This is a genomic window from Rhizobium sp. CSW-27 (assembly GCF_018760785.1).
Lineage (GTDB): Bacteria > Pseudomonadota > Alphaproteobacteria > Rhizobiales > Rhizobiaceae > Neorhizobium.
On record NZ_JAHHZO010000006.1, the window covers coordinates 57,672 to 284,652 of the forward strand.

Genomic DNA, 226,981 nt, shown 5'->3' on the forward strand with positions numbered 1-226,981 from the left:
CCGACCGCCTCGACCACGCCGCCGAACTCATGGCCGAGAACCTGCGGGCCATGCGCGCCGGTAAAGGGATGCGGCTCGGTCGGAATGAAGATCGGGCCATAGCTGTATTCGTGAAGATCGGTTCCGCAGATGCCGACGAAGCGGTTGCGCACAACGACCTGCCCCGGTCCAGGGTGTCCCGGTTCGGGGATGTCGTCGAGCCGCAAGTCCTTGGCTGCATGAAATCTGAGCGCGCGCATGTATCCTCCCTTGGCTGCTTTTGATGCCAGGAAGGGGTGCAATGGCCATGCCAGCGACGAGCGGCACCGCGAACCGCTGAAATGACTGGATTTTCCCGCATGGCACAGGGCCCGGATGCCACAGGTGTGGCGCAACAGCTGTGGCAGTTGCCGCAGTCGATCAGCTCAATGCGGGCGGTCGATGCCGAACCGTCGCAGGCGGCGATGCATGGTGGTGCGGTCGATGCCGAGCCGGCGCGCCGCCTCCGAGACATTGCCCTTGCAGGCGGCAAGCATGGCCCGAAGGTCCGCCGCGTCGCCAACGTCGCCGTGGGGGGATGTGGGGCCGACCATCTGGTCCGGCAGGTCCGCCACCTCGATCAGCCCCGCCTCGCAAAGGGCGGCGGCAAAGGCGATGACATTGTCCAGCTCGCGGATGTTGCCCGGCCAGCGGTAAGCAAGGATCAGCCTTCTCGCGGCATCGGAAAGCCTCAGCGGCCGACCGGACGGCGCGTGCTTTTCGAGAAGCCGGTCGACAAGCCAGGGAAGGTCGTCACGCTGCGAAAGCGGCGGCAGCGACAGCACCGCCGCATTCAGGCGATAATAGAGATCCTCGCGGAAGGTGCCGGCCGCGACCATCTCGACCAGCGGCCGATGGGACGCGGAAACGACGCGGAAATCCACTTTGCGCGGCGCCGAGCCACCGACCGGCAGCACCTCCCCCTCGGCCAGCACCCGCAGCAGCCGGCTCTGCGCGGCAAAGGGCATGTCGCCGATCTCATCGAGAAACAGCGTTCCGCCCTGCGCCTCCTCCACCAGCCCCTTACGCCCGCGGGCCAGCGCCCCGGTAAAGGCACCGGGCGTGTAGCCGAACAGTTCGCTTTCGATCAGCTGTTCCGGGATCGCCGCACAATTGACCGCCACGAACCGGCCGGACAGACCGCTCGTCTCGTGAATGATGCGCGCCAGATATTCCTTGCCGGTTCCCGTCTGCCCCTGGAGCAGGATCGGCAAACGGACCGGGGCGAGCCTGGCGATCTTCCGCCTCAGTCCGTCGATTGCCGCATCCTTGCCGCCAAGCCGGTCGATGGCCGGATCGGCACGCCGCAAACGCGCCGGCGGCAGGCCGGCGACGCGCTGCTGCGGCTCGATCGCATGGGCGTAGAGGAAGGTGCCGTCGCGCACGGCGATCCTGCGGTCCTGCGGCAGGCTGGCGCGTGTCAGCGATGCGAGTTCGCTGAGGCCGGCCTCAAAGAAATCCGCAACCGGCTGGCCGATCAGCAGATCCGGTCTTCGCCAGTCAAGGCCGCGCGAAGTCGCCAGAAGCCGCGCCCCGCCATGCGTCATGCCGGTGATGCGGCCGGCGCCATCCACGGCAATCGCCGCTTCCGGATCGACGTCGAGGAATTCCGGCGCGCCGGCGAAGCGCAGCACCAGGTCATGCCGGCTGTTGGCCATCAGGTTGGCAAGCTCGATTCGCCTGACCGTGGAGGAGACGAGATGGCGCGCCATGTTCTGGCTGGCCTTCAGGATCGGCGAACTCAGCAGCGAAATGTCCAGCACGGCGGTCAGGGCGCCATGCGTGTCGTAGATCGGCGCCGCGGTACAGGAAAGCGGGGTGTGCGTGATGTCGAAGTGATCGGTCTGGTGGATGGTCAGAGCCTCGCCGGTGGCGATGCAGGCGCCCACCGCACAGGTGCCGGCACGCGGCTCCGACCATTCGGAGCCCAGATAGAGACCGGCCTTGCGCAGGTTGTTGTCGAACGATGGATCGCCCAGGAATTCGACGGTGACGCCTTCCCGGTCCGACAGCAGCAGAACATAGTTCTGCTCGGCCACCTGCCGGTAAAGCCGCTCGAGGCCGGAACGGGCGATATGCACCAGGTCTTCCGCCTGCTGGCGATGCTCGCGCAGTCGTGTTTCCGAGACGATGACCGCCTCGCGTGCCTTTGCCGGATCGAGCTGATAGGTCTCCAGGCAGCGCCGCCAGGACTGGACGACAACCGCATCCCGCCCCGTATTGCTGCCTTGTCCGACGCGTTCGATTTCCCTGACGTGATCGGAAAAACCCATAAAGACACCGGCTTTCGAGGGCCGCCTCCCGTGATCCTCACCCGGATCATAGACCTTAAAGGGGCGCCTGCCTATGCGTCCTTGCCGTCGGGCCTCCTGCCGAAACCGTCGATCTCCGCGGCTGCCTTGCGCAGACGTAGCTTGTCGGTCTCGACATGCAGAACGGCCTCGGCTCTCGCCAGGGCCTCCGCCGCATGGCGAAGGGCGTTTTCGCGAAATCCGGCCCCGTTGAGGCGCGCGAGGGCGCCAAAGGCCTTTTGCAGCCGCAGTCCCACTTCGACAAGCCCCGCCCCGTCGCGGGCAATCGGCGTGAACAGGTCGTCGAAGAGATCCGCCAGCAATATGCCCCGCACATGAAGACGCGGATGCGACACCTCCTCCTGCGCCGCCTCCCCCGCCTTCCCGTTCCAGGCAGCCAGGATGCGCATGGCGCGCGAGATGACATCGATCGCCGTCCCCGGATCGTTGACGGCCGGTGACAGCGCGCGCGAGGCAATCTCGGTCAGAACCGCAGCCCCGAAACGCGGATCCTGATCGAAAGAGCGCGTATCGCCCAGCGTGAAGGCATCGGCAATGCGCTGGCGGATATCGTCCTCGATGGCAGCGCTTGCCACCGCGATCGCCTCATCCGGCGAGACGAGCTTGCCGGCAATGGCGAGAACGGCGATGTCGATTCCCGCCTCCTCGGCGATGGCGGACAGGGCAGCCGCATCCACATGCTGCACGTAGCCGATTTCCCGACGGAAGATCGGCACATTCGGAAAGCCGCGCCAGCGCTCCTGGCTGATCAGCGGCCTGCCGCCGAGATGGGGCGCCTTCCTGACCGCAGCGACAGCGGAAATCGCCACCCGCTCGACACGTTCGGTGGTTTCCGTCACGCGCCCGAGCCGCGACAGATGGTCGATCCAGCGCAACAGCGTCAGCACGATGAGGACGACGACGCCGATCGTGACGATGAACAGCACGAGGCGTCCCCGCTCGCCATAGGCCCCGGTGCTGAGCGTGATGATGCCGACGAGGCTGAACAGGAAGGAGCCGACGAAGGTCGCCAGCACGTTCTGCGTGGTGGTGTCCTCCATCACCAGCCGCGTGGCGCGCGGCGTGACACTGCTGGAGGCCGCTGCATAGGCGGACACCATGGTGCTGAGCGAAAAGGTGGTGACGGTCAGCATGCTGGAGGCGATGATGCCGAGGATGTTGTCGACGGCATCCGCGCCGATCTTGGTGGGCAGATGCGCCGGGATCCAGGGAGAGACAAAGGCGGCGAGAAGCGCCGTGGCAACGGCAAGGATCGAAAACAGCGTTGCCCGGAACCAGATCCGCCGGCCGATCTGCGACAGCCACCATGCCCATTTCGATGTCATCCGCGTCCCCCCGCCTGGTGCAGACAGACATAGCCCGCGCCACCGGCAGAACAAGGGGCGGGCGAAAGACGCGCCATGCGGCAGGCCCCGGCGGAAAGGCTTACCATCAGGGGTGCCCGCCGCGGATGGAGGGCCGGCAAGGATGACCGCCTGCGAGTGCCAGGCGTCGGTGCGGCACAATCCCCGTCCCGAGTGCCTTCCGTTTCAGCCGCAGGGCGGCGGCGGCACGGCATAATGGCGCTGGCCGCGGCGGCACATGTAGACCTCCCGTTCCGGATTGGCCTCGATGAGGAAGCCGGAGCTTCGCAGCATCGCCACGACGGCAGCCGTGTTGGGAATGAACCAGTTGGTCGGGTCCGAGGCATAGCGCTCCTCGACGAAGAAGAGGCGCGGATAATCCGGCCGGTCGAAGACGGACCATTCGGAGAAGTCGTAATCCTCCGCAAGCCGGGGCACACGCTCGTCGCCGCGCTGCAGGCACTGGAACAGCAGCCGGTCCTTCACCGCATGCTCATAGAGCAGGTCCAGCGCCAGAAGCGGATGACGGAGGTGATAGAGCACCCCCATGAAGATCACGAGATCGAAGCGCTCCCCCAGTTTGCCGACCTCATAGACGGACAGCTGGCGAAATTCGATGTCCAGCCCGGACTGCTCCGCGGCAAAACGCGCCTGCCGCAGATAATGGGGATCGGAATCGATCCCCACCACCCGGCGGGCATTTCGTCGCTTCATTTCCAGCGCGTAGAAACCGGCATTGCAGCCGACATCCAGCACGCTGCGGCCGGTCAGGTCCTCCGGCACCACCTGGCGAAAGCCCTGCCACTTGAAGTTCGGATAGTCGCCGAGGAAATGGTCGGGCGCCGTCTCGATGCCGCCGATGCGCAGGTTGTGAAACCAGGGCCCGAGTTCGGCGATCTTCCGGCGCAGGCTTTCCGCCGGCAAACCTCTTGCATTGTCCATGCCTACACCCCCAGGCGGATCCGGGGCCGTTGCGATACCGGACGACCGGCCGGCGGCGACAGCGGCGCGGCGGCATCGCCCAGGGTGGCGACGAACCAGTCGGAGGTGAGCCGGAGCCCCTCCGCCAGGGCAATCTTCGGCTGCCAGCCAAGCAGTTCCCGCGCGCGGGAAATATCGGGACGGCGGCGATGCGGATCATCCTTCGGCAACGGCCGATAGACGAGGCCGGAGGCGGTCGGGATCATCGCCAGGACCATCGCGGCGAGTTCGTTGATGGTGAATTCGCCGGGGTTTCCGAGATTGACCGGCGCATCCGGATTGACGTCCACATCCATCAGCGCCATCAGGCCCGCCACCAGATCGCTGACGAAGCAGAAGGAGCGCGTCTGTTCGCCGGTGCCGTAGATGGTGAGCGGCTGGCCGGCAATGGCCTGCACCAGCAGGTTCGAGATGATGCGCCCGTCATCGGGCTGCATGCGCGGCCCGTAGGTGTTGAAGATACGGGCCACCCGCACATCGGCGCGGCCGGCGCGCAGCATGTCGAAGCACAGCGCCTCGGCCGCGCGCTTGCCCTCGTCATAGCAGGCACGCGGGCCGGTGCAGCTGACATTGCCGCGATAATCCTCCCGCTGCGGATGCTCGGCCGGATCGCCGTAAACCTCGCTCGTGGAGGCCTGCACGAAGGTGGCGCCATGCCGTTCGGCCAGTGCCAGCAGATTGCCGGTGCCCTGCACGCAGGTCATCATCGTATGGACGGGATCGGCCTGGTAATGCGGCGGCGATGCGGCACAGGCGAGGTTGTAGATCTGGTCGACCGGCTCGTCGATCTGGTCGAGCGCGCAGACATCCCTCTCGATCAACCGGAAATTCGGGTGGTTCTTCAGCGGCCAGACATTCGCCTCGGAGCCTGTGATGAAACTGTCGACGCAGATGACCCGGTCGCCGCGGGCGAGCAGCGCATCCAGAAGATGCGAACCGACAAACCCGGCCCCTCCGGCAACGAGAACGGTTCTCCCCTGTCCGTTTCGGTTCTTGTGCAGCATGACACCTCTCCTTAGGCTGAAACTTGCTGAAGTCTGGTCTGCGGACCGGCGGCCCCGTCAGGCAGGGCGGCAATCGCGCTGGCGAGTTCGTGCGCCCGCACAAGGCCGGTATGGCCCTCGAGAACGATGCGCCGCGCCGTCTCTCCCAGCCGGCGGCGTTCCTCCTCATCGGTTCTTGCAAGCGCGCGCACCACATCGTCCGGCCCCTGCGCAATCACGATCGCCCGGCCGGCAGGAAACAGATCCTCAAGGCCTCGCCAGCGATCGCTGATGATCGGGGTGGCGCAGGCCGCTGCCTCGAACAGCCGCACGCTCGGCGACCAGCCGGCGGCGATCATGTCGGCGCGGGTCACGTTGAGGGTGAAGCGCTGCCGGCTGTAGAAGCCCGGATGCGCCTCGGGCGGCAGATGGTCGATCCGCTCGACATTGTCGGGCCAGTCGATCCCGGCCGGATATTGCGGCCCTGCCACAACGAACCGCAGATGCGGCAGCCGCCTCGCCGGCTCGATCAGCAGCGCTTCCAGCGTCGGCTGCCGGTCGGGACTGTAGGTGCCGAGATAGCCGAGATCCCAGCGGCAGGCTTCGCCGGTAGCCCCGTAGCGATCGGCATCCACGGAACAATAGAGCGCAAGTGCCCGGCGCGCACCGTATTGCCGCTCCAGGCGGGTCAGCACCTCGCCGCCCGAAAACGAGAAACAGGCATCGAACAGCGGGATCTGCCGGCGGGCCAGATAATCCTCCTCGCCCCGGTCAAGGCCGGCGAGCGTCACCGGCGTGTCAATGTCGTAGAAGCACAGCCGTCGTGGCCTGAGCGCCGACAGCCTGTCGATCAGCGCGACGCCATCCGGCACGTAGGAGCCGACGATCACGGCATCGGCCTGCCGCAGCGCCTCGCCATGCTGCGCAAGCATCGCGTCGATCTCGGAATAATAGGCAAGATCGCAGAAATCCGGATCGGCAAGATCGCGGTGCGCGGCATACCAGGGAACATCCCGCTCCAGGAACAGCACCCTCTTGCCATTGGCGCGGAGGCCGCGGATCAGGGCGCGGTAGGTTGTGGCGTGTCCATTGCCCCAGGAGGAAGACAGGCTCAGCCCGAGGATGACGATGTCAGGGCGTGCATGGCTCATTCGGCAGCCTCCCGGGCGGCACCGGCGCGGGCGCGGAGGATGGCGTCCACCGCCTCGGCCCGTCGCTCATAGGTGTGTTCGCGCAGCACGCGGGCCATGGCCTTTCTGCCGATCGCCTCGGCCCGCTCCCGGCTGAGGTTGCCGAGGATCTCGGCGACATCCTGACCGTCGCGCGCGACGAGGATCTCTTCGCCCGGCTGGAGAAACAGAGCGATCCCCTCCCAGAAATCCGTGATCAGGCAAGCCCCGGCACCGGCAGCCTCGAACACGCGCGTGGCCGGCGAAAAGCCGTTCTCCGCCATGCTTGCGCGGGAAATGTTCAGCACCGCCTTCGGCGTGACGTTGAAGGCGTTGTGATCGCGGGTGGACACGTGGCCGACATAGGCAATGTTGTCCGGCTTCGGCTTGTCATCCCAGCCCGAACCGCCCAGCAGGAATTTCTGCCCCGGCAGGCGGGCGGCGGGCTCGAGGAAGAACTGCTCGACGCGCGCCTCGCGGTCGGGAAGCCGGTTGCCGAGAAAGCCAAGATCGGCGGCATAGCGCGCATCCGGCGGCACCGGGTGATGCGTGTCGGGATCGAGCGCATTATAGACCGGGATGCATTCGGCCGCGCCGAGGCTGCGATAGGCGCCGACCACCGGATCGCCGCCGCCATAGGTGAGAACGAGATCGAGGGACGGCAGGGCCGCACGCAAGGGGTGCTGCGGATGGGCCCGCAGTTCCCCAAGCGTGGCGGGGGCATCGACATCCCAGAAGATCGTCAGGGCGTCCGGGCGGGCATGCGCCAGCACCTGATCCAGCAGCAGATCATCCTCGAAGCCGACGCCGCTCGCCTTCACCACGATATCGGCCTTCGCCGCTTCCGCCGTTACCTGCATCAGGGCCTCGACGGTACCGGGATAGACAACCACGCGGCACCAGTCGGGCGGGTCGATGTCGCGGTTCTTCTGACGGTCATAGACATCCGGTTCGTAGAAGGTGATCTCGTAGCCTCTTTGCGCCAGCGACCGCAGCAGGCCGCGGTAATAGGTGGCGGCACCGTTCCAGTAGGCGGAAACGAGGCTTGATCCATAAAAGGCGATCTTCATTCGGCGGCCTCCGGCGTGTTGATCTGGCGCGTCACCCGGTCGGTGCCGCAGGCCAGAAGGATCGAGAAAAGCTCATCGACCCGGTGGCGGCAGGTGTGCCGGGCCTCGATGGTCGCAAGGCCGGAGACGGCCAGCGAGCGGGCAAGTTCAGGATCGGACAGCACGTCGCGCAGCAGTCGCGTCATTTCCTCGCCGCTGCCTGCCACGAGATAATCGCAGCCCGGCCGGAAAAGCCGCTCGGCATCCTCCCAGGGGGCGGATACCAGCGGTATGCCGCAGGCAAGCGCCTCGAAGATACGGATGGTCGGTATGCCCGGCAGGTTCTCGACATAGGGACGCCGCGGGACATGCACCGTGACCCGGTGACGGGCAAAGGCCAGCGGCGCCTCGGCATTGGCAATCCAGCCGCCATAAGCGATGCCGGCCTTACTCAGCGCCTCAAGGGCATGGTCGGGATAGCGCACGCCGCGCACGCAGGTCGTGAGCCCCAGTGCGCGCGACGGGCGCACCAGAAATTCCATGAGTTCGGCCGAGCGCTCGTCATCGCCCCAGTTGCCGATCCAGATCAGATCGCCGGTCCTTTCGATCTCCGGGTGGGGATGAAACAGCGCGGTGTCGGCGGCCTCGTGCCAGGTGAAGACGCGACTGCCCCAGCCGGCCTTCCGGTAGCGCTGCCGCAGGGTTTCTCCGAAGGCCAGCACCGCGTCATAGTCCGCAAGCATCAGGCCGGCGATGTCCTCCTCCGCCGAGACGGCGCGATGATGGGTATCGTGGAACAGCAGCGTGAAGCGCCCGCCATCGCGGCGCGCGCGGCCCAGCCGCTCGACAAGCGCCGGCTGCGTCCATTCGTGAACGACGACGACATCGGCATCGGCCACCGCCTGCTCGTGGTCGAAGCCGTCCGCATAGATTTCGGAGCGGAAACCGGGAAAGGTCTCCCGGAACCGGTCGAGCGCGGCGGGTCCCTGATCCCTGACCAGATTGTCGCGCGACCAGGAAACGGCAGGCTCCAGCGCCACCGCCTCGTGGCCGCGACGCATCAGGTCGCGCATCACGCCGCGCAGGAAATGAGCGTTGCCGTGGTTCCAGTCGGAAACCAGCGAATGGGTGTAGAAGACGAACTTCATGTTTACTCCGCAGCACCGAGGACGGGTGTTGATGACAGGAGGCGCCGGTAGAGATCGACCAGCGCGCCGGATTGCGCCTCGACGGTGAAGCGTTTCGAGGCTTCGAGCGCCCGAACGGCCAGATGACGACGCAGGCCGGCATCGCCTGCCAGACGGTTGATGGCGCCGGCGAAAGCGGAAGGCTCGCGCGGATCGGCGAACAGGGCCGCGCCCTCCCAGAGTTCGCGATAGGTCGCAATGTCGGCCAGCACCAGGGCGCAGCCGCAGCGCGCCGCCTCCAGCGCGGCAAGCCCGAAGGGCTCGTAAAGCGATGGCGAGACGAAGATCGCGGCGCGGCGCATGTGATCCAGCACATCGCCATGGCTCATTTCCGCGCGGCCCTGCGCATGACGCAGCGCCAGATGCTGGCCGTTCGGCCCCAGCGTGGCGCCGGCCATCACGACGGGCCAGACGGTCTCGGCAGCCGCCGCATCGAGGACGGCGCCGTTCTTGCCCTCGTCCCACCAGCGACCGGCAGCAAACACCATATCCTGCCTGTCGCCGGAGGACGGCGGCACCGGGCTCGCATTGCAGACGACTTCCAGGCGGGCGATCGGGCCATAGACCCGGCGCAGCAGTTCGGCATGGCTGCGGCTCGGGCTGAGCACGAGATCGGCCGCGGCAAATCCCCTGGCGTTCCGCTCCATCTGCCAGCGCCATGCGGAAGGCACATCCTGGCCGCGCACCGCGCGGAACCAGCTGCCGACGCAGGAATGCGACACGACAACCACCGGAACCGGCAGGTCGAGATCGACCGCCTGGGACGGCAGATTGAGGTGGAGGAGATCCACCCTCTCCTGCCGCACGAGGTCACGCAGGATCGCCGGCACCGGCTGCAGTTCCTCCTCCTGCTCGACCATCCAGTCGAGCGGCGCCTCGCACCAGACGAGCCTGCCGATTTCCTCCGCTTCCCGCGACTGCCTGTCGGAGGGACGGGGACCGAAGCCGGCAAACACCGTCTCGATGCCGCTCAGTCGCAGCGCCGCGGCAAGGTCCATGGCATAGCGCCAGACGCCGCCGACGGCATCCACGGTCATCAGCAGTCGCAGGCCCGGCGCGGATTGCAGGGACAGTTTCATGCGGACACCCTCCGCCGTTCCGGATGAAGCCCCTCGCCACCGAAGCGATGCTCCGCCAGCCACTGCGCCAGATGCCGCAAGCCGCTGTTCCAGCGCACCCGCGCCCGCCAGCCGAGCGCCTGTTCCAGCTTGCGCGTATCGGCCACGAAATAGAACTGATCGCCGGCCCGCCAATCGCCGAACCGTGTGTCCACCGGTCGCCCGGTGAAAGCCGCGATTTCGGCGAGCACCCGGCGAATGCTGACAGCATTCTGCGGACCGCCGCCGAGATTGAAGACGCTGCCGCTCACGCCCTCGATGTTGGAGAGCACGAGACGATAGGCCGCAACGGCATCATCGACATGCAGGACATCGCGCACCTGTTTTCCGTCGCCATAGATGGAGATCGGCTCGCCGGACAGGGCACGGATCAGGAAATGCGCCACCCATCCCTGGTCCTCCGTACCGAACTGGCGCGGTCCATAGATGCAGCTCATGCGCAGAACCGCCGTCTGCAGGCCGAAGGACTTGGCGTAGTCGAGCACATACTGGTCGGCCACGCCCTTCGAGCAGCCATAGGGCGTGCAGAAGTCGAGCGGACGGCCCTCGCCGATGCCGTTCAGCCGGATGGCCGCATCCGCCGGCACGTACTGGTCCTCGGTCTCCAGCATCGCCAGATCCTCGAGCGCGCCATAGACCTTGTTGGTGCTGGCAAAGATCACCGGAGCATTGCGGCCCGCCTTGCGCACCGCCTCAAGCACATTGATGGTGCCGCGGGCATTGGCCTCGAAATCGTCGAGCGGATGAACGAGGCTGGTGGTAACGGCCGTCTGGGCCGCGAGGTGGTAGACCGCCTTGGCATCCGCAAAGGCGGCTTCGATACCGCGCAGGTCCCTCACATCGGCGAGTGCCGGATGCACGCGGCTGCCATGCCGCTCCATCAGCCAGGCAAGGTTCTGGTCGACGCCGGGACGGCCGAGATTGTCGATGATGACCACATCCTCCCCGTCGCGCAGCAGGCTGTCGGCAAGGTTCGAACCGATGAAACCGCTGCCGCCGGTGATGACAACCGGGACGGCACCCGAGGCGAGATGCGGCGCGGCCAGCCGGGTCACCTCCTCCAGCCGCGACACACCACCTTCCATCAGCAGCCGGGCAAGCAGCTTCGGCTGGCCATCATGGGTGACCGCCCCCAGATGGTAATGGCGCGGATCGAACCACAGGCCTTCCTGCACCGGAATGTCCGGCGCCACGTCGGACCAGGCATACCAGTAGAGGCGGTCGGCGGCGACATTGAGCGCCTTGACGAAGCGGCGGGCCTGTTCGACCTCGTCCTTGCGCCAGGTCGAATAGCCGGTTTCGGTGATCCACACCTCCGCATCCGGATTGTGACGGTCGAGGATCCTGCGCATCTCGCCAAGATGCATGTCCCAGCCGCCCCAGGTGCCCTCCTCGCTGTCCCATGTGCCGGGAAAGCCGTGGAAACCGACAGCATCGACCACGCTGAGCACGCCGCGTTCGCCCATCAGGTTCAGCCAGAAGGGATCGAAGGGGCAAGGCCCGCCGAGCACCGGCTTCCAGCCGCGATGCTTCGCCCAGTAGGCCGCGCCGCCGACCATCTCGCAAAACAGCTGGAAATCGCCGTCCTCGCGCCAGTCCCAGTCGAGCAGGTTGTTGGGCTCGTTCCACAGTTCGATGTGCCGGAAATGGTGGCCGTAGCGGCTGAGAACGTGATCGACGAAATCCGCGTAGGATTTCAGATCCCTCGGCGGCCCCGAGGCACGGCCCGTGCGCGACATCGACGGCGGGGTGTAGTGGATGCAGGGCAGGAGGTCGATCTCCCTGCCGAGCCGCGGGATCAGCCAGTCGAACCAGGCCTCGCCACCGGGCGCCAGGTATTCGGCCCAGGAGAGATGGGTGCGCAGATAGCTGGCGCCACCGGCCAGAAGCTCCGGCAGGACGCGCTCCGCCCGCTCGTATTCGCCCGGACGAAACCACTCGACGAAGCCATAGGACCGTGCGGAGGAAGTTTCGGGGCTTGCGCCTCTGCTCATGATACCAGCCCCCTTTCCTCCAGCTGCCGCTTCATTTCCGCGGCCCGGTCGATGGCACCGGTGGTGCGGACCCAGTCGACGAAGGGGCCGAGCGAGGTTTCCAGCGGATGTGCCGGTTCAAAGCCCAGGAGTTCGCGGGCCTTGGAGATATCGGCAAAGCAGTTGCGGATATCGCCCGAGCGCGCCTTGTTCATGATGTCGGGCATGATCTCCGGCAGGCCCATGGCATCCGCCAGCAGGCTGGCGACATCCTTGATCGCATAGGCGCGGCCGCTGCCGATATTGATGACGTGGCCGGAGGCTGCCGGCTTTTCCAGCGCCAGGCGGAAGGCGCGCGCCACGTCCCGCACATGAACGAAGTCGCGCCGCTGGTTGCCGTCCTCGAAGATCATCGGCGGCTGATGGTTGGCCAGCCGCGCCGCGAAATTGGCCAAAACGCCGGTATAGGGGTTGGAGAGGGCCTGGCCGGCACCGAACACGTTGAACAGCCTGAGCGCCACGGCATCGACGCCATAGGCTTCGGCGAAGATCAGCACCTGCCGCTCCTGCGCATACTTGGTAAGGGCGTAGATGGAGGCAAGGTCGACGGGCTTTTCCTCGTCGGTCGGAACGCAGGAAAGAGCGCGTCCGTCCGGCGAGCGTGGATCCCACTGGCCGAGCTTCACCTGTTCCGGCCGGCGGCGGACGAAGGCCAGCGGCTCGCCATCCGGCGTCGTGTAGCGTCCCTCACCATAGACGCTCATCGACGAGGCAACGACGATGCGGCTGATCGGACGCCCGATCATCGCCTCGAGAAGAACGGCGGTGCCGAGATCGTTGCCGCCGACATAGCGGGCGATCTCGTACATGGACTGGCCGACACCGACTTCGGCGGCAAGATGGATGACGCCATCCACCCCGTCCAGCGCCTTTTCCACTGCATGCCGGTCGCGCACATCGCCTCGCAAAAGCTCCGCCGCCTCCGGCAGTCTGGCCTCCGCATCGCCATGAACCTGATCGATCATGGCATCGAGAACACGCACATCGTATCCGTTATCGAGAAGCTCTTCCGTCACATGGCGGCCAATAAAGCCGCAGCCACCTGTCACTAATATCCTCGCCATGGTAACCCTCTCTTTACGCAGATGCTCAGTCGTATCGGGGGGGCGAACCGGGGCAGGCGGCAAATGTTCCTTCTTCTATGGCATCTTTTTCATCCATGTCTTCATCAATGACATCCACGCGGCGGCCGCAGGCAGCTTGAGCCGCGCCCTTCGCCGCGCTCCCGACCCGACGCGCCGCCGGCGGAAGGCAAGGCCGCCTTGCGCGGCCCTCGCCCCCCCCGCACCTCGGCACGGACCTGTGGCGCGATGCTTCTTCATCATCTTCTTTCACATCCCATGGAACACTTCTTGTTCTTCCCGGTTCGCGCCTCTGATCCCGACAGATGTTCCGGAGGACAGACATGGATTTCACCACCCAGACCGGCACGAGGCAGCTCGTCTCGGTCATCATTCCCGCTGCCGGCCAGATTGCCATGCACCGCACGCCGCTGCGGACGCCCGAGCCTGGCGAGGTGCGCATCCGGCTGGAAGGCTCGGGCGTCTGCGCATCCAACCTGACGCCCTGGGCTGGCCCGGACTGGATGACCTTTCCGACCGAACCGGGCGGGCTGGGCCACGAAGGCTGGGGCCGGGTGGACGCCATCGGCGACGGAGTGGACACGGTGACGGTAGGCCAGCGGGTGGCGGCGCTCAGCTATCACGCCTATGCCAGCCATGACTTTGCACCGCAGGAGATGGTCGTGCCGCTGCCGGCTGCACTCGACGGCGAGCCCTTTCCGGGCGAACCGCTGGGCTGCGCGATGAACATCTTCCGGCGGGCCGAGATCCGCGCCGGCCAGACGGTGGCGATCATCGGCATCGGCTTTCTGGGCGCGCTGCTGACCCAGCTGGCCGCGAAGGCCGGCGCGCGGGTCATCGCGATTTCCCGGCGCGCCGCCTCTCTCGAGGTGGCCACCCGGATGGGGGCGGCCGAAACCATCGCGATGGATGACCACTGGCGCATCATCGACGTGGTGCGGGGACTGACGGACGGACAGTTCTGCGACCGGGTGATCGAGGCGGTCGGCCAGCAATGGCCGCTCGACCTGGCCGGGGAACTGACCCGGGAACGCGGCCGTCTGGTGGTGGCAGGCTACCATCAGGACGGACCGAGGCAGGTCAACATGCAGCTGTGGAACTGGCGCGGGCTCGACGTGATCAATGCGCATGAGCGCGATCCTGCGGTCTATATCGAGGGCATTCGCGAGGCCGTGCAGGCCGTGGCCGACGGGCGCCTCGACCCGTCTTCCCTCTATACCCATCGCTATCGGCTCGATCAGCTCGACCGGGCCCTCGACGACACCCGCGACAGACCCGGCAATTTCCTCAAGGCCCTGGTGATCGCCCCATGAACATTCTTGCCCATCCCACCGCGGTCAAGACCGCGCGTCTCGGCTTTCTCGGTGTCGGCTGGATCGGCCGACACCGGATGCAGGCCATGCTGGAAACCGGCCATGTCGAGGCCGTCGCCCTTGCCGATCCGTCACCGGAGATGGCGGCGGCCGCCGAAAGCCTCGCCCCGGACGCCCGGGTGGTGGCCGATCTCGACGCCCTCCTGGCGGAAGGACTGGACGGCGTGGTGATCGCCACGCCAAGCGCGCTGCATGCCGGACAGGCGATCCGTGCGCTTGAGGCCGGGGTTGCGGTCTTCTGCCAGAAACCGCTGGGGCGCAGCGCCGCGGAAGTGGCGACCGTCGTCGAGGCGGCGCGGGCAAGCGACCGGCTGCTCGGCGTCGACCTCTCGTACCGGGAAACAGAGGCGATGCAGCGCATCAAGGGCCTGCTCAACGGCGGCGAACTGGGAACGGTGTTCGCCGCCGAGCTGACCTTCCACAACGCCTATGGGCCGGACAAGCCGTGGTTCTACGACAGGACGCTGTCCGGCGGCGGCTGCGTGGCGGATCTCGGCGTCCACCTTGTCGACCTTGCGCTGTGGGCACTGGATTTCCCGCAGGTCGAACAGGTGTCGAGCTGCCTGCTGGCAGGCGGGCAGCCGGTCGACGCCGGCTCCTCCATGGTCGAGGACTATGCGGTGGCGACGCTGACGCTTGCCGGCGGCACCGTCATCCGCCTGGCCTGTTCCTGGCGGCTGCAGGCGGGATGCGATGCCATCATCAATGCCAGCTTCTACGGCACGCAGGGCGGTGCATCGCTGCAGAACGTCGATGGCTCCTTCTACACGCTGACCGCCGACCGTTTCCAGGGCACGACGCGCGAGCTGTTGGCCGGCCCGCAGGACGACTGGGGCGGCAAGGCGGCGCAAGCCTGGGTCCGGCAGCTGGTGCAAAGCCCGGCCTATGACCGCGACTGCGCGCACCTGATCGACGCTGCCGGGGTGCTCGACCGCATCTACGGCCGCACGGACTGAGCCGGCGCGCGACGGCCGGACCGGAATGTTTCGGAGGATGCGGGAACTTCGCTCCCGCCTTCCGGTTTGGCGCCGGCCCCCATGAAGAAGCGGAACCCGACGATGGCAAAAGACAGCGACCTGATCAGCAGAAGCCGGCTTCCGGGCTGGGTCATCCGGTCGCTGCAGGCCGGCGGACTGCAGCGTCTGGGCGATGTGGCCGCAATGCCCGACACGCAATTGCTCAAGCTGGCCGGTATTGGACCGCGTGCGCTTGGCCTCATCCGCGCCGAGATCGATCGGTGGGGCTCCTCGACACCCCCTCCCGATGCAGGCAAGGGCAAAGACCATTCGCACGCCTGACTGGCTGACGATGGAGGACCTATCGAGCAGGCGCCGCCATGCGGCCCGTCTGCCGCCAGCGCTTCGCCGCACATCTGCGTGAATCCGCCATCCCGCCTTGCCTGCCGTCCGCCTTCCAGCCCACACGGGATTGCTCCCGCACGAAAAACGAGACAGAATCGGAACACTGTTCTAGGGAAGACGACGAATATTCATCAGCGCATGAAGGACGCCGCCATGGCCGCACTGCCCGTCACCGTCATTCCCGCCCCTCTGCCCGTGACACTGCCGGTGGCCGGATCCGACGCGGCATTTCCGGTGCGCCGGGTCTATTGCGTGGGCCGCAACTATGCCGATCATGCAATCGAGATGGGGCATGATCCCTTGCGCGAGCCGCCCTTCTTCTTCCAGAAGAACCCCGACAATCTGGTAACCGACGGGCACTTCCCCTATCCGCCGCTGTCCAGCAACGTGCATTTCGAGGTGGAGCTGGTGATGGCGCTGCAGGCCGGCGGCAAGGACATTGCGGCCGAGCAGGCGCTCGACTGCGTCTGGGGCTATGGCGTCGGCATCGATTTCACCCGGCGCGACCTGCAGGACGGGCTGAAGAAGGCCGGTCGCTCCTGGGAGGCCGCAAAGGCGTTCGAAGCATCGGCCCCCGTGTCCGCTCTGGTTCCGGCCGCCATGATCGGCCATCCGCAGCAAGGGGCGATCTGGCTTGATGTCAACGGCGCGCGCAAGCAGTCGGGCGACCTCAAGCAGATGATCTGGAAACTGCCGGAGATCGTGGTAGAACTTTCGAAGCTCTTTACGCTCGCCCCCGGCGATATCATCATGACCGGAACGCCGGCCGGCGTCGGGCCGATCCAGCGCGGCGACATCCTGTCCTGCGGGGTGGAAGGTGTCGCGACGCTTGATGTGCGCGTCGTGTGACGCAAGCGGTGCTACGGGGCGAAGCTGGATCGCAAGGGGGGAGAGACGCATGCCGCTTTATGCCTTGGGGGAGTTTTCACCGAAAACGCCGGCTCCCGACCGTTTCTGGCTGGCCCCCGGCGCGCATGTCGTAGGCAAGGTGGAGATCGGGGAGGATGTCGGCATCTGGTTCGGCGTGACGATCCGCGGCGATAATGAGTGGATTACCATCGGCGCCGCCACCAATATCCAGGAAAACACGGTGATCCACACCGACTGGGGTTTCCCCACCACGATCGGCGCCGGATGCACCATCGGCCACGGCGCCATCATCCATGGCTGCACGATCGGCGACAACTCGCTGATCGGCATGGGGGCGACCGTGCTGAACGGCGCGAAGATCGGCCGCAACTCGTTGGTCGGGGCCAATGCCCTGATCACGGAAGGCAAGACCTTTCCCGACAACGCCCTCATCGTCGGCGCGCCGGCCAAGGTGGTGCGGATGCTGGATGACGAGGCGGTCGAGCGCCTGCGGCTTTCGGCCGAAAACTACAGCGCCAACTGGAAGCGCTTTGCGGCGGATCTGACCCCCCTATGACGCAACACGCCCTGACTCGCCTGACTGCGCAAGAGGATACCGCCTGCCCGGACGGCGCAGTGCTCGCGCCGCTCGTCGAACAGCATCTTGCCGGCCCCTGGTGGCGGCTTCGCTTTCGCGAACCGCTGGAGAGCACCTACCAGAACCATATCGCCCGGCAGAAATGGCTGCAGACAAATATCGGCGGCGGGCTCTGTCTGTTGATCTTCAACACGGGCCTCTATCTCGACTATCTGGCAAATCCGGAAAAGATCTGGCTCTTCGTCGTCCTGCGCGTCATTGTGGTCACCATTCCCTGCGCGCTGCTGTTCTGGTTCACCCGCCGCATCGACAACCACCGGCTCCGCGATGGCATGGTGGCTGCCGCCATGCTGCTGATCGGCATCGTCTTCAACATCGTAATGGTGATGCGCGGCGCGCCGCCGCCGCAGGTCGCCTTCAGCCTGGCGCTGCTGGTGGTCGTCACCAACATCGTTCTTCAACTGCCGCTGGCGATGGCGACTGCCACAAGCATGGGTGTGCTTGCGGTCACCGGCCTCTTCCTGGTCGGCTTTGCGACGGTGCCCCTCACCGCCGCGCCTCATCTCGCGCTGATCTTCGTCGCCGTCACCGGCATCATCACGCTGGTCGCCAATTCCCGGCTCGACAAGGCCCTCAGGCGCCTTTACCTCGTGCTGCTGCGGGAACAGCTGCGCGGCGAGGAGGTACGGCGCGAAAACCGCGACCTCAGCACCATCTCCTATACCGACACGCTGACCGGCATCGCCAATCGCCGCCGTCTGGACGAGACGATGCAGCGCGCCTGGGCGGATGCGCAGACATCCGAAGCGCCGCTGGCGCTGCTGATCATCGATATCGACCATTTCAAGCGCTACAACGATACCTATGGCCATCCGGCAGGGGATGCCTGCCTGAAATGCGTGGCGGAGGCCGTGTCCGGTTCGATCCGGTCCGGGCGCGATCTTGCGGCCCGCATGGGCGGCGAGGAATTTGCCGTACTGCTGGAAGATTGCGACGACGACACCGCGCGGCGGGTGGCGGAGCGCATCCATGCGGCGCTGCAGGACGGCACATCCTCCGCGGCGACCGGCCATTTCGCCGATCCCGTCACCGTCAGCATCGGCCTTGCGGTGGCCTATCCGTTCAGCGGCGGCACCATCGGGGAATTCATCACCGCAGCCGACAGCGCGCTCTACCTCGCCAAGCAGAGAGGACGCAACCAGACATGCGCGGGAGCAGCCGCCGCATGATGGCGGCCGCCACATGCGACATCAGCCGGCGCAGGCGCTGCAGAGGCCACGCAGTTCGATTGTCGTCTTTTCCGCCTTGAACCCCTTCAGCCGGGCAAAGCTTGCCAGCCGCTCGTCGATGGCATGATCATGGAACTCGCTCACCTGACCGCAGCTTTCGCAGATGGCAAAGGCGACGGTGCCGTGATGGCGGCAGCAGGCTTCCGCGGTGTGCGAGCAGGCCACGAAGGAGTTCAGGCTTTCCAGCCGGTGGACGAGCCCGAGTTCGAGAAGCTTTTCCAGCGCCCGATAGACCTGAAGCGGAGCGCGGAAACCGTGGTCGCGCAGCTTGTCCAGAATGGTGTAGGCGCTCATCGGGCCTTCGGCGCGCGTCAGCGCGTCAAATACCAGCGCCTGGTTCTTGGTGAGGTTCAGCGGTGCGCTCATCGGCGTTCTCCGTCAAGCTTCGCGGTCTGGGCAAGCCCCCTGCCGAAGGACGGCAGCAGGCTGACGATGAAGAGGACAAGGGCCGCCACCACGATCGACGGGCCGGAGGGCGTGTCGGCCTGCAGCGAGGCGAACAGGCCGCCCACCACGGCAAGCGCGCCAAGCAGCGAGGCGAACACCGCCATGCGTTCGGGGCTCGGCGAAAAACGGCGCGCCGTGGCGGCGGGAATGATCAGCAGCGCCGTGATCAGCAGGATTCCGACGATCTTCATGGCAATGGCAATCACCAGCGCCATCAGCAGCATGAAGAACAGCCTTGCCCGGTCGGGGTTCAGCCCCTCCGCCTCGGCGAGGTCCTGGCTGACGGTGGAGGCAACCAGCGGCCGCCACAGCAACACGAGGCAACCGACGACGAAGGCACCGCCCAGCCAGATCAGCAGGATGTCAGCCGTGGTGACGGCGAGGATATCGCCGAACAGGAAGGCGATGAGATCGATGCGGACCCAGGACATGAAGGCCACCAGCACGAGACCGATGGCCAGCGTGGAATGGGAGAGGATGCCGAGCAGCGAATCCGCCGACAGCCCCTGCCGTCGCTGCAGGAAGAGCAGCAGAAGCGACACCGCCACCGCCACGCCGAACACGCTGACGAGCAGGTTGATCTCGAAGAACAGCGAGAGCGCCACCCCGAGCAGGGCCGAATGGGCCATGGTGTCGCCGAAATAGGCCATGCGTCGCCAGACGACGAGGCAGCCGAGCGGGCCCGTGGTGAGCGCGAGACCGATGCCGGCCAGCAGCGCGCGGATGAAGAAATCGTCAAGCATGGCGATGCGCCTCCCCGGCCCCGGCGTCCCGGTCACCGTGATGCGCATGATCATGGTGATGCACATGCTCATGGCAATCGCCATCGGCATGCACATGGCTATTGCCATCAGCATGCACATGTGAATGGGCGTGATCATGGCCCGCGCCATGATGATGACCGTCATCCGGGTGGCAATGATCGGTGATGCTGCCGTCTTCGTGCAGCACGCGGCCATCGGGCAGGTGCGTGTGATCATGCCGGTGGCTGTAAAGCGCAAGCCCACCGCCCGCGGCACCGAACAGGCGACGATAATCGTCGCTCTGGCTGACGGCTGCCGGCGTTCCGCGGCAGCAGACGTGGCCGTTCAGGCAGACAACCGTATCGGTGCCGGCCATGACCATGTGCAGATCATGCGAGATCATCAGGATGCCGCAGCCGGTGCGGTCGCGGATCTCGCCGATCAACCCGTAGAGCGCCGTCTCGCCGGCAAAGTCGACGCCCTGCACCGGTTCATCCAGCACCAGAAGGTCCGGCTTGCGGGCCATGGCGCGGGCAAGCAGCGCCCGCTGGAACTCGCCGCCCGAGAGATGCTGCACCTCGGCCCTGCGCAGATGGGCGATCCCGACGGCATCCAGAGCCGCAGTCAGATCCCGCTCCGCAAGCCGGGCGGTGAGATGCATCAGACGCTCGACGGTCAGCGGCATGGTCCAGTCGATGGAAAGCTTTTGCGGCACATAGCCCACGGCAAGGGCATCCGCGCGCTGCACCGAACCTTCGTCCGGCCGCAGCACGCCGATCGCGAGCTTGGCGGTGGTGGATTTTCCCGCGCCGTTCGGTCCGATCAGCGTGACGATCTCGCCGCGCGCAATGGTGAGATCGACGCCACGCACCAGCCAGCGCCCCTGCCGGCGGATGCCCGCATTGGCAAGCGATACCAGCGTTTCCGGGCGGGCGGGCGAAAGCATCAACATCAAATTTCCTGCTCTGGTGTTGCCCTCTGCTATTACACACGTTATAGCGTAACACAATCGATGTAATAACATAACACCAACATTCAAGGAGCGACCGGATGAGAACGCCCGCCGCCATCCTCCTCGCCTCGGCAAGCCTGCTCGCGGCAACCGTGGCCCATGCCGCACCCGACGTCGTCGTGTCGATCAAGCCCATCCACTCGCTGGTGGCTTCCGTCATGCAGGGCGTGGCCGAACCCAAGCTCATCGTGGATGGCGCAGCCTCCCCCCATACCTATTCCATGAAGCCGTCCAATGCGAAGGCCGTGGCGGACGCCGACGTGGTGTTCTGGGTCGGGCCGAGCATGGAAGCCTTCCTCGACAAGCCGCTCGACGCGCTTGGCGGCAAGGCCATGGTGGTGGCGCTGGGCGATGCACCGGGGCTCGAAAAGCTCACCTTCCGCGAAGGTGGCCCCTTCGAGGCACATGATGACGGCGACGAGCATGATCATGCCGAGGCGCATGGCCATGAGGACCACGATCACGCCGCCGAGGAAGCGCATGACGAGCATGCCCACGACGAGCACGGGCACTCCGATCATGAGCACGAAGCGCATGGACACAGCCATGAAGGCTTCGACACGCATCTGTGGCTCGATCCGGAAAATGCCAAGGCCATGGTGAAGGAGATCGAGACGCGCCTGGTGGCCGCCGATCCGGCCAATGTGGCGGTCTACACCCGCAACACCCTTGCCCTGCTGAAGCGCATCGACGCCATGGATGCCGAGATTGCCGCAACGGTGGCACCGGTCAAGAACAAGCCCTTCATCGTCTTCCACGATGCCTATCAGTATTTCGAGCACCATTATGGGGTGAAGGTGGCGGGCTCCATCACCGTCAGCCCGGAAACCGCGCCCGGCGCGGAACGACTGAAGGAAATCCAGGCGAAGATCGCCGGGCTTGGCGCAACCTGCGTGTTTGCCGAGCCGCAGTTCACGCCGAAGCTGATCAATGTCGTGACCGAGGGCACCAGCGCCAAGTCCGGCGTGCTCGACCCCGAAGGCGCAACGCTGAAGGCCGGCCCGGAGCTTTATTTCGAGCTGATGAGCAATATCGCCACCTCGCTCAACGACTGCCTCGGCAAGGACAGCTGATCCACGCTTCCCGGCAATCCCGGACAAGGCGGCTTCGACCGCCTTTTTCCGGACCTGATGATGTAATGTTATAACAATAAGGATTTCGACATGGACAACCGGCTTCCCGTCACGGTTCTCTCCGGCTTCCTCGGTGCCGGCAAGACGACGCTTCTCAACCACATCCTGACCAATCGCGACGGCCTGCGCGTTGCGGTGATCGTCAACGACATGAGCGAGGTCAACATTGATGCCGCGCTGGTGCGCGATGGCGGCGCCGAGCTTTCCCGCACCGAGGAACAGCTGGTCGAGATGACCAATGGCTGCATCTGTTGCACGCTGCGCGACGACCTGCTGAAGGAGGTGCGCGCCCTCGCCGACCAGAAGCGCTTCGACTACCTGCTGATCGAATCCACCGGCATTGCCGAACCGCTGCCGGTTGCCGCCACCTTCGAATTCCGCGACGAGAACGGCGACAGCCTATCCGACGTCGCAAGGCTCGATACGATGGTAACGGTGGTGGATGCCGCCAACCTCCTGAAGGATTACGGCTCCGCCGACTTTCTGGCCGACCGTGGCGAGACGGCCGGCGACGGCGACAACCGCACCCTGGTCGATCTTCTCGTCGAACAGATCGAATTCGCCGACGTGGTGGTGCTCAACAAGGTCTCGACCGCCACGGCGGAGGAACGCGCCGCGGCGCGCGCCATCGTTGCCGGGCTCAACCCCGACGCCCGCATCATCGAGGCGGATTTCGGCCGTGTCGCCTCGGGCGATATCCTGGGAACCGGCCGTTTCGACTTCGCAAAGGCCGAGACGCATCCCTTGTGGTTCAAGGAACTGCACGGTTTCAAGGAGCATGTCCCGGAAACCGAGGAATATGGCATCCGCTCCTTCGTCTACCGGGCCCGCCGGCCCTTCGATCCGGCCAGGCTGCACGCCTTCATCAACCAGTCATGGCCGGGCGTGATCCGCGCCAAGGGCTTCTTCTGGCTGGCGACGCGCCCCTACCATGTCGGCGAGATCTCGCAGGCCGGCGCCCTGATCCGCACCCAGAAGCTCGGCCTGTGGTGGGATGCCGTGCCGCGCGAGCAATGGCCGCAGGATCAGGGCTTCCGCAACGGGCTGGCCCGCTATCTCGACCCGGTCTGGGGCGACCGCCGGCAGGAAATCGTCTTCATCGGCGCCGATCCGATGGACGAACAGTGGATCCGCAACCATCTCGACATCTGCCTGCTGCCCGCCGACCGCTTCACGCCGGACCGCTGGCGCGACCTGCCGGACCCCTTTGCCAGCTGGAACAGGCAGGCTGCCTGAGCGCATGAAAATGGCCGCCGGCATGACCGGCGGCCCGATGGGATGACAGTCCGGCGTCAGCGTCCCGACACGATGCTGGCGATGATGCCGCTTGCGGCGCCGATCAGCAGGAACTGGTTGTCGACGCGCACCCACTGGTAACCACGCGGCGGCGCGGAGAGGCGATAACGACGATAGTCACGCACTTCGGCGAGGCGCGCCCGCTCGGCCCGGCTCAGTCTGTGGCCCTTCTTCCAGTGCGGCTCACGGACAATCACCGTCTTCTTCTTCTCGATCACGACCGGGCGCTCGACAGGCCGCTGCCGATCGCGATCGGGGCCGCGAAAATCCTGCGCTCCGGCCACCGGTGCAGCGAGAATGGTAGCGGCGGCCAGAAGGGAAAGAATGGTCTTCATCGGATGTCTCCTCGTTCTTTACAGCCTGACGCTAGGCCGCAACGACTGAACGCCAGATGAACCGTCGCATTACAATTCAGCAATGAAATGAGAGGCATGGATGCAATTCCTGATTCCATTCCTCATCGACCTGAATCCGTTTCTCAACAAAATGGCCCGGCACACGGCCGGGCCTGAAGGATCTGGCGGAAACCGGAACCCTTAGCGGGACGGGCCTTCCCGCTCTGCCGAGGCAGCCCAGAGATTGATGTCGGCATCCTTGGCGAAGACCTCGATCTCGGCCAGTTCTTCCGCCGTGAAGTCCGGCTTTTCCAGTGCCGCCACGCAGTCGATCACCTGCTCCGGACGGCTGGCACCGATCAGAGCGGAAGTCACGCGCCCGCCACGCAGCACCCAGGCAATCGCCATCTGCGCCAGCGTCTGGCCGCGCCTTTCGGCAATCGCGTTGAGGCCGCGCAGGTTGTTCACATTGCGCTCGTTGAGGAAGGCGGGACGCAGCGACTTGCCCTGCGCCGCGCGGCTATCCTCCGGAATGCCGCCGAGATATTTCGACGTCAGCATGCCCTGGGCGAGCGGCGAAAAGACGATCGAACCGATGCCAAGATCGTCCAGCGTATCGAGGAGACCGTCCTCTTCCACCCAGCGGTTGATGATCGAATAGCTCGGCTGGTGGATGAGGCAGGGCGTGCCGAGGTCCTTCAGGATCGCAGCCGCTTCCCGCGTGCGCTTCGAATTGTAGGAGGAAATGCCGACATAAAGCGCGCGGCCGGAGCGGACGATGTGATCGAGCGCACCGCAGGTTTCCTCCAGCGGCGTATCCGGGTCGAAGCGGTGCGAATAGAAGATGTCGACATAATCGAGACCCATGCGCTTCAGGCTCTGGTCGCAGGAGGCGATCAGGTACTTGCGGCTGCCCCATTCGCCGTAGGGACCCGGCCACATGTTGTAGCCCGCCTTGGACGAAATGATCAGCTCGTCGCGGTAACCGGCGAAATCGGTCTTCAGGATCTCGCCGAAAGCGGTTTCCGCGCTGCCCGGCAGCGGGCCGTAATTGTTGGCAAGGTCGAAATGCGTGATGCCGAGGTCAAAGGCGGTGCGGCAGATGTCACGCTTGCGCTGGTGCGGCGTGTCATCGCCGAAATTGTGCCACAGGCCAAGCGAAAGCGCCGGCAGCTTCAAGCCGGAGCGGCCGCAGCGGTTGTACTTCATGCGGGAATAACGGTCTTCGGAAGGCGTCCAGGCCATGATTGTGTCTCCTCCATCCAATGTCTGGGCAGGTCTCGTCCCGAAGGCGGGACGGAAGGCCGCGCGCGTGGGAACGTGCACACGGCAGATGCGGGGATGCAGGGCGTGCCAGCGCCCTGACCCGATTTGCTGTATCAGGCGTTGAGGCCGCTGCCCCAGGGGCCGTGATGCTTGTCGATGCCATCGACGCGGTCAAACCCATGCGCGCCGAAGAAATCGCGCTGCGCCTGGATGAGGTTGGCCGTGCCGCGCGACCGGCGATAGCTGTCGAAATAGGCAAGAGCCGAGGCAAGCGCCGGAACCGGAAGCCCGGCCATGACGGCGGTCGAGACGACGCGACGCAGCGACGAGTCCGTGTCCTTGACCAGTTGCGCGAAGGCCGGTGTCACGATGAGGTTTGCAACGTCCGGCTCCTTGGTGAAGGCGGAGGTGATCTCGTCGAGGAACTGCGAGCGAATGATGCAGCCGGCACGCCAGATCTTCGCGATCGTCGGCATCGGCAGGTTCCAGCCATATTCCTTGGAGGCTGCCGCCATCACGGCGAAGCCCTGCGCATAGGCACCGATCTTGGCGGCGAGCAGCGCGTTTTCGAGATCATGCAGGAAAGAGACGCCATCGGTGGCCGGGAAGGCAACGGTGTCCGGCAGGCCGAGGATCTTTTCGGCTTCGATGCGTTCCGCCTTCTGCGAGGAGAGGATACGGCCGGCAACTGCGGCCTCGATGCCGGTTGCGGCAACGCCCAGATTCTGCGCCTCGATGACCGACCACTTGCCGGTGCCCTTCTGGCCGGCGGCGTCAAGAATGACGTCGACCATCGGCTTGCCGGTGACCGGATCGGTGGCAGCGAGCACCTTTTCGGTGATTTCGATCAGGTAGGAGTTGAGGCGGCCTTCGTTCCACCGGCCGAAGACCTGGGAAATCTCGGCGGCCGACAGCTTCAGCCCGTCGCGCAGGATGCCGTAGATTTCGGCGATCATCTGCATGTCGGCATATTCGATGCCGTTGTGAATGGTCTTGACGAAATGACCGGCGCCATCATTGCCGAGCCAGGCAACGCAGGGGTCGCCGTTGAACTTGGCGGAGATGGAGGTCAAAACCTTCTCGACGCGCTTCCAGCTCTCTTCCGTGCCGCCGACCATGATCGACGGACCATGGCGGGCACCCTCTTCGCCGCCGGACACACCCATGCCGATGAAGGTGAGCGGGCTGTCCTTCAGCGCCTCGAAGCGGCGCATCGTGTCGCGGAAATTGGCATTGCCGGCATCGATCATGATGTCGCCGGCGGAAAGATACGGCTTCAGCAGTTCCATCTGCTGGTCCACCGGATCACCGGCCTTGATCATGATGATGATCGGACGCGGCGGGCGGATGGCGGCGGTGAATTCCTCCAGCGTCTCGCAGGGAATGATCTGGCCCTGCAGGCTGCCGGCCTCGGCGAAGAATTTTCGTGTTGCCTCGGGGCTGCGGTTGAAGACGGCGATCTTGTTGCCTTTTTCCGCGATGTTGAGAGCCAGGTTGGAACCCATAACGCCAAGGCCGATAAGGCCGATTTCTGCCTGTTCCACGGGAATGCCTCCAATACGGTTGGGTGGCTGTTTTGGCACTCTAACTGACGAACGGCAAGGTCAGGCCGCATCGAAACGGTTTAAAATTTGCCGGAAAGGGACAAGTTTACGCAAGCAGGCCATCCGGCATCAGGCACCGGGCTTGCCTTTGGCGCCCCTTGCGCCATAAAGAACATTGCAGGAACAGGATGGAGGTTCCCCATGCCCCCGATGACGGCGACCATCGTGCATCTGTCGATCGATCGCGACTGGCGTGCGGTCTATGATTTCGCCCGCAGGCCGGAAAACATGGCGCACTGGGCATCCGGCCTCGGCGCCGGCCTCGCCCGCCACGGCGAGGACTGGCTGGCCGATGGCGGGCCGCTCGGCCAGGTGCGGGTGACATTCACGCCAGCCAATGATCTTGGCGTGATCGACCACGTCGTCCACATGCCATCCGGCCTCAAGGTGCACAACGCCTTCCGAATCGTGCCGAACGGCGACGGCGCGGAGGCGATCTTCATGGTAACGCGCCTGCCCGACCAGACGAGCGAACAGTTCGAGCAGGACGCGGCGCATGTGCTGCGGGATCTGTCAATGCTGAAGGCGATCATGGAACAGGAGGGTATGGACGCCGAGGACTGAGCCTGCTCCAAAAGCGATGCGTCAGCCCTTCAGGCTGCGCTTGATGTTCCAGCGGTCGTGATACCAGAGCCACTGTTCCGGATGCTCGCGCACCCAGCTTTCCACCTTGTCGTTGAGCAGCTGCGCCGTGGCCTGCACGTCGACCGCGCCCTTTTCATTGCGTGGTATGTCGATCTTCGGCTCGATTTCCAGCCGGTAGCGGTTGTTCGGCAGGCGGATGCAACGGGCCGGATAGACCTCGCAGTCGAACTGGCGCACCAGCTTGGCCAGCAGCGGATTGGTCTGCACCGGCCGGCCAAAGAACTGCGTATGCAGCCCCTTCTGGAACTTCTGATCAACGAGGACGCCGATGCCTTTGCCCGCTTCCAGCTGGCGCGCCAGCGCAAAGGAGGAGCCGGCATGCGAGGGCACCAGCTTGCCCATGCGCGCCGCGCGGAAGGAAAACACCTTTTCCGCGATATAAGGATTGTTGGGCGGGCGGAACATCACCGTGACGTTCAGGCCGAAGGCATTGCCGGCCACCGGCAAAAGCTCGAAATTGCCGGTATGGGCTGTAAAGACGATGAAGGGCCGCGGATTGTCGCGCAGATCGAGGAAGATCGGAATGCCGTCCACCTCGATGCGGCCGGGCTGCGTCGCATGCGGATCGAAATCGAAGAGACGGTCGAGGAATACATATTCCGCCGCCAGCCGCCCCATATGGCCCCACGAGGCAACCGCAATCGCCTCGCGCTCCGCCTCCGTCTTGTCCGGATAGGCATTGGCGAGGTTGACCAGCATCAGCCGATGGCGCGGCGTGCGCGGCCCGATCTGGCGCACCAGCCAGTCGATGAAGCGGATGGCCGGATCGGCCGGCAGCAGTTTCAGCAGATTGAGAAAGCCGAACACTGCCTGCGCCACCAGCCATTGCTGGAAGTGACGCAGAGCCAGGACGATCCGCGTGATCAGCATCTTCAAGGGATCAGTCCATCCTCAGAACGATCTTGCCGAAGATCTGGCGGCCTTCCATGCGCGCAAGCGCCTTGTCGATCTCGCCGAAGGTGACTTCCGTATCGATGACCGGATGCACGATGCCGCGCGCCATCTTCTGCATGGCGTTCGCCATGTTTTCCATGCGGCAGCCGAAGGAGCCGAGCAGCTTCAGCTGCTGCTGGAACAGCATCATCAGGTTGATTTCGGTCGAGACGCCCGACGTGGAGCCGCAGGTGACAAGACGGCCACCGCGCTTCAGGCAGAGCATCGAACCCGCCCAGGTATCCTTGCCGACATGTTCGAAGACGACGTCGACGCCCTTCTTCTTGGTCAGCTTGCGCACCACGCCCTCGAAACGGTCGGTGCGGTAGTTGATGACGTGATCGGCGCCGAGCGCCTTGGCCTTCTCGATCTTATCGTCGGAACCGACGGTGGTGATGACCGTGCAGCCCATCTTCTTGGCAAGCTGGATCGCCGCCGTGCCGATGCCGGAGCCGCCGGCATGCACAAGGATCGTCTCGCCGGGTTCGAGCTTGGCATTGTCGAACAGCATGTGTTCGACGGTGCCGAAGGTGACCGGTGCCAGCGCTGCCGCAACCGCATCGACGCCGGGCGGTGCCGGAACGAGCTGGCGGGCCGGGATATTGATCTTTTCCTGGGCAAACCCGTCGAGGTGGAAACCGTGCACGCCGGCCACGTGTTCGCACAGGTTGTCGCGTCCCTCGCGGCAGGGCTTGCAGAGGCCGCAGGTGCGCGCGCCATAGACCGAGACGAGTTGGCCGGGCAGAACGTTCGACACGCCGGGGCCGATCGCTTCGACCACGCCGGAGGCTTCCGCACCGATTGTCAGAGGCATCTTGCGCTTGGCAAAGGCCATGCCGCGCCAGCCCCAGACATCGATGTGGTTGAGTGCCACCGCCTTGACCCGGAGCGTCACCTCGCCCGGTGCCGGCGCTTCCGGCTCCGGAATGTCGGTCGCTTCAAGACGGCGGTCATCGATCAGTTGCAAGGCGCGCATAAGTCTTTCCCTTCGCCCGGAGGCGTCAAAGAGTGTTTGGGCATGATAGCCGAATGGGGACGGCTTTTAGGCCGGCTCCGCCGTCATGACAAGGCTGGCATTCTGCCCGCCGAAACCGAAGGAGTTCGACAGAACCGCCGTCACCTGCTGATCCCGCTTCTTGTTCGGCACGACATCCAGAACGATCGCCGGATCCGGATTGACGTGGTTGATCGTCGGCGGCAGCGTGCCCGTCAGCATGGTCTGGATCGAGAACACCGCTTCGACCGCACCGGCCGCCGTCAGCGTATGGCCGATCATCGACTTGTTGGACGAGCATGGAATGCCATCCTTCAGACGGTCGCCGAAGACGGCCAGCATCGCGCCATATTCCATCTTGTCGTTTTCCGGCGTCGAGGTGCCGTGGGCATTGATGTAGCCGATGCCGCTTTCGTCCATGCCGGCATCTTCCAGCGCGGCACGGATCGTCGCGATCGCGGGACCGCCATCCGGCGAGGAGCGCGTGCGGTGGAAATGGTCGGCCTTTTCGCCGCAGCCCTTCAGGATGCCGAGCACCCTGGCGCCGCGGGCAACGGCCGATTCCAGCGATTCCAGCACGAGTGTCGCCGCCCCTTCTGCAATCACGAAGCCGTCGCGATCCTTGCTGAAGGGTTTCGAGGCCTTTTCGGGCGGGTCGTTCTGCGTGGAAAGCGCCGAGAGAAGCGAGAATCGGATCAGCGCTTCGGCGCTGACCGAACCGTCGGTTGCTACCGTCAGCGCCCGGTCGGTGCGGCCCTGTCGGATCGCCTCGACGCCCAACTGGATGGCAGTGGCGCCGGAGGCACAGGCGGTCGACAGCGTCACCGGCAGGCCGCGCGTGCCGAAATGATCGGAGAGGCGCTCGGAGATCGAGCCGAACTGCACGGCTTCGAGGAAGACAGGGTCGGGACGTTCGCGCATTGCGGTCAGGAAGCGGTCATAGGCATCCGCTTCGCCGGACGGCGGCGGGGCTCGGTCGGCAAGCTCGAAACGCGCGCTCCATTCCGGCTCGACCGGCGGGGCAGCCAGAAACAGCGGACCGGCGAAATCGCCGGAGAGGCCAGCCTGCGCCAGGGCCTCGATGGTGGTTTCGCGTGCCATGGCGAAGGAACGCTCCACCGAATTCGGATAGGGCACATCGATGAAATCCACCGTGCCGCAGATGCGGGTCGACAGCCCTTCCGTCGGGAAGCGGGTGATCTTGTGAATGCCCGAAGTGCCGGAGGTCAGGGCCGCCCAGTTGTCGGCGAGCCCCTGTCCGAGCGAGGTGATGACGCCCATGCCGGTGACGGCGACGATCGGACGGCCGAGATGGTCTTTGAAAGCAGCATTGCTCATGATGTCGTCCTCAGCCGTTCTTCGAAAGCACGGCAAGCCCTTCGCCGCGCAGGTAACCGACAGTGGTCACCACGGCATGGGTCGCACCGCCGTTCATCGGCTTTTCATGATCCGCATCGAACACCGGCACCTTGGCGCCGTGGTCCAGCGACAGGGCGGCGAGCGCAAGCCCCAGCGGGAACTGCGCCTCCATGGCGTGCCCGGTCATGCCGCCATAGCCGCGGATCGTGGCACCCGGAAATTCGGCTTCGAGGGCGGCGCGCTCGCGTGCGGCGAGATCGACAAGGCCGCTCGATCCTGAAAAGACGACGAGATCGCCGGGGGTGGCATCGGCGGCAAGCCCGCTCATGCGGCCGAGACGCTTCTCGAGGCCCCGGTCGTCGCGGCTGCCGCGATCGCCTTCGATGGCATCCATGACCGCATAGATATGCGCACCACGGGCTTCCGCATGCGTGCGGCTTTCCATGACGAGGAAGGCACCGACGGAACCCATGATCATGCCGCCGCCATTTTCTATGGCACGCGACCAGAGCGGATGCCAGTCGCCCGTTGCATGGGCACGGATGCCCTCGACGAGCAGCAGGATATCCGCGCGCTCGGCGACGAAGGCGCCCCCAACCAGCGAATGGCTGGACTGGCCGGCCTTGATGCGGTGATAGGCGGTTTCGACGGCGGAAATACCGGCCGCCTCCTCGCCCATGAAGGTGCGCGAGGAACCGGTGACCTTGTGGACGATGGAAATATTGCCGGCGAGCAGGTTGGAAAGCTGCGCCAGGAACAGCGTCGGACGCAGCTCCGTCGTCAGCTTCTCGTTCAGCAGCATTTCGCGGTCATTGCGCTTCAGCGCCTCGTCGACGATCAGCGTATCGACCTTGATGTCGCGCTCGCCGCCACCGGCTGCCACGATCATGTCCATCGTGCCGCAGGCTTCCGCATTGTCCTTGAGGCCCGCATCATCGAGCGCGAGACCTGCGGCAAACACGCCGAGACGCTGCCAGTTTTCCATCTGGCGCTGGTCGCCACGCTTGGCGATCTGCTGCGACCAGTCGATCTCCGGCATGGGATGCACGGGATAGGGCCTGAAGCGGTCCGTCTCCACCGGCGGACGCGTGGAGGCGCCGCCGGTCAGAAGCGCGACATGCGGCTCCTTGCCGACGCCCTGGCACGTCACGATGCCAAGACCGGTGATCACGACATCCTTGTCTGAACTGCTCATTTCGAGATCATCCTTCTCACCCGCCGTTCAACGGCCCCTTCAGGCGCGGACGGCAAGTGCATCCAAAAGCCCGACTTCGCCGGCTCGCTTGCGCACGATATCCGCCAGCGGAACCTGATCGAAGGGCATGGTACGCAGCTTCAACTGCGCATCGCACACCTTCTTGCCTGCCGACGAGATCTTTGCCTTCGTCACCGCATAGCCCGATCCCTCATGCTCCAGAAACGCCTCGATGTCGAGAACCGCATCGGGCTCGACGAAGGTGCGCATCTTGGCGCCATCGACGGACATCAGGAACGGCATGGCGGCAAAATTCGTCGCAGCCAGCACCAGAAAGCCGCTGGCCTGCGCCATGGTCTCGATGAGGAGAACGCCGGGAACCAGCGGCATGCCGGGAAAATGGCCTTCGAAGACCGGGCTTTTCGACGGCACGACAGAGCGCGCCGTCAGCGTTTTGGCTTCAAGATCGACCGCTTCAACGCGATCGATCATCTGAAAATATTCAAGAAGCATTCGCTTCGCAGCCGGCTTTTCAGCCCTTGGCCGCCCTCAGCTCATCGATCTTGGCGCAAAGGTTCTTCAGCACGAAATATTCCTCGGTCGAGACCTTGCCTTCGTTGACTTCCTGCGTCCACTGCTCGAGCGGGATCTTGATGCCGAATTCCTTGTCGATCGCGAAGACGATATCGAGGAAGTCCAGGCTGTCGATGCCGAGGTCATCGATGGTGTGGCTTTCCGGGGTGATGGTGTCGCGGTCGATTTCGCTCGTTTCGGCGATAATATCGGCAACTTTGTCGAAGGTGGCGGTCACGCTCATATCCTCTGAAGTCTGGTCGTTTGATGTTCCACATAGGGAAAACCGGCTTCGATGCCAATGGCCTGCGAAGCCGGGAATGGAATTTTGCACCTGAACTGTTGCGCAAACAGCATCTGGCGGGAATGCAACGTCCGGTCAGGCCGCCTTGCCGTCAACAAGCGCGGCCCGGATGGTGGCAAGAACCCCGTCCGGATTGACATCGGTGGTGATCAACTGGCTCGGATGCCCGTCCCAGGGGCCGGGCGGGAAGCCGCGGCCATCCGGCTTCTGGATCGTCTGGCCGTCGGCGATGCCACCGCAGACCACGCGGATCGGGCCGCTGCGGGTCTCGAAAAGGTCGGGCCGAACCAGATAGACGCAGGCGCAGCTGTCATGCACCACCATGCCGTCGCCGACACGCGTCTTGTAGAAATCGATGTAGAGCTGCGAGATGTCGGAAAGCAGCCTGAGATCGGCGCGGCCGCCGGCCACCATCTCGGCCAGGAAGCCGCTGGTCATCACGGTCTGCATGGTCACGTCGAGACCGACGACCACCACCCGCCAGGGGGCGGTGAAGACGAGGTCGGCGGCTTCCGGGTCGCCATGGATATTGGCTTCGGCGGCCGGAGAGACATTGCCGTTGATGTCGAAGGCGCCGCCCATGATGATGACCTGCTTCACGAGCGCCGCGACATCCGGATCATGCTGCAGCACCAGCGCCAGATTGGTCATGCGGCCGACGGCGATCAGCGTCACCTCGCCCGGATGCGCGCGCACGGTATCGATGATGAACTGGTAGGCGGGACGCGGATCGGCCGTGCGCGACACCGCCTCCGGCACCGGCACATCGCCGATACCGTTGTGGCCGTGAATGGCCGTCGGCCAGTAGCTGCCGCCGCGCGCGGGATCGAAGGTCTGGCCGGCCCCTTGCGCGACGGGTGCCGGAATGTCCCACACCTCGCCAAGGTAAAGCGCATTGCGGGTGGTCAGCTCGATCGGCGCATTGCCAAATACCGTCGTCACGCCGACCAGATCGATCTCCGGATGCCGGTGGAGAAACAGCAGCGCCATGGCATCGTCAATGCCGGGATCGGTGTCGAATATGACCTTGTGCATCAGAAGCATCCTGCGGGTTTCGAAGCGGCGCACCATAGCGCCGACTTGGGCAGACGCAAGACCACCCCCTCCTTTCCCGGCAGGAGACCCACGCATAGACGCCTTGCCTCGCGCCAGCGACAGTGCCACAAGGCGCGCGCAATTCCGCACGCTTCTCCGCCCCCGCCCCGTCATCTGCCAGCGAGCCCCCCCCTTGCACGATCTTGCCCCGCACATCATCACGCTGCTGTTTCTCGCCGCCATCCTTGCCGGCTTCATCGATTCGATCGCCGGTGGCGGCGGCCTGATCACCATCCCGGCTCTGCTGCTTGCCGGCATCCCGCCGCTCGAATCGCTGGCAACCAACAAGGTGCAGGGACCCTTCGGCGCTGCCTCCGCCACCATCGCCTATGCGCGGCGTGGCCATGTGAACCTCAGAGAGCAGCTGCCGATGGCGGCCATCGCCTTTGCCGGCGGCGGCGCGGGTGCGCTGATCGCCTCGCATGTGCCCGGCCGCTTTCTCGGCGCCGCCATTCCCTTCCTGCTGGTCGGCATCGCGCTGTTCTTTGCCCTGAAGCCGAACCTCTCCGACGAGGACCGCAGCCGGCGGATGACGGCCTCGGTGTTTGCGGTCACCGCCGTGGCGGCGGTTGCGCTCTATGACGGCATCTTCGGCCCCGGCGCCGGCTCCTTCTACATGCTGAGCTTCGTGCTTCTGGCCGGTTTCGGCCTTTTGAAGGCAACGGCGCACACCAAGCTCCTGAACCTCGGCTCGAACCTCGGTTCGCTCTGCGTGTTTGCGGTGAACGGCGCAATCTTCTGGAAGCTCGGCCTGCTCATGGGGGTCGGCCAGCTGATCGGCGCCCAGATCGGATCGCGGCTCGCCATGCGCGGCGGCGCGAAACTGATCAAGCCGCTGCTGGTCATTTCCTGCATCGCCATGGCGACGAAGCTTCTCTCCGACCCCGCCCATCCGATCCGGATCTGGCTGGGGATCTGAGCCTATCCCTTCATCTTGAGAGGCAGGCCGGCGGCGATGAAGAACACCTCGTCGGCCACGGCCGCCACCGCCTGGTGCAGGCGGCCGGCATGATCGCGGAAGGCGCGCGCCATGCGGTTGTCCGGCACGATGCCGAGCCCCACCTCGTTGGAGACGAAGATGACGGGGCCGGCAAGCTTCCGCAGGCTCTCCGCCAGGGCTGCGCCTTCACGATCCACCTCCGCTTCCGCCATCATCAGATTGGTCACCCACAGTGTCAGGCAATCGACGAGAACGATGCGTTCCGGCCGTGCGACCTGCTGCAGCGCCGACAGGAGAAGCAGGGGCACCTCATGCGTCACCCAGCCGTCTCCGCGATCGGCGCGATGCTGGGCAATGCGGGCATGCATCTCCTCATCGAAGGCCTGCGACGTCGCGATATAATGGCGCTCGAGTCCGCCTGCCCTCGCCAGGTCTTCGGAAAAGCGCGACTTGCCCGAGCGGGCGCCGCCCAGCACCAGAGTGATCTTGCCGGTCCGGGTCGATTTCATGCGTGCACCTGCGCGATGGGAAAGACGGGGGCGGAGCTGGCCTGCCGGGGTCTCGAACCATGAAAAGCGGCGAATTCGTAGATCAAGAGGTCGCCGCCCGGCTGATCATGGTTCATCCCGACAGGCCCTGACCAGTTGTGCCGGTTTGCCCCCGCACCATGCGACAGCGTCTCCAGCATCCGGCCCCGATCCCGGGAGGGATCTTTGGTCGGCCCGCCCGATCGTGTATCCGCAGGACACATCGACCGTCTCCGGCAAGGTGCGTGAAGCCGCTGTCGCTGTCAACCGTGTCGCAATTTCGTCGCATGGCCTGTTTGCGACACCGAATGCCGCGCTGCGGCTTTGCCAGAAGCGGGACAAGGGCGTAGTGCGGGCGCCGTCAACAAGAGGCGCCGGCAGGAACCGGTGCCATCCGAGGAAATGCCATGCTTTACGTGTTCAGGAGCGGCGATCGCCTGTCCATCGCCTGGGGGTCCCGCGCCCCGCAGCAGACAACCGAAAACCGCCTCAGCCAGCTCGACACGCGCCGTCGCTGGTTCGGCTTCATCCGCACCGGCAATGCGGGTTGATACGCATATCCTCGGGGAAGGAGGCAGGCGGGCGGTCCGCAAAAAGGCACGCCGATTCGGGTCCCCTGCGGTCAGATCGGCTCCGGTACGCACTACCCATCCGGAGCCTTATGGCCTTGCCACGCCCGACTGATAGCCGCTGAAGTGTTACCGAGCGGTTAGCTTCGGCGATTTTTTTTCGTCTGCTTCGTTTTTTTTGCACTCCCCTCCGCTCGGCGGCGAAGACGCTAATCGAACAGGCTTTGTCAAACTTCGGGCATGACAATTTCGCCCCGCCCGTTCCTTGCCTGTCGCGCTTTGCAGCGCTTGCGCAGTTTGCGTGCAGAAGCCTGTTTTTCAGCACATCCTGGCGTTGAGACGACAGATCACGTTAGAGATACCTAAAGAACGAAAGCCTGCCAAAGGTTGATTTTCCAGCGGGAAACCGTAGGCTTCATCAACTGTCACAACTAACGCGTAGTTTCGGCAAACGCCGGAATCGCGGGCAGGACTGGGAACCGAGGCCGGAGCGAACCGGCCCTGTCTCTTGCCGCCCGTTCGACATCGTCGACGGCGGATATGTCGCGAGTAACGCACGTCCGGTGTGCTCGAATGTGAAGCAATCAGGGTTAAGACTGGGAGGTCTTATGACGATGAACAAACTTCTCGCTTCCGCCGCCATCGTGGCAGGTCTCTATGCCATGGCGGGCTCGGCCCAGGCCGCAGACTGCGGCGATGTCTCGATCGCCGAAATGAACTGGGCATCCGCGGGCGTTGCCGCGCATGTCGACAAGCTGATCCTGGAAAAGGGCTATGGCTGCAACGTGACGCTGGTCACGGGCGATACCATGCCGACCTTCACCTCGATGAACGAGAAGGGCCAGCCGGACGTTGCGCCGGAGCTGTGGGTCAATGCTGTGCGCACCGCACTCGATCAGGCGATTTCCGAGGGACGGCTGATCCAGGCCGCGCCGCTGCTGTCCGACGGCGGCGTCGAAGGCTGGTGGATTCCGAAATTCCTCGCCGACGCCCATCCGGACATCAAGACGGTGCAGGACGCCCTGAAGCATCCGGAACTGTTTCCCGCCCCGGAAGATCCGTCCAAGGGAGCGGTGACGAATTGCCCCGCCGGGTGGAACTGCCAGGTCTCGACGGCCAATCTCTACCGGGCGCTCGGCGCCAAGAAGCTCGGCTTCGACCTCGTCGATACCGGCTCGGCGGCCGGCCTCGACGGCTCGATCGCCAATGCCTTCGAAAACAAGAAGGGCTGGCTCGGCTATTACTGGGCTCCCACCGCCATTCTCGGCAAATACGACATGGTTCGCCTGTCCTTCGGCGTGCCGCATGACAAGGCAGAATGGGACAAGTGCACGGCCATCCCCGACTGTGCCGATCCCAAGGTCAATTCCTACCCGGTTTCGGACGTCTTCACCGTGGTCACCAAGGACTTCGCCCAGAAGGCCGGCATTGCCATGAGCTACATGAAGACGCGCCAGTGGGACAACCAGACGGTCGGCAAGGTGCTGGCCTGGATGGATTCCAACCAGGGCACCAACGAGGATGGCGCGCGCCACTTCCTCAAGACCTATCCGGACATGTGGACCAAATGGGTCGCTCCGGACGTGGCGGAAAAGATCAAGGCCGCCCTCTGATGCCATCGCCCGCGACCCTGCCCTCCCCGGCGCAGGGTCGCGAGCCTGCTCCGCAGGGCCTTGATGATCCTGCGGCAGGCGTCGACCTGATCGCCGTGACCGCCAACACCGGCACCGCGACGACAAGAACAACAAGGGGAAAATGATGGCGATCTGTTCCATCCTGCCGGATGTCCTGTGCAGCTTTCCGGCGGTCAGCGACAGCTACATCCGCATGGCGCGCAAGACGATCGATGACGGCTTTCGCGGCCTGGTGCGACAGTATTCGCACCTGATCGACGCAGTGGTGCAGCCGCTGCAAACCTTCCTGAACTTCCTCGAAAGGCTGTTCGTCAATTCGCCATGGATCCTGGTTCTGGCGGCGATGCTGGCGATCGTCTATCTCGCCAGCCGCAGCAGGGGCATCACGCTCGGCACGGCCGTCGGCATGGTGCTGATCGGCGTCGTCGGGCTCTGGGAGGATACGATGGTGACGCTTGCCATCGTCACGGTGTCCACCCTCATCGCGATCGTCATCGGCCTGCCGATCGGCATTGTCATGGCGCGTTCGGACCGGGTCCAGTCGGCCATCAACCCGGTGCTCGACGTGATGCAGACGCTGCCGAGCTTCGTCTACCTGATCCCGGTGGTGGTGATCTTCGGCATCGGCAAGGTGCCGGGCCTGATTGCGGTGGTGATCTATGCCGTGCCGCCGATGATCCGGCTGACCAATCTCGGCATCCGCCTCGTCGACCGCGACGTGCTGGAGGCGGCCGATGCCTTCGGCTCCTCGCCGGGACAGAAACTCTGGAACGTGCAGATGCCGCTGGCGCTGCCCACCATCATGGCCGGCATCAACCAGACGATCATGATGTCGCTCGCCATGGTCGTCGTGGCCTCGATGGTCGGCGTCGGCGGGCTCGGCAAGAACACGCTGCAGGCGATCAACAACCAGTTCTTCACCTTCGGCTTCCTGAACGGCTTTGCGCTGGTGGCCATCGCCATCATCTTCGACCGCGCCAGCCAGGCCTTCGGCAAGCGGCTGCAGAAGCACACGGAGGTGATCCATGGCTAGTCACGGCATCGAGATCCGCGGCCTTTACAAGATCTTCGGCCCGAACGGAAAGGCGCATGTCGAGGCGGTGAAAAGCGGGGTGTCCAAGGCCGAGCTGAACGAGCGCCATGCACATGTGCTCGGTCTGAAGGACATCAACATCGCCATGCCCGGCGGCTGCATCACCGTCGTGATGGGTCTGTCCGGCTCCGGCAAGTCGACACTGATCCGCCACATCAACCGGCTGATCGAGCCGACCACCGGCGAGGTGATCTATGACGGCAAGGACATCTGCCGCATGTCGCCGTCGGATCTCCGGGAATTCCGGCGGCACAAGACGGCGATGGTATTCCAGAAATTTGCCCTGCTGCCGCATCGCACCGTGATGGAAAACACCGTCTACGGCCTCGACATCCAGGGCGTGCCGCGCAGCGAAAGCACGAGGAAGGGGCAGCAGTGGATCGAACGCGTCGGTCTCGCCGGCTTCGAGAAGCACTATCCGAACCAGTTGTCGGGCGGCATGCAGCAGCGTGTAGGCCTCGCCCGTGCGCTGACCAATGATGCCGACATCCTGTTGATGGACGAGGCCTATTCGGCGCTCGACCCGCTGATCCGGGTCGACATGCAGACGGTGCTGCTGGAGCTGCAGGCAGAACTGAAGAAGACCGTCGTCTTCATCACCCACGACCTGGACGAGGCGCTGAGGCTCGGTGACAAGATCGCCATCCTGCGCGACGGTGAAGTAATCCAGCAGGGCAGCGGCCAGGAAATCGTGCTGCGCCCGGCCGACGATTACATCGCCTCCTTCGTCAAGGAGGTGAATCGCGGCCGCGTCATTCAGGTTCAGACGGTGATGACACCGGCGACCGGGGCGCCGGGCGGCTTCTCGCTACCGAGCGGCACGACACTGGAAACGGCGGCGAAACAGATGACGGCAGCGGGCGTGAGCGTGGCGCAGATCGTCGGACGCGATGGTAACCCGATCGGCCAGCTTGACCTGACGACGCTGATTTCGGCCATGGTCACCCCGGTCGGCCATGAGGAGACGGCGTCGATCGCCGCCGAATGACGGGCGGCCCAGCAAGGCTGGCGCAAGGCCGCTCGGCAAAGAGATGGGAGGACCGCCGCACGGGCCGGCGGCCGCGGAGGAAGGCGTTGACATGAACAATCCGCTGCAGGAGCTGCTGGCTCAGAAGGGCGTGCTGCTGGCTGATGGCGCCACCGGCACCAGCCTGTTTGCCATGGGGCTGGAGGCCGGCGAGGCTCCGGAACTGTGGAACGAAAGCCATCCCGAACGCATCGAGAAGCTGCATCAGGATTTCGTCGATGCCGGCGCCGACATCATCCTTACCAACTCCTTCGGCGGCACCCGCCACAGGCTGAAGCTGCATCATGCCCAGGACCGCGTCTTCGACCTGAACCGGCGCGCTGCGGCGATTGCCCGCAGCGTTGCCGACCGCGCGCCGCGCCGCGTGATCGTTGCCGGCTCCGTCGGCCCGACCGGCGAACTGCTCATTCCGCTCGGCGCGCTGTCCTACGAGGATGCGGTCGCTGCCTTCCGCGAGCAGATCGAGGGGCTGAAGGCCGGCGGCGCGGAGATTGCCTGGATCGAAACCATGTCGGCCGCCGATGAAATCCGGGCAGCGGCCGAGGCCGCCGTCGCCGTCGGCCTGCCCTTCGTCTATACCGCCTCCTTCGATACGGCAGGCCGCACCATGATGGGGCTTTCGCCGCGCGACCTGCCGGACGTGGCAAGCACCGTGGGCGATGGCCCCCTCGCCATCGGTGCCAATTGCGGCGTCGGCGCGTCCGACATCCTGGCAAGCCTGCTCGACATGACCGAGGCGGCGCCAAACACCACCATCGTCGTCAAGGGCAATTGCGGCATTCCGGAATTTCGCGGCACGGAGATCCACTATTCGGGCACGCCGCCGCTGATGGCGGATTACGCGCGGCTGGCGCGCGACGCCGGCGCCCGCATCATCGGCGGCTGCTGCGGCACCTCCTGCGGGCATCTTGCCGCCATGCGCGCAGCCCTTGACGGGCATACACCCGGCCCCCGCCCCACCATCGAAACGATCGTGGAACGGATCGGCCCCTTGCGCAACAAGACCGCCAGCGAGACCGGCGGCGAAGCGGGGCGCGAACGGCGCCGCCGCAGGACCTGACGTGAGACGAGCATGAGCACAGCATCCACCGTGGCAACCCGTGAAACCGTCGCCGAGGCTCTGGGCGGCATGGCCGGCGACAACCAGTCCTGGCTGCAGCTGATGATGGAAAACCCGCTGAGCGACGACGCACTGCTGGACGGGCTGCATCTTTACCTGCACCGCGCCTCCGAAGGCCGCTTCCTCAACACCCTGAAGCTGCAGAAATGCGGTGAATGGCTGGGGAATACGGCTCCCGGCCGGCTGCAGATCCGCCTGATGGAAGCGGCACGCTCCAGCCAGCACCCGGCCTTTCTCGCCTTCCGCGAGGGCCTGTCTCGCTCCGGCGGCATGGCGCGTGCCTATCCGAAGGCCCGCGTCTGAGGCAGTTCGCGATTGACGCTGCCGCGTGATCCGTCGGGCAAAGGCCTCTGCCCTTCCCCGACGGCTCTTCATGGCTGCGTGTCAGCGGCCGTGAGGCCGCCAGATTTCCTTCTGGATGGTATCGGCCACCTGGGCGGCCCCGCCTTGCTCCCTGGCGGCATCGGGCTCCCTTCAAGTGAAGGCGTCGGGCATGCTTTCCTTGCGCTTGGCGATGAAGGCCAGCAGCGCCTCATCGATGGCAGGATCGAGCGGCGGCGCCTCGTAGGCCTCCAGCCAGACGCGGCACATGCTGTTGGCGCGCTCCTCGATCCGCTTTGCGCCCTCGATTTCCCACTGCTCGAAGGAATTGTTGTCGGAGAGCGCCGACCGATAGAAGGCCGTCTGGAAATTTGCCTGCGTATGGGCGCAGCCGAGATAATGCGCGCCAGGGCCCACCTCGCGGATCGCCGCCAGTGCCTGCCCCTCCGTCGACAGGTCCACGCCCTCCGCCATCTTCTGCAGCATGCCGAGCTGGTCCTGGTCGATCATGAACTTCTCATAGGAAGAGACCAGACCGCCTTCCAGCCAGCCTGCCGCATGCAGCACGAAATTGGTGCCGGCCAGCAGCGTGGTGTTGAGCGTATTGGCGCTTTCAAAGGCGGCCTGCGCATCCGGCACCTTGGAGCCGCACAGTGCGCCGCCGGTACGGAAGGGAAGCCCCATGCGCCGGGCAAGCTGCGCCGCGCCATAGGAAACCAGCGAGGGTTCGGGAGTGCCGAAGGTCGGCGCGCCGGATTGCATGGAGATCGAGGCCGCAAACGTGCCGAACAGCACCGGCGCGCCGGGACGGATCAGCTGCGTGAAAGCAGCCCCCGCCAGCACCTCGGCGAGAATCTGCGTCAGCGTGCCCGCCACCGTCACCGGGCTCATCGCGCCGGAGAGGATGAAGGGGGAGAGAACGCAGGCCTGGTTGTGGCGGGCATAGACCTTGGCCGCGCCGAGCATGGTCTGGTCGAACACCATCGGCGAATTGACGTTGATGAGGTTCAAAAGCACGGTATTGTTCTCGACGAAGTCGTCGCCGAACAGGATCTTGCACATGGCGACAGAATCCGCCGCCCGCTCCGGTGCGGTGACCGAGCCCATGAACGGCTTGTCGGAATATTTGATGTGGCTGTAGACCATGTCGAAATGCCGTTTGTTGACGGCGATGTCGACCGGCTCGCAGACGGTGCCGCCCGAATGGTGCATCGAGGGCGCCATATAGGCCAGCTTCACGAAATTGCGGAAATCCTCGATCGTCGCATAGCGGCGGTTGCCGTCGAGATCGCGCACGAAGGGCGGGCCGTAGACGGGCGCGAAGATGGTCGCCTTGCCGCCGATCTGCACGCTGCGGGCAGGATTGCGGGCGTGCTGGGTGAAGACAGAGGGCGCCGTCTTGAGCAGTTCGCGGCAGAGACCCTTCGGAAAATGCACCCGCTGGCCGCGCACATCCGCACCGGCCGCGCGCCAGAGCGCCAGCGCTTCCTCGTCATCGCGAAATTCGATGCCGATCTCTTCCATGATGGTGTCGGCATTGGCCTCGATCAGCGAAAGCCCCTCCTCGTCCAGCACCTCGTAGACGCCGATGCGGCGCATGATGAAGGGCATGGAGGGGGAAGGGCCGCTGCCGCCGCGTGCCGCGCGCCGTGCGGCCGATCCGCGTTCGCCGCGCCCCCGACGTCCGCCCTGGCCCTCCTCGGTCTGATTGCTTGCGTCCATGCTGGTTCCTCCTCACAGGCTTCCTCGGGATCGACGATAGTGCCATGGTAGGCGAGTGTCCGGCAAACAAAGGTCCATCTGCGGCACCGTATGGTTGAGAACGGACATCAACCGTTCCAATTGCGTCGCGAATGATGGGGGCGCCGTCGCATTCACGCTGAAAAATCGACACAACATGCAGTTACACTGCTGTTATGGGCAGTCTGGAGGAGTCTCTGCCCATTGCCTGCATCGCGATCTCCAACCCGTGGAGCTACCCATGTCCGATGATGAGATCATTCTGTCCGAACTGTCCGACGAAGAGCTTGTGCAGCAGATGCACGACGATCTCTATGACGGGCTGAAGGAGGAGATCGAGGAAGCCACGCATATTCTTCTCGACCGCGGCTGGACGCCCTACGACATCCTGACAAAGGCCCTGGTCGAGGGCATGCGGATCGTCGGCATCGATTTTCGCGACGGCATTCTGTTCGTGCCGGAGGTTCTGCTGTCCGCCAATGCCATGAAGGCCGGCATGACGATCCTCAGGCCGCTTCTCGTCGAAACCGGCGCGCCGAAGCTCGGCAAGATGGTGATCGGCACCGTCAAGGGCGATATTCACGACATCGGCAAGAACCTGGTCGGCATGATGATGGAAGGCGCCGGCTTCGATGTGGTCGATCTCGGCATCAACAATCCGGTCGAGAACTATCTCGATGCGCTCGAACGCGAAAAGCCCGACATTCTTGGCATGTCGGCGCTTCTGACCACCACCATGCCCTACATGAAGGTCGTGATCGACACGCTGAAGGAAAAGGGAATTCGCGACGACTATATCGTCATGGTCGGGGGCGCGCCGCTGAACGAGGAATTCGGCAAGGCGATCGGCGCGGATGCCTATTGCCGCGATGCGGCGGTGGCGGTGGAAACCGCCAAGGACTTCATTCGCCGCAAGCATAACCAGCTCGCGGCCGGCTGACAGGAAAGCCGGCCGACTGGCCGGCCTTCCCTGCCGCTTCCGGCAACGATCAGTTGGCGGCCCGCTCGACGCGGCGGCCGGCATCCTGCGTGGCATTCACGGTATTGGCGGTATCCTGGCCCATGCCGCGGATGGTATTGCCGCAGGACGAGAGCGAAAGCGCGGTGGCGAAGAGGGCGGCGATTACGGTGAAGGTCTTGGCCGTCATAGGTGTCAACTCCAGTGAATTGGGACAGGATCGTGTCGGAAACAGCATTTCCGCCTGTGCAACGTTCCAGAGGCAAAAAGGTTCACGTGATTGCGTGCGGAGCGATCGCGCGTGAAATTCTGGCCGTGATGCAGCAGCAGGGGCTGGAGCACATCGACCTGCACTGCCTGCCTGCCATCTGGCATGCCTTTCCGCAGAAGATCGTGCCGGGCCTGAGACAGGCCGTGGCGGAGGCACGGGCAGCCGGTTTCGAGGAAATCTTCTTTGCTTATGCCGATTGCGGCACCGGCGGCGAGATCGACCGGCTGTGCGAAAGCGAGGGCATCCGGCGCATCGAGGGCCCGCACTGCTATTCGTTTTTCTCCGGCAACGACCGGTTTGCGGCCCGCGCCGAGGAGGACCTGACCTGCTTCTTTCTCACCGATTTCCTCGCGCGCCAGTTCGATGCCTTCGTCATCGAGCCGCTCGGGCTCGACCGCCATCCCGAGCTTCGCGACATGTATTTCGGCAATTACAGCAAGCTTGTCTACCTCGCACAGGAAGAGGATGAAGCACTGCAGGCAAAGGCAAGGGCGGCTGCAGAACGTCTCGGCCTCGCCTACGAGTATCGCTTCACGGGATTTGGCGATCTTATAAAAGCTATGGCTTTCACTTAACTTTTTTTTCCAAAGCGACGCCTATATGTTCCGCCGATCAAGACGAGCGGGACACCATGCCGGACACACGCAACGCGAAAGTAATCCTGATGACCTCCGGGGGCCTGATCCCGCAGATCATGATCAATGCTCTTGCCCGGCAGTTTCCCAATCTTCAGGTCATCCAGGAAAACTACGAGACGAAGCGCGAGATCTTTCGTCGCCGCGCCCGAAGGCTGGGGCGTCTGACGGCGCTCGGACAGCTGGCGACGATGAGCCTGTCGCGGCTCGGCAAGAATTTCGCCATGCGCCGCATGGAGGAGATCCTTGATGAATACAAGCTCTGGGCCGGGGAGAACCGGAGCGTGCCGGTGACGCGGGTGGCGACACTGAACAGCAAGGACACCCAGGCGCTGCTACAGAAGATGCAGCCGGATGTCGTCTTCCTGATCTCCTGCCGCCCGCTGTCGCGCGGCCTGCTGGCCTCGATCCGCTGCCCGCTGCTGAACTTCCATGCCGGCATCAACCCCGCCTATCGCGGCCAGATGGGCGGCTACTGGTCGCGGGTGGAGCGCGACGAGGAGAATTTCGGTGCCACGGTGCATCTGGTCGATATCGGCATCGATACCGGCGACACCCTCTACGAGGTGCGGGTGACGCCGTCGCGCCACGACACGATCGCGACCTATCCCCTGCTGCTGACGGCGGCCGGCACCGGCATTGCGATCAAGGCCATAGAGGATGCGCTCAACGGCACGATGCAGCCGCGTCGACCCACCGGACGCTCCGTCCTTCGATTTCCGCCGCCCGTCTGGACATATCTCTATCACGGCCTGACGCGGGGCATCTGGTAGGCTTGTTGCGGCGGATTTCGCCCGTTTGCGCCACCGGGCGTCGCGGCGAGCGCAGTCCGGCCGCATCGGCACATGCATTCTTGCCCGTGAGGGAGGAGAAAGCGCATGGCCGATCGGATTGTTGTCTACTGGCGTGACATACCGGCCCAGGTGATCATCCGGCAGGGCCGCAAGACCGCCAAGCGCGCGCTTTCCCTTCGCTTTACCGAGGCCATCGACATGTGCGCCATGCGCACCGGCGCGGCCGAAACCGACGCCTATCTGGCCGAATGGCGCAAGGGCGAGCCCGACCCGGTTTCCGACGATCTGGAAGCGGAGGCGGACCGCGCGGTGGCGGATCTCGAAAGCAGTTACGATCAGGAACGGCTTGTGGCGCTTGTGAAGGCAGGCGGGCGCGAACCGGCGTGAGGCAGGCGGCCGGCCGCGAGCGCGCCCGGTCGATCCCATCTGGAGGCAAGGCTTGAAATGACAAGAACCATCGTCGCATCCGCCAGCCGGGAAATCGTCATCGGCTTCGACCAGCCCTTCTGCGTGATCGGCGAGCGGATCAACCCGACCGGTCGCAGGAAGCTGGCGGCCGAAATGATCGAGGGCAATTTCGAGACGGTCATCAGGGATGCGCTGGAGCAGGTGGCAGCAGGCGCCACCATGCTCGACGTCAATGCCGGCGTCACCTCCGTCAATCCGAACGAGACGGAACCCGCCCTCCTCGTCCAGACGCTGGAGATCGTCCAGAACCTCGTGGACGTGCCGCTCTCCATCGACAGTTCGGTGACAGCCGCCATCGAAGCGGCGCTGAAGGTGGCGAAGGGCCGGCCGCTGATCAATTCCGTCACCGGCGAGGAGGAGAAGCTGGAGGCCATCCTGCCGCTCTGCCGCAAATATGACGTACCGGTGGTGGCGATCTCCAATGACGAGACCGGCATCTCGATGGACCCGGACGTGCGCTTCGCAGTGGCGAAGAAGATTGTCGAACGGGCCATGGATCACGGCATCAAGCCTCAGGATGTGGTAGTCGATCCGCTGGTGATGCCGATCGGGGCGCTGGGCGATGCCGGCCGGCAGGTGTTCCAACTGCTGCGGCGTCTGCGCGACGAACTGAAGGTCAACACCACCTGCGGGCTTTCCAATATTTCCTTCGGTCTGCCGCACCGGCACGGCATCAATGCCGGCTTCATTCCCATGGTGATCGGCGCCGGCATGACATCGGCGATCATGAACCCCTGCCGTCCGCAGGAGATGGAAGCAGTGCGCGCCGCCAATGTTCTCAACGGCACGGATGCCAACTGCACACGCTGGATCATGACCTATCGCGACCACAGGCCGGCCGAGGCAGGCGCTGCCGCGCCGGTGGCGGCTCCGCCCGCAGCCGGTGGACGGCGGGGCGGACGCGCCGCCCGCGCCGGTGCCGGGGCGCGTCTGGAATGAGGGCGCGGCCATGACGCGCCCTCCCGTCGTGTCAGTTGCATGTTTGTGGACAGTTTCGCGCAGGCCGGTTCTGGCAGGCTCAACGCAGGTGGAATGCCAATCTGCCTTCGTCCCCCGCCCGTTCATGAGGAGCCGGGCCACGGCGACAGAAAGGCCGCATCATGCAGTATGACTGGACCGGGGCGGAGCACCGCCGCCGCATGTTCTTTCGCTTCGGCTTTGGTGTCGCGTGCCTGACGGCGCTGATGGCTGTCGGGCTTGTAAAGTTCCTGTAACCCCTGCCCCGCACAGGCAGCGTCGAGGCCGGTGCGGGGCGCTTGTTTTGTAGCGTAAATCCATGGCGCCAAGCCGCGGCGGGGCCGATACGGGACGCTCCCAGACATGACGTCCGCGACAAAGAACGTCCGCAAGGCACGGCGCACCAGAAGAAGGCAGGCGACAGACATGGCCGAAACCGATCCGCTTGTGCTGTTCATGCCCTCCGGCAGACGGGGTCGCTTTGCCGTGGGAACATCGGTACTGGAAGCCGCACGCCAGCTTGGCGTCTATGTGGAAAGCGTCTGCGGCGGACGCGCCACCTGCGGGCGCTGCCAGATCTCGGTGCAGGAGGGCCAGTTTGCCAAGCACCAGATCACCTCATCGCTTGACCATCTCTCGCCGCCCGGCGCCCGCGAGGTGCGCTATGACGAGGTGCGCGGCCTTCCGGAGGGACGGCGCCTCTCCTGTTCCGCCACCATTCTCGGCGATCTGGTGATCGACGTGCCGCAGGATACGGTGGTGAATGCGCAACTGGTGCGCAAGAGCGCCGACGATCGCGTCATCCTGCGCAACCCCGCCATCCGCATGTGCTATGTGGAGGTGGAGGAGCCGGACATGGAAAAGCCGCTCGGCGATCTTGACCGGCTGAAGGCGGCCCTTTCCCGCGACTGGCATTTCGGCAACCTGGCGGTGGACACCCACCTGCTTTCGCAGGTGCAATCCATTCTGCGCAAAGGTGCGTGGAAGGTAACGGCGGCCATTCATCAGGACCCGTCGGAGGATCGTCCTCACCTCATCGCGCTCTATCCCGGCCTGAAGAACGAGGCCTATGGCATTGCCTGCGATATCGGCTCCACGACGATTGCCATGCATCTCTCCTCGCTGCTGTCGGGCCGCACCATCGCGTCGGCCGGCACGCCGAATCCGCAGATCCGCTTCGGCGAAGACCTGATGAGCCGCGTCTCCTACGTGATGATGAACCCTGACGGTCGCGCCGCAATGACAAGCGCCGTGCGCGAGGCGCTGAACGGACTGATCGAGCGCGTCTGCGCCGAAGGCGGCATTGCCCGCAGCGACATTCTCGACAGCGTCTTCGTCGGCAATCCGATCATGCACCATCTCTTCCTCGGCATCGATCCGACGGAACTGGGCGGCGCGCCGTTCGCGCTTGCCGTCTCGGGCGCGCTGCAGGCACGGGCGGCCGAACTGGACCTCGCGATGAACGAAGGCACCCGCAGCTATCTCCTGCCCTGCATCGCCGGCCATGTGGGGGCGGATGCCGCCGCGGCGACGCTGGCGGAGGGGCCGCACCGGCAGGACGAGATGATGCTGCTCGTCGACATCGGCACCAATGCCGAAATCGTGCTCGGCCATGCGGGCCGCATCGTCGCCGCCTCCTCCCCCACCGGTCCGGCTTTCGAGGGTGCGGAGATTTCCGGCGGCCAGCGCGCTGCCCCAGGCGCGATCGAGCGGGTGCGCATCGATCCCGTCACGCTGGAGCCGCGCTTCCGGGTGATCGGCATCGAGCCCTGGTCGGACGAGCCGGGCTTTGCCGAGGCGGCGGAGACGATCAAGGTGACCGGCATCTGCGGTTCCGGCATCATAGAGGTGGTGGCGGAACTCTATCTGGCCGGCATCCTCTCGGAGGACGGCGTGATCGACGGGACGCTTGCCGAGCGAAGCCCGCGGATTCTCGCGAACGGGCGCACCTTTTCCTACCTGCTCCTCGACGGCGAACCACGGATCACGGTGACGCAGAACGACGTGCGCGCCATCCAGCTGGCCAAGGCCGCGCTTTATGCGGGCGTCAAGCTGCTGATGGACCGGCAGGGCGTCACCTCGGTTGACCGGATCGGTCTCGCCGGCGCCTTCGGGACCTTCATCGATCCCACCTATGCCATGGTGCTAGGCCTCATTCCGGATTGCGACCTGGCGCGGGTCAAGGCGGTCGGCAATGCCGCAGGAACGGGGGCACGCATGTGCCTGCTGAACCGCGATCACCGCCGCGAGATCGAGGCGCTGGTCAGCCGTATCGAAAAGATCGAGACCGCGCTGGAGCCGAGCTTCCAGCAGCATTTCGTGCACGCCATGGCGCTGCCCAACAAGGTGGATGCCTTCCCGCATCTGGCAGCGGCGGTACGTCTGCCGGAGCGCAAGGCAGGCAGCGGCGAAGGCGAAGCCAGTGGCCGCCGGCGGCGCCGCAGCCGGGACTGACCGGCGAAGAGCCGCAAGCACCACGGCGCGGCAGGTGGAAGGCCGATCTCAGGCGGCCGCCCGCTCCATTTCGCCATAGGCCTCGCGGATGCTCTGCGCCACCGCCTTGGCAGGTACCGACAGTTCGCCCGAGGATAGCAGCCGCACGTCGAAATTCATCAGGTCCGGCAGCCCCTCCTTGACGCCGAGGATCGTCATGTCCTCGGTGATGTAGGAGCGCGGGAAAGGTGCGATCGCCAGATCGGAGACGACGGCGGCGCGCTGCGCCATGGTATTGGCACTGAGATAGGCGACGCGATAGGGCCGCTTCATGTTTTCCAGCCCGGCAATTGCCACCTGCCGCCAGATGCAGCCATCCTCCCAGATCGAGATCGGCAGCGGATCGCGCAAATGCGCCGTGCCGCAGCGGGCGCCGGCCCAGACCAGCTTGTCCTGATAGACCAGTTCGCCGGCCGCCGCATGCGGACGCGTCGAATAATTGATCAGCGCAAGATCCAGCCGCTGCTCCTCGATGCGGCGACGAAGCCGCATGCTCATGTCCACCGTCACATCGACCATGATGCCCGGAAACTTTCCGGCGAAATCCTTGAGAATGCTCGGCAGCAGACGTTCGGCAATGTCATCCGCAGCACCCAGCCGCACGATGCCGGACAGTTCCGGCATGACGAAACGCGACACCGCCTCGTTGGACAGCGCAATCATGCGGCGCGCATAGGAGAGCAGCATTTCCCCATGCGGCGTCAGCGTCACCGAACGCGCATCGCGCAGGAACAGCGTGGTCCTGAGCTGTTCCTCCAGCTTCTTGATCTGCATGGAGACCGCGGACGGGGTACGCAGAACGGCTTCGGCCGCCGTCGAGAAATTGCCGGTATCGGCAATCGCCACGAAGGTGCGCAGCACGTCGTTGTCAAGCAGCGGCAGGGACTGACGGAAAGGCATGTTCATCGGCTCATCTTTCAAATTAGCTGAACATAAGCACCATATCATTTCGTTTGATTGATCGTCAATCGCCCTGCATCTTGCCAGCGTGGATGTGAAAACACCACGAAATGTCATGGCAGCCATAAAATCCATTCGTTTGATTGAAGATTAAAGGGCGCGCATGACTGTCTGGCGCAGGCGGAAGAACCGCCTGTGTCTCTTGCCTCGACACCAGAAGGAAACGACCCATGACGATCATCATCGATCACCGGCCGGTCCGGCGGAGCAGCCGCTGGCCCGGCACCCGGATCAGCCATCGGCAGACGCCCGGACCGCTTCGCCAGAGCCTGTCGGACGTCCTTTCCGCCGCCAGCCGGTGGATTGCAGCGCAGCGGATCGCCCATCGGCGGCGGCAGACCGCAAGGATGCTGGAAGCCCTGCCCTACGACCTGCGCAAGGACATCGGCTGGCCGGCAGGCGGCAGCGACAAGGCGGAGCGCAGCTGACATGCCCGATTGCGACATGGCCTTGACCCCGCATCTGCACCAGGCTGGATGCGGGGTTTCTGTTTTATGCGCCCCTGATGGAGCGCGGCCCAAACTTTAGCCATTTGAACCTTCTGCGGGCACGACTTCAAGGCAGTCGCAAAAATGTCGGATCGACCACCGGAAGTTTTACATTCGCGACGCGAATACCGATCTTGATGTCGCATCAGGAACACTAAGGGGCTATAATTTCACGCGAGGAATAGCAGGCCGCCACGGAGCCCTCGCGATGAACAAGCCCCAGCCGAAAAAACGAACGCTCGTCTTCTTTCTCATTCCGCACTTTACCATGCTGCCCTTTTCCGCTGCCGTGGAAACCCTGCGTATTGCCAACCGCATGCTGGGCTATCCTGCCTACGACTGGCGCATCGCCTCCGTCGACGGCCAGAAGGTCTACTCGTCAAGCGGCATCGCCATCGACGTCAACACCTCTCTGGCAGACGAACGCCGGCATCTCGGCGGAGAGCACCGGCCGAACATGGTGCTGATCTGTTCCGGCATCTATGTGGAGGAGTTCAACAACAAGTCGGTGAACGCCTTCCTGCGCGAGACCTATAATCGCGGTGTTGCCGTCGGCAGCCTCTGTACGGGCGCGCATGTGCTTGCCCAGGCCGGTCTGCTGAACGGCAAGCGCTGCGCGATCCATTGGGAAAACCTGCCGGGCTTTTCCGAAGCCTTCCCGCAGGCGGAAGTCTATGCCGATCTCTACGAGGTGGACAGCAACCTCTATACCTGCGCCGGCGGCACCGCCTCGCTCGACATGATGCTGAACCTGATCGGCCAGGATTTTGGCGAGACGCTGGTGAACCGGGTCTGCGAGCAGCAGTTGACAGACCGCGTGCGCAACCCGCATGACCGCCAGCGGCTGCCGCTCAGGGCGCGCCTCGGCGTGCAGAACGGCAAGGTGCTGCAGATCATCGAGCTGATGGAAAGCAATCTCGCCGAGCCCATGTCGCTGATCGAGATCGCCGATGATGTCGGCCTGTCGCGCCGGCAGATCGAGCGCCTGTTCCGCCAGGAAATGGGCCGTTCGCCGGCCCGCTACTACCTGGAAATCAGGCTGGACCGCGCCCGCCATCTGCTGGTGCAATCCTCCATGCCGGTGGTGGAGGTTGCGGTCGCCTGCGGCTTCGTTTCCGCCTCGCATTTTTCCAAGTGTTATCGCGAGGTCTATAACCGCTCTCCGCAACAGGAGCGCGCCGAACGCAAGCTGACGCTGAACACCTCGCGCACCGGCGTCGTGGTCTGATCCACCGAACCCGTCAACGCAAATCCGCCGCGGCCTTCCGGCGCGCGGCGGATCGCGGGGAGATCCCTCTGTCTCTATGCCTTGCCTTACCCTTGGCTCAAGCGACGCGCGCGCTGCGCTGCGCCTGCATGGACTTGATCTGCACCAGCGTGTCGAGGTTCTGGTTGACGCGGCAGTAGAATTCCTCGTCGATGAAGGGGCGCAGCATGAAATCATTGCCGCCGGCCTTCAGGAATCGCGCCGAGAGAAGCCGGTCGGTGGAGGAGGACACGCCGATCACCCGCAACTCGTGCGAGCCGCGCACCGAGCGGATGCGCCGCGTGAGCTCGAAGCCGTCGATATCGGGCATGTTGTAATCGGTCACCACAAGGCCGATATCGGCATTCTTCTTGAGGAGATCGATCGCCTTGGCGCCGCTTTCCGCCACGCTGACACGGAAATTGTAGCGCTTCAGGCGGGTGGAGAGAAGTGCCCGCGCCGTCGGGCTGTCATCGACGATCAGCACATGGTGGCGATGGTTGGTGAGGAAGCGGCAGACGGATTCCACCAGCATTTCAACGGCAAAGATACTGTCCTTCAGGATGTAGTCGACAATGTCCTTGGCCAGCAGCTTTTCGCGGGTCTGTTCCTGGAAGGTGCCGGTGAAGACAATGGTCGGGATGTTCAGGTCGAGCAGATATTCGAGGGCCTCGCCGTTCTCGGCGCCGGGAAGGTTGATGTTGGAGATCGCCAGCGTGACCGGCTCCTCCGACAGCTCATTGGCCATCATCAGATCCTCGTGGGTCCGGCAGATCTCGACCTCGATGCCGAAGATTTCCTTGAGGCGCTGGCGGATCATGGAGGTGAAGACGTTCGAATCTTCGGCCACGATGATGCGGGCATCCGGAAATTGTTCGCCCGAGTATTGCATTCCCGATAAACCCAAGTATGTCATGGCCCGCCTTCTTTATATTCGCGATGGCTTGACAATAGGCATCCCCCGCTTGCCGAACCCTTAAGCGCTGCAGGCGCAACGGGCGAAATCAAGCCAAAAAGGCGGCCCCGGAAGGCCGCCTTGCAATCATGGTCAATCAAGTATTGTAGACCCTTGCGAGATTTCGCTCAGGCGCGGATCACAGCATTGTCGGGATCGAACGGGCTTTCCGCAACCACCGTCGCATCATAGAGCGAACCGAGGATGCGTACCTTCAGGCGCGTTCCTTCCACCGCATGAGCGGGCTTGACCATGGCGAGCGCCACCGACTTGCCGATGCGCCAGCCGTAGCCGCCGCTCGTGACGCGACCGGCGAGCGCGCCCGTTTCGTCATAGATCGCCTCGGAGCCGCGCGCATCCACATCAGTGTTGCCCTCGACCACCAGTGTGACGAAGTTCCAGCGCAGCCCCTGTTCCCGGGCTGCGAGCATCGCATCGCGGCCGATAAAGCTCTTTTCCGGGCGGATGAAGCGGTCGAGACCGGATTCGAAGGCGTTGTATTCGATGGAGAGCTCACGGCCCATGTTGCGATAGGATTTCTCCACCGCCATCGAGACCATGGCCCGGATGCCGAAGGGCTTGATGCCGAATTCGGCACCGGCTTCCATCAGCCTGTCGAAGATATAGGCCTGCATCTCGATCGGGTGATGCAGTTCCCAGCCCAGCTCGCCGATGAAATTGACGCGCAGGGCGTGGGCGATTGCGACGCCAACGGAGATCTGCTTGCCCGTCAGCCACGGAAAGTCCTTGTTTTCGAGGCTGGTGCGGGTGAGCTTCTTCAAGACCGCACGCGACTTCGGCCCGGCGAGAACCAGCACGCCATATTTCTGGGTGATCGGCTGCAGCGTGACGGACCCGTCCTTCGGCGCAAGACGCCAGAGCAGGTCGTGGTCATGCGCTTCCAGACCGCCGGCAGAGACCAGGTAGAAGCGGCCGGGCGCCCATTCATAGACGGTGAATTCCGCCTTCACGCCGCCGGCCGGCGTCGGCACGTGGCAGAGCGCGATGCGGCCGCGCTTTTTCGGGATCACATTGGCAAAAATGCTTTCCAGCCAGTCGCGCGCACCGGGGCCGGTGACTTCCATCTTGGCAAAGGGCGACATGTCGAGCACGCCGACATTCTCGTGGACGTTCTTCACCTCGTTGCCGACATGCTCGAAATAGTTGGAGCGGCGGAAAGACCACTTTTCCACCACGCGGCCATCATCCAGCGGCGCCGCGTAATTGTGGTTGGTAATGACGTCGGCGCCGACCCCCTTCTCGCTTTCCGGCAGTTCATAGCCTTCCGGTGCATACCAGTTGGCGCGCTCCCAGCCATAAAGCGAGCCAAACACGCCGCCAAGCTTCTTCAGGCGATCATAGATCGGCGTCGTCTTCAGCGGACGCGCGGCAGCCCGTTCCTCGTCCGGATAATGCATGGTGAAGACGTTGGCATAGGCCTCCTCGTTCTTGGCGATGAGATAGCCTTCCGTCGCATAGGGGCCGAAACGACGCGGATCGACGCCCATGAGGTCGACGGTCGGTTCGCCGTCGACGATCCATTCGGCGAGCTGCCAGCCGGCACCGCCGGCTGCGGTGATGCCGAAGGAATGACCTTCGTTCAGCCAGAAATTCCTGAGCCCCGGTGCCGGACCGACGATCGGATTGCCGTCCGGCGTATAGGCAATCGCGCCGTTATAGACCTTCTTGATGCCCACTTCGCCGAAGGCCGGCACACGGGCGATCGCCGTTTCGATATGCGGCATCAGGCGGTCGAGGTCTTCCTGGAAGAGCTCGTATTCGCTCTCGTCCGAGGGACCGTCGACATAACAGACCGGCGCGCCGACTTCATAGGGACCAAGGATCAGGCCGCCCGCTTCCTCGCGCATGTACCAGGCGGAATCCGATTCGCGCAGCACGCCCATTTCCGGCAGGCCTTGGCGGCGACGTTCCTGGATCGCCGGATGCGGTTCGGTGACGATATACTGGTGCTCGACCGGAATGACCGGAATGTTGATGCCGACCATCTCGCCGGTCTTGCGGGCAAAGGAACCGGTGCAGGAGATGATGTGCTCGGCGGTGATCTCGCCCTTGTCGGTCGTTACCTTCCACTGGCCGTCGGCAAGCTGCTCGATGCCGGTCACGGTCGTGTTGCGATAGATGGTGGCCCCGCGGTCGCGCGCGCCCTTGGCCAGTGCCTGGGTAAGGTCCGCCGGCTGGATATAGCCATCGTCCGGGTGCTGGATCGCGCCGAGCAGCCCATCGGTTTCACAGAGCGGCCAGATCTCCTTCACTTGCTCCGGCGTGAGGATATTGACCTTCACGCCGATCGTTTCGGCGATGCCGGCATAGTACATATATTCGTCCCAGCGGTCCTTGGTGCGGGCGAGACGGATATTGGAGACCTTGGAGAAGCCGACATTCATGCCGGTCTCTTCCTGCAGTTCCTCATAGAAGCGGACCGAATACTTGTGCAGCTGGCCGACCGAATAGGAGAGGTTGAACAGCGGCAGCAGGCCGGCCGCGTGCCAGGTGGAACCGGAGGTCAGTTCCTTGCGCTCGATGAGGACGACATCGCTCCAGCCCTTCTTCGCCAGGTGATAGAGGGTCGAGACACCGACCACCCCGCCACCGATCACCACCGCCCGTGCCTGTGTCTTCATGAAGCAAAATCCCCTCTGGACGAAACGGGCGCGGCTGGCCGGCACCCATGCATAGCTTTTCGAGCGGACTATGCAGTTCCGCGGGTTTGGCCAAACGCCTGTTTACGACATGCGCACAGCTTGCCGCGACGAGACCGAATTTGACAACCGACAAAACTGCAAGGGCTTGGGACGTTCAGCCCGGCGCCGGGCCGGGCGCTGGTTCGGCGCCGCCCTTGTCCGGCTGCGACAGGGGCGCGGGCGCCGTCTCCTCGTCCGCCGGCCGGGTCCGGACGGTCCCGAGGATCTTCACGTCCTGATGCGGATAGGGAATCTCGATCCCCTCCTCGCGGAACCGGCGCAGGATCTCGATGCGCACCTTGTTGCGGGTGGCGATGCCATCGCTGATGTCTGAAAGGTAGAAGCGCAACTCGAAATCCAGCGAGGAGGCGCCGAAGCCGAGGAAGTCCACATGCGGCTCCGGATTGCGCAGGACGGTTTCCATGGACAGCGCCGTTTCCATCAGAATGTCGATCACGCGCTGCGGATCGGAATCATAGGCGACGCCGACCGGAATTTCCGAACGCTGCACGCGGTTGCGGTGCGTCCAGTTGCCGACCGAAGCGTTGATCAGTTCGGAATTCGGCACGATGATCGACTGCTTGCGGAAGGTCTCGATTTCGGTTGCGCGCACGGAGATGCGCTTGACGATGCCTTCCGTGCTGCCGGTGACGATGAAATCCCCCACCTTGAACGGCCGTTCCACCAGCAGGATCAGGCCGGACACGAAGTTCGACACGATGTTCTGCAGGCCGAAACCGATACCGACCGAAAGCGCCGAGGCAACCAGCGCCAGGCTGGACAGATCGATGCCGGCCGCCGAGACGCCGATGACCACCGCAAGACCGATGCCGAGATAGCCGATGCCGGTCTTGACCGAATTGCGCACGCCGGCATCCACATGGCTGCGGGCCATGACGTTGCGGTCGATCCAGCCCTGGGCCCAGCGTGTCGCGGCATAGCCGATGAAGAACAGCAGCACGCCGCCCAAGATGCCGACCAGCGAGATGGAGATATTGCCGATCGTGATGCGGGTGAACAGACGGAAGGCGGCGGCCTGGATATCCTGGATCTGGAAGCCCCAGGTCAGCAGGATCAGCGGCACGCCGAACACCAGCGCGATACCGTTGATGCCGAGCCCGGCACCGAGACCGATCTGATCGAGGGCAACCTCGCCCAGCTTGAAACGCTCGGCGAGATATCGCCCGAAAGCGGTTCTGGCAAAGCCGCCCTGCTTGCCCACCGCGCGGCCGGACAGGATGCCGATATACATCGTGACCAGCACGGCACCGGTCAACACGATCTGCGTGGCGGCAAAACGGGCGAGACCGAGATAACCGCTGAGAACGCACAGGATGAGAGCAAGCCCGGCGGTGCGCAAAAGAGCCGGAATACCGCGCGGGAAAGGCTGGCCCTCGCCATCGCTATCCTTGTCCGCAGGCACCAGCGGCTTCAGGAAGGACATGGCGACGAGGATCAGCCCGATCAGCACCGAAGCGGTCAGGCTCTTGACGATGGTCAGGACCACCGGGGAGTTGAGCGACTCGCCGATCTGCCCCAGAAGATAGTCCAGTCCGTTGATCACCGACATGGCGATGATCAGCCAGTAGAGCTGTCGCGCGCCGCGATTGGTGACACGCGCCAGACGCCAGTTCGGATAATCGGGCGCAAAGATCAGCGCGCTGAGGCGGGCCACGAAGAAAGTCAGCCACAGGAAGCCGAAGAAGGCCGAGATGATCGGCGCCACATCCTGGCGCAGGACATTGAAGCTGACGAGGAACAGGAAACTCGAGGCAAAGAACGCCGTCAGCGACGCCGTCTGCACCATCAGGGACCAGAAGGCGAAGGAGAGCCGGGTGATGTAGCTCGGCCGGTCGACCTTGAGATCCCGGCTGACCATCCGGCCGAACAGCCGGTACCCGCCGACGAGGAACACCAGCGCCGCGCCGACCGACAGAAGGACCGCCGACAGAAGCTGCAGCTTCTTGAACTTCCAGGCGAAGCCGAGCCAGCTGGACATCGCGTCGTGAAAGGCCGAGATCTCGTCGAGGAAGGCTTCGCCAGCCTCCACGAAGACATCCGGCGAAAGGTCCGTGTGCTTCAGCAATTGCTCGGCAAACAGCCGGCGGCGCAGCTCCGTGATGCTGGCCGACAGCTTGCCGGTCGCCGCCGCGATCTGGTTGGCGTCGCTGGTGACGATGTTGAGCTCGTTGCGCTCGGCGAGCAGACGGCTGCGCTCGATGGTCACGGCAGGCGCTTCCGCAGGCTGGCCGTCATGCGGCGGATCGCCGATCTCGGTGATCCGCGACTGGATCTGCCCCAGCCGGTCGCGCATGTCCGAAAGATGCTGGGCCAGCTGGGCGGCAAGGTCATCGGCCTTGGATTTCAGTTCCGCCAGCTGGAAATCGTCCTCGTCCCCCCGCGACTTCTCCTCGCTGAGCGCTGCAAGCTGGGCACGCGCACGGGCGACCGCCGCCTGCATGGCGGCAGTGCGGGAATCCGGATTGCCGGCGGACCCGGCCTCCTGGCCGGCAGCGGCAGCAGAGGTGGCAGCGGCGGTGGCGGGCGGTGCCACAGCGGGCTGCTGGTCCTGCGCCTGCGCGGCAACCGACAGAAGCGACAGGAAGACCAGAACCAGGCGCAGGACGCCGGACAATGGAGTGAAGGCAGATCTCATCAGCGGGGAAACCTCATGCGGGCCAGCACCTGTCCTTAAATTCAACAGGCCGGAAAGAAAAGCGGCCGGACAGACGATTCGGCGTCTGTATCCTTTCATCCGCAACGATGGGCGGAACTATGGCCGCCCGGACGGGCTGGAACATTGCCGCCCTCCCCGCGTTGAGGCTGCGGAACAAGGAACGCAACATCATCGCAGGAGGGTAAGCTCATGGAAAACGCAGGTATCGGCTGGATCGCGGCCATCATCATCGGCGGCATTGCCGGCTGGCTGGCCGAACAGTTCATGAAGAGCAACATGGGCGTGTTGATGAACATCCTGCTCGGCATCGTCGGCGCCATCATCGCCAACGCCCTCCTGGGCGTTTTCGGCATCGCGCTGGGCGGCTGGCTGGGCTATCTCATCGCAGGCTTCATCGGCGCCTGCATTCTGATTGCCATCGCCCGCATGATCAGGCGATGACAGACCCGACGACAGGCATCCTCACGAAAATCGACCGGGCTGACAAAGCCCGGTTTTTTCATGCGTACCTTCGGAATGCCGCACGCCCCCTTACGCCAGCCGAAGCGAGGCGTGGTCGAGGCCGAGTTCGGCAGCAAGCGCTTCCACGACCAGATTGTGATCCTCCCGCTGCGGCAGGCCGGACACCGTGATCACGCCGATGCAGCCGACCCCGTTGACCCGGATGGGGAAGGCGCCGCCATGGGCGGCATACTCCGCCGTGGGCAGGCCCCATTTCTCTTCCAGCGTCGTCTGCGCCGCCTTCAATTCCAGCCCGATGGCATAGCTGGAGCGCAGGAAGCGCTGGACCGTGTTGCGCTTGCGGTAGATCCAGTGTTCGAAATCCGGCCTGGCCTCCGGCATGGCTGCATAAAAGGCCTGCATCCCGTTGATGCGGATATCGATCGCCAGCACATGACCGCGCTCCTGCGAAAACTGCCGCACACGGGCACCAAGCGACCAGGCCCGTGCCAGATCGAACCCGTCGAACCGCAGCACCCTTTCCTGTTCCGCCACCCGCGAAATGTCATCCTCGATCGCCATCCTGCCGATTCCTCCTGTCATATCCGTGATGCACTGGTGTCCTAACCTAGATGCGGGACAGTGTGCCATGCATGCGATTTTTTTCCTGCACCGGAAATCCCCGGTTTTCCGGGCTTTCCGGTGTGCACCGCACATTTTTGTCCGATACCTGCGAAGATTTTTTGAAAAGGGCGCTGGACAAGCCGAAACTTCCCCTTTATACGCCCCCTCACACCAACGGCGCGGCCGGAAACGAAGCGCTGAAGGGGATGGGTGATTAGCTCAGTTGGTAGAGCAGCTGACTCTTAATCAGCGGGTCGTAGGTTCGAGCCCTACATCACCCACCAAATTTACTTGATTGAAAAGACAACAAATTCCGCTGATGGCCAACAGGGCTGAAGCCGATATCTTGTGCCTGCGCGACCACTGCGCATTCTCCGTATAAGTCCCTATCTCGACACCCCCTACAGGACAGCCCCATAGGTCAGACAGAGCGGGCAAAGGCTGCCACCTCCGCCTCGGATGCCAGCCTTCAGCGTAACCTTTCGTCGGGCACGCCCCGCCCTCGACCGGGCCATGGCCACGGCATGAAAAAGGCGCCCGAAGCGGGCGCCCATGGTCGCGATCAAACGCACACGGTCGTATCAGGCGCGGATGTCGAGCGCCTGTTCCTCGTCTTCGGCAAACAGGTGCTGCAGTTCCAACTGCACCGCATTCATGAACAATGCGGCCTGATGCGAGATATCGAGCGGCGAGGCGCCCTGGCGGGCAAGGGTGGCGGCAAGGGTCTTCATCTCGTCGCGCCAGAAGCGGTTGGCTTCCTCGCCCTGCAGCGTGAGAAGTGCCTCCGCACAGCGCTTGATGTCTGCCCTGCGCCGGTCGGCGGGAAAATGTGCAAGCGCCATAATATCTCCTCATACGCACGCATCGAATCGACTCAACATGTCGAACAATCGCCTGAAGTGGTTCCCAAATTCTAAACGCAATCCAAAGAAGGTGAATCCAATCCCGGGCTGGGACAGGCCAAGCAGGCGAAGGCGACCTCAGCACCAGGGCTTGGCTGCCTCAGCCACGCCGTGGGCCAGCCCCTCGCGCACCAGCTGCTGACCGATCGACTGGCCGTTGCGCAGCACGACGCGCCATTTGCGGCCGCCGGAATCGCTCGCCGCATTCGGCCAGTCCACCAGTTCGAACTGTCCCTGATTGAGCAGATCGCGCAGCCGCACCTTGGCAGCAAAGCCGCGCTGCCGCTCCGCCTCGCAAGCGGCCCCTTCGGTGCGGGGGGCGCGGATATCCGCCAGGCGCACAGCCTGCTTGCGGAACCAGAACACGTCGCCCGCCGCGACGCAGTTGTCGAGACCGGACGTGCCGCAGAAATAGAAGGTTCCGGAATAGGCCTTTCCGAGCAGGCTTTCCTCCGCCGGAAGCGAGGCCGTCTGCACCGTGCCGACCGGCAGCGGCGGACGCAGTTGCGGATGGGGTGGCAGTGCCGTTTGCGCGCCCGCACCGCCCGACACAGCGCGACCGGCCGTGGCGGGTGCGGAATGCCCGGGCGAAGCCGTCTTCACCGTGTCGGGAAAGTAGCCGGCCATCCAATCGCGTACCGGCCGGTTGTCATGCAGCACGATGGCACCGGTGACGACGCAAAGCGCCGCCAGCCACAGCCGCATGCTGATGACGGACTTCGTCTTGCCGCCCTTTCGACGGCGGGCTGTCGATGCTTTTGCCATATCTGTCCCATCCTGATGCGCCGCATCATGGTGAGGGGAGGTTTCCAAAGAGTTTTCATCGGAAAATTTACGCCGCTTTTACCCTTCTGCCGTCACCTGCGTGTGACACGACCGGTTACGGCGGCAGAGCCGGGCGAAGCGGGCCTTGCCGTCGCAGTCGATTCAGCAGTTTCTAACTTATCGCCGTTAGGTTTCGGTGAGATGCCCCCTGCCCCTCCGAGACGAAATCTGATGCGCCGCACCGATACACGGCCTTTTGGAACCCTTGCCGCCCTGCTTGGCGGCCTTGCCGGCCTTGTGCTGTTCGGTATCTGGCTGGAGGAATCGGCACGGCGCGCCAACCTCGCACAAATCCGCCAAGCCCTTCACCAGTCGTCGCTGTCGCTCGGGCAGCACGCCGCCGACATGATCGAGGTGGCCGAGCTGACGCTGGCGGTGGCACGGGCGGGATTGTTGCGGCAGGATGATGCAGGCGGCGTGCAGATGCGGCTTGCGGAACACATGGACGACACGGCGGACCATGCCCGCCACATCGCACGGCTGATCTATGTCGATCGCGAGGGCAAGGGCACGGCCAGCCGGATGAATGACGGGGCGACCTCGATCGATGCGGCCGACCTGCCCTATTTCCGTTACCACCGCGACGATCCTTCCACCGAAGCCCTGCTTGGCGCACCGATGATGAGTCCGGTCAGCGGCGAGCGGGTGATTCCGGTCAGCCTTCGCCTGGAAGGGCCCGATCAGCGCTTTATCGGCGTACTGGCCGCCGAAATGCGGGTGGATGCCTTTTCCACCCTGTTTCAGAGGCTGGCATGGCTGCCTGGCGGGCTGGGTGCGGTCGCCCTCAATGACGGCCGGCTGCTCGCCCTGTTCTCCTCCACGCCGGTGTCCGGCCAGTTCGAACTGCCCTGGGCCGAGGTGATCGCGCCGCTTGCCAGGGCCGCGCCGGGCGGCGTGGTGCAGTCGGTCTGGGAGGCGGACGGCCTGTCGCGCCACACCGCCGTGCGGTATTTCGATCATCCGGCCATCACCGTCGTCACGGCAGCGACCGACGAGGCGATCAGCGCCCGCTGGTTCGCCGATTCCAAGCTGCGGCTTTTCGTCGGCGCCCTGCTGATCGGCGTCGGCCTGCTGGTCACGCTTCGCTGGTGGCGCCAGGTGGGCCTGCACATGGAAAGCCTGCGCCAGCTGAAACGGATGGAGGAAGAGTTCCGGCTTCTGGCCGAAGCCTCTGCCGACCTGATCGAGAAGCTGAGCCTCGAGGGGGTGCGCGAATATGTGTCGCCTGCGTCCCTCCAGATCCTTGGCCTGCCGCCCGAGCGCCTGATCGGCACCAATGTGCTGGACACTCTGCCGCCCGAGGAGCGGGAACGCGGCCTTGCGGCACTGGCAAACCTGCGCCACCGGGCCGAAACCCACCGCTCCGTGATCCGCTACATCTGCCCCGACGGACGGGAGCGCTGGCTGGAGACCGCCATCAGCCGGCTGGATGACAACCGCGGACGCGGCACCGGCCTGGTGGCGATCACCCGCGACATCACGCAGCAGAAGCTGCATACGGAGGAACTGGATGCGCTGGCGCATACCGACGGCCTGACCGGTCTTTCCAATCGCCGCGCCTTCGATGCGCAGCTGCAGGAGAGACGGCGTGCCGCACGGGAGAGTGGCCAGCCGCTTACCATGCTGATGATCGATGTGGACCGCTTCAAGCTCTACAATGACAGCTACGGCCACGCCGCCGGCGATACCTGCCTGAAGGAGGTGGCCTCGGCCATCGCCCGCTCCATCCGCAGAACAGACTTCGCCGCCCGCTACGGCGGGGAGGAATTCGCGGTGCTGATCGACGCGATCGATCAGGAGGCTGCCGTGCTGATTGCGGAGAAGATCCGCAAGCGGGTGGCCAGCAGGCGCTCCATGCATGACCGCAACATCCCCTGGGGCTATGTGACGGTGAGCATCGGCATTGCCGACTGGCAGCCGGGCAGCGCGCGGGACATCCATAGCCTCGTCGAGAACGCCGATGCGGCGCTTTATGCGGCCAAGGAGCGGCGCAACTGCGTGCGCACCCATGCCGCAACCGGTGGTCTTGGCTCCAAACTGAGCGCCTGACGCACCGAACTTTCCTGCCCCTTCGACCAGGGCCGGCGGAACTGACCGGCGCTGGCGCAGTTAGGCCCGCGCATGCAGCGTGCATGCGCACAGGGAGGAAAGACAGGATGGAACGCACACCATGGAATCCGCCGGTTCGCATCGGCCGCGACAGTGTCGGGGACGCGCTGGAAGCGCTCGCCTACATGGAGCGACGCTGGCCGAGGATCAAGGGCATGTGCTTCGCCGAAGCCCATCTCGCCTGCCTTGCCGCGCTCGACGGGCGACAGGCGGCAGCGGATGCCCGCACCCGCTTCATGGCGGCGGTGGAGGAGGCGCGCCTGCACTGAGGGGCACAGGAACAAGCCCCGCCCGATCGCGTTAGAGCCCGGAGACATTCCGGGAATCTTTAAGGATCAGGCGAAACCATGACCCTCGCACAGGCCGACGTGCCCTTCCGACCTCGCGCTGCTGCCGGCCCGCGGCTCTATTATCTCCATCCCCTGCTGCTGCGGGGGGAGCAAGCCTGGGCCGCCGCCTTCCGCCACGCACGGAATCTGGGCTTCGACACGGTTCTGTGCGCGCCCCCGACCGCGCGAAGCGAGGGCGCCAGCGTCTTTGTCGCCCGCGATCCAGACCGTCTCGATCCGCTGCTCGGTTTCGGCGAGGATCTCGATACCGGACTGCAGCGGCTGGCCGCACTTGCCGGGACGCACGGCCTCTCGCTGATGGTCGATCTGGTGGTCGACAGACAGGCGCTCGCCGGGAGCCAGGCCGAGCCGGTGCTTGCCGATCCCCGCCAGCCTCCCGACGAGGCGGGAAGCCGAAAGCTTGCGCTGGACGACGATGCGCTGGCGCAGCATCTCGACGCCTGGTGCAGCCGCATCGAGACCATGGTACGTGCCGGGATATCCGGCTTCCGCTGCCTCGGCCTCGACCGCGTGCCGCAGGACACCTGGCGCCGGCTGATCGAGGCGGGCCGCGCCGCCGATCCCTCGACCGCCTTCCTCGCCTGGACGCCCGGCACCAGTTTCGAGCTGCGCCGCACCCTGCCCGGTCTCGGCTTCGACGGCTGTTTTTCCTCGCTCGCCTGGTGGGACCTGGAAAGCCGCTGGTTCATCGAGGAATACGAGATCCAACGCCGTTTTGCCTGGCAGATCGCCTTTCCCGAAGCGCCCTTCGCGCGGCGTTTGGCGCATGGCATGGAGAGCACCGAAATCCGCCTGCGGCGGGCACACCAGGCGCTGCAGCTCGCCGCAACGCTCGGCCAGGGCCTGATGGTACCGATGGGTTTTGAATATGGAGCGACGTCGCCGCTCGACCCCATCTTCGGCGACGGCGGAGGGCTGAGAGGGCTGGCCGAGCGGCAGACCTATGACCTTTCGGCGGACATCCGCGCCACCAATGAGCGGCTCGACCGGTCCGACGACCGTTTTGCCCAGAAGCCGCTGCGCCTCATTTCCAGCACGCAGAGCCCGGCGCTTGCCCTGTTGCAGGCCGATAGCGAGGATACGCGGACGGCCGGTGGCGTGCGCCTCGTCGTCGTCAACCGCGACCTGCGCCGCACAGCCCCGGCACCGCTGAATGCGCTGCGCGAAGCGGCCTCCGCATTCCTGCCGCTGAAGCCCATCGATCAGCCCGAGGCCGACGCCATTCCGTCCGCGCTTCGCCTTCAGCCGGGAGAACTTCGCCTTCTGGAAGGCAGTGCCTCGCCGGCAATCCGCGACGCGGTTCCGGCGCAGGATGTGATGGAGGCCGCCGCCTCCCCCCGCCTTGCCATTGAGGCGATCACGCCTTCGGTGGATGACGGTCGTTTTCCGGTAAAAAGGATCGTCGGCGAGACGGTGACCGTGGAGGCGGATCTCTTTGGCGACGGGCACGACCCGATTTCCGCCGCCCTCGTCTTCCGCGCCGCCGACGAGGCGCACTGGACCGAGGTCCCGATGCGCCTGGTCGAAAACGATCGCTGGCGGGCGGACTTCACCCCGCGCCGCATGGGCCGCTACGAGTTCGCCGTGGAGACCTGGCGCAATCCCTTCCAGATCTTCCGCTACGAGCTTTCCAAGAAACACGAGGCACGTCTCGACCTGACGCTGGAGCTTCAGGAGGGATTGAACCTGATCCGCGCGACGCTCGACGGGGATGCGGGAGATACGGCAGCGGCGCTGCGGGATCTTCTGACCCGGCTGGAGCAGGCGCCGGAGGCGGAGCGTATCGCCCTTCTGTTGTCGCCTGAGACCTATGCCTTGATGGCAAAGGCAGACCGGCGCCCGCATCGGGTGCGCTCCAAAGCCATCCCGCTCGATGCCGAGCGGCGGGAGGCAGCTTTCGCCAGCTGGTACCAGATCTTTCCGCGCTCGCAGAGCGGCGACCCGAACCGCCACGGCACCTTCGATGACGTCATCAAGCGACTTCCCGCCATCCGCGAGATGGGTTTCGACGTTCTCTACTTCCCGCCGATCCACCCGATCGGCAAGACCAACCGCAAGGGCCGCAACAATTCCCTGACGGCGGGGCCAAACGATCCGGGCAGCCCCTATGGCATCGGCTCGGAGGAGGGCGGCCATGACGCGATACATCCCGAACTTGGAACTTTCGAGGATTTCCGCCGGCTGGTGGACGCCGCCAAAGAGCACGGGCTGGAGATCGCGCTCGACCTCGCCATCCAGGCCTCGCCCGATCATCCCTGGCTGAAGGAGCATCCCGGCTGGTTCGACTGGCGGCCAGACGGCACCGTGCGATATGCCGAAAACCCGCCGAAGAAATACGAGGACATCGTCAATGTCGATTTCTACGCCAGGGACGCAGTGCCCTCGCTCTGGGTAGAACTGCGCGACGTGGTGCAGAAATGGGTCGACAACGGCGTCAAACTCTTCCGGGTCGACAATCCCCACACAAAACCCCTGCCCTTCTGGGAATGGCTGATCGCCGATATCCGCAACCGCCATCCGGAGGTGGTTTTCCTCTCGGAAGCCTTCACCCGGCCGAAGGTCATGTACCGCCTCGCCAAAGTCGGTTTCTCGCAGTCCTACACCTACTTCACCTGGCGCAACACGAAGTGGGAGCTGGAAACCTATATGCGCGAGATCACCACGGAGGCGCCGAAGGATTTCTTCCGGCCGCACTTCTTCGTCAACACGCACGACATCAACCCGGACTTTTTGCAGAACGCGCCGCGCTCGGCCTATCTGATCCGTGCGGCGCTTGCCGCCACGCTCTCCGGCCTCTGGGGCGTCTACAACGGTTTCGAACTCTGCGAAGGCCGGCCGGATGCCAAGCGCAAGGAATACGCGGATTCGGAGAAATACGAGATCCGCGCCTGGGATTACGACCGTCCGGGCAACATCAAGGCAGAGATTGCTCTGCTCAACCGCATCCGCCGCGAAAACCCGGCTTTGCACTCGCATCTCGGCTTGAGGCAGCTGATCGCCTGGAACGACAACATCATGTTCTACGAGAAGGCGAGCCCGGGCCGCGAGAACGTTCTGCTCGTCGGGGTGAGCCTCGATCCGCACGCCAGCCAGGAGGCCGATGTCGAGATACCGCTCTGGTCATGGAACCTCCCGGACCATGGCGCGCTTAACCTGGAAGACCTCGTCACGGGCCAGACATTCGTGGCGACGGGCAAATGGCAGAGGCTGAGGCTTCAGCCGCAGATGCCCTTTTCCATCTGGCGCGTGCGGTAACGGGAGAAGACGAGAATGGACATGATGCAAGGCGCACAGACGCAGCAGACGGACCAGAACCTGCTCTGGTACAAGGATTCGATCATCTATCAGCTGCACGTCAAATCCTTCTTTGACGCCAATGGCGACGGGATCGGCGACTTTGCCGGGCTGACGGAAAAGATCGACCATATCGCCTCGCTCGGCGCGACCGCGATCTGGCTGCTGCCCTTCTTTCCCTCGCCGCGCCGCGATGACGGCTACGATATTGCCGATTACGGCAATGTCTCCCCGGACTACGGCACGATGGAGGAGTTCCGCGCCTTCGTGGATGCAGCGCATGCCCGGGGCATCCGCGTCATCATTGAGCTCGTCATCAACCACACCTCCGACCAGCACCCCTGGTTCCAGCGGGCCCGAAACTCACCACCTGGATCGCCCGAGCGGGACTTTTACGTGTGGTCGGACACGGACCAGAAGTTTCCGGAAACCCGGATCATCTTTCTCGATACGGAGAAATCCAACTGGACCTGGGATCCGGTGGCCGGCGCCTATTACTGGCACCGCTTCTACTCCCACCAGCCGGATCTCAACTTCGACAATCCGCAGGTGCTGGACGAACTCCTGAGCGTCATGCGCTTCTGGCTGGAGACCGGCATCGACGGTTTCCGCCTCGACGCGATCCCCTATCTCGTCGAGCGCGAAGGCACGATTAACGAAAACCTGCCCGAGACGCATGACATCCTGAAGAAGATCCGCGCAGCGCTGGACGCCACCCACCCGGGCAAGGTGCTTCTGGCCGAAGCCAACCAGTGGCCGGAGGATACCAGCGAATATTTTGGTGACGGCGATGAATGCAACATGGCCTTCCACTTCCCGCTGATGCCGCGCATGTACATGGCGATCGCCAAGGAGGACCGCTTTCCGATCACCGACATCATGCGCCAGACGCCGGAGATCCCGGAAAACTGCCAGTGGGCGATCTTCCTGCGCAACCATGACGAACTGACGCTGGAAATGGTGACGGACGAGGAGCGCGACTATCTCTGGAGCATCTACGCGTCCGACCAGCGGGCGCGCATCAATCTCGGCATCCGCCGGCGCTTAGCGCCGCTGATGGAGCGCGACCGCCGCCGCGTCGAACTGATGAACGGCCTTTTGCTCTCCATGCCCGGCACGCCTGTTCTCTATTACGGCGACGAGATCGGCATGGGCGACAATATCTATCTCGGCGACCGCGACGGCGTGCGCACGCCAATGCAGTGGTCGCCCGACCGCAATGGCGGTTTTTCGCGCGCCGATCCGGCCCGTCTCGTTCTGCCGCCGGTCATGGACCCGCTCTATGGTTATGAGGCGCTGAATGTCGAAGCGCAGAGCGTCGATACGCATTCGCTGCTCAACTGGACGCGCCGCATGCTGGCGCTGCGTGGTCGCCACCCCGCCTTCGGCCGCGGCTCGTTGCGCTTCCTGACGCCCGGCAACCGCAAGATTCTCGCCTATCTGCGGGAGTATGACGGCGAGACGATCCTGTGCGTGGCGAACCTCTCTCGCCTGCCGCAGGCGGTCGAACTGGACCTGTCGGAATTCCAGGGCCGTGTGCCGATCGAACTCACCGGCATGTCGCCCTTCCCGCCGATCGGCCAGCTGACCTATCTGCTGACGCTGCCGCCCTTCTCTTTCTACTGGTTCCAGCTGGTGGCCGAAGCAGATGGCCCGACCTGGCGCACCGAGCCGCCTGAACAACTTCCGGATCTCACGACGCTGGTCTTTCGCCGCGACCTGACGGAACTGGTGGACGAGCCGCGGCTTTCCGCCACGCTGTCACGCGAGATTCTGCCCGCCTATCTCGGCAAGCGCCGCTGGTTCGGGTCCAAGGGCGAGAAACTGAAGAGCGCCAAGCTGGTCGCGGCAACGCCGATGGGTTTTACCCACAACATCATGCTCGGCGAACTGGAAGCCGAGCTGGAAGGCCACACCGAAACCTATCTTCTGCCACTCACGCCAGCCTGGGACGAGCAGCAGCCCTCGGCGCTGGCCCAGCAGCTGGCGCTGGCCCGCATCCGCCAGGGCCGCAGGGTCGGCTTTCTGACGGATGGTTTTGCGGTCGAGGCTTTGGCACGCGGCGTGATCCGTGGGCTCTGCGAGCGCTCGGTGATTTCCGGCCGGGCCGGAACGCTCGAATTCCTCGGCAGCGAAAATCTGGACTGCATGACGTTGAGCGACGAGATGGAAGTCCGCTGGCTTTCTGCCGAACAGTCGAACAGCTCGCTGATCATCGGTGACCTCGCGATGGTGAAGCTCATCCGTCACATCTTCCCGGGCATCCATCCAGAAGTCGAGATGACGCGCTACCTGACGAAGGTGGGTTACAAGAACACCGCACCGCTGCTCGGCGAAGTAGCCCGCATCGCACCGGACGGCTCGCGCTTCACGCTGATCCTCGTACAGGGCGCCATCCGCAACCAGGGCGACGCCTGGAACTGGTTGCTCACCAACCTGCGCCGTGTCCTCGACGACATCGGCCTGACGCAGCCGGAAGACGAGGCGATCGACGACATGCTGCGCCCGCTCGTCACCATGGCCGGCACGATCGGCACACGGCTCGGCGAACTGCATGCGGCATTGGCCATCGCCACTGACGACGAGGATTTTCGCCCGCTGCCGGCACAGGCCGAGAATGTCGAACTGTGGCGGCTGAGTGCCGTCGGCCAGATCGAGAAAGCGCTCTCGATCCTTGAGGACGACAACGGAGAGTTCGATGCAGAAACCGCCGCCATGGCAAAGCCGCTTCTCGCCCGTCGCGACGAGTTGCTGGGCCTTGCCGCAGAGCTTGCCAAGGCCGCCGAGGGTGCAATGATGATCCGCAACCATGGCGATTTCCACCTTGGCCAGATCCTCGTGGCGGAAGCCGATGCCTATATCATCGACTTCGAGGGCGAACCCGCCCGCGACCTCTCCGAACGGCGCGCCAAGACGATCCCGCTGCGCGACGTGGCGGGTCTCCTAAGGTCGCTGAGCTATCTCGCCGCCACTGCGGATCTGGAAAACGAGGCCGTGACGGAGACGGAAAATCCGGATCGGACGGCGCTGATCCGCCGCTTCACCGAACAGGCGGAACAGGCATTCCTGAATGGATATCTCGCGGCCGTCGACCAGTCGGAGGCGCTCGCCGTCGATCCGGAGCGCCGCCGCCGCATGCTCGACCTCTACCTCCTCGAAAAAGCCGCGTACGAGATCGGCTACGAGGCCAGAAACCGCCCGAAATGGCTGCCCATCCCGCTTGGCGGTTTTGCCGCCATCGTGGACCGGCTGACGGAGAAGACCGCATGAACATCGAACGCTCCGAACTGACGACCGGCCTCGACCGCGAGGCGCTGAATGCGCTGGTCGAAGGCCGTCACGGCGACCCGTTCTCGATCCTCGGCCCGCATCCGGTGCAGGGCGCAAGCATTATCCGCGCCTTCCTGCCCGGTGCCGAGAGCGTCGAGATCCTTAACCGCGACACCGGCCATGTGGATGCGAAAATGCACGCGATCCACCCCGGCGGCATCTTTGCCGCCGCGGTCGAAAGCGGCAGCCGTTATCGCCTGCGCATTCAGTGGCCGGACGCGGTGCAGGAGACGGAAGACCCCTATTCCTTCGACCTGTTGCTCGGTGACCTCGACCTGCACCTGATCGGCCAGGGCACGCATTACGATCTCGGCCGCACGCTCGGTGCCCGCGCCATGGAGATCGACGGCGTCTCGGGCGTGCGCTTTTCGGTCTGGGCGCCGAATGCAAGGCGGGTCTCCGTCGTCGGCGATTTCAACGCCTGGGACGGCCGCCGCCACCCGATGCGGCTTCGCCAGGCCTCCGGTGTGTGGGAGCTCTTCGTGCCGCGGCTGGGGCCCGGCGACCGCTACAAGTTCGAGATTGTCGACCGCAACGGCACCGTCCTGCCGCAGAAGGCCGATCCGGTGGCACGCGCCAGCGAGGCGGCACCGGCCACCGCCTCCATCGTCGCCTCCAGCCAGCCCTTCCGCTGGACGGATGACGAATGGATGCGCGGAAGCACCGAACTCCGCTCCGGTGAAGGGCCGATATCCGTTTACGAAGTGCATCTCGGCTCGTGGCTGAGGATTGCCGAAGAGAACAACCGTTCGCTCGACTGGGTGGAACTCAGCCAGCGTCTGGTGCCCTATGCGGAAAAACTCGGCTTCACCCATATCGAACTGTTGCCGATCATGGAGCATCCGTTCGGCGGCTCCTGGGGCTATCAGCCGCTCGGCCTGTTTGCCCCGACCGGTCGGTATGGCACGCCGGAGGATTTCGCCTATTTCATCGACCGCTGCCATGCGGCAGGCATCGGCGTCATCCTCGACTGGGTTCCGGCGCATTTCCCGACCGATGTCTGGGGGCTGGCGCGTTTCGACGGCACCGCGCTCTACGAGCACGAGGATCCGCGCGAAGGTTTCCACAGAGACTGGAATACGCTCATCTACAATCTCGGCCGCAACGAGGTGAAGGGGTTCCTGATCGCCTCCGCCCTGGAGTGGCTGGAGCATTTCCATATCGATGCGCTGCGTGTCGATGCGGTGGCCTCCATGCTCTACCGGGATTATTCGCGCGATGCCGGCGAATGGATTCCGAACCAATATGGCGGACGGGAAAACCTAGAATCCGTCGAGTTCTTCAAGCATCTGAACAGCATCATCCATCAGCGCTGCCCGCATGCCTTCACGGTGGCCGAGGAATCGACCGCCTGGCCGGGCGTCACCAAGCCTGTCGAAGAGGGCGGCCTCGGTTTCGATTTCAAGTGGAACATGGGCTGGATGCACGACACGCTGCATTACATGGAAAAGGAGCCGCTCTTTCGCCAGTATCACCACGGCATGATGACCTTCGGCATGGTCTATGCGTATTCCGAGCGCTTCATGCTGCCGCTCAGCCATGACGAGGTGGTGCATGGCAAGGGCTCGCTGGTCGGCAAGATGCCCGGCGATCACTGGCAGAAGATGGCAAACCTGCGCGCCTATTTCGGTTTCATGTGGGCCCATCCCGGCAAGAAGCTGATGTTCATGGGCGGCGAGATCGGCCAGTTGAGCGAATGGAACCACGATGGCTCCGTGCACTGGGACCTGCTCGACCGACCCGACCATGCCGGGCTTCAGCGTCTGATTTCCGACCTCAACCGGCTTTATGCCGCCGAACCCGCCCTGCAATACGGCGATCTTCACCCGGAGGGTTTCGAGTGGGTGATCGGTGACGATGCCGCCAATTCCGTCTTCGGCATGCTGCGCAAGGCGCAAGACGGCCGCGCCTGCATTCTGGCGATCAGCCACCTGACGCCGGTGCCACGCGAGGGCTACCGGGTCGGCGTGCCGCAACCCGGCCGCTGGCAGGTGGTGCTGAACACGGATGCCGGTGTCTATGGCGGCTCCAACCTCGGCAACCTGGAGGTCTGGAGCGAGCCGGAAACCGCGCATGGCCAGCCGCAATCCGTGCTGCTGACCCTGCCGCCGCTGGCGACCGTCTATCTGAAATGGACCGATAGATGAGGAAGGATGAAACCTGAGCGCCCGCACCGGGCGCGCTCCGGGGCCGGAGCGCCACCAGCCCGAGGCGGCGGAGCGAGTTTCGCCGCTCGGTCCGCTGTCAACGGTGGCGGACGCTCATGCGGGGCGTTCCAGTTCCTGCCTTCGCTCGAGCCAGCGCGAGACGAAGGTGACGCTGCCGACGAAAACCGATTGCCCCTGCGCATCGCGCAGTTCCAGAACGATCGACATGGCATCCCGTCCCCTCAGGTCGTCGCGAGCCATGTCCGAAAGAATGCGATGCGCCTCGCGCTCCACCGCTTCGCGGCCCTCCAGTTCCATCGCCACGGGGCCGTAAAGCGCTCCGTCATTGAAGACATCGAAATAATAATGGGCCATCGTTTTCTTCCTCACTCATTCCGAGGTCCAATCGGTCGCCGGAAATAAATGTTCCAGCGCCGGGCACAAAAGCGCCTCCCGCCTGTTCCCATGTCCACCACGATCGGAAGGACCCATGGCACAGACCGACATGATTGCCCCGTTGCTGGCAAATCTTGAGCAGCGGGACAGGCTGAGCGACGCGGAAAAGGCAAGCCTTCGCGCCATCCTGACGCGTGAGCGCCGGGTGGCGGCACAGGAGGACATCGTGATGGAGGGCGACCGCCCGACAACCAGTTCGCTTCTGCTGGAAGGCTTTGCCGCCCGCTACAACATGACCGGAGAGGGTCAGCGACAGTTGACCTCGCTGCATGTGCCGGGCGAATTCATCGACCTGCATGCCTTTCTGGCCAAGACGATGGATCACGGCATCGTGGCCCTGTCGCCCTGCCGAATTGCCATGGCCGAACACAGCGCAATGCGTGACATCACCGAGCGCACGCCGCATGTTGCACGGCTGCTTTGGCTGGACACCCTGATTCAGGGGGCTATTAGCCGGCAGTGGATCGTTGCCATGGGGCGGCGCTCGCGGGCGGCGCATCTCTCCCAGATCATCTGCGAACTCTACATGCGCCTGCAGATCGTCGACCAGATCGAGGACGACAGCTTTCACTTCCCGCTTTCGCAACTGCAGATGGCCGACATCATGGGCCTCTCGCTGGTGCACATGAACCGGGTGATCCAGGAACTGCGCGCCGCCGGCTTCATCAGCTGGACGCGCGAGCGGATCGCCATTCACGACTGGGAGCGTCTGAAGGCCTTTGCCGGCTTCGATCCGACCTATCTGCATCTTCGCAGCGAGCCACGATAAGGCGCGCCAGCAATTTGATTCTGCAAGTCTTTTTTCTTCCGCCGACAGGCAAAAACATAATGAACGATCGGTTAACCGGCTTGAACGGGCTGCCGGCCGGCTTTATTAAGTCAGCTCTTACGTTGAGTACCAGCAATGACCATTGATTCTCTTCTTGACTGTCAGGAACGCGGCGCCCGCGCCCGTATCCTGGGCGCTCTGGCAAGCGAAAACCCCTATCTTCTGCGCCCGGTGCCGGGCATTGACGCGCAGCAGCAGGCGCTGATGTGCGAAGCCTGGGCCTTCGGCTGGGCCATAGAGGACGCCATGCGCCGGATCGACACAGGCTTTTACGGTTTCTTAATCCGGGATGAAGCTTTGCAGCAGGCACACTGTCGCGTCGCTTGAGCGGCGCGCCATCCGCCGGTTAAGGGACCGGCAGCCGGCATTATTTGCCGGTCAGGGGCTCGCGGACCCCCTTCTCACATGAGTTGGTGAGCCCCGTCTTTCGTTCAAGAGCATTGCAGCTCCGCCACCGGGCGATCCGGACCTTTTCCTTCGACAGCTCAGGCCGACCGCCACCGGGCGCAACCGCATGGCCGCCGGGCCGCTTCGTCGCGCCCTGCCGGCAGGCTTGCGACGCGGCCACGCCGACACATGAAAACCCCCGGCGCCGGGCACCGGGGGTCCTGAAACGGATCGACGTCAGCGCATCGGTTATTCGGCGTCGCCTTCGGCGGCCTTCTTCTTCGAAGCGGCCTTCTTCTTCGGTGCCGGAGCCTCTTCGCCTTCGGCGGCATCGGCCTCGGCAGCCTCAGCCTTGGCAGCCTTCTTCTTCGGCGCAGCCTTCTTCTTTTCGGCCTTGTCGGCGTCTTCGGAAGACTCTTCGTCGTCGGCCATCAGCTCGTCCTTCGTCACGGTCTTGTCGGTGACGTCGATTTCGGACAGCAGCTTGTCGATGACCTTCTCTTCGAAGATCGGGGCGCGCAGCGAGGCGGCGGCACCGGGGGTGTTGCGGAAGAAGTCGAGGATTTCCTTCTGCTGGCCCGGGAACTGCTGCAGCTGGGCATAGAGCGCACGCTGCATTTCCTCTTCGGTCACTTCGACGCCGGCCTTTTCGCCGATTTCGGAGAGAACGAGGCCGAGGCGAACGCGACGTTCGGCGAGCTTGCGATATTCCTCGCGGGCTTCCTCTTCCGTCGTGTCTTCATCGGCAAAGGTCTTGCCGGACTGCTGCAGATCGGTGTTGATCTGGCGCCAGATGTTGTCGAATTCCGCATCGACCAGGCCGGCCGGGGTTTCGAACTTGTACATCTCGTCCAGCTGGTCGAGGATCTGGCGCTTGACCTTCTGGCGCGTGACGTTGCCGTACTGGCCTTCGATCTGGCCGCGCACGATTTCCTTCAGCTTGTCGAGCGATTCGATGCCGAGCTGGGATGCCAGTTCGTCGTTCAGTTCAAGCGCGGCGGGGGCAGCGACTTCCTTGACGGTGATGTCGAAGGTGGCTTCCTTGCCGGCGAGGTTGGCAGCCGGATATTCGGCCGGGAAGGTGACGGTGATGACCTTTTCATCGCCAGCCTTGAGACCAACGAGCTGGTCTTCGAAGCCCGGGATGAAGCGGCCGGAACCGATCACCAGATCGGCATCTTCGGCAGCGCCGCCATCGAAGGCAACGCCGTCAACCTTGCCGAGGTAGTTCATGGTGACGCGATCGCCCGTTTCGGCGGCGCCATCCTTGGCAGCATAGGTACGGGCGTTTTCAGCGATCTTGAGGATCTGCTCGTTGACTTCGTCTTCCGACACCTCGACGACTTCGCGGGTCACCTTGATGCCGCTCGTCGGCTGCAGCTCGATCGGCGGGATCACTTCGTAGGACAGGGTGAATTCGAAATCAGCCTGGGCGTTCAGGATCTTTTCGGCTTCGGCTTCGTCCTCGGTCATCGAGATCGACGGCTGCGTTGCAGACTTCTCGCCGCGCTCCGACAGGATGGCGCTCGGACGGTCACGCACGATCTCATTGACGAGTTCCGCCATCACCGACTTGCCGTACATCTTCTTCAGGTGGCTCATCGGCACCTTGCCCGGACGGAAGCCGTTGACGCGCACCTTGTCCTTGGCATCCGCCAGGCGCTCGTTCATGCGCTGTTCCATGTCCTTGGCCGGGATTACGACCTTGATTTCGCGCTTCAGCCCTTCAGCGAGCGTTTCGATAACCTGCATTGTCATACCTTCATATCATGCGGCGGTGCTCACACAGCCGGGGTTTCCATGAGCACGACGCCGGAACCTGTCGCCGGTCGTGGCTTCGATGCAATCTCGTTTGCGCTGGGGCTCATGCGGCCGCCAGGCGGATCAGGCCTGCGGCAATGCTGCCGCGGAACTGGTGCGGGTAGAGAGACTTGAACTCCCACGCCTTGCGGCACCAGAACCTAAATCTGGCGTGTCTACCAATTTCACCATACCCGCGCCCCGTCACCACGTCGAAATTCCTCGCGCAGAGGCCTTCCGGAGCGCGCGTCTCTATAACAACCGTTTTTTCCCCACGCAAAGGAAAAATGACAACCGCCGCGCCTGCCCACCGGCGAATTCGGGGCCTACCGGCAGGCGCTGCGACGCCCGGTAATTTACCAAACTCTAATAGATTTGCGCTAGCCTGTTTTACAGCCGCAGAGAGCCATGAGGCCGGCGAATAGCTCGCATTCTCATATTGCACTGCACAAACTGCAGGATCTGACTATAGTCAAGGCAACAGGAACGGCAACGTTCCGACGACGTGGCGGTCGGGAGCCCTGCTCCAAAACAGCCTCGGGGATTTTCCCGAACGAATTTCGTGGCTTCGCACTCCTCCTCCCGGCGAGCCACGATGGACTGGCGAGATCCCTCCTCCCGATCGCCAGTCACCTTCCAGACGCCCGCCGGACCTCCTCCCCCGGTGGGCGTCTTCGTTTTCGCCCCTTCCATCCGTCTTTCGCTTGCCGCACGGCCCGCTGCTGCCCGTTTTTCGCTCATCTTCGGCCATTTTTCTTAACGATTTTGGCAGAGCGATGCAGCAGACGCATAGGTGTCATACGGGATGGGCGCTGTTCTTATGCGCGCTGCAGCATATACTGCATTCAATCGATTGAGAAACAGGCCGGGCGGCACAGCCCCGGCACCTGACACACCAAAGGACGACGACCATGAACATCGCACGCTCGCTCAACAACTGGCGCAAGTACCGTCAGACGGTTTCCGAACTCGGCCGCATGTCGGACCGCGAACTGAACGACCTCGGCATCGGCCGCGCCGACATCCGCCGCATCGCTCGCACCGCCGTCGGCATCTGATCCGCAACGATTGGCGGCCCTCGGGCCTCTTCCAAAACGCCTCCCATTCGGGGGGCGTTTTTTTTATGCACTGCATCTACCCTGCTCGTCCGGCAGCAGCTCAAATTTCGGCCAAAGCTGCAAATTTCGGCATCACATTGCACAAATGCATGGCAGTCGCCTTGTTTTTGCACTGCATGATATTGTTATGCGGATGTATAAGAACCTCATCGCCGGTGACGAGATCGTGAGGATCACGGTTCGGCCGGCAGGCAAAACAAAGTCTTGAGGAAACACCCATGAACCCGATTCGTCTCGCAAAGAGCTGGATCAGCTACCGCCGCACGATGAACGAGCTTGGCAATCTCTCGAACCAGGCCCTCAGCGATATCGGCCTGACCCGCTACGACATCCGTTCGATTGCTGCCCGTTCGTTCCGCTGATTGCGGACGCTGCCAGATCTCAGACAGAGCACCATGAGCGTGCACTGACATGAGCATGACTGCACAGCCCCCAGGCTCTCGCTTCGGGGGCTTTATGCTGTCCGGATGATCCCGACGAAAAAGGCCCGGCAGCGGATGCTGTCGGGCCTTTTTTGATGCGCTGTCCTTGCCGGCATGCCGACGCTGCGGCTTACTGCACCAGAGCGGTGCGCTGCATCAGCTTCAGCGTGTGGTCCGGCTGAACCTGATAGCGTTCCTGGTAGACCTGGCCGTGATCGACCACGTCCTGTGCGACCCAGTCACCCACCGAGTGGATGCTGAGCCGGCCATTGGCGGCATGCCTCAGGTCTTCCGCAAACACGACGGTACTGGCGCCGATCAATGCGGCAAAGGCTAAAGCAATTACGCGTTTCATTTCGCTTCGCTCCTTGAATGATCCGGAAGACCCTGGGCGCTCCGCTTACTGGCTTTCCAGCAACTGATCGCTGAAGAATTCCAGGCTGCCGTCCGGCTGAACAATATAGGTGACACGATAAGCGTCAGCGCCGGCATAGATCTTGTCGTAGACCGGAGTACCGGCCGGCGACTTGTCCAGATGGGCTGTTGCTTCCGTCTTGAGCACCTTGTCGCGGATCGCCGGATCCGGAACGGAGGTGAAGGCGAATGCGGCAGTCGAACCGGCAAAGGTTACGGCGAGGGTCGTGGCTGCAAGCAGCTTTTTCATGGGAGTAACTCCTTCTTCTGTCTCCTCGCGCCGTTCATTGCGACGCACCATGGACATGGGAAGGACATCGCGCCGAAACAACGGCGCAAACGGTAACCTTAGTGTGTCCGTTTTGCGAACAGTGGCGAGCCGACAGGTGCGAGAGGGAGAAAGTATTTTATTTCAACGCTTTAGATTACAAGACGCCGTCGCGATATCCACTGACGGGAGGCAGGTTCCAGCCGTCACAACGATGTGACATCACCGCAGACGGGAAGCGCGACGTTCGCGCCCCCCCCCCGTTCTGCCGGCCCGCGACCGGCAAAATGACCACCTGCGGCAGACGTCACGGCTGCTGCAGTGCAAAAGGATCTTCGGCGGCCCGTCGCATGGCGCGGCGATAGTCCGCCTTCAGTTGCTGGCAAAGCTCGGCCACCGACGGAATGTCGTGGATGGCGGAAACCCCGTGCCCTGCCGACCAGACGCTCTTCCAGGCCTTCGCCTCGTTACCGAGATCCATCGGCCCATGCGACACAAGCGCGGCCGGATCGAGACCGGCGGCCAGGATGCTGGGCTTCAGGAAGTTGGCATTCACCCCGGAAATGGCGTCGGTATAGACAATGTCGCCGGCGCTGGCCTCCCGCGTCATCTGCTTCTGCGCCTCGCTCACCATGGATTCGCGGGTCACGAGGAAGCGCGTGCCGAGATAGGCGAGATCTGCACCCATCAGGCGGGCGGCGGCAATCTGCTCGCCGGTGCTGATCGCGCCGGAGAGCAGGATGGTGCCGCCGAAGAAGGAGCGGATTTCCGGGATGAGCGCAAAGGGGCTGAGCGTGCCCGCGTGGCCTCCGGCACCGGCACAGACGGCGATGATGCCGTCGACACCGGCTTCGGCCGCCTTTTCCGCGTGGCGTCGGCTGATCACGTCGTGGAAGACGAGGCCGCCATAGGACTGCACGGCCTTCACCACATCCGGCACGGCACCGAGCGAGGTAATGACAAGCGGCACCTTGTGTGCCACCACCGCCTTCAGATCCGCCTCAAGGCGCGGATTGGAACGATGAACGATGAGGTTGACGCCGAAGGGCGCCGCACCGGGATGCGCGGCGAGCCTCTCGCGGATCTCGTCCAGCCAGGCAACGAAGCCTTCGGTCGTGCGTTGGTTGAGCGCCGGGAAGGTGCCGACCAAGCCGGCGCGGCAGGTTTCCACCACCAGATCTGGCCCGGAGGCCAGAAACATGGGCGCGGCCACGGCCGGCAGGCTCAGCGTCTCGAATGATTTCGGCAATGGCATCATGTCCTCCCCAGGCGCAAGCGATGGCAGATCCTCCGGGACAGGTATAAACCGCAGTTTACGTAAACGGCAAGTTTGAATTGGACAACCGATCTCAGATCGGGCGAGAACGGCGGTCCGGACATGCAAAAGGCGCGGGGCCTTGCTCCCCGCGCCTCGATGTGAGCACCCTTCCCTCCCGGCTGCGGGAAAGGCATGATCGGCCTGCCGCGCCAGCCTCGGCACCGGATTCGCGGCTCTCTTGCAGCTCAGTGATGGCCGCGGGCGGCCGCCACCATGTCGCGCAGTACGTCCTCGCGCCGCACCCCCTGGCGATAAAGCTCAATGGTGATGGCGGCCAGCCGGTTGGTCTCCTCCTGATCGTCCTCGGGGCAGATCTCGGCGCGAAGACGCTCGAAAACCTGTTGGCAGCGCGCCAGATCCTCCGAATTCAGGGGATCGTCGCTTGGCCTTTTCTCGCTCCTGATCATCAGGGTCTCCTTGCATTTCGAATCACCATCCGGGCCCGGCGGCAGCCTTAGGCCTGAACAAGACGGCGACAATCTGTCTGTTGGGTGGTGCGGGGCTGACCGCGACACGCGAAGCGGATGCAGGCCGCCGCCTTTCATCGGGTGTCGTCGGGTGTCAGCGACCACGACGCCCGGGCCGGCAGGACATCAGCGGGATCGCGCCACAAGCAGCGTCAGGCGCGACTGGATACACTCATCCGCCGACTGACCGGCACGCATCGTTACTGCAACTTGAATGGTCGGAGCATGCATCGTCCTTCTCCCGCACGGCCCCAATAACGACAGGGCGGGAATCCGGTTCCGCCTTCCGTCAAAGATATTCGCCGGCCGTTGCCGTCGATCAGAGGTGGAAGATGCCGGAGGCTACCCTGACCGCCTGTCCGCCAATGCGGGCACGGGAAATGCCGCCATCCTTCACATCCATGTGAAGGTGGATATAGGAGGGGCGGCCCATCTCCACCCCCTGCTCGATCAGCAGCGGATGGTGCCCGTCGGGCAGAGCATCGAACTGGTGGATGGCGCCGGCAAGGGCTGCAGCGGCGCCGCCGGTTGCCGGGTCCTCGGCAATGCCCATGTCGGGCGAAAACATCCGCGCATGGAAGCGGGCCGCATGATGGACGCCGCCCCGGCAATAGGCATAGACCGAAGCGAGGCGCCCCTCCACCAGCGGTGCCGCCCGCTCCCACAGCGTTGCGTCGAACTCGATCGATTCGACGGCCGCCAGATTGTGCAGCGGGATCATCAGGAAGGGCACGCCCGCGGTCCAGATCGCCGGCATATGATTCTCGAAGCCGATCTCCGAGAGCTTGATGCCCAGCGCATCGGCAAGCCCCTGTCGGTCAAGACCGAGCTGGATACGCTGCGGATTGCGCGGCAGGTCAAACTCGGCAAAGCTTGCCTCTCCCTCGGAGAGCCGCACGGCACAGCGCACCGGGCCGACATTCTCCTCCAGCACGCAGACGAGATCGAGATCCGGCCGCTGCTGCGCGTGCCGCCATTCGGCCAGCGCAATGGCAGCCCCGACGGTCGGATGGCCGGCAAAGGGCAGTTCGCGTGTGGGCGTGAAGATGCGCAGTCTTGCCGCATGCGCCGGATTTTCCGCCTTCTGCACGAACACCGTCTCGGAGAGGTTCGTCTCGCGGGCCAGTGCCTGCATGGCCTCGTCCGTCATGCCATCGGCGTCGAAGACCACGGCCAGCGGGTTGCCCTGCAGCGCCTTGTCGCTGAAGACGTCATAAATGGCATAGTTCAGACCCAAGGCAGCCTCCCCTTCTCCCGTGCAGTGTCCTGGCCGGACAAAACAATGCGCGCCAAGGTGCCCGAGACGACACGGCGGATCAACCCGCACCTTACGGCTTGCGCGCGAAAAAGAAGGGAAGGATGATCAGCGTCAGGTCGTGATAGACATGCGCCTGCCCGTCCTGCGGATGCGCCTGCCCGTCCTGCGGATGCGCCTGCCCGTCCTGCGGCCTCAGCGCAAGGACCGCATCGATCTCCGGCTCCGCCTCTTGCTGCATGTGCCGCTCCACCCGGCGGCAGATCTCGTCGGCCGTCTGGGACAGGTGAAAGAAGCGAAACACGAAGAAGCGCCGGTTGAAATGCACGGCATAAAGCCGGTCTTCGGCCCGCGCCTCGCGCTCGAGATCGAGCCCCGTCTCTTCCAGCACCTCGCGCGTCATGCTGCCGAGCACATCGCAGCTGCCATCCTCACGCATGTCCGACAGATCGAGCGAACCGGTGGCGAAATAGACCTTGCCGGCATTGGCTGTATGCGGCGCCATGCGGATCGCGATCGGCAGGCCATCGGCGGAAATCGGCACGGCGCTGGCATTGAGGAACAGGCGGCAGGGCGGCCGGTCTGCTTGCGCCACCACATCGTCGTGGCAAAGCCGGTGGCGCGCGCCGTGGCGTGGATCACGCCATCCCGCAGCACCATCTCCTCCGGCAGCAGCACCTCGCCGTTGAACAGCGCCGGATTGGCCGCCACCTCCGCGGCCCAGTTTTCGGCAATCTCTGCGCCCGCGAGCTCCTCCAGCCGGTGACGACCGGGCGCGACCTGCATCTCGATACCGGCGATCTCGAAGACGGTCCGCTCCGGCGGCCAGGCGTTCAGTATCTCGGTCACGGCAAGCTCCGTTTTGAAGGGATGGCGCAGGCAAGGCGTCGCCGATCGGCTGACGACACAGGGACAATAACGCCCCGCCCGGCGCTTACAACCGCCAGGCCGAGCGGATGACGACGCGGATGCGATCACCGACGGCAACCGTCCGGCGGCTGAAGGCACGCAGCGTCTGGTCATCGGCAAGTCTGAGGCGCAGTGCATGGCGCTCGCCTTCGAAGACGGCGGCTTCCACCACCACATCGAGGCCTTCGTCCGAAAACACCACATCCTGCGGCCGCACAAGAACATCGGCAAGATGCGCGCCGGGCTTCGGGACGAAGGATGGCTGCAGGGCGGGCCATTCCAGCGCGCGATCGCCGCTGACCGGCCAGGGAAGCTTGAGGATCGCCCCCTGCCCGATCAACCCACCGACGATGCGACCCTCCGGCCGCGCATAGATCTCCTGCGGCGGCGCGACCTGCAAAAGTTTGCCCTCCGCCATCACAGCCACATCGGTGGCCAGCGCCATGGCTTCCGCCTGGTCATGCGTCACATAGATCATCGTGGCACCCGAACGGGCGTGAAACTCACGAAAGGTCTCTTCCATCTCCTGGCGCAGATGCCGGTCAAGATTCGCCAGCGGCTCGTCGAGCAGCACGACGTCGGGATCGGTAACGAGGCAGCGGGCCAGCGCCACACGCTGACGCTGGCCGCCGGAAAGATCGGCCGGGCGGCGGTCGGCATAGGCGTCGAGCCTCACCGCCTCCAGCGCCTCGCGGATCTTGCGGTCGCGGGCGTCACGCGAGAGCCCGCGAACCTTCAAGGGATAACCGACATTATCGGCCACCGACATATGCGGCCAGAGCGCATAGGACTGAAAGACCATCGCCATGTTGCGCTTTTCCGGCGGTACCATGGCATTCACATCCGCCAGCCGCCATTCGCCGAGAAAAATCTCGCCATCGCTCGGCTGTTCGAAGCCGGCGATCATCCGCAGCACGGTCGTCTTGCCGCAGCCGGACGGGCCAAGAAGGGCCAGAAAACCGCCTTCGCGGATTTTCAGCGATACGCCGGTGACGGCGGGTTTGCCGGTACCGAAGTCCTTCGACAGGTGGTTGAGGATCAACTGCGCCACGGCACCACTCCTTTGGGCAGCCGGTTCGCCAGGAGTTCCAGAAGAAACATCATGACGACCACCATTCCGACCACCAGCACGGACAGTGCCGAGGCGAGATTGAAGCTGCCGCTGTCATCGAGATTGTAGATCGCAACACCGAGGGTCTGCGTGCCGGCCGACCAGAGCAGCGCCGAGACCGTCAACTCATTGCAGGCAATAAGAAAAACGAGGATCACCGCCGCACCCGCCGCCGGCGCAATGAGCGGCACCAGGATGTCGCGCATACGCCGGGCAAAACCGGCTCCGGCAAGCCGCGCCGCCTCCTCCAGCGATGGATCGAGCTGGCGGAAGGCGCTGGCGATTGGCCTGAGGCTGACGGCGAGGAAACTGGAGAAATAGGCAAACAGCAGGATCCAGATCGTGCCGTAGATCGACACGCCGAACACCGGCAAAGGTGCCGCAAACAAAAGGATACAGGCGACAGCGAGCACAATGCCCGGCAGCGCATAGGGAATATCGGCAAGCGCGCCGATCAGCGCCGCCAGCCGGCGCCCGCTGCGGGCAACGACATAGCCCATCAGCACCGTCACCAGCAGCAGGCCGAAGGCGGTGGCAAGCGACAGCCCGATCGAATTGCGGAAGGCGGTCTGCGTCACCGACTGGCGCAGCAGCACCTCCTCATAGGCGTGGGTGGTCGCGGTCTTGAGATTGAGCGGCACGCCATAAGCGGGCGCCAGCGAACTGGCAACAAGGGCCGCAAACGGCAGGATGAGGATCAGGAGCAGCACCAGCCACAGCAGGATCTCGCTGACCGCGCGCCACCCCTTCAGCTGGAAGACGGCGGTGCGGCCCGACAGTCCGATAATGCGATAATCCCGGCCACGCAGCACCCGCTCCTCGATCAGCAGGCCGGCGACCGAGAGCAATGCGATGAGGCCCGACAGCAACGAGATATCGGCAAAAGTGCTGGGGCCGAAGCTTGCGAACTTCGCATAGATCAGCGTCGGCAGCGTGTAGATCGAGGCGGGAATGCCGAGGATCGCCGGAATGCCGAAATTGCCGACATTCGAGACGAAGGCCATGGCGGCACCGGCGGCAAAACCCGGCAAAGCCAGAGGCAGGATGATGTCACGCAGCACTTGCAGCGCCGAGGCACCGGAAAGCCGTGCCGCCTCGATGCCATCGCGCGGCAGCGCCAGAAGCCCGGCCCTGAGCGCCAGATAAACGAGCGGCGCATTCTGCACACCGAGCAGAAGCGCGATGCCGCCGATCGAATAGAGCGGTTGCGGACTGCCGAGCGGCGGCGCCATGCCGATCGCCTTCAGAAGCGTGCTGGACGGTCCCGTCAGCCCGACCCAGGAGAGCGCCGTCACCTGCGGCGGGATCATCATCGGCAGCATGAAGAGAAAACCGAGGATCCATTTGCCGCGAATGTCGAACAGCGTCAGCAGCAGCGCGAAGCTGCCTCCGATCAGGACGGAGACCAGCATGCCGTAAAACGAGGTGGTGAGCGTGTTCCACAGCGCCGCCCAGAGTCCGGGATCGGACAGCAGTCCATCTCCGCCGCCACGCACCAGCGACAGGATGCCCGTTACGGCAAGCCGGCCAAGCGGCAGCACGCTGAGCAGGAACAGAACGGTGAGCACAAAAGGAAACAGCCAGCGCGGCTGGCTGTTTCCCAAGGTCAAAAAACGGGGCATGGCGCGCCGAAAATCAGCCGTTGCCGCCAAAGATCTCGGAGAAGGTCTTCAGATCCTTGTCGGTGTTCTTCAGGGCGTCGGAGGCGTTGAACGGCATCAGCTTGATCGTGTCGCGCGCCGGGAAACCAGCCGGAACCGGCATGCCGTTGCGGGCCGGGATATAGCCGAGCTTCAGGAAACCTTCCTGGCCCTTTTCGGAGAGAACGTAGTCCACGAACTTCTTGGCGGCATCCTGGTGCTTGGTACCGGCCATGATCGCGACCGGTTCGGTGACGGCAGACACGCCTTCAGCCGGGAAAACGAATTCCACCGGCGCACCCTTCGCCTTTTCGCGGATCGGCATGTAATCGACGACGACGCCATAGGCCTTTTCACCCGAGGCAACCGACTTCAGCACGGCACCGTTGCCACCGGAGGCCGTCGCACCGTTGTCCTTCAGGGCACGGTAATAATCCCAGCCGAGGGCCGGATCGGCGGTCAGCGTCTGGGCATGGATAAGGGCAGCACCCGAGGTCAGCGGGCTCGGCATGGTGACGAGGCCCTTGGCTTCCGGCTTCGCCAGATCCTTCCAGCTGGTCGGCTTCATCGAAGCCTGGGTGTTGTACATGATGCCGGTGGTGATCAGCTTGGTCGAGTAATAGAAGCCGTCGGCATCAAAGAGCGAGGCGTCATAGGCCTTGGCTTCCGGCGACTTGTAGGCCAGCAGGCGCTTGTCCTGCTTCAGGCGCTCCAGCGTCACGGTATCGGCGATCAAGAGCACGTCGGCGACCGGATTGCCGGCCTCGATCTCGGCCATCAGCTTGGCCATGATCTTCGTCGTTCCGTCGCGCACCCACTCGACCTCAAGGCCGGGATTGGCAGCCTTGAAACCGTCGACGGTTGCCTGCGCATCCTCGTTCGGCTGGCTGGTATAGATGACGAGATCGGCAGCGGTGGCGGACGTTGCCAGGGCGCCAAAGGCGACAACAGCGGTCAGGGCGGAAAGAAGCGTCTTCATGGGGCAAACTCCTCGTGAACGTTGCCCCCGCTAAATCATGGCTGTCTAACAGACATGTGACAAAGTCGACCGCAGGATGCAGGAATAACGGCTGCCCCGCCCGGTGATGTGTCAGAGACGCGAGAGAAGCTCCGTCTTCTTGGCCGCAAATTCCGCCTCCGTCAGAATGCCGGCCTCGCGCAGTGCCGCAAGCTTTTCGATGAGGGCAAGGATCGCGCTGCTTTCGGCCATCGGCGCCGCAGCCGGCGATACAACGGGAGATGCCGGAGGCTGCTGCAAGGCGGGGATGGCGACCGGCTCGGTCGAAACGGGTTCGGCCACCTCCGGTGCGGCTGCCGCCGGAGACCAGGCATCAGCCTTGCTGGTGTTGGTGGTGGTCTCGACATGTTCGGCCGGTGCCGCGGACGATGCCCCGTCATCGACGCGCCGCAGGCTGCTGACGGAAAACGATCCGTACTGGCTGGAAAAGGTCAGGCCGGTATTCGAGCCCTGCTGCTGGCCGACGCCCGAGATGAAATGGTCGCCCGTATCGTAGAGATGCACGCCGCCGCCATCCTTGATCGCGAGGCGCCGATGGCTCGGGAACACGGCATAGGCGCTGTCATTCTGCGCCCCGGTGCTGGAAGGGGAACCCAGCCATTGCGGCCACCAGGCCAAGGCGGCGCCGCTGGCACTCGGCAGATGGATGCGCCCCGACGACAAAGCCTGCGACAAGGCATTGCAGAGCCCGTCCACCGTATTCTTCAGCCCGTAATTGAACATGTCGCCGACCATGGTCATGCCACCCTGCATCCACTGGCCGCTGCCGCCGAGTTCGCCGATATTGAACTGCGCCATGGTGCCCTGCCCGCGCTGCACCGCCCAAAGCATGGCAAGGGCCGCATCCTCGCTGACCCCGTATTGACGGGCAATCTCGCCCAGCACGCGGCGTGTATCCTCGGAAATGCCCTGCATCAGCTTGTTCTCCTGCCTTCGCGCCGGCATGCGAAAGCGCCCGGCGGGGCCATGCGCCTGTTATGGCACAGCCCCGCCGGGAAAGCGAAGAGATTGGAGAGGGACGCCGTTTGCTGCCCCAAGCGGGCCTCAGGCGGCCTTCGCCTCCGCATTGCGGATCAGGCGACCGAGGCGCTGAATGCCCTCCTCGATCATCGCCTCGTTGGCGCAGGAGAAGGAGAGACGCAGCGTGTTGGCGCCGGAGCGATCGGCAAAGAAGGCCTGGCCCGGAACGAAGGCTACCTTTTCCGTCTCGATCGAACGGGCGAGAAGTTCTGCACCATCCAGCCCCGCCGGCAGCGTGACCCAGATAAACATGCCGCCTTCCGGCTTCGTCCAGCTGGTGCTGGCCGGCATGTACTTCGACAACGCCGAGAGCATCGCATCACGCCGGGCACTGTAGGCGGCCTTGATCTTCGCCACCTGCGCATCGAAGATCCGCTCGGCGACCGTTGCGATGGCGATCTGATTGATCGTCGAGGAATGCAGGTCGGCGGCCTGTTTCATCAGCACCAGCTTGCGGATGACCGACATGTTGGCGACGACGAAACCGACACGCAGGCCGGGTGCCAGCGTCTTCGAGAAGCTGCCGGAATAGATCGTCCGGGTGTTCTCGATGCCGCCCTTGCGGGCAATCTCGATCGCCAAAAGCGGCGGGATCGGTTCGCCGTTGTAACGCAGCGATTGGTAAGCGCCGTCCTCGATGACGGCGATGTCGAGTTCGTCGGCCAGATCCAGCACCTTCTCGCGGCCCTGACGGTCCACGGTCTCGCCGGTCGGATTGGAGAAATCGGCCGACAGATAGGCGAATTTCACCGCACCACCGTTTTTCGCCGCCGTCTCGCGGTAAGCCTCCGGCGTGCGGTTGCCATTCGGCGTCAGCTGATCGTAGTTCGGCTCGTAGGCATTAAAGGCCTGCAGCGCGCCGAGATAGGTCGGCCAGGTGACGAGCGCGGTATCCTTCGGCGACAAAAACAGCTTGCCGAGATAATCCAGCGCCTGCTGCGAACCGGAGGTGATGAAGACGTTGTCGACGCCGCATGCGATGCCGATCTTCGCCATTTCGCCGACCAGCCATTCGCGCAGCGGCTTGTAGCCTTCGCTGACCGAATACTGCAGGGCGGCATTCACCTGCGGGCTCGAAAAGATCTCCGAATAGGCATCCTTGAAGGCCACGTCCGGAAACAGCGCGGGATCAGGAATGCCACCGGCAAAGGAGATGATGTCCGGTCGCTCCAGCAGCTTCAGCAGTTCGCGAATTTCCGAGGCGCGCATCCGGGACGAACGCGTCGCAAAGATATGATCCCAATCGAGCACCGATGTTTCCTCATATTTCAATTCTTCTGCCCCACGCTTTACACAATATCCAACAGGTCAGCAATACTGACCTATCAAAAAGAGGCCTTCCCCGGCATGTTTTTGACGGGTCTCGGACTCTTCCGGCTCCTCCCGGATGGCTGCATGAACGGCAGGCAGGTTTCCCTACCAGAATCGCCCGGCACCGGGAAGAAGAACGACAAAGGCGACGGGAGCTGCCCGCCGCCTTTGTCGTGTGCTTGGAATGGCGCAGGGAAGCCGGATCAGGCGTGTCCGGTCATGCCGAGGAACTGGCGCAGCTCCGGCGTCTGCGGATTGGCGAACACGTCTTCCGGCGGGCCGATCTCGTGCACGCGGCCCTGATGCATGAAGACGACGCGCGAGCAGACGTCGCGCGCGAACTTCATCTCGTGGGTCACCATCAGCAGCGTCATGCCTTCGGCCGCCAGTTCCCGCACCACGGCGAGAACCTCCGACACCAGTTCCGGATCGAGCGCCGAGGTGATCTCGTCACAGAGCAGCGCGATCGGCTGCATGGCGAGCGCACGCGCGATTGCGACACGCTGCTGCTGGCCGCCGGAAAGCTCGTCGGGATAGGCATCGAACTTGTGCGCGAGGCCGACCCGCTCCAGCATCCGCCGGGCCATGGCTTCCGCTTGCGCCTTCGGCACCTTCTTGACCACCATCTGCGACAGCATCACATTGCCGCCGGCCGTCAGGTGCGGAAAGAGGTTGAACTGCTGGAAGATCATGCCGACCTTGAGGCGCAGCGCCTTCAGGTGCACCTCGTCTTCCGCCAGTTGCGCGCCGGCGACCGAGATCGAGCCGCCGCTGATCGTCTCCAGCCCGTTGATGCAGCGCAGGAGCGTCGACTTTCCCGAACCGCTCTTGCCGATAATGGCAATCACTTCGCCCGGCTCTACATCGAGATTGATGCCCTTGAGCACCTCGTTGGCGCCAAAGCTCTTGCGAACCTCAGTGATTTCGATGAGCGACATTGAGCTTCCTTTCGAGGATCTGGCTGCTCTTGGACAGGGGCCAGCAGAGCGCGAAATAGATGAGAGCTACGAAACCATAGACGGTGAAGGGCTGGAAGGTGGCATTGGTGACGACGGTTCCGGCCTTGGAAAGCTCGACGAAACCGATGATGGAGGTGAGCGCCGTGCCCTTGATGACCTGCACCGAGAAGCCGACGGTGGGCGGGATGGCGATCTTCAGCGCCTGCGGCAGGATCACATAACGCATCTGCTGCAACCGGCCCATGCCGAGGCTGGCGGACGCCTCCCACTGGCCGCGGGCGATGGATTCGACGCAGCCGCGCCAGATTTCGGTGAGGAAGGCGGCCGACCACAGGATCAGCGCCAGCCCGGCGGCAAGCCGGGCCGGCACATCCACGCCGAACAGCCCAAGCCCGAAGAAGGCGAGAAACATCTGCATCAGCAGCGGCGTACCCTGAAACAGCTCGATGTAAGAGCCGGTGGCCTTCGACAGCCAGCGACGGGGGCTGATGCGCCCGAACAGCAAGGCGAGCCCCAGAAGACCGCCGCCGATGAAGGAGACGAGCGACAGCAGCACCGTCCAGCGGGCGGCCAGCAGCAGGTTGCGCAGAATGTCCCAGGTGGTAAATTCAATCATGCCGCCTTCCTCCTCGGAAAGAGCGTCCGGCCGATCAGAGCCATCACCTGCCGCACCAGGATGGCGAGCACCAGATAGATGATCGTGGAGACGATGTAGGCCTCGAAGGCACGGAAGGTGCGCGACTGGATGAAGTTGGCGGCAAAGGTGAGATCCTGTGCCGCGATCTGCGAGACGACGGAGGAACCGAGCATCACGATGACCACCTGCGAGGACAGGGCCGGCCAGATGCGCTGCAGCGAGGGCACCAGCACCACATGCCGGAAGGTCTGGAGCGGCGACATGGCAAGGCTTCGCCCCGCCTCGAACTGGCCCTTCGGCGTTGCCTGAATGCCGGCGCGGATGATCTCGCAGCCATAGGCGCCGAGATTGATGACCATGGCGAGATTGGCGGCCGTCAGTTCGTTCATCTGCACGCCGATTGACGGCAGGCCGAAGAAGATGAAGAAAAGCTGGATGAGGAAGGGCGTGTTGCGGATCAGCTCGACATAGAGCCCGACCGGCGCCTTCAGCCAGCGGGGCCCGAGCGCACGCGCCCAGGCGCAGAAAATGCCGAGCAGAATGCCGAGCACCCCGCCGACGGCAATGAGTTCGAGGGTGATCATGACACCCTTGAGGATATCCGGCGCATATTGCGGCAGCCAGCTGAAATCCAGATGGTACTTCACGCGGTGTCTCTCCCGATGAGCAGCGGAAGGATGCAAGGCGGCGGCGGATGCCACCGCCCTGCAAGGTGGGAAGGGTGCGGCTTACAGGTCGGCCGGAATATCCTGGCCGAGCCACTTCTGGGCGATCTTGTTCAGCGACCCGTCCTTCTTGGCGGCTTCGATGATGGCATTGACCTTTTCCAGCAGGGCCGGCTCGTTCTTGTTGAGGCCGATGTAGCAAGGCGAATTCTTGATCAGGAACTTCAGCTCCGGACGCTTCGGCGGATTCTTGGCAAGAATGGCGGCAGCCACCACGTTGCCGGTGGCAACCACATCCACCTGGCCGGAGAGGAAGGCGGAAATCGTGCCGTTATTGTCCTCGTAGCGCTTGATCGTCGCATCGGCCGGGGCGACCTTGGTCAGTTCCAGATCCTCAATGGCGCCGCGCGTGACGCCCACCGTCTTGCCGGACAGATCTTCCGCCTTGGTCACATTGACGCTGGCCGGCGCGAAAACACCGTTGAAGAAGGGCGCATAGGCCACGGAGAAATCGATGACCTTCTCGCGGTCCGGGTTCTTGCCCAGGCTGGAAATGACGAGATCCACCTTGCTGGTCTGCAGGTAGGGAATGCGGTTGGCGCTGGTGACCGGCACCAGTTCTACCTTCACGCCCATCTTCTCGCCGATCAGCCTGGCCATGTCGATGTCATAGCCCTGCGGCGCCATGTCGGTGCCGACGCTGCCGAAGGGCGGGAAATCCTGCGGCACGGCCACGCGCAGCGTGCCGCGCGCGGCGATATCGGACAGGGCATCCGCATGCGAGGCACCGGCAAAACCGAGCGAGGCGGCAAGCGCGGCGGCGGCAACGAACATTCTTCTGGACAGCATCAAGGGTTCTCCTTCTGGGTGTGTCGATGGGTGGTCTTCAGCATGTCGGCGGCGGGCCTTGGGCCGGCCTCCGTTTCGGGTTGCAGGCTGCGGCGCAGATCGGCGAGCGGGTCGGGCTGGCGGGTCAGGTCCAGCCCTTCCTCCACCTCGTCGAGATGGCGGATGGCAAGCGCGGCCGCCTGCTCCGGCGCATTGGCCTCAAGCGCCGCCACGATGGCGCAGTGGCCCTCATGCGACTGCAGCGCATGGAAGTCCGACTGATACATCAGCGAAATCAGGATGGTGCGCGCCGTCAGATCGCGCAGAACCTCGGTCAACACAGGATTGCCGACAATTTCGGCAAGGCGAATGTGGAAATCGCCCATCAGGCAGGTCAGGCGCTGCCGGTCGGCGCTGGCGATCGCCAGTTTCTCGTCCTCGAGATGCCGATGCAGGGCGGCAAGATCGGACGGCGTCAGGGCAGGCATGGAGCGCAGCAGCCCGTATTCCACGATGCGGCGAGCGCCATAGACATGTCGCGCCTCCTCGGCCGACGGTTCGGAGACGAACCAGCCGCGCCGCGGGCTGACGGTTACGATGCAGCGCGCCTCCAGCCGCATCATGGCCTCGCGCACCCGGGTGCGTGAGACGGAAAAAAGAGCGGCCAGCTGGTTTTCGCTCAGGCGGGTGCCTGGCTGGATACGCGCCGACAAGATGGCATCGACAATGGCCTTGTCGATCGACTGGAGCTGCGGCGGCGAGGTGGACAAATCTTGCATACAAGACTGGAAAGCAACCGGCGTGCCAGACGCAGGACGGACCGGAAATCGCCCTGCCTGTTATCCGCAGGCAACCGCATATGCCGATCCGGCGGGCGGTGAGGCGTGAAAAAGCAGGCAGAGCGCCAACGAAACAGGCCGGGCAGAGATGATCTGCCCGGCCTGTTTTTACACGAGGCTCCGAACCGCGTGATAATGACGCAAAGACAGGCCCCGCTCCCGCAGCTGTCGCCGACAAGATCGGCAGGCGGGCCTGTGGCCGCTGGGTGTGATGGCGGCAGACCTCAGGCAACAGGCATTGACCGACAGATCCGGGCGTACAGCAAGGCTGCAAGGACGGCGCGGCGTCCCCCGCCGCACCTGCGCCCCGCTTTCTGCTCGGCGTTCTGTTGGCTGGCTAGAAGCGCACCTTCCAGTCGGCCTTCACGCCATGCGCCACCGTGCCGTCGCCGAACTGGCCATCATAGCCGATCGACAGGCTGCTGTTTGCGGTGGGCGACAGGGAGAGCCCGAGGCCCACGGCGGCGACATCCCGTGCCGCCTTGACGCCGGCAATCGTGAAGCTGTCACCACCGGCCAGAAACGCCATCTGGCGATCGGCCGTCTCGCCGCCGAAGGCATGGCGCCAGCCGGCATGGGCCGTAACCGCCGTCTTCGCAAGGCCGTCCACCGGAACGTCCCAGGCGAGGCGCACACCAAGCGTCGAATAGACGGCGTTGTCGGCCATGCTCTGGCCGCCAAGTGCCGTGGTGCCGCCGGTTTCGGTGAAGGCGTCGCTGTCATAATGCACGAAAGTGAGATTGCCAAAGGGCTGCCAGCGCAGATCGCCCTCCCCCATGACGGTGCTCACTTCGCCAAAGGCCTGCAGGCTGCGCGCATCATAGCCGGCCGTCAGATGCTCGTTGATGGTGCCGAGCGCCACGCTGCGCGTCGTATCGATGCTGCGGACGGTATAGGCGCCGCCGAAGCTGACGTTGAACGCGCCGAACGCGCGGGCGGCAGAAAGGCCGAGGAAATAGCTGTCCGCTTCGGATCGGCCGCTGCCGGTGTCATTGCTGACACGATCCGTGCCGATCGCCGCGGCCAGCCCCAGCCGCCAGTCACTGGCCAGATCCGTCGTGGCACCGAAGGCGACGCCCCGGGTCCTGTCCGTCATGTCGGAACCGAGATTGTCGCCGTCACGCTCGGCGCGCCGGCCGAAGGCGGACATCCAGACAGTGCTGTCATCGCCGATGCGGCGGCTATCCCCCGACGCTGCCTGCCCGGCGGGCTGGTTCAGATGCGACAGCATCAGGCCGTTGAACAGAAGATCCGCTTCGACCTGACCGCCAATCTGGGCGGCATGGATCGCACCCGTCACCTGTTCGAGTGCCGCATCCGGCGACGTGCCGTTGCTCCACAGCAGGTCGTCATAAAGAGAGGATGCGGTGCCAAGGCTATCGATCGCCCGGCCCACCGACCGCGCATTGGCGCCGCTGGCGGAATTCGCAAAGCTCGCCCCCACCTGCTCGTATCCCAGCGTCACGCTCGACGCGTTGTAATTGACGTCGAGATCGATGAACGACCAGGGGTCGCGCAGTGCGGTGAAGGAACCGGTCACCGCGCCACTGCCGGTCAGCGTGATCAGTTCGTAGACGGTGGTCAGCGGGTTTGCGACGCGCAGGTTGGCAACCGACAAGGTTGTTCCCGAGGCAATGTTCACATCGCCGCTGACCACGATGTTGTCGCTGACGCCAGTCGTCGTGAGATCGGCCACATAGGTGGAGCCGCTGAGGAAATTCAGATCTCCATAGACATACATGGTGCCGGGGGAATGACCGGGCGCCACCGAGCCACCGTCACCGACCGTCAGGTCGCCGACGCTGCCGGTGCCACTCAACTGTACGCCGGTTCCCACGAGGAAATCGGCGTAACGCAGGTCCCCGTCAACGATCACATTGCCGCCCGTCAGCGACACAAGGCCGGCATAGGTGCTGTTGCCATCGAAGGTGATCTCGCCGGAACCTGTTACCGCAACCGTGTCGAAACCCTGATACTGGGAAGTGTCGCCCAGCAGCGAGGCATCCAGGGTCGTGACGCTGGAGAAATCGAGTTCCAGCGTGGCGTCGCCGGAGGCCACGACATTGCCGGTGATGCTGGAGCCATCCTTGAGGATCAGCCGGGTGGTATCGCCCGCCAGCGAAACGGCATTGCCGCCAGTGGCGGTGATCGTGCCGCTGTTGGTCAGCGTGACGCTGTCGCCGGTGAGCGAAACGCCAGTGCCCGCCGTGGCGGTGATCGTGCCGGTATTGTCGACTGTGATCGAGCCATCGCCCGTTTCGGCAGCAATACCGCTCGCTCCGGAAATCGTTCCGGCATTTCCGACCGTGATATCGCCGACGGCCGTCACCATCTGCAGGCCGATCGTCGCCCCGGTGATCTGGCCGGTGGCAGTGTTCGTGACGATCAGGTCGCCATCATCGGACATCAGATCCGCACCGAAATCCGCGCCCTCCAACCGACCGGAATTGGTCAGCTTCGCATTTCCAGTTGTCGCGGCAAGGATTGCGCCGGCTCTGGCCAACGACACTGCGGAACCGGAATTGATGATTTCGATGTTGCCGACGGAAGCAGACCAGGCATAAAGCGCCCTCTGCGTCTGCGAAGTGATATCCCCGGAATTCTCCGCATAGATATCGCCGTGCCACTGAACCATGCGAATGCCTTCGGTATAGGCATTGATATCGCCGCTGTTGATGACGGAGACCAGAGCCGAACCCGTCGAATTGTACCCGCCATCGGCATAGATGCCGCGATCGCTGCTCGAATAAAGATCGCCACTGTTGTCGATGGAGACGCCGCCGTCGTTCGTCGTGGCGGAAAGTGCCGAACTGCCGGTGCTGTTGATCTCTGCACCGCTGGTGATGGTGATATCACCACCCACGCTGGCTCTTACCCACAAACCGCCAAAACCGCCGTTGTTGGTGATGCTGACGGTCGGATCGAGCGTGACGTTGATGCTCTCGACCCGCATGACCGGCGCAATGTTGATGCCACCATAATTCGGCGTCGTGATGGTGGTATTGCTGACCGACAGCGTCAACGTTCCAAACACATCGCCATCACCGTCGTCCGGGAAGAAGTCGATCTTGTTGTCGAAGCCGGAAATCGTCAGCCCGTCAACGCCGAGCGACACATCGCCCTGATTGGGCTTTACGACGACACCGCCATTATCGCATTTGATGGTCGCGACATCCCCCGTCACCGTACAGCCGGCGAAAGCCGGATCGGCGACGCCCACCATCGCGCCCATCACCGCCGTCGCCCCGACAATTCCCGCAAAGGCCGTGTGGCCAAGCAGCCACGTCCTGCGGCACCGCAACCTGACATCCCCCATCATGCATCCACCCCGAGTCATGTTTCGATTTTGGATCAGCTTACCGAGGATCTTCCAGACACGCTCTGCGAGAAATGCGCCCAGCGGCATACGCAACACCAGAACATCAGACAGTGTCACTTTCAAGCAACTAGAATTGCAGACCTGCTCCCAATTATGGGATGCCCGCGACGCCCAGTTGAATTTCACCGCCAGAAGGGCGAGGCGCGACAGCCACCACTTACCAAGGCGGGCAAGGAGACAGCCATGGCGCTTTCGCACTGCAATAAAAACTGCAGGGAGACACCGTTTCCATCTCCGCCCACCCGCCAGCGGCTTTCCCGCCTTGGTGGCGTCAGGCCAGACCGAAACAGAAAGGCCGGGCGCTCTCGCGCCCGGCCCGGAAATCATGGGAAATTTGCCGCTGATGCCCGCAGGCGTGACGGCGGCTTGCGGACTGCAATCAGTTGCGGGCCTTGTCGACCAGCTTGTTCTTGCCGATCCACGGCATCATGGCGCGCAGCTTGGTGCCGACTTCCTCGATCTGGTGGCTGTCGTTCATGCGGCGGATGCCCTTGAAACGGGCAGCACCCGAACGGTATTCCTGCATCCATTCCGAGGTGAACTTGCCGGTCTGGATGTCGTGCAGAACGCGCTTCATTTCAGCCTTGGTTTCGGCGGTGATGATGCGCGGACCGGTGACGTATTCGCCCCACTCGGCCGTATTGGAGATCGAGTAGTTCATGTTGGCGATGCCGCCTTCATAGATCAGGTCGACGATCAGCTTCACTTCGTGCAGGCACTCGAAATAGGCCATTTCCGGTGCGTAACCGGCCTCGACCAGGGTTTCGAAACCGGCGCGGATCAGCTCGACGAGACCACCGCACAGAACGACCTGTTCGCCGAAGAGGTCGGTTTCGCACTCTTCCTTGAAGTTGGTTTCGATGATGCCCGAACGGCCGCCACCAACGCCGCAGGCGTAGGAGAGCGCGAGTTCAAGCGCGTTGCCGGAGGCATTGTGATGAACGGCCACCAGGCACGGCACGCCGCCGCCCTTCTGGTATTCGCCGCGCACGGTGTGACCCGGGCCCTTCGGCGCGATCATGACGACGTCGACCGTCGACTTCGGCTCGATGAGGCCGAAATGAACGTTGAGGCCGTGTGCGAAGGCGATTGCGGCACCATCACGGATGTTCGGTGCGATATCGGCCTTGTAGATGTCGGCCTGCAGCTCGTCCGGGGTCGCCATCATCAGGAGGTCGGCCCAGGCGGCGGCTTCGGCAACGGTCATCACCTTGAAACCATCGGCTTCGGCCTTCTTGATGGTCGGAGAGCCAGCCTTCAGCGCGATTGCGACGTTCTTCGCGCCGGAATCCTTCAGGTTCAGCGCATGAGCGCGACCCTGGGAGCCGTAGCCGACGATGACCACGTTCTTCGACTTGATGAGGTTGAGATCGGCATCCTGATCGTAATAGACGCGCATGTGAGTTCGTCCTTCCCTATGCGTTGTTATAAAGCTTGGTTTACCTGCCCGCAGACGCCCGCTGGGCGCCCCCGGTATCCGTTGACACGCCATGCAGCTGCAGGAAGGCGTCGACCGCCCTCGCCGCCTGGCGTTGATTGTCCTTCAGCCCCGGTTCGCCGAGCAGCATGCGCACATGCAGATCCGAGACGATGAGGCCGTAAAGTGTGTGATAGGCGCTGTCGGCATCGTGGAAACGCAACAGCCCCGCCCGGCGCCCGGCCTCCATCAGGCCGATGGCGCGCCGGTCGATCTGGCGCCGGCCATGCTCGATCAGCAACCGGCCGAGCTTGGAGCCTTCGCGGCTCGCCTGGCCGATCGCCAGACGGTTGAGCGCCAGCGACACCTCGCCGGAGAGCACTTCCAGCAGGTCACGACCAAAGGTTTCCAGATGCTCGCGCAGAAGATCGGGCGTCAGCCGCGCCGAGCCCCGCTCGAAGGTGCGCACCTTGCTCGCCTGATGGGCGATCATCGCGGCCAGAAGACCGTCGCGATCGCCAAACCATTTGTAGAGGCTTTCCTTGGAACAGTTGGCAGCCCGCGCCAGGCCCGAGGTCGTCAACGCTTTCTCGCCGCCATCCACCAGAAGCTTGAGCGCCTGCTCCAGAACCTCGTTCTGGCGCGGCGAAAACTCCGGCATTTCAGACAGCTCGGCGGACACGTCGAAAACCTCCCCTGTTGCGTACCGTACCGTACGGTTCCTATCGTTTAGAAGGGCGGCGCAAGAAGGTCAAGCGGTTTTGCAGCGGATCTGGAAAGATTTCGATGCGAGCGGTAAGCAGGACAGCAGGAGTTTGTCCACACGGAGGAGGAAGAGCCATGTCCGGCCACAATGCGCCCCTGATCGCTGCCCTCGGCATCATCCTTGCCTCGCTTCTGTGCGGAGCGGCCCAGGCGGAGGAGAAACGATGCGGCTGGGTGCAGAACCCGACGCCCGGCAATTTCTGGCTGGATGACCGGGATGGATCCTGGACCATCCTGACGCAGGGCTCGGACGAGGAACCCGAGGGCATCGACGCCCTTCCGGACCTGTCGGCCGGCGAATTCGTCGAGACCAATGGTCATTACGGCTATGCCTGCGCCTGTCTCTCGGTCGAGACGAACAGGGCTGAAATGCGCATAACCCGGATCAGCAGCGCAAGGCAGCTGCCGATCGCCACATGCCGCACGGACAGAACGCTGCCTGACCCCGGCGACTGAGAGGACCACAGGGCAAGCCCCGGCGACGCCCGGGCCGCACAGCCCATGCGCGTCGGCAGGCTGCCGTCAGCGTCGGACCAGAAGGATTGCGACAGCGCCTGGCCGGCACAGTCTGTCCAATGAACACTGCATCACCGAGGTGTGAATAGAGCCTGACAGCGACCACCGGGCCCGCATTTCAGCAGAACCGGAAGTTTAAGCCCTTGGAACGCAAGGAGTTGCAGTGAGATTGGCCAACAGGTGAAGGCCGGACAATGCTGCAATGCAAAATCGGGGCAGCTCACCCAGATTGCGATGCAACGCGCTCATACCTAATTCTCCCCCGCGTGAAGATCATCTTCCGCAGACACACAGAACATGAGGAAACACCATGCGCACACTGATCGCCGCCTCGATGATCGCCGTGCTTGCCGGCGCGACCATGGCAGACGCCGCCACCCAGAAAAAGGCTCCCGCCACCAGCCAGCCACAGACGACCAGCAGCACCGTGCAGCCGCCGGCGGCACGCAAGGCTCCGGCGCCGTTCAAATGGCATCACCGCAACCAGTTCACCGGTTGATGCTGCCACCAGCAAGGCGGGGAAGGGCTTTCCCTTTCCCGCCTCCCTCCAGCGCTCAAGGCGCCCTCAATCGGCCGCCCCCATCCGGTCGAACGCCATCCGCGCCAGGCGGATTGCCTCGTGATTTTCAGTCGCCCAGCGCATGACCCTGGACAGGGGCTGAAACAGCGAGCGTCCCAGCGGCGTCATGCTGTATTCCACGCTCGGCGGCTTGGTCGGAAATACCGCTCTCGCCACATAGCCGTCGCGCTGCAGGTCGCGCAACGTCTGGGTCAGCATGCGCTGCGAAATGTCGGGCACAAGACGACGCAGCTCGCCGAAGCGATAGGGCCGCTCCGACAGGGCGAGCAGGATCAGCGTCGACCACTTGCCGGCGATGTGACTCATCACGTCGCGCACCGGGCAATTGTCGGCGTTCCATCCGGACATGCCTTCGGTCGAGATCGGCAGGAGGTCCGGCGGTGTTCTCTGGTCCATGGTGGTTCCCTTCAGGTAACGATCTCCCGCAAAACTGCCTTCTTTACAGCAGGGGGGCAATTCCTATTCTAGCGCTACTCTCAAATTGAGAGCAACCATTACCCGCGGCACTCCGCCGCGCAGGAAGGAACAGCAGATGACCAAAGTTCTCGTGACGGGCGCCTCCGGCCAGCTTGGCCGCGGTGTGATCGCCCACCTTCTGAAGGACGGCAAGCTGGCCGCAGCCGACATCGTGGCCGCCAGCCGTAATCCGGACAAGCTGGCCGACATCGCCGCACAGGGGATCGAAACCCGTGCCGCCGATTTCAATGACCCAGCCGGTCTCGAAACGGCCTTTGCCGGCATCGATCGCATTCTGCTGATCTCGACGGACGAACTGGCCGCGCCCGGCAAGCGCCTGGAACAGCACAAGGCGGCGGTTGCCGCAGCAGTCAAGGCCGGGGTGAAGCATATCGTCTACACCTCGATGCCCAACCCGGACAAATCGCTGATCAGCTTCGCACCCGACCATCTCGGCACCGAAGAGGCTATCAAGGCCAGCGGCCTGCGCTACACGATCCTGCGCAATTCCTGGTACACGGAAAATCACTTCATGGGCCTGCCGCATGCGCTGCAGGCGGGTGTCTGGTACACTTCGCAGGCCGGCGGCCGGCTTCCCAACATCTGCCGCGATGATTGCGCCGCCGCCGCGGCCGCAGCCCTTGCCTCGCCGCCCGCCGAGAGCGTGGTGATGACGCTGACCGGCAGCGAATCCCTGACGGCCGAGCAGATCGCCGAGATCGTCTCCACCCTGACCGGCAAGCCGCTGGCGGTGGTGCAGGTCAGCGACGAACAGCTGGCCGGCGGCGTGCGTGCCGCCGGGATGCCGGAATTCGTCGTGCAACTGGTGGTCAGCGCCGATGCCAATATTCGCGAAGGCAATTTCGACCTCGTCACCGACGATTTCGAGAGGCTGACCGGCCGCAAGCCGCAGAGCGTGGCCGCCTTCTTCGCCGCTCACAAGGCGGCCCTGGGCTAGGCTTTGACCCACCCGTCGGCGACGCCCCTGTCGTCGCCGATGGAATATTGTTGACTCAGTCAAATAAATAATGGACAACGTCCTCCATGGGAGGCGCTGCATGTCCGACATCCTCGACACCATCCGAAGCTTCAACCGCTTCTACACCGATCACCTCGGCCTGCTGTCGCAGGCCTATCTCCAGTCCCCCTATTCGCTGACCGAAGCGCGGGTGATCTACGAGATCGGCGCCCGGCCGGGCATAGTCGCCGCCGACCTGACGCGCGACCTGCACCTCGACCCGGCCTATCTCAGCCGCATCCTGCGACGCTTCCGCAGCAGCCAGCTGACCCACTCCGAACGTGACGCGGACGACCGCCGCAGCCAGAAGCTGTTTCTGACGGAAACGGGCATGGCGGAGTGGCAAAGGCTTGGCGAACAGTCACGCAGGCAGGTTGCCCAAGCCCTGTCGCCGCTCGGCCTCGATGCACAGCGCGCGCTGGTGGAGGCGATGCGAAACCTGCAGGCCCTGCTGGAGGGGACGGCGAACGACGCGGGTCCCCTGGTGCTGCGCTCGCACCGCCCCGGCGACATGGGCTGGGTGATCGAGGCACAGACACGCTTCTACACCGAAACCTTCGGCTGGAACGACCAGTTCGAGGCGCTTGCCGCAGAGGTGGCAGGACAATTCCTGAAGACCTTCGATCCAGCCCTGGAGCGGGGCTGGATCGCGGAACGCGAGGGCCAACGGCTCGGCTCCATTTTCATCGCCAATGGCGGCGACGGCATCGCCAAGCTGCGACTGCTCTATGTGGATCAGGCCGCGCGCGGTGCGGGCCTCGGCAAGCTGCTGGTCGGCGAGGCCATCCAGTTCGCCCGCCGCTGCGGCTATCGCCAGATCATGCTGTGGACCAATGACAATCTGGAGGCAGCCCGCGCCCTCTATCTGAAAGCCGGCTTTCGCCTGGTGTCGGAAGAACGGCACACGCTGTTCGGGCCGGAACTCACAGGCCAGACCTGGGCTCTGGATCTGAGACCGGCCTGAAACCGGCCTGAAGCCCTGGCCGGTCCTCAGAGCTTTTCGCCGCAGGCGCGGCGGAAGCGGCGGACGGTTTCCGCCATGCCATATTCCAGCGCATCGGCCGTCAGCCCGTGACCGATCGACACTTCCGCCAGATGCGGAATGCGGGCCGCCAGCGCCGGCAGGTTGGCAACCGTCAGGTCATGGCCGGCATTGACGCCGAGACCTTCGGCCTTCGCCGCATCGGCGGTCCGCCCCAGCAGGTCGAGCATCGCCCTCGCCTTTTCCGGCTCGTCAAAGCATCCGCCATAGGGGCCGGTGTAAAGCTCGATGCGGTCGGCACCGGTTGCCTTCGCCAGCCGCACCGCTTCCTCGTCGCCATCGCCATCGGCAAACAGCGAGACGCGCATCCCCTTGTCCTTGAGACGCGCCACGATCGGCTTCAGCATCTCGCCCTGTGTCCGGAAATCAAAGCCGTGGTCGGAGGTGGCCTGGGCCGGATCGTCCGGCACCAGCGTCACCTGTTCCGGCTGGGTTTCTTCGCACAGCCGCAGGAAATCCTCGCTGGGATAGCCTTCGATGTTGAATTCGGCCGCCGGAAACTCGTCATCGATCAAGGCCCTCAGCACCGGAAGATCGGAAAAACGGATGTGCCGCTGGTCGGGGCGCGGATGCACGGTCAGCCCGCAGGCGCCCGCCTCAAGCGCCAGGCGCCCCAGGTGCCGCACGCTCGGCCAGGGCAGATCGCGGCGATTGCGCAGCATGGCGACGGCATTCAGATTGACGGACAGCTTGGCGGGCATGGCACAAAATCCTCGGCAAAGAATGGCCGAATGTCTAAAGCAATCGACGTTTGGCAGGCAATGGAATTGTCAGCCGGGATGCAAGCAAATTGCTGAAGCATCTATCAATTTCCGTGGTGGCTCGCGCCCTTTCCGGCAGCGAAACTTGAATTATGGCAAAACCATGATTGCCAACTTGTAACGTGACCGCCACCGTCGGCGCAGCTAGGGATCCATCAGACCATTCACATATATGAGAGACCGACATGCCATCAATCCTGGCGCGCTACGCCACCCCCTTCATCACCGGGCTCTTCCTCGTTTCGCTCATTTCGGGGATTGCCCTGTTCTTCCACTGGGGGCCGGGGCAGTTCCACGGCATCCACGAATGGCTGAGCATGGTGCTGATCCTGCCCTTCCTGCTGCATGTCTGGAAGAACTGGCGGCCGATGGTGCTTTATTTCAAGCGGGCGCCCATGGTGATCGCACTGCTGGTATCGCTGGCCGCGTCGCTCGCCTTCTTCATGCCTCTCGGCTCCTCCGGCGGCCAACGCGGCGCGCCGCCACAGGTGGCGCTGATCCAGATGGTGGCGAAGGCGAAGCCCGCACAGCTGGCAGCGCTTGTCGGCAAGAAGGAGGACGAGATCCTTGCCGCCCTGAAGGCCGCCGGCTTCGCAGCCGCCGCACCGGACCTGTCGCTTGGCGATATCGCCCGATCCTCCGGCAAAAGCGACCGCGATCTGATCATGCAAGTGGCCGCGCTCGGCGGCTGAGCGCAAGGGGGAAGCCGGGCGCCTTATCGAACGATGGTGATCGTCTCGGCCGCGCGGGTGATCGCGGTATAGAGCCAGCGCTCGCGCGTATCGCGAAACGCCCAGCTTTCATCGAACAGCACGACATTGTTCCACTGCGAGCCCTGCGCCTTGTGCACGGTCAGCGCATAGCCGAAGTCGAACTCGTCATAGCGCTTTCGGGTGGACCAGGGAATTTCACCCTCCTCCTCGAAGGCCTGCTTCAGAAGCTTGATCTTGGCGGCACCCCGATCCATGTCGTCGTCTTCTGGCCGGATCATCAGGTTGATGCCGGGCTTCACCGTCTCGCGCGAGGAACTCATCACCTGCCAGAGCGAACCGTTCAGCAGCCCCTTGGCCGGATCGTTGCGCAGGCAGACCAGCTTGTCGCCCGATTGCGGATAGGCCTGGGAAAAGCCCTTGAGTTCGCGCAGGCGCTGGTTGTAGCGCCGCCTGGTCTTGTTGGTGCCGACCAGAACCTGGTCGGCCTCCAGCACAAGCGGCTGGGTGACCTCGTTGCGGGAGATCACCTGTGCGGTGCCGTAATCGCCATACATGATCTCCTTGCCCTCACGCACATGCATGGCGAGCTGGATGATCGGATTGTCGCGTGCCTGGCGATGGATCTCGGTCAGGAGATAGTCCGGTTCCTGATCGGTGAAGTATCCGCCGCCCGAGACCGGCGGCAACTGGCCGGGATCGCCGAGCACCAGGATCGGCGTTCCGAAGCTCATCAGGTCCTTGCCGAGCTGCTCGTCAACCATCGAGCATTCGTCGATGATGATCAGCGCCGCCTTGGCGACCGGGCTCTGGCGGTTGATGGAAAACATCGGCGCGATGGACGTCTTGCCGGTTTCCTCATCCTCCACCGCCTCCTCGCCGCGCGGGCGGTAGATCAGCGAATGAATGGTTTTCGCGTTGGAGGCGCCGCGCGAGCGCAGCACCTGGGCGGCCTTGCCGGTAAAGGCGGCAAACAGCACGTCACCATCGACATTCTCGGCAAAATGACGGGCAAGCGTCGTCTTGCCCGTTCCGGCATAGCCGAACAGGCGGAAGACCTGGCTTTGGCCTTCCTTGAGCCACTTCGAAACGGCCTTCAGGGCCTCATCCTGTTGCGGTGCGAACTGCATGCCTCTTCATTGAGGATTCGGAACAGAATAGCAACCTGAAACACCGTCTCCGACGCGCTACTTTACCTCGAGAGGCACAGGCTTCGATTCCATCCCCGCATCGCCCGGATTGACGACGGAGACGAAGACCGTGCCGGTCTGCCGCAGCACCTCAGGCGGTAATGCGATCTTCAGGCGTCCCTCGCCATCGGCCTTCACGTCGCAGGCCGTACCGTTCACCTTGACGATCGCCTTGGGATCCAGAAAACGCCCGATGACGACGATCTCTGCATTCGGATCGCCCTGCAGCTTCTCGGCCGGATCGAGCTTGTCGATCACCGGCGTCCGCGCCTCCATCGCGTCCTGCACCTTCGGCGCCTTGAGGATCGTGTCGAACAGCTCGTCGAGCTTGGCAATGCCCTTGCGGGCGAACATGCCGGTCAGCCCGGCAATCGCCGCCATTCCGGCGGGATTGAGGGGCGGAGCCGACGGCTCTCCCGCCTGCGGCGCAAGGATCAGAAGCCCGGCCTGCAGCAGCAGCCCCATCAGCAGGCCCAGCACCATGCCGAAGACAGGATGCATCACATACCACCAGATCCAGTTCTGGTTGAACTGACCAAGCCCCTTGTGGATCGCAAACTTGTAGGCGGAGTTCAATGCACCGCCAAGCGCACCCGACACGGCAACCAGAAGCAGGATGATCACTTCGCTGTTGGTCAGCCCCAGCAGATTGGTCACACCAGCCGGCTTTGCCGCCGCCGCGGCAAACGGTGACACGAACATCTGCCACGGCATGCTCGACGCGGGGCGAGGAAACGGCCAGACCGCCACCAGCAAACCGGCGAAAAGAACAGGCACCACGACAAGGTAAGCACCCAGCAGATAGTCAAAAAACTCTGATTTCCCTGTATTCGAGCCCATCTGGCGACCCCCGCAGGCACGAACGAGAATAATATATTTATATTATACAGATAAATTCAGAAAACGGAAGAATTATTTCCGGATGATATCCGACACCTGACAGATAAGCCGAACAGAAAGGCGAAAATCAGCCAGAAAACACTCTGCCTCTTCTATTCCTCCGCACGCCTACTGCGGTGCGGATCATTCTCCAGCTGGATCGGTTGCCCATGCGGCGTTGCTTCTGCAGCACGCTGCCAGCTTTGCTGGAGGGCCAGAACCAGCGTCTCGTCGGCCACACCCTTTTCGGCCAGAAGACGCGTCAGCGCAGCCACCCAGGCCTCGAAATAGTCAGAACCATCCTCTGCTCGTCCGGCACGATGAACTTCAAGGGTGAGATGAGATGCCCATTCGGGCCAAGTGAACAGCCCGCGTTCATGCAGGTGCACAGTGATTGCAAAGACCTCCGCCTGCCAGGGTTCGGCAAAGACCGGGTCGCCCTCCCCCGAGCGCGGCAGGCCCGGCGAGACAAGCAGCGGAGAGACGGCGTCACACAGGCTCAAGATAGCTCTCCCAGGCATCGATGGAAACGGAAAGCGTCGGATCACTGCCCTCCCCCCAGATCTCGGGCCCGTCAAAGACCACCGTATAAACCCATTGTGGATTTTCGCCGCGGCCATGGGCATTGTCGTCAGCAAAGACAAAGGAGCCCTGTACCGCCTCGACAATACCCGTTTTGCCGCGGGCATAGCGCGGAAGACGCGTATGGGTGGTCGGGTTGACATTGCGGGTGCGAACCCGTGCGCCGACGGCAAAGCGCGGCACCTGTGAAAGCGGCCGGTCGCACGGACCGCCGCGGGCAAGAACGCCCGCCACCATCTCGGCCGTCAGCACACGCTTCGGCGCGGCACCGGCAGACAGGCTTTTGCCGGCCGCAATCTCGTCGGCAGTCACGAAACCGTGGCGCTGCAGCAGCACCTCCAGCGCCCGGATCCAGATCTCGTAATAGCTGGCGGCGAGATAGGCGGCAGGCGGAATGTTTTCCCGCGCATGCCGGCTTTCGTCGATCGTCCAGGCCCCGAAGGCGCCACAGGCAAGCGTCACGCCAAGCGCGCGGCGCTCCCAATCCGCGTGGAACCATGGCTCGTCCGCCTCGGGCGCGATCGGTCCGAATCCCATCTGGCCACCAAGATCGTGCGGACCGTTCATGCGGCTGTCTCCGGAAGACGGGCAAGACCGGTACCGATCATGCTGTCGCGCGTCACAAGGCCGGCGAGATCCGCCTCGCTCCACCCGTCGGTGCCGGCCGGCCGCTGCGGCACGACCAGATAACGCAGTTCCGCCGTCGAGTCCCAGACGCGAATCCTCTTCTCCTCCGGCAGGGTCACGCCGAATTCCCGAAGCACGCCGCGCGGATCGATGACCGCCCGCGACCGATAGGCGGGCGCCTTGTACCAGACCGGCGGCAGACCAAGCACGGACCATGGATAGCAGGAGCAGAGCGTGCAGACGACGAGATTATGGGTCGCGTTGGTGTTGAACACCGCCCGCATGTGCTCCCCCTGCCGGCCGGTATAGCCGAGGCTGGCAATGGCAGCGGTCGCATCGCGCGAAAGCCAGTCGGCAAAGGCCGCGTCGCTCCAGGCCCTTGCGACGACACGTGCGCCGTTGCGCGGCCCCACCTTCGTCTCATAGGTCTCGACGATCGCATCGAGCGCGCCGGGGTCGATCAGCCCCTTTTCGGTCAGCACCGTTTCCAGCGCACGCACACGCGCCTGCATGTCCGAATAATGGTTGTCGTGGTGGTGGTCGTGATGGTCGCCGCTCACGGCAGATCCTCCTGGACTCGGCTGAAGGCGAAACCATGCGTGAAAGGGCGCAGGATCGCAAGCCTGACGCGACTCAGCAACGACACACGCCAGAAAACACAACCAAAAGGAGATTTCGACTGATCGATACGGGAAAAGAATATTTTCATAATAGGATTATTTTCTAAACGCTCCTCCGGCTACAGGGAACAAAATCGGATCATAATTGGCAGATTCGTCGAATCTTCTAAAGGGAATTTATTCTTAATATTACTGTTGAAAGCCGAGCATCTGTCGGCAAGCCATCTCCAGAAACAACCTGGAGATGAAAATGCAGTCTCAACACACCACCACACCCTCGCTCTCCACCCGCTGCCTCGACACCCGCCCCGGGCACGAACAGTCCCCGCAGGCTTTCTGGCAGGGCATCCTCGCGCCGCTTTGTGCCGTCTCCTCCCCCGGCGCCACGGACGGTTCCGCCGCGGGTTTCGCCACCATCCACCATGCCGGTGGCTTCCTGCTGCTGCATGGTTGCATGCCGCACCTCGAACTGCGCCGTACCCCGGCCCGCCTGGCGCAGGACGGGCTGGACCATCTGCTCCTCACCTGCCTTCTGGCAGGACGTGCCGGCTGGACGGATGGGCGGCCGAACCTGCTGCGGCAGGGCGATTGCATCACCGTCGATCTGGCCGCACCGTTCAGCCTTCGTACCAGTCCCGGTTTCGAGGCGTTGCATCTCATCATCCCGCGCCTTGCCCTGCCGGCCGGAGTCGCGCCGCCGGAGCCGATGCGACCGCGCCGTCTTGCCGGCGGTCAGGGCATGGCCCGTCTGCTGCAGGGTCTGGCCGCAGCACTGCTGGCAGCGACCACCGCGCCATGGCCCGCAGACCTTGCCGGGCTGTCGCGCCCGGTGCTGGATCTGGTGGCACTGGCCCTCGGCCCGGCAAGGCATGAGGCCGGTGCCGGGGCGAATGCAGATCTGCGCCGGCGCCTGCGCCGCCACATCGAGGAGAATCTCGGCCTCGGGCGCCTGACGCCCGAGCGTCTGTGCACGGATCTAAGATTGTCACGCAGCCAGCTTTACCGCCAGTTCGAAGGGGATGGCGGCGTGGAGGCCTATATCCGCCGTCGCCGGCTCGACCGCAGCCTGCGGATGCTGGCCGACCCCGCACTCGCCGAACGCCGCATCGGCGACATCGCCTATGAAGCGGGCTTTGCCGACGAAGCGCATTTCAGCCGGCTGTTTCGCCAGCACTACGGGCTCTCGCCCCGCGCCTTTCGCAAATCCGGCAGCGTGTGGACCAGTCTCCCCACCCATCCGGCCGGCACCGAGGACCCGACTGTCCGCTTCGCCGGCTGGCTGCAGCGATTGTGAGCCCCCGTCGCGATCGGGGACGCTGGTGCAAATTTTCGGGACGGATGACCAAGACAGAATGTGAGGTTGTGTATAAGTTCAAAGACAACCGAGAGGAGAAATCATCTCTCGCCCACACCAAAAAGACGACGGAGAGGAAACCCATGGCGCAAGACCTGACCCCGGTCGGACATCCGCACCGCCTGCGCAAAACGCAAGCGCTGGCAGGCCCGCCGCCTACCTCTTCCACTGCTGCCCGGCCCTGACAGGCCGGCCCACCGATCCCTCCGTCGATTTCCTCCGCCCAGGCGACGGATGGGATGGAGCCGGTGCCTGCCGCACCCCACCACCCCGGCACCGGCTCCCCCTCACCCCAACGAAAACGTCCAACAGAAAGGCATATCCCATGACGACCTATTCGCTGACCTGCGTCAACAATTCGACGCTCTCCGGCAGCTTCGCCGTGTTCCAGAAGGCGCCGCCGACCACGGTGCCGGGCAATGTCTTCTCGCTCGCCTGGTTCGCCCGCCCGACCGCGCCGAACAGCAAGGTGACCTTCACCTGGAGCCTCGACTACAGCTTCGTCTGGTCCGAGACCGGCATCCTGCAGCCCGGCATCAACTTCAATGCCTCCCAGGTGGTGCCGGCAGATCCCAATGCGCAGAACCTGATTCAGCTGAAGCTCGACAATTACGGCGCGACGACCTTCGCCAACTCCAGCTCCGGAGGTGCCATCGGTTCGCTGACGATCCAGCAGTTGTCCAACGTGGCACCGAACCGCACCTCGGTCGGCATCGGCATGGCCGGCTCCGGCACCTTCGCCGTGCAGGCACAGCCGAACATGACCGCCGTCTTCACGCCCCACCCGAATTACTGGGTGATCTTCGGCAATTTCGAAACCGGTGACGTCATCGACATCGAGGATGTGACGGGCGCCGTCGAGGTGACCTATGGCGGCGCACTGACCTCGCGCACGGCATTGCTCGGCCTCGACAACATGATCACCGTCTCCTGATGCATTCCGGTGGCCGCACGACGTGCGGCCACCCCAACCTTTTCTGTCCGAGAGGAGAGCCGCCATGCCCGATTACCGACTGATCTGCGCCAACGCGTCCCGTCTGCACGGCAATTTTGCCATCTATCAGGTGCCGCCGGCATCCGACAACATGCAGCAGATCATCAGCCTCGCCTGGCTGTCGCGCCCGGCCGCGCCCGGAACACGCATCACCTTCACATGGTCCACGGCCATGTCCTTCGTCTGGGGAGAGCGCGGCAATTTCCGAGGTCGTTCCTATTTCGCCGCCTGCCAGCAGGTGCCGGCCGATCCCGACCGCGAAAACCTGATCGATCTCGGGGCCGACGAGTTCGGCGCGCCGGATTTCAGCGCCCTGCGCGTTGGCGGCCCGCCCGGCGTACTGACGGTGCGCCAGCGCAACGCCATCTTCGACTTTCCCGTGCATGTGGGCATCGCGATCGGCGGCGCCGCCGTCTACACGGTGGATTTTCACGCCAACATCTCGACCAGCTTCATTGCCCATCGCGACCGCTACTGGGTGATGTTCGGCGGCTACAGCCCGGGCGAAGCCATCGATGCCACCAGCATCACGAATGGGGTGATCCTGGATTTCAGCACGATCACGCCAACACAGAGCGTCATCATGGGATCGGACAACATTCTGCGCGCCGGCCCCGTCGAGCGGTTGACGTGAGGATCGGCGCGCTTGCCGTCCCGCCGCTCCATTCGAGCGCTCCTCCACACATACCGGCATGGGCGACACCGGCTCCTTTGCCGCCCCTCTCAAAACTTATGGAGAAAAGAAAATGGCAACACTTCAGCTGTCTTTCGCGAATGATTCACAGGCGCAGGCACAGCAGTGGCTTGGTCTGTACGTCTTCAATGGCGCCCTGATCGGACAATTGCAGGCGCCACTTGCGGCTGGCCAGAACTTCGAATTCACGCTTCAGAACGTCGATATGGCCAGCGTCTTTCCGATCATCATCGCCGTACCGGGAACCAATCTCGTTCGGGTGACAACGATGAGATATGACGGTCACAACTGGGTTCTGGACAACGCTCCCAACAATGTTCAGCTCCTGGGTCTTCTGGCCAACACCACGTATACGCTGGTCATCGAGTCGAGCACCCTTCAGTAAGACGGCCCGGATTACTAATCGGCAATCCTCCGTCAGGAAGAAGCCGCCGCAGTGCCCTCACCGCGGCGGCTATAGTCGTTTGGCAGAAACGGAGCGCTCCCCTTCACATCCCCTGCGGGCCGCGGTTCATCGCGGCAATGCCAGTGCGGCAGACCTCGATCAGGCCGAGCGGCTTCATCACCGCCACGAACTGGTCGATCTTCGAGGATTTTCCGGTGATCTCGAAAATGAAGTGGGCAACCGTCGCATCCACCACCTTGGCGTGGAAGGCATCCGCCAGGCGGAGCGTTTCGGCGCGGCCTTCGCCGGTGCCTGCCACCTTGACGAGCGCGACCTCGCGTTCGATCGGGCGCTCCTGGCCAAGCTGGCTGGCGCGCACCGTCAGGTCCACCACGCGGTGAACCGGGACGATGCGATCGAGCTGCGCCTTGATCTGCTCCAGCACGCTCGGCGTGCCGGTGGTGACGATGGTGATGCGCGAAAGGTGCGCCTCATGCTCCGTTTCGGAAACCGTCAGGCTTTCGATATTGTAGCCACGGCCGGAAAACAGGCCGATGACGCGGGCCAGCACGCCCGGCTCGTTGCTGACGAGAACCGAAAGCGTGTGGCGTTCCTGGCGGGCGCTTTCCTGCTGGATGAAGTAGGCCGAGCCGGTGGGTTGAAGGTGTGCGTTCATGGATGCGTTCCTCTCAGATATCCGGTGGCGGCTCAGACGAGCTGCCGGCCCTTCGCGTCGATGGCATTAGCAACGGCTTCGTCGGTCGCCTCGTCCGGCAGCAGCATCTCGTTATGCGCCTTGCCCGAGGGGATCATCGGGAAGCAGTTGGCGAGGTTGGCGACCCGGCAATCGAAGATCACCGGACGATTGACGGCAATCATCTCGGCGATCTTGTCGTCCAGTTCCGCCGGCTTGTCGCAATACATGCCGACCGCGCCATAGGCTTCCGCCAGCTTGACGAAATCCGGCATGGCTTCCGTATAGGAGTTCGACAGGCGGTTGCCATGCAGCAGCTGCTGCCACTGGCGCACCATGCCCATGTACTGGTTGTTGAGGATGAAGATCTTCACCGGCAGGCCATACTGGATGGCGCAGGACATTTCCTGGATGCACATCTGGATCGAGGCATCGCCGGCAATGTCGATGACGAGCGCTTCCGGATGCGCCACCTGCACGCCGATCGCCGCCGGCAGGCCGTAACCCATCGTGCCGAGGCCGCCCGAGGTCAGCCAGCGGTTCGGCGCCTCGAAGCCGAAGAACTGCGCCGCCCACATCTGGTGCTGGCCGACTTCCGTGGTCACGAAGGTCTCGCGCCCCTTCGACGCCTCATAGAGCCGCTGGATCGCATATTGCGGCATGATGACGTCGCTCGAATTCTTGTAGGCAAAGGAATTGCGGGCGCGCCAGCGATCGATCTGCTGGTGCCATCCTTCGGTCTGGGCCGCGTCCGGCTTCTTGGGCAAGGCGCGCCACAGGCGAACCATGTCCTCCAGAACCCGGCCGACATCGCCGACGATAGGAATGTCGACGCGGACATTCTTGTTGATCGAGGACGGGTCGATATCGATGTGGATCTTGCGGGAATTCGGCGAGAACGCATTCAGGCGGCCGGTGATGCGGTCGTCGAAACGCGCACCGATGCAGACCATGACGTCGCAGTCATGCATCGCCATGTTCGCCTCGTAGGAACCGTGCATGCCGAGCATGCCGAGCCAGTTCTTGCCGGAGGCCGGATAGGCACCGAGGCCCATCAGCGTCGAGGTGATCGGGAAATCGGTCAGTTCCACCAGCTCGCGCAGCAGCTTCGTGGCCTCAGGCCCGGAATTGATGACGCCGCCGCCGGTATAGAGGATCGGGCGGCGCGCAGACGCCATCAGTTCGACGGCGGCGCGAACCGCGTTCAGATCGCCCTCGACCTTCGGCTTGTAGCTCTTCTGGGCCACATGATCGGCCTTCGGCGTGTAGGTACCGGTGGCAAACTGGATATCCTTCGGGATATCGACGACAACCGGACCCGGACGACCGGTCTGGGCGATGCGGAAGGCTTCGTGAATGGTGGCGGCCAGTTCGTTGACATCCTTCACCAGCCAGTTGTGCTTGGTGCAGGGGCGCGTGATGCCGACGGTATCGCATTCCTGGAAGGCGTCGGAGCCGATCAGCGTGGTGGGAACCTGGCCGGTCAGGCAGACGAGCGGGATCGAGTCCATCAGCGCGTCCTGCAGCGGCGTCACCGCATTGGTGGCACCCGGACCGGAGGTGACCAGCATCACGCCGACCTTGCCGGTGGAGCGGGCATAGCCTTCGGACGCATGGCCGGCACCCTGTTCGTGACGGACAAGAATGTGCTGGATGTCGTCCTGCTGGAAGATCTCGTCATAGATCGGCAGCACGGCGCCGCCCGGATAGCCGAAAACATGCTCGACCCCGTTGTCCTTCAGGGCTTTCAGAACGATTTCCGCCCCTGTCATCCGATTGTCTGTGTCCGTCATGTCAAAAAGTCCGTCTGCTCTGATTGTCACGAGGCCGAAGCCAGATTGAAGGCATAAAAAAAGGCCCCTTGAGGAGCCTTCGGTTTGCGCATGGGTGGCTGTCGCCGGACGGTTACACCGTCCTGCCCATGCGCCTTCCCACCACGATAAGTGCGTTCGATACGATCATGGGGAGAACCGTTAGCCATAAAATTGCGGCTCGTCAACGCAAATGCGCAACAAAACATCAGGCCTTGTCGCAATTCGCCCGCAAAACCGGCAGATTTCCGCAATCGCTGCGCAAGGGCTTGTTAAGGCCGGCGGATCTAGTCTCGCAGTCTCACCGGCATCGGCCAGACAGAGCCCGTGCAGCCGTCCAGACCAAAGGGTTTTGCGCCGTGCACGATCCCCGACCTCCCGCCCCTTTCCATCCCTGCATGCCGGAGCAGCATAGCGCCGAGGAGGCAGGCAACCGCCTGCTCGGGCGCGTCGTGGCCTGCAGCGGCGCCCGCGCCACGATTGCCGCCAGCGCAGAGGCAGGCTCCACCGCCCATGCGGAACTCTGGGCCGTCGGGCGGCTGGTCTCGATCGCAGTCGGACGCAACCGCGTCGTGGCCCTCGCCTATGCCATGCAGGCGGTGGGGGACACGTGGTCGGCAACGGCAGCCAATGCCTTCCAGGTGGAGGTGGAACTGCTGGGAGAAGTGCTGGCGGACACTGATGGCAGGGAAACCTTTTCCACCGGCATTTCGCGCTATCCTCATCTGGGGGCTGCCGTCCACCGCATCCGCGCCGGCGACCTGCAGCGCATCTACGATCCGGGCTCACGCGACAGCTGCAGCATCGGCCGCCTGACACAGGATACGACGATTGACGCGGCGATCCACATCCCCTCCATGCTCGCCAAGCATTTCGCCATCGTCGGCTCCACGGGCGTCGGCAAGTCGACGGCGGTGACGCTTCTCCTGCGCAAGGCGATAGAGGCCGATCCGAAGCTGCGCGTGCTGATTCTCGACCCGCACAACGAATTTGCCGCCGCCTTTCCGGATCTCGCCGTGGTGATCGATACAGAGACGCTGGAACTGCCCTTCTGGCTGATGCGGCTCGAGGAATTCGCCGAGGTGGTGTTTCGCGGCCGCCCGCCAGTGGCGGAAGAACTGGATTTCCTGCGCGACCTTATGCCGGAGGCGAAACGTGCCTTTCGCGGCGGCGACCAGAGCCGCCGCCCGGCCGATCGCGGCGCAATCACCGCCGATACGCCGCTGCCCTACCGCATGGCCGATCTCATCGCGCTGATCGACGAGCGGATGGGCAGGCTCGACGGGCGCGACGAGAAGCCGGCATTGCGGGCGCTGAAGGTGCGGCTGATGTCGGTGGTCAACGATCCGCGCTACCAGTTCATGTTTTCAAGCCACACCATCCATGACACGATCATGGAGACGATCGCCCGCATCTTCCGCATTCCGGGGGATGACCGGCCGATCTGCACCTTTCAGCTCGCCGGCATTCCTTCCGAAGTGGTCAATTCCGTCGCATCCGTGCTCTGCCGCATGGCCTTCGAAATCGGCCTGTGGAGCGCAGGGGCGGTGCACATGCTGGTGGTGTGCGAGGAGGCGCATCGCTATGTGCCGGCGGATGCCTCTCTCGGCTTCCTGCCGACGCGCCAGGCGATTGCCCGCATTGCCAAGGAGGGCCGCAAATACGGCGTCTCGCTCGGCATCATCACACAGCGCCCCGGCGAACTCGACCAGACGATCCTGTCGCAATGTTCCACCGTGTTTGCCATGCGGCTTGCCAATGAGCGCGATCAGGAGATCATCCGCACGGCGCTCCCCAATTCCGGCGCCTCCACCGTCAGCTTCCTGTCGGCCATCGGCAATGGCGAGGCAATTGCGTTCGGCGAGGCGATCAGCGTGCCGATGCGCATGACGTTCGAGCGTATCCAGCCGCACAGGCTTCCGGCAGCGCAGGCACGGGTGCTGCAAGGCAGCGAAGGCACACCCGAAAGCCTCGATCTGCGCATGGTCGTCTCGCGCATGCGGGCCGTGGCGGATCTCGACATATCCGACTTCCAGAAAAGCGTGCTGGGCAGCGGGCTCGGCCTTCAGACGGAAGAGCCGGATCTGTTTGCCGCCCCGTCGGCGCGCGCCCTGCCACAGGCGGATGAGGGGCTTGAACCCTACCGACCGGACATGCTGCCAGGCGCCCGGCTCTCGGCCCTGCCGCCGGACACCCGGCTGATTCGCCGCGAATGGCCGGCGGACGGCACGCCGCGCGACCCGTTCCGCCCGGCACGGAACGAGCAGCCACAGGACTGAGGACCGGGGACTGGGGACTGGGGACTGGGGACTGGGGACTGGGGACCGGGTGTGACCCGCAACCGGAAACAGGGGAGCGAGACTGTCGCTCAGGCCAGCGGATCGAAGCGCTGCCAGCTGTCATCCATCTGGTTGCGGAACCAGGTCATCTGCCGCTTGGCATATTGCCGGGTCAGGGCTGAGCCCCGCTCGATCGCCTCGGCGCGGCTCATGGTGCCAGCCAGAAGGGCGGTAATCTCGGCAACGCCGATCGCCCGCATCACGGGCGCATCGGGCGCAGGGCCAAGCGCCAGAAGCGCCTGCACCTCCTCGATGGCGCCGGTCTGCAGCATGATCTCGAAGCGCCGGTCGATGCGGGCATGCAGCGCCTTGCGATCCGGCAGCACGACGATCTTTTCCGCCTTGTCCGGATCGACAAGCATCGGCCCGCGCGCGGCCTGGAAATCGGCAATCGAGCGTCCTGTGGCGACAAACACTTCAAGCGCCCGCACGATGCGCTGGCCGTCGCCCGGCATCAGCCGTTCCGCCATGGCCGGATCGCACGCGGCAAGTTCTCCATGCAGCACCGCCGCCCCTTCGCCCAGCAGCCGGCCGCGGAGATTGTCGCGGATCGCAGCCGGGATCGCCGGCATCTCGGACAGGCCACCGGTCAGCGCCTTGAAATAAAGCCCGGTGCCGCCGACGAAGACAGGCAGGCGGCCTTCCCGGCGAAGAACCGGCAGCAGGGCCTCCACATCGCGCAGCCATTCACCGGTGGAATAGGCCGTGGCTGCCGGCACATGGCCATAGAGATGATGGGCAATGCCCTGCATCTCATCCTCCGCCGGGCGCGCGGTCAGCACCCTCAGCGTGTCATAGACCTGCATGCTGTCGGCATTGATCACCACGCCGCCATGCCGCGACGCCAGATCCAGCGCAAGCGCCGACTTGCCGCTGGCCGTCGGCCCGGTTATCAGGATGGCCTCGCAATTGTCCCGAAGGTTTTTCATCATGGCTTTCGTTGCCACGCTCATCGCCCATCCGTCAAACCCCGTTCTCGATGGAAAACTGGGAGAACAGGCCGCAGAGGCGGTGAAGGCCAGCGGCCTTTACTGGCTGGCCGATGGCATTGCCTGCGATCTGGCCCTTCGCGACGATGCAGATCCGCGCGCCGCCGAGGACAATCTGCGCGCCGTGATCGCCGGTCTGCCGGTCGATCTCGTCGTGCAGCCGGCGGAAACGCGCCGCAAGAAGCTTCTGATCGCCGACATGGATTCGACCATGATCGGCCAGGAATGCATCGACGAACTGGCCGATGTGGTCGGCCTCAAGGACAAGGTGGCCGCCATCACCGCCCGGGCGATGAACGGCGAGATCGCCTTTGAACCTGCGCTGCGCGAACGCGTCACCCTGCTGAAGGGCCTGCCGATCGGCGTGGTGGACGAGGTGATCGCAAAGCGCATCACGCTGACCTCCGGTGGGCCGCAGCTGATCGCCACCATGCGCGCCAGGGGTTTTCACACCGCGCTCGTCTCCGGCGGCTTCACCGTGTTCACCAGCCGCATCGCCGCCATGCTCGGTTTCCATGAGAACCGCGCCAACATTCTCCTCGAACAGGATGGCGTGCTGACAGGCGAGGTGGCGGAACCCATTCTCGGCAAGCAGGCCAAGGTGGATGCGCTGGAAGAGATCGCGGCGGCACTCGGCATTTCGCCGGCGGACGCCATGGCGGTGGGCGATGGCGCCAACGATCTCGGCATGATCACCCTTGCGGGTGCGGGTGTCGCCCTGCATGCCAAGCCGACAGTGGCGGCCCAGGCCGGCATGCGCATCGACCATGGCGACCTCACGGCACTCCTCTACATCCAGGGCTATCGCAAGAGCGATTTCGCAACGCCATGAGCGAGAGCGAGCCCGTCATCATCGCCGAAACGCCGCGGCTCGTCCTGCGCAGCTGGATGGAGCGGGATCGCGACCTGTTCCGCGAAATCAACGCCGATCCGAAGGTGATGGAGTTCTTCCCCTTCCGCCGCAACCATGCGGAGGCCGACCTGCTGATGGACCGCGTCAACGGAATGATCCGTGACGAAGGTCTTGGCTTCTATGCCCTGGAGCTGAAGGAAACCGGTGAGGCCATGGGGTTCTGCGGCCTGGCGCCGGCCGGCATGCCCGGCATCTTTCCCGCCGAGACGATCGAGATCGGCTGGCGGCTGGCAACCCGTTTCTGGGGCCATGGATACGTCACCGAAGCAGCCGGTGCCACCCTCGCCCACGGTTTCAAGCAGCATGGCCTGCCCGCCATCATCTCGTTTGCCGTTGCCGGCAACCATCGTTCCATCGCCGTGATGAAACGCATCGGCATGCATGCCTGTCCGGATCTGGATTTCGACAGCCCGCGCGTGCCGGATACGCGTCCGGATCTGAAACGGCATGTCACCTATGCCAAGCTGAGCCCTCAGCAGAAGCCGCAACAATCCTGATGGACAAAAGCCGGGGGCCACCATCGGCACCCCGGCTGATTTCATCCCGCACCGGCAAATCCCCGTTCGTTATTCGAGCGGCAGGGCCACGAAGCGCAGCTGGCCGTTGGCGCCGGCAATCATCATATGCGCGTTTCGCCGGCCCTCGCCCTTCAGCTCAACGATACGGTCGCTGACATCGCCCGGCGTCGACACGAAATCCTGCGCCACCTCGACGATCACCTCGCCCGCCTTCAGCCCCTTGTCGGCGGCAACCGAGCCCGGCTCCACGGCGGTGATCACCACGCCTTCCACGCTTTCGGCGATGCCGAAGGTCTTGTGGCGCGCCTCGTCCAGCATGGTCAGCGTCATTCCGAGAAGCTCGACCGGATCCTCCGGCTTGACCTCGGCCAGGTTGTCGCCGCCCTTGTCCTCTTCCTTGGTGGCCGGCGCCTGGTTTTCCTCGTCCTCGGCGGCGCTGTCTTCCAGACGGCCCAGCGTGACCTTGACCGTCTGCTCCTTGCCGTCGCGCAGTACCACCACGTCGACCTCCTTGCCGACCGGGCTCTCGGCCACGGCCAAAGGAAGGTCGCGCATCTCCTTCACCGGCTTGCCGTCGAAGGAGAGAACCACGTCGCCGGCCTTGATGGTTCCGTCATCGACCGGACCGCCCTTGATCACGCCTGAGACCAGCGCGCCACGCGCGACATCCAGGCCGAGGCTTTCCGCGATGTCGTCCGTCACCGGCTGGATGCGCACGCCGAGCCAGCCGCGCCGTGTTTCGCCGAACTCGATCAACTGCTGCACGATGTTCTGCGCCAGTTCCGTCGGCACGGCAAAACCGATGCCGATCGAGCCGCCGCTCGGGGAAATGATCGCGGTATTGATGCCGATCACCTCGCCGTTCATGTTGAACAGCGGGCCGCCGGAATTGCCCTTGTTGATCGCGGCGTCGGTCTGGATGAAATTGTCGTAGGGGCCGGCATTGATGTTGCGGCCACGCGCCGAGATGATGCCGATGGTGACGGAGCCGCCGAGACCGAACGGATTACCGATCGCCATGACCCAGTCGCCGATGCGCATCTTCTTGGAATCGCCGAATCGCACGGATTTCAGCGGCGCCTTCGGCTCGACCTTCAGCACCGAAAGATCGGTCTTGGTGTCGGTGCCGACCAGCTTGGCCTTCAGCTTGTTGCCGTTCGGGAAGATCACCTCGATGTCGTCGGCGCCCTCGATGACGTGGTTGTTGGTCACCACATAGCCGGAGGGATCGATGACGAAGCCGGAGCCAAGCGAACTGACCTTGCGGTTCTCCTGAGACTTGCCGTCGCCATCGAAGAAGTCGTCGAACAGGTCCTGAAAGGGAGAGCCTTCCGGCACGACCGGGCGCTGCGGGCCGGCGCCCTCGTTCTTCACGCTCTGCGAGGTGGAAATGTTGACCACGGCATCCAGCAGGCCCTCGGCAAGATCCGCCACCGAAGCCGGTCCACCCGCAACGCGAGCCGAAGGGGCCGCCTGGATGCTGGTCTGGGCGAATGCCGGGACGGCAATGGACGTCCCGGGCAGCGTCAACGCCATCACGGTCGCCAGGGAATGTCGCAGGGACAATCGAAGGGAGTTCACCATCAGGCATCCTCGGTTGCAAATCGCCATTTGGCCGAAAGCATAAGGCGGAAAGAGGGCGGTGGAAATTACCTTTTCGTGAGACCCCCAGAAGAAGAAGGGGCACCGCCAATGGGAAAGGGGCGACTTGCGCCGCCCCTTGCTCAGGATCAGTTCGACGGAGCCGCCGCCGGGGCCGCCGGCGCGGCCGCGGCAGGCGCCGCCGGGGCCGGATCCGTACCGCCGCTCTCGTTGAAGTAGCGGAAGAACTGGCTGTCCGGCGTGATCACCATGGTCGTGCTCTTGTCCGCAAGCGCACCGACATAGGCTCGCATCGAGCGATAGAACTCGAAGAAGCCCGGATCGCGGGTGAAGGCCTCGGCGAAGATGCGGTTGCGTTCTGCATCGCCCTCACCGCGCAGGATTTCCGAATCACGCTGCGCCTCGGAGACGATCTCGACCACCTGGCGGTCGGCGATGGCGCGACGGCGCTGGCCTGCCTCGTTACCGCGGGCGCGGATCAGTTCGGCTTCCGCCAGACGCTCGGCGCGCATGCGCTGATAGGTCTGCTGCGAGACTTCACGCGTCAGGTCCGTACGGCGGATGCGCACGTCGCGAACGACGAGGCCAAGCGATTCGGCGGCGCTCTGCAGGTCGGCGCGAACCTCCTGCATCATGGACGACCGCTCGTCGGACAGGGCCGCGCTGAAGTTGCGCAGACCGTAGACGCGGCGAAGCGCTGCATCGAGACGGGTGCGCAGACGTGCTTCCGCCGAATCGCGATCACCGGAGACGGTTTCACGGAAGCGGCGTGCATCGGTGATCATGTAGACCACGAAGGCATCGACCTCATAGAAGGCGCCGCCGCGAACCTGTACCCGGATATTGTCGAGATCGAAGCGAAGCGCGCGATCCTCGATATACTGCACACGGTCGGCATCCATGAAGGCGAAGGGCAACTTGAAGTAAATGCCCGGCTCTGTCTTCACGTCCTGAATGTTGCCGAAGCGCAGCACGATTGCCTGCTGGCGGGCATTCACCACGAAGATGGATGAATAGGCCAGGAAGAGAAGGATGGCGGCGCCAATGATGATGGCAGGGAGACGGTTCGAGTTCATGGATTGCCTCCCCGGTTGGCGGCGCCCGATGCCTGGCTGTTCTGACGCATCAACTCGTTGAGCGGCAGGTAGGGCACGGCACCCTGCTTATCGTCCAGGATGACCTTGTTGGAATTCTTCAGCACGTTCTCCATGGTTTCCAGATAGATGCGGTCACGCGTCACGTCCGGAGCATTCCTGTACTCGTTGTAGATCGAGATGAAGCGCTGTGCCTCACCGGTCGCCTCGTTGACGACGCGATCCTTGTAGGCGGAGGCCTCTTCGCGAACCTGGGCGGCCTGACCGCGTGCCTGACCAAGCTTCTGGTTGGCATACTGGTTGGCTTCCTCAACGAAACGATCCTCGTCCTGCTCGGCGCGCTGCACCTCCTCGAAGGCATCGGCCACTTCGCGCGGCGGGGCGGCATCCTCGATCGGCACGGCATTGATGGCAATGCCCGATCCGTAGGTATCCATGGTGCCCTGGATGATGTCGCGCACCTCGGTGGAGATCTGCTCGCGGTTGTCCCGGAAGACGTCCTGTGCCGGCCGGCGGCCGACGACCTCGCGCATGGCGCTTTCGGCCACCTGCTGCAGGGTTGCCGTGGGACCTTCGAGGTTGAACAGATAGGCGCGCGGATCGGTGACGGTGAACAGAACCGAGAACTGCACGTTGACGATGTTCTGGTCGCCGGAGAGCATCAGCCCCTCGGCGGAACCGGCATTGCCGCGCGCCCCGATGTTGAGCTGCTGCTCGGTGACCTTGACGATCTCGACGGTTTCGATCGGCCAGAAATGGAAGTGCAGGCCCGGGCCCGAAATCTCGTCCTTCGGCTTGCCGAAGCGCAGTTCCACGCCACGTTCGTCCGGCTGCACGGTATAGACCGACTGGATGCCGACGAAGGCAAGAACGATGAGAATGACGACGAGGAAGGCGCCGCCGTTGAAGCCGCCGGGAATGATGCTGCGAAGCCGATCCTGGCTGCGGCGAATGATGTCCTCCAGATCCGGTGGCCCTCCGTTATTGCCACCGCCGCCGCCACCGCGCGGGCGGTTGGGGCCTTGACCCCATGGCCCCTGATTGTTGCCGCCGCCGCCCCCCCAGGGACCGCCGCCATTCTGATTGCTCCAGGGCATCAAAACCTCTTTGTTCGTGTCACTCCCGCCCCGCGAAAGGCCGCATGGAACACGCGGCAATCGGGTTATGCCCCGTTATAGGTATGCGAAGGGCCGCTTTCAACGCAGGGCAGTCTCACTTCCGGGTGTTAGGTAACGAAATGTTTCAGTTTGCCGCAGGCCGGCGGCGATAAGTGGTGAAACGGGTAGGAAAGCTGTCTTTCTCCCCGGCCGGAACGGCGATCTCCTCGACCTTCTCGAAGATGGCCGGATCGATTGCCGGAAAGAAGGTATCACCATCGGCAACCACCGTCTCCACATGCGTGATGTAGAGCGCATCCGCATCGGCGATCGCCTGCGCGTAGATCTCGCCGCCACCGATCACGCAGATCTCGCCGGCCCCGGTCTCCACGGCGATCCGCCGCGCCTGCGTCAGCGCATCATCGAGCGACGTCGCCATCCGGCAGCCCTCAACCTGCCGCAAGGGGTCGCGGGTGATCACCACATGCGGCCGTCCCGGCAGCGGTCTGCCGCCGAAACTTTCCAGTGTCTTTCGCCCGACGATCACCGGCTTGCCGAGCGTCATGGCCTTGAAGCGCCTCAGATCCGTCGAAAGCTTCCACGGCATGTCGCCATCGCGGCCGATGACATTGTTTTCGGACACCGCCGAAATCAGGACGACGGGAACGGGGGCGTCGCTCATACCGCCACCGGTGCCTTGATGTGCGGGTCGGCCTCATAGCCGATCAGTTCGAAATCCTCGAAACGGAAGGCAAAGATATCGTTGACCTCCGGATTGATCCGCATCACCGGCAATGCTTTCGGCACGCGCTGCAGCTGGATTGCGGCCTGCTCGAAATGATTGGCATAGAGATGGGCATCGCCCAGCGTGTGGATGAAGTCGCCGGGCTTCAGCCCCGTCACCTGTGCCACCATCATGGTCAGCAGCGCATAGGAGGCGATGTTGAAGGGGACGCCGAGGAAGATGTCGGCGGAGCGCTGGTAGAGCTGGCAGGACAGTTTTCCGTCCGCCACGTAGAACTGGAACAGGCAGTGGCAGGGCGGCAGCGCCATCTCGTCCACCTGTGCCGGGTTCCAGGCGGAAACGATATGGCGGCGGGAATTGGGGTTCCTGCGGATCCCCTCAACCAGGGCGGCGATCTGATCCACGCTGCCGCCTTCGGGCCTTGGCCAGGAGCGCCACTGATAGCCGTAGACGGGGCCGAGCTCGCCCTTCTCGTCTGCCCATTCATCCCAGATGGAAACGCCGTTGTCCTTAAGATAGGCGATGTTGGTGTCGCCCTTCAGGAACCACAGAAGCTCGTGGATGATCGAGCGCAGGTGCAGCTTCTTGGTGGTGAGCACCGGAAAGCCCTCCGACAGGTCGAAGCGCATCTGGTAGCCGAAGACGGAGCGCGTGCCGGTGCCGGTGCGATCGCCGCGGTCGGTGCCGTTCTCCATCACATGGCGAAGAAGATCGTGATACTGTTTCATGCCCTGCCCTGCAGTCGAGACTCGTCGGCGCTATCATAGGCAGGTCGACCGGCAAGATACAGGGCCGGGCGAACCAATCCCCGCCTTTCGGACTTGCCGCCCGCGCCGCTTCCCCGGCATCAGGACCGGCGCTCCGAAGGGTGCGCGAATCGCAAGGCTGGAGATGATGACCATGACCACCGCCCTTTCCTTCCGCCAGGTCGACGTGTTCAGCCGGCAGAGGTTGCGCGGCAATGCCCTTGCCGTGGTGCACGATGCCGATGGCCTCTCGGATGCGGATATGGCCGCCTTTGCCCGCTGGACCAATCTCAGCGAAACCACCTTCCTTCTCAGGCCGACGCAAGCCGGCGCGGATTACCGGGTGCGCATCTTCACCCCGCGCGAGGAGCTGCCCTTTGCCGGCCATCCGACGCTCGGTTCCTGCCATGCCTGGCTCGAAGCAGGCGGCAAGCCCGCCGGTGACCGCGTGGTGCAGGAATGCGGCGCGGGCCTGATCCCGGTGCGGCGAAGCAGCGAGACGCTCACCTTCCAGGCGCCGCCAATGCTGCGCACCGGCCCGGTGGACGCAGTCATGCTGGCCCGCGTCATGGAGGGTCTCGGCCTGCCGCGGGAGGAGGCACTGGCGGCGGAATGGGTCGACAACGGTCCCGGCTGGATGGCGGTGCTGCTCTCCTCGCGCCAGACGGTTCTGTCCGTCACGCCCGATTTCCAGCGCCTGAAGGGCATTCGCGTCGGCATTCTTGCCCGCTGCACGGCGGTTGACGCCACCGATGCCGATTTCGAGGTGCGGGGCTTCACCGCCGCGGGCTTCGAGGACCCGGTGACCGGCAGCCTGAATGCCGGGCTGGCCTGCTGGCTGACCGGCAGCGGCCTTGCGCCGGCACGCTATGTCGCCGCCCAGGGCACCGCGATCGGTCGGGCCGGCCGCGTCGCCGTCGAACGAGAGGCCGACGGCGTGTGGATCGGCGGCCATGTGGAAACCGTGATCAGCGGCACCGTGACGTTCTGAGCCATCGCGCGAAACGGCAACCGGTCACCCGGATGACGTTTGCACGACAGAGCCCTTTTCATCCTCTCCGGAAACACCTATATGGGGAGTGCCGGGGCTTGCTCCGGCTATGGCAATAAACGGTCGGTGTAATAAACCTATTGGACCCGGGGGCGGTACCCGGCGCCTCCACCAAAAACCGGTCGGTCTTCCTTGTGGGAAAGACCGGCTTTTGATGGGGGCGAAATAGGATCGACAAGGGCGTAAAGATCGAACTTTTGCTCGGCATGATACCGCCGTTATCGGGTCACAAGTGTAGTTGCAAACGACAACAACGCTAAGGAATACGCTCTCGCTGCCTAATGGCGGTGCGGGAATTCCGCTCCAAGTCCTCTAGGTTAGCCCCTTGAGGCGGGGTCCGAAGGCACCTGGCAACAGAAGCCTTCACCTTCCCTTTTCCCTGTTTTTCGCCAAGACCATGCCACAGGCACGTGCGGGACTTCCGCGAGCGGCGGAGGTGCCTTATAACAGGCGATGGCAAATCGCCGGAACAAGACGAAATTGATTGGAAGAAGGCACCTATGGGGCAGGATCACATCCGTTACGACATTCTGGCACAGGACGCCCTGCGCGGCGTCATCCGCAAGGTTTTGACCGAAGTGGCCGCCACGGGCCGGCTTCCGGGTGATCATCATTTCTTCATCACCTTTCTCACCGGCGCGCCGGGTGTCCGCATCTCGCAGCACCTGAAGACGAAGTATGTCGAGCAGATGACCATCGTCCTGCAGCACCAGTTCTGGGACCTGAAGGTCACCGATACGCATTTCGAAGTGGGCCTCTCCTTCTCCGACACGCCGGAAAAGCTGGTGATCCCGTTCAACGCCATCCGCGGCTTCTATGACCCTTCCGTGAATTTCGAGCTGGAGTTCGAGGTGCCTCTGGCAGAAGAAGACGAAAGCTCGGCGGAGATTACCGCCTATCCGGTCGAACCCGCCGCCAAGCCGCAGGCCGCCGAAGAACAGGCCGCGGGCGAGGAAAAGAAGCCGGCTTCCGTCGTCTCCCTCGATGCCTTCCGCAAGAAGCAGTAACCCACCGGAGTTGCGCCGATGAGCGCGGATGTCGTCAATCTTCGCCAGTTCCGCAAGGCCAAGGCCCGCAGCGACAAGGAAAGGCAGGCGGAACAGAACCGCCTGACCTTCGGACGCACGAAGGACGAGAAGAAGCTGACGCGGGCGCTAAACGAACAGGCCGAGCGTCGCCTCGACCAGGGACGGCTGCAGCCGGGCGAGCGCGACGACAAACCCGACTGACTTACCCTCTCTTACGAAAATCGTCCTTTTTTCAGTACGTTACGACCTTTATCGGAATCAGTTCGAAAGCTTCTTGAATCAAGATGTGAGGTGGCCCGTGATCCGGAAACATTCAGCAACGCTGCATGGCCACCGCACCAGCTTCTCGCTGGAAGACGTGTTCTGGGCTGACCTGAAGGCGATTGCAGTTACGCGACGGATCAGCCTTGCGGCCCTGATTGCCGAAATCGACGATGCCCGCGCGCCCGACAGCAACCTGTCCTCGGCGCTGCGGCTGCATGTGTTGGCCTGGGTCAAGCGGCACGGCGCGCCGGATACCGCCTCGCCGCATGCAGACGCCTGAGGCACCCCCCCCTTGCCAGGTACTGCGCCGCAAACCCGATGACGGCAGCGCCCGATGGTCAGTTGGCCGCGTTCGGCATCTGGCCGTTCTGGCGGAAGAGATCGCCGGTCGGCGGAACCAGCAACGTCGGGGTTTCGCCCTGCGGCGGCTGGCCTCCGCTCTCCTGCCGCAGGCGTTCGGCTTCCGCCTGACGGCGCTGCTCCTCCTCCAGGCGCGCCCGCACCTCGGCCGCAGCCTTTTCGCGTGCCAGCCGGCGCTCGTTGTCGAGGAAGGTGTAGAGGTTCACCTCGCGGCGAAGCCTCTGCTTTTCCAGGACGCTCGCCTGCAGGGTTTCCACCCGGCGGCGCTCGCGCTCGAAGGCGCGCAGCGACAGGAAATTGGTCATGGCTTCCACATCGAGCGCCTCCTGCGGCGCACCGATCTCACCGGAATAGATCAGCCGCAGCGCCGGCTGGCCGCCTTCGATGGCATTCTCGCCAGCATCATAGGCAAGCTGCAGTTCGCCCTCCAGGCTGCGGCTCGGAATACTCATCCGCGCCTCCCCGGTCAGCACCGTGCTTCCGGCGCGCGCCGTGATGTTCTGCGCCCGGAGCTGACCGCCATTGATGGTGAAGGGAATGGCGACGGCGCCGATCTCTGCGCTGCCGCCATGCACCAGCGCCCGCACCAGCGGCAGGACCTTGGGAACCGTCACCTCGCCCTCGATCGCATCAGCCTTCGGCAGTAGTGCCGGCAGCAGGTTGGCGTTTACCCCTGGCAGGACCACATCAGACAGGCGCAGCGTGCCGGAGCCGCTGACAGCCGCCAGGAGATCGCGCGGGCTCTTCGCCGTTGCCTCGGCAGCCAGTTCGCCACTCATGCGGCCCCGCGCGACCGGCACCTGGCCGGGGCGCTCCAGAACCGCGGCAAGGTCTGCACCGTCGAGGGACAGCCGCGTCTGGAACAGGCCGACGCCACCGCTGTTGGACAGCGACAGCCGGCCGGCGAGGTGTCCGCCCTTCCAGGTGCCGCGCAGATCCTCGATCGCAATGCCTCCGGACCGGTTGGTGAGGCGACCGGAAAAATCGCTGACCGGCCCGAGCCCCAGCGTCGCCAGCGACTTCACCTTCAGGTCCGCCGTCACATCAAGGCCGGCAAAGATCGGCGCCTCGAACGGCCTGGCGGAGACCGCACCGGTTGCGGCATCCGTCAGCGGACCGTAGACGGCTTCCGACAGCCAGGCGAGATCGAGGACATCCAGCGACAGGCGGGCGGTGGCGGCAGGCACGAGCGCGGTCCGCTCGACATGCACCTCGCCCGAGACACCATTGCCGGCGATCCGGCCGGACAGGTCGGAGATGCCGAACTCCCTGGCGGTCAGCGTCGCGTGCGCCTTGAGATCCGCGGCAAGACCGACGCCGAACTGCGGCAGGCCGATGCCGGTCACCATCAGCGTCGGCTCCAGATCGCTGCTGTGCAGCGCAAGCGCCAGGGTTCCTTCGCCGAAATGTTCCGGCGAAAGCGCGATGCTGCCATCGGCGGTGAAACGGGTCTGGTCCGTCTGGTAGGAAAGCGTCGCCTTTGCCGGCGCCCCGTCGATGCTGGCCAGATCGATCGACAGCCTCGCATTGGTGTCGCCGTCGAAAGGCAGCACGTCGAGGCCGGCCTGCCCCAGAACGGTGGCGGCATCGGGATTGGTCACGGTGGTCGCCACATGCAGTTCGGTCGCCGCCGTCAGATCGAAGAGGTTGGGTAGCGCGACATCCGCATCCACCCGGCTGCCATTGGTGGTTCCCGTCACCCGCGCGGCCAGCCCGTTGCCGAGCGTCACGCTCGCCTGAAGACTGGTATCGGCATAGAATGCGGCATTGCGCGCCAGCCGGTCGAGCAGGGGATGATGCGGCAATTGCTGGCGCAGCATGGCGATGAAGGGTTGCGGATCGAAGGCGCTGAAGGTCAGCGATCCGCTGCCGGCGTAGTCGAGGAAGGAGCCTTCCGCCTTGCCCCTGGCAGAGATCTTCGCCCCAGCCAGATCGCCGATCGTCAGCCGCTCCAGCGATACGGTGCCAGCGCCCAGCGCGAAGGTGGTCTCGACCTTGTTGGCGGCGATGCCGAAGGCCATCAGGCGGTCCGCCTTCAGATGGGCGGCCAGCCGATGATCGAGAACCTGCTGGCCGGCATCCTCGCCGGTCAGAAGCGATCCGAGTGCCCGCAGCGCATCGAGATCGATCTCGTTGCCGGCAAGATCCATGCTCAGATCCGGCAGGCGGTCGGCATGCGACTGACGCTCGACGCGCCCCTTGAGAATGGCCGGCCCGACCGCGAGTTCAAGCGAATCGAAGCGTTGCAGTTCCGGTGTCAGATTGACGCGAGCGGAAAAGCCGGCGGTCTTCATCTGGCGAATGGCGGGATCCACCTGCCCCTTCAGCCAGTCGGCCAGGCCGGAAGGCTGGCTGGAGGCGAGCAGCATGGTGCCGACGAAGGAGGGACCGCCCTGCAGCTTCAGCAGGCCCTGCGCTTCCACATGGGTGCGTCCCGGCAGGATGGCTACGGCATTGTCGACGTTCCAGCCGGTACCGGCCGGACGCAGGTTGAGCTCCACATCGCGGATTGTGGTGCCGCCGGCAACGATTGCCGGCAGGCGTACCGTTGCCCGCCCCGGCACCTGCGGCACCGGAATGCGCGCCGCCATCTCGACCAGCGCATTCAGCCGGCGCTGCGCCGAGACATGCGGGTCGCGCGCCGTCTTGCCCTTCACCACCTCGTTCGTCAGGCGGTTCACATCCACCTGCTGGCCCTCGGCCGTCAGCAGGAATTCCGGCCGGTCGCCGGTATCGAGTGTGGCCTCGCCGGTGACGACGTAAGGGTTGTCCAGCGCGCCCGCTTCCAGCCGGTATTGCGGAACGCGGATGCGATCATTGGTCAGCTCGAACCTGCCCTTGGTGCGCGGCGGCGGCGGCGGCTTGACCCCGGGCGGCGCCACCGGGCTGATCGGCGCGTCGAGGAAGGACAGGCTGAAATCGCCCTTGTATGCCGGCTTGCCATCGGCAACCGTCAGCGCACCGTCCATCTGGATCTCGACCGGCTGTACATCCGGCCAGAGCTTCAGCCGCAGCGGCACGGCATGGGCGTTCATGTCGGCCTCCGCGCTGGATAGCGCGAACTTTGCCTCATATCCGTCCAGCGTCGCATTGCCTTCCGCCCGCCAGGGGCCGGCCAGCGAATGCGCGGACATCTCGGCGGTAAAACCGGTCAGGTTGCGGGTGCGGCCCGTCGCCTCGTCGATGAATTCGATCTGGCCGCCGATGATATGGACATCTTCCAGCACGACATTGCGCGCCGGGATTTCGGCGCGGCTGCCGCGCATCCAGTCCAGGCGGCCATCCTTCAACAGGCGGATGCGCGCCTTCGGCCGGTCGAGACGCATGTCGAAGATGCGCGCCTCGCCGGACAGGAAGGGCGCCAGTTCCATGTCCATGGAAAACTGCGCCACCTGCACCAGTGGCGTGCCGTCCACATCCTGCCCGACCCGCACGTCATGCATCGTCACGGAGGGAAAGGGCAGGATGCGGGCATCCACCGCGCCATGCACCGTCACCTTCTTGCCGAGAATGCGGCTTGCCTGATCCTCGAAGTCGCGACGGAAATTGGACCAGTCCACGAAGAACGGCGCCAGCAAGGCCGTGAACAGGGCGACAACCACAAGGCCGCCGATCAAGAGCATGATCCGTCCAAGCACCTAGTCATTCTCCTTGTCTGGCGTCTTCAAGTGTAGGCCCGCCAGTACATGCTTCAAGCCACAGGCTGGTGAATGTTCACAGGCCCGGGCGCAAGATCTTGCCGGGATTGAAGATATCGTGCGGATCGAGCGTCTTCTTGATCGCCCGCATCAGCGGCAGCGCCGAGGCCGCCTCCTGTTCCAGGAAGCTCATCTTGCCCTGGCCGATGCCGTGTTCCCCCGTGCAGGTGCCATCCATCGACAGCGCCCGGCGGTTCAGGCGTTCGACGAAGGCCTCCGCCCGGGCGATGTCGGCCGGGTCCTTTTCGTCGAACAGGATCAGGACGTGGAAGTTGCCATCGCCCGCATGGCCGACGATCGGCGCCAGGAAACCGTTTTCCAGAATGTCCGCATGGGTCTCGGCCACGCAATCGGCCAGCCGTGAGATCGGCACGCAGACATCGGTGGAGAGTGCGCCGAGATGCGGTGCCAGTGCGCGCGATGCCCAGTAGGCATCATGGCGCGCCTTCCACAGCTTGGCCCGCTGCTGGGCATCTCCCGTCCACTGGAATTCCTCGCCACCGCATTCGGCGGCAATCATTGCGAACTGCTCGGATTGCATGCGCACGGTGTCCTCGGTGCCGTGGAATTCCACGAACAGCGTCGGCTTCTCATCATAGTTCAGGCCGGAATAGGCATTGCAGGCCCGCATCTGCATTTCGTCCAGAAGCTCGATACGGGCGACGGGAATGCCCATCTGGATAGTCATGATCACCGCGTCGCAGGCCGCCTTGACGCTGGGGAAGGCGGACACACCGCCGCCGATCTTTTCCGGAATGCCCTGCAGCTTCAGCGTGATCGAGGTAATTGCGCCGAGCGTGCCTTCGGAGCCGACAAAGAGCCGCGTCAGGTCATAGCCGGCCGAGGATTTCTTGGCTCGCGTGCCGGTGACGATCTCCTCGCCATCGGCCGTCACCACGGTGAGCGACAGGACATTGTCCTTCATCGTGCCGTAGCGCACGGCATTGGTGCCGGAGGCCCGCGTTGCCGTCATGCCGCCGATCGAGGCATTGGCGCCGGGATCGATCGGGAAGAACAGGCCCGTATCGCGCAGATAGGTGTTCAGCGCCTCGCGCGTCACGCCCGGCTCGACGGTAACGTCCAGATCCTCCGGAGACACGCGCAGCACCTTGTCCATGCGGGTGAAATCGAGCGAGATGCCGCCGCTCGGCGCGTTGACCTGGCCCTCCAGCGAGGAGCCCGTGCCGAAGGGAATGACCGGCACCTTGTGCGCGGCGCAGGCCCTCACCACGGCCTTCACATCCTCGACGCCTTCGGCAAACACGACACCATCCGGGATCTGCCGCGGCAGATAGGTGGTGGTGTGGGCATGCTGTTCGCGAAAGGCCTGACCGGTCTGCAGCTTGTCGCCCAGTTGCTGCTTCAGGATGCCGAGCACGGTTGCGATGCCGTCCTCGTTGCGCCGCCCCGTCTGAACGTCTTTCATCACCATGGTCATGCCTCCAGATCCGGCCGTCGATGGCCGTCAGTCTCTCACCCGCTTGGTAAGGGAGAGGTCCGGGGTTGTCCATATGCGAAAGAAGGGCGCCCAGGGCCGCCCTTCCCGTGCTGCACCGGCATTGCGCCTATTCCGCCGCCAGCAGCGGCTTTTCCTCGGCATTGGCGGCACGATTGCCGGCCCGTTCCAGCTCGTCATGCAGGCGCTGCTCCTCATGGGCATGCGGCTTGGCAAAACGGGCGAGCAGCAGATAGGCGACCGGCGTGATGTAGAGCGTGACCAGCGTTGCAAGGCCCAGGCCGCCGACGATGACCCAGCCGAGCGCGATGCGCGCCTCGGCACCGGCGCCCTGCGCCAGCACCAGCGGCACGCCGCCGAGAATGGTGGCGATCATCGTCATCATCACCGGGCGCAGGCGCAGGCTGCAGGCCTTTTCGATGGCCGCACGCACCCCTTCGCCCTGATCGCGCAGCTGGTTGGCGAATTCCACGATCAGGATGCCGTTCTTGGCCATCACGCCGACCAGAAGCACGAGGCCGATCTGGCTGTAGACGTTCAGCGTCGAGCCGGTCAGCACCAGCGCGAAGACGGCACAGGCAAGGCCGAGCGGCACCGTGGTCATGATGATGATCGCCGACAGCACGCTCTCGAACTGAGCCGCCAGCACCAGAAAGATGATGGCAATCGCAAAGCCGAAGGTGATCGCCATGCTGCTCGAGTTTTCGCCGAGCGTCTTGGCCTCGGCCAGCGGCAGCAGGCGGGCGCCATTCGGCATGAGCGGCGCCGCCAGGCGCTCGATTTCGGCCAGCGCCTGCCCCAGCGATACGCCGTCCTTCAGGCCGGCCGACAGCGAGACCGAAGGCAGCTGCTGCTCGCGGTTGAGTTCCGGCGCCACAGCCCCTTCCTTCAGCGTGGCAATGGTGGACATCGGCACAACCTTGCCGTCGCCGGTGCGCAGGAAGATATTTTCCAGATCCGTCGGATCATCGATGGGCTGCATGCTGGAAGTCAGTCGCACCGGAATGGCCTCGCCATCGACGAAGACATCGACCACCGAGCGACCTTCCAGGAGCGCCTGCATGGCGGAGGAAAGCCCGGAAATGTCGATGCCGAGATCGGAGGCGCGCTCGCGGTCGATCGAGACCGAAAGTTGCGCCTGCGTCGGCTCCTTGTCGAGACGCGGCGTTTCGAAGGCGCCATTCTGTTCCATCGCCTGCACCAGCCGGATGGCCGCCTGGGTAAGGCTGGCGTGATCGGCACCGACCAGCGCCACCTGAATGCCGCTGCCGGCGCCGCGGATGCGCAGGCTGTTGGTCTGCACGGCAAAGCCACGCAGGGCCGGCACGCGGGCGGCGGCGGCATTCACGTCATTGGCGATGGCGTTCTGGCTGCGGGCGCGCTCCTCCCAGGGCGCAAGGGTCAGCACCATGAAGCCACTGTTGGTGGAGCCCCCCATGCCGGAAATCGAGAAGACATTGCGGATTTCGCCGGAATCGAGCAGCGGCTGCAGGTTCTCTTCCACCCGCTTCAGCTGATCCTGCGTGTAATCGAGGCTGACACCCTCCGGAGCCGTCAGGCGCAGCAGAACGGCGGAGCGATCCTCGCGCGGCGTCAACTCGTTCTTCACCGTGCCGAAGGTCACATAGGCGGCGAAGCCGAACAGCAGCGAGCCGGCAATCAGCACCAGCGGCGCGTTGAAGCAGAAGCGGAGGCTGCGCGCATAGGTGCGGGCGAACAGGTTGCCGAACGCGGCAAGCAGCCCCTTCGGCTCGCTCATCGGCCGTGTCAGCATGCGCGAGGCAAGCATCGGGCAGAGCGTCAGCGCCGTAATCGAGGAAAGCGCCACGGAGAAGGCCAGCACGAAGCCGAATTCACGGAACAGCCCGCCCAGCTGACCGGGCAGGAAGGAGAGCGGAATGAAGACAGCCGCCAGCGTCGCCGTGGTGGCCAGAACGGCGAAGAACACCTCCCTGGTGCCGAGCACGGCGGCAGCGCGCGGCCCCATGCCTTCGGTGCGGCGCCGCACGATGTTTTCCAGAACCACGATGGCATCGTCCACCACCAGGCCTGTCGCCAGCACGATCGCCAGCAGCGTCAGGATGTTGATCGAGAAGCCGACGAGATAGATGGCAGACAGTGTGCCGATCAGCGCCACAGGCATGGTCAGTGCCGGAATGAGCGTCGCCCGCCAGTCGCGCAGGAAAAGATAGAGCACGATCACGACGATCAGTGCCGAAAGGCCGAGTGCCAGTTCCACCTCGTGCAGCGCACCGCGGATGAACACGGCATCGTCGCTGGTGATGAAGATGCGCGTGCCTTCCGGCATCGCCTTCTGCAGTTCGTCGACCACTGCCTTGACGCCGGTGGAAATGTTCAGCGTGTTGGACTGAGCCTGGCGGATGATGCCGAGGCCGATGCCCTGCACGCCGTTGGAGCGCAGCGTGGTGGTGCCGTCATCCGGCCCCAGCATGACATTGGCCACGTCGCGCAGGCGGATCTTGTCCTCGATCAGCACATTGCCGAAATCTTCCGGGGTGGAAAGATTGGCGGTGGCGCGCACAACGATATCCTGCGTGCGGCTGGTCAGCGAGCCGGCCGGCACGTCGAGGGCAGCGCTGGAAAGCGCACTTGCTACATCGGCCACCGTCAGGCCTCGGCTGGCCAGCGCCGCCTGGTTGATGTCGACGCGGAAGATCTTCTCCTGCTCGCCGTAAAGCTCCACGTCCGCCACGCCGTCGACAGCGGCCAGCCGGTCGACGATCTCGTTGTCGACCAGCTGCGTGAGGTCCTCCATCGACAGCGTCGAGGATGTGACGGCAACGCGGATGATCGCCTGCGAATCGGAATCGGCCTTCACGATGCGCGGTTCGTCGGCATCCTCGGGCAGCTGGCCCGTGACCCGGCCGATCGCATCGCGCACGTCATTGGCCGCTTCCGCGAGGTCGACACTGTCGGAAAACTCCATCGTCACGCGGCTGGAGCCGAACTGCGAGGAGGAGGACAGCGCCTTCAGCCCGCTGACGCGCGCCACCGCGCCCTCGATGACCTGCGTCACCTCCTGGTCGATGGTCTGCGGCGAGGCGCCGTCATAGGTGGTGCGCACGGTGATGACCGGCTGGTCGACATCCGGCAGTTCGCGCACCTCCACCCCGACAAGCGCCGCAAGACCGGCCACCACCAGCAGCGTGTTTATCACCGCCGCCAGGATGGGCCGGCGGACGAAGAGGGCGGTGAAGGTGGACTTGCCGCTGTCCGGCGGATCTTGCCTGTTCTCGCTCATGTGCGCTGCGCCTCCGCCACCTTCATCTGGGCCGCGCCCTGCACCCTGACCGGCTGACCCTCGCGCACCCGCTGCAAGCCTTCGGTCACCACCTGGTCGCCAGCGTCGAGCATGGCATCCACCAGCACCCGATCCGGGTTGCGCTGGATGATCTTCACCCGCACCTTGCGGGCCTTCGCCTCATCCACCCTCCAGACATAGGCCCCTTCAGCATCCCACTGGACCGCGAGCGGATCGACGGCAGGATAGGAATCGCCCGGGAAGCGCATGCCGACCTGGAAGGACATGCCGGCACGCAGCACGTCGCTGGCATTGTCGATGCGGGCACGCACGCGGATGGTACGGCTGGCCGAATCGACGCGGTTGTCGATCGATTCGATCTCGCCGGAAAAATTCTGCCCGGGCCGGCTGACGGAACTCGCCTCCACGGCCAGCCCCGGCTTCAACTGGGTGACGAAACGCTCCGGCGCCCAGAAGTCCACCAGGATTTCCGAGCGATCGTCCAGCATGACGATGCTCGTCTGCGTGGTGACATTGTCGCCGATATTGACGGCGACAATGCCCGCCACGCCGTCGATGGGCGCGACGATGTCGCGGCGGCGCAGATTGAGCTCGGCGGTGCTGAGCGCCAGCCGCGCCGATTCCTCGGCGATCTGCGCATCCAGCACGTCGAGCCGCGCCACCGACTGCAGGTTCCTGTAGGATTGCGATTTCTCCACCGCGCTGCGCAGCGCCACCTGCGCCTTGTCGCGCTCGATGCGCTGCTCCTCGTCATCGAGGCGGGCCAGCACATCGCCCTTGCGCACCTTCTGGCCGGAGGAGACGCGGATCTCGGTGATAGTGCCGCTGGCCTGCGGCATCACCACCACCGACTGGATGGCCTGGCCATCGCCGATGGCACTGAGGCGATCATTGACGGTGCCGGCTTCGACCGCATGCGTCACAACCAGCGCACCGCGCGGCGCAGCGCCGCCCTGGCCGCCTCCAGGACCGCCCCCCTGCCCTGCGCCCTGGCCGCCGGACGGCGCTGCGCCCTGCGCGACCGGCCGGTCGGAAGGCGTCCCCGCGGCAGAGCCATCGCCGGTTGCGGCCGGCGACAGGAAAGAAACCAGCTGACGGGGAACCCCGAGGCTCTCCAGTGTCGATGCAGCGTCCGGACGGACAAAAAGCCAGAGACAGAGGCCGGCCAGCAGCACGGCAAGACTGAGGATGACTTGCTTCCAGATCCGCATCACAACTCCCGGGAAAACGACTTCTGCGCGAAGTATCATATTTTGCCAAAACAACGGCAATGCCGCCGCGCTCAACCTTGCCAAAATGTAATGTCTGAACGATCACTCTGACGTGAGCATGACAGGCATTGCCGCAAATTTGCCGCGCAAGGGGCTGGTTCTGCCTCTTTTGACTGCGAATGGCGGCCACTCTGGAATAAAACCAGAACATGCTCTATGGCCTTGTGGCCCCTGAATCATTAGACTGGCCTGATGACGAACAGTTTCGACGACATTCCGTTCTTCGACGAGGAACCGGATCACGCTCCGCGCCGCACGCCGACCCCGCCGCCCGCACATCCGGGCCAGCCGGCGGCTGGCGGGCTCGGCATTGCCGCCCGCGCCATGGCCGCCCGCGACCAGCATCGCGCGCCCGACTACCTCTCCGGCCTCAACCCGGAACAGCGCGAGGCGGTGGAAACCGTTGACGGTCCCGTCCTGGTGCTGGCCGGCGCCGGCACCGGCAAGACACGCGTGCTGACCACCCGCATCGCCCACATCCTTGCCACAGGCCGTGCCTTTCCCAGCCAGATTCTTGCCGTGACCTTTACCAACAAGGCGGCGCGCGAGATGAAGGAGCGCATCGGCGTCCTCGTCGGCGGCGCCGTCGAAGGCATGCCCTGGCTCGGAACCTTCCACTCGATCGGCGTCAAGCTGCTGCGCCGGCACGCCGAACTGGTCGGCCTGCGTTCCGATTTCACCATTCTCGATACCGATGACGTGATCCGGCTGATCAAGCAGTTGATCCAGGCGGAGGGGCTCGATGACAAGCGCTGGCCGGCCCGCCAGTTCGCCGGCATGATCGATGGCTGGAAGAACAAGGGGCTGACGCCCAAGGACATTCCCGAAGGGGATGCGCGCGCCTTTGCCAATGGCAAGGGTCGCGAACTCTACGCCGCCTACCAGGCGCGGCTGAAGACGCTGAACGCCTGCGATTTCGGTGACCTGCTGCTGCATCCGATCGATCTCTTCCGCCGCAACCCGGATGTGCTGAAGGACTATCACCAGAAGTTCCGCTACATTCTGGTGGACGAATATCAGGACACCAACACGGCGCAGTACATGTGGCTGCGGCTGCTGGCCCAGCGGCCGAAGGATGTCACCCAGAATGTCTGCTGCGTCGGTGACGACGATCAGTCGATCTATGGCTGGCGCGGCGCCGAGGTGGACAACATCCTGCGTTTCGAGAAGGATTTTCCCGGCGCCCGGGTCATCCGGCTGGAGCGCAACTATCGCTCCACCGAACATATTCTCGGCGCGGCCGGCCATCTGATCGCCCACAACGAAGGCCGCCTCGGCAAGACGCTGTTCACCGAACGGCGCGAACCCGACGATGAAAAGGTGGTGGTGCACGCCGCATGGGATTCCGAGGAGGAGGCGCGCGCCGTCGGCGAAACGATCGAGCAGCTGCAGCGGGGCGATTCGACCGGCAAGAAGCACAATCTGAACGACATGGCGATCCTGGTGCGCGCCTCCTTCCAGATGCGCGAGTTCGAAGACCGGTTCGTCACGCTCGGCCTCAACTACCGCGTCATCGGCGGTCCGCGCTTTTACGAGCGCCTCGAAATCCGTGATGCGATGGCCTATTTCCGCCTCGTCTGTCAGCCGGCCGACGATCTCGCCTTCGAACGGATCATCAACACGCCGAAGCGCGGGCTGGGCGATACCACGGTGCGTGCCCTGCACGATTACGCCCGCGCCCGCGATATCCCGATGCTCGCTGCCGCCAGCGACATGATCGAGACGGACGAGCTGAAGCCGAAGGCCCGCAAGGCGCTGTTCGACGTGATCCAGAGCTTCAAGCGCTGGTCGGAACTGCTGGAAAACACGCCGCATACGGAACTGGCCGAACAGATTCTCGACGAATCCGGCTATACGGACATGTGGAAGAACGACAAGTCGGCGGAAGGCCCGGGCCGGCTGGAAAACCTGAAGGAACTCATCCGTTCGATGGAGGCCTTCGAGAGCCTGCGCGGTTTCCTCGAACATGTCTCGCTGGTGATGGATGCCGAGCAGAACGAAGACATGGATGCGGTGTCGATCATGACGCTGCATTCGGCCAAGGGGCTGGAATTCGATACCGTCTTCCTGCCTGGCTGGGAGGAAGGCCTGTTTCCGCACCAGCGGGCGCTCGACGAAGGCGGCCGCTCCGGTCTGGAGGAGGAGCGACGCCTCGCCTATGTCGGCCTGACGCGCGCCAAGCGCCGTTGCCACATCTGGTTCGTCTCCAACCGTCGCATCCACGGCCTCTGGCAATCCACCATGCCCTCGCGTTTTCTGGAGGAACTGCCGGCGGCGCATGTGGACGTTGCCGAATCCGACAGCAGCTATGGCGGTTACGGGCGCGGCGGCTATGGCCAGTCGCGCTTCGACAAGGCCGATCCCTTCGCCAATTCCTATTCGACGCCGGGCTGGAAGCGCGCCCAGGCCAACAGGACGGATGCCACCCGCGACAACTGGGGCAGCCGCTCCGGCCATGCGGTGGAACGCATCGGCTATGGCGAAAGCGGCCCGCGGGCGAAGACCATCGACGGCGAGCTGATCGCCAAATCCGTCGCCGACCAGCCCTCGAAATTCTCCGTCGGGGACCGGGTGTTCCACATCAAGTTCGGCAACGGCAATGTCGTTTCCGTCGAGGGCAACAAGCTGACGATCAACTTCGACCGTGCCGGTGAAAAACGCGTGCTGGACGGGTTTGTGGAGCGGGTGTGAGGGAACATCCGCATGCAACACGTTCGCGTTACGGATGACGGTGCCCGCATCGGATTTGTTGAACTCCCCGGCAAGGAGCCAACGCGAGTATTCATACATGGGCTTGGAAGTTCGTCACTTCCGTACTTCACGCATATCGCTGCAGCTCCAGCGCTCATTGAGAACAGATCATTGCTCGTCGATCTGCTGGGCTTTGGCATCAGTGACCGGCCCCGCACCTTCGGTTACACACTGCCGGAACAGGCTGACGGTGTCGCCCGGCTCTTGGACAGCCTGAACATTTCCGCTGCGGATGTCGTTGCGCACAGCATGGGCGGTGCCGTTGCCGTCACCTTGGCCTCCAAGCGGCCTGATCTCGTGGGGCGACTGGTTGTAGCGGAGCCGAATCTGCGCCCCACCGATCGCCCGCGCATTGAGGGCTACTCGGAAGAGGAATTTATTCAGCGCGGTTTCCAGGAGGCCCTTGCGACGACGGGAGAGGTCTGGCCGGTTACCATGCGTCTGGCCGATCCCGTTGCAATGTACCGAAGCGAAGACGCGCTTGGCAAAAATATGGTCGACAACCTTGGCGAAGTCTTTCTAAGTCTGCGCGTGCCTCGGCTGATGATCCGTGGGGCCAAGACCCCATCCATTCATTGCGAGGACGAAATTCGGGCAGCAGAGATTCCCTTGGTGTCGATTGCGAATGCGGGCCATAACATGATGCTGGATAATGCCCCGGCCTTCACCGCTGCGCTCGCGGCTTTCCTGGCGTAGATTGCGGCGTCCGACGAAATACTTCATCGAGAATTTGCCATGGCCCTCACAGAAGCTGATTTTCTCGACCTCACCCTCTGGCGACGCCATCTGCACGCCATGCCGGAAGTGTCCGGCGAGGAGCATCAGACCGCAGCCGAGGTTGCGCGTTTCCTGGAGATGACAGAGCCGGATATGATCGTCACCGGCCTTGGCGGCACCGGGGTCGCATCGGTCTTTGGCGGGCACGAGCCGGGTCCGACGGTGATGTTCCGCGCCGAGCTTGATGCACTGCCGATTGCGGAAATCTCGGACCTCCCACACCGTTCGCGGATCGCTGGCAAGGGCCATATGTGCGGGCATGACGGGCACATGGCGATCCTGTCTTCGCTGGCTCTCGCCTTCCAGCGCAGCCGCCCCGCCCGCGGCCGCGTGGTGCTGCTGTTCCAGCCTGCGGAGGAGAACGGCGCGGGCGCAGCCGCCGTTCTGGCCGATCCGAAGTTCCGGCCACTGACGCCCGATTATGCCTTTGCCCTGCATAACATGCCGGGGATCGGGCACGGCGTGAGCTGGATCAAGGACGGCCCGGCCAATTGCGCCTCCTGCGGCCTGAAGATTACGCTCACCGGCAGGACGGCACATGCCTCCATGCCGGAAAGCGGCATCTCGCCGGCGCCGGCCATTGCAGACCTCATCCCGGCCCTGTCGGCGCTGCGGGCGGGAACGCTGGATGGCGGCGATCTGGTGCTGGCGACCGTCACCCACGCCACCATCGGCGAACCGGCCTTCGGTATTGCGCCGGGCCAGGCGGAGCTGTGGGTGACGCTCCGTACAGTCTGGGACAGCGCCATGCACGAACTGCGGGCGCGAGCGGAAGGACTGGCGCGCGAGATTGCCGCCGTGCACGGGCTTGGCGTCGGCTTCAGCTATCACGACGCGTTTGGCCACTGCGTCAACGACCCCGAGGCCGCGGCAATCATCCGCCACGCGCTTGCCGCGGAAGGCCTGCCTCACGAAAGGGGCGAGGCATTTCGCGCCTCCGAGGATTTCGGACGCTTCGGAACGGTTTCAAAATCCGCGATGTTCTTTCTCGGCTCCGGCGAAAAGCATCCGGCGCTGCACAATCCGGATTACGACTTCCCCGACACATTGATCCCCATCGGCGCCCGCATCTTCCTGCGGATCGCGAAGGATCTCCTTGGCTGAGGCTCAGCCTCAGCCGTCGCGCTTCAGGTAATCCATCAGCGTGCGGCGATTGCCGCCATCATCGGCCACCGGCGTTGCAGCGGCCCCGGACGAACCGCCGGCCCCGGGCCGGATCTTGCGCAGCGCTGCCATCGGGATATTGCCGTCGTGACGCGGCACGATGATCATGTGCGTTACCTCTCCGCGCTGATAGGCGGTGAGGAACTTGTTGTAATCGGCAAAGGCCACGCAGCCGTGCGAATCGCCCGGTGCGCTGCGCAAGAGATAGGTATGGGCCAGAAGGCCGGTGCGCCCGAGCGGCGCCACGCCGTCGGTCGGCGTCAGCCGGATGGCGGCAACTCCGTGGAACGGCTTTTCGCGCATCGAGAGCTTGTAGGTGCCGGGCGGCGTCGGCCCGCGCATCTTCACATGGGTGAACTTCGGGTTGTCGCGCATTTCGCCGATGCCGGAATGCGCCTCCAGCACCGCGCCGTTCGGCATGTAGACACGGCCGGCGGTGATGTCATAGACGGCGATCTTCACGCCCTGGTCGGGCCACGGCACCGCGCGGCTGACGCTCTTGGCCGGATTGTCCGGCCGCGCGAAGGCAAGTGCCGTCGGCGCATCGTCATCATCCTCGTCGGCCTCGGCCACCACCGGCTGCGAGCGGGGACGCGTTGCGGGCTTGGGCTCGGAGGCCGGCGCAATTGCCATGGCCAGCGCATTGGCGGCCGGGCGACGGATCGGCAGCGGGCCTTCCATCGGCAGGCTGCTGTCGTCGCTCGGGCCGACGGCCTCGGCAACGGCCAGTTCCGCCGGGCTCTGCAGATCGGCCACCTCCACCTGCCCGTCTTCGGCATTGCCGGCCGGCATCGCATCCCAGGCCGTCTCGGTCGGCGGCGCCACCAGCACGCTGTCCTGCAGGGCGGAAACCAGCGCGGTCTTCAACTGCGCGTCATCCGGCCGCTTGCCGGCCAGCGCGGCAAACCGCTTCTCCTCCTCCTCGCGGGCGATCGCCGAAGTGAGGCCTTGCCGCACGCTGTGATCGTCAGGCCGCAGCGCCTCCAGATGCGCCATGTGCGCCCCTTCCAGACGCGCGGCCTTTTCCGCCGCACCGCCGGAAAGCCGCGAGAATTTCGAGACGCGGATCAGGCGATCGTTCGAGACGGGCGGCGCCAGCGGCTTGAGATCGAGCGAGGCACGCATCTGGTAGGAAAAGTCGCTCGGCTTGATGCTGGCGACGCTCTGCACCGTGGCGAGCGCACCCATCATCCAGGCGCCGGCCGCAAGGCTGGTGCCGAGAAGGACCGAATATTTCAGCAAACCGCCGGACGCTGCACCGCTGGCCACAGCTCGTGAGGATCGTGGGACGGATCGTTCCGCCGCAAAAGCCAGTGCCATGATACGCGTCACCCTTTACTCGCAACTCGAACACACGGCGCGTGAGCGCCGAAAACGGACGGGGAGACGAAACAGCACGATCGATCACGACCCGTGCCCGCGCACGTCCACCACGTGCGATCAGGATGACGAATTATGGTAACCAATTTCTTTACATGGCCCCTCTTGAGCGTCATCGCCATTATAAACGGATGCTGACGGAAGTTTAGCAAAAATGCGGTTGTCGAGCGGCAATGCCGCACGACCCCTCTGTTCCGGCCGAGCAGCAGGGCTTTTCGCCGCTGCAGGCCCGTTTGACGCGGCTCTGCGCCATCATGGTAAACAACCTCCTTGCCTCCCATGCCGCGATCACGTTTTCGGGAGCGGCAGACGGGTTCACCCCGGCCCCGGCCGTTGCGGCAGCCTATCGCGGCCGGTTGCGAATCATCGACGGGCGGCTGCCTGCCACGGCGGATCCCGCGCAAGGCCTTCGGCGGTCGGAATGAGACTTGATTGCCGCGCCCGCGATTGGCATCCTTTGCCGGCAAAAAACTGGGGAGACGACCATGAAGGCGCTGCTGATCATCGACGTGCAGAACGGGTTCTGCCCCGGCGGCAATCTGCCGGTTCCGGACGGCGACAAGGTGGTGCCTGTGATCAACCAGCTGATCGAGGAAGGCTCCTACGATCTCGTGGTCGCCTCGCAGGACTGGCACCCCGCCGACCATGGCAGCTTCGCCTCCCAGCATCCGGGCGCAAAGCCTTTCGACCTCGGCACCCTCTCCGGCAAGCCGCAGGTGCTGTGGCCCGATCACTGCGTACAGACCACGCCGGACGCCGATTTCCACCCGGATCTCAACACCGATGCCATCGACTACATTCAGCAGAAGGGCGAGAATCCGGCCGTCGACAGCTATTCGGCCTTTCGCGACAACGACCAGGCCGCCGTTACCGGCCTTGCCGGCTATCTGAAGGCGCAGCAGGTGAAGGAACTCGACATCTGCGGACTGGCCACCGATTACTGCGTGATGTTCTCCGCACTCGACGCACGCGACATGCTGCCGGGCGTCAAGATCTGCTTCATCGAGGATGCCAGCCGCGGCATAGACCCGGAAGGCGTCAAGACCGCCATCGCCGAGATGCGGGAACGTGGCGTCGCCATCATCTCCAGCCGTGACGTGCTGTCGAACTGAGCGGGCGCACCGCCGGAAGGATCGCGGCCTGCATCTTTGCAGGCAGGCCGACCGGTTCGGCCGGCACCGACGGTGCTCGCGGCTGCGCAGACCATCCGCCCGCCTCGACGCCCTCTCGATACTTCCAACCTGAGTAGCGTGGCCCGTTTGGCTCGACCTGGTCCTCGTGGCTTGCCTCGCCGCCCGGGTCTGGCCTACGAGCCTTGCAGGCAAAGGAATGAACGATGCACAAGACACACTTCTGGCAGGGCGTGCGGGCGGGGCTCGTCGTGGCGCTCTCCACCGCCCCCTTCGGGCTGCTGTTCGGCGCCGTCGCCGTCGATGGCGGCGTCTCCCCCTTCGAGGCGACCATGATGAGCGGTATCATCTTCGCCGGTGCAAGCCAGCTTGTCGGCGTCAAGCTGTTCGGCGCCCATGTGCCCGCCTGGCTGGTGGTGCTGTCGGTCTTTGCCGTCAACTTCCGCCATATTCTCTACTCGGCGGCCCTGACGCCGCATCTGGCGGGCAAGAGCCTGCCCGCCAAAGCCGGCATCTTCTTCTTTCTCACCGACCCGCAATTTGCCGAGGCGATGAAGCGGGTGGACCGCAGCGGGCGGCTGGAAACCGGCTGGTATCTGGGCGTTGCCGCGATCATCTACGTGCTGTGGGTCGCCAGCTCCGCGCTCGGCGCCCTGTTCGGCAGCCTGATCGGCGATCCGGTGGCGCTGGGTGTCGACGTGCTGCTGCCGGTCTATTTCCTCGGCCTTGTGCTCGGCTTTCGCCGCAGGCCGCTGTTCGGGCTGGTCGTGCCGGTCAGCGCGGCGGCGTCTATCCTGGCCATGCATCTGGTCGGCTCGCCCTGGCATGTCAGCATCGGCGCACTCGCCGGCATCCTTGCCGCACTGGTCTTCCACCGGGCTCCGGCCGATCCGCAACAGCATGGCGGGGAGCAGCACTGATGGAGCGGTTGACGGATCTGCACACGGCGCTGGTCATCCTGGCGGCCGGCCTTGCCACCTATCTCACCCGCGTCGGCGGCTATCTGCTGATGAGCCGCATGACGCGCATTCCGCCGCGCATGGAAACGGCCCTGAACGCCGTTCCCGCCGCAGTTCTCACCACCCTGGTGGCGCCGGCCTTCTATGACGGCGGCCTCGACGTCAAGATCGCCATGGTGGTGGCGCTGATGGTCGGCCTGCGGCGGCCGGGCGTTGCGCTGATCGCAGCCGGATGGGGCAGCGCCATGGTTCTGCGCCACCTCATTCTTGCCTGATCACCCAGCAGGTCATCGGACGCGGCGGGTTCGCCGCGCCGGATTACAGCGCCGCCGTCGCTCCCTCCAGCCAGGCCAGGGCTTCGGGCTCGGAAATCAGCGGCTGAAGCTTCGCCCGCACCCCGGCATGATAGGCATCGACCCAGGCCAGTTCCTCCGCCGTCAGCAGATCCTTCAGGATCAGCCGCCGGTCGATCGGGCACCAGGTCAGTGTTTCGAAGCCCATCATCGGCAGGTCGCCTCCCTCGATCGCCTCGAGTTCGGTGACATAGATCAGGTTCTCGATCCGGATGCCGAAGGCGCCGGGGCGGTAATAGCCCGGCTCGTTCGACAGGATCATACCCGGCAGCAATTCCTGCGTGGAAACACGGGAAATGCGCTGCGGGCCCTCATGCACCGAAAGATAGGAGCCGACGCCGTGGCCCGTGCCGTGCGCGTAATCGGCGCCGGCCTTCCACAGGGCGATGCGGGCCAGCGGATCGAGATCGCAGCCGCGCGTGCCCTTGGGAAAACGCGCTGCCGAAATGGCGATCATCCCCTTCAGCACCAGCGTGAAGAATTTCTTCTGCTCCTGCGGCACCGCACCGATGGCAACGGTGCGGGTGATATCGGTTGTGCCGTTCACATATTGCGCGCCGGAATCGATCAGGAACAGTTCGCCCGCCTTCAGGCGTCGGTCGGTCTCGGTCGTCACCCGGTAATGGATGACGGCGCCATGCTCGCCGGCGCCGGAAATCGTGTCGAAGGAAATGTCCTTCAGCGGGTTCTGCAGGCTTTCACCAACGCGGGCGCGGAAGGCCTCCAGCGCGGTGACGGCGGAAATCTCGCTCACACTGTCCGGCGCCTGGGTGTCCAGCCAGTGCAGGAAGCGCACCATGGCCGCACCATCCTGCACATGCGCATCCGCCGAACCGCGCAATTCCACGGCATTCTTGATCGCACGCGGCAGGCGGGCCGGGTCGGCAGCCTCCACCACGATACCGCCCGCCGCCTCGATGGCGCGCGTCAGCGCGATCGAGGCGATGTCGCCGTCGACCAGGATCCTGCGCTCGCCCTCCGCATGGGCGGCAAGCCGCGACAGCAGGGCGGAAGGTTCATGCCGGCTGGCAAGCGCATCGAGATGTGCCGCAGCTTCCGGCCCGAGCTTGCCCGCCTCGATGAACAGTTCGACCGCTCCCTCGGCGGTGATGATCGCACGCGCCAGCGGATGCGGCGTATGCGGCACGTCAGCACCGCGGATGTTGAAGATCCAGGCGACGGAGGACGGATCGGCAACGAGCAGCGCCTGCGCACCCTTGTCGGCCACCGCCTTTGCCATCGCGGCGATCTTGTCCGCCGCCGGTCTTCCGGCATGCTGCTCCTGCTGCACGCTGACCGCTCCCATCGGAGCGGCCGGCCGATCGTGCCAGAGTGCGTCGAGCGGGTTGGAATCGAGGATGACGAGACTGCCGCCGCAGGCCGCCAGCGCCGTTTCCAGCCGCCGCACCTCCGCGCCGCTGTGTAGCCAGGGATCGACGCCGAGGCGCAGGCCGCGCGGGCCATGCGCTGCAATCCAGCTGTGCGGCGGCTCGCCCACCAGATCGCCCGCCGTAAAGGTGGCCTGATCGACCTGCTGGGCAAGCTGCGTCGTATAACGGCCGTCAACGAACACGACAGCCACCTCGCGCAGAATCAGCGCAATGCCCGCCGACCCGGTAAAGCCTGTCAGCCAGGCCAGACGTTCAGCCGAGGCCGGCACGTATTCGCCCTGAAACTCGTCGGCGCGCGGCACGAGGAAACCGTCGATCCCGAGCGCGTCGAACCGCTCGCGCAGCGCCGTCACGCGCGCCGGGCCAAGCGCCGGCGATGAGGTGGTTTCGAAGGACTGGAACATGGATCTACTTTCGCTGTGAACGATTCCCTTGGGACGCCGATGTTAACGGATTCTCACCGCCGAACCAGCCTGCCGCTGCAGTGCCACAGAATTGGGCACCAGCCGCCCGATCACCCCTTGTTTTTGCCGGACCCATGCATCTGATGCATGACACCCGTGAGGCAGCCCCTCTGACTGGCCGGGCGGGAACACTCTATATTGCAACCATCGGGGAGCAAGACGGGCTCCCAAAGCTTCAAAGGACCGCTCACATGGCACATTCCTTCTTCCGCAATGCTTTTGACCGGGTCGTGGCTGCGCGCGAGCGCCAGGCGGCCCGCTATGTCAACGGCGCCCTGATGTATCTCGATGACGAAAGCCTGAAGGCGCTCGGCACGACCCGCGAAGAACTGCGCCGGCAGGGCGCAACGCGCTACGTGTTCTGATCCCATGGCCGGACGGTCGCGCTCCTCCCACGCGCCGCACGGCTTTCGGAACACGGCTCAAGACCCGCTCGAGCCACTCTCCTCCTCCAGGGCTCGCGGGCAGGATCTGTCTCTCCCGGCATGATCCGAAGGCGACATCCCCTCCCGGATGTCGCCTTTTTCATGTGCTGCCAAAGATATGCATTAAATGCAACGCTGCACTGCAGCAACAAGCGCCCTGTCAGCGGTCGTGACGCAGGTGGATCGTTACCCAGCCATTGCGCCAGAAGGTGCGGACATGCGCGAGGCCGGCGCCGCTATAGGCCGCGATGACCTTCCAGCGCTGCGAGGCGAGAATACCCGACAGGATCACGTCGCCGCCCGGCGAAAGATGCGTCACCAGTTGCGGCGCCATGCGGATCAGCGGCCGCGCCAGGATGTTGGCGATGATCAGATCGAAGGGGCCGTGTCGCTCGAAGGCGGAGGAATGGAAGCCCGGTGCCGTTTCGAGCGAAAGCCCCTCGGCAATGCCGTTCAGCCGGACATTTCCCCGCGCAACGCGGACCGCGACGGGATCGATATCGGTCGCCAGAACCGGAATGCGGCGCAGCTTGCGCACGGCAATGGCAAGCACGCCGCTGCCGGTGCCGAGATCGAGCGCGTTCTTCGGCGGGTGGGCACGCATCACCCTGTCGATCATTTCGAGGCAGCCGGCCGTCGTGCCGTGATGACCGGTGCCGAAAGCCTGTCCGGCATCGATCTCGATGGCGACATCGCCGGTGCGGACCTTGTCGCGATCATGCGAACCGTGCACCAGGAAGCGTCCGGCCCGCACCGGCTTCAGCCCTTCCAGCGACTTGGCGATCCAGTCGATCTCCGGCAGATCCTCGCGCTGGATCTCCAGTCCCGGATAGGCCGCGCGGATCGCCTCGGCGAAGCGGGCGCGCACCTCTTCCTCGTCGACCCGCATCATGTAGACGGAGGCCTCCCAGCGATCGGCCTTTTCATCCACCTCGGTGGTGCCGATGGCGAAATCCTCCTCGCCGAAACATAGCGAGAGCAGGTCGAGAATATCTTCCGATTCCCGTTCGGTAACGGTGACGAAGAGGCGGATTTCACTCACGGTCTGGCTCTTTCTGAAGCTTGGGGCGTGCGGCCTGTCGAAACGAGCGGCAGCAATGCCACAAAACGGCGGCGCCCTTCAAGCAAGCAGCCGGGCCGCGACCGCCCTCCATCACCCCTTCACGAGGTTTTCCAGCTTCTTCAGCGCCGTTTCGGGATTTTCGCCATAGGAAATCGTACCGGCAAAGCGGCCGCCATGGTTCAACAGGAAGACCGAGGCGGTATGATCCATCGTGTAATCCCCGTCCGGCTGCTTCTCGTCCACCGGCACCTTGCGGGCATAGACGCGGAAGCCCTTGACCATCTCGCCCACCTTGTCGGCCGGGCCGGAAATGCCCACCACCCGGTCGGAGACATTGGTGATGTAGCGGTTGAGGATGTCCGGCGGATCACGCTCCGGGTCCACGGTGACAAAATAGGCCTTCAGCTTCGTGCCGTCCGGATCGACCTGGTGCAGCCAGCCGTTCAGCTCGAACAGCGTGGTGGGGCAGACCTCCGGGCAATGCGTAAAGCCGAAGAACAGCGCCGTCGGCTTGTCCTGAAACGCCTTTTCGGTGATCGGCTCACCGGTCTGCGCGACGAGTTGGAAGGGAACGCCGAAGGGGCCTTCGGCGATATCCTTGCTGGAGCGGGTCATCTCCATCGTCAGCCAGCCCAGCACGCCGGCCATAACGGCGACGGCAATCCACAGCACGGTTCTGATCGTCTTCATGCCTGCGACTCCAGCGGTTGGCAGATAGCGAACCTCTCCCTAGGCTCGCACCGCCGAACCGGCAATTCAAGAATGCGTTGCAGATGGAGGGGCGCGGTGTTTTGTCCCGCCGGGGAGACGGAAACGCCAGGCTCCGCGGTCCGCCCGGCCATACATGCACCCAGCCTCACATGCACCAGGCAGCCAGGCTTTGCGACATGGCCAGGAAGATCTCGGAACCGTGCCGCATCCAGCCGTAGGCGGCAAACAAGGTCGCCGATGCGAGCGCAAGGCTGACGGCAGCCATCAAGGGCAAGTTTGCAGGGGTCCGGGGTAACCTCATGGCAACCTTATAGGCCAAGACTGGCGACCTGCGAAGCCATATTCCGGCATATCAGGATTAACGAATGTTCAACACCTGTCTGAGAGAGTTCGAGGAAGAGTCGCAGAGAGCCGCCGGCGCATGAACGCGCCATCCCCAGGGAGCGGCCACGGCCTGCCACACCGCTTTTCACGACATCGGTAGAATGTTCTCAACAGGGATCCCGAGAGCCACATGACAACCATAGCCGGCAAAAGAACACTGTCCGTGAGCCACCGGCTCATGACGCTTGGCGTCACCGCCTTCGTCGGAATGGGCACCATCCTCGGGGTCGGCTGGTATCAGCAGGAACGGGTCGAGCTCGGCATCGAGCAGGCGACAGCCATATGGCAGCAGGGCAACCAGTTGAACGACATGCGCTCCGCCAGCCTCGAGATGATCCTCGCCGCCATGGACACGATCGTGGACCGTGCCGAGCGCAAGGTGCAGCCGGAGCGGGCGGAATTGATCGCGCAGACCAGCCAGATGCTGAAGGCGGGCGCGGCAACCGTGACCGGATTTGCGGCAGCGCTCGGCAAGCCCGAGATGGCGGCCAGCTTCGCCGCCGACGTGGAGCGGGTTTCGAAGGCAATTCAGGTGGATCTGACACGCCTCGTCGAGACCGGCGCGCCCGAGGACGAGTTCGACGCGATCGATGACGCCATTGATGGCGGTGGCGAAAAGATTACCGACACCATTGTCGCGCTGCTGGAACTGGGCACGATCCAGGCCAATCAGAAGGTCGACGAGATGGAGGCGCTGGCCCGCCAGTCGCTGCAGGTACAGCTGATCTGCGGCCTCATCGCCATGGCGCTGGTCGCGCTGCTGCAGTTCATCCATGGCGGCGCCATCAAGCGCGGTGTGCGCAACGTCAAGGACAGCATGGCGCGGATCGTTGCCGGCGACTGTAAGACCCCGGTATCGGGCACCGACGGAACGGACGAGCTGGGCGACATGGCGCGCGCCACGGAGATCTTCCGCCAGGCGGCGCTGGAGAAGATCCGGCTGGAGCAGGAGACATCCGACGAACGCGCCCGCGTGGAGCAGGAAACACAGGCGCGCGAGGCGGTTCAGCGTGCCGATTCTGAGGCGATCCGCGCGGCCACGCAGGCGCTCGCCACGGCACTGACCCGGCTGTCGGAAGGCGATCTCGACACCACCATCGAGCGCCCCTTCCGCGAGGATCTCGAGCCGGTCCGCGCCGACTTCAACAAGCTGACGGCAAAGCTCAGGCTGATCATGACGGAGATCGCCGGCAGTTCCAGCTCGATCCAGGCCAATGCCCAGCAGATGCGCTCCGCCGCCGACGACCTGGCCAAGCGGACCGAACAGCAGGCCGCCTCGCTGGAGGAAACCTCGGCCGCCCTCGAGCAGATCACCCGTACGGTGCGCACCGCCACGGAACGCGCCGAAGGCGCAAGCCAGCTGGTCAGCAATGCCAAGGATTTCGCCGAATCCTCCTCGCATGTGGTGACCGATGCCATGGCGGCGATGGAACGCATCGAGGATGCCACCGGCGAGATCGGCAAGATCATCAACGTGGTCGAGGAGATCGCCTTCCAGACCAACCTTCTGGCGCTGAACGCCGGCGTCGAGGCCGCCCGTGCCGGGGAAGCCGGCAAGGGTTTTGCCGTCGTTGCCCAGGAAGTGCGCGAGCTTGCCGGCCGCGCCGCGGGAGCTGCCAAGGACATCAAGTCGCTCGTCACCCGCTCCAGCGCCGAGGTTCAGACCGGCGTCGAGCTGGTGAAGGCCACCGGCGATGCCCTGCATCGCATCGGCGACGACGTGCTGAAGATCAACGACGATGTCGGCGCTATCGTCACCTCCGCCCGCGAACAGTTCATCGGCCTGTCGGAGATCAACTCCGCCATCAGCCAGATGGACCAGACGACGCAGCAGAACGCCGCCATGGTCGAGGAAACCAATGCCGCAAGCCACACGCTGGCCGGCGATGCCGACAATCTGACCCGCCTGATGGCGCAGTTCCGCATGGATACCAGCGCCCGCCCGCGCGCCGTCGAGCCGACGGGCGCACAGGTTCAGGCCCGTCCCTCTCCCGCCCGCAGCCTGATGAACAGGGTCGCGAGCGCCATTTCCAGCAGCAGCCCCGCCGCAAGGTCGCTTGCGACGGCAACCAGAGAAAAATGGGAAGAGTTTTGACCATGACCAATGCCATCAAGCAGTCCGGCGCCTATCTCGAAATCGTATCCTTCCATCTCGGCGATCAGGAATTCTGCATCGACATCATGGCCATCCGCGAAATCCGCGGCTGGGCCCCGGTGACGCCGATGCCGCATACGCCGCCCTACGTGCTCGGCCTCATCAACCTGCGCGGCGCGGTGATCCCGGTCATCGACATGGCCTGCCGCCTCGGCATGAAGATGACCGAGCCGTCGGAACGCGCCGCCATCATCGTCACCGACATTGCCGGCAAACTGGTCGGCCTGCTGGTGGAACAGGTGTCCGACATGATGACCATCAAGAGCGAGGACCTGCAGCCGGCCCCGGAAATCATTCCAGAAGCGCAGCGCGCCTTCTGCCGGGGTATCGTGGCGCTGGAAAAGACCATGGTCTGCTTCCTCAACCTCGACACGGTGATTGCCGACGAACTGGCCCAGGCTGCCTGAGCCGGATCACCCGAGAGACGCAACTGCGCTGCATGCTGGATGGCGCTGCCCCGGTTTCCCACCGGGGCTTTCGTCGTTGCGCGGCCCGGCCCGCCTATTTCGGCGCGCCGCCCTTCCAGACCACGGGCTGGTTGAACAGCGGCACCGTGGAAATTGCCATCTTGGCGGAACCATCCACGATCTGGCGGGAATGTACGAGATAGATCAGCGTGTTGTTGGCCTTGTCATAGATCCGGTTGACGACGAGCTTCTTCCAGATCAGCGACATGCCCTGCTTGAAGACCTCCTCGCCCTCCTTCGAAAGATCGATATTGCCGATCTCGATCGGTCCCGTCTGGCGGCAGGCGATGGAATTGTTGGAGGGGTCCTCGAACCAGTTGCCGTTCTTCAGGCGGTCCAGCATGCCGCGATCGAAATAGGTCACATGGCAGGTCACGCCCGTCACCTTGGGATCGGTGAGCGCATCGACGATGATGTCATTGCCCATCCAGTCGACGCCAACCTTGCCGACCTCCTCGGCTTGGGCACTGACGAGGCCGAAGCCTGCAATGGCAAGGCTGGCAGCAAGGGTGGCGGCAAGGCGGGCGGTTCGGCGCATGGCGGGCTCCAGTCAGGCAAGGCTGATCAGCAGATAGGAACTGGCCGCATGATTGCAAGCGGCGGGCGCCGGGCCTTGACCTGCCGCAAAAGGAAAGCCACACTCGGCATCATGATCAAGCGCGACACCCATCTTGTGATGACCCACACCATCCGCCCGGCAGGGCGCGTGGACGGTCGGCACATGGCCTGATCAATCCCCGCTCCCCTGCCGCGATGGCAGGGTTGGCGAATGTCCGCTCTGCCCGGGCTCCTCCGAAGGACAGACGACATGACGCAAGCCTGCTTTCCCATTGCCACAAACGCCCGATGGCCGGACGGCCTCACCATCCGCGCCCGCCTGGCCGCCGATGCCGCCGGCATTGCCTCCCTGCACAATCTGCCCGGTTACCGCCATGGCACGCTGCGCACGCCCTATCACAGCGCAGAGGAAATCCGAAAAGGCATCGAAAACCAGCCGGCCACGGTGACGGCGCTGGTCGCGGTCCTTGAGGATCAGATCGTCGGCGATATCGGGCTGACGCGCCATGCGGGACGCAGGGCGCACAGCGGCAGTTTCGGCATGGGCGTGCACGACGCCTATCGCGGACGCGGCATCGGCTCGGCGCTGCTCGGCGAAGTCGTTGCCATGGCCGACAACTGGTACAATCTGAGAAGGCTGGAAATGACCGTCTATGCCGACAATGGCGCGGCCATTGCCCTCTACCGCAAATTCGGCTTCGAGGTGGAAGGCACACTCCGCACCTTCGCCTTCCGCGACGGCGCCTATGTGGATGCGCTGACGATGGCGCGGCTGAGGGCGTGACTTGCGTCAGTCTTGGCGCCTTGCCCTGCCTCGCAGGCCGGGTGAGGCGAGCAGGCGGCGCAGCGATGCTCCCTTCACTCTCCCGGCGCAAGCCCCCTCATCCGGCCCTTCGGGCCACCTTCTCCCCGAGGGGAGAAGGGGTATTGCGGCAGGTGCCGACATTCCATTCGGGCGATCCGGTCGCGGCAAGTTCGCTTCGGCGCAAGCGGGTGTCCGGCACAGTGCTCCTCCCGCTGTAAGCAGGAGGACACGGAGACGCTGCGGTGCCCCTCCCTTCTCCCCCGCGGGGAGAAGGTGCCCGAAGGGCGGATGAGGGGGTATCCCTACTGCCTACTGCCTACTGCCTACTGCCTACTGCCTGCTGCCTGCTGCCTGCTGCCTGCTGCCTGCTGCCTGCTGCTTACCGCCAGCCCCTCACCCGCCGATCAGCGCCAGCCACTCGTCCTCGTCCATGGTCTGGATGCCAAGCTCCCGCGCCTTGTCGAGCTTGGAGCCGGCGCCGGGGCCGGCAACCAGAATATCGGTCTTCTTCGACACGGAGCCCGAGACCTTGGCACCGAGGCTTTCGGCGCGGGCCTTCGCCTCGTCTCGGGTGAATTTTTCGAGCGAACCGGTGAACACCACCGTCTTGCCGGCAACCGGGCTGCCGCTGGCGGCGATCTGTTCCATCGCCTGCGGGGTCACCTCCTCCAGCAACCGGGATATCACCTCGACATTGCGCGGTTCCTTGAAGAATTCGACGATGGCCCGCGCCATCACCTCGCCAATGCCCTCAATGGCGTTGAGTTCCTCCCAGGCATCGCCGGAGAAGGAGGCCGCCTGCTGCATGGCGCTCTCGAAAGCTTCATAAGTGCCATAGGCGCGCGCCAGAAGCTTCGCCGTCGTTTCCCCGACATGGCGGATACCGAGAGCGAAGATGAAACGGTTCAGCGCGATCTCGCGGCGATTGTCGATCGCGTCGAAGAGCTTTTTCACGCTCACCTTGCCGAAGCCATCGATGTTTTCGAGCTTGGTGAGGGCTGACGCCTCCTGGCGCTTCTTCAGCGTAAAAATGTCGGGTGCCGTGCGGATCTGCAGGGCGGGGTCCTCCGCTTCGAAGAAGAAATCGATCTGCTTCGAGCCGAGCCCTTCGATGTCATAGGCATTGCGCGAGACGAAGTGCTTCAGATGCTCCACCGCCTGCGCCCGGCAGACGAAACCGCCCGTGCAGCGGGTGACGGAATCGAGCCGTCCGGTCTTTTCGTTGCGCTCACGCACCGCATGGCTGCCGCAGACCGGGCACTTCTTCGGAAACTCGTAAGGCGCAGCCCCGGCCGGGCGCTTTTCCAGCACCACATCCAGCACCTGCGGGATCACATCGCCGGCGCGCTGCACGATGACGGTGTCGCCCACGCGGATATCGTGATCCTCCGGCCGGATGCGGTCGCCGGAATTGCCGATGCCCTTGATGTAGTCCTCGTTGTGCAGCGTGGCATTCGTCACCACCACACCGCCGACGGTGATCGGCGTCAGGCGGGCAACGGGCGTCAGCGCGCCGGTGCGCCCCACCTGGATGTCGATGTTTTCAACCGTCGTGAAGGCCTGTTCGGCCGGGAACTTATGCGCGGTTGCCCAGCGCGGCGAGCGCGAACGGAAGCCGAGCCGCTCCTGCAGCGCAAGGTCATCCACCTTGTAGACGACGCCGTCGATATCGTAATCGAGGTCCGGACGTTTCAGGCCGATCTCATGGTAATGCGCGAGAATATCCGCCACCGAAGACAGTCGCTTCATCAGCGGATTGACGGGAAAACCCCAGCGCTGGAAGGTTTCGACCATGCCCATCTGCGTTGTCGCCGGCATTTCCGACATCTCGCCCCAGGCATAGGCGAAGAAGCGCAGCTTGCGCCTGGCGGTTACCTTCGGGTCGAGCTGGCGCAGCGAGCCGGAAGCCGTGTTGCGCGGATTGACATAGGTCTGCTTGCCTTCGGCCTCCATCTGCGCATTCAGCGCCAGGAAGTCGCTTTTCGCCATATAGACCTCGCCGCGCACCTCGACCACGGCGGGCACGCCCGGCGGCAGCTGCTGCGGGATCTCGCGGATGGTGCGGATATTGGCGGTGACGTTTTCCCCCGTCGTGCCGTCGCCGCGCGTCGCCGCACTCACCATGCGGCCGCTTTCGTAGCGGATCGACATCGACAGCCCGTCGATCTTCGGCTCGGCGGTAAAGGCGATCGAATCATCCGGTAACCGGCCGAGAAAGCGGTAAACGGAGCCGACAAAATCGGCCACGTCCGCGTCGGAAAACGTGTTGTCGAGCGACAGCATCGGCCGGGAATGGGTGATCTGCTGAAAGGCGGATGCCGGCGCCGCGCCGACGCGCTGCGAGGGACTGTCTTCGCGCACAAGCTGCGGGAAACGCGCCTCGATGGCATCGTTGCGGCGCTTCAGCGCATCGTAATCGGCATCCGAAATCTCCGGCTGGTCGCCCTGATGGTAGAGCAGGTCATGGCGGGCGATCTCGGCGGCAAGCCAGGCAAGCTCCGCCCGCGCCTCGTCCTCGCCGAGCGCTTCGACAGATGTGCGATGATCGACCATGGGTTTTTCTCCGTCCGCGGGCATCAGGCGGTTTTAGACGAAACCGCTCCGCCGCAAAACGGGAAAGGCGCTGCAAAGCTCCTCATCCACACCGGCGAGACCGCTCCTGATCGCCTGCCCCGCGATGACGACAATGTGTCGCGGCGTGTCTGGACAGTCGGGATGGCGGAGCGATAACCAGTGCATTGCATTCATATTTATATAAGCGCTTCCTCAAGGAGTTTTCCGATGGCGCATAGTCTGCGCAATACAGCCTCCGCCCGCCCCTCGTCTTCGCTTGGTGATACCGTTCTGCAATACGGGCCCGTCACGCGCCTGCTGCACTGGAGCATGGCACTGCTGTTTGCCTGGCAGTTTCTCGGCATGGGCCTTCGGCTGGCGCTGGGGCGCACGCCGCTGGTCGGTTTCTTCGTTGGCACGCATGCCTCCGTCGGGTCACTGCTGATGGCGCTGGCGGTGCTGCGCGCCCTCTGGGGCCTCGCCAATCTGAAGCGGCGCCCGCCGCATGGCGAAGGGCTCGTTGCACTCGCGGCCCGCCTCGGCCATCTCGGCCTTTATGGGTTGATGCTGATCGTGCCAGTGCTGGCGCTGCTGCGTGCCTATGGTTCTGGCCGGGGCGTGGCCGTCTTCGGTCTGCCCGTGCTGCCGGGCGCGCCGGAAAAGGTGCAATGGATGATCGATGCCGGCAATGCGGCGCATGGCCTGCTGGCCTGGACGTTGCTTGCCATGGTCGCCGGGCATGTCGCCATGGTCGTCGTCCATCGGCATGTGTGGAAGGACGATGTGCTGCACCGCATGGCCGGGCGCCGCACGGCAACGGCACAATGAGCGCGCCGATCTGTCGCTGAGACGGCGAGCCAGTACCCGGAGAGTTACGACAGGCGCAAAGCCGACCTGCCGCCTCGTCGCGATTGCTGCATTGGCGCAGGCAGGCGTGCTTCGCCCCGCCGCAGGCAAAACCTCAGCCGTTGCCCGCCAGAAGGCTCGCAGCCGCTGCCCGTGCCTCGTCGGTCACAAAGGCGCCGGAGAGCATGCGGGCAATTTCTTCGGCCCGGTGCTCGGGCGACATGGTCGCAACCCGCGTGGCGATCTTGTCCGATCCGTCGCCGGCCGGCCCCTTGGAAATAAGCAGATGGGTCGAAGCCCGCGCTGCAACCTGCGGCGCATGGGTGACGGAGAGCACCTGCACCTTGTCCGACAGGCGCTTCAGCCGCTGGCCGATCGCATCGGCCACGGCCCCCCCCACACCGGTGTCGATCTCGTCGAAGACCAAAGTCGGCGCCGAACCGCGATCGGCGAGCGCCACCTTGAGCGCCAGCAGGAAACGCGACAGCTCGCCGCCTGAGGCCACCTTCATGATCGGGCCGGGCCGTGTGCCGGGGTTGGTCTGCACGTGGAATTCCACCGTGTCGATGCCTTCGGCCGCCGCATTGTCCGGATCGGCGGTGACATTGACCATGAAGCGGGCACGTTCCAGCTTCAATGCCGGCAGTTCCGCCATCACCGCGTCGGCAAGCGCGGATGCCCCGTATTGCCGCTTTTCGGAAAGCGCACGGGCGGCCTTGTCGAAGGCGGCGCGCGTGGCCTCTGCCGCTTTTTCCAGCTGGCCGAGCCGCTCCTCGCCGGCATCGAGATCGGCAAGATCCGCCACCATCTTTTCCGCCAGCGCCGGCAGGTCGGTCACCGCAACGGAATATTTTCGGCTTGCGGCACGCAGTGCAAACAGACGCTCCTCGACCCGCTCCAGCTCGCGCGGATCGAATTCGGTGCGCCGAAGCGCGGCCTCCACCTCCATCTGCGCGTTGGAGAGGTTGTCGAGCGCCGAATCGAGCAGTTGAACCGTTTCTTCCAGCAGGCCCGGAGCCTCGTGGCTCTTGCGCTCCAGCCGGCGCACCAGCGAGGCAATCAGCGGAACCGGCGAGGCATTGCCGTTCAGAAATTCGGACGCTTCGGCGATATCGCCGGCAATACGCTCGGATTTCTGCATGCGGGCGCGCTGTTCGGCCAGTTCGTCCTCCTCACCGTCACGTGGCCTCAAGGCCTGCAATTCCTCGACGGAGGCACGCAGATAATCCGCCTCGCGGGCAGCGGCCTCGACGCGCGAACGATGCGTCTTCAGCGCCCGCTCGGCCTCCCGCCAGCTGCGGTAAAGGGCGGAGACCTCCGTCACCTCGTCGGCCAGCCCGGCAAAGGCATCGAGCAGCATGCGATGGGCATTGATGTCGACCAGCGCCCGGTCGTCGTGCTGACCGTGGATTTCCACCAGCATCTGCCCCACCTGGCGCATCAGCTGCACGCTGACCGGCTGGTCATTGATGGAGGCCTTGGTGCGCCCGTCGGCCGACTGCATGCGCCGGAAGATCAGGTCTCCCTCGTCATCCAGTCCGTTTTCCCTCAGGAGAAGGCGCGCCGGGTGGCTGGCGCCGACATCGAAGACGGCCGTAACCTGTCCCCTGTCGAGGCCATGGCGCACAAGCCCGCCATCGCCGCGCCCGCCAAGGGCCAGCGACAGGGAGTCGAGCAGGATGGATTTGCCGGCCCCGGTTTCGCCCGTCAGGACGGAGAGGCCACTCTCGAAGCCGAGGTCCAGCCGCTCGATCAGGACGATATCGCGGATCGACAACTGGATAAGCATGGTGTTCCCGTTCAGGCGCCGATCAGCTTGGCCCCGGCGCGAGAAATCCACGAGTCGCGGTTCTCACGCGGCTCCAAGCCGCCGCCCTTCAGCAGCTTGAAGGAATCGCTGTACCACTGGCTGTCCGGATAGTTGTGGCCCAGCACCGCCGCCGCCGTCTGTGCCTCTTCCGTCACGCCCATGGCATAATAGGCCTCCACGAGGCGCGCCAGCGCCTCTTCGACCTGATTGGTGTTGCCGTAGTTCTCGACCACGTTGCGGAAGCGGGCAATGGCCGCCAGATATTCCTTGCGCTCGAGATAATAGCGACCGATCTGCATTTCCTTGCCGGCGAGCTGGTCGCGGGCAAAGCGGATCTTGGCCTGCGCATCCTCGACATATTCCGACTTCGGATAGTTGGTCACGACCTTCTGCATCGCATCGATGGTGCTGCGGGACATCTTCTGGTCCTGCGTCACATCGACGATCTGCTTCGAATAGGACAGGCCGACCAGATACTGCACATAGGCCGAATCATCAGACTGCGGATACTGCTTGATGTAGCGGTTGCCCGTCGAGACCGCCTCCTCGTAACGCCCCAGGCGATACTTGGTGAAGGTGCTCATCACCAACGCCTTGCGCGCCCAGTCGGTGAACGGATTCTGCTTGTCGATGGCGTCGAACTTGCGGCTCGCCTCCGCCAGATTGCCGGCCTTCATGTTGGCCAGGCCCTGGTTGTAGAGCTGCTCCGGCGGGTCGGTATTGAGACCGAGCTTGGTGATGTCGATGTCCGGGTCTGACTGGCAAGCGGTCACCAGAAGGCTGGTGCCGACCAAAAGCAGGGACACCGCGGCAATGCGCGCCGTGTTCCTTATTCCAACAGACTTCGTCTCAGTCATTCGACAGTTCCCGATTGTCACGCGATGTTACATCGTCCGCCCGAGAGGCCTTGTAGCCATAAAGGAAGCGACAGAGCAACGCAATGATGGCGCTTTGACGCAAATTTATGGCGGGCGGAAGAGCCTGTTTGCAAAAAGAAAGGCCGCCTCGAAGGAGACGGCCCGGCTCGACGGTGCTTGCGGCTTCTCAGCCGGCCCAGGGGGCAAATTCTGCCGCGCTGACCGCGACGAATTCGCGGGCACGCACCCGCTGGCTGCGCATCGGCGCCTCGACGACCTCATAGGCCGAGCGATCGCTGAGCAGCGCCTTCAGTGCATTGGCGTTCATCTTGTGGCCACCGCGATAGGAGCGGTAGCAGCCGATGAACTGGGCGCCGGCCAGCGCCAGATCGCCCACGGCATCGAGTGTCTTGTGGCGCACGAACTCGTCCGCATAGCGCAGGCCCTCGACATTGACGACCGTGTCGTCATCCGAGATCACCACCGAGTTTTCCAGCGAGGAGCCGAGTGCGAAACCGGCAGCCCACAGGCGTTCCACATCACGCATGAAACCGAAGGTGCGGGCGCGCGACAACTGATCGCGGAACACCTGCGCCGTCAGGTCGCCCTGCCAGGACTGGCGGCCGATCAGCGGCGAATCGAAATCGATCTCCACCTCGAAGCGGGTGCCGTCATAGGGGCGGAACTCCGACCAGGAGGCACCCGAATCAATGCGCACCGGCTTCAGAACGCGGATATAGCGGCGCTTCTCGCCGAGATTGACGATACCGGCCTGCTCGATGGCCTCGATGAAGGGGAAGGACGAGCCGTCCATGATCGGCATTTCGGCGCCATCCACCTCCACCACCACATTGTCGAGGCCGAGCGCGTAGAGCGCTGCCATCACATGCTCGATCGTCGCGACCGCACGGGTGAGCGAGGCGCCGAGAACGGTGCAGAGATCGGTATTGCCGACATTCGATGAGACCGCCCGGTACTCGGCCGTGCTGCCATCGGCGAACTGGCGACTGAAGACAACGCCGGTGCCCGCTTCGGCAGGCTGGAAGGTGATGGAAACGGGGCTTCCGGAATGAACACCGATGCCCGACAGCGTGACGGGAGTGGCGATTGTCGTCTGAAAGCCCAGAAGTCCGAGTGTCATGTCTTTTGCCTTTATCGTGCCGTGCCCCGCAGCCGGGGCTCCGGTTTCTTTATCGGTTCCTTAAACCGCTGGCGCGGCGGATCCGCTCTTTCTCAATTCTGTACATACGGCGGTCGACCGGCCATTCCAAATCACTGTTTCTTTCGCTCTGTTACGAAGCCAGCCGATTGATTTCATGCGCTTTTCCGGAAGGCATACAAAAAATGCAAAAACGGACGGTGCTGCACATGAGAGTGTGGCTTGACGATGGCGTCAAGAATTCAATACTGTGCAAAAATGCGTTAAAAACACAAAGAAGACGGAGGAAACGCTCGTGATTACACAATCGCACGGTTCGCAGCAGGTCTTTCCGCCGCAGATGCGACGGGCGGCGTGTATTTCATCCGCGTTATACATTACATTTTCAATTTGTGGATTCGTGATGGCTGCTCCGGCAGAAGCATCGCAACCCTGCGCCGCGAGGATCACCGGCGTTGCGCTGACCGTGGCGCAGAACGCGGCGGGCGGCTCCGAAAAGTGCAAGACGGTCGGCGCCGAGACGGTGCTGACGATGTCCGGCCTCACGGTCGGTGGATCCGCTTCGATCTATGACGAAAGCGGCTATGTGCTGAGCGCGCGCGCCGGCCTGCGGCCCTGCGGCGGCGAGCAGGAATGCATCTTCGCCGTGCGGGATGCCCGCGACAGCCGCACCTTTGCCGTTCCCGCCAGCGAAAATCTCAATTTCATGCTGTCGTCCGAATCGGAACGACCGTTCCGGCTGAAATCGATAAAGATCCGCAATCCGGATCTTGCGACGCCGACCCAGTCCATCATGTTCGTCGGCAAGCTCGCCTCCGGCAGCACTACCGCCTATGCGATCACCGTGCGGGGCAATTACACCGAGGCACAGACCTTCACCTTTCCGGAAAGCTTCGGCGAGGTTGTTTCCTTCAGCTGGAGCCCGAAGCGCACGGAAGTGACCGACATCCGTCTCGCGCACTGAGAAGCGTTTCCCCGCTCTTCCGCAAAAGAACCGGGATCTCTTCCATAACAGAAAATGCCCGGATCGCCGAAGCGGTACGGGCATTTTCTTCTCAGGCTTGCGAGGCGGAGAGATGAGGCCCGGCGAGCGCCGGGCCCGTGGCCGTCAGGTGGACTGACGGCGAAGGAAAGCCGGAATTTCCAGCTGGTCGTCTTCATGCTGCGCACGCGACGCAGGGGAAGCGCGGCCGTGATCATCCAGGTTGCCACGACGCGGTGCGTAGAGGCTTGCTTCCGGCGACAGCGGGCGACGCTGCTGCGAGGAGGCAGCCGGAGCCGAGGTCATGTCGCCGACCGGCGCTTCCTCGTCCTCGCGGCGGCCCAGCGAATTGGTGATCCGCTTCAGCAGGCCCATCGGGCCGCGCTCTTCGGCGGAGGCCTGTGCCGGCTGGCTGCGGTGCTCCATCTCGGCCTTCACGACCGGCGGGAAGTCTTCCACGCGCGGCATGCGCACCTGCTCCGGGGCCGAACGAATGATCGGCGCGGCCTGTTCGACCGGCTGCGGAGCCATCCGCGGTGCCGGCTGCGGCTGCATCTGCTGCGGCTGGGCCATCATCGGTGCCGGCTGCGGCTGGGCGGCATAGACCGGAGCGGCAGGCTGTGACGGGGCAGGCGCCGGGCGGCTCATGACCGGCTCAGCCGACTGGAACAGCCGGCTCTGCGGACGGAACTCGTCCTGCATCGCCGCCTGGGCAGGCTGATGATGGACGGGCTGCGGCGCGGGTGCGGACGGCTGCAGGCTGGAGATCGACAGTTCGCGTTCCATCTGGGCTTCCGCCTGACGGATCGTTTCGGCAACCGGGTCAACCGGGACGGAACGGGGTGCCTGCGCCATTGCAGGCTGGGCTGCGGCCGGTGCCGAAGCAACGGCCGCGGAGGGACGGATAATCGGCTTCTGCGCGGCGCGCATCTCAGCGGCACGCAGGTCGTTTTCGGTCATGGCGCGGTCGATGCCGGTGGCAACGACGGACACGCGGATGACGCCTTCCAGCGCTTCGTCGAAGGTCGCGCCGAGAATGATGTTGGCGTCCGGATCGACTTCCTCGCGGATGCGGGTAGCCGCTTCATCGACTTCGAACAGCGTCAGGTCGCGACCGCCGGTGATGGAGATCAGGAGACCCTGCGCGCCCTTCATCGAGGTTTCGTCGAGCAGCGGGTTGGCAATCGCGGCTTCGGCTGCCTGCATGGCGCGGCCCTGGCCCGAGGCTTCGCCGGTGCCCATCATGGCGCGGCCCATTTCACGCATCACGGAGCGAACGTCGGCGAAGTCGAGGTTGATGAGACCTTCCTTCACCATCAGGTCGGTGATGCAGGCAACGCCGGAATAGAGCACCTGGTCGGCCATTGCGAAGGCATCGGCGAAGGTGGTCTTGTCGTTGGCAATGCGGAACAGGTTCTGGTTGGGGATGACGATCAGCGTGTCGACCGACTTCTGCAGTTCCTGGATGCCCATCTCTGCCAGGCGCATGCGGCGCTGGCCTTCGAAATGGAAAGGCTTGGTGACAACGCCGACCGTCAGGATGCCCTTGTTGCGGGCGGCCTGGGCCACGACCGGAGCGGCGCCGGTGCCCGTGCCGCCGCCCATGCCGGCGGTGACGAAGCACATGTGGGTGCTGCTGAGATGGTCGATGATTTCGTCGAGGCATTCCTCGGCCGCCGCGCGGCCGACTTCCGGCTGCGAGCCTGCGCCGAGGCCTTCGGTTACCTGCACACCCATCTGGATGATGCGCTCGGCCTTGGACATGGTCAGCGCCTGGGCGTCGGTGTTGGCAACGACGAAGTCGACGCCTTCCAAGCCCGCGGTGATCATGTTGTTGACGGCGTTGCCGCCGCCGCCGCCAACGCCGAAGACGGTGATCCGAGGCTTCAGCTCGGTGATGTCCGGCTTTTGCAGATTGATGGGCATGTAACCGTTCCTTCTTTCTCTGGCCGCCTCGCCAAGCGGGCCGATTCTTTCAACTGGGCTGACGCTCTCGCCTGTTTTCGAGCGTCAGAAACTTTCCTTGAGCCACTGCCCCATGCGGGCAATGCGGCTGTTGCCATTGCCGAGCGAGGCCAGAAGCCCGCCCTGCCCGGCATGTGTCTCCATGTCCGCCACCTGCGGGTAGATCAGCAGACCGACCGCGGTGGAGAAAGCCGGCCCCTTGGCCGCTGCCGGCAGACCCGATACCCCCATCGGGCGGCCGATCCGGACATTGCGGGCCAGGATGCGACGCGCCGTTTCCGGCAGACCCGTCAACTGGCTGGCACCGCCGGTCAGCACGACGCGTTTCCCGACGATCGGGCTGAAACCCGACTTCTGGATACGGTCGCGAATGAGTTCGAGCGTCTCCTCGAGGCGGGCCCGCACGATGCGGGTCACCAGAGACCGCGGCACCTGCGTCGGCAGGTCACGGTCATCCTCGCCGATCGGCGGCACGGCAATCATGTCGCGCTCGTCCGCACCGGTGCTGATGGCGGAGCCGTGGACCACCTTCAGGCGCTCGGCATCCTCGATGCGGGTGGAAAGCCCGCGTGCGAGGTCCGTCGTCACGTGGTGGCCGCCGATGCCGATCGCATCGGTGTGCACCAGCTTGCCCTCGGCAAACACCGAGATCGTGGTGGTGCCGCCGCCCATGTCGATCGCCGCACAGCCAAGCTCGACCTCATCGTCCACCAGCGCAGCCAGTCCGCTGGCATAGGGCGTCGCCACAATGCCTTCGACAGACAGATGCGCGCGGTTGACGCACAGCTCCAGGTTCTTCAGCGCCGCGCGCTCGGCCGCCACCACATGCATGTCGACGCCGAGAATGTCGCCGAACATGCCGAGCGGGTCGCGGATGCCGCGCTCGCCATCCAGCGAGAAGCCGGTTGGCAGCGAATGCAGTACCGCGCGCTCCTGACGCAGCGACTGTTGGCTTGCGGCCGACAGCACCTTGCGCAGATCCGAGGCATCCACTTCCTGGCCGCCGAGATCGATGGTGGCCGTATAGACATCGCTGGTGATTCGTCCAGCCGAGACATTGACGATCAGGCTGTCGACCGTCAGCCCCGCCATGCGCTCGGCCGCATCGACGGCCAGCCGCACGACGCTTTCGACCGCATCGAGATCGGCAATCACGCCGGACTTCACGCCGCGCGAGCGCTGGTGACCGATGCCGATGATCTCCACACTGTGGGTGCGATTCGGCAGGATCTGGCTTTCGGCGCGTGGCGTCAGACGGCCGATCATGCAGACGACCTTGCTGGAGCCGATGTCGAGCACCGACACGACGTGCGAACGCTTCGACGACAGGGGCTTCAGACGCGGCAGTCCGAAACCGGCAGAACCGAACAGGCTCACGTTTCACCTCCTGCCTTCTTCAGCGCCTTGGCGCGCGCAGCAACAGCGGCATCGCGGCGCTCTGCAGCACCCGGCGTCAGCCGGATGGTCGTACGGTCGGCGAGTCGCAGGTCGACGGCCGCGATATCGCGCTCCAGCAGGCCTTCGCTCGTCTCGTATCGCGACAGCAGCGCCAGCGCCGGCTGAATATCCGTCTCCGGCAGGCTGATGACCACGCCATTGTCGAGATGCAGATCCCAGCGGCGGCTTGCGACCCGCACATAGGCGCGCACGCGCCGCTGCAGGTCCGGCCACTTGGCCATTTCCTGCTGGAAATCGGCGGCTTCCGTCTCCGCATCGCGGCCGACGAACAATGGCAGGGAGGCAAACTTGTTGTCGCGCAGCGGCGCAATCACGCTGCCGTTCTTTTCGATCAGCGACAGTTCCGAACCATGCTGCCAGATCCCGAAAGCCTGGCGCTCCTTGAGCGTTACCTCGATCGTCTTCGGATAGATCTTGCGAACCTCGGCATATTCCACCCAGGGCAGCTCGCTGAGGCGGCGCCGCGCCGCCTCGATATCGAGCGAAAGAAGCGAGGTGGCGCCATCCAGACCCAGCATCTGCAGGATATCGATCTCGGAGGTCTGCACATTGCCGGACACCATCACCTTCTCGATGGCGAAGCCGGCGGCAGACGTGGTTGCCTGGGCGACATCCTGCGTGTGACCGCCGACCGACATGCCGTAAAGGCCGACGGCACCGAACATGACGAATACCGAAGCCGTCCCCGTGTGGCGGGGAATGTGGATGCGGCCCGTTGCCAGGCTGACACAGAAGCGGACGATGCGACGCAGCGGGCGCGGCAGCACCATCCGGTCCTCGGCAACCGGGTACTGCGACGGGCGCCCGCGGGAAACCGGGGCTCTTTTGTCTCTCAGCGCGAACACGACGCGTCCTCCACCATCCAGCGGACGAGATCACCAAAGGAAAGGCCTGCATGCGAGGCCATTTCGGGCACCAGCGAAGTCGGGGTCATGCCGGGCTGGGTATTCACCTCCAGCCATACAAGCTCGCCGTCTCCGGTCGATTGATCGTTGAAGCGAAAGTCGGACCGACTCACGCCGCGACACCCCATCGCCTGATGCGCCTTGAGAGCGAGTGTTTGTACCTTTTGGTAAATATTTGGTGAAACTTCTGCCGGGATGACATGCTTCGAGCCGCCGGCGGCATATTTCGCATCATAATCATAAAAGGCGCCCGACAACGGAACCACTTCGGTAACGCCGAGCACACGATCGCCCATCACGCCGCAGGTCAGTTCGCGTCCCGCCACATAGCGCTCGACCAGCACGCGATCGCCATAGCGCCACTCGGACGAGCCGAGCACCTGCGGCGGATGCGACTGCCCCTCGCGCACGATGACCACGCCGAAGGACGAGCCTTCGCAGACCGGCTTGACCACATAGGGCGGCTCCATCGGATGCTCCGAGCCGATATCGTGCCGATCAAGCACCAGGCCCGCAGCGACAGGAACTCCGGCAGCGGCTGCAACCACCTTGGCACGCGCCTTGTCCATCGACAGGGCGGAGGCCAGAACGCCGGAATGCGTATAGGGAATCTGGAGATATTCGAGAATGCCCTGGATCGTGCCATCCTCACCAAAGGGACCGTGCAGGGCATTGAAGGCGACATCCGGACGAAGTTCGGCAAGTACGGCCGCCACGTCACGCCCCACATCGATGCGCGTGACACGAAAACCTTCCGCCTCGAGCGCGAGAGCACAGGCATTGCCGGAGGACAGGCTGACAGGGCGTTCGGAAGACAATCCTCCCATCAGAACCGCCACATGCTTGCCAACCATAAACCGCTCCCTGAAAGCCATCGCCGTCGTGCGAGATTGATTCTCGACGTGCTCTCATTAGAGACCGAACATAGTTAATGAATCGTTTACTTTGGTTAACCCGCCCCGGCGAAGGCACCATCGCCCGCACGCTCCGCCAGCGGGACGCGCCATAAAAATTGCGCAAAAAAAGTTTCATTCGCAGGAAAACTGCTTTATGGCAGCGCTAACACTTCCTTTTAATGCTCCTGCTCACTTTCATTGGACAAGATGATGACAAACGCGATGCGCAAGGCGTCGCCGGCAGCAGCGCCGTTGACACCTGCTTTGAACTCCCCTGCACGTGTCCTGACGGCGAGCCTGGTCGGCACGACGATCGAATTTTTCGACTTCTATGTGTACGCCACGGCGGCCGTGCTGGTGTTCCCCACGCTGTTCTTCCCCAACAGCGACCCGATGACGGCCCTTCTGGCCTCCTTCGCCACCTTCTCCATCGCCTTCTTCGCTCGGCCGTTCGGCGCGGTGGTGTTCGGCCATTTCGGCGATCGCATCGGCCGCAAGACGACGCTGGTTGCCGCGCTGCTTACGATGGGCATCTCCACCGTCGTGATCGGCCTGCTGCCCTCCTACGAGCAGATCGGCGTGTTCGCGCCGCTGCTTCTGGCACTGTGCCGATTCGGCCAGGGCTTCGGGCTTGGCGGCGAATGGGGCGGCGCCGTGCTGCTGGCCACGGAAAATGCACCGCCCGGCAAGCGCAGCTGGTATGGCATGTTCCCGCAGCTCGGCGCACCGGTCGGCCTGTTTCTCTCCTCGGGCATCTTCTGGCTGCTGCTGCACCTGATGCCGCAGGAAGCGCTGCTGAGCTGGGGCTGGCGCGTGCCCTTTCTCGCCTCGATCCTGCTGATTGCCGTCGGGCTCTGGGTTCGCCTGTCGATCACCGAGACGCCGGCCTTCCAGAAGGCCATCGACAAGCACGAGCGCGTCGAGGTGCCGGTTGCCGAACTGTTCCGTCACCACAAGCGCAGCCTCGTGCTCGGCACCTTCGTGGCGCTTGCCACCTTCGTGCTGTTCTACATCGGCTCCGCCTATCTGCTGTCCTACAATGTGAAGGTGCTGAAGATCTCCTTCATCGATGCGCTGGAAGTGCAGCTGCTGGGCTCGGTGGTCTTCGGCCTGTTCATCCCGCTGGCCGGCAAGCTGGCCGACCGGGTGGGTCGCCGCGAGTTGCTGATCGCCGTCACCGTGCTGATCGGCCTGTTCTCCTTCCTGCTGCCGACCCTGATGACGAGCGGCGAGACGGCGATCTTCATCTTCTCGGCCTCGTCCATGGCGCTGATGGGCCTGACCTACGGCCTGATCGGCACGGCACTCGCAGCGCCATTCCCGACGGCGGTGCGCTACACGGGCTCCTCCATCACCTTCAACTTTGCCGGCATCTTCGGCGCCTCGCTTGCGCCCTACATCGCCACCTGGCTGCAGACCACCTACGGCATGACCTATGTCGGCTACTATCTTGGCATCGCCGCGGTGATCACGCTTCTCTGCATCCTGCTTTCGGGCAAGGAAGAGGTCTGAAAAGATCCCGATGCTTGACAGGAAAAAGGCCCGCGATACTGCTGATATCGCGGGCCTTTTTCATGAGACTGGCGGTGTTATTCGCCGGGGTGCATTCGATCCTTGGGAGCACTGCGCTCATTCAGCACAACAGCAATCCAGCCCGCTCCCGCGATGACGAAGGGAAGCAGATACAGGAAGAAGAAGGTCGCTGAATTCATGGGATCAACCCTCCAAGCGCGCGTCTCGCCAGTAAATGTAGGAGAACGGCACCCGAAAGCCAAGCGCCCGTTGAAATCAGGATCCCAATCGATATCGTCGATTGACCTGACGACAGCGCCGTCGCCGGCGCTATGAAGCCTGCGGCGACACAGGCCGTCGAAAGCCGATCCAGGGAATTCGCCAGCAATTTGGTCCGTTCGTTGTGGATCAGGCTCACGTCGGCCCCGTCAGGACAAGCTCACTCCGTCGTCACCCCCTGAAACGGACGCACCTCACGACCCGGCATGAAGATGCCGAGGCGCTTGATTTCCCATTCCAGCTTCACGCCGGAGGTTTCGAACACGCGCTGGCGCACGCTCTCCCCGAGATATTCCAGATCATAGCCGGTCGCGTGGCCGATATTGATCATGAAATTGCAATGCAGGGAGGACATCTGGGCGCCGCCATTCATCAGGCCGCGGCAGCCGGCATCGTCGATCAGTTCCCAGGCAGAATGACCGGGCGGGTTCTTGAAGGTCGAACCGCCGGTCTTTTCCTTGACCGGCTGCACGGTCTCGCGGTGCTGGCGCACCGCATCCATTTCGCTGCGGATCTTGGCACGATCGTCCGGATAGCCCTCGAACACCGCATGGGTGAAGATCAGGTCGGCCGGCGCCTTCGAATGGCGGTAGCTGTAGCCCATCTCTTCCCTGGTCAGCACATGCTTCTCGCCCTTGCGGTCGACGGCATGCACTTCCACGACGCGGGCCGCGGTCTCGCCGCCATTGGCACCGGCATTCATGCGCAGCGCGCCGCCGATCGAGCCCGGAATGCCGTAGTAGAAGGCAAAGCCGCCGATGCCGTTGTCCATGGCCATCGCGGCGATATACTTGTCCGGGCATATCGCGCCGGCCATGATACGGTTGTCCCCGGCCAGTTCCAGTTGCCCGAAGCCCTTGGCGGAGAGGCGAATCACCACGCCCGGAATACCGCCGTCGCGCACCAGAAGGTTGGAGCCGACGCCGACCACCGTCAACGGCACCTCTTGCGGCACCAGTTGAAGGAAGGTCACCAGATCATCCACGTCATGCGGCTGGAACATCAGTTCCGCCAGACCGCCGGCCTGGAACCAGGTCACGCGCTCCATCGGCGCATCGGGCGTCAGCCGGCCTCGCAATGCGCTGACCCCGGACCCGAGCGATGCCAGCAGCTTTTCCCCATTCACCTGTTTCATGCAGACTGTCCCGAAATACTTTCCAATTCCCGTGGCAAGGCCGCCGCCCATTGCGTGATATTGCCAGCCCCAAGAAGAACCACGAAATCACCCGGCTTTGCAATGCCGGCGATCAATCCCGGCAGAAGATCCGGCGTGGGAAGATAGCGCGCGTCGCGATGGCCGCCGGCGCGGATGCGCGATACCAGCGCCTCCGAATTCACGCCCTCGACCGGATCTTCACCTGCCGCATAGACCGGCGCAATGAGAATGCTGTCGGCATCGTTGAAGCAGGTGACGAAATCCTCAAACAGGCTCGACAGACGGCTGTAGCGGTGCGGCTGATGCACCGCAATGATACGGCCCTGGCAGCTTTCGCGCGCCGCCTTCAGCACGGCCTTGATTTCCACCGGATGGTGTCCGTAATCATCGAACACCGACACGCCGTTCCAGGTGCCCGTCAGGGTGAAGCGGCGCTTCACACCACCGAACGAGGCAAGTCCCTTGCGGATGCCCTCTTCCGATATGCCCAGCCGGTTGGCAACGGCAATCGCCGCCGTGGCATTCGAGATGTTGTGACGGCCGGGCATCGGCAGGCTGAGATCCTTGAAGGTGAAGACGCGGCCCGTGCGGCGGCGACGGATTTCCACGTCGAAGATCGACCGGGTGCCTTCCATCCGCACGTTCGAGAAGCGCGCATCGGCCTGCGGGTTCTCGCCATAGGTGACGATCTTGCGATCCTCGATCTTGCCGACCAGTTGCTGCACTTCCGGATGGTCGATACACAGCACGCCGAAACCGTAGAAGGGCACATTTTCCACGAACTGGCGGAAAGCGGCCCGCACGGCGTCGAAATTGCCGTAATGATCGAGGTGCTCCGGATCGATGTTGGTGACCACGGCAACATCGGCCGGAAGCTTCAGGAAGGTACCATCCGATTCGTCGGCCTCGACCACCATCCATTCGCCTTCGCCCATGCGCGCATTGGTGCCATAGGCATTGATGATGCCGCCATTGATGACGGTCGGATCGAGCGAACCGGCTTCCAGAAGGGCCGCCACCATCGATGTCGTCGTGGTCTTGCCATGCGTGCCGCCGATGGCGATCGCATTGCGGAAGCGCATCAGTTCGGCGAGCATTTCGGCGCGACGCACGATCGGCAGCGATTTTTCGCGCGCCGCAACCAGTTCCGGATTGTTCTTCTTAATCGCGGTCGAGACGACGACGACTTCGGCATCCCCCAGGTTTTCGGCCTGATGGCCGACGAAGACCGGAATGCCCTTGTCGCGCAGACGCTGGACATTGGCGCCATCCGACTGGTCGGACCCCTGCACGCGGTGGCCGAGATTGTGCAGAACCTCGGCGATGCCGCTCATGCCGATCCCGCCGATGCCGATGAAATGGACCAGCCCGATGGCCTTCGGCATTTTCATGAGCGCACTCCCCTGAATTTCGAAATACCCTGTCCGTCGGCAATACCGACAACCAGATCGGCGAGCAAGCTTGCCGCATCCGGGCGCCCCACCTTGCGCGCCGCATCCGCCATCGCCGCCAGCCGTTCCGGCTCGCGCATGGCGGCGGAGATCATGCCGGCCAGCCTTTCCGGCGAAAGGTCCGCCTGCGGCACCACGTCGGCACCACCGGCGCTGACCAGCGCCGCCGCATTGGCGGCCTGATCATGATCCAGCGCATACGGATAGGGCACCAGGATGGCCGGCCGGCCGATCACCGAAATCTCGGAGACGGTGGAGGCACCGGAACGGCTGATCACCAGATGCGCCGCAGCGATTCGCTCGGCCATGTCGCCGAAGAAGGGCGAGATATCGGCCGCCATCGCCAGCTTGCCCATGCAGCCTTCGACCTGCTGGCGGTCTTCCGGACGCGCCTGCTGGGTCAGGCGAATGCGCTTGCGCAGCGCCTCCGGCAAAAGTGCCAGCGCAGTCGGCACGGCACCGGAGAAGAACTGCGCGCCCTGGCTGCCGCCAAACACCACGAGGTGGAAGGGATCGTCCCCGCGAGAGGGCAGGTAGGGATGCTGCGCCGCCGCCAGAACCGCCGGACGCACCGGATTGCCGGTCGTCACCGTCTTTGCCGCATATGTTCCCTCGCCCTGCGGCAGGAAGCCACCGGCAATCGCCCGCACGCGCGCCGCAAGCGCCTTGTTGGCGCGCCCCATCACGGCATTCTGCTCGTGAATGATCGAAGGAATGCCAAGCCCCGTGGAGGCGAGAAGCGGCGGCACCGTCGGGTAACCGCCGAAACCGACGACGGCCCGCGGCTTCAGCCGCGTCATCAGCCGGCGTGCGGATCGCAGGCCCTGCCACAGCGTCAGAAGCGCCCTGGTCACGGCGACCGGATTCTTCGAGCCAAAGGTGGCCGAGGCCACGACATGGATCTCGTCGGCCGGAAAGCTGCCGGCGAAGCGCTCGGCGCGCTTGTCGGTGACCAGATGCACGCTGTAGCCGCGCCGCCGCAGTTCATGCCCCAGCGCTTCGGCCGGAAACAGATGGCCGCCGGTCCCGCCGGCGGCAAGCAGAATGATACCCTTGCTCATGCTTGTCCCTTACTCCGCGGGTACGCCTTGCGAAACGCGGAAGAGACTGCGCTCCTGCGCCCGTTTCTCGGGGCGATGGCGCGTCAGCGCCAGAATGAAACCGGCCGTCACGCAGATGGCGACCATCGAGGAACCGCCATAGGAGATGAGCGGCAGCGTCATGCCCTTGGCCGGCATCAGTTCCAGATTGACGCCGATATTGATCATCGACTGGATGCCGATCTGCAGCACCAGCCCCGCCACGGCAAAGCGGTTGAAATCGTTGCGCTCGCGATAGGCGTGGCTGAGGCCGCGCACGACGATGAACGCGAAGATCGCCACCAGCGCCATGCAGAAGATGATGCCGAATTCCTCGGCCGCCACCGAGAAGATGAAGTCGGTGTGGCTGTCCGGCAGGATGCGCTTGACGATGCCCTCGCCCGGCCCCTGGCCGAACCAGTCGCCACGGATGATGGCCTCGCGCGCGGTATCCACCTGGAAGGTGTCGCCCTCGCCCGTCATGAAGCGGTCGATACGGCCTGCCACGTGCGGGAAGATGTGGTAGGCGGCAAACAGGCCGCCGACGCCAAGGCCGCCGAGCAGGAAGATCCACAGCCAGGGCATGCCGGCCATGAAGAACATCGCCCCCCAGACCGTGCTGGTGAGGATCGTCTGGCCGAGGTCGGGCTGGGCGACGAGCAGGGCCGCGACAATGCCGTAAAGGATCATGGCAAACAGGTTGCCGGGAATGTCCGGCTGGCGCGAATGCTCGGCAAACAGCCAGGCGCAGACCACCACGAAGGCGGGCTTGAGGAATTCAGAGGGCTGGATCGACAGCGGACCGATGGAGAACCAGCGCCGCGCGCCCTTGATCTCCACACCGAAGAACAGCGCCAGCACCATCATCACGATGGAGAGCACCAGAATGATGATCGCCGTTCGGCGCACCTGGCGCGGCGTCAGGAAGGAAAGGCCGATCATCACCGCCAGCGACGGCAGGAGGAAGACCGCGTGCCGTTCGACGAAATGGAAGCTCGGCAGACCGATGCGTTCGGCCACCGGCGGCGAGGCGGCAAAGGACAGCATGAAGCCAATCCCCATCAGCAGGATGAAGGTCGCCAGGAAATAGCGGTCGATCGTCCAGAACCAGTCTGCGAGCGCCCCTCGGTCTGCGCGGCTTACCATCTCACGTCCCCTTTTCCGGCTCGACCAGCATGGATACGCCGTCAAGCTCTGCCACGAGGGAGACGAAGGCCTCGCCCCGGATCTCGAAATTCTTGAACTGATCGAAGCTCGCGCAGGCGGGCGACAGCATCACGGCCGAGGGCCCGCCATCCTGAATGGCATCGCGCGCGGCATGCGCCACGGCCCGGTCCAGCGTGCCGGAAATCTCGTAGGGCACCGCCTCTCCCAGCGTGGCGGCGAATTCGGCCGCCGCCTCGCCGATCAGGTAGGCCTTGACGATATGCCCGAAGAGTGGTGCGAGGCTTGTGATGCCGCCGGCCTTCGGCAGGCCCCCGGCGATCCAGAAGATGCGCTCGTAGCTGGAAAGCGCCGGTGCTGCGGCATCCGCATTGGTCGCCTTCGAATCGTTGACGAAGACCACATCGCCGCGGCGTGCCACCGGCTGCATGCGATGCTTCAGGCCCGGGAAGGATTGCAGGCCGGCACGCACCTCTTCCGGCGTGAGGCCGACCGCAAGGCAGGCAGCAATGGCGGCGGCGGCATTCTGCGCATTGTGGCCGCCCTTCAGCGTGTCGATACCGGCAAGATCGGCAATGACCGTACCCGCCCCGCCCTGTGCCGCCACGATGCGGCTGCCCTCGGCGTAAAAGCCGTCGGAAAGCGGACTGCGGCGGGAAATGCGGCTGACGGCAACGCCGGCCCGCTCGATCCGCTCGGCGATCAGGCTGCAATGGCTGTCGTCGACGCCGACGATCGCGGTGTGGCTGCCAGCCACCAGCCGTTCCTTCACCTCGGCATAATGCTGCATGGTGCCGTGGCGGTCGAGATGGTCAGGGGTGAGGTTCAGGAGAATGCCCGCGGTCGGATCGATGGTCGGCGCCAGATCGATCTGATAGGAGGAGCACTCCACCACGTAGAAACGCCCGTCCTGTGGCGGTTCGAGCGTCAGGATGGCGGTGCCGATATTGCCGCCCAGCTGGGTGTCACGGCCACTGATCCGCAGGATATGCGCGATGAGAGCAGTGGTCGTCGACTTGCCATTGGTGCCGGTGATTGCGATGAAGGGGCAGGACGGCGCATGCGCCCGGCGCTCACGCACGAAAAGCTCGATGTCGCCGATGATCTCGACACCGGCGGCACGAGCCAGATCGACGCTCCAGTGCGGTTTCGGATGCGTGAGCGGCACGCCCGGCGACAGGACCAGGGCCGACTGTGCCGCCCAGTCGATGCCGCGCAGGTCCGCCGTCGCAAGCCCCGCTGCGGCTGCCTTCTCCACGCTGTCCGGATTGTCGTCCCAGACCGTCACCTCTGCTCCGCCCGCAACCAGCGCATGCGCAGTGGCAAGGCCGGAGCCGCCAAGACCGAAGAGAGCAACCTTCCTGCCGGAGAAAGTGGTGACCGGGATCATGGCCTCACCGAAGCTTCAGGGTGGAGAGACCGAGGATGGCAAGGCCGACGGCGATGATCCAGAAGCGGATGACCACCTGGCTTTCCGTCCAGCCGAGCTTTTCGAAATGGTGATGGATCGGCGCCATCAGGAAGACGCGCCGTCCCGTCATCTTGAAGAAGCCGACCTGGATGATCACCGACAGCGTTTCCATGACGAACAGGCCGCCGATGATCGCCATGACGATCTCGTGCTTGGTGGCAACCGCCACCGAGCCGATCAGGCCGCCGAGCGACAGCGAGCCCGTATCGCCCATGAAAATGGCGGCCGGTGGCGCGTTGAACCACAGGAAGCCGAGCCCCGCCCCGATCACCGCCCCCAGGATGACGGCAAGTTCGCCGGTGCCGGGCACGAAGTTGATCTGCAGGTAGTTGGCGAAGATGGCATTGCCGGCCAGATAGGCGATGACGCCGAAGGAGGCCGCGGCAATCATCACCGGCACGATGGCAAGTCCGTCGAGGCCATCGGTGAGGTTCACCGCATTGCCGGCAGAGACGATGACGAAACCGCCGAACAGCACGAAGAAGATGCCGAGATTGAGCGTCAGTTCCTTGAAGAAGGGAAAGGCGACGGATGTGCCGAGCGTCGAGCCGGCCGGGCTGTTGGCAATGGAGGTGCGCATCATGAAATAGACCGCGATCGCGGCAATCACGAATTCGAGGCCAAGGCGCGCGCGGCCGGAAAAGCCCTTGTCGGTCTGCTTCGTCACCTTCAGGTAGTCGTCATAGAAGCCGATCGCCCCGAAGCCGAGCGTGACCAGCAGCGTCGCGACCACGTAGACGTTGGACAGATCCGCCCAAAGCAGGGAGCCGCCGACGATCCCGGTCAGGATCATCAGCCCGCCCATGGTCGGCGTCCCCGCCTTCTTGAAATGGGTCTGCGGGCCATCGGCGCGGATCGGCTGGCCCTTGCCCTGCCGGATGCGCAGCGAGGCGATCATCTGCGGGCCGAACATGAAGACGATCAGCGCCGCCGTCAGCATCGCCGCGCCGGTGCGGAAGGTGATGTAGCGAAACAGGTTGAAGATTTGGAACGTGCCCGCAAGCTCCACAAGCCAGATCAGCATTTTGGGTCTTTCTTGATGCCGGTCAAAGTTGGCGCTCCGTGTCAGGCAATGCCGGGTAGTTGTCAATAAGTGCGGAAACGATCTTGCCGAAGCCAAGGCCGAGGGAGGATTTCACCATCAGCACGTCGCCGGGAATCACGCTGCGCACCACGAAGTCGGAAAGTTCGGCGGTTGTGGGGCGATATTCCACATGAACGCTGTCCGGCAACGCATCGCGCAGCGCCGCCATCTCCGGGCCTGCCAGCCAGACATGCTCGATACCGGCCGCCAGCAGCGGTCCGGCCAGTTCCTCATGCACCTTGGCGGAGAATTCGCCCATTTCCAGCATGTCGCCCATGACGGCGATGCGCCGGCCAGAAGCTTCCGGCTGGCTGGCGGCCAGAAGCGCGATCGCGGCACGCATGGAGGCCGGATTGGCGTTGTAGCTCTCGTCGATCAGCGTGAGATGGCCCCCACCGATCTCCAGCCGATGCCGCTCTCCGCGCCCCTTGACCGCGCGCAGCCGCGCCAGCGCATCGCGGGCGGCTTCGAGATCGGCGCCGAACAGCGCGGCCACGCCAAGCGCTATCATCGCGTTTTCGGCAATGTGGCGTCCCGGCGCACCGATATGCACTTCCATGGTCTCGCCATTGACGACCGCCCAGATGGTCGACCCTTCGCCGGTGCCCTCGAAGTCCGCCAGACGGAAATCCGCCTTGGCATGCTGGCCGAAGGAGAGGATGTTCGCCACGCCCTGCGCCTGCGCCATCTGTTCCAGGAGGCTGAAATACTTGTTGTCCCGGTTGAGCAGTGCCACGCCGTTCGGCTCGACGCCTTCCAGGATTTCCGCCTTGGCGGCGGCGATCTCGTCAAGGCTCTTGAAATTGCCGAGATGGGCCGGCGCGATCGTGGTAATCACCGATACATGCGGGCGCACCATCTTCACCAGCGGACGGATCTCGTCGGGATGGTTCATGCCGATCTCGAACACACCGTATTCGGTATCGGCCGGCATGCGGGCAAGCGTCAGCGGCACGCCCCAGTGATTGTTGAAGGAGGCAACGGCCGCATGCACCTTGCCGGAAGGCGAGAGCACGCTGCGCAGCATCTCCTTGGTGGTCGTCTTGCCGACGGAGCCGGTCACCGCCACGATCTGGGCACGGCTGCGGGAGCGCGCGGCAACCGCCAGCTTGCCGAGCGCGGCAAGCACGTCCTCCACCACGATCATCGGCGTGGTGAGGCGTCCGAGGGCCGGAAGCTTCGCCTCGCTGACGACGATCAGCGAGGCGCCATTGGCCACCGCCAGCGTTGCATAGTCATGACCGTCCACCCGCTCGCCCTTGATGGCGAAGAAGGCCTCGCCGGGGGTGATCGTACGGCTGTCGATGGAAATGCCGGTCACGCCGGCGGGAGCGGAGCCCACCGGGCGCCCCCCCATGACGGCCATCATGTCCGCGGTATTCCACAACCAGTTCACGTTTTCAGTTCCTCCAGTGCCTTGCGGGTTTCGACGTGATCGGAAAACGGCAGAACCACCGAGCCGATCTTCTGCCCCTCCTCATGCCCCTTGCCGGCCACGATCAGCGTGTCACCCGACGACAGCAGCGAGACCGCATGGCGGATGGCCGAGGCCCGGTCGCCGATCTCGATCGCACCGGGGGCCGCCGCCAGGATTTCCGCGCGGATGGTGGCCGGGTCTTCCGAACGCGGATTGTCGTCGGTCACGATGGCGATGTCGGCGAGCCGGGTCGCCACCTCGCCCATGATCGGCCTCTTGCCCTTGTCACGGTCCCCGCCGCAACCGAAGACAACGATCAGGCGGCCGCTGGTGAAGGGCCGAACCGATTGCAGCACGTTGGCAAGCGCATCCGGCTTGTGGGCATAGTCCACATAGGCAAGCGCGCCGGCCTTCGTCTGCCCCACGAGCTCCACACGGCCGGAGGCACCCACCAGCCTTTCCAGCGCCGGCAAGGCCGAGCGGGCCGGCAGGCCCGTTGCCATGGCAAGGCCTGCGGCAACCAGTGCATTGGCCACCTGGAAATCGCCGGCCAGCGGCATGTCGATCTCGAAGATCTCGCCATCGGCATGCACTTCGACCAGTTGCCGGTGACGGAAGTGCTCGACGCGCTTCAGCGACAGGTAGGTTCCGGCGCGACCGACGGTCAGCACCTGGTGGCCGCTGGCCTGTGCCACCCGGATCGCCTCGCCGGACCAGGGATCGTCGGCAAAGATCACCGCCGGGCTGCCCTTGGGCAGCACGCGGTCGAACAGATGCATCTTCGCCGCCATGTAGTCTTCCATGGTCGGGTGATAGTCCATGTGGTCGCGGCCGAGATTGGTGAAGGCACCGGCGGCGAGCCGCACACCGTCAAGCCGATGCTGGTCGAGCCCGTGACTGGAAGCCTCCATGGCGGCATGCGTCACGCCCTCGGCGGCAAGTTCGGCAAGCAGGGCATGCAGGGCAACCGGATCCGGCGTCGTCAGCGATCCTTCCTCGGTACGCGTCGGGGAAATCACGCCGGTCGTGCCGATCTGGGCTGCGGCAAGGCCGGCATGCGCCCAGATCTGACGGGTGAAGGAGGCAACAGAGGTCTTGCCGGCGGTGCCGGTGACGGCCACCATCGTCTGCGGCTGGGCGCCATGAAAGCGCGAGGCCGCCAGCGCCAGAAACCGGCGCGGCTCGGAGACCACCAGAACCGGTACCGAAGCGGCAACCGGATGGGAGGAGACCACGGCAACCGCGCCGCGAGCCTCCGCATCCGCCACATAGGCCGCGCCATCCGCCTTGCTGCCGGCAACCGCCACGAACAGCGAACCCGGCTTCACGGTCCGGCTATCGGCCGTCAGGCCGGTCACGTCCAGCGCGCCGGCCTCACCCATAAGAGTCTCGATTATCTCCGGAAAGTCCCCTCCGGAGAGCGCATTCAATTTCATAGGTACCCTCTCTCACCTGCACCCCATGTAGGGCCGCGAATCGTGGGGTCCATTCATTATGGCCTAATAGGACACAAGCATGGCGGATCCATCCTCGCCGAAGCGCGGTTTTACACCGAGAATTGCAGCCGACCGGCTGATGATCTCCTTGACCATGGGGGCTGCACTGTTGCCGGCCAGCACCGCATGGTCGGTTTCGCTGCGCGGGTCATCGATGAAGGTCAGCACGACATATTGCGGATCGTAAATCGGGAAGGCCGCCAGAAAGGCGTTGAAGTTGTGGTCGTGATTGTAGCGGCCGTTGATCACCTTGTCGGCGGTGCCGGTCTTGCCGCCGACGTTGAAGCCGTCGACCAGCGCGTTCTTGCCCGATCCCTTGACGCCGTTCCAGCGGAACAGCCAGCGCATGTCGGCACTCGTCTGCGGCCGGATGACCGGCTTGGCCACCGCATCGGCCTGGGTGCGACTGCGCGGCAGGAAGGTCGGCTCGATCAGCTTGCCGCCATTGACGAGCGCTGCCCCGGCAACCGCCGTCTGCAGCGGCGTGGTGGAGACGCCATGACCGAAGGAAATGGTGATCGAGTTGATCTTCTTCCATTCGCGCGGCTGGCTCGGCTGCGCCACTTCGGGAAGTTCGGTATCCATCTTGGTCAGCAGGCCGAGCTTGGTCAGGAAGTCCTTGTGCCCGTCGATGCCAACGACATCGGCGATCTTGGCGGTGCCGATATTGGAGGAGTACTGGAAGATTTCCGGCACGCTCAACATGCGGCCCTGGCCGTGAAAGTCCTTGATGGTGTAACCGCCGATGCGGATCGGGTAGCGAGCATCGAACAGGTCGTCCATCTTCACCTTGCCGCTGTCCAGGCCCATGGCGAGCGTGAAAGACTTGAAGGTGGAGCCCATTTCGAAGGTGCCGTTCGACATGCGGTTCAGCCAGCCTTCCTCGCCGCCGGCGGCCGGATCGTTCGGATCGAAATCCGGAGCCGATGCCATGGCGAGCACCTCGCCGGTATGCACGTCGAGCACGACACCGCCGGCGCCCTTGGCGCGGAACTTGGTGATGTTCTCCATCAGGATGTCGCGCAGGATCGACTGAACACGCAGGTCTATCGACAGCCGCACCGGCTCCAGCGGCGCATTGCTGGTCATGCCGACCGCCGCCAGATCCGCCAGTCCCTGGCTGTCGACATAGCGCTCCATGCCGGCAACACCGCGGTTGTCGATGTTGACGAAGCCGACGATATGGGCCGCCGTCGGGCCGCCCGGATAGAAGCGCCGCTTCTCAGGGCGAAAGCCGATGCCGGGAATGCCGAGCGCCAGGATCTGACTCTGCTGTTTCGGCGTCAGCTGGCGGCGCAGCCACTGGAAGCGCGACTTCGAGGAGAGCTTGTTGTAGGTCTGGCGCACATCCAGATCCGGCAGCACGGTGCGCAACTTCTCGATCACCTCGTCGGGATCGACGATCTTGTGCGGCTCGGCAAACAGCGACACCGTGCGGATGTCGGTCGCCAGAACCTCGCCGTTGCGGTCGAGCAGATCGGGACGCGAGGCCATCAGGCGGTCCGCCGGCATGATGCTGGCGGTCGCCTCCGGGTCCAGCATGCCGTAATAGGCGAGCTTGGCGCCGATGGCACAGTAGCAAAGAGCAAAGCCGGCGATGATCAGGCCGACGCGCACCCGCGTCTGCCCGGACTTGCGCTTGCGCAGGCCCTCGAACTTTCCGCCTCGCATGGAGGCGCTCATGCCGCGGGCGCCCGCCGAAATATGCGCCCTGCTCTTCAGAACCATGACACGGGACAGAAAGGACATCAGTCGTTCACCGCTCCGGTTGAAATCACATCGATGGCCGCCGTTCCACGCGGCTTGGGCACGGGCACCGGCGCTGCCGGACGCTTGGCCTTGGCCGCGTCCACGCCGGCAATGGCGGCCGCCACGGCCGGGTCGTTACCGGCAATCAGCTGCTCGATGGTCGTTTCCGGCTGCGGCAGCTGCGATTTGGGCATCGGCAGTTCCTTCGGCATCGCAAGCTGGGTCGGCGCCGTCGGCTGCAGGTCGAGTTCCGACTGGTAAACCTTGATCAGGCGCTGAAGCCGGTTCGGCTGGGTCAGGAGCGCCCAGTCGGCCTTCAGCAGGTCGATGGTGTCATGCTCCAGCTTGATCTCCTGCTCGAGCTTGTGGACCTCCTCGAGCTTCAGTTCGGCCCTGTGCTTGATGCTGTAGGTCACCACCGCCGTCGCCGTCATTGCGCCGATCAGTACCAGATCGAAGCTTCTCAACATGGCTCAGGCTCCCATCTTCTCGAGGCTGGCGAGATCGGGCAGGTCGAAGATCGAAAGATCGGCGCTGCCGGCAAAGGCGCCCGTGCGCTCGGCGGCGCGAAGCTTTGCCGAGCGGGCGCGCGGATTTTCCTCCGCCTCGGCCCTGGTGGCCGACATCATGCCCTTGCCGACGGGCTCGAACACCGCAGGACGGTCCTCGACCATGGGCAGGTGGCGCGAACCCGCGGCGCGACCGGATCGGTCCGCCAGGAAGCGCTTGACGATGCGATCCTCCAGCGAATGGAAGCTGACGACGACGAGACGTCCGCCGGGCTTCAGGGCACGCTCGGCGGCAAACAGCGCACGCGCCAGCTCGCCCAGTTCGTCATTGACGAAGATGCGCAGCGCCTGGAAGACGCGCGTGGCCGGATGGATCTTGTCCTTGGCCTTGCGGGGATTGACGCTCTCGATGAGGTTCGCGAGATCGCGCGTGGTCACGAAAGGTTCGGTTGCCCGACGCTTCTCGATGGCGCGGGCAATGCGCCCCGCCTGCTTTTCCTCGCCGAGAAAGCCGAAGATGCGTGCCAGATCGCCCGCCTTGGCGCGATTGACGACATCGGCCGCCGAAACGCCCGAGGCAGACATGCGCATGTCGAGCGGCCCGTTCCTCTGGAAGGAAAAACCGCGTTCGGCCTCGTCGATCTGCATCGAGGAGACGCCGACATCCAGCACCACGCCATCAAGCCCGCCCGGCGGCGCATGATCGGCGAGCGCGGAGAAGCGCGACGCGATGAGCTTCAGGCGACCGCCCGCCTCGGCGACCAGCGCCTGACCGCCGGCAATGGCGTTCGGATCGCGATCGAGCGCGATCACGTCGGCACCGGCTGCCAGAATGCCGCGCGTATAACCGCCCGCTCCGAAGGTGCCATCCAGAATGATCCTGCCGGGGGCTGGAGCAAGTGCCTGAAGCACTTCCTCCAGCATGACCGGAATGTGGCGTACCGGTCCGCCATCGGCCTCGGTGTGTCCGTCGCCAAGATAAGCCGCCATTCCGTTCCCCTGTCTCAGACGGGCCGCACACCGAAGGTCGCGCGTCCCGCTCTCGCCACCGCCTGCGCCTCGTGAAACGCCTGCGGCTGCCAAAGCTGAAAATGATCGGACCGACCGACGAAGGTAACCTCCGTCGTTATGCCGGTGAAGTCGCGGATGAAATCCGTGACCATCAGCCGGCCCTCCGAGTCGAGCCGCATGTAGACGCCACCACCATGAACCAGCAGCGACATCGCATTGGCCTCCGGCGAAAAGGGATCCGCCGAGGCGATCTGCCGCTCGTACCGCTCGAGCAGGTCCGGACCGCCGACGCTGATCGCCGGAAACACAAGGTCCTGGAGACAGTAAAGCTCCTGGACATTCCGCCGCGCGAGAACCGCACGGAAGGGCGCCGGCACGGAGACCCGCCCCTTCGTGTCGATCCTGTTCGTCGCATTGGACAAGAAGCGGTTCATCACGCCATACACCCGCCCCGGAACGATGCGAGGCACGCAAGCACCCCGCCGATTGCGAGCCAAAAGACAGAATCATCACGTCCGGACGAAATGCATCCCGCCCGTTTCTTCCCTGAAGAAGCGCTCCGATCCTGTCCGATGAATGGGCAATCTGATGCCCTCTCGCAGTGTGAATTTGGGATAACATGGGACCATATGGGCGTCAATGGGAAGCCGCCACACGGAGATGCCGCAGCCTGAAATATTTATAAGCTGTTAAGTTTAACAAAGGGTTAGCGTCGACTGGCAGACAAGGGCGGTCAATTCGCGGCAGGTGCGCGGCCGTTTTTCCCTTAAGTCCTTGCCACCACGACAACAATTCGCAGACCACCCGCCAGGCGCCTGCCGGATGACACAATCATGAGGGGAAATCAGATTGCGCCGCACCGCACAACAAGCGAAAAAATCGGTCGCCTGCGCGAAACCGCACCAGGGTAGCAGTGCAGAAAATTAAAATCGCCAGTTGGCCTGTAAGCCGGGTTCTGTATGGCCCCGGTGCGAGCACCGGAACGTGGCAGCCATTCATCTGGGACGGCGCTTGCACGCCGCCTCTCGCAACCCACCCGGATGACTGGCCCGGAAACAGGCTGTAGCGCCGCAAGCGGCACCCGCATCATCCCTATTCGGTCTTGCTCCCGGTGGGGTTTACCGTGCCGGTCCTGTTGCCAGTCCCGCGGTGGGCTCTTACCCCACCCTTTCACCCTTACCCCGCCAACTCTCCGCTCGAAAACCGAACGGAGAGCAGGCGGGGCGGTTTGCTTTCTGTGGCACTATCCCTGGGGTCGCCCCCGCCGGACGTTATCCGGCACCGCGCTTCCGTGGAGCCCGGACTTTCCTCACCCTACCGCCTTTCGGCATTGGTAAAGCGCGGCTGCCCGGCCAACTGGCGGGCGGGTCATAGCGTCTTTGCCGGCAAAAGACCACAGCAAATCCGCAGGCTTCGAAAATGCAGGGCTCACGCCCGCCAGAAGGGCTTGCGCACCTCGCGCTCGGCCTCTTCGCGCGTCATGCCTGCATCCTCGAACATCGTATCGTTGTAGCTGTGCATGTCGCGCTCCATCTGCCGGCGCAGGCTCCGCCGGGACTGCCAGAGCCTGAGAATCTCGACAAGGGCATCAAGGCCGACGACACCTGCATAATCGTGGTACAGACGCTCGGCGACCTGCCCGTGTTCATGCCGGATATGACTTTGCCCGATAGTGTGTCGCATGGCTCTTCTCCTTCGTCAGGATCCGAATTTATCTCCCTTCACACACGGGAAAAATTGAGTAATACGAACAGACAATGTGAGGAAAATTCCAACGTCGGGTTTCCGGACCATGGACAAGCTTCCGCCACTGACCTCGCTTGCGGCGCTCGAAGCCTTCTTTCGCACGGGCTCCGTCGGCGGCGCCGCCGATCTGCTCGGCCGTACGCATAGCGCGATCAGCAAGCAGCTCCACCAGTTGCAGGATCATTCCGGCACGGAGCTTTTCATCAGGCGCGGCCTGCAGCTGGAGCTGACGAGCGACGGCCGCCTGCTGGCGGAAACGGTGGCGCGCAGCATGGACGAGATGCGCCGCACCTATACGACGATCACCGGCGGCGGGCGGACCTCCGTCACGATTGCCGCAAGTTCAACCTTTGCCCGCCAGTGGTTGATCCCGACGATCGCGCGTTTCAACATCGAATACCCGGACATCGACGTGCTGATCCGGGTGATGGGCGCCCGCGACCTTCGGCGCGCCGAGGGGCCGGTCGATCTGGTGACCTCCTGGGATCGCCTGAAATATCTGAACGTCGAATATGACCAGGCGGTCTCGCTGGGCGACGTGCACATGGGCGTGGTGCTGGCCCCCTCCTACCCGTTCGAGATGAGCGGAAAGACGCTCACCGTACAGACCATCCTACATCGCCGCGACGCGGAGAATTCCTGGGAAAACTGGTCCCGGCTTTCCGGCATCACCGTCATCCGGGAGCGCGAACTGACCTTCGATCTGTCCTCGCTCGCCTTCGAAGCGGTGGAACGCGGCATGGGGGCGACGATCGCGCCTAAATTCCTGATCGAGAAGGAGCTGAAATCGTCAAGCCTGATCGCACCGGCCGGCTTCCTGACCTTCAAGGACGGCCTGCTGATCTATCCGGCCGCCGAGCGGCCGAAGCTTTCGAAGCCCGCGCGGCTGCTGCGGGACTGGATGGTTGCGAACGCACAGCTTGACGCCGATGGCTTTATCGCCAACGCGGCACATCAGCCATGGCCGTTCACATCAGCGGGCGTCGACTGGTGAAAAATCGAAATCGAAGGAATTGATCCGGCCCGCCCGGAGAAGTTCCGCCCCGAGACGGCCGATCTCGTCGGAGCTTTTGGCCGCCGTGCCACAGCCGCCGGTCAGGACCGCAATCCGCGGTGATTGCGTGTAGGCAATGATCGGATAGCCGGAAGGCGTCTTGGAGACGACGCAGGCGCCCGTCGAAATCCGTGTCCGGTCGACATCCGGCACCAGTGTTTCCATGAAGGCCGCATGGTGGTCGCGAACGCTTTCGCGTCCGCCGGAGCGGAACCAGGCACGCAGATCCGAATCGCTGCGCAGGATCAGGTCATCCGGATCGCCGCCGATCTTGAGATAGACCTTGCCGTCCGGATAGCGCACCGGCGGCAGCATGTAGATGTGGCGGCTCGGATCGCGCGGCTCGTAGATCAGCGATGGCATGCCGGCAAAGCGGGCAAGCTCCTCCTCCGGGATTTCGAAGAAGGTGACCGTGCGGCCATAGACGGTCATGGAAAGCCGCTCCGGCAGCAGACCTTCGGCGATGCTGAAGCCGCCGGCCGCCACAAGCGCCTTTTCCGCCGTATAGTGACCGCCCTCGGCGGTGCGCACCACCGCAAGCCCGTCTTCGTCACGCACGGAGACGACCGTTTCCGGCAGAAGCCTCGCCCCCTGCCCGGCCGCCAGAACGGACTGCGCTCTGACCAGCGCGCGCGGATTGACATAGCCCGCCCGGCGCGCCTCGAACACGCCCTCGCAGTTCGGTTCGAAGCCGAAATAGCCGAAGCGCTCCTGCAACGCCGTCTGGTCCAGCAGGTCGGTCGTGACGCCGAGCCCTTCAGCAGCCTCCAGAATGCCGCGGATGTAAGCGTGGCCGGTACGGCGCTCGGGCGCCACCATCAGGCAGCCGACCTCATGATAGAAGGTAACGCCGCTGCGGCTGGCGATGTCGCCGTAGCGGGCGATGGAACGGTTGGCAAGCCGCGCCCAGACCGGATCCGGGTCGATGGTGCGGGTGATGCGCGCCTCGTCATAATGGCTGGCAAAAACGCCCTGGTGATGCCGGGGGTCGGTGGGCTCGTCCGGCCCGATCAGCGCCACACCCTCGGTCGTTTCGCTGAGATGGCGGGCAGCAGCCGCCCCCATCATGCCGCGCCCGACGACGATGAAGTTGAAATCGGCTGCCATGCCCGCGGCTCCTGAAGAAATGAAACTCACTCGGATTTAGCCACCCGCCGCGCCCTCGTCCAGAGGCGCGCTGTCGCACCAGCCAGATCTCTGCGAAGGAACGGCGGAAAGGCTCAGTTGGTGCCCTGGAAACGCGGCAGCTCCGTCAACAGCCGGTGCAGCGTGTCGATGGTGGACATGTCGGCAATGCCATCGACGCGCGCCGGGCGGAAATGCCGCTGGAACGCCTCGACGACGCCCTCTGTCTGATCGCAGAAGGTGCCGGAGAGCGGCACGTTATAGCCATAGAGCGCCAGCATGCCCTGCAACGCTTCCACCGGCTGACCGCTTTCGCCGCGCTGGAAGAAGCGGCCGCTGCGGATCGGGCCGGGCTCCACCCAATGGCCGATGCCGGCGGCAAACAGGCGATCCCACGGAAACATCTCGCCCGGATCGACCTTGCGGCGCGGCGCGACATCGGAATGGGCAAGAACACGCTCCGGCCGGATCGACCAGCGTTCGGCACAATCGCGGCAGAGCGCAATGACTGCCTCGATCTGCGCGTCCGGAAAGGGCGGCAGCCCGCCCGGATGGCCGGCATTGGCGATCTCGATGCCGATCGAGCGGGAGTTGATGTCGGTCTCGCCGTCCCAGAAGCTTTTTCCCGCATGCCATGCCCGGCGCGCCTCCGGCACCAGTTGCACCACGCGCCCGTCCGGCCAGACGAAATAATGGCTGGAGACCTCGCTCTCGATGTTCTTCAGCCAGGACAATGCCTGTCCATGATCGGCCATGCCCGTGTAATGCAGGATGATCATGTCGGGCGCCACGCCGCCCACGCGCTCGCCATGGTTCGGCGACGGCTCGACCCGCGCGCCCGAGAAATCCGGCACCAGTTTCATGCAGCCTTGCGTTCCTTGGCAATCGCCGCATAGGCGGCGTTCAGCGCCGCCATGCGCTCGTTGGCCGCCGCATGCAGCGCCTGGGGCACACCGCGGGCAATCAGCTTGTCGGGGTGATGCTCGGCCACCAGATGGCGGTAGCGCTTGCGGATGGCGGAGAAATCATCATTCGGCGACACGCCCAGCACCATGTAGGGATCGACGCCCTCCAGATGCATGTGGCGGGCCTGGATGCGGCGGAAATGGTCTTCGTCGATGTGAAAGATCTCGGCGATGCGGGCGAGAAAGGCCATTTCCTTCTCGTGCACCATGCCGTCGGCCTTGGCGATGTGGAACAGGCCGTCGATGACGTTTTCCAGCATCGGGCAGTTTTCGTCGCCGGACCCGCAGAGACCCGCCAGCTTTTCCGCATAGGCTTCGTAGCCGGCCACGTCCTGCCGGGCGAGGTTATAGAGGCGGGCGACATTGCGCGCCTCCTCCTCGGGAAAATCGAAGATCTGCCGGAAGGCCTCGACCTCCGAGGCGACGACTGCACCGTCGGCCTTGGCCATCTTGGCCGAGAGCGCGATGATGGCAACGGAGAAGGAAACGCGCCGGCGCGTTTCCGGATCGCCTTCGAACAGGGTGCGGATCGCCTCCACCACGCGGCCAAGCGCATTGTGGGCGGCGTCGCCGACGCTGCCGAGCAGCCGCTCCCACAAAGAACTCACATTCAGGCAGAGAAAATCGAAGATCATGCTTCACCTGACCAAATTCCCGCCGCCTTGGCAAGCAGCCGCGGGCAGCGGGCGGGATTAAATTCTTGTCATTCTACGCGATCCCCGCCACGCCGGATCGCCCGGCGCGCGGGGCCGCCCCGCCTTTTGCCGGGTCTGGTTGACATGCCGCCTACAGGCTCACCTGCGAGCGCCAGAGCATCTGCCGATTTGAACCGATTGAAAACACAGCTGTTCCAAAACCGGCCCGAAATAGCGGATTTTCTTGAGAAATTCACTTTACAGCTGCGGTCACGTGTCGCATCCCTTCTGCGGTCAAAAGGCAAGGCGCGCGGGCGCAAAAGGAGGTTCGATGGCGAAGCGGAAAGTGGCGATGCTGACGGCGGGTGGGCTTGCGCCCTGTCTTTCGTCGGCGGTCGGGGGATTGATCGAGCGCTACACGGATATTGCCCCCGAACTGGAGCTTGTCGCCTATCGCTCGGGCTATCAGGGTCTGCTGCTCGGAGATCGAATCGAGATCACCCCCAACATGCGCGAGCGCGCCCATCTGCTGCATCGTTACGGCGGCTCGCCGATCGGCAACAGCCGCGTCAAGCTGACCAATGTCGCCGACTGCGTGAAGCGCGGCCTCGTCAAGGAGGGCGAGAACCCTCTGAAGGTGGCCGCCGACCGGCTGGCCTCCGACGGCGTGACCATTCTCCACACGATCGGCGGCGACGACACCAATACCACGGCCGCCGATCTTGCCGCCTATCTCGGCGCGCATGGTTATGATCTGACGGTGGTCGGCCTGCCGAAGACGGTGGACAACGACGTCGTGCCGATCCGCCAGTCGCTCGGCGCCTGGACGGCTGCCGACGTCGGCGCGCATTTCTTCGATCACGTCAGCAACGAGCAGAGCGCAGCACCGCGCACGCTGGTGATCCACGAGGTCATGGGCCGCCATTGCGGCTGGCTGACCGCCGCCACCGCCCGCGCCTACATTCAGGAGACAAAGGACAATGAATATGTCGAGGGCCTGATGATGAACACCCAGATGAAGAACATTGACGGCCTCTACCTGCCGGAAATGTACTTCGACCTGGAAGCGGAAGCCGAACGCCTGCGCGCCATCATGGACAAGTGCGGCTTCGTCACGCTGTTCGTATCGGAAGGAGCCGGTCTCGACACCATCGTCGCCGAACGCGAGGCAGCCGGCGAGGCGGTGAAGCGCGATGCCTTTGGCCATGTCAAGATCGACACCGTCAATGTCGGGTCCTGGTTCCAGAAGCATTTTGCAACCCTTCTGCATGCCGAGCGTTCGATGGTTCAGAAGTCCGGTTATTATGCCCGCTCGGCACCCGCCAACGGCGACGACCTGCGCCTGATCCAGAGCATGGTCGATCTGGCTGTGGAAAGTGCGTTGAACGGCGTGTCGGGCGTCACCGGCCACGACGAGGACCAGAATGGGAAATTGCGCACGATCGAATTCCCGCGTATCAAGGGGGGCAAACATTTCGATCTCGCCACCCCCTGGTTCGGGGAGGTCATGGACTTCATCGGCCAGCCCTTCCGGGCGGTGTGATCGAACGCTGCTGCAGCCGGGCGAGGACCTGCGGGCGGCGACGATTTCATGCTGGAGGAAACCATGACCCTCGGGGATCTGCTGGTCTTTTCAATTCTGTGCCTGCTGATCCTTGATCTGCCGTCAACCTCCGGCCGCCTTCTCCTCGACCACAGCCTCGCCCGCGGCAAGACGCGGGCGGCGGCACTGGTGCCCGCCATCCTGCTCGGCTCCCTCCTCTGCTTCGCCGCCGGCTTCGGCATCCATGTCTGGCTGGCGGAGTCGCTGCGCACCATGCTGGACGCCCTGTCCTGGTGCGCGCTGGCCTATCTCGCCGTCTACGTGCTGCGCGGTCTGCAGATGCGCCAGCGCTTCCGGCTGGCGGACAACGACAACCTTGGCGAGAAGACCGTCTGGCCGGCCCTGTCGCGCGGCTTTGTCGGCCAGCTTCGTCCGGGGCTTGCCGTCGCCATCGCCGCGCTGCTTTTCCAGACCGCCGATTCGTCTGCCGATATCGCGGAGCGAGCATTGCATGCCGGGCTCGCCTTTGCGCTTGCGGCGATCGCCGCACCGGTTATCCAGATCGTTTTTGCCCGCCAGCGGGCCATGCGCCTGCAGCGCACAAGCCGCGGAAAACCGGGGCTCGACAAGTCCCGCACCCGCTTCATCGCGCGCCGCGCCGTCAGCGCCGGCTACCGCCGGATTGCCGCCTGACCGCCACGGTCTTGCCGCTCGGCGTCCAATGCGTTAAGAATTGGTAAGATTTGCAAGACACGCACGGGCTGGGAAACACAACTTCGTGAAAGTGAGACAATGGCGATAACCCGTTTTTTCGGTTGCAACGCGGTGATTGCGGTTGCCATTTGTGGGGCCGTTTCCAGTTGCTCAAGCGTTGACTCGGCGTCGAACACCGCAGCGGACGGCAAGGCTGAACAGAGCCAGGAAACAGCCCAGGCAAAGACCGAAACAACGGAACAGCTTGCCGAGGCCCATGCCGCGCCGAAAAGCGGACGCATTTCAATCGAGGCCGCCGCCGCAGCGGCCGGCACCGATGCAGGCCCGGTCGCGGCGCCTGCCGGCAGTACCACCGTCGTTGCCGAAAAGGGTGGCCGCGTCGTTCATCAGGTTGCTTTGCCCGTCGGCAGCTGGGCGCTGGCCCGACAGAATGATTCGGTTCGCGCCGCGCTGGCCGAACAGGCAGCCCAGGCCGCCGGCACCACGCCTGCCCTCGCCGTCGCCCCGACGTCGCTGGAAACCACGGGTGCCATGCAGGCGATCAACGTGGCAACGGCAGCGCATGTGATGAGCGCGCCGGTTGCGCCGCAGCCGCTGGTAACGGCCGCCGCCAGCCCCGTGCAGGTTGCCCATGTTGCCGTTCCGCAGCCGAAGCCGGTTGCAGCCCCCCTCGCCCATGGCATTCCCGAGGAACTGAGCGCCACCTATGTGGCGATCCCGACGCCGCGGCCGAAGATGGCGCAGGCTCCGACCTCTTCCATGCTGGCCTATGCCTCCGCCTCGCAGCCGGTCTCGTCGCTGACGACGGACTTCTTCCCGCCGGCGCCGGGCGCACCGCTTCCGGAAACGGCGGAGTCCAGCACGCCGGAACTCAACAAGCTGATCAAGCGCTATGCCGGCCTCTACGGCGTGCCGGAATCGCTGGTGCACCGCGTCGTGCATCGCGAAAGCAAGTACAATCCGAAGGCCTATAACCGGAACGGTTATTTCGGACTGATGCAGATCAAGTATTCCACGGCAAAGGCCATGGGATATCGCGGGCCGGCCGAGGGTCTTCTCGATGCCGAAACCAATCTGAAATATGCCATCAAATATCTGCGCGGCGCCTGGCTGGTGGCAGACAACGAGGCTGACGACGCCATCGGCCTCTATGCCCGCGGCTACTACTATGACGCCAAGCGCAAGGACATGCTGCACGTGATGCACTGACATCCGTGCGGGCCGGCCGGGCGCTCAGGGCAGCGCCTTCACCAGTTCGCGCACCAGCGGTGTCGGCCGATAACCATTGCGGGACGGCGACAATCCCATCCTCACCACGACAAGTCCCCTGGAGGGAATGACAGTCACCGACTGACCGTCATGCCCCTGAAGGGCAAACATGTCGTCCGGCAGGCGGTCGGTTCCCTCGCCGCGCGCCGGCAGCCAGGTCTGCATCTGCGAATAACGTCCGCCCGAGGCGCCGTTCGGCGTGCGCATCATCGCAACCAGATCGGCCGGCAGCAGACGCCTTCCCTGCCAGACGCCTTCCTCAGCCAGAAGCAGACCGAACCGCGCCCAGTCGCGCGCGGTGGCATACATGTAGGAACTGCCGGCGAAGGTGCCGGCCTCGTCGATTTCCAGAACGGCACTGCGCATGCCGAGGGGGCCGAACAGGGCGCGGCCTGGATAGGCCAGGGCCTCGGCCGGATCGGCAAAGCGGTTCTGCCAGATGCGCGACAGCAGCAACGCCGTGCCGGAGGAATAGCTGAAGGTGGTGCCCGGCTCCGCCTCCAGCGGGAGGCGCTGGGCGAAGCGGGCCATGTCCGGCTCCAGGTAGAGCATGCGCGTCACATCGGCGACGGCGCCGTAATCCTCGTTGAAGGACAGGCCGCTTTCCATCGACAGCATGCGGGCCAGCGTGATGCGCGCCCGCCCGTCATCCTTCCAGGCCGGCAGAAGGTCCGCATCGTCGAGATGCATGCGTCCGTCGCGAAGCAGCGTGGCGATCAGCGCGGCATTGACCGTCTTCGTCATCGACCAGCCGAGAAGCGGCGTTGCCGCATCGAAGCCCTCGCCATAACGTTCCGCGACGATGCGCCCGTCCTTGACCACCACCACCGCCCGCATGCCGGCGCCCGTCAGATCCTCCCGCGCAAGAACGCGCGCGGCAGCGTCCGAGGGAACGAGCGCATCGCCTTCGGGCCAGGGGCGGCCGGGATCGGCTGCATCGATCGCCGCACCGCCCGTCAGGGCCAGCAGGGCGGGCTGCTTTCCCTCGCCCAGCACGCTGCAGCCAAGGCCCGGCCGATAGACGGCTTCGCGCGGCGCGATGCTGCCCAGCAGTGCCGCCCGCACCCGCTGCCGCTCCGGCTGAACCTCGACCCGCATGAGCCGGAGCAGCGGATGCCCCGGCGCCTGCACGTCATCCGCCAGCACCTCAGCCGGCTCGCGATGGGCGATGAACACGTTGGAGCAGACGATCTTTGCCGCATAGCCGCTGCCGACCCGCAGAAGTGCTGGCGGAACGGCATAGAGCCACGCCACCGCGCCGATGACGGCCAGCACCAGCAGCACGAGAAGCAGTTTGCCTAGACGGATGAGGATGCGCATGTCGTCACTCCCTGTGGACGCGGCATGCAAGCAGGAAAGCCGGGCAATGGGAAGCCCCAAGACGCGCCGAGGGGGAGACCTGACGGGCAGGCCTGTGGGCGAAGCCCGGCAGCGGATCGCCACGTCATCAAACTGTAGCACCAGACGGCTAGACGCTTGCGAAACTCATGACGAGGGGCAAGATTCCGCATGGCAGAGATCGTACCGGATGTCGGCTTTCTGAAGAACGGCAAGCTGAAGGCTGCGCTTCTTCAACACAAGGCCCTGTCGAAAAGCGGGCTTTCCGAGCGTCTGTTCGGCCTGCTGTTTTCCGGCCTCGTCTATCCGCAGATCTGGGAAGATCCGGATGTGGACATGGCCGGCATGGAACTCGGCGAAGGCCACAGCATCGTCACGATCGGTTCCGGCGGCTGCAACATGCTGGCCTACCTCTCCTGCAAGCCGGCCTCCATCGACGTCGTCGACCTCAATCCGCACCACATCGCGCTCAACCGCCTGAAACTGGCGGCCTTTTCGGCCCTGCCGAACCACAGCGACGTGGTGCGGCTGCTGGCATCGGAAAACACCCGCAGCAATACCCGGGCCTATGACCGCTTCATCGCACCGGCGCTCGATGCCGCGACCCGCGCCTACTGGGACAAGCGCACGCTGAGCGGCCGCCGCCGCATTTCGGTCTTCGACCGCAACATCTACCGCACCGGCCTGCTCGGCCGCTTCATCGCCGCCGGCCATCTGCTGGCGCGCCTGCACGGTGTCGACCTGACCGAAATGGCCAAGGCACGCTCGCTGCGCGAACAGCGGCAGTTCTTCGAAATCAATGTCGCGCCACTGTTCGACAAGCCGCTGATTCGCTGGCTGACCAGCCGCAAGAGCTCGCTGTTCGGCCTCGGCATTCCGCCGCAGCAGTATGACGAACTGGCAAGCCTCGCCGCCGAGGGCTCGATCGCACCGGTGCTGCGCCAGAGGCTCGAAAAGCTTGCCTGCCACTTCCCGCTGCGCGACAACTACTTCGCCTGGCAGGCGTTCGTCCGCCGCTACGCCGAGCCGCATGAGGGCCAGCTGCCGACCTATCTGAAGCCGGAGCACTACCGCGCGATCCGCGACAACGTCTCGCGGGTGACGGTGCATCACGCCACCTTCACCGAGCTTCTCGCGCAAAAGGCAGCAGGCACGGTGGATCGCTACGTGCTGCTCGACGCGCAGGACTGGATGAACGACCGCCAGCTCAACGAATTGTGGGCGGAGATCACCCGCACCGCCGCACCTGGCGCGCGCGTCATCTTCCGCACGGCCGCCGAAAAAAGCATCATCGAGGATCGCCTCTCGCCGGCGATCCGCGCCCAGTGGTGCTATCTGGCCGAACGTTCCCACGAACTGAACCTGCAGGACCGCTCTGCCATCTATGGCGGCTTCCACATCTATGCGAGGTCGGCATGACCGGCGCACCGGGGACCGGCACCGCCGCGACCGCAGAACACGCCGCCCGGATGGACCGGATGTACCGCTACCAGCGGCACATCTACGACATGACCCGCAAGTACTACCTGCTCGGCCGCGACCGGGCGATCCGCGAGCTGCAGGTGCCGAAAAAGGGCACCCTGCTGGAGGTGGGGTGCGGCACGGGACGCAATCTGCTGCTGGCGCACCGCCTCTATCCGCAGGCGCGCCTCTACGGTCTCGACATTTCCGCCGAGATGCTGGCGACGACACGCGCCAATTTCCGCGGCAAGCCGGCGATCCCGCACCTGAAGACGGCCGATGCGACGGATTTTCGCGCCACCGATTTCGGCGTCGACGGATTTGACCGCATCCTGATCTCCTACGCGCTGTCGATGATTCCGGACTGGGAAAAGGCGATCGATGCCGCGCTCGCCGCGCTGAAGCCCGGCGGCTCGCTGCATATCGTCGATTTCGGCCAGCAGGAAAACCTGCCCGGCTGGTTCCGCACGGGTCTCCAGGCCTGGCTTGCCCGCTTCCACGTGACGCCGCGCGCCACGCTGGCCGAAGCGATCGAGGCAAGGCTTGCTGCGCATGGGGCGGACATGATGTTCCAGCCGCTGCATGGCGGCTATGCCTGGCGGGCCGTCATCCGCCGCCGCGAGGATCCGGCGGCACGCAGCTGAGGCGCCGTTGCATCCGACGCAATCGAAACGCTAGTATACGGTGCGGCGCATTGCTGATCGTAACCGAACGTTTACCACGTGATGGTTAACGATCAGGGGCCTTGCCCCGTCACCTTTCGCGGGGTGCCCTGTCCTCGATTGCATGGATCGCCCGATGTTCCGGCTGCTTGCCGCCCTCCTTGCCACGTCGCTGCTGGCCAGCGGCTGCAGCGCCGTCAGCTATGACTTCATGTCCACCGGTTCGATCCGCAAGACGAAATTCCACGACACCGATCCGCAGGATTTCGGCCGCAACCATCCGGACAGGCATCCGGTACATGGCATCGATATCTCCAAGTGGAACGGCGATATCGACTGGCAGGCCGTGAAACGGGCCGATGTCTCCTTCGTCTTCATCAAGGCGACCGAGGGCAAGGACATGGTCGATCCGGCCTTCGAAACCAACTGGCGCTCCGCAGCAGCCGTCGGGCTGCCGCATGCCCCCTATCATTTCTACTATTTCTGCTCCAGCGCCGACGAGCAGGCCGACTGGTTCATCGCCAATGTACCTAAGGCCGCAAGCGTGCTGCCGCCGGTGGTGGACGTGGAATGGAACCATGCGTCGAAGACCTGCCGAACCCGCCCGCCGGCATCGAGCATCCGCGCCGAGCTGCAGCATTTCATGGACCGGCTGGAAGCCTATTACGGCAAGCGGCCGATCATCTACACCTCCGTCGATTTCCATCGCGACAACCTGGTCGGCAGTTTCGAGGATCGCCCCTTCTGGGTACGCTCGGTGGCGGCCCATCCGGAAAAGACCTATCAGGGCCGCCGCTGGTCGTTCTGGCAGTATACCTCCACCGGCGTCATTCCCGGCATCAGGGGCGGCACGGACATCAATGTGTTTGCCGGTTCCCGCAAGGACTGGACGGACTGGCTGGCCGCTCTCAACCAGGTGGATGCGGCCGGCCCGACCCTGGCAAGCCGCTGATCGACACAACCGCGCGGGCGCATCGAATGTGGCCCTTGCCCATCTTCCGTCACAAAGCTCGCCGAGATGATCACCTCGACCGAGAGAGGAACCCGTCCATGCCCTTCGCCCCTGCCCGCGCCACCTGCATTGCCCTTTGCCTTGCCGCCCTCGCCTCCACCGCTCAGGCGCAGTCTGCAGCCTGCGGCGGCGACCTTTCCAGTTTCCTGCAAGGGGTGAAGGCGGAGGCGGTCTCGATGGGCGTTCCGGCGGCCTCAGCGGACAAGGCGCTGGCCGGCGCCGTCATCGACCAGAAGGTGCTGTCGCGCGACCGGGCGCAGGGCGTGTTCCGCCAGACCTTCCTCGAATTCTCGCAACGCACCGTCAGCCAGGCCCGCCTGGACATCGGCCGCCAGAAGCTGAAGCAATATGCCGAGGTGTTTGCCCGCGCCGAGAAGGAATTCGGCGTGCCGCCCGGCGTGATCGCCGCCTTCTGGGCGATGGAAACCGATTTCGGCGCGGTACAGGGCGATTTCAACACCCGCAATGCACTGGTCACGCTGGCGCATGACTGCCGCCGCCCGGAACTCTTCCGCCCGCAACTGCTCGCCCTCATCCAGATGGTGCAGCATGGCGATCTGGACCCCGCCACCAATACCGGCGCCTGGGCCGGCGAGATCGGCCAGGTGCAGATGCTGCCGAAAGACATCATCGCGCATGGCGTTGATGGCGATGGCGACGGGCACATCAACGTCAAGACCAGTGCACCGGATGCCATCCTGACCGCCGCCTCCTTCATCCGCAGCCTCGGCTTCCGCGCCGGCCAGCCCTGGATTCAGGAAGTGGACGTGCCGGACAACCTGCCATGGGAGCGCAGCGGCCTCGGCAACGAGATCCCGGCCTCGGAGTGGTTCCGGCTCGGCGTGAAGCCGCGCGACGGCAACACCTCCTTCGGCACGCTGCCGGCAGCACTGATCCTGCCGCAGGGCCGCAAGGGGCCGGCCTTCCTGACCTATCCCAACTTCGCCATCTATCTGGAATGGAACAAGTCGTTCATCTACACGACATCCGCCGCCTATTTCGCCACGCGGCTGTCCGGCGCGCCGGCCTATCTGAAGGGCAATCCGGAACAGGGGCTGAGCGTCGACGAGATGAAGGTGCTGCAGAGGAAGCTCGACGGCATCGGCCATGACGTGGGCGATATCGATGGCATTCTGGGCTCAGGCACACGCACGGCGGTGCAGAAGGCGCAGCAGCGGCTGGGGATGCCTGCCGATGGCTGGCCGACGCCGGCCCTGCTCAACGCGCTTTGAAGCGTCCGGGCCAGCGCAGGAGTTCCGAAGATACTGCGTAGCCTCCGGGGGGGCACGCCGCCCTCTCGCCTGTGCCCTGACGGTGTTGCAGCGCAACAACAGCATGCCCTCTTTCCGCACCCGTCGCAAAGCGTGACAGGTGGTAGCAGCGGCAGGCCGATTCCTCACGAAATGTGACGTTCGTTAACGGCAGGCGCTGTTTTCTACACGCTTTATTCACTATTCGCATTAACGAAAAAATCGTTCATATTCAATGGCTTGAACAAGATTTAGACACAGATGAGGCAAAAACGTGCCGCAATGCAGCACATTATTTTCTTTTCAAGTCTCGCAAAATGCACTTACATTCCGTGTGTCAACACAAGGAGGCAGACATGGGACGCACGCATTCCTTCAATGTCCTTCTCGTCGGTGCAGCATTTGTGTTCGTTGCATCCATGCTCTTCGTCTGAGCATTTGATTTTCCGGGAACGGACAGGGGCCCCGGTCAGGGCAAGTTGAAACTGACCCATTTCAGTCAAGCGTTTGCAAGAGCGTGGCAGGCGACGCATGGTCGCCCGCCGTGGATAATGGCTCAGGCCGCGGCTCCGGCCTGCGCCTCCTTTGCCGGCACAATGCCGAGGCGGTGGAGGACGCCGGTAACCAGCGGCGCGCGATTCATCGTGTAGAGATGGACATCGCGGATGCCCCGCCGCATCAGGTCCTCGATCTGTTCGGCCGCGACATCGGCCGCCACTCTGGCACGATCCTCGGGCTTGTCATCCAGGCCTTCGAAGCGCTGGTCCAGGAAGGACGGCACCGTCGAACCGCAGCGGCTGGCAAACCGCTTCAGCTGCGTCAGGTTCTGGATCGGCATGATGCCCGGAATGATCGGGATTTCGATGCCGGCCGCGCGAACCTTGTCGAGGTAGCGCTCGAAAACGTCGTTGTCGAAGAAGAACTGCGTCAGTGCGCGGTCAGCGCCGGCATCCGCCTTGCGCTTCAGCATGGCAATGTCGGCAGAAACGTCCGCACTTTCCGGATGCTTTTCCGGATAGGCGGAGACGGAGATTTCGAATCCGCCGATCTCCTTGAGGCCGGCCACCAGCTCGGCGGCATTGGCATAGCCCTGCGGATGCGGCACATAGGCGGTGCCGATACCGCTGGCGGGGTCGCCGCGCAGCGCCACGATATGGCGCACGCCAAGCGCGCGCAGATCCTCGATCACCTTGTGCGTCTCGGCACGATCGGCATCCACGCAGGTCAGGTGCGAGGCTGTCGACAGCTTCATCTCGCCGATCATCCGCTCCACGGCCGAAAAGGTCGGCGCCTTGGTGGTGCCGCCGGCGCCATAGGTGACGGAGACGAAATCCGGATTGTAGCGGGCAAGTTCGCGCACCGTCTGCCAGAGCTGCTGCTCCATGTCGGGTGACTTCGGCGGAAAGAATTCGAAGGACACCCGAAGGTCAGATTCGGAACGGGGTGCTTTGGCGACATGGTTCATGACACGACTTCCGACAGAAGAGAGTGAACGGGATGAGGCCTTGCCAGCAGCGCGGCCTCTGCGGGCGCGTGGGCAAGCCAGATAGTAACGGTCAATGCCGAAGCCGCCTCCTGTTGCTTCGGCGGCAGGTCGATCACCTCCGTGACGGTGAGACCGACCTTTTCGAGCCACTCGGCCACCGTCTGGTGGGAGAAGCCGAGGCGCAGATGCGCATGTTCATCGCGCAGATAGTCAAAAGCATGCGGTGCGAGATCGACAATCACCAGACGCCCGCCCGGCCGCAGCACGCGAGCCGCCTCGGTGATGGCCCGTTCCGGCTCGTCGAGAAAGTGCAGCACCTGATGAATGGTGATCAGATCGAAATCGCCGGCTTCGAGCGGCAGGTTGAAGATGTCTCCGTGACGCACGCTCGCCTTGACGATGCCCGCCTTGTCGAGATTGGCGCGGGCCACCGCCAGCATGTCGCGGCTGGCATCGATACCGACGGCGCGCCGATAGGAGGCCTCCAGCATCTTCAGGACGAGACCGGTGCCAGTGCCGAGATCGAGCAGGGCATCCACCGGCTCGTCGCCCAGCACCTTGACGAGGGCCGCCTCCACATCCGTATCACTGACATGCAGGCGGCGCAGCGCGTCCCATTCGGAGGCATTGCGACTGAAATAGGCCTGCGCCCGTTCGGCACGCAGACGCTTGACCGTCACAAGACGTTCATAGTCGCGCGCCAGCACGGGATCGCCCGCATCGACGCCCTCCAGCAGCCGCCGCGCCAGCACGGCGGCATCTCCGTCCTGCTTCAGGCGGAAATAGGCCCAGGCGCCTTCCTGATAGCGTTCGATCAGGCCTTCTTCGGCGAGAAGCTTCAGGTGCCGGGAAATGCGCGGCTGCGACTGGCCGAGAATGTCTGTCAGGTCGCTCACCGTCAGATCGCCGCCGGCCAGAAGCGCAATGAGGCGGAACCGGGTTGGCTCCCCGGCCGTCTTCAGAATTCCAACGAGGCTATCCAGCGACAAGCTCATAGCACGACCCAATCTCAATCAACATATAAAGATATCTTTATGTGATAACGAGAGTGAAGGCAAGCCGGAATCGAAGCAGGCGCACAAAATGAAAAAGGGCGCCCCGCCGGCCGCCCTTTTGCCTGTCGGTGCGATACCCCGCAAGGCCTCAGAACTCTTCCCAGTCCTTCGACGCCGCGAGGGCGGTATTGCCTTGTGTCCTTGGAGCCGGTGCGGCGCGCGGCGTGACAGCCTGTGCAGGGCTCGGGGCTGTAGCCGCCCGCATCCGGGCTCCGGTGTTGCGCAGCTGCTGTACGGCCGATCCCAGCTGGAAGTGCGACAGAAGCTCGCTCAGCTTGTGGCTTTCCTGGGCCAGGCCTGCACCAGCCGCATTCATCTCTTCCACCATTGCCGCATTCTGCTGCGTCGCCTGGTCCATGTGATTGACGGCGGTATTGACCTCTGCCAGCCCGGAAGACTGTTCCTGCGCTGCCGTCGCGATCGCATCCATATGGGAATTGACGATCTGCACCAGCTGTTCGATGGTCGCCAATCCCTGCCCCGTATCGCTGACCAGCTTGACGCCTTCGGAGACGGCAACCGTCGAATTGCCGATCAGCGCCTTGATCTCCTTGGCTGCATTGGCGGAGCGCTGGGCAAGCTCGCGCACCTCCTGCGCCACGACCGCAAAGCCCTTGCCCGCCTCCCCGGCACGTGCCGCCTCGACGCCGGCATTCAGCGCCAGAAGGTTGGTCTGGAAGGCGATCTCGTCGATCACCGAGATGATCTGGTTGATCTGCCGCGAGGCCTCCTCGATCCGCTGCATGGCGACCACGGCATTGCGAACCACGCCGCCCGACTGGTCGGCTCGGCTGCGCGCTTCGCGCACCACATCGCGCGCTTCGGCCGAACGCTTGGAGGTGGCGATGACATTCGCCGTGATTTCCTCCAGCGCCGCTGCCGTCTCTTCCAGCGACGCGGCCTGCTGCTCGGTGCGCTTGGCAAGGTTGTCGGAGGCATCGGAAATCTCCCGGGAGCCATCGGTGACCGTCGAGACCGAGTGACCGACGCTGAGCAGCGCCTCGCGCAACTGCCGGACCGAGGTGTTGAAGTCGGCGCGCAGAGCCTCGAACTGGGCCGAAAGCGGCGTGTCGATCTCGCAGAGCATGTCGCCTTCGGCCAGACGGCGAAGGCTTGCGGCAAAGGTGCGCGTGGCCTGGTTCAGACGCTCCTCGGCCTCTGCCTCGGCGCGCGCCTGCATGCCGGCCCGCTCGGCCTCGGCGCGGCTGCGACCGGCGGCGGCCTCGGCTTCCAGCTGCGCATTGCGGATTGCCGCCTGGCGGAATACTTCCACCGACTGCGCCATGTCGCCGATCTCGTCCTTCCGTTCCGTATACGGAATGGCGCTTGCCGTATCTCCATCCGCAAGGCCGGTCATCGACAGGGCAATGCGTCTGATCGACGACGACAGGCTGCGCATCACGCCGGCGCTGAAGGCGACCACCGCGAGAACGAAGACGGACAGACCGCCGATGATCATCAACATGGAACCGCGCGCCGCATCGAGACGGCTCTCGGCATTCTGGAGCAGCTTCTGGCCGTTTTCACGCAACAGGCCGGCAACATAGTCGCGACGCTTGTTCATGGCGTCAATGAAGGGACCGAGCTCCTCCGGCTTGCCCTTGAAATCCTCCAGGCTTTCCATGGCCTTCATCATGTTGGTCACGATCGTGCCTTCCGGCGTTCCGAAGAAGGCGTCGTAGCGGCCGAGCAGATCCGGGGCGATGAGTTCTCTGAAGGCGGGTTCGAAATTGCGGATCTGGTTGAGGGCGCCGTCGAAACGGGCCTGCTCCGGCTTACCGAACGTGCCGTTCTTGATGTAGACCTGCCCCATGCGGTTGAGCACGAGATAGCCTTCATTGACCTTCATCCAGGCGTGATATCCACGGATGTCCCGCGCAAGCGCCACGTCATCCGTCAGGATGCCGGCGCGCGAGGACAGAGCCAGAGCCGACGAGGCCATGGGCTGCGCATAGCGCAGCGGCAGAATAGGATTGGTATCGCCGGCATCGAGGAGCCGCCGGAATTCCGGAATACGGGCAAAGTTGGCATCAAGATCCGCCTGAAGCTTCTTCGTGAAAGGATCGTTGTAGCCAAGCGCGCTCAGTTTCGTTAGTTGCGCGACCATGTCGTAATAGGCGGCATCGGTTGCGGCACGGATCGCGGGGCGCTCGGCAGGTGATGAGGATGCATCCATCGGCATCATCATCATCAGTTCGCCGCCGGCATGGGCAAGCTCGGCCAGGACCTCTGCCCGCGCCAGCTTGTCATAGGCATCGTAGCTCTTCCAGCCGACCATGGAACCAAGGCCGACAACAGCGGCCAGCGGCACGAAGCTCAGCAGCGAAAGCGCCCTGCGAAAAGGAATCTTGCCGATCGACATCAATGGATCATCCCCCTTGCCCCCGACCGATCACACGGCCGGGGCACATGCCCACAAAATGGCCGCCCCCTAGGCCGAACCATGTCCAGTAGTCATCGCAAGCTGGTTGATGATCAGTTTATCTGCCACCTGAAGAAGTAACGGGCGGGAACTTGTAGTCGTGGCACCAAAGCGGTTTGAACCGGGCTGCCGGCACCGAACGATCAAGGATTGCCCCGGACGACTGCCCGGAAAGCGGTGCGGACATGCTCGCAGAGGCGCCTTTGCGCCCCGGCAGAGATGGCCGGCAAGGGTACCGGCCATCGCCATTTTCAAGGTCGCGCCCCCGGACGGGACGAAGGGCAACCGAGAGCTCAGGGGATCAGGCGGCGCGACGACGCAGGCCGCCAGCCGTGCCGGAGGGTGCCTTGGTCGCCATGAGGCCGATGCGGAAGCCTTCCAGCATCGCCGACAGCTGGGCGGCCTCCTGGGCAAGGCCGGCGCTCGCCGCGCTCATCTGCTCCACCATGGCCGCATTCTGCTGGGTCACATGGTCCATCTGGTTGACGGCGGTATTGACCTCGCGCAGGCCCGCGGACTGCTCCACCGCTGCGGAAGCGATGGCATCCATGTGCTGGTTGATGGCCATGACCAGTTGCGAGATGGTGCCGAGCCCCTCGCCGGTGGCATTCACCAGCTTGACACCCTCGGACACGGCCAGTTCGGAATTGCCGATCAGGCCCTTGATCTCCTTGGCGGCATTGGCAGAACGCTGCGCCAGTTCGCGCACCTCCTGCGCCACCACGGCAAAGCCCTTGCCCGCATCGCCGGCGCGGGCCGCTTCCACGCCGGCATTCAGTGCCAGCAGGTTGGTCTGGAAGGCAATCTCGTCGATGACCGAGATGATCTGACCGATCTGGCGCGAGGCGGTCTCGATCCGCTCCATGGCGGCAACCGCATTGCCGACGACCACGCCGGACTGCTCCGCCTGCGTGCTCGCCGCCCGCACCAGGTCGCGGGCCTCGCCGCTGCGGGTCGATGTGGACTGCACATTGGCGGTGATCTGTTCGAGGGCCGCCGCGGTTTCCTCCAGCGAGGAGGCCTGGCCTTCCGTGCGGCGGGAGAGATCGTCGGTTGCCCCGGCGATTTCGCCGCTGCCGCTGTTGACGGCCGTCACCGCATGGCTGACCGAAAGAAGCGTCGAGCGAAGCTGGGCGACAGAGCTGTTGAAATCGTGGCGCAGGCCTTCGAATTGCGGTGCGAATTCCTGATCGATCTCGCACAGCATGTCGCCGGCGGCAAGCCGCTTCAGGCCGGCGGCCAAGGCACCGGTTGCCGCATTGAGGCGGCTTTCGGCTTCCTCTTCGGCCAGGCGCTGGATTTCCAGGCGCTCGACCTCGGCGCGACGACGATTTTCCTCCGCCTCAGCCTCCAGTTCGGCATTGCGGATGGCCGCCTGCCGGAAGACCTCGACGGAGCGGGCCATGCCGCCGATCTCGTCCTGCCGTGCGATGCCGGGCACATCAAGTCCGTGATCGCCCTGTGCCAGCGCATCCATGCAGCGGGTCAGGCGGGCAATCGGCCGCGTGACCCGCAGGACGATGACGGCCATGCCGGCCGTGGCGAAGACCACCGTTGCCAGGAAGACCAGGGCATAGCTGATAGTGCGGCTCAGAGCGCCGGACATGGCCGCTTCGGCACGCTGGACGAGAACCACGCGCGAGACCGAGGCCACCTCCGCCAGCGAGGCGAGCGATGCCTTGTTGCCGGTGCGCCATTCATCCGTCGTCATGGTCGGAGCGCGCCCCACATGCAGCGCGTCGATCAGTTGCTTGCGCGCGCTGGCAAAATCGCTGGTGAAGAAGTCGGCATTACCCTTGGCATAGGCGGCCTTCAGTTCCGGCGCGGTCGCAGGGTGTGCAACCAGAGCACCGACGATCTGCCACAGCGCACTGATACGCGCCTCACCGACGATCACCTTGGCATATTCGTCTTCACTCAGGCCACGCCGGGTCGCTACCGGCTCATTGAGAACCAGCGAGACATTGCCGGCGGCCACACGAGCGCTCCAGCTCGACGCGCCGATCTGGCTCACGGGCACCATCGAGGGATCGAGCGCGCGGATGCGCTCGCCCATCAGGTTGGAGGCCGTCTCGAGGCTTGTCAGGAATTTCTGGGTCTCGTTCATCCAGGTGCCGCTGAAACTCTTGTCGCGGCCTTCCAGCGGCAGGGTCAGCATCTGGTCGATGCGATCACGGAAGCCCTCCACCATCCTGTAGTCGGTCATGACGGCGCGCAACGGCTCTTCGAGAATGTTAGCGGTAACATCAGGGCGCGTCGAAACGACATCGGCCCAGGCCTTCACCGTGTCCGCGCGGTCCTTGCGCAACTGCGCCACGGCACCGGCCGACTTGTCGGAGGGCAGCGCCAGGGCCGGCGGCCCGTCGCCGCGTTCGTTGCGGAAGGCCAGCAGCGTGTTGAAGAGCGCCTTGTCCAGCGACGCCAGACGAACGATTTCGTCATAGCGGCGATAATCGGCGATAGAGGAAAGGAAGGCAGAGCCGACCAGCACGCTGACGAGCAGACTGAGCGCTGCGAAAATGCCGACCAAAATGGACTTGAGCGAGAGTGTCATGGCAATCCCATTTATGTTGCAATGCACCACACTTAAGGGACGTCCCGCAAAATTTGCGTTAAAAAGGCATGTAAAATGTGACGGGCCTCGCACTGCATTGCAGCACAAGGCCCCGTCGTTATTCATAAAATTCTTTCGTAGCGCTACGAAATGAAACGCTTCGTTGTGGCGTTAGCGCGTCAGGCGCTTGTAGGTCACGCGCTTCGGGTTGACCGAATCCGGGCCGAGGCGGCGGATCTTGTCCTTCTCGTAGTCTTCGAAGTTGCCTTCGAACCATTCGACATGGCTGTCGCCTTCGAAGGCCAGGATATGGGTGGCCAGACGGTCGAGGAACATGCGATCGTGGCTGATGATGACGGCGCAGCCGGCGAAGTTTTCCAGCGCGTCTTCCAGCGCCCCCAGCGTTTCGGTGTCGAGGTCGTTGGTCGGTTCGTCAAGCAGCAGTACATTGCCGCCGGACTTCAGCATCTTGGCCAGATGCACGCGGTTGCGCTGACCGCCGGACAGGTTGCCGACCTTCTGCTGCTGGTCGCCGCCCTTGAAGTTGAAGGCACCGCAATAGGCTCTGGAGTTCATCTCGTACTTGCCGAGCTTGATGATGTCATTGCCGCCGGAAATTTCCTCCCAGACGTTCTTGGAACCATCGAGCGAATCGCGGCTCTGGTCGACATAACCGAGATGCACCGTGTCCCCGATGCGGATCTCGCCGCTGTCGGGCTGCTCCTGGCCGGTGATGATGCGGAACAGCGTGGATTTACCCGCACCGTTCGGGCCGATGACACCGACGATGCCGCCGGGCGGCAGCTTGAACGACAGGTTTTCGAACAGGACCCGGCCGTCATAGGCCTTGGTGATGTTCTCCGCCTCGATGACCACCTGACCGAGGCGCTCGCCGACGGGGATGATGATCTGCGCTTCGCCGGGGCGCCGGTTTTCGGCGGCCGCCACCAGTTCGTCATAGGCCCGGATACGCGCCTTCGACTTGGCCTGACGCGCTTTCGGCGAGGAGGCGATCCATTCCTGTTCGCGCGACAGTGCCTTCTGGCGGCTGCCCTCTTCCCGCTCTTCCTGGGCCAGACGCTTGGCCTTGGCGTTCAGGTAAGCCGAGTAGTTGCCTTCGTAGGGAATGCCGCGGCCGCGGTCGAGTTCGAGAATCCAGCCGGTGACATTGTCGAGGAAGTAACGGTCGTGGGTGACCATCAGGATGGCGCCCGGATATTCGCGCAGGTGCTTTTCCAGCCACGCAATCGTCTCTGCGTCGAGGTGGTTGGTCGGTTCGTCGAGCAGCAGCAGGTCTGGCTGGCGCAGCAGCAACTGGCAGAGCGCCACGCGGCGACGCTCACCGCCGGACAGATTGTCGACGGCAGCATCGCCCGGCGGGCAGCGCAGCGCGTCCATGGCCATCTCGACCTGGCTTTCGAGGTCCCACAGGTTCTGGCTGTCGATGATGTCCTGAAGCTTGGCGCCCTCTTCCGCCGTCTCGTCGGAATAGTTCATCATCAGCTCGTTGTAGCGGTCGAGGATCGCCTTCTTGTCGGCCACCCCTTCCATGACGTTTTCGAGCACGGTCTTGGCCGGATCGAGCTGCGGCTCCTGCGGCAGGTAACCGAGGGTGGCGCCGTCGGCGAGCCAGGCTTCGCCGGTCCATTCCTTGTCAATGCCGGCCATGATCTTGAGGACCGTCGACTTACCGGCGCCGTTCGGACCGAGAATACCGATCTTGGCATCCGGATAGAAGGACAGGTGAATGTTCTCGAGGATCTTCTTGTTGCCGTAGGCCTTGTTCAGCCCGGCCATGTGATAGATGAATTGACGTGCCATAAGGGTGATCGCTCCGGCGTCTCTTGAGGTTTGGGAGCTATCTAGGCGAATCGGCGCCCTGGAGCAATGCAGGACGGGGAGGAAGGCATCATGTTCGACACAACCCACAGGCTGGAAAGCCCGACGGGCGCCACGCTTGCGCTGCGCCGCCAGCCGGCACAGGGGCGCCCGCGCGCCATCCTGCAGATCTGCCACGGGCTTGGCGAGCACAGCGGACGCTATGCCCGCTTCGCCGCCTTCATGGCCGCGCGCGGCTTTGCTGTCTACGGGCACGATCATCGCGGCCACGGGGTGACGACGGCGCCGGATGCAGTCTCCGGCCGCTTTGCCGTTCACGACGGCGTCGACAAGGTGATTGCCGATGTGCGGGCCGTCACCGATCACGCTGCAGCAGAACATCCCGGTCTTCCCATCCTGCTGTTCGGCCATTCCATGGGCGGTCTGATTGCGCTCAACACCGCGCTCAGCCACCCGCGCACCTACGATGCGCTTGCCGTCTGGAATTCCAATTTCGCCGTCGGTTTTCTCGGCCGCGTGGCGCAGGTTGTGCTGAAGACGGAGCGGGCGCTGAAGGGCTCCGACGTGCCGAGCGCCATCCTGCCGAAACTGACCTTCGACACCTGGGGCCGCTCCATGCCTGACTACAGGAGCCAGGCCGACTGGCTGAGCCGCGACCGCGCCGAGGTGGAGGCCTATGAGGCCGATCCGCTCTGCGGCATCGATGTCAGCGTCTCCCTCTGGCTCGACGTCTTCGCGCTGACCTTCCGCGGGACGGAGCCCGCCCTGCTCTCGCGGCTGAAGAAGGATCTGCCGATCCATCTGGTCGGCGGCGGAAAGGACCCGGCCACCGATGGCGCGAAAGCCACCGCCTGGCTCTCGCACCGGCTCGCCGCCGCCGGCTTTTCGCGCATCACCAAGCGCATTTATCCCGAGATGCGTCACGAAACGCTGAACGAATTCGGCCGCGAGGAAGCCATGGCGGAATTTGCCGCCTGGGCCGAAACCAGCCTGCCCGCGCCGGCTGAGCCCGTCGACGCGGGAATGACCTCATGACTAGATATCAAGTGCCGTGATCGGGTGGTGGCAGTATGAGGGAGATGGAAGGAAGGCGTCTGTCGTGACGCGCGGCCCCTCACCCCGCCTCGGCTTCACTCGGCGGACTTTTCCCCGGGCGGGGAGACGGTGCTGCCCCAGGGGCGGATGAGGGGGAACTGCCGACGCAACAGCCGTCCGCCATGTCGGAACATGAACCGACACCGCAGCATGCGCACACCGGCGAGGAGACATGACCAGCGAACCCCACAAGAAACCACCGCTTGACGGCATCCGCGTCATCGAACTGGCGCGCGTACTGGCCGGCCCCTGGGCAGGCCAGATGCTGGCCGATCTGGGCGCCGACGTGATCAAGGTGGAAAATCCGCACGGCGGCGATGACACGCGCGCCTGGGGGCCGCCCTTCGTCGAAGGCAAGGACGGCGAAAACCTCTCGGCCGCCTATTACCATTCCACCAATCGCGGCAAGCGCTCCATCGCGGTGGATTTCAGCACGCCGGAGGGGCAGGACATCGTGCGCCGGCTGGTGGTCGATGCCGATGTCGTCATCGAGAACTTCAAGCTCGGCGGCCTGAAGAAATACGGTCTCGACTACGAGAGCCTGAAGGCGATCAACCCGCGTCTCGTCTATTGCTCGATCACCGGCTTCGGCCAGAACGGTCCCTATGCGAGCCTTGCCGGCTATGACTATATCGTGCAGGGCATGTCCGGCTTCATGTCGGTCACCGGCGCTCCCGATGGCGAGCCGATGAAGGCAGGCGTGGCGATCGCCGACATCTTTACCGGCATCTATGCGGTGACTGCGATCCAGGCCGCCCTCATCCATGCCATGAGGACCGGCGAGGGCCAGCAGGTGGACATGGCCCTGCTCGACGTGATGTCGGCGGTGCTCGCCAACCAGAACATGAACTACCTGATTTCCGGCCAGGCGCCGGTGCGGCTTGGCAATGCCCATCCGAACATCAGCCCCTACGAGGTGGTGCCGACCGCCGATGGCCACCTCATTCTGGCCGTCGGCAATGACGGCCAGTTTCGCCGCCTCGCAGCCATTCTCGGCATCGAGGCGCTGGCGGATGACGAGCGCTATGCCACCAACAAGGCGCGCGTGGCCCATCGCGATGCGGTGCGTGCCGCCGTTACCGCGCAGACCGTTAAATGGACGAAGGCGGACCTGCTGGCGGCCTGCGGCACCAATGCGGTGCCGGCCGGGCCGATCAATTCCATCGGCGAAATGTTTGCCGACCCGCAGATCGAGGCACGCGGGCTGAAGATCGAGCTCGAAGCGACCGACGGCACCACGATTCCAGGCGTGCGCACGCCGATCGTGCTGTCGCAGACGCCGCTGACCTATCACCGGCCGAGCCCGGCCCTTGGCGAGCACACGCGCGAGGTGCTTGCCGAACTGAGCGCAAGAGAACAGGCAAGAAAAAAGGAAAGGCAGACCCCATGAAGACCGGCGGCCAACTCATCGTGGAAGCTCTCAGGGCGAACGGCGTGAAGCGCGTCTCCTGCGTGCCGGGCGAAAGCTACCTGGCCGTGCTCGACGCGCTCTATGACAGCGGCATCGACGTGCTGGTCTGCCGCCAGGAAGGCGGCGCGGCGATGATGGCCGATTGCTGGGGCCGCCTCACCGGCGAGCCCGGCATCTGCATGGTCACCCGCGGCCCGGGCGCCACCAATGCCTCGGCGGGCCTGCATGTGGCCATGCAGGATTCGGTGCCGATGATCCTGTTCATCGGCCAGGTGCAGCGCGATGCCCGCGAGCGCGAGGCCTTTCAGGAGGTCGAATATCGCCGCGCCTTCACCGAATTCGCCAAATGGGTGGGCGAGATCGACGATGCGCGCCGCATTCCGGAATTCGTGACGCGCGCCTTCGCGGTCGCCACCTCCGGCAGGCCCGGCCCCGTGGTGCTGACACTGCCCGAAGACATGCTGGTGGACGAAGTCGAGGCCCCGCAGGCAAAGGCCTATCACCGCGTCGAAAGCCATCCGGGCCAGAGCCAGGTGGCGGAATTTGCCGCCCTTCTGAAAGAAGCGCGCCGCCCGATGTTCATCCTGGGCGGCACCCGCTGGAGCGAAGAGGCCGTGGCCGGCATCCGCCACTTCGCCGAACGCTTCCACGTGCCGGTCGGATGCTCCTTCCGCCGGCAGATGCTGTTCGATCACACCCACACCTGCTATGCGGGCGATGTCGGCATAGGCATCAATCCGGCGCTCGCCAGGGAGATCAAGGAAAGCGACCTCCTCGTGCTGCTGGGCGCCCGCATGTCGGAAATGCCCTCCTCCGGCTACACGCTGATCGACATCCCCTACCCGCAGCAAAAGCTGATCCACATCTTCCCCGATCCGGAGGAACTCGGCCGGCTCTATCGCCCCGATCTCGCCATCTGCGCAGGGCCTGCCGAATTCGTCGCGGCGATCCACGATCTCGAACCGCCGGCCTGGCCGATCTGGGCCGAACGCACCGCCGCCATGCACGATACCTATCTCAAATGGTCGACGCCGCCGCAGACCGGCCCCGGTGACGTGCACATGGGTCCGATCATGGACTGGATCGAGGAGAACACGCCGAAGACAGCGATCTTCACCAATGGCGCCGGCAATTACGCCACCTGGCTGCACCGCTTCCACCGCTTCCAGTCCTATAACACGCAGGCCGCCCCGACCTCCGGCTCCATGGGCTACGGCCTGCCTGCCGCCGTTGCTGCGAAACAGCTTTTCCCGGAGCGGGAAGTGGTATGCTTCGCAGGCGATGGCTGCTTCATGATGCACGGCCAGGAATTCATAACCGCCGTGCGCTATGGCCTGCCGATCATCACGGTTCTGGTCAACAACGGCACCTATGGCACGATCCGCATGCATCAGGAGCGGGAATATCCGGGCCGCGTCAGCGCCACCGATCTCGTCAATCCGGATTTCGTCGCCTTCGCGGCAGCCTATGGCGGCCATGGCGAGCGGGTCTCGAAGACGGAGGAGTTCGGCCCGGCCTTCGAGCGGGCCAGAGCCTCCGGCAAACCCGCCATCATCGAGGTGATGCTCTCCCCGGAAGCCATTACCCCGACCCGGACGCTGACGCAGATCCGTGAGAAAGCCTGAGAAGTGAGTGACGGGCGGGGTTACCCCCCGCCCGCATTGAAGGAATGGCGGCTTGCCAGCGGCGGCAAGCTCCGAACGAGAGCAGCGATCTGTGTAGCATGGTTGCGGGCTTGGATCGCTGACAAGAATGATATGTTCGGGGCAGTTTGCGGATTGTGCGCCTTTGGTAGCCCAGGACAAAATTGCTGGCGCGAAGCTCCAGCGACAGACATGGTCGCTTCCGACCCATTTCATCCAGTCACAATGATGGCCTCATCTGCGACAAGCACCTCAGAGACCGCCGTTCAACTTGACCGGAAGGAACTCCCATCATAAAAAATGATTGTCGAAAATGGTGGACCGGTATGGTGAGCCCCGGTCGCCCTGCTGCATAGGCAGGGATATTCCATCCCCACTCAAAGGGGCCGCGGACCTCGACGGTAGCAGGCGTTTCGCATGCACCGTTGACCCGCGTCTGATGATTTCCTTCGCAGGATACGGCTGCTTCGAGACGCTCCTTTTCAAATGGCGCACGACGCCGCGTTGAAGGATGACGTCATGACTTCAGGATTTCTCGTTGCTCTCCCGCTGGTCTCGCTTGTCGGCTGGCTGTCAATGTTCGGCCTCAAGCATAAAAGCCTGTTTGCGGGAGACCTCGCCGGGCTGGTCTACCACCTCGCCCTTATTCCGCTGGTCGAACATCTGCCCGGCGGACCGGAGGTGAAATTTGCGGGCTATCTATGGCTTTTCATGGATGCGCTGGTCGACATGATTTCGATCAATCACATCGGGGAGACGATCGTATGGGCATTGCGCATGGGCGTTCACCTGTTCGCTGCCATCTGGATCTGCGGAGTCTCGTGGGGCCTTGGTGGCGCTGCAATGTGGATTGGCGTGCCGCTCGGATTTTTCCTTGCAGTGCACGCCATCTTCCTTGCTGACGTGAAGAACTCGAAGGCGATCCTCGGCATCGGTGTGGTGCCACTCATGTCGGCGTGGCTGGTGTCTCTCGCGCTCCACTTTGCGATGAGCGGAGGTCTCAGTCTTTGATGCCGGGGGCGCGGCAAGCCGCGGCACGCCCTCCGCGCTCGGCTCCGCAAGCTGGTCCGTAGTACCCATAGAAAAACCCGGCGGATCAGCACGATCCGCCGGGTTTCGTATGCAGAGCGTCAAATGACTCAGAGAGCCGCCGTGACGATGAATTCCACCTTGTAGTCCGGGGTCGCGAGAGCAGCTTCGCTCGTGGCGCGGGCCGGCGGGTTGGCCGGATCGATCCAGGCTTCCCAGACGGCGTTCATTTCGCCGAAGGTCGACATGTCGGAGAGGTAGATGATCGTCTGCAGGATCTTCGACTTGTCTGTGCCGGCTGCAGCCAGCAGGCGATCGACTTCGGCAAGCGCCGACTTCGACTGTTCCGTTACCGTGGCGCCTTCGCCAACCTGGCCGGCGAGATAGACGGTGTTGCCGTGCACGACGGCACCGCTCATGCGCTTGCCGGGTTCGATACGCGTAATGCTCATGGAAATGCTCCCCATTGAAATGAGCGTGAAGAAAGGGATGTGAGTCGGAACGGGCAGGCCTCAGCCGCGCAGGTGCTGGCTCTTTTCGTAGATCGCCGTGGAGCGGGCGCCGGAGCGGCAATAGCCCAGCATCGGGCGGGGAAACTCGTCCAGCGCATCGACCATGCCGCGCACGGCATCGGCATCGACGCCCATGCGACCGACCGGCACATGGGCGATATCGAGGCCGAGTTCGCGGGCACGCGTGGCCACTTCGTCAAAACTCGGCTGGCCCGGCTCTTCCTCGTCCGGACGGTTGCAGACGATCGACTTGAAGCCCATGGCCTTGATCTGATCGAGGTCCTCGGGGGTGATCTGTCCCGTCACGGCGTATTCGTCGTTGATCTGGCGGATATCCATCATGTCGGCCTCCGGCGTTCGCTTCAAAAACAGGGCCATCACTTACGATGGCGGGTGGGTGGCGTCAATGATGCGGGCGCCACCCAGTCGCGATCAGGTCCCACTCGCGATCAGCCCAAGGGTCAGGCGAAGCAGAAGCGCAGGCCGTATTCGGCGCTCTCGCCGGGCTTCAGCATGTGAAGCTCGCCGGACGCGGCCAGTTCCTCGCGACCGACCCAGCGATGCGAGACGGGCTCGATGCCCAGCACATGCGCCGGCGCTTGCTGGTTGCGCCAGATCTGCAGGTAGGGCAGCGTATCGGTCCTGAACTTCACCTTGAGCGTGACGCCGCCGAGCGACGCGATGGGTCCGAGCGCCACCTCCGCCCATTCCTCGCCCTCGACGCGCGCCGGCACGCAGAATACGCCTCCGGGCTCCTCGCCGAAATTCCAGGGAAAGCCGCCGCCCTCCAGCATCTTGCCGGAGAGGCGGACATGCTGGTCGAACAACCAGGCGCCGATGTTCATATGGTACATGTGCACCTTGGCGAAGGGCAGCCGGCCGACATTGGTCAGGCGGTCCGTGAGGCAGACTTCGCCGGTATCGCCGCTGATGCGCCAGTGACGCTCCAGAAGCGCCTCGCCGCCATCCGCCGTCTTCACCGGCACGCGCGCCTTGCATTCGGCATCCTCGCCCTGCAGGTCCCAGAACAGGATCTCGGCGGGATGACCGGAATAGGAGCCGTGCAGCGGAAAGCGGCGGCCGGCGGCGTCGCCGGGGATCGGCTCCGGGTGGCGGATATGGTCCGGCCCGCAGGTGAAGAGAAAGCCTTCCAGCGAATGATCGATGCGCGGATCGCCGTCATCGGGAATGGCGCGTCCCGGCGCGATATCCGTTCCGTTGAAGATGCAACCGCCGATATCGAGCACGCTGGTCTCATCCAGGAACAGCTTGGGTCCCTCAGCCGCGACAAATGCCTTCACATCACCCTCCTCGGTCACGCCTCAAGAGTGCGTGACAAAACATCAGAATTAACTATTGGTTCACCATGACCGCCAATTCTTCCTCATTCAGGTCAAATTTCACCTGTCTGAGTGGAAACCGGCCGTCGGGAACGCATCGGCGTACGCCGCTGTTCTACGTCGTAATCGCGAATCGGTGATATTGTGAAGTCCACGCTCGTTTCCAGCCTCCTGATCGGCGCTTTTCTTGTGCTGCAGGGCGTCTCGCCCGCTCTGGCACAGGGTGCCTATGGCGCATCCGACACCATTCTCGTGACGCCTCGCGGAGAAATCCTCGATTACGTTCCGGAAGCCGGCGAGGTGGTCATTGCCCGCGATGCGCGCGGCCGGCGTGTGCTGATCGACCATTTCGGCAATGTGGTGGCAACGGAAATGCCCCGCGCGGCCTTTCGCAATACGAGCCCCGATACCTATCCCACGGCCCCTGGCAATGCCCGCCGCGCCTATCCGCAGCAGGATGCCGCACGGCAGGACGGCTGGGGACAGCAGGACGGCAGCTACCGCGACTACCGACAGTACCGCCCCAGCGAACCCGGCGCCGTGACCGGCACCATTCCGCGCGACACCGCCGTGACACGCCTGCCGCTTGATGCAAACGGGGCAATCGCGGATGACGCCGAGGAGGAAGCCTCGCTCGAACAGGACCGGGTGCAGCCACTGCCGCAGCCGACCCTCCAGCCGCGCAACGACAAGCCCGTGATGGCCATCACCAACAAGGCGCAGGCGGAAGTGGTGGCGCTGCAGGTGTTTCTCGACCGGCAGGGCATATCGCCCGGCGTGATCGACGGGCGGCTTGGCGACAATGTCAACAAGGCCGTGGCCGCCTGGCAGGACATGACCGGCGAGACGCTCGACCCGAACAATTCCGAGGACATCATGCAGCGACTGACCTATTCAGGCGGGCTGCCGTTTACCACCTATACCATTACGCCGGCCGATGCGGCCGGACCCTATGTGGCGTCGATCCCGGAAGACTATGCACACAAGGCACAGTTGCCGGCCATGTCCTATACCTCGGTCACGGAGGCGCTCGCCGAACGCTTCCACATGGACGAGGGCTATCTGAAGGCGCTGAACCCCGGCGTGGATTTCACAATTCCCGGCACCATGATCAAGGTGGTCAATCCCGGCCCGCCGAAGACGGGCGAAGTGGTGCGCGTGGTGGCGGACAAGGGCAAGAAGCAGGTCTTCGCCTATGGCGCCGATGGCAAGCTGATCACAGCCTATCCGGCCACCATCGGCTCCACGGACACCCCCTCGCCGACCGGCACGCATACCGTGGTGCGGGTGGCGCTCAATCCCGGTTATACCTATAATCCAAAGATCAATTTCCAGCAGGGCGCCAATGACAAGGTGCTGCAGATCCCGCCCGGCCCCAATGGCCCGGTCGGCACCGTCTGGATTGCGCTCTCGAAGCCAACCTATGGCATCCACGGCACGCCGGATCCCTCCAAGATCGGCAAGACCAACAGCCATGGCTGCATCCGCCTGACCAATTGGGACGCGACGGAACTGGCCAAGATGGTGAAACCCGGCACCGTCGTCGAATTCGTCGATTGAGACCTTTCGGGACAGGATGCACAAAGGGCGCCGCAGGGGCGCCCTTCGTCATTGCGCATCTTTCGTCACGCCGTCTCAGGCCGCGTCGCGACGAAAGCTCAGAACGCGCGGCAGTCCGGAGCGGACGACGCGCACGGGCATCAGCCGCTTGACCTCTTCGGCGAGCATGCGGGCATTCTCCCGCGCCTTGTCGAGGTTCGATACCCTGGCGGCATCCAGCGAATGGAGCGTGCCCCCCACTTCGAACAGTTCGCGGAAGGCCGTGCGTTCGCCGATCGGCGTGTTCAGCACGTTGACGCCGCGCTGCGCCAGCAGGCCCTTGATGGCAACCAGCGCGCGGGTGGTCACGACAGGCGTCACGCGCGTCAGAACGACGGAATGGGGAATGGCAAGCCCTGCCTTGTCCTTCATCAGTTGCAGGAGATCGAGGATTTGGGCTGCCCCCTTGGCATCCATGGCCGAGCCCTGCACCGGGATCAGCACATGGTCGGACAGGCCAAGCGCGGTGGTGACCAGCGCATCGCGGGCACCGGCGAGATCGATGATGAAGTAATCGGTCGTCGACGACATCTCGCGCAGGTGACACTGCAGCGAGGCCACCGTGACTTCGGTGATGATGGTGATGTTGCGCACCGCGCCGGACATCTCGTGCCACTGGCTGATCCAGCGCTGCGGGTCGGCATCGACCAGCGTGACGCGGTGCCCCTGATGCGCAAGTTCGGTGGCAAGCAGCAGGGCCGCCGTGGTCTTTCCGGCTCCACCCTTGGCATTCGCGAGAGAAATCACAGGCATTGTCTATCCTCGATGGTCATCGAGCCGCATCGCTCACGAAGACACCGGATGAAACATGGTGCCGATAGCTGCAATCCTCGCAAGGGCATGGTTAACGGACGGTAAATTCAGAACCGTTAATGTAATCTAGTAAAACTGGTGATCGACATGAGAGGCGGAATGCACGCGGCCGATCCGGCGATTCTCCGGGCCGGCCGCGTGTCGCATCGCAACAATGTCAGAAGCAGTCCGCAAACAGCTGCCGGGTATTTTCCAGCGTCATCTTGACCGGATTGCCGCCGCAGGACGGATCTTCGATCGCCATGGCCGAAAGCTCGTCGAGACGGTCGGGCTTGATGCCCATGGCGCCCAGCGATTCCGGCACGTGCAGTTCGGCGCGCAGCGCCAGAACATAGTCATAGAAACCGTCGAAGCCGCCGGAAATGCCGAGATAGGCGGCGGCGCGGGCGATCTTTTCCTCGATGGCCGCACGGTTGAAGCGGAGCACCGGCGGCATCACCACCGCATTGGTCATGCCGTGATGGGTGTTGTAGACGGCACCGATCGGGTGCGACAGCGCATGGATGGCGCCGAGCCCCTTCTGGAAGGCGACCGCACCCATGGCGGCAGCGGCCATCATGTTGGTGCGGGCTTCGATATCGGTCGCCTCGTGATAGGCGCGCGGCAGGAATTCCTTCACCAGCCGCATGCCCTCAAGGGCGATCCCCTGGCTCATCGGATGGAAGAAGGGCGAGCAATAGGCTTCCAGGCAATGGGCAAAGGCATCCATGCCTGTGCCGGCGGTGATTGCCTTCGGCATGCCGACCGTCAGTTCCGGATCGCAGATCACCACGCCCGGCAGGAACTTCGGGTGGAAGATGATCTTCTTCACATGGGTCTGCGAATTGGTGATGACCGAGGCGCGGCCCACTTCGGAACCGGTGCCGGCAGTGGTCGGCACCGCGACGATCGGGGCGATGCCCTCGCTGTTGGCACGCGTCCACCAGTCGCCGATATCCTCGAAATCCCAGACCGGCCGCGTCTGGCCGACCATGAAGGCCACGCATTTGCCGAGATCGAGGCCGGAGCCGCCGCCGAAGGCGACGACGCCATCATGGCCGCCATCGCGATAGGCCTTGATGCCGGCTTCCAGGTTCTGCTCGTTGGGATTCGGATCGACATCGGCAAACAGCGCGCGGCCGAGGCCGGCATCGTCCAGCACTTCCAGCGCCCCTTGCGTGATCGACATGGCGGCAAGGCCGCGATCGGTGATCAGCAGCGGCTTCTTCATGCCGAGCGACTTGCAGGCCTCGCCCAGTTCCTTGATGCGGCCACGACCCAGCTTGACGGCGGTGGGGTAGCTCCAGTTGGCGGTGATGTTCATGGGGTCAGGCTTTCTTCAGATGATAGGATTTCGGCCGGGTCAGGTTGTGGAAGCCAAGCACGGAGAGCGAACCGCCGCGGCCGGTTTCCTTGACCCCGGTCCAGACCAGCGCCGGATCGAGATAGTCGCAGCGGTTCATGAAGACGGTTCCCGTCTCAAGCTCGGCGCCAAGGCGCGAGGCGCGTTCCTCGTCCTTCGTCCAGAGCGAAACGGTCAACCCGTATTTGCAGTCGTTCATCAGGTCGAGCGCTTCCGCATCGCTCTTCACCTTCATGATGCCGACCGCCGGTCCGAAGGTTTCCTCGCGCATGAACTCCATCGAGTGGTCCACATCAACGAGCACCTGCGGCATCAGATAGGCACCGCCGTCATCCTGCGGGAAGAGTTTCGGATCGACCAGCGCCTTTGCACCCTTGGCCACCGCATCCGCCACCTGCTCGCGCACGGTTTTCGCAAAACGGGCATTGGCCATCGGGCCAAGCGTGGTCTCCTGCTCCAGCGGATTGCCGAGCTTGTAGTTCGACACCCAGGCGACCGATTTTTCGACGAAGGCATCATAGAGGCTTTCGTGCACATAGATGCGCTCGATGCCGCAGCAGCACTGGCCGGAATTGTAAGTCGCGCCATCCATCAGCGTGTCGACGGCGGCATCGAGATCCGCGTCTTCCATCACGTAGCCCGGATCCTTGCCGCCAAGCTCCAGCCCCATGCCGGTAAAGGTGCCTGCCGCGGCGCGTTCCACCGCCCGGCCGCCGGCGACGGACCCGGTGAAGTTGATGAAGTTGAAGGAACCGGCAGCAATCAGCTTTTCCGAGGTCTGGTGATCGAGGAAGACGTTCTGGAACACATCATCCGGCACGCCGGCTTCCACGAAGGCCCGCACCATGCGCTCGCCGACGAGAAGCGTCTGCGCGGCATGCTTGATGATGACGGTATTGCCGGCCATCAACGCTGGCGCCACCGTGTTGATGGCCGTCATGTAAGGATAGTTCCACGGCGCGATGACGAAGACCACGCCATGCGGCTCGCGCTCTATACGCCGGGTAAAGGCAGCACTCGTTTCGATCTCGATCGGCGCCAGCGCTTCGGCCGCCACGTTCGCCACATAGTTCGACCGCTCGTTGAACCCCTTGAACTCGCCGCCATAGCGCACCGGGCGACCCATCATCCAGGCCAGTTCCGGCACCACCTCGTCGACCATCTCGTTGAGGCGCGCGACACCCTTCATCACAAGCTGGACACGTTCGTCCAGCGGGCGCTTTGCCCAGCTCTTCTGCGCCTTTCGGGCCCGCTCGACGACGGTTTTCGCCGCATCAAGCGTGAGCGCCGGCCGCTCAGCATAGACCGAGCCATCCACCGGCGAGATACATTGGATCATTGTCATGATCGTCTTCCTGTTGTCATTCAACTGATGGCGGCGGCACCCGCCGCCGCGCTTGATCTCACGCTATCGCCGCACAGGCCAAAAGGCGAGTGCCGTCACGCACGCTCGAAACCGCGCGCCACTTCCCAGTCGGTGATGCGGCGGTCGTATACTTCCTGCTCCCACTCGGCAGCCCGCACATAATGGTCGATGACGTCGTCGCCGAAGGCCTCACGCAGCATCGCGGAGCCACGCAGGCGCTCCGTGGCATGGCGAAGCGTGCGGGGGATCTCCTTGACGCCCGTGCTGCCATAGGCATCGCCGACGAAGGCCGGCTCGAGCTCCATGCCGTTGCGGATGCCTTCCATGCCTGCGGCAAGCAGAGCGGCCATCGCCAGATAGGGATTGAGATCCGAGCCGCCGATGCGGCATTCGATGCGGATGCCCCTGGTGTCCTCGCCGCAGAGACGGAAGCCGGCGGTGCGATTGTCCTTGCTCCAGACGATCTTGGTCGGCGCGAAGGTGCCGGCGACGAAGCGCTTGTAGGAATTGATGTAGGGCGCCAGGAAATAGGTATAGTCCTCGGCATAGGCGAGCAGGCCCGCCACATACTGCTGCATCAGCGCCGACATGCCGTGCGGGGCCTGGCTGTCGAAGAACAGCGGCGTCTTGCCGTCGGCGCTCCACAGCGACTGGTGGATATGCGAGGACGAGCCGGCGGCACTGTAATGCCACTTGGCAAGGAAGGTGATCGACTTCCCCTTGCCCCAGGCGATCTCCTTGGCGGCATTCTTGATCACGGCGTGGCGGTCGGCCATGGTGAGCGCTTCGGCATAGCGCACATTGATCTCCTCCTGGCCGGGAGAGGCCTCACCCTTGGAGTTTTCGACCGGAATGCCTGCTCCCTGCAGGCCGGTGCGCAGGGCGCGCATCACCTCTTCCTCCTTGGTGGTCTGGAAGATGTGGTAATCCTCGTTATAGGCGCTGGCGAGCTTCAGGTTGCGATAGCCGCTCTCACGCGCAGCCTCGAAGGTCTGGTCGAACAGGAAGAATTCCAGTTCCGTCGCCATGAAGGCGCTGAAGCCCATCTCCTGCAGGCGCTTGACCTGCTTCTTCAGGATGGCGCGCGGCGAATGCGGCACTTCCTCATGCGTGTGATGGTCCAGCACGTCGCACAGAACCAGCGCGGTGCCCTCCAGCCAGGGGCATTTGCGCAGGGTCGAAAGGTCGGGCTTCATCGTATAGTCGCCATACCCCTTCTCCCAGCTGGTCGCCTTGTAGCCGGAGATGGTTTCCATCTCCATGTCCGTCGCCAGAAGGTAGTTGCAGCTGTGCGTTTCCTTCCAGGCGCTTTCGACGAAATACTCGGCCTGGAAGCGCTTGCCCATCAGGCGCCCCTGCATGTCGACCTGTGCGGCAATGACCGTGTCGATCCGCCCGGCCGCAACGTCGAGCTTGAGGTCGTCGAATGTATAGATGGAGGTCATCGTGTCCGTCCCTGATTGACGAGAGGCAATCGCCCGTCATCCCTTGCTTTTCGTTGGTCTGTTCGTCGCGGGCGGTACCCGGCCAGGCCTGCCGGCCGGGTACCGTGTCGGAGATCAGCCGTAGCGATACGGCTTGCCGGCCTTTTCCATGTCGGCATTGTACTTCTTCAGGATCTCGACCACCTGCTTGTTGCGGGGAGACTGTGCGGCAATTTCCTCCCAGAACTTGTGGGCGGCATCTTCCACGGTCTTCCATTCCGCGTCCGGAATGCTGGTGAGTTCGAGCTTGCCGCCCTCGGCACGAAGGCGCGCTTCGCCGCCCCAGTACCAGTGCAGGCGCTTGTAGTGGGATGAATCCATGCACATCTGCCAGAGCACCTTCAGATGCTCGGGCACTTCCTTCCAGCGGTCGGCATTGGCGAAGAAGGAGCCGGCCCAGCCGCCGGAGACATTGTTGGTCAGAAAGTATTTCGTTACGTCCACCCAGCCGGAGGTGAAAACTTCCGTGATGCCGGACCAGGCAATCGCGTCGATTTCGCCTGTCTGCATGGCAACCGGCACGTCCTCGAAAGGAATGGTCACCGGCACGACGCCGAATTGCGCAAGGAACTGACCCGCCGTCGGGAAGGTCAAGACCCTGAGGCCCTTGAGGTCGGCCAGCGCCTTGATCGGCTTGTTGGTGGCGAAGTTGCACGGGTCCCAGGCGCCGGCGGACAGCCACTTCACGCCGACTTCCGAATAGGCCTTGTCCCAGATCTCGGCCAAGCCATACTCGTAAAACAGCGTCGGCACATCGAGGCTATAGCGCGAGGCGAACGGGAAATAGCCGCCGAACACCTTGATATCGACCGGCGAGTTCATCGAATCGTCGTCGGACTGCACGGCATCGATGGTGCCGGCCTGCATGGCGCGGAAGAGTTCGCCGGTCGGAACCAGCTGGTCGGCGGTATAAAGCTGGATTTCCATCTCGCCATTCGCCGCCTTGTTGAAGGCATCGACTGAGGGGCGGATCACGAATTCGGCAAGTGCCGCGCCGGCATAGGTCTGCAGGCGCCAGGTGATCTTCTTGCCCTGCGCCTTCACATAGGGGGCAGCCAGCGCCACCGGTGCGGCAACCGCTGCAGTCTTCAGGAAATTGCGTCTGCTATTGGTCATTTCTGGTCCCTCTGTTTTTCCATGGGTTGACATTCTTCGCCCCGCCCAGCCGGGGCGCATGACCTTACGGAAAGGGCCTGTATGCAGGCCTCGTTGTGTCTTTCGCCTCACCCCCGCACATAGACATGCTTCGGCAGCCAGGTGGCGATCTCCGGAAAGACCATGATGATGGCCATGCCGAGCAGCAGAAGCAGCACGAAGGGAAAGACGGATCGGTAGATGTCGACAAGCGTGATCTGCGGCGGCGCCATGGCCCGCATCAGGAAGAGATTGTAGCCGAAGGGCGGCGTCATGTAGGCGATCTGGCAGGTGATCGTGTAAAGCACGCCGTACCAGATGAGATCGAAACCCAGCTTGCCGACGAGCGGGATATAGAGCGGCGCAACGATGACGAGCATGGCCGTGTCATCCAGAAACGCGCCCATGATCAGGAAGGAGATCTGCATCAGGATCAGCACTTCCCACGGCGTAAGCCCGATATCGCCGATCAGCAGTTTCTCGATCGCCTTGACGGCACCCAGCCCATCAAAGACGGCGCCGAAGCAGAGCGCGGCGAGAATGATCCACATGAACATGCAGGAAATGCCGAGCGTCTGTTCGAGAACGCGGTTCCAGACCTCCTTTGTCAGCCTCCCCTTGAACCAGGCGGCAAACAGCGCGCTCAGTGCACCAACCGCCGAGCTTTCGACCAGGCTGGTGACGCCCATCAGGAACAGGCCCATCATCAGGAAGAAGATCAGGAAGGGCAGGATGCCGGCGCGAAGAAGCTTCAGCTTCTCGACAAGCGGCATGTCGCGTTCTTCCTTGGGCAGCGCCGGACCGAGCGCCGGATTGATGCGGCAGCGGATGACGATGTAGATGCAGAACAGCGCCGCCAGAAGCAGACCGGGAAACACGCCGGCAAGCCAGAGCTGGCCGACCGGCTGGCGGGCGATCATGCCGTAGAGCACCAGGACGACGCTCGGTGGCACCAGAATGCCGAGCGAACTGCCGCCCTGGATGACACCGGAGACCATGATCTTGTCATAGCCGCGGCGCAAAAGCTCCGGCAGCGCAATGGAGGCGCCGATCGCCATGCCGGCGACCGACAGTCCGTTCATCGCCGAAATCACCACCATCAGGCCGATGGTGCCGACGGCCAATCCGCCCGGCATGCCGCCGAACCAGACGTGGAAGGCCTTGTAGAGATCCTCCGCGATGCCGGATTCCGAGAGCATGTAGCCCATGTAGATGAAGAGCGGCAGCGTCAGCAGCGGGTACCACTTCATCAGCTTCATGCTGGCGGAAAAGCCCATCTCGAAGCCGCCATTGCCCCATAGAAAGGCGGCGGAGAGGACACCGACAAAGCCGATCGTGGCAAACACCCGTTGCCCCGTCAGCATCGACAGCATCATCGACATGAACATGAAGAGTGCGATCATTTCATAGCTCATGCGATCGGCCTCCCGCGCGCAACGGCGATGTCCTTGATCAGGATGGAGGTCGCCTGGAGGAAGGTCAGCGCGATGCCGACAACCATGATGATCTTGATCGGCGCCATGTAGGGCCGCCAGGACGAATAACTCGTCTCGCTAAACTTCAGCGCATAGGCCGTGCTGGAAATCCCGCCATACAGCAGGAAATACAGATAGACGAACAGCATGAAGATGGTCACCACATCGACCATGGCCTTGGTGCGCGGCGACCATTTTCCGTAGAGAAGGTCCATGCGCACATGGCTGTCCAGCTGCAGCGAATAGGCGCCGCCCAGGAGATAATAACCGGCCATCACGAACTGCGCCATTTCCAGCGTCCACTGGGATGGCAAAAACATCGTCTTGGAAATCGACGAGTACAGAAGAATGCCCATCATGACGAAGACGCCGTACATGACGATGCGGCCGACGCGCCGGTTGAAGGCGTCGACAATGCGGACATAGGTCTTCAGCGCTTCAGGCATCGCGCCCCCGCTCGAACTGAGCGGCCGGATGCGGCGCATGGCTTCGGTTACGGTTTCCCATCAGTATCATCGCCGGCACCTGTTCCCTCTTTTATGGTTTGTGCTGCCAGTGTTTCTTGATGTTGCCGGCTTCGGCCGGCGCGCAGTCAATGCGTCAGGACCTCCCTGAGGAGACCGGACAGGAAATCGGCCGCAACGCCCTGCCCCGCCTCGTCGGCAATGAGGTCGTTGCGGATCTCGATCATCACGTTCAGCAGGCCGGCGGGCGCGGCATGCAGCACCAGCGTATGCGTCACGCCGTCGGCCGGGCCGTAGGGTTCGTTGCGCTCCATGCGGTAAAGATGCGTATCGGCGGCCGCGTCGAGCAGACGGTCGGCAAGCCGGCTGTCCTCGTCATGCAGGATACCGATCTCCACGGCCCGCGGCTTACCGTAATAGACGGGCGTGAAGGAATGCACCGTCACAAGAACGGTCGTCTGGCCACGCGCCTGCCGGGCGGCGATCTCGTCGCGGATGCGGTTCTGGAACGGAAAATAGATGGCCTCGGCACGCGCCGCCTTTTCCGCATCGCTCAACTTCTCGTTGCCGGGAATGCGGTAGATCTCGCTGACCTCGCGGATGGCGCCGGGCGATTGCGGCGGGCGATTGCAGTCGTAGACAAGGCGGGAAAAACGCTGATGGATCAGCACCGCGTCGAGCTGGCGCGCCATGATCCGCGAAACGGCGAGCGCGCCGGGGTCCCAGGCGATGTGCGAGGCCAGAGCCTCGTCATCGAGTCCCATCGTGCCGAGTGCGGCCGGCAACCGGCGGCTGGCATGTTCGCAGACCAGCAGAACCTCGCCGCGTCCATGCGGATTGTCCACCGCCACCGGCTCCCCGTCCGCCTCAGCCAGCAGATGCGTCTGCGCAAGCATGGATCATCCAGCCCCCTGTGATCGTCGAAGAAGAGAATTCTTCAACATTCAGCCGCCGTCAATCGGCACACTGAAAAATTCTTTTCAGAGTCCGCATTGACTTTCGTCCCGCCAGATTTTTAACTTCTGTCATGAACCGGCGGAAAGACCGGCAAGGGGAACTGGGCTGAACGTGACGTCACCTTCACACACGGTGCTGGACGTCATCCGTCTGCATTACGACGGATTGACCCCGGCTGAACGCAAGCTGGCCGACAGCCTGCTGGAGCACTATCCCGTGTCCGGCCTGGGCAGCATCACCACGATTGCGGAAAACGCCGGCGTCTCGACACCGACCGTCGCGCGGATGGTGCAGAAGCTGGGCTACAAGGGCTATCCGGAATTCCAGCACCATCTGCACCTGGATCTCGAGGCGACGATCTCCAGCCCGATCGCCAAGCATGACCGCTGGGCGGCAGGCGCACCGACGGCGCATATCCTCAACCGCTTTGCCGACGCCATCACCGCCAATCTGCGCGACACGCTGACGAGCCTCGACGTGGCCACCTTCGACGGTGCCGCGGCGCTGCTGCGGGACGAAAGGCGGGGGCTCTATTTCGTCGGCGGCCGCATCACCGGCGCGCTTGCCGAATACTTCTTCACACACATGCAGGTGATCCGGCCGCGCACCACCCTGATCTCCACCAATCGCAGTTCGTGGCCGCAATATCTGCTGAACATGAGCGCCGGCGACGTGCTGGTGATCTTCGACATCCGCCGCTACGAGCAGGAACTGGCGACGCTGGCGGAAGCCGCTGCGGCCAGCGGAGTGGAGATCATTCTGTTCACCGATGTGTGGGCCTCGCCGGTGGCACGCCACGCCCGCCACGTGTTCAAGATCCGCATCGAGGCCCCCTCCGCCTGGGATTCCTCCGTCGTGACATTGTTCACCGTCGAAGCGCTCATCGAGGCGGTGCAGAGCGCTGCCTGGGAAAAGACCCGCGAGCGCATGAATTCGCTGGAGAAGCTCTTCGAGCGCTCCCGGCTGTTTCGTCGCCCCACCCCCTCGGAAACGAGCTAAACCACTGTATTTTCGGAGGAAGAAACAAGAGACGGCAAAAGGCATACAACGGGCGAATGCGAATAATTCTGTCACATGCCATTCATCAAACGACTCTACGAGTCGCGCCACACGAAGAAACCCCAGGAGGACCATCGTGATGACCAAGTTCCATCGACTGCTTTCCATGACGACCGCCATGGTCGTTGCGACGGCAAGCCTTGCCTATGCCGAGCCGAGCGCCGAACTGATCGCTGCCGCCAAGAAGGAAGGCATGCTGACGACGATCGCCCTGCCCCACGACTGGTGCGGCTACGGCGACGTGATTGCCGCCTTCAAGAAGAAGTACCCGGAAATCCAGGTCAACGAACTGAACCCGGATGCCGGTTCGGCTGACGAAGTCGAAGCCGTCAAGGCCAACAAGGACAACAAGGGCCCGCAGGCTCCGGACGTTGTCGACGTCGGTCTCGCCTTCGGCCCGCAGATGAAGAAGGAAGGCCTGCTGCAGCCGTACAAGGTTTCCACCTGGGACGAAATTCCGGCCAACATCAAGGATGCCGACGGCTACTGGTACGGCGACTACTATGGCGTCATGTCCTTCCTGGTGAACAAGGACCTGGTCAAGACCTCGCCGAAGGACTGGGCCGACCTGATGAAGCCGGAATATGCCGGTCAGGTCGCTCTCGCCGGTGACCCGCGCGCTTCCAACCAGGCCATCCTCGGTGTTCTCGCTGCCGGCATGGCAAGCGGCGCAAAGGCTGGCAAGGACGCCGGCGAAGCTGGCCTGAAGTACTTCGCCGACCTCAACAAGGCTGGCAACTTCGTTCCGGTCATCGGCAAGTCCGGCACGCTCGCTCAGGGCGCCACCCCGATCGTCGTGATGTGGGACTACAACGCACTCGCCGCCAAGGACACGCTCGCTGGCAACCCGCCGGTTGAAGTCGTCGTTCCGGCCTCCGGCGTTCTGGCTGGCGTTTACGTTCAGGGCATCTCCGCCTATGCACCGCATCCGAACGCTGCCAAGCTCTGGATGGAGCACCTGTATTCCGACGAAGGCCAGAACCTGTGGCTGAAGGGCTACTGCCACCCGGCCCGCTTTAACGCCATGGTCAAGGCCGGCAAGGTTCCGCAGGACCTGATCGACAAGCTGCCGCCGGCTGCTGCCTATGAAAAGGCCTACTTCCCGACGCTCGAAGAAGTCGACGCCAACAAGGCTGCCGTCACCGGCGGCTGGGACAAGGTCGTTGGCGCCAACGTCAAGTAATTGAACCGAAAGCCGGTGCCGCCTCGCATGTGACAATCGGGGCGGCACCGTTTTTGCATCACCCGCAATGATTGCGGGCAAGAGGGGCAGAACGAGATGTCGACACAGACGGCCACGCAGGCCAAGGGCGCTGCGCCACCGGGACAGTTCCGGCGCTTACCAATGCACTGGCTGGGGGTCGTGCCGTTCGCCGCCTTCGTTCTGCTGTTCCTGATCCTGCCGACGATGAAGATCGTCATCGGCGCCTTTCAGACCCCTGATGGCGGCTTCACCCTTGCCAACGTGTCAGGGCTGTTTACCTCCTCGATCCTTGCTGCCTACTGGATCTCCATCAAGATCAGCTTCACCTCCGCCATCCTCGGCTGCCTGATCGGCTTTGCCATGGCCGCCGCCGTCGTGCTCGGAGGATTGCCGCGCGCCATTCGCGGCCCGCTTCTGACCTTTTCCGGGGTTGCCTCAAATTTCGCCGGCGTGCCTCTTGCGTTTGCATTTCTGGCAACGCTCGGCCCCGTCGGGCTGGTCACCGTGTTCCTGCGCAGCGAACTCGGCATCGACCTGCGCCTGCTCGGCTTCAACATCCTCTCCTTCTGGGGCCTGACGATCACCTACCTCTTCTTCCAGATCCCGCTGATGATCCTCATCATCACGCCGGCGCTCGACGGGTTGAAGCGCGAATGGCGCGAAGCGGCCTCCATTCTCGGCGCCACAAATGCACAATACTGGCGCCTCGTTGCCTTCCCGATCCTCCTGCCCTCGCTGCTCGGCACGCTGGCGCTTCTGTTTGCCAATGCCTTCGGCGCCGTGGCGACCGCGATTGCGCTGACCGGCTCCTCGCTCAACATCGTGCCGATCCTGCTGTTTGCGCAGATCCGCGGCGACGTGCTGGGTGATCCGCATCTGGGTTATGCGCTTGCCTTCGGCATGATCGTCGTCACCGGCATTGCCAATGCCATCTACATCTGGCTTCGCGCCCGCAGCGAAAGGTGGCTGAAATGAAACGCCTCTGGGCCTGGGCCGCACTCATCATCGGCCTTCTTTATTTTATTCTGCCGCTCGTCGGCATGACGAACTTCTCGCTGAAGATGCGGCGCGGCGAATATTCCTTCGACGCCTACGCAAAAGTGTTTGCCGACAGCCGTTTCCACGAGACCTTCAGCTATTCGGTCTGGATGGCGCTGCTGACCATCATCTTCGGCGTTTTCCTCGTCGTGCCAACCGCCTACTGGGTGCGCCTGAAACTGCCTTTCCTGCGCCCCTATATCGAATTCATCACGCTTCTGCCGCTCGTCATCCCGGCGATCGTCATCGTCTTCGGTTACATCCGGCTCTACAACACTTCCAGCTGGCTGCCGCTGACGGGTTCCTATGTCGGCACCGACATCCTGCTCGTCTTCGGTTATGCGACACTGAGCCTGCCCTACATGTACCGGGCGGTGGATACCGGCCTTCGCACCATTGACGTGACAACGCTCACAGAAGCCGCCCAGAGCCTCGGTGCCGGCTGGGTGACGATCATCGGTCGCATCATCCTGCCGAACGTGACGGTGGCCGTGATGTCCGGTGCCTTTGTCACCTTCGCGATCGTCATGGGCGAATTCACCATGGCCGCCCTTTTGAACAAACCGGCTTTCGGCCCCTACATGCAATTGCTCGGCGCCAACCGCGCCTATGAACCTGCGGCGCTCGCCGTGATCGCATTCGGCATCACCTGGGCCTGCCTTGGCCTGATGCAGCTGGTCTCCAGGCTGCAGAAAACCCCGCAGCGCCCGGTCTGAGGAATGATTTGATATGAGCTTTTTGACGCTTTCACATTTGCAGAAGTCCTTTGGTGCGACGAAGGTCGTACATGATTTCAACATGGCCATCGACAAGGGCGAGTTCATTTCCTTCCTCGGCCCGTCCGGTTGCGGCAAGACGACGGTGCTGCGCATGATCGCCGGCTTCGAGCTGCCGTCCGGCGGTTCGATCGTCATCGACGGCAAGGACCAGACGCGGCTGAAGCCGAACCAGCGCAATATCGGCATGGTGTTCCAGGCCTATGCGCTGTTTCCCAACATGAACGTGTTCGACAACGTGGCCTTCGGCCTCAAGGTGGCAGGCAAGCCGAAAAACGAGATCGAGGCCCGCGTCAAGGAGATGCTGAAGCTGATCCATCTCGAGCACCTTGCCGACCGTTACCCCTACCAGATGTCCGGCGGCCAGCAGCAGCGCGTGGCGCTGGCTCGCGCGCTGGCGCCAGCCCCGCAGGTGCTGCTGCTCGACGAACCGCTCTCGGCGCTCGATGCGAAGATCCGCGTCTCGCTGCGCGAAGAAATCCGCCAGAT

At 64.1% G+C, this 226,981-nt stretch carries 204 protein-coding genes, 2 tRNA genes and 2 other RNA genes (2 of these 208 only partly in view); 84 read left to right on the forward strand and 124 right to left on the reverse strand.

What is annotated here, in order from left to right; translation table 11 throughout:
* The 11 genes from KLP42_RS13295 to KLP42_RS13345 all read right to left on the reverse strand — a co-directional run.
* Positions 1-239 carry the beginning of a 2,3-butanediol dehydrogenase gene (locus KLP42_RS13295; protein ID WP_215567230.1) on the reverse strand. It extends 835 nt beyond the left edge of the window, so the window shows 239 of its 1,074 coding nt (coding positions 1-239); the start codon lies at positions 237-239; its stop codon lies beyond the left edge, outside the window.
* Between the two features lie 165 nt (positions 240-404).
* Entirely contained in the window at positions 405-2,291 is a 1,887-nt protein-coding gene (locus KLP42_RS13300) for a sigma-54-dependent Fis family transcriptional regulator (protein WP_215567231.1), read from the reverse strand.
* 71 nt (positions 2,292-2,362) lie between these two features.
* The gene (locus KLP42_RS13305) at positions 2,363-3,655 is read right to left on the reverse strand and encodes a DUF2254 domain-containing protein (RefSeq protein WP_215567232.1); all 1,293 of its coding nucleotides are present in this window, start codon (positions 3,653-3,655) and stop codon (positions 2,363-2,365) included.
* Positions 3,656-3,859: 204 nt separating this feature from the next.
* Complete coding sequence (locus KLP42_RS13310) at positions 3,860-4,615, reverse strand: TIGR04290 family methyltransferase (RefSeq protein ID WP_215567233.1); 756 nt, start codon at positions 4,613-4,615, stop codon at positions 3,860-3,862.
* A gap of 2 nt (positions 4,616-4,617) precedes the next feature.
* Complete coding sequence (locus KLP42_RS13315; protein WP_215567234.1) at positions 4,618-5,658, reverse strand: UDP-glucuronic acid decarboxylase family protein; 1,041 nt, start codon at positions 5,656-5,658, stop codon at positions 4,618-4,620.
* Between the two features lie 11 nt (positions 5,659-5,669).
* Positions 5,670-6,788 carry a CgeB family protein gene (locus KLP42_RS13320; protein WP_215567235.1) on the reverse strand — a complete coding sequence of 373 codons (1,119 nt, stop codon included), beginning with the start codon at positions 6,786-6,788 and terminating at the stop codon, positions 5,670-5,672.
* Positions 6,785-7,876 carry a CgeB family protein gene (locus KLP42_RS13325; protein WP_215567236.1) on the reverse strand — a complete coding sequence of 364 codons (1,092 nt, stop codon included), beginning with the start codon at positions 7,874-7,876 and terminating at the stop codon, positions 6,785-6,787. The genes KLP42_RS13320 and KLP42_RS13325 overlap by 4 nt, the downstream gene beginning before the upstream one ends.
* Positions 7,873-9,003 (reverse strand): CgeB family protein, encoded by a 1,131-nt coding sequence (locus tag KLP42_RS13330; RefSeq protein ID WP_215567237.1) that lies wholly within the window; start codon positions 9,001-9,003, stop codon positions 7,873-7,875. Before KLP42_RS13330 ends, KLP42_RS13325 begins: the two co-directional genes overlap by 4 nt.
* Before the next feature lie 2 nt (positions 9,004-9,005).
* Positions 9,006-10,121: a glycosyltransferase family 4 protein gene (locus KLP42_RS13335; RefSeq protein ID WP_252192975.1), complete on the reverse strand. Its 1,116-nt coding sequence runs from the start codon at positions 10,119-10,121 to the stop codon at positions 9,006-9,008.
* Entirely contained in the window at positions 10,118-12,154 is a 2,037-nt protein-coding gene (locus KLP42_RS13340) for an NAD-dependent epimerase/dehydratase family protein (protein WP_215567238.1), read from the reverse strand. The genes KLP42_RS13335 and KLP42_RS13340 overlap by 4 nt, the downstream gene beginning before the upstream one ends.
* Positions 12,151-13,257 carry an NAD-dependent epimerase/dehydratase family protein gene (locus tag KLP42_RS13345; RefSeq protein WP_215567239.1) on the reverse strand — a complete coding sequence of 369 codons (1,107 nt, stop codon included), beginning with the start codon at positions 13,255-13,257 and terminating at the stop codon, positions 12,151-12,153. Before KLP42_RS13345 ends, KLP42_RS13340 begins: the two co-directional genes overlap by 4 nt.
* A 413-nt stretch (positions 13,258-13,670) precedes the next feature.
* On the opposite strand from KLP42_RS13345, the gene KLP42_RS13350 reads away from it, so the two are divergent.
* From KLP42_RS13350 to KLP42_RS13375, 6 genes are all read left to right on the forward strand, one after another.
* On the forward strand, positions 13,671-14,588 hold the full coding sequence (locus tag KLP42_RS13350) for an MDR/zinc-dependent alcohol dehydrogenase-like family protein (protein WP_252192984.1): 918 nt from the start codon (positions 13,671-13,673) through the stop codon (positions 14,586-14,588).
* Positions 14,585-15,604: a Gfo/Idh/MocA family protein gene (locus KLP42_RS13355; protein ID WP_215567241.1), complete on the forward strand. Its 1,020-nt coding sequence runs from the start codon at positions 14,585-14,587 to the stop codon at positions 15,602-15,604. The genes KLP42_RS13350 and KLP42_RS13355 overlap by 4 nt, the downstream gene beginning before the upstream one ends.
* Before the next feature lie 102 nt (positions 15,605-15,706).
* Entirely contained in the window at positions 15,707-15,946 is a 240-nt protein-coding gene (locus KLP42_RS13360) for a hypothetical protein (protein WP_215567242.1), read from the forward strand.
* A 225-nt stretch (positions 15,947-16,171) separates the two neighbouring features.
* Complete coding sequence (locus KLP42_RS13365) at positions 16,172-16,858, forward strand: fumarylacetoacetate hydrolase family protein (RefSeq protein WP_215567455.1); 687 nt, start codon at positions 16,172-16,174, stop codon at positions 16,856-16,858.
* Positions 16,859-16,907: 49 nt separating this feature from the next.
* Entirely contained in the window at positions 16,908-17,435 is a 528-nt protein-coding gene (locus tag KLP42_RS13370; RefSeq protein WP_215567243.1) for a gamma carbonic anhydrase family protein, read from the forward strand.
* Complete coding sequence (locus tag KLP42_RS13375; RefSeq protein WP_215567244.1) at positions 17,432-18,685, forward strand: GGDEF domain-containing protein; 1,254 nt, start codon at positions 17,432-17,434, stop codon at positions 18,683-18,685. The genes KLP42_RS13370 and KLP42_RS13375 overlap by 4 nt, the downstream gene beginning before the upstream one ends.
* Positions 18,686-18,706: 21 nt before the next feature.
* Here KLP42_RS13375 and KLP42_RS13380 read toward each other — a convergent pair whose 3' ends face one another.
* From KLP42_RS13380 to KLP42_RS13390, 3 genes are read right to left on the reverse strand one after another with little or no spacing between them, the layout of a single operon-like run.
* Positions 18,707-19,111 carry a Fur family transcriptional regulator gene (locus KLP42_RS13380; RefSeq protein ID WP_215567245.1) on the reverse strand — a complete coding sequence of 135 codons (405 nt, stop codon included), beginning with the start codon at positions 19,109-19,111 and terminating at the stop codon, positions 18,707-18,709.
* On the reverse strand, positions 19,108-19,935 hold the full coding sequence (locus KLP42_RS13385; protein WP_215567246.1) for an iron chelate uptake ABC transporter family permease subunit: 828 nt from the start codon (positions 19,933-19,935) through the stop codon (positions 19,108-19,110). Before KLP42_RS13385 ends, KLP42_RS13380 begins: the two co-directional genes overlap by 4 nt.
* Positions 19,928-20,881, reverse strand: a complete 954-nt coding sequence (locus tag KLP42_RS13390; RefSeq protein ID WP_502941304.1) for an ATP-binding cassette domain-containing protein — start codon at positions 20,879-20,881, stop codon at positions 19,928-19,930. Before KLP42_RS13390 ends, KLP42_RS13385 begins: the two co-directional genes overlap by 8 nt.
* Positions 20,882-20,985: 104 nt before the next feature.
* Here KLP42_RS13390 and znuA point away from each other — a divergent pair, with 104 nt between their 5' ends.
* Positions 20,986-22,020 carry a zinc ABC transporter substrate-binding protein ZnuA gene (gene znuA / locus KLP42_RS13395; RefSeq protein WP_215567248.1) on the forward strand — a complete coding sequence of 345 codons (1,035 nt, stop codon included), beginning with the start codon at positions 20,986-20,988 and terminating at the stop codon, positions 22,018-22,020.
* Between the two features lie 90 nt (positions 22,021-22,110).
* On the forward strand, positions 22,111-23,316 hold the full coding sequence (gene zigA, locus KLP42_RS13400) for a zinc metallochaperone GTPase ZigA (protein ID WP_215567249.1): 1,206 nt from the start codon (positions 22,111-22,113) through the stop codon (positions 23,314-23,316).
* Between the two features lie 56 nt (positions 23,317-23,372).
* Here zigA and KLP42_RS13405 read toward each other — a convergent pair whose 3' ends face one another.
* From KLP42_RS13405 to gnd, 3 genes are all read right to left on the reverse strand, one after another.
* Complete coding sequence (locus tag KLP42_RS13405; RefSeq protein ID WP_215567250.1) at positions 23,373-23,711, reverse strand: RcnB family protein; 339 nt, start codon at positions 23,709-23,711, stop codon at positions 23,373-23,375.
* Between the two features lie 201 nt (positions 23,712-23,912).
* Positions 23,913-24,956 (reverse strand): L-glyceraldehyde 3-phosphate reductase, encoded by a 1,044-nt coding sequence (gene mgrA, locus KLP42_RS13410; RefSeq protein ID WP_215567251.1) that lies wholly within the window; start codon positions 24,954-24,956, stop codon positions 23,913-23,915.
* Positions 24,957-25,090: 134 nt separating this feature from the next.
* Entirely contained in the window at positions 25,091-26,521 is a 1,431-nt protein-coding gene (gnd, locus tag KLP42_RS13415) for an NADP-dependent phosphogluconate dehydrogenase (RefSeq protein ID WP_215567252.1), read from the reverse strand.
* 201 nt (positions 26,522-26,722) lie between these two features.
* On the opposite strand from gnd, the gene KLP42_RS13420 reads away from it, so the two are divergent.
* Entirely contained in the window at positions 26,723-27,145 is a 423-nt protein-coding gene (locus tag KLP42_RS13420; RefSeq protein ID WP_215567253.1) for an SRPBCC family protein, read from the forward strand.
* Between the two features lie 21 nt (positions 27,146-27,166).
* Here the strand turns inward: KLP42_RS13420 and KLP42_RS13425 are convergent, their stop codons facing one another.
* The 7 genes from KLP42_RS13425 to KLP42_RS13455 form a co-directional block, all read right to left on the reverse strand.
* A complete protein-coding gene (locus KLP42_RS13425; RefSeq protein WP_215567254.1) occupies positions 27,167-28,102 on the reverse strand; it encodes a lipid A biosynthesis lauroyl acyltransferase in 936 nt (311 codons plus the stop codon).
* Between the two features lie 4 nt (positions 28,103-28,106).
* On the reverse strand, positions 28,107-29,135 hold the full coding sequence (locus tag KLP42_RS13430) for a zinc-binding dehydrogenase (RefSeq protein WP_215567255.1): 1,029 nt from the start codon (positions 29,133-29,135) through the stop codon (positions 28,107-28,109).
* A 66-nt stretch (positions 29,136-29,201) separates the two neighbouring features.
* Positions 29,202-30,491, reverse strand: a complete 1,290-nt coding sequence (locus tag KLP42_RS13435) for a beta-ketoacyl-ACP synthase (protein WP_215567256.1) — start codon at positions 30,489-30,491, stop codon at positions 29,202-29,204.
* A gap of 10 nt (positions 30,492-30,501) precedes the next feature.
* The gene (locus KLP42_RS13440; protein WP_215567257.1) at positions 30,502-31,707 is read right to left on the reverse strand and encodes a beta-ketoacyl-ACP synthase; all 1,206 of its coding nucleotides are present in this window, start codon (positions 31,705-31,707) and stop codon (positions 30,502-30,504) included.
* 39 nt (positions 31,708-31,746) lie between these two features.
* Positions 31,747-32,220 (reverse strand): 3-hydroxyacyl-ACP dehydratase FabZ family protein, encoded by a 474-nt coding sequence (locus KLP42_RS13445; protein WP_215567258.1) that lies wholly within the window; start codon positions 32,218-32,220, stop codon positions 31,747-31,749.
* Between the two features lie 19 nt (positions 32,221-32,239).
* Positions 32,240-32,524, reverse strand: a complete 285-nt coding sequence (locus KLP42_RS13450; RefSeq protein ID WP_215567259.1) for an acyl carrier protein — start codon at positions 32,522-32,524, stop codon at positions 32,240-32,242.
* A 135-nt stretch (positions 32,525-32,659) separates the two neighbouring features.
* Positions 32,660-33,619: a nucleoside hydrolase gene (locus KLP42_RS13455; protein WP_215567260.1), complete on the reverse strand. Its 960-nt coding sequence runs from the start codon at positions 33,617-33,619 to the stop codon at positions 32,660-32,662.
* Positions 33,620-33,812: 193 nt separating this feature from the next.
* Between KLP42_RS13455 and KLP42_RS13460 the strand changes: the two genes are divergently transcribed.
* Complete coding sequence (locus KLP42_RS13460) at positions 33,813-34,598, forward strand: TSUP family transporter (RefSeq protein ID WP_215567261.1); 786 nt, start codon at positions 33,813-33,815, stop codon at positions 34,596-34,598.
* A gap of 2 nt (positions 34,599-34,600) precedes the next feature.
* On the opposite strand, the gene cobU is transcribed toward KLP42_RS13460, so the two are convergent.
* Positions 34,601-35,128 carry a bifunctional adenosylcobinamide kinase/adenosylcobinamide-phosphate guanylyltransferase gene (cobU, locus tag KLP42_RS13465; RefSeq protein ID WP_215567262.1) on the reverse strand — a complete coding sequence of 176 codons (528 nt, stop codon included), beginning with the start codon at positions 35,126-35,128 and terminating at the stop codon, positions 34,601-34,603.
* Positions 35,125-35,307: a hypothetical protein gene (locus KLP42_RS13470; protein WP_215567263.1), complete on the reverse strand. Its 183-nt coding sequence runs from the start codon at positions 35,305-35,307 to the stop codon at positions 35,125-35,127. The genes cobU and KLP42_RS13470 overlap by 4 nt, the downstream gene beginning before the upstream one ends.
* Before the next feature lie 246 nt (positions 35,308-35,553).
* Here KLP42_RS13470 and KLP42_RS13475 point away from each other — a divergent pair, with 246 nt between their 5' ends.
* The 6 genes from KLP42_RS13475 to KLP42_RS13500 all read left to right on the forward strand — a co-directional run bounded on the left by KLP42_RS13475 (position 35,554) and on the right by KLP42_RS13500 (position 40,892).
* Positions 35,554-35,697 (forward strand): hypothetical protein, encoded by a 144-nt coding sequence (locus tag KLP42_RS13475; RefSeq protein ID WP_215567264.1) that lies wholly within the window; start codon positions 35,554-35,556, stop codon positions 35,695-35,697.
* Between the two features lie 632 nt (positions 35,698-36,329).
* Positions 36,330-37,328, forward strand: a complete 999-nt coding sequence (locus KLP42_RS13480) for an ABC transporter substrate-binding protein (protein ID WP_215567265.1) — start codon at positions 36,330-36,332, stop codon at positions 37,326-37,328.
* 145 nt (positions 37,329-37,473) lie between these two features.
* Positions 37,474-38,382: an ABC transporter permease gene (locus KLP42_RS13485; RefSeq protein WP_215567456.1), complete on the forward strand. Its 909-nt coding sequence runs from the start codon at positions 37,474-37,476 to the stop codon at positions 38,380-38,382.
* A complete protein-coding gene (locus KLP42_RS13490; protein ID WP_215567266.1) occupies positions 38,375-39,430 on the forward strand; it encodes a quaternary amine ABC transporter ATP-binding protein in 1,056 nt (351 codons plus the stop codon). The genes KLP42_RS13485 and KLP42_RS13490 overlap by 8 nt, the downstream gene beginning before the upstream one ends.
* Positions 39,431-39,521: 91 nt before the next feature.
* Entirely contained in the window at positions 39,522-40,529 is a 1,008-nt protein-coding gene (gene bmt / locus KLP42_RS13495; RefSeq protein ID WP_215567267.1) for a betaine--homocysteine S-methyltransferase, read from the forward strand.
* A gap of 12 nt (positions 40,530-40,541) precedes the next feature.
* Positions 40,542-40,892 carry a hypothetical protein gene (locus KLP42_RS13500; protein WP_215567268.1) on the forward strand — a complete coding sequence of 117 codons (351 nt, stop codon included), beginning with the start codon at positions 40,542-40,544 and terminating at the stop codon, positions 40,890-40,892.
* A 171-nt stretch (positions 40,893-41,063) separates the two neighbouring features.
* On the opposite strand, the gene KLP42_RS13505 is transcribed toward KLP42_RS13500, so the two are convergent.
* Positions 41,064-42,632 carry a trimethylamine methyltransferase family protein gene (locus KLP42_RS13505; protein ID WP_215567269.1) on the reverse strand — a complete coding sequence of 523 codons (1,569 nt, stop codon included), beginning with the start codon at positions 42,630-42,632 and terminating at the stop codon, positions 41,064-41,066.
* 259 nt (positions 42,633-42,891) lie between these two features.
* On the opposite strand from KLP42_RS13505, the gene KLP42_RS13510 reads away from it, so the two are divergent.
* Complete coding sequence (locus KLP42_RS13510; protein WP_215567270.1) at positions 42,892-43,590, forward strand: cobalamin B12-binding domain-containing protein; 699 nt, start codon at positions 42,892-42,894, stop codon at positions 43,588-43,590.
* A gap of 49 nt (positions 43,591-43,639) precedes the next feature.
* Here KLP42_RS13510 and KLP42_RS13515 read toward each other — a convergent pair whose 3' ends face one another.
* Entirely contained in the window at positions 43,640-43,798 is a 159-nt protein-coding gene (locus tag KLP42_RS13515) for an entericidin domain-containing protein (protein WP_215567271.1), read from the reverse strand.
* A 128-nt stretch (positions 43,799-43,926) separates the two neighbouring features.
* Between KLP42_RS13515 and KLP42_RS13520 the strand changes: the two genes are divergently transcribed.
* The 5 genes from KLP42_RS13520 to KLP42_RS13540 all read left to right on the forward strand — a co-directional run bounded on the left by KLP42_RS13520 (position 43,927) and on the right by KLP42_RS13540 (position 49,187).
* The gene (locus KLP42_RS13520; protein WP_215567457.1) at positions 43,927-44,454 is read left to right on the forward strand and encodes a DUF1638 domain-containing protein; all 528 of its coding nucleotides are present in this window, start codon (positions 43,927-43,929) and stop codon (positions 44,452-44,454) included.
* 56 nt (positions 44,455-44,510) lie between these two features.
* On the forward strand, positions 44,511-45,287 hold the full coding sequence (locus tag KLP42_RS13525; protein WP_215567272.1) for a formyl transferase: 777 nt from the start codon (positions 44,511-44,513) through the stop codon (positions 45,285-45,287).
* Positions 45,288-45,392: 105 nt separating this feature from the next.
* On the forward strand, positions 45,393-45,695 hold the full coding sequence (locus KLP42_RS13530) for a virulence factor (protein ID WP_215567273.1): 303 nt from the start codon (positions 45,393-45,395) through the stop codon (positions 45,693-45,695).
* Positions 45,696-45,752: 57 nt separating this feature from the next.
* Positions 45,753-46,715, forward strand: a complete 963-nt coding sequence (locus KLP42_RS13535) for a methyltetrahydrofolate cobalamin methyltransferase (protein ID WP_215567274.1) — start codon at positions 45,753-45,755, stop codon at positions 46,713-46,715.
* A 444-nt stretch (positions 46,716-47,159) separates the two neighbouring features.
* A complete protein-coding gene (locus tag KLP42_RS13540; protein ID WP_215567275.1) occupies positions 47,160-49,187 on the forward strand; it encodes an ASKHA domain-containing protein in 2,028 nt (675 codons plus the stop codon).
* A 48-nt stretch (positions 49,188-49,235) separates the two neighbouring features.
* Here the strand turns inward: KLP42_RS13540 and KLP42_RS13545 are convergent, their stop codons facing one another.
* Complete coding sequence (locus KLP42_RS13545) at positions 49,236-50,174, reverse strand: LysR family transcriptional regulator (protein WP_502941300.1); 939 nt, start codon at positions 50,172-50,174, stop codon at positions 49,236-49,238.
* Between the two features lie 182 nt (positions 50,175-50,356).
* On the opposite strand from KLP42_RS13545, the gene KLP42_RS13550 reads away from it, so the two are divergent.
* Positions 50,357-50,614: a hypothetical protein gene (locus tag KLP42_RS13550; protein ID WP_215567277.1), complete on the forward strand. Its 258-nt coding sequence runs from the start codon at positions 50,357-50,359 to the stop codon at positions 50,612-50,614.
* Positions 50,615-50,882: 268 nt separating this feature from the next.
* Entirely contained in the window at positions 50,883-51,902 is a 1,020-nt protein-coding gene (locus tag KLP42_RS13555) for a GlxA family transcriptional regulator (RefSeq protein WP_143124670.1), read from the forward strand.
* A gap of 97 nt (positions 51,903-51,999) precedes the next feature.
* Here KLP42_RS13555 and KLP42_RS13560 read toward each other — a convergent pair whose 3' ends face one another.
* The 3 genes from KLP42_RS13560 to KLP42_RS13570 all read right to left on the reverse strand — a co-directional run bounded on the left by KLP42_RS13560 (position 52,000) and on the right by KLP42_RS13570 (position 58,233).
* A complete protein-coding gene (locus KLP42_RS13560; protein ID WP_215567278.1) occupies positions 52,000-52,836 on the reverse strand; it encodes a response regulator in 837 nt (278 codons plus the stop codon).
* A 167-nt stretch (positions 52,837-53,003) separates the two neighbouring features.
* Positions 53,004-55,517: a GcvT family protein gene (locus tag KLP42_RS13565; protein WP_215567279.1), complete on the reverse strand. Its 2,514-nt coding sequence runs from the start codon at positions 55,515-55,517 to the stop codon at positions 53,004-53,006.
* 175 nt (positions 55,518-55,692) lie between these two features.
* A complete protein-coding gene (locus tag KLP42_RS13570; protein WP_252192977.1) occupies positions 55,693-58,233 on the reverse strand; it encodes a mechanosensitive ion channel family protein in 2,541 nt (846 codons plus the stop codon).
* Between the two features lie 210 nt (positions 58,234-58,443).
* Here KLP42_RS13570 and KLP42_RS13575 point away from each other — a divergent pair, with 210 nt between their 5' ends.
* A complete protein-coding gene (locus tag KLP42_RS13575; RefSeq protein ID WP_215567281.1) occupies positions 58,444-58,695 on the forward strand; it encodes a GlsB/YeaQ/YmgE family stress response membrane protein in 252 nt (83 codons plus the stop codon).
* Between the two features lie 90 nt (positions 58,696-58,785).
* On the opposite strand, the gene KLP42_RS13580 is transcribed toward KLP42_RS13575, so the two are convergent.
* Positions 58,786-59,277: a heme-degrading domain-containing protein gene (locus KLP42_RS13580; RefSeq protein ID WP_215567282.1), complete on the reverse strand. Its 492-nt coding sequence runs from the start codon at positions 59,275-59,277 to the stop codon at positions 58,786-58,788.
* A gap of 71 nt (positions 59,278-59,348) precedes the next feature.
* Between KLP42_RS13580 and KLP42_RS13585 the strand changes: the two genes are divergently transcribed.
* Entirely contained in the window at positions 59,349-59,537 is a 189-nt protein-coding gene (locus tag KLP42_RS13585) for a hypothetical protein (protein WP_215567283.1), read from the forward strand.
* Positions 59,528-59,603: transfer RNA gene (locus KLP42_RS13590), tRNA-Lys, on the forward strand. The genes KLP42_RS13585 and KLP42_RS13590 overlap by 10 nt, the downstream gene beginning before the upstream one ends.
* Before the next feature lie 297 nt (positions 59,604-59,900).
* On the opposite strand, the gene KLP42_RS13595 is transcribed toward KLP42_RS13590, so the two are convergent.
* Positions 59,901-60,161, reverse strand: a complete 261-nt coding sequence (locus tag KLP42_RS13595) for a DUF6074 family protein (protein WP_215567284.1) — start codon at positions 60,159-60,161, stop codon at positions 59,901-59,903.
* Between the two features lie 138 nt (positions 60,162-60,299).
* On the reverse strand, positions 60,300-60,986 hold the full coding sequence (locus tag KLP42_RS13600; RefSeq protein WP_215567285.1) for a thermonuclease family protein: 687 nt from the start codon (positions 60,984-60,986) through the stop codon (positions 60,300-60,302).
* A 231-nt stretch (positions 60,987-61,217) separates the two neighbouring features.
* Here KLP42_RS13600 and KLP42_RS13605 point away from each other — a divergent pair, with 231 nt between their 5' ends.
* From KLP42_RS13605 to glgB, 5 genes are all read left to right on the forward strand, one after another.
* On the forward strand, positions 61,218-63,095 hold the full coding sequence (locus KLP42_RS13605) for a diguanylate cyclase domain-containing protein (protein WP_215567286.1): 1,878 nt from the start codon (positions 61,218-61,220) through the stop codon (positions 63,093-63,095).
* Between the two features lie 107 nt (positions 63,096-63,202).
* Complete coding sequence (locus KLP42_RS13610) at positions 63,203-63,424, forward strand: DUF982 domain-containing protein (RefSeq protein ID WP_215567287.1); 222 nt, start codon at positions 63,203-63,205, stop codon at positions 63,422-63,424.
* Between the two features lie 78 nt (positions 63,425-63,502).
* Entirely contained in the window at positions 63,503-66,760 is a 3,258-nt protein-coding gene (locus KLP42_RS13615) for a maltotransferase domain-containing protein (protein ID WP_215567288.1), read from the forward strand.
* 24 nt (positions 66,761-66,784) lie between these two features.
* Positions 66,785-70,069, forward strand: coding sequence for a maltose alpha-D-glucosyltransferase (gene treS, locus KLP42_RS13620; protein WP_215567458.1), 3,285 nt, complete (start codon positions 66,785-66,787; stop codon positions 70,067-70,069).
* Complete coding sequence (gene glgB / locus KLP42_RS13625; protein WP_215567289.1) at positions 70,066-72,276, forward strand: 1,4-alpha-glucan branching protein GlgB; 2,211 nt, start codon at positions 70,066-70,068, stop codon at positions 72,274-72,276. The genes treS and glgB overlap by 4 nt, the downstream gene beginning before the upstream one ends.
* A 114-nt stretch (positions 72,277-72,390) precedes the next feature.
* Here glgB and KLP42_RS13630 read toward each other — a convergent pair whose 3' ends face one another.
* Complete coding sequence (locus KLP42_RS13630) at positions 72,391-72,651, reverse strand: DUF6894 family protein (protein ID WP_215567290.1); 261 nt, start codon at positions 72,649-72,651, stop codon at positions 72,391-72,393.
* A gap of 130 nt (positions 72,652-72,781) precedes the next feature.
* On the opposite strand from KLP42_RS13630, the gene KLP42_RS13635 reads away from it, so the two are divergent.
* Both KLP42_RS13635 and KLP42_RS13640 read left to right on the forward strand, forming a co-directional pair.
* Positions 72,782-73,501 carry a Crp/Fnr family transcriptional regulator gene (locus KLP42_RS13635; RefSeq protein ID WP_215567459.1) on the forward strand — a complete coding sequence of 240 codons (720 nt, stop codon included), beginning with the start codon at positions 72,782-72,784 and terminating at the stop codon, positions 73,499-73,501.
* Between the two features lie 135 nt (positions 73,502-73,636).
* Positions 73,637-73,888 (forward strand): hypothetical protein, encoded by a 252-nt coding sequence (locus KLP42_RS13640; protein WP_215567291.1) that lies wholly within the window; start codon positions 73,637-73,639, stop codon positions 73,886-73,888.
* A 309-nt stretch (positions 73,889-74,197) separates the two neighbouring features.
* Here the strand turns inward: KLP42_RS13640 and tig are convergent, their stop codons facing one another.
* Together tig and KLP42_RS13650 are read right to left on the reverse strand one after the other, a co-directional pair.
* Positions 74,198-75,700 carry a trigger factor gene (gene tig, locus KLP42_RS13645; protein WP_215567460.1) on the reverse strand — a complete coding sequence of 501 codons (1,503 nt, stop codon included), beginning with the start codon at positions 75,698-75,700 and terminating at the stop codon, positions 74,198-74,200.
* 161 nt (positions 75,701-75,861) lie between these two features.
* Positions 75,862-75,946 (reverse strand) — tRNA-Leu (locus KLP42_RS13650).
* Between the two features lie 713 nt (positions 75,947-76,659).
* Here KLP42_RS13650 and KLP42_RS13655 point away from each other — a divergent pair.
* Both KLP42_RS13655 and KLP42_RS13660 read left to right on the forward strand, forming a co-directional pair.
* Positions 76,660-76,806: a DUF1127 domain-containing protein gene (locus KLP42_RS13655; RefSeq protein WP_215567292.1), complete on the forward strand. Its 147-nt coding sequence runs from the start codon at positions 76,660-76,662 to the stop codon at positions 76,804-76,806.
* A 278-nt stretch (positions 76,807-77,084) separates the two neighbouring features.
* Positions 77,085-77,228, forward strand: coding sequence for a DUF1127 domain-containing protein (locus KLP42_RS13660; protein WP_215567293.1), 144 nt, complete (start codon positions 77,085-77,087; stop codon positions 77,226-77,228).
* A gap of 190 nt (positions 77,229-77,418) precedes the next feature.
* Here KLP42_RS13660 and KLP42_RS13665 read toward each other — a convergent pair whose 3' ends face one another.
* From KLP42_RS13665 to KLP42_RS13755, 19 genes are all read right to left on the reverse strand, one after another.
* The gene (locus KLP42_RS13665) at positions 77,419-77,643 is read right to left on the reverse strand and encodes a hypothetical protein (protein WP_215567294.1); all 225 of its coding nucleotides are present in this window, start codon (positions 77,641-77,643) and stop codon (positions 77,419-77,421) included.
* 45 nt (positions 77,644-77,688) lie between these two features.
* Complete coding sequence (locus tag KLP42_RS13670) at positions 77,689-77,952, reverse strand: hypothetical protein (RefSeq protein WP_215567295.1); 264 nt, start codon at positions 77,950-77,952, stop codon at positions 77,689-77,691.
* Between the two features lie 325 nt (positions 77,953-78,277).
* On the reverse strand, positions 78,278-79,225 hold the full coding sequence (locus KLP42_RS13675) for an NAD(P)H-dependent flavin oxidoreductase (protein WP_215567461.1): 948 nt from the start codon (positions 79,223-79,225) through the stop codon (positions 78,278-78,280).
* A 248-nt stretch (positions 79,226-79,473) separates the two neighbouring features.
* The gene (locus KLP42_RS13680) at positions 79,474-79,695 is read right to left on the reverse strand and encodes a hypothetical protein (RefSeq protein ID WP_215567296.1); all 222 of its coding nucleotides are present in this window, start codon (positions 79,693-79,695) and stop codon (positions 79,474-79,476) included.
* A 379-nt stretch (positions 79,696-80,074) separates the two neighbouring features.
* Entirely contained in the window at positions 80,075-80,992 is a 918-nt protein-coding gene (locus KLP42_RS13685; protein ID WP_215567297.1) for a PhzF family phenazine biosynthesis protein, read from the reverse strand.
* Positions 80,993-81,083: 91 nt separating this feature from the next.
* Complete coding sequence (locus KLP42_RS13690; RefSeq protein WP_215567298.1) at positions 81,084-81,605, reverse strand: hypothetical protein; 522 nt, start codon at positions 81,603-81,605, stop codon at positions 81,084-81,086.
* A 339-nt stretch (positions 81,606-81,944) separates the two neighbouring features.
* Positions 81,945-82,970 (reverse strand): ABC transporter ATP-binding protein, encoded by a 1,026-nt coding sequence (locus tag KLP42_RS13695; protein WP_215567299.1) that lies wholly within the window; start codon positions 82,968-82,970, stop codon positions 81,945-81,947.
* The gene (locus KLP42_RS13700; protein ID WP_215567300.1) at positions 82,958-84,652 is read right to left on the reverse strand and encodes an ABC transporter permease; all 1,695 of its coding nucleotides are present in this window, start codon (positions 84,650-84,652) and stop codon (positions 82,958-82,960) included. Before KLP42_RS13700 ends, KLP42_RS13695 begins: the two co-directional genes overlap by 13 nt.
* A gap of 13 nt (positions 84,653-84,665) precedes the next feature.
* Positions 84,666-85,649: an ABC transporter substrate-binding protein gene (locus KLP42_RS13705; protein WP_215567301.1), complete on the reverse strand. Its 984-nt coding sequence runs from the start codon at positions 85,647-85,649 to the stop codon at positions 84,666-84,668.
* A 111-nt stretch (positions 85,650-85,760) separates the two neighbouring features.
* Entirely contained in the window at positions 85,761-86,603 is an 843-nt protein-coding gene (locus KLP42_RS13710) for an SHOCT domain-containing protein (protein ID WP_215567302.1), read from the reverse strand.
* A 129-nt stretch (positions 86,604-86,732) separates the two neighbouring features.
* The gene (locus KLP42_RS13715) at positions 86,733-87,959 is read right to left on the reverse strand and encodes an aminotransferase-like domain-containing protein (RefSeq protein WP_215567303.1); all 1,227 of its coding nucleotides are present in this window, start codon (positions 87,957-87,959) and stop codon (positions 86,733-86,735) included.
* Positions 87,960-88,222: 263 nt separating this feature from the next.
* Positions 88,223-88,957 (reverse strand): amino acid ABC transporter ATP-binding protein, encoded by a 735-nt coding sequence (locus tag KLP42_RS13720; protein WP_215567304.1) that lies wholly within the window; start codon positions 88,955-88,957, stop codon positions 88,223-88,225.
* Positions 88,935-89,594: an amino acid ABC transporter permease gene (locus tag KLP42_RS13725; RefSeq protein WP_215567305.1), complete on the reverse strand. Its 660-nt coding sequence runs from the start codon at positions 89,592-89,594 to the stop codon at positions 88,935-88,937. The genes KLP42_RS13720 and KLP42_RS13725 overlap by 23 nt, the downstream gene beginning before the upstream one ends.
* On the reverse strand, positions 89,591-90,262 hold the full coding sequence (locus KLP42_RS13730; protein WP_215567306.1) for an amino acid ABC transporter permease: 672 nt from the start codon (positions 90,260-90,262) through the stop codon (positions 89,591-89,593). Before KLP42_RS13730 ends, KLP42_RS13725 begins: the two co-directional genes overlap by 4 nt.
* A gap of 81 nt (positions 90,263-90,343) precedes the next feature.
* Positions 90,344-91,129, reverse strand: coding sequence for a transporter substrate-binding domain-containing protein (locus KLP42_RS13735; RefSeq protein WP_215567307.1), 786 nt, complete (start codon positions 91,127-91,129; stop codon positions 90,344-90,346).
* Entirely contained in the window at positions 91,129-91,887 is a 759-nt protein-coding gene (locus tag KLP42_RS13740; RefSeq protein WP_215567308.1) for a GntR family transcriptional regulator, read from the reverse strand. Before KLP42_RS13740 ends, KLP42_RS13735 begins: the two co-directional genes overlap by 1 nt.
* A 397-nt stretch (positions 91,888-92,284) precedes the next feature.
* On the reverse strand, positions 92,285-95,266 hold the full coding sequence (locus tag KLP42_RS13745; protein ID WP_215567309.1) for an autotransporter outer membrane beta-barrel domain-containing protein: 2,982 nt from the start codon (positions 95,264-95,266) through the stop codon (positions 92,285-92,287).
* 439 nt (positions 95,267-95,705) lie between these two features.
* On the reverse strand, positions 95,706-96,725 hold the full coding sequence (gene ilvC / locus KLP42_RS13750) for a ketol-acid reductoisomerase (protein WP_215567310.1): 1,020 nt from the start codon (positions 96,723-96,725) through the stop codon (positions 95,706-95,708).
* Positions 96,726-96,765: 40 nt separating this feature from the next.
* Positions 96,766-97,404, reverse strand: a complete 639-nt coding sequence (locus tag KLP42_RS13755; protein WP_215567462.1) for a TetR/AcrR family transcriptional regulator C-terminal domain-containing protein — start codon at positions 97,402-97,404, stop codon at positions 96,766-96,768.
* 179 nt (positions 97,405-97,583) lie between these two features.
* On the opposite strand from KLP42_RS13755, the gene KLP42_RS13760 reads away from it, so the two are divergent.
* Together KLP42_RS13760 and KLP42_RS13765 are read left to right on the forward strand one after the other, a co-directional pair.
* Positions 97,584-97,964 carry a DUF4087 domain-containing protein gene (locus KLP42_RS13760; protein WP_215567311.1) on the forward strand — a complete coding sequence of 127 codons (381 nt, stop codon included), beginning with the start codon at positions 97,584-97,586 and terminating at the stop codon, positions 97,962-97,964.
* Between the two features lie 370 nt (positions 97,965-98,334).
* On the forward strand, positions 98,335-98,523 hold the full coding sequence (locus tag KLP42_RS13765; protein WP_215567312.1) for a hypothetical protein: 189 nt from the start codon (positions 98,335-98,337) through the stop codon (positions 98,521-98,523).
* Between the two features lie 66 nt (positions 98,524-98,589).
* Here KLP42_RS13765 and KLP42_RS13770 read toward each other — a convergent pair whose 3' ends face one another.
* Positions 98,590-98,952, reverse strand: coding sequence for a winged helix-turn-helix transcriptional regulator (locus KLP42_RS13770; RefSeq protein WP_502941305.1), 363 nt, complete (start codon positions 98,950-98,952; stop codon positions 98,590-98,592).
* 184 nt (positions 98,953-99,136) lie between these two features.
* Between KLP42_RS13770 and KLP42_RS13775 the strand changes: the two genes are divergently transcribed.
* Both KLP42_RS13775 and KLP42_RS13780 read left to right on the forward strand, forming a co-directional pair.
* A complete protein-coding gene (locus KLP42_RS13775) occupies positions 99,137-100,018 on the forward strand; it encodes an SDR family oxidoreductase (RefSeq protein WP_215567314.1) in 882 nt (293 codons plus the stop codon).
* A gap of 100 nt (positions 100,019-100,118) precedes the next feature.
* A complete protein-coding gene (locus KLP42_RS13780) occupies positions 100,119-101,042 on the forward strand; it encodes a bifunctional helix-turn-helix transcriptional regulator/GNAT family N-acetyltransferase (protein WP_215567315.1) in 924 nt (307 codons plus the stop codon).
* Between the two features lie 26 nt (positions 101,043-101,068).
* On the opposite strand, the gene KLP42_RS13785 is transcribed toward KLP42_RS13780, so the two are convergent.
* Complete coding sequence (locus KLP42_RS13785; protein WP_215567316.1) at positions 101,069-101,821, reverse strand: pyridoxine 5'-phosphate synthase; 753 nt, start codon at positions 101,819-101,821, stop codon at positions 101,069-101,071.
* A gap of 245 nt (positions 101,822-102,066) precedes the next feature.
* Here KLP42_RS13785 and KLP42_RS13790 point away from each other — a divergent pair, with 245 nt between their 5' ends.
* The gene (locus KLP42_RS13790; protein ID WP_215567317.1) at positions 102,067-102,573 is read left to right on the forward strand and encodes a DUF4405 domain-containing protein; all 507 of its coding nucleotides are present in this window, start codon (positions 102,067-102,069) and stop codon (positions 102,571-102,573) included.
* Positions 102,574-102,596: 23 nt separating this feature from the next.
* Here KLP42_RS13790 and KLP42_RS13795 read toward each other — a convergent pair whose 3' ends face one another.
* From KLP42_RS13795 to nthA, 5 genes are all read right to left on the reverse strand, one after another.
* Positions 102,597-103,721: an ATP-dependent DNA helicase gene (locus tag KLP42_RS13795; protein WP_215567318.1), complete on the reverse strand. Its 1,125-nt coding sequence runs from the start codon at positions 103,719-103,721 to the stop codon at positions 102,597-102,599.
* Between the two features lie 57 nt (positions 103,722-103,778).
* Positions 103,779-104,483, reverse strand: coding sequence for a choice-of-anchor Z repeating domain-containing protein (locus KLP42_RS13800; RefSeq protein WP_215567319.1), 705 nt, complete (start codon positions 104,481-104,483; stop codon positions 103,779-103,781).
* A gap of 290 nt (positions 104,484-104,773) precedes the next feature.
* Positions 104,774-105,163, reverse strand: coding sequence for a nitrile hydratase accessory protein (locus KLP42_RS13805; RefSeq protein ID WP_215567320.1), 390 nt, complete (start codon positions 105,161-105,163; stop codon positions 104,774-104,776).
* Positions 105,150-105,809, reverse strand: a complete 660-nt coding sequence (nthB, locus tag KLP42_RS13810) for a nitrile hydratase subunit beta (protein WP_215567321.1) — start codon at positions 105,807-105,809, stop codon at positions 105,150-105,152. Before nthB ends, KLP42_RS13805 begins: the two co-directional genes overlap by 14 nt.
* The gene (nthA, locus tag KLP42_RS13815) at positions 105,806-106,381 is read right to left on the reverse strand and encodes a nitrile hydratase subunit alpha (RefSeq protein ID WP_215567463.1); all 576 of its coding nucleotides are present in this window, start codon (positions 106,379-106,381) and stop codon (positions 105,806-105,808) included. The genes nthB and nthA overlap by 4 nt, the downstream gene beginning before the upstream one ends.
* Positions 106,382-106,739: 358 nt before the next feature.
* On the opposite strand from nthA, the gene KLP42_RS13820 reads away from it, so the two are divergent.
* The 4 genes from KLP42_RS13820 to KLP42_RS13835 all read left to right on the forward strand — a co-directional run bounded on the left by KLP42_RS13820 (position 106,740) and on the right by KLP42_RS13835 (position 109,916).
* Positions 106,740-107,783, forward strand: a complete 1,044-nt coding sequence (locus KLP42_RS13820) for a helix-turn-helix domain-containing protein (protein ID WP_215567322.1) — start codon at positions 106,740-106,742, stop codon at positions 107,781-107,783.
* A 385-nt stretch (positions 107,784-108,168) separates the two neighbouring features.
* A complete protein-coding gene (locus KLP42_RS13825; protein WP_215567323.1) occupies positions 108,169-108,777 on the forward strand; it encodes a RhiA family protein in 609 nt (202 codons plus the stop codon).
* 64 nt (positions 108,778-108,841) lie between these two features.
* On the forward strand, positions 108,842-109,471 hold the full coding sequence (locus KLP42_RS13830; RefSeq protein WP_215567324.1) for a RhiA family protein: 630 nt from the start codon (positions 108,842-108,844) through the stop codon (positions 109,469-109,471).
* 58 nt (positions 109,472-109,529) lie between these two features.
* Complete coding sequence (locus KLP42_RS13835) at positions 109,530-109,916, forward strand: hypothetical protein (protein ID WP_215567325.1); 387 nt, start codon at positions 109,530-109,532, stop codon at positions 109,914-109,916.
* Positions 109,917-110,019: 103 nt separating this feature from the next.
* On the opposite strand, the gene ilvN is transcribed toward KLP42_RS13835, so the two are convergent.
* Together ilvN and KLP42_RS13845 are read right to left on the reverse strand one after the other, a co-directional pair.
* Complete coding sequence (gene ilvN / locus KLP42_RS13840) at positions 110,020-110,592, reverse strand: acetolactate synthase small subunit (protein ID WP_215567326.1); 573 nt, start codon at positions 110,590-110,592, stop codon at positions 110,020-110,022.
* A gap of 32 nt (positions 110,593-110,624) precedes the next feature.
* Positions 110,625-112,403: an acetolactate synthase 3 large subunit gene (locus KLP42_RS13845; RefSeq protein ID WP_215567327.1), complete on the reverse strand. Its 1,779-nt coding sequence runs from the start codon at positions 112,401-112,403 to the stop codon at positions 110,625-110,627.
* Between the two features lie 416 nt (positions 112,404-112,819).
* On the opposite strand from KLP42_RS13845, the gene KLP42_RS13850 reads away from it, so the two are divergent.
* Complete coding sequence (locus KLP42_RS13850) at positions 112,820-114,700, forward strand: helicase HerA domain-containing protein (RefSeq protein ID WP_215567328.1); 1,881 nt, start codon at positions 112,820-112,822, stop codon at positions 114,698-114,700.
* Positions 114,701-114,789: 89 nt separating this feature from the next.
* Here the strand turns inward: KLP42_RS13850 and miaA are convergent, their stop codons facing one another.
* Positions 114,790-115,692 (reverse strand): tRNA (adenosine(37)-N6)-dimethylallyltransferase MiaA, encoded by a 903-nt coding sequence (gene miaA, locus KLP42_RS13855; RefSeq protein ID WP_215567329.1) that lies wholly within the window; start codon positions 115,690-115,692, stop codon positions 114,790-114,792.
* On the opposite strand from miaA, the gene serB reads away from it, so the two are divergent.
* Entirely contained in the window at positions 115,691-116,581 is an 891-nt protein-coding gene (serB, locus tag KLP42_RS13860) for a phosphoserine phosphatase SerB (protein ID WP_215567330.1), read from the forward strand. The genes miaA and serB overlap by 2 nt on opposite strands.
* Positions 116,578-117,159, forward strand: a complete 582-nt coding sequence (locus KLP42_RS13865) for a GNAT family N-acetyltransferase (protein ID WP_215567331.1) — start codon at positions 116,578-116,580, stop codon at positions 117,157-117,159. Before serB ends, KLP42_RS13865 begins: the two co-directional genes overlap by 4 nt.
* 69 nt (positions 117,160-117,228) lie before the next feature.
* Here the strand turns inward: KLP42_RS13865 and KLP42_RS13870 are convergent, their stop codons facing one another.
* The 5 genes from KLP42_RS13870 to KLP42_RS13890 form a co-directional block, all read right to left on the reverse strand.
* A complete protein-coding gene (locus KLP42_RS13870; RefSeq protein WP_215567332.1) occupies positions 117,229-118,764 on the reverse strand; it encodes a DegQ family serine endoprotease in 1,536 nt (511 codons plus the stop codon).
* A 146-nt stretch (positions 118,765-118,910) separates the two neighbouring features.
* Positions 118,911-119,858: a protease modulator HflC gene (hflC, locus tag KLP42_RS13875; protein WP_215567333.1), complete on the reverse strand. Its 948-nt coding sequence runs from the start codon at positions 119,856-119,858 to the stop codon at positions 118,911-118,913.
* The gene (gene hflK, locus KLP42_RS13880) at positions 119,855-120,973 is read right to left on the reverse strand and encodes an FtsH protease activity modulator HflK (protein WP_215567334.1); all 1,119 of its coding nucleotides are present in this window, start codon (positions 120,971-120,973) and stop codon (positions 119,855-119,857) included. The genes hflC and hflK overlap by 4 nt, the downstream gene beginning before the upstream one ends.
* A 145-nt stretch (positions 120,974-121,118) precedes the next feature.
* On the reverse strand, positions 121,119-121,655 hold the full coding sequence (locus KLP42_RS13885) for a dihydrofolate reductase (protein ID WP_215567335.1): 537 nt from the start codon (positions 121,653-121,655) through the stop codon (positions 121,119-121,121).
* Positions 121,652-122,446, reverse strand: a complete 795-nt coding sequence (locus tag KLP42_RS13890) for a thymidylate synthase (protein ID WP_215567336.1) — start codon at positions 122,444-122,446, stop codon at positions 121,652-121,654. Before KLP42_RS13890 ends, KLP42_RS13885 begins: the two co-directional genes overlap by 4 nt.
* A 172-nt stretch (positions 122,447-122,618) precedes the next feature.
* Between KLP42_RS13890 and KLP42_RS13895 the strand changes: the two genes are divergently transcribed.
* The 5 genes from KLP42_RS13895 (at position 122,619) to KLP42_RS13915 (ending at position 125,087) form a co-directional block, all read left to right on the forward strand.
* Positions 122,619-123,455: a PhzF family phenazine biosynthesis protein gene (locus KLP42_RS13895; RefSeq protein ID WP_215567337.1), complete on the forward strand. Its 837-nt coding sequence runs from the start codon at positions 122,619-122,621 to the stop codon at positions 123,453-123,455.
* A gap of 51 nt (positions 123,456-123,506) precedes the next feature.
* Positions 123,507-123,883: a transfer-messenger RNA gene (ssrA, locus tag KLP42_RS13900) on the forward strand.
* A gap of 132 nt (positions 123,884-124,015) precedes the next feature.
* Positions 124,016-124,522, forward strand: a complete 507-nt coding sequence (locus KLP42_RS13905) for an SspB family protein (RefSeq protein ID WP_215567338.1) — start codon at positions 124,016-124,018, stop codon at positions 124,520-124,522.
* A gap of 18 nt (positions 124,523-124,540) precedes the next feature.
* The gene (locus tag KLP42_RS13910; protein ID WP_215567339.1) at positions 124,541-124,744 is read left to right on the forward strand and encodes a DUF4169 family protein; all 204 of its coding nucleotides are present in this window, start codon (positions 124,541-124,543) and stop codon (positions 124,742-124,744) included.
* Between the two features lie 97 nt (positions 124,745-124,841).
* Entirely contained in the window at positions 124,842-125,087 is a 246-nt protein-coding gene (locus tag KLP42_RS13915; protein ID WP_215567340.1) for a ribbon-helix-helix domain-containing protein, read from the forward strand.
* A gap of 58 nt (positions 125,088-125,145) precedes the next feature.
* On the opposite strand, the gene KLP42_RS13920 is transcribed toward KLP42_RS13915, so the two are convergent.
* From KLP42_RS13920 to KLP42_RS13935, 4 genes are all read right to left on the reverse strand, one after another.
* Complete coding sequence (locus KLP42_RS13920; protein ID WP_215567341.1) at positions 125,146-128,805, reverse strand: AsmA family protein; 3,660 nt, start codon at positions 128,803-128,805, stop codon at positions 125,146-125,148.
* Positions 128,806-128,881: 76 nt separating this feature from the next.
* Positions 128,882-130,297 (reverse strand): FAD-binding oxidoreductase, encoded by a 1,416-nt coding sequence (locus KLP42_RS13925; RefSeq protein WP_215567342.1) that lies wholly within the window; start codon positions 130,295-130,297, stop codon positions 128,882-128,884.
* A 133-nt stretch (positions 130,298-130,430) separates the two neighbouring features.
* A complete protein-coding gene (locus tag KLP42_RS13930) occupies positions 130,431-133,583 on the reverse strand; it encodes an efflux RND transporter permease subunit (protein WP_215567343.1) in 3,153 nt (1,050 codons plus the stop codon).
* Positions 133,580-134,815 carry an efflux RND transporter periplasmic adaptor subunit gene (locus KLP42_RS13935; protein WP_215567344.1) on the reverse strand — a complete coding sequence of 412 codons (1,236 nt, stop codon included), beginning with the start codon at positions 134,813-134,815 and terminating at the stop codon, positions 133,580-133,582. Before KLP42_RS13935 ends, KLP42_RS13930 begins: the two co-directional genes overlap by 4 nt.
* A 252-nt stretch (positions 134,816-135,067) precedes the next feature.
* Between KLP42_RS13935 and KLP42_RS13940 the strand changes: the two genes are divergently transcribed.
* From KLP42_RS13940 to KLP42_RS13950, 3 genes are read left to right on the forward strand one after another with little or no spacing between them, the layout of a single operon-like run.
* A complete protein-coding gene (locus KLP42_RS13940) occupies positions 135,068-137,566 on the forward strand; it encodes an ATP-dependent helicase (protein WP_215567345.1) in 2,499 nt (832 codons plus the stop codon).
* Positions 137,567-137,578: 12 nt separating this feature from the next.
* Positions 137,579-138,322: an alpha/beta fold hydrolase gene (locus tag KLP42_RS13945; protein WP_215567346.1), complete on the forward strand. Its 744-nt coding sequence runs from the start codon at positions 137,579-137,581 to the stop codon at positions 138,320-138,322.
* A gap of 39 nt (positions 138,323-138,361) precedes the next feature.
* The gene (locus KLP42_RS13950) at positions 138,362-139,507 is read left to right on the forward strand and encodes an amidohydrolase (RefSeq protein ID WP_215567347.1); all 1,146 of its coding nucleotides are present in this window, start codon (positions 138,362-138,364) and stop codon (positions 139,505-139,507) included.
* 9 nt (positions 139,508-139,516) lie between these two features.
* On the opposite strand, the gene KLP42_RS13955 is transcribed toward KLP42_RS13950, so the two are convergent.
* On the reverse strand, positions 139,517-140,887 hold the full coding sequence (locus KLP42_RS13955) for a DUF2778 domain-containing protein (protein ID WP_252192979.1): 1,371 nt from the start codon (positions 140,885-140,887) through the stop codon (positions 139,517-139,519).
* A gap of 545 nt (positions 140,888-141,432) precedes the next feature.
* On the opposite strand from KLP42_RS13955, the gene pncA reads away from it, so the two are divergent.
* From pncA to KLP42_RS13970, 3 genes are all read left to right on the forward strand, one after another.
* Positions 141,433-142,059: a bifunctional nicotinamidase/pyrazinamidase gene (pncA, locus tag KLP42_RS13960; RefSeq protein ID WP_215567348.1), complete on the forward strand. Its 627-nt coding sequence runs from the start codon at positions 141,433-141,435 to the stop codon at positions 142,057-142,059.
* 224 nt (positions 142,060-142,283) lie between these two features.
* Complete coding sequence (locus KLP42_RS13965) at positions 142,284-142,997, forward strand: AzlC family ABC transporter permease (RefSeq protein ID WP_215567349.1); 714 nt, start codon at positions 142,284-142,286, stop codon at positions 142,995-142,997.
* Entirely contained in the window at positions 142,997-143,311 is a 315-nt protein-coding gene (locus KLP42_RS13970; protein ID WP_215567350.1) for an AzlD family protein, read from the forward strand. Before KLP42_RS13965 ends, KLP42_RS13970 begins: the two co-directional genes overlap by 1 nt.
* Before the next feature lie 43 nt (positions 143,312-143,354).
* On the opposite strand, the gene KLP42_RS13975 is transcribed toward KLP42_RS13970, so the two are convergent.
* Positions 143,355-145,184 carry an aminopeptidase P family protein gene (locus tag KLP42_RS13975; protein WP_215567351.1) on the reverse strand — a complete coding sequence of 610 codons (1,830 nt, stop codon included), beginning with the start codon at positions 145,182-145,184 and terminating at the stop codon, positions 143,355-143,357.
* 251 nt (positions 145,185-145,435) lie between these two features.
* On the opposite strand from KLP42_RS13975, the gene KLP42_RS13980 reads away from it, so the two are divergent.
* On the forward strand, positions 145,436-145,609 hold the full coding sequence (locus KLP42_RS13980; RefSeq protein ID WP_215567352.1) for a hypothetical protein: 174 nt from the start codon (positions 145,436-145,438) through the stop codon (positions 145,607-145,609).
* A gap of 220 nt (positions 145,610-145,829) precedes the next feature.
* Here KLP42_RS13980 and KLP42_RS13985 read toward each other — a convergent pair whose 3' ends face one another.
* Both KLP42_RS13985 and KLP42_RS13990 read right to left on the reverse strand, forming a co-directional pair.
* The gene (locus tag KLP42_RS13985) at positions 145,830-146,711 is read right to left on the reverse strand and encodes a 50S ribosomal protein L11 methyltransferase (protein WP_215567353.1); all 882 of its coding nucleotides are present in this window, start codon (positions 146,709-146,711) and stop codon (positions 145,830-145,832) included.
* A 111-nt stretch (positions 146,712-146,822) separates the two neighbouring features.
* On the reverse strand, positions 146,823-147,422 hold the full coding sequence (locus tag KLP42_RS13990; RefSeq protein WP_215567354.1) for an SCO family protein: 600 nt from the start codon (positions 147,420-147,422) through the stop codon (positions 146,823-146,825).
* A 535-nt stretch (positions 147,423-147,957) separates the two neighbouring features.
* Between KLP42_RS13990 and KLP42_RS13995 the strand changes: the two genes are divergently transcribed.
* Positions 147,958-149,922 (forward strand): methyl-accepting chemotaxis protein, encoded by a 1,965-nt coding sequence (locus KLP42_RS13995; protein WP_215567355.1) that lies wholly within the window; start codon positions 147,958-147,960, stop codon positions 149,920-149,922.
* A 2-nt stretch (positions 149,923-149,924) separates the two neighbouring features.
* Positions 149,925-150,389 carry a chemotaxis protein CheW gene (locus KLP42_RS14000; protein WP_215567356.1) on the forward strand — a complete coding sequence of 155 codons (465 nt, stop codon included), beginning with the start codon at positions 149,925-149,927 and terminating at the stop codon, positions 150,387-150,389.
* Positions 150,390-150,483: 94 nt separating this feature from the next.
* Here the strand turns inward: KLP42_RS14000 and KLP42_RS14005 are convergent, their stop codons facing one another.
* Positions 150,484-150,987: a CreA family protein gene (locus KLP42_RS14005; RefSeq protein ID WP_215567357.1), complete on the reverse strand. Its 504-nt coding sequence runs from the start codon at positions 150,985-150,987 to the stop codon at positions 150,484-150,486.
* 270 nt (positions 150,988-151,257) lie between these two features.
* Here KLP42_RS14005 and KLP42_RS14010 point away from each other — a divergent pair, with 270 nt between their 5' ends.
* Positions 151,258-151,791, forward strand: a complete 534-nt coding sequence (locus KLP42_RS14010) for a GNAT family N-acetyltransferase (protein ID WP_215567358.1) — start codon at positions 151,258-151,260, stop codon at positions 151,789-151,791.
* Positions 151,792-152,205: 414 nt separating this feature from the next.
* Here KLP42_RS14010 and ligA read toward each other — a convergent pair whose 3' ends face one another.
* Complete coding sequence (gene ligA, locus KLP42_RS14015; protein WP_215567359.1) at positions 152,206-154,365, reverse strand: NAD-dependent DNA ligase LigA; 2,160 nt, start codon at positions 154,363-154,365, stop codon at positions 152,206-152,208.
* A 228-nt stretch (positions 154,366-154,593) separates the two neighbouring features.
* On the opposite strand from ligA, the gene KLP42_RS14020 reads away from it, so the two are divergent.
* Positions 154,594-155,193, forward strand: a complete 600-nt coding sequence (locus tag KLP42_RS14020) for a cytochrome b (protein ID WP_215567360.1) — start codon at positions 154,594-154,596, stop codon at positions 155,191-155,193.
* A 133-nt stretch (positions 155,194-155,326) separates the two neighbouring features.
* On the opposite strand, the gene recN is transcribed toward KLP42_RS14020, so the two are convergent.
* From recN to lpxC, 3 genes are all read right to left on the reverse strand, one after another.
* Positions 155,327-157,000 carry a DNA repair protein RecN gene (gene recN / locus KLP42_RS14025; RefSeq protein ID WP_215567361.1) on the reverse strand — a complete coding sequence of 558 codons (1,674 nt, stop codon included), beginning with the start codon at positions 156,998-157,000 and terminating at the stop codon, positions 155,327-155,329.
* Positions 157,001-157,011: 11 nt separating this feature from the next.
* On the reverse strand, positions 157,012-157,878 hold the full coding sequence (locus KLP42_RS14030) for an outer membrane protein assembly factor BamD (protein ID WP_215567362.1): 867 nt from the start codon (positions 157,876-157,878) through the stop codon (positions 157,012-157,014).
* 187 nt (positions 157,879-158,065) lie between these two features.
* On the reverse strand, positions 158,066-159,019 hold the full coding sequence (lpxC, locus tag KLP42_RS14035; RefSeq protein WP_215567363.1) for a UDP-3-O-acyl-N-acetylglucosamine deacetylase: 954 nt from the start codon (positions 159,017-159,019) through the stop codon (positions 158,066-158,068).
* Between the two features lie 421 nt (positions 159,020-159,440).
* Between lpxC and KLP42_RS14040 the strand changes: the two genes are divergently transcribed.
* Positions 159,441-160,001: a hypothetical protein gene (locus KLP42_RS14040; protein WP_215567364.1), complete on the forward strand. Its 561-nt coding sequence runs from the start codon at positions 159,441-159,443 to the stop codon at positions 159,999-160,001.
* Positions 160,002-160,145: 144 nt separating this feature from the next.
* Here the strand turns inward: KLP42_RS14040 and ftsZ are convergent, their stop codons facing one another.
* The 4 genes from ftsZ to KLP42_RS14060 form a co-directional block, all read right to left on the reverse strand.
* Positions 160,146-161,945, reverse strand: coding sequence for a cell division protein FtsZ (gene ftsZ / locus KLP42_RS14045; RefSeq protein ID WP_215567365.1), 1,800 nt, complete (start codon positions 161,943-161,945; stop codon positions 160,146-160,148).
* Positions 161,946-162,029: 84 nt separating this feature from the next.
* The gene (gene ftsA, locus KLP42_RS14050) at positions 162,030-163,361 is read right to left on the reverse strand and encodes a cell division protein FtsA (RefSeq protein WP_215567366.1); all 1,332 of its coding nucleotides are present in this window, start codon (positions 163,359-163,361) and stop codon (positions 162,030-162,032) included.
* On the reverse strand, positions 163,358-164,287 hold the full coding sequence (locus tag KLP42_RS14055) for a cell division protein FtsQ/DivIB (RefSeq protein ID WP_502941301.1): 930 nt from the start codon (positions 164,285-164,287) through the stop codon (positions 163,358-163,360). Before KLP42_RS14055 ends, ftsA begins: the two co-directional genes overlap by 4 nt.
* Positions 164,275-165,201 carry a D-alanine--D-alanine ligase gene (locus tag KLP42_RS14060; RefSeq protein WP_215567367.1) on the reverse strand — a complete coding sequence of 309 codons (927 nt, stop codon included), beginning with the start codon at positions 165,199-165,201 and terminating at the stop codon, positions 164,275-164,277. The genes KLP42_RS14055 and KLP42_RS14060 overlap by 13 nt, the downstream gene beginning before the upstream one ends.
* A 252-nt stretch (positions 165,202-165,453) precedes the next feature.
* On the opposite strand from KLP42_RS14060, the gene KLP42_RS14065 reads away from it, so the two are divergent.
* A complete protein-coding gene (locus tag KLP42_RS14065) occupies positions 165,454-166,755 on the forward strand; it encodes an MFS transporter (RefSeq protein WP_215567368.1) in 1,302 nt (433 codons plus the stop codon).
* A gap of 77 nt (positions 166,756-166,832) precedes the next feature.
* Here the strand turns inward: KLP42_RS14065 and KLP42_RS27140 are convergent, their stop codons facing one another.
* From KLP42_RS27140 to KLP42_RS14135, 15 genes are all read right to left on the reverse strand, one after another.
* Positions 166,833-166,955, reverse strand: a complete 123-nt coding sequence (locus tag KLP42_RS27140) for a hypothetical protein (protein WP_286675473.1) — start codon at positions 166,953-166,955, stop codon at positions 166,833-166,835.
* A 239-nt stretch (positions 166,956-167,194) separates the two neighbouring features.
* Entirely contained in the window at positions 167,195-168,169 is a 975-nt protein-coding gene (gene murB / locus KLP42_RS14070; RefSeq protein ID WP_215567369.1) for a UDP-N-acetylmuramate dehydrogenase, read from the reverse strand.
* Positions 168,166-169,581: a UDP-N-acetylmuramate--L-alanine ligase gene (gene murC / locus KLP42_RS14075; RefSeq protein ID WP_215567370.1), complete on the reverse strand. Its 1,416-nt coding sequence runs from the start codon at positions 169,579-169,581 to the stop codon at positions 168,166-168,168. The genes murB and murC overlap by 4 nt, the downstream gene beginning before the upstream one ends.
* Positions 169,578-170,702: an undecaprenyldiphospho-muramoylpentapeptide beta-N-acetylglucosaminyltransferase gene (gene murG / locus KLP42_RS14080; protein ID WP_215567371.1), complete on the reverse strand. Its 1,125-nt coding sequence runs from the start codon at positions 170,700-170,702 to the stop codon at positions 169,578-169,580. Before murG ends, murC begins: the two co-directional genes overlap by 4 nt.
* A 9-nt stretch (positions 170,703-170,711) precedes the next feature.
* A complete protein-coding gene (gene ftsW / locus KLP42_RS14085) occupies positions 170,712-171,866 on the reverse strand; it encodes a putative lipid II flippase FtsW (protein ID WP_215567372.1) in 1,155 nt (384 codons plus the stop codon).
* A 1-nt stretch (position 171,867) separates the two neighbouring features.
* Positions 171,868-173,274: a UDP-N-acetylmuramoyl-L-alanine--D-glutamate ligase gene (gene murD, locus KLP42_RS14090; protein ID WP_215567373.1), complete on the reverse strand. Its 1,407-nt coding sequence runs from the start codon at positions 173,272-173,274 to the stop codon at positions 171,868-171,870.
* 4 nt (positions 173,275-173,278) lie between these two features.
* The gene (mraY, locus tag KLP42_RS14095; RefSeq protein ID WP_215567374.1) at positions 173,279-174,379 is read right to left on the reverse strand and encodes a phospho-N-acetylmuramoyl-pentapeptide-transferase; all 1,101 of its coding nucleotides are present in this window, start codon (positions 174,377-174,379) and stop codon (positions 173,279-173,281) included.
* Positions 174,380-174,401: 22 nt separating this feature from the next.
* Entirely contained in the window at positions 174,402-175,835 is a 1,434-nt protein-coding gene (locus KLP42_RS14100; protein WP_215567375.1) for a UDP-N-acetylmuramoylalanyl-D-glutamyl-2,6-diaminopimelate--D-alanyl-D-alanine ligase, read from the reverse strand.
* A complete protein-coding gene (locus KLP42_RS14105) occupies positions 175,832-177,292 on the reverse strand; it encodes a UDP-N-acetylmuramoyl-L-alanyl-D-glutamate--2,6-diaminopimelate ligase (RefSeq protein ID WP_215567376.1) in 1,461 nt (486 codons plus the stop codon). The genes KLP42_RS14100 and KLP42_RS14105 overlap by 4 nt, the downstream gene beginning before the upstream one ends.
* 63 nt (positions 177,293-177,355) lie before the next feature.
* Positions 177,356-179,101: a peptidoglycan D,D-transpeptidase FtsI family protein gene (locus KLP42_RS14110; RefSeq protein WP_215567377.1), complete on the reverse strand. Its 1,746-nt coding sequence runs from the start codon at positions 179,099-179,101 to the stop codon at positions 177,356-177,358.
* Positions 179,101-179,571, reverse strand: a complete 471-nt coding sequence (gene ftsL / locus KLP42_RS14115) for a cell division protein FtsL (protein WP_215567378.1) — start codon at positions 179,569-179,571, stop codon at positions 179,101-179,103. Before ftsL ends, KLP42_RS14110 begins: the two co-directional genes overlap by 1 nt.
* Before the next feature lie 3 nt (positions 179,572-179,574).
* Positions 179,575-180,600 (reverse strand): 16S rRNA (cytosine(1402)-N(4))-methyltransferase RsmH, encoded by a 1,026-nt coding sequence (gene rsmH, locus KLP42_RS14120; RefSeq protein WP_215567379.1) that lies wholly within the window; start codon positions 180,598-180,600, stop codon positions 179,575-179,577.
* A 14-nt stretch (positions 180,601-180,614) separates the two neighbouring features.
* Positions 180,615-181,055, reverse strand: coding sequence for a division/cell wall cluster transcriptional repressor MraZ (gene mraZ / locus KLP42_RS14125; protein WP_215567380.1), 441 nt, complete (start codon positions 181,053-181,055; stop codon positions 180,615-180,617).
* Between the two features lie 494 nt (positions 181,056-181,549).
* An RNA gene (gene rnpB / locus KLP42_RS14130) (RNase P RNA component class A) lies at positions 181,550-181,981 on the reverse strand.
* Positions 181,982-182,049: 68 nt separating this feature from the next.
* Positions 182,050-182,304 carry a DUF1127 domain-containing protein gene (locus tag KLP42_RS14135; RefSeq protein ID WP_215567381.1) on the reverse strand — a complete coding sequence of 85 codons (255 nt, stop codon included), beginning with the start codon at positions 182,302-182,304 and terminating at the stop codon, positions 182,050-182,052.
* 109 nt (positions 182,305-182,413) lie between these two features.
* On the opposite strand from KLP42_RS14135, the gene KLP42_RS14140 reads away from it, so the two are divergent.
* On the forward strand, positions 182,414-183,361 hold the full coding sequence (locus tag KLP42_RS14140) for a LysR family transcriptional regulator (protein ID WP_215567382.1): 948 nt from the start codon (positions 182,414-182,416) through the stop codon (positions 183,359-183,361).
* Here KLP42_RS14140 and KLP42_RS14145 read toward each other — a convergent pair.
* From KLP42_RS14145 to KLP42_RS14155, 3 genes are all read right to left on the reverse strand, one after another.
* On the reverse strand, positions 183,341-184,528 hold the full coding sequence (locus KLP42_RS14145) for an FAD-dependent oxidoreductase (RefSeq protein ID WP_215567383.1): 1,188 nt from the start codon (positions 184,526-184,528) through the stop codon (positions 183,341-183,343). The two genes, KLP42_RS14140 and KLP42_RS14145, sit on opposite strands and share 21 nt — an antisense overlap.
* Before the next feature lie 113 nt (positions 184,529-184,641).
* On the reverse strand, positions 184,642-185,409 hold the full coding sequence (locus KLP42_RS14150; RefSeq protein ID WP_215567384.1) for an N-acetylmuramoyl-L-alanine amidase: 768 nt from the start codon (positions 185,407-185,409) through the stop codon (positions 184,642-184,644).
* Entirely contained in the window at positions 185,406-186,146 is a 741-nt protein-coding gene (locus tag KLP42_RS14155) for a J domain-containing protein (protein ID WP_215567385.1), read from the reverse strand. Before KLP42_RS14155 ends, KLP42_RS14150 begins: the two co-directional genes overlap by 4 nt.
* A 331-nt stretch (positions 186,147-186,477) precedes the next feature.
* Between KLP42_RS14155 and KLP42_RS14160 the strand changes: the two genes are divergently transcribed.
* From KLP42_RS14160 to KLP42_RS26920, 3 genes are all read left to right on the forward strand, one after another.
* A complete protein-coding gene (locus KLP42_RS14160; protein ID WP_215567386.1) occupies positions 186,478-187,689 on the forward strand; it encodes a pyrophosphate--fructose-6-phosphate 1-phosphotransferase in 1,212 nt (403 codons plus the stop codon).
* Between the two features lie 63 nt (positions 187,690-187,752).
* Positions 187,753-188,382, forward strand: a complete 630-nt coding sequence (locus KLP42_RS14165; protein WP_215567387.1) for a hypothetical protein — start codon at positions 187,753-187,755, stop codon at positions 188,380-188,382.
* A 99-nt stretch (positions 188,383-188,481) separates the two neighbouring features.
* Positions 188,482-189,612 carry a lytic transglycosylase domain-containing protein gene (locus KLP42_RS26920; protein ID WP_252192980.1) on the forward strand — a complete coding sequence of 377 codons (1,131 nt, stop codon included), beginning with the start codon at positions 188,482-188,484 and terminating at the stop codon, positions 189,610-189,612.
* Between the two features lie 24 nt (positions 189,613-189,636).
* On the opposite strand, the gene KLP42_RS14175 is transcribed toward KLP42_RS26920, so the two are convergent.
* The gene (locus KLP42_RS14175; RefSeq protein WP_215567388.1) at positions 189,637-190,992 is read right to left on the reverse strand and encodes a serine hydrolase domain-containing protein; all 1,356 of its coding nucleotides are present in this window, start codon (positions 190,990-190,992) and stop codon (positions 189,637-189,639) included.
* A 189-nt stretch (positions 190,993-191,181) separates the two neighbouring features.
* On the opposite strand from KLP42_RS14175, the gene KLP42_RS14180 reads away from it, so the two are divergent.
* The 4 genes from KLP42_RS14180 to KLP42_RS14195 all read left to right on the forward strand — a co-directional run bounded on the left by KLP42_RS14180 (position 191,182) and on the right by KLP42_RS14195 (position 195,377).
* The gene (locus tag KLP42_RS14180; protein WP_215567389.1) at positions 191,182-192,429 is read left to right on the forward strand and encodes a BtaA family protein; all 1,248 of its coding nucleotides are present in this window, start codon (positions 191,182-191,184) and stop codon (positions 192,427-192,429) included.
* The gene (locus KLP42_RS14185; protein ID WP_252192981.1) at positions 192,426-193,115 is read left to right on the forward strand and encodes a class I SAM-dependent methyltransferase; all 690 of its coding nucleotides are present in this window, start codon (positions 192,426-192,428) and stop codon (positions 193,113-193,115) included. The genes KLP42_RS14180 and KLP42_RS14185 overlap by 4 nt, the downstream gene beginning before the upstream one ends.
* A 154-nt stretch (positions 193,116-193,269) precedes the next feature.
* Positions 193,270-194,085, forward strand: a complete 816-nt coding sequence (locus KLP42_RS14190; RefSeq protein ID WP_215567390.1) for a glycoside hydrolase family 25 protein — start codon at positions 193,270-193,272, stop codon at positions 194,083-194,085.
* A gap of 98 nt (positions 194,086-194,183) precedes the next feature.
* Positions 194,184-195,377: a lytic murein transglycosylase gene (locus tag KLP42_RS14195; protein WP_215567391.1), complete on the forward strand. Its 1,194-nt coding sequence runs from the start codon at positions 194,184-194,186 to the stop codon at positions 195,375-195,377.
* 574 nt (positions 195,378-195,951) lie between these two features.
* Here KLP42_RS14195 and metF read toward each other — a convergent pair.
* The 5 genes from metF to ettA all read right to left on the reverse strand — a co-directional run bounded on the left by metF (position 195,952) and on the right by ettA (position 204,733).
* Positions 195,952-196,860 (reverse strand): methylenetetrahydrofolate reductase [NAD(P)H], encoded by a 909-nt coding sequence (gene metF, locus KLP42_RS14200; protein ID WP_215567392.1) that lies wholly within the window; start codon positions 196,858-196,860, stop codon positions 195,952-195,954.
* Positions 196,857-197,888, reverse strand: coding sequence for an ArsR/SmtB family transcription factor (locus tag KLP42_RS14205; RefSeq protein ID WP_502941302.1), 1,032 nt, complete (start codon positions 197,886-197,888; stop codon positions 196,857-196,859). The genes metF and KLP42_RS14205 overlap by 4 nt, the downstream gene beginning before the upstream one ends.
* Positions 197,889-198,024: 136 nt before the next feature.
* The gene (locus tag KLP42_RS14210) at positions 198,025-200,298 is read right to left on the reverse strand and encodes a methyl-accepting chemotaxis protein (protein WP_252192982.1); all 2,274 of its coding nucleotides are present in this window, start codon (positions 200,296-200,298) and stop codon (positions 198,025-198,027) included.
* Between the two features lie 361 nt (positions 200,299-200,659).
* The gene (locus KLP42_RS14215) at positions 200,660-202,912 is read right to left on the reverse strand and encodes a methyl-accepting chemotaxis protein (protein ID WP_215567394.1); all 2,253 of its coding nucleotides are present in this window, start codon (positions 202,910-202,912) and stop codon (positions 200,660-200,662) included.
* Positions 202,913-203,083: 171 nt separating this feature from the next.
* On the reverse strand, positions 203,084-204,733 hold the full coding sequence (gene ettA, locus KLP42_RS14220; RefSeq protein ID WP_215567395.1) for an energy-dependent translational throttle protein EttA: 1,650 nt from the start codon (positions 204,731-204,733) through the stop codon (positions 203,084-203,086).
* 90 nt (positions 204,734-204,823) lie between these two features.
* Here ettA and KLP42_RS14225 point away from each other — a divergent pair, with 90 nt between their 5' ends.
* The 4 genes from KLP42_RS14225 (at position 204,824) to KLP42_RS14240 (ending at position 209,911) form a co-directional block, all read left to right on the forward strand.
* A complete protein-coding gene (locus KLP42_RS14225; RefSeq protein ID WP_215567396.1) occupies positions 204,824-205,786 on the forward strand; it encodes an alpha/beta fold hydrolase in 963 nt (320 codons plus the stop codon).
* A gap of 232 nt (positions 205,787-206,018) precedes the next feature.
* Positions 206,019-207,236 carry a succinate--glutarate CoA-transferase gene (gene caiB, locus KLP42_RS14230; RefSeq protein WP_215567397.1) on the forward strand — a complete coding sequence of 406 codons (1,218 nt, stop codon included), beginning with the start codon at positions 206,019-206,021 and terminating at the stop codon, positions 207,234-207,236.
* Entirely contained in the window at positions 207,233-208,882 is a 1,650-nt protein-coding gene (locus tag KLP42_RS14235) for a thiamine pyrophosphate-binding protein (protein ID WP_215567398.1), read from the forward strand. Before caiB ends, KLP42_RS14235 begins: the two co-directional genes overlap by 4 nt.
* A gap of 537 nt (positions 208,883-209,419) precedes the next feature.
* The gene (locus tag KLP42_RS14240) at positions 209,420-209,911 is read left to right on the forward strand and encodes a hypothetical protein (RefSeq protein WP_215567399.1); all 492 of its coding nucleotides are present in this window, start codon (positions 209,420-209,422) and stop codon (positions 209,909-209,911) included.
* Between the two features lie 128 nt (positions 209,912-210,039).
* Here KLP42_RS14240 and KLP42_RS14245 read toward each other — a convergent pair whose 3' ends face one another.
* The 3 genes from KLP42_RS14245 to KLP42_RS14255 all read right to left on the reverse strand — a co-directional run bounded on the left by KLP42_RS14245 (position 210,040) and on the right by KLP42_RS14255 (position 211,742).
* A complete protein-coding gene (locus KLP42_RS14245; RefSeq protein ID WP_215567400.1) occupies positions 210,040-210,381 on the reverse strand; it encodes a RidA family protein in 342 nt (113 codons plus the stop codon).
* Positions 210,382-210,441: 60 nt separating this feature from the next.
* Positions 210,442-210,780, reverse strand: coding sequence for a protein tyrosine phosphatase family protein (locus KLP42_RS14250; protein ID WP_215567469.1), 339 nt, complete (start codon positions 210,778-210,780; stop codon positions 210,442-210,444).
* Between the two features lie 122 nt (positions 210,781-210,902).
* Positions 210,903-211,742, reverse strand: coding sequence for a DUF4432 family protein (locus tag KLP42_RS14255; protein ID WP_215567401.1), 840 nt, complete (start codon positions 211,740-211,742; stop codon positions 210,903-210,905).
* A gap of 228 nt (positions 211,743-211,970) precedes the next feature.
* Between KLP42_RS14255 and KLP42_RS14260 the strand changes: the two genes are divergently transcribed.
* Entirely contained in the window at positions 211,971-213,341 is a 1,371-nt protein-coding gene (locus KLP42_RS14260; RefSeq protein WP_353844881.1) for a L,D-transpeptidase family protein, read from the forward strand.
* Between the two features lie 75 nt (positions 213,342-213,416).
* Here KLP42_RS14260 and KLP42_RS14265 read toward each other — a convergent pair whose 3' ends face one another.
* The 8 genes from KLP42_RS14265 to KLP42_RS14300 all read right to left on the reverse strand — a co-directional run bounded on the left by KLP42_RS14265 (position 213,417) and on the right by KLP42_RS14300 (position 222,354).
* Positions 213,417-214,133 carry an AAA family ATPase gene (locus KLP42_RS14265; RefSeq protein ID WP_215567402.1) on the reverse strand — a complete coding sequence of 239 codons (717 nt, stop codon included), beginning with the start codon at positions 214,131-214,133 and terminating at the stop codon, positions 213,417-213,419.
* Between the two features lie 217 nt (positions 214,134-214,350).
* On the reverse strand, positions 214,351-215,496 hold the full coding sequence (locus KLP42_RS14270) for an iron-containing alcohol dehydrogenase (RefSeq protein WP_215567403.1): 1,146 nt from the start codon (positions 215,494-215,496) through the stop codon (positions 214,351-214,353).
* Between the two features lie 4 nt (positions 215,497-215,500).
* Positions 215,501-216,880, reverse strand: a complete 1,380-nt coding sequence (locus KLP42_RS14275) for an aldehyde dehydrogenase family protein (protein ID WP_215567404.1) — start codon at positions 216,878-216,880, stop codon at positions 215,501-215,503.
* Between the two features lie 95 nt (positions 216,881-216,975).
* Positions 216,976-218,346, reverse strand: coding sequence for a glutamine synthetase family protein (locus KLP42_RS14280; RefSeq protein ID WP_215567405.1), 1,371 nt, complete (start codon positions 218,344-218,346; stop codon positions 216,976-216,978).
* A 114-nt stretch (positions 218,347-218,460) separates the two neighbouring features.
* Positions 218,461-219,501 (reverse strand): TRAP transporter substrate-binding protein, encoded by a 1,041-nt coding sequence (locus KLP42_RS14285; RefSeq protein ID WP_215567406.1) that lies wholly within the window; start codon positions 219,499-219,501, stop codon positions 218,461-218,463.
* Positions 219,502-219,608: 107 nt separating this feature from the next.
* Positions 219,609-220,934, reverse strand: a complete 1,326-nt coding sequence (locus KLP42_RS14290; RefSeq protein ID WP_215567407.1) for a TRAP transporter large permease — start codon at positions 220,932-220,934, stop codon at positions 219,609-219,611.
* Complete coding sequence (locus KLP42_RS14295) at positions 220,931-221,440, reverse strand: TRAP transporter small permease subunit (protein WP_215567408.1); 510 nt, start codon at positions 221,438-221,440, stop codon at positions 220,931-220,933. The genes KLP42_RS14290 and KLP42_RS14295 overlap by 4 nt, the downstream gene beginning before the upstream one ends.
* A 146-nt stretch (positions 221,441-221,586) precedes the next feature.
* Positions 221,587-222,354, reverse strand: a complete 768-nt coding sequence (locus tag KLP42_RS14300; protein ID WP_215567409.1) for an N-formylglutamate amidohydrolase — start codon at positions 222,352-222,354, stop codon at positions 221,587-221,589.
* A 172-nt stretch (positions 222,355-222,526) separates the two neighbouring features.
* Between KLP42_RS14300 and KLP42_RS14305 the strand changes: the two genes are divergently transcribed.
* The 5 genes from KLP42_RS14305 to KLP42_RS14325 all read left to right on the forward strand — a co-directional run.
* Complete coding sequence (locus KLP42_RS14305) at positions 222,527-223,414, forward strand: MurR/RpiR family transcriptional regulator (protein WP_215567410.1); 888 nt, start codon at positions 222,527-222,529, stop codon at positions 223,412-223,414.
* A 139-nt stretch (positions 223,415-223,553) separates the two neighbouring features.
* Entirely contained in the window at positions 223,554-224,657 is a 1,104-nt protein-coding gene (locus KLP42_RS14310; RefSeq protein ID WP_252192997.1) for an ABC transporter substrate-binding protein, read from the forward strand.
* 96 nt (positions 224,658-224,753) lie between these two features.
* Positions 224,754-225,653 carry an ABC transporter permease gene (locus KLP42_RS14315; protein WP_215567412.1) on the forward strand — a complete coding sequence of 300 codons (900 nt, stop codon included), beginning with the start codon at positions 224,754-224,756 and terminating at the stop codon, positions 225,651-225,653.
* On the forward strand, positions 225,650-226,432 hold the full coding sequence (locus KLP42_RS14320) for an ABC transporter permease (protein ID WP_215567413.1): 783 nt from the start codon (positions 225,650-225,652) through the stop codon (positions 226,430-226,432). Before KLP42_RS14315 ends, KLP42_RS14320 begins: the two co-directional genes overlap by 4 nt.
* Before the next feature lie 13 nt (positions 226,433-226,445).
* Positions 226,446-226,981, forward strand: the 5' portion of a protein-coding gene (locus KLP42_RS14325) for an ABC transporter ATP-binding protein (protein WP_215567414.1). 526 nt of this gene lie beyond the right edge of the window; only the first 536 of its 1,062 coding nucleotides appear in the window; it begins with the start codon at positions 226,446-226,448; its stop codon lies off the right edge, out of view.

What these genes read in the sequence shown, in the direction of transcription:
- KLP42_RS13640 (WP_215567291.1), top strand. Translation starts at nt 73,637, where the DNA reads ATGACCATTGATTCTCTTCTTGACTGTCAGGAACGCGGCGCCCGCGCC.
- KLP42_RS13605 (WP_215567286.1), top strand. Translation starts at nt 61,218, where the DNA reads ATGCGCCGCACCGATACACGGCCTTTTGGAACCCTTGCCGCCCTGCTT.
- KLP42_RS13385 (WP_215567246.1), bottom strand. Translation starts at nt 19,935, where the DNA reads ATGCTTGACGATTTCTTCATCCGCGCGCTGCTGGCCGGCATCGGTCTC.
- KLP42_RS14110 (WP_215567377.1), bottom strand. Translation starts at nt 179,101, where the DNA reads ATGTCCTTTCTGTCCCGTGTCATGGTTCTGAAGAGCAGGGCGCATATT.
- KLP42_RS13765 (WP_215567312.1), top strand. Translation starts at nt 98,335, where the DNA reads ATGCGCACACTGATCGCCGCCTCGATGATCGCCGTGCTTGCCGGCGCG.
- mraZ (WP_215567380.1), bottom strand. Translation starts at nt 181,055, where the DNA reads ATGAACCGCTTCTTGTCCAATGCGACGAACAGGATCGACACGAAGGGG.
- KLP42_RS13330 (WP_215567237.1), bottom strand. Translation starts at nt 9,003, where the DNA reads ATGAAGTTCGTCTTCTACACCCATTCGCTGGTTTCCGACTGGAACCAC.
- KLP42_RS13830 (WP_215567324.1), top strand. Translation starts at nt 108,842, where the DNA reads ATGCCCGATTACCGACTGATCTGCGCCAACGCGTCCCGTCTGCACGGC.
- KLP42_RS13710 (WP_215567302.1), bottom strand. Translation starts at nt 86,603, where the DNA reads ATGCAGGGCATTTCCGAGGATACACGCCGCGTGCTGGGCGAGATTGCC.
- murB (WP_215567369.1), bottom strand. Translation starts at nt 168,169, where the DNA reads ATGAAACAGGTGAATGGGGAAAAGCTGCTGGCATCGCTCGGGTCCGGG.
- KLP42_RS13910 (WP_215567339.1), top strand. Translation starts at nt 124,541, where the DNA reads ATGAGCGCGGATGTCGTCAATCTTCGCCAGTTCCGCAAGGCCAAGGCC.
- KLP42_RS13440 (WP_215567257.1), bottom strand. Translation starts at nt 31,707, where the DNA reads ATGAGCAGTTCAGACAAGGATGTCGTGATCACCGGTCTTGGCATCGTG.
- KLP42_RS14065 (WP_215567368.1), top strand. Translation starts at nt 165,454, where the DNA reads ATGACAAACGCGATGCGCAAGGCGTCGCCGGCAGCAGCGCCGTTGACA.
- KLP42_RS13345 (WP_215567239.1), bottom strand. Translation starts at nt 13,257, where the DNA reads ATGGCGAGGATATTAGTGACAGGTGGCTGCGGCTTTATTGGCCGCCAT.
- KLP42_RS13865 (WP_215567331.1), top strand. Translation starts at nt 116,578, where the DNA reads ATGAGCGAGAGCGAGCCCGTCATCATCGCCGAAACGCCGCGGCTCGTC.
- ilvC (WP_215567310.1), bottom strand. Translation starts at nt 96,725, where the DNA reads ATGCGCGTCTATTACGATCAGGATGCCGATCTCAACCTCATCAAGTCG.
- KLP42_RS13885 (WP_215567335.1), bottom strand. Translation starts at nt 121,655, where the DNA reads ATGAGCGACGCCCCCGTTCCCGTCGTCCTGATTTCGGCGGTGTCCGAA.
- KLP42_RS14275 (WP_215567404.1), bottom strand. Translation starts at nt 216,880, where the DNA reads ATGACAATGATCCAATGTATCTCGCCGGTGGATGGCTCGGTCTATGCT.
- KLP42_RS14215 (WP_215567394.1), bottom strand. Translation starts at nt 202,912, where the DNA reads ATGACACTCTCGCTCAAGTCCATTTTGGTCGGCATTTTCGCAGCGCTC.
- tig (WP_215567460.1), bottom strand. Translation starts at nt 75,700, where the DNA reads ATGCAGGTTATCGAAACGCTCGCTGAAGGGCTGAAGCGCGAAATCAAG.
- KLP42_RS13455 (WP_215567260.1), bottom strand. Translation starts at nt 33,619, where the DNA reads ATGCACAAGGTCATATTCGACACCGATCCCGGCATTGACGATGCCATG.
- KLP42_RS13355 (WP_215567241.1), top strand. Translation starts at nt 14,585, where the DNA reads ATGAACATTCTTGCCCATCCCACCGCGGTCAAGACCGCGCGTCTCGGC.
- KLP42_RS13575 (WP_215567281.1), top strand. Translation starts at nt 58,444, where the DNA reads ATGGAAAACGCAGGTATCGGCTGGATCGCGGCCATCATCATCGGCGGC.
- KLP42_RS13595 (WP_215567284.1), bottom strand. Translation starts at nt 60,161, where the DNA reads ATGGCGCTTGCACATTTTCCCGCCGACCGGCGCAGGGCAGACATCAAG.
- KLP42_RS13795 (WP_215567318.1), bottom strand. Translation starts at nt 103,721, where the DNA reads ATGCAGTTCGCACCGCAACAGGATGAGGCCCTGAAGGCCGTTTCGAAG.
- KLP42_RS13990 (WP_215567354.1), bottom strand. Translation starts at nt 147,422, where the DNA reads ATGAAGACGATCAGAACCGTGCTGTGGATTGCCGTCGCCGTTATGGCC.
- KLP42_RS14105 (WP_215567376.1), bottom strand. Translation starts at nt 177,292, where the DNA reads ATGAAATTGAATGCGCTCTCCGGAGGGGACTTTCCGGAGATAATCGAG.
- ftsZ (WP_215567365.1), bottom strand. Translation starts at nt 161,945, where the DNA reads ATGCCCATCAATCTGCAAAAGCCGGACATCACCGAGCTGAAGCCTCGG.
- KLP42_RS13705 (WP_215567301.1), bottom strand. Translation starts at nt 85,649, where the DNA reads ATGAAGACGCTTCTTTCCGCCCTGACCGCTGTTGTCGCCTTTGGCGCC.
- KLP42_RS13445 (WP_215567258.1), bottom strand. Translation starts at nt 32,220, where the DNA reads ATGCTTCTTGAATATTTTCAGATGATCGATCGCGTTGAAGCGGTCGAT.
- KLP42_RS13565 (WP_215567279.1), bottom strand. Translation starts at nt 55,517, where the DNA reads ATGAAGACACAGGCACGGGCGGTGGTGATCGGTGGCGGGGTGGTCGGT.
- KLP42_RS14225 (WP_215567396.1), top strand. Translation starts at nt 204,824, where the DNA reads ATGTTCGACACAACCCACAGGCTGGAAAGCCCGACGGGCGCCACGCTT.
- caiB (WP_215567397.1), top strand. Translation starts at nt 206,019, where the DNA reads ATGACCAGCGAACCCCACAAGAAACCACCGCTTGACGGCATCCGCGTC.
- KLP42_RS13680 (WP_215567296.1), bottom strand. Translation starts at nt 79,695, where the DNA reads ATGATCAGGAGCGAGAAAAGGCCAAGCGACGATCCCCTGAATTCGGAG.
- KLP42_RS14135 (WP_215567381.1), bottom strand. Translation starts at nt 182,304, where the DNA reads ATGCGACACACTATCGGGCAAAGTCATATCCGGCATGAACACGGGCAG.
- cobU (WP_215567262.1), bottom strand. Translation starts at nt 35,128, where the DNA reads ATGAAATCGACCCGGACCGGCAAGATCACTCTGGTGCTGGGCGGCGCC.
- KLP42_RS13505 (WP_215567269.1), bottom strand. Translation starts at nt 42,632, where the DNA reads ATGGACGCAAGCAATCAGACCGAGGAGGGCCAGGGCGGACGTCGGGGG.
- KLP42_RS13965 (WP_215567349.1), top strand. Translation starts at nt 142,284, where the DNA reads ATGCACAAGACACACTTCTGGCAGGGCGTGCGGGCGGGGCTCGTCGTG.
- KLP42_RS13450 (WP_215567259.1), bottom strand. Translation starts at nt 32,524, where the DNA reads ATGAGCGTGACCGCCACCTTCGACAAAGTTGCCGATATTATCGCCGAA.
- KLP42_RS13825 (WP_215567323.1), top strand. Translation starts at nt 108,169, where the DNA reads ATGACGACCTATTCGCTGACCTGCGTCAACAATTCGACGCTCTCCGGC.
- KLP42_RS13845 (WP_215567327.1), bottom strand. Translation starts at nt 112,403, where the DNA reads ATGACGGACACAGACAATCGGATGACAGGGGCGGAAATCGTTCTGAAA.
- KLP42_RS14160 (WP_215567386.1), top strand. Translation starts at nt 186,478, where the DNA reads ATGGCGAAGCGGAAAGTGGCGATGCTGACGGCGGGTGGGCTTGCGCCC.
- ilvN (WP_215567326.1), bottom strand. Translation starts at nt 110,592, where the DNA reads ATGAACGCACACCTTCAACCCACCGGCTCGGCCTACTTCATCCAGCAG.
- KLP42_RS13325 (WP_215567236.1), bottom strand. Translation starts at nt 7,876, where the DNA reads ATGAAGATCGCCTTTTATGGATCAAGCCTCGTTTCCGCCTACTGGAAC.
- KLP42_RS14150 (WP_215567384.1), bottom strand. Translation starts at nt 185,409, where the DNA reads ATGAAACTGGTGCCGGATTTCTCGGGCGCGCGGGTCGAGCCGTCGCCG.
- KLP42_RS13435 (WP_215567256.1), bottom strand. Translation starts at nt 30,491, where the DNA reads ATGAGCAATGCTGCTTTCAAAGACCATCTCGGCCGTCCGATCGTCGCC.
- KLP42_RS13670 (WP_215567295.1), bottom strand. Translation starts at nt 77,952, where the DNA reads ATGAAAAAGCTGCTTGCAGCCACGACCCTCGCCGTAACCTTTGCCGGT.
- ligA (WP_215567359.1), bottom strand. Translation starts at nt 154,365, where the DNA reads ATGGTCGATCATCGCACATCTGTCGAAGCGCTCGGCGAGGACGAGGCG.
- KLP42_RS14040 (WP_215567364.1), top strand. Translation starts at nt 159,441, where the DNA reads ATGGCTGCTCCGGCAGAAGCATCGCAACCCTGCGCCGCGAGGATCACC.
- pncA (WP_215567348.1), top strand. Translation starts at nt 141,433, where the DNA reads ATGAAGGCGCTGCTGATCATCGACGTGCAGAACGGGTTCTGCCCCGGC.
- KLP42_RS13820 (WP_215567322.1), top strand. Translation starts at nt 106,740, where the DNA reads ATGCAGTCTCAACACACCACCACACCCTCGCTCTCCACCCGCTGCCTC.
- KLP42_RS13305 (WP_215567232.1), bottom strand. Translation starts at nt 3,655, where the DNA reads ATGACATCGAAATGGGCATGGTGGCTGTCGCAGATCGGCCGGCGGATC.
- KLP42_RS13420 (WP_215567253.1), top strand. Translation starts at nt 26,723, where the DNA reads ATGCCCCCGATGACGGCGACCATCGTGCATCTGTCGATCGATCGCGAC.
- KLP42_RS13500 (WP_215567268.1), top strand. Translation starts at nt 40,542, where the DNA reads ATGAGCACAGCATCCACCGTGGCAACCCGTGAAACCGTCGCCGAGGCT.
- KLP42_RS13530 (WP_215567273.1), top strand. Translation starts at nt 45,393, where the DNA reads ATGGCCGATCGGATTGTTGTCTACTGGCGTGACATACCGGCCCAGGTG.
- KLP42_RS13470 (WP_215567263.1), bottom strand. Translation starts at nt 35,307, where the DNA reads ATGCTGGAGACGCTGTCGCATGGTGCGGGGGCAAACCGGCACAACTGG.
- KLP42_RS14290 (WP_215567407.1), bottom strand. Translation starts at nt 220,934, where the DNA reads ATGAGCTATGAAATGATCGCACTCTTCATGTTCATGTCGATGATGCTG.
- miaA (WP_215567329.1), bottom strand. Translation starts at nt 115,692, where the DNA reads ATGATGAAAAACCTTCGGGACAATTGCGAGGCCATCCTGATAACCGGG.
- KLP42_RS14180 (WP_215567389.1), top strand. Translation starts at nt 191,182, where the DNA reads ATGGCAGAGATCGTACCGGATGTCGGCTTTCTGAAGAACGGCAAGCTG.
- KLP42_RS13770 (WP_502941305.1), bottom strand. Translation starts at nt 98,952, where the DNA reads ATGTCCGGATGGAACGCCGACAATTGCCCGGTGCGCGACGTGATGAGT.
- ftsL (WP_215567378.1), bottom strand. Translation starts at nt 179,571, where the DNA reads ATGTTGAGAAGCTTCGATCTGGTACTGATCGGCGCAATGACGGCGACG.
- KLP42_RS13780 (WP_215567315.1), top strand. Translation starts at nt 100,119, where the DNA reads ATGTCCGACATCCTCGACACCATCCGAAGCTTCAACCGCTTCTACACC.
- treS (WP_215567458.1), top strand. Translation starts at nt 66,785, where the DNA reads ATGCAAGGCGCACAGACGCAGCAGACGGACCAGAACCTGCTCTGGTAC.
- mgrA (WP_215567251.1), bottom strand. Translation starts at nt 24,956, where the DNA reads ATGGCCTGGACGCCTTCCGAAGACCGTTATTCCCGCATGAAGTACAAC.
- KLP42_RS14210 (WP_252192982.1), bottom strand. Translation starts at nt 200,298, where the DNA reads ATGTCGATCGGCAAGATTCCTTTTCGCAGGGCGCTTTCGCTGCTGAGC.
- KLP42_RS13545 (WP_502941300.1), bottom strand. Translation starts at nt 50,174, where the DNA reads ATGATATGGTGCTTATGTTCAGCTAATTTGAAAGATGAGCCGATGAAC.
- KLP42_RS13390 (WP_502941304.1), bottom strand. Translation starts at nt 20,881, where the DNA reads ATGCTTTCGCCCGCCCGCCCGGAAACGCTGGTATCGCTTGCCAATGCG.
- KLP42_RS13520 (WP_215567457.1), top strand. Translation starts at nt 43,927, where the DNA reads ATGCAGCAGCAGGGGCTGGAGCACATCGACCTGCACTGCCTGCCTGCC.
- lpxC (WP_215567363.1), bottom strand. Translation starts at nt 159,019, where the DNA reads ATGACACTCGGACTTCTGGGCTTTCAGACGACAATCGCCACTCCCGTC.
- murG (WP_215567371.1), bottom strand. Translation starts at nt 170,702, where the DNA reads ATGAGCAAGGGTATCATTCTGCTTGCCGCCGGCGGGACCGGCGGCCAT.
- nthB (WP_215567321.1), bottom strand. Translation starts at nt 105,809, where the DNA reads ATGAACGGTCCGCACGATCTTGGTGGCCAGATGGGATTCGGACCGATC.
- KLP42_RS13635 (WP_215567459.1), top strand. Translation starts at nt 72,782, where the DNA reads ATGATTGCCCCGTTGCTGGCAAATCTTGAGCAGCGGGACAGGCTGAGC.
- KLP42_RS13360 (WP_215567242.1), top strand. Translation starts at nt 15,707, where the DNA reads ATGGCAAAAGACAGCGACCTGATCAGCAGAAGCCGGCTTCCGGGCTGG.
- mraY (WP_215567374.1), bottom strand. Translation starts at nt 174,379, where the DNA reads ATGCTGATCTGGCTTGTGGAGCTTGCGGGCACGTTCCAAATCTTCAAC.
- rsmH (WP_215567379.1), bottom strand. Translation starts at nt 180,600, where the DNA reads ATGGCGGCTTATCTTGGCGACGGACACACCGAGGCCGATGGCGGACCG.
- murC (WP_215567370.1), bottom strand. Translation starts at nt 169,581, where the DNA reads ATGAAAATGCCGAAGGCCATCGGGCTGGTCCATTTCATCGGCATCGGC.
- KLP42_RS13525 (WP_215567272.1), top strand. Translation starts at nt 44,511, where the DNA reads ATGCCGGACACACGCAACGCGAAAGTAATCCTGATGACCTCCGGGGGC.
- KLP42_RS13785 (WP_215567316.1), bottom strand. Translation starts at nt 101,821, where the DNA reads ATGCCCGCCAAGCTGTCCGTCAATCTGAATGCCGTCGCCATGCTGCGC.
- KLP42_RS14190 (WP_215567390.1), top strand. Translation starts at nt 193,270, where the DNA reads ATGTTCCGGCTGCTTGCCGCCCTCCTTGCCACGTCGCTGCTGGCCAGC.
- KLP42_RS13980 (WP_215567352.1), top strand. Translation starts at nt 145,436, where the DNA reads ATGGCACATTCCTTCTTCCGCAATGCTTTTGACCGGGTCGTGGCTGCG.
- KLP42_RS13480 (WP_215567265.1), top strand. Translation starts at nt 36,330, where the DNA reads ATGAACAAACTTCTCGCTTCCGCCGCCATCGTGGCAGGTCTCTATGCC.
- KLP42_RS14250 (WP_215567469.1), bottom strand. Translation starts at nt 210,780, where the DNA reads ATGGATATCCGCCAGATCAACGACGAATACGCCGTGACGGGACAGATC.
- KLP42_RS13615 (WP_215567288.1), top strand. Translation starts at nt 63,503, where the DNA reads ATGACCCTCGCACAGGCCGACGTGCCCTTCCGACCTCGCGCTGCTGCC.
- KLP42_RS13870 (WP_215567332.1), bottom strand. Translation starts at nt 118,764, where the DNA reads ATGGTGAACTCCCTTCGATTGTCCCTGCGACATTCCCTGGCGACCGTG.
- KLP42_RS13665 (WP_215567294.1), bottom strand. Translation starts at nt 77,643, where the DNA reads ATGAAACGCGTAATTGCTTTAGCCTTTGCCGCATTGATCGGCGCCAGT.
- KLP42_RS14315 (WP_215567412.1), top strand. Translation starts at nt 224,754, where the DNA reads ATGTCGACACAGACGGCCACGCAGGCCAAGGGCGCTGCGCCACCGGGA.
- KLP42_RS13600 (WP_215567285.1), bottom strand. Translation starts at nt 60,986, where the DNA reads ATGGCAAAAGCATCGACAGCCCGCCGTCGAAAGGGCGGCAAGACGAAG.
- KLP42_RS13380 (WP_215567245.1), bottom strand. Translation starts at nt 19,111, where the DNA reads ATGAGCGCACCGCTGAACCTCACCAAGAACCAGGCGCTGGTATTTGAC.
- KLP42_RS13475 (WP_215567264.1), top strand. Translation starts at nt 35,554, where the DNA reads ATGCTTTACGTGTTCAGGAGCGGCGATCGCCTGTCCATCGCCTGGGGG.
- glgB (WP_215567289.1), top strand. Translation starts at nt 70,066, where the DNA reads ATGAACATCGAACGCTCCGAACTGACGACCGGCCTCGACCGCGAGGCG.
- KLP42_RS13925 (WP_215567342.1), bottom strand. Translation starts at nt 130,297, where the DNA reads ATGGTGATGAAAGACGTTCAGACGGGGCGGCGCAACGAGGACGGCATC.
- KLP42_RS14300 (WP_215567409.1), bottom strand. Translation starts at nt 222,354, where the DNA reads ATGCTTGCGCAGACGCATCTGCTGGCTGAGGCGGACGGGGAGCCGGTG.
- KLP42_RS26920 (WP_252192980.1), top strand. Translation starts at nt 188,482, where the DNA reads ATGGCGATAACCCGTTTTTTCGGTTGCAACGCGGTGATTGCGGTTGCC.
- KLP42_RS13350 (WP_252192984.1), top strand. Translation starts at nt 13,671, where the DNA reads ATGCACCGCACGCCGCTGCGGACGCCCGAGCCTGGCGAGGTGCGCATC.
- KLP42_RS14270 (WP_215567403.1), bottom strand. Translation starts at nt 215,496, where the DNA reads ATGAACATCACCGCCAACTGGAGCTACCCCACCGCCGTCAAGCTGGGT.
- KLP42_RS14195 (WP_215567391.1), top strand. Translation starts at nt 194,184, where the DNA reads ATGCCCTTCGCCCCTGCCCGCGCCACCTGCATTGCCCTTTGCCTTGCC.
- KLP42_RS14310 (WP_252192997.1), top strand. Translation starts at nt 223,554, where the DNA reads ATGACCAAGTTCCATCGACTGCTTTCCATGACGACCGCCATGGTCGTT.
- zigA (WP_215567249.1), top strand. Translation starts at nt 22,111, where the DNA reads ATGGACAACCGGCTTCCCGTCACGGTTCTCTCCGGCTTCCTCGGTGCC.
- KLP42_RS13895 (WP_215567337.1), top strand. Translation starts at nt 122,619, where the DNA reads ATGACCACCGCCCTTTCCTTCCGCCAGGTCGACGTGTTCAGCCGGCAG.
- KLP42_RS14060 (WP_215567367.1), bottom strand. Translation starts at nt 165,201, where the DNA reads ATGGTTGGCAAGCATGTGGCGGTTCTGATGGGAGGATTGTCTTCCGAA.
- KLP42_RS13725 (WP_215567305.1), bottom strand. Translation starts at nt 89,594, where the DNA reads ATGATTGAATTTACCACCTGGGACATTCTGCGCAACCTGCTGCTGGCC.
- KLP42_RS13930 (WP_215567343.1), bottom strand. Translation starts at nt 133,583, where the DNA reads ATGAGCGAGAACAGGCAAGATCCGCCGGACAGCGGCAAGTCCACCTTC.
- KLP42_RS13655 (WP_215567292.1), top strand. Translation starts at nt 76,660, where the DNA reads ATGAACATCGCACGCTCGCTCAACAACTGGCGCAAGTACCGTCAGACG.
- ftsW (WP_215567372.1), bottom strand. Translation starts at nt 171,866, where the DNA reads ATGGTAAGCCGCGCAGACCGAGGGGCGCTCGCAGACTGGTTCTGGACG.
- KLP42_RS14245 (WP_215567400.1), bottom strand. Translation starts at nt 210,381, where the DNA reads ATGAGCATTACGCGTATCGAACCCGGCAAGCGCATGAGCGGTGCCGTC.
- KLP42_RS14030 (WP_215567362.1), bottom strand. Translation starts at nt 157,878, where the DNA reads ATGACTGAGACGAAGTCTGTTGGAATAAGGAACACGGCGCGCATTGCC.
- KLP42_RS13490 (WP_215567266.1), top strand. Translation starts at nt 38,375, where the DNA reads ATGGCTAGTCACGGCATCGAGATCCGCGGCCTTTACAAGATCTTCGGC.
- KLP42_RS13485 (WP_215567456.1), top strand. Translation starts at nt 37,474, where the DNA reads ATGGCGATCTGTTCCATCCTGCCGGATGTCCTGTGCAGCTTTCCGGCG.
- KLP42_RS13310 (WP_215567233.1), bottom strand. Translation starts at nt 4,615, where the DNA reads ATGGACAATGCAAGAGGTTTGCCGGCGGAAAGCCTGCGCCGGAAGATC.
- KLP42_RS13800 (WP_215567319.1), bottom strand. Translation starts at nt 104,483, where the DNA reads ATGTTCGTGTCACCGTTTGCCGCGGCGGCGGCAAAGCCGGCTGGTGTG.
- KLP42_RS14175 (WP_215567388.1), bottom strand. Translation starts at nt 190,992, where the DNA reads ATGCGCATCCTCATCCGTCTAGGCAAACTGCTTCTCGTGCTGCTGGTG.
- KLP42_RS14005 (WP_215567357.1), bottom strand. Translation starts at nt 150,987, where the DNA reads ATGCGCCGAACCGCCCGCCTTGCCGCCACCCTTGCTGCCAGCCTTGCC.
- KLP42_RS13675 (WP_215567461.1), bottom strand. Translation starts at nt 79,225, where the DNA reads ATGCCATTGCCGAAATCATTCGAGACGCTGAGCCTGCCGGCCGTGGCC.
- murD (WP_215567373.1), bottom strand. Translation starts at nt 173,274, where the DNA reads ATGATCCCGGTCACCACTTTCTCCGGCAGGAAGGTTGCTCTCTTCGGT.
- nthA (WP_215567463.1), bottom strand. Translation starts at nt 106,381, where the DNA reads ATGCAGGCGCGTGTGCGTGCGCTGGAAACGGTGCTGACCGAAAAGGGG.
- KLP42_RS13760 (WP_215567311.1), top strand. Translation starts at nt 97,584, where the DNA reads ATGTCCGGCCACAATGCGCCCCTGATCGCTGCCCTCGGCATCATCCTT.
- KLP42_RS14010 (WP_215567358.1), top strand. Translation starts at nt 151,258, where the DNA reads ATGACGCAAGCCTGCTTTCCCATTGCCACAAACGCCCGATGGCCGGAC.
- KLP42_RS13755 (WP_215567462.1), bottom strand. Translation starts at nt 97,404, where the DNA reads ATGCCGGAGTTTTCGCCGCGCCAGAACGAGGTTCTGGAGCAGGCGCTC.
- KLP42_RS14185 (WP_252192981.1), top strand. Translation starts at nt 192,426, where the DNA reads ATGACCGGCGCACCGGGGACCGGCACCGCCGCGACCGCAGAACACGCC.
- KLP42_RS13720 (WP_215567304.1), bottom strand. Translation starts at nt 88,957, where the DNA reads ATGTCGCTCATCGAAATCACTGAGGTTCGCAAGAGCTTTGGCGCCAAC.
- serB (WP_215567330.1), top strand. Translation starts at nt 115,691, where the DNA reads ATGGCTTTCGTTGCCACGCTCATCGCCCATCCGTCAAACCCCGTTCTC.
- ettA (WP_215567395.1), bottom strand. Translation starts at nt 204,733, where the DNA reads ATGGCACGTCAATTCATCTATCACATGGCCGGGCTGAACAAGGCCTAC.
- KLP42_RS13835 (WP_215567325.1), top strand. Translation starts at nt 109,530, where the DNA reads ATGGGCGACACCGGCTCCTTTGCCGCCCCTCTCAAAACTTATGGAGAA.
- KLP42_RS13775 (WP_215567314.1), top strand. Translation starts at nt 99,137, where the DNA reads ATGACCAAAGTTCTCGTGACGGGCGCCTCCGGCCAGCTTGGCCGCGGT.
- KLP42_RS13610 (WP_215567287.1), top strand. Translation starts at nt 63,203, where the DNA reads ATGGAACGCACACCATGGAATCCGCCGGTTCGCATCGGCCGCGACAGT.
- KLP42_RS13790 (WP_215567317.1), top strand. Translation starts at nt 102,067, where the DNA reads ATGCCATCAATCCTGGCGCGCTACGCCACCCCCTTCATCACCGGGCTC.
- KLP42_RS13905 (WP_215567338.1), top strand. Translation starts at nt 124,016, where the DNA reads ATGGGGCAGGATCACATCCGTTACGACATTCTGGCACAGGACGCCCTG.
- bmt (WP_215567267.1), top strand. Translation starts at nt 39,522, where the DNA reads ATGAACAATCCGCTGCAGGAGCTGCTGGCTCAGAAGGGCGTGCTGCTG.
- KLP42_RS27140 (WP_286675473.1), bottom strand. Translation starts at nt 166,955, where the DNA reads ATGAATTCAGCGACCTTCTTCTTCCTGTATCTGCTTCCCTTCGTCATC.
- KLP42_RS13540 (WP_215567275.1), top strand. Translation starts at nt 47,160, where the DNA reads ATGGCCGAAACCGATCCGCTTGTGCTGTTCATGCCCTCCGGCAGACGG.
- KLP42_RS13975 (WP_215567351.1), bottom strand. Translation starts at nt 145,184, where the DNA reads ATGTTCCAGTCCTTCGAAACCACCTCATCGCCGGCGCTTGGCCCGGCG.
- KLP42_RS13405 (WP_215567250.1), bottom strand. Translation starts at nt 23,711, where the DNA reads ATGAAGACCATTCTTTCCCTTCTGGCCGCCGCTACCATTCTCGCTGCA.
- metF (WP_215567392.1), bottom strand. Translation starts at nt 196,860, where the DNA reads ATGAACCATGTCGCCAAAGCACCCCGTTCCGAATCTGACCTTCGGGTG.
- KLP42_RS13745 (WP_215567309.1), bottom strand. Translation starts at nt 95,266, where the DNA reads ATGATGGGGGATGTCAGGTTGCGGTGCCGCAGGACGTGGCTGCTTGGC.
- KLP42_RS13970 (WP_215567350.1), top strand. Translation starts at nt 142,997, where the DNA reads ATGGAGCGGTTGACGGATCTGCACACGGCGCTGGTCATCCTGGCGGCC.
- KLP42_RS13300 (WP_215567231.1), bottom strand. Translation starts at nt 2,291, where the DNA reads ATGGGTTTTTCCGATCACGTCAGGGAAATCGAACGCGTCGGACAAGGC.
- KLP42_RS13890 (WP_215567336.1), bottom strand. Translation starts at nt 122,446, where the DNA reads ATGAAACAGTATCACGATCTTCTTCGCCATGTGATGGAGAACGGCACC.
- KLP42_RS13320 (WP_215567235.1), bottom strand. Translation starts at nt 6,788, where the DNA reads ATGAGCCATGCACGCCCTGACATCGTCATCCTCGGGCTGAGCCTGTCT.
- KLP42_RS13315 (WP_215567234.1), bottom strand. Translation starts at nt 5,658, where the DNA reads ATGCTGCACAAGAACCGAAACGGACAGGGGAGAACCGTTCTCGTTGCC.
- KLP42_RS14155 (WP_215567385.1), bottom strand. Translation starts at nt 186,146, where the DNA reads ATGATCTTCGATTTTCTCTGCCTGAATGTGAGTTCTTTGTGGGAGCGG.
- KLP42_RS13570 (WP_252192977.1), bottom strand. Translation starts at nt 58,233, where the DNA reads ATGAGATCTGCCTTCACTCCATTGTCCGGCGTCCTGCGCCTGGTTCTG.
- KLP42_RS13945 (WP_215567346.1), top strand. Translation starts at nt 137,579, where the DNA reads ATGCAACACGTTCGCGTTACGGATGACGGTGCCCGCATCGGATTTGTT.
- KLP42_RS13660 (WP_215567293.1), top strand. Translation starts at nt 77,085, where the DNA reads ATGAACCCGATTCGTCTCGCAAAGAGCTGGATCAGCTACCGCCGCACG.
- znuA (WP_215567248.1), top strand. Translation starts at nt 20,986, where the DNA reads ATGAGAACGCCCGCCGCCATCCTCCTCGCCTCGGCAAGCCTGCTCGCG.
- KLP42_RS13370 (WP_215567243.1), top strand. Translation starts at nt 16,908, where the DNA reads ATGCCGCTTTATGCCTTGGGGGAGTTTTCACCGAAAACGCCGGCTCCC.
- KLP42_RS13630 (WP_215567290.1), bottom strand. Translation starts at nt 72,651, where the DNA reads ATGGCCCATTATTATTTCGATGTCTTCAATGACGGAGCGCTTTACGGC.
- KLP42_RS14285 (WP_215567406.1), bottom strand. Translation starts at nt 219,501, where the DNA reads ATGACCAATAGCAGACGCAATTTCCTGAAGACTGCAGCGGTTGCCGCA.
- KLP42_RS13430 (WP_215567255.1), bottom strand. Translation starts at nt 29,135, where the DNA reads ATGCGCGCCTTGCAACTGATCGATGACCGCCGTCTTGAAGCGACCGAC.
- KLP42_RS13850 (WP_215567328.1), top strand. Translation starts at nt 112,820, where the DNA reads ATGCCGGAGCAGCATAGCGCCGAGGAGGCAGGCAACCGCCTGCTCGGG.
- KLP42_RS14240 (WP_215567399.1), top strand. Translation starts at nt 209,420, where the DNA reads ATGACTTCAGGATTTCTCGTTGCTCTCCCGCTGGTCTCGCTTGTCGGC.
- recN (WP_215567361.1), bottom strand. Translation starts at nt 157,000, where the DNA reads ATGCTTATCCAGTTGTCGATCCGCGATATCGTCCTGATCGAGCGGCTG.
- hflC (WP_215567333.1), bottom strand. Translation starts at nt 119,858, where the DNA reads ATGAACTCGAACCGTCTCCCTGCCATCATCATTGGCGCCGCCATCCTT.
- KLP42_RS13995 (WP_215567355.1), top strand. Translation starts at nt 147,958, where the DNA reads ATGACAACCATAGCCGGCAAAAGAACACTGTCCGTGAGCCACCGGCTC.
- KLP42_RS13550 (WP_215567277.1), top strand. Translation starts at nt 50,357, where the DNA reads ATGACGATCATCATCGATCACCGGCCGGTCCGGCGGAGCAGCCGCTGG.
- KLP42_RS14235 (WP_215567398.1), top strand. Translation starts at nt 207,233, where the DNA reads ATGAAGACCGGCGGCCAACTCATCGTGGAAGCTCTCAGGGCGAACGGC.
- KLP42_RS14320 (WP_215567413.1), top strand. Translation starts at nt 225,650, where the DNA reads ATGAAACGCCTCTGGGCCTGGGCCGCACTCATCATCGGCCTTCTTTAT.
- KLP42_RS13375 (WP_215567244.1), top strand. Translation starts at nt 17,432, where the DNA reads ATGACGCAACACGCCCTGACTCGCCTGACTGCGCAAGAGGATACCGCC.
- hflK (WP_215567334.1), bottom strand. Translation starts at nt 120,973, where the DNA reads ATGCCCTGGAGCAATCAGAATGGCGGCGGTCCCTGGGGGGGCGGCGGC.
- KLP42_RS13740 (WP_215567308.1), bottom strand. Translation starts at nt 91,887, where the DNA reads ATGCAAGATTTGTCCACCTCGCCGCCGCAGCTCCAGTCGATCGACAAG.
- KLP42_RS14280 (WP_215567405.1), bottom strand. Translation starts at nt 218,346, where the DNA reads ATGACCTCCATCTATACATTCGACGACCTCAAGCTCGACGTTGCGGCC.
- KLP42_RS13950 (WP_215567347.1), top strand. Translation starts at nt 138,362, where the DNA reads ATGGCCCTCACAGAAGCTGATTTTCTCGACCTCACCCTCTGGCGACGC.
- KLP42_RS14295 (WP_215567408.1), bottom strand. Translation starts at nt 221,440, where the DNA reads ATGCCTGAAGCGCTGAAGACCTATGTCCGCATTGTCGACGCCTTCAAC.
- KLP42_RS13580 (WP_215567282.1), bottom strand. Translation starts at nt 59,277, where the DNA reads ATGGCGATCGAGGATGACATTTCGCGGGTGGCGGAACAGGAAAGGGTG.
- KLP42_RS13735 (WP_215567307.1), bottom strand. Translation starts at nt 91,129, where the DNA reads ATGCTGTCCAGAAGAATGTTCGTTGCCGCCGCCGCGCTTGCCGCCTCG.
- KLP42_RS14140 (WP_215567382.1), top strand. Translation starts at nt 182,414, where the DNA reads ATGGACAAGCTTCCGCCACTGACCTCGCTTGCGGCGCTCGAAGCCTTC.
- KLP42_RS13700 (WP_215567300.1), bottom strand. Translation starts at nt 84,652, where the DNA reads ATGCCCCGTTTTTTGACCTTGGGAAACAGCCAGCCGCGCTGGCTGTTT.
- KLP42_RS14020 (WP_215567360.1), top strand. Translation starts at nt 154,594, where the DNA reads ATGGCGCATAGTCTGCGCAATACAGCCTCCGCCCGCCCCTCGTCTTCG.
- KLP42_RS14265 (WP_215567402.1), bottom strand. Translation starts at nt 214,133, where the DNA reads ATGCCTGTGATTTCTCTCGCGAATGCCAAGGGTGGAGCCGGAAAGACC.
- KLP42_RS13940 (WP_215567345.1), top strand. Translation starts at nt 135,068, where the DNA reads ATGACGAACAGTTTCGACGACATTCCGTTCTTCGACGAGGAACCGGAT.
- KLP42_RS13515 (WP_215567271.1), bottom strand. Translation starts at nt 43,798, where the DNA reads ATGACGGCCAAGACCTTCACCGTAATCGCCGCCCTCTTCGCCACCGCG.
- KLP42_RS13955 (WP_252192979.1), bottom strand. Translation starts at nt 140,887, where the DNA reads ATGGCACTGGCTTTTGCGGCGGAACGATCCGTCCCACGATCCTCACGA.
- KLP42_RS13535 (WP_215567274.1), top strand. Translation starts at nt 45,753, where the DNA reads ATGACAAGAACCATCGTCGCATCCGCCAGCCGGGAAATCGTCATCGGC.
- KLP42_RS13935 (WP_215567344.1), bottom strand. Translation starts at nt 134,815, where the DNA reads ATGCGGATCTGGAAGCAAGTCATCCTCAGTCTTGCCGTGCTGCTGGCC.
- KLP42_RS13335 (WP_252192975.1), bottom strand. Translation starts at nt 10,121, where the DNA reads ATGAAACTGTCCCTGCAATCCGCGCCGGGCCTGCGACTGCTGATGACC.
- KLP42_RS13510 (WP_215567270.1), top strand. Translation starts at nt 42,892, where the DNA reads ATGTCCGATGATGAGATCATTCTGTCCGAACTGTCCGACGAAGAGCTT.
- KLP42_RS13340 (WP_215567238.1), bottom strand. Translation starts at nt 12,154, where the DNA reads ATGAGCAGAGGCGCAAGCCCCGAAACTTCCTCCGCACGGTCCTATGGC.
- KLP42_RS14145 (WP_215567383.1), bottom strand. Translation starts at nt 184,528, where the DNA reads ATGGCAGCCGATTTCAACTTCATCGTCGTCGGGCGCGGCATGATGGGG.
- KLP42_RS13585 (WP_215567283.1), top strand. Translation starts at nt 59,349, where the DNA reads ATGCGATTTTTTTCCTGCACCGGAAATCCCCGGTTTTCCGGGCTTTCC.
- KLP42_RS14000 (WP_215567356.1), top strand. Translation starts at nt 149,925, where the DNA reads ATGACCAATGCCATCAAGCAGTCCGGCGCCTATCTCGAAATCGTATCC.
- KLP42_RS13555 (WP_143124670.1), top strand. Translation starts at nt 50,883, where the DNA reads ATGAACAAGCCCCAGCCGAAAAAACGAACGCTCGTCTTCTTTCTCATT.
- KLP42_RS14165 (WP_215567387.1), top strand. Translation starts at nt 187,753, where the DNA reads ATGACCCTCGGGGATCTGCTGGTCTTTTCAATTCTGTGCCTGCTGATC.
- KLP42_RS13560 (WP_215567278.1), bottom strand. Translation starts at nt 52,836, where the DNA reads ATGACATACTTGGGTTTATCGGGAATGCAATACTCGGGCGAACAATTT.